Origin of the sequence: Streptomyces sp. NPDC059169 (genome assembly GCF_042755225.1) — a bacterium.
Lineage (GTDB): Bacteria > Actinomycetota > Actinomycetes > Streptomycetales > Streptomycetaceae > Streptomyces.
Genome location: NZ_JBHZCF010000003.1, coordinates 1 through 205,077, shown reverse-complemented (window position 1 = coordinate 205,077; position 205,077 = coordinate 1). Strand labels below are relative to the sequence as shown.

Annotated in this window: 155 protein-coding genes and 17 pseudogenes; 96 read left to right on the top strand and 76 right to left on the bottom strand. The window is 70.1% G+C overall.

Annotation, left to right across the window (positions count from 1 at the left end; all coding sequences use genetic code 11):
• The first annotated feature begins 855 nt into the window (after positions 1 to 855).
• The gene (locus ACFXOM_RS07140) at positions 856 to 1,215 is read left to right on the top strand and encodes an ArsR/SmtB family transcription factor (RefSeq protein ID WP_384928063.1); all 360 of its coding nucleotides are present in this window, start codon (positions 856 to 858) and stop codon (positions 1,213 to 1,215) included.
• Positions 1,216 to 1,312: 97 nt separating this feature from the next.
• Entirely contained in the window at positions 1,313 to 2,677 is a 1,365-nt protein-coding gene (locus ACFXOM_RS07135) for an MFS transporter (RefSeq protein ID WP_384928060.1), read from the top strand.
• Between the two features lie 477 nt (positions 2,678 to 3,154).
• Here the strand turns inward: ACFXOM_RS07135 and ACFXOM_RS07130 are convergent, their stop codons facing one another.
• Together ACFXOM_RS07130 and ACFXOM_RS07125 are read right to left on the bottom strand one after the other, a co-directional pair.
• A complete protein-coding gene (locus ACFXOM_RS07130; protein ID WP_384928058.1) occupies positions 3,155 to 4,516 on the bottom strand; it encodes a carotenoid oxygenase family protein in 1,362 nt (453 codons plus the stop codon).
• 48 nt (positions 4,517 to 4,564) lie between these two features.
• Positions 4,565 to 6,112 (bottom strand): MFS transporter, encoded by a 1,548-nt coding sequence (locus ACFXOM_RS07125; protein ID WP_385037237.1) that lies wholly within the window; start codon positions 6,110 to 6,112, stop codon positions 4,565 to 4,567.
• 677 nt (positions 6,113 to 6,789) lie between these two features.
• On the opposite strand from ACFXOM_RS07125, the gene ACFXOM_RS07120 reads away from it, so the two are divergent.
• The gene (locus ACFXOM_RS07120; protein WP_384928052.1) at positions 6,790 to 7,767 is read left to right on the top strand and encodes a hypothetical protein; all 978 of its coding nucleotides are present in this window, start codon (positions 6,790 to 6,792) and stop codon (positions 7,765 to 7,767) included.
• A 323-nt stretch (positions 7,768 to 8,090) separates the two neighbouring features.
• Here the strand turns inward: ACFXOM_RS07120 and ACFXOM_RS07115 are convergent, their stop codons facing one another.
• The 4 genes from ACFXOM_RS07115 to ACFXOM_RS07100 form a co-directional block, all read right to left on the bottom strand.
• On the bottom strand, positions 8,091 to 10,097 hold the full coding sequence (locus ACFXOM_RS07115) for an ATP-binding protein (protein ID WP_384928049.1): 2,007 nt from the start codon (positions 10,095 to 10,097) through the stop codon (positions 8,091 to 8,093).
• Positions 10,098 to 10,267: 170 nt separating this feature from the next.
• On the bottom strand, positions 10,268 to 11,560 hold the full coding sequence (locus tag ACFXOM_RS07110; protein WP_384928046.1) for a cytochrome P450, cyclodipeptide synthase-associated: 1,293 nt from the start codon (positions 11,558 to 11,560) through the stop codon (positions 10,268 to 10,270).
• Positions 11,561 to 11,920: 360 nt separating this feature from the next.
• The gene (locus tag ACFXOM_RS07105) at positions 11,921 to 13,042 is read right to left on the bottom strand and encodes an amidinotransferase (RefSeq protein WP_384948652.1); all 1,122 of its coding nucleotides are present in this window, start codon (positions 13,040 to 13,042) and stop codon (positions 11,921 to 11,923) included.
• A gap of 351 nt (positions 13,043 to 13,393) precedes the next feature.
• Positions 13,394 to 13,693: a PRC-barrel domain-containing protein gene (locus ACFXOM_RS07100; protein ID WP_384928040.1), complete on the bottom strand. Its 300-nt coding sequence runs from the start codon at positions 13,691 to 13,693 to the stop codon at positions 13,394 to 13,396.
• A gap of 1,151 nt (positions 13,694 to 14,844) precedes the next feature.
• On the opposite strand from ACFXOM_RS07100, the gene ctaD reads away from it, so the two are divergent.
• The 3 genes from ctaD (at position 14,845) to ACFXOM_RS07085 (ending at position 17,325) form a co-directional block, all read left to right on the top strand.
• Positions 14,845 to 16,566 carry a cytochrome c oxidase subunit I gene (gene ctaD, locus ACFXOM_RS07095; RefSeq protein WP_384928989.1) on the top strand — a complete coding sequence of 574 codons (1,722 nt, stop codon included), beginning with the start codon at positions 14,845 to 14,847 and terminating at the stop codon, positions 16,564 to 16,566.
• Complete coding sequence (locus ACFXOM_RS07090) at positions 16,563 to 16,904, top strand: hypothetical protein (protein ID WP_384928037.1); 342 nt, start codon at positions 16,563 to 16,565, stop codon at positions 16,902 to 16,904. Before ctaD ends, ACFXOM_RS07090 begins: the two co-directional genes overlap by 4 nt.
• 250 nt (positions 16,905 to 17,154) lie before the next feature.
• Complete coding sequence (locus ACFXOM_RS07085; protein WP_384928034.1) at positions 17,155 to 17,325, top strand: hydrophobic protein; 171 nt, start codon at positions 17,155 to 17,157, stop codon at positions 17,323 to 17,325.
• A gap of 469 nt (positions 17,326 to 17,794) precedes the next feature.
• On the opposite strand, the gene ACFXOM_RS07080 is transcribed toward ACFXOM_RS07085, so the two are convergent.
• Positions 17,795 to 18,031 carry a hypothetical protein gene (locus ACFXOM_RS07080; protein WP_384928031.1) on the bottom strand — a complete coding sequence of 79 codons (237 nt, stop codon included), beginning with the start codon at positions 18,029 to 18,031 and terminating at the stop codon, positions 17,795 to 17,797.
• A 965-nt stretch (positions 18,032 to 18,996) separates the two neighbouring features.
• On the opposite strand from ACFXOM_RS07080, the gene ACFXOM_RS07075 reads away from it, so the two are divergent.
• The 3 genes from ACFXOM_RS07075 (at position 18,997) to ACFXOM_RS07065 (ending at position 20,250) form a co-directional block, all read left to right on the top strand.
• A complete protein-coding gene (locus ACFXOM_RS07075; RefSeq protein WP_384928028.1) occupies positions 18,997 to 19,419 on the top strand; it encodes a phage holin family protein in 423 nt (140 codons plus the stop codon).
• Positions 19,416 to 19,763 carry a DUF3618 domain-containing protein gene (locus tag ACFXOM_RS07070; protein ID WP_384928025.1) on the top strand — a complete coding sequence of 116 codons (348 nt, stop codon included), beginning with the start codon at positions 19,416 to 19,418 and terminating at the stop codon, positions 19,761 to 19,763. The genes ACFXOM_RS07075 and ACFXOM_RS07070 overlap by 4 nt, the downstream gene beginning before the upstream one ends.
• Before the next feature lie 175 nt (positions 19,764 to 19,938).
• Positions 19,939 to 20,250 (top strand): DUF4235 domain-containing protein, encoded by a 312-nt coding sequence (locus ACFXOM_RS07065; protein ID WP_385037234.1) that lies wholly within the window; start codon positions 19,939 to 19,941, stop codon positions 20,248 to 20,250.
• A 105-nt stretch (positions 20,251 to 20,355) separates the two neighbouring features.
• Here the strand turns inward: ACFXOM_RS07065 and ACFXOM_RS07060 are convergent.
• The 5 genes and pseudogenes from ACFXOM_RS07060 to ACFXOM_RS07040 all read right to left on the bottom strand — a co-directional run.
• Positions 20,356 to 20,738: pseudogene (locus ACFXOM_RS07060) on the bottom strand (hypothetical protein); the annotation flags it as partial.
• 75 nt (positions 20,739 to 20,813) lie between these two features.
• Entirely contained in the window at positions 20,814 to 21,377 is a 564-nt protein-coding gene (locus tag ACFXOM_RS07055) for a hypothetical protein (RefSeq protein ID WP_384928019.1), read from the bottom strand.
• 433 nt (positions 21,378 to 21,810) lie between these two features.
• A pseudogene (locus ACFXOM_RS07050) lies at positions 21,811 to 21,921 on the bottom strand (DUF2267 domain-containing protein); the annotation flags it as partial.
• Positions 21,922 to 21,982: 61 nt separating this feature from the next.
• Positions 21,983 to 22,378, bottom strand: coding sequence for a DUF2267 domain-containing protein (locus ACFXOM_RS07045; RefSeq protein ID WP_384928016.1), 396 nt, complete (start codon positions 22,376 to 22,378; stop codon positions 21,983 to 21,985).
• Between the two features lie 94 nt (positions 22,379 to 22,472).
• Entirely contained in the window at positions 22,473 to 22,904 is a 432-nt protein-coding gene (locus ACFXOM_RS07040; protein WP_384928013.1) for an Hsp20/alpha crystallin family protein, read from the bottom strand.
• Positions 22,905 to 23,030: 126 nt separating this feature from the next.
• Between ACFXOM_RS07040 and ACFXOM_RS07035 the strand changes: the two genes are divergently transcribed.
• Entirely contained in the window at positions 23,031 to 23,657 is a 627-nt protein-coding gene (locus ACFXOM_RS07035; RefSeq protein ID WP_385037232.1) for a type III effector protein, read from the top strand.
• Positions 23,658 to 24,103: 446 nt separating this feature from the next.
• Here the strand turns inward: ACFXOM_RS07035 and ACFXOM_RS07030 are convergent, their stop codons facing one another.
• Positions 24,104 to 26,035 carry an FG-GAP-like repeat-containing protein gene (locus ACFXOM_RS07030; RefSeq protein ID WP_384928007.1) on the bottom strand — a complete coding sequence of 644 codons (1,932 nt, stop codon included), beginning with the start codon at positions 26,033 to 26,035 and terminating at the stop codon, positions 24,104 to 24,106.
• Positions 26,036 to 26,505: 470 nt separating this feature from the next.
• Here ACFXOM_RS07030 and ACFXOM_RS07025 point away from each other — a divergent pair, with 470 nt between their 5' ends.
• The 6 genes from ACFXOM_RS07025 to ACFXOM_RS07000 all read left to right on the top strand — a co-directional run bounded on the left by ACFXOM_RS07025 (position 26,506) and on the right by ACFXOM_RS07000 (position 33,604).
• Positions 26,506 to 30,018: a colicin E3/pyocin S6 family cytotoxin gene (locus ACFXOM_RS07025; RefSeq protein WP_385037229.1), complete on the top strand. Its 3,513-nt coding sequence runs from the start codon at positions 26,506 to 26,508 to the stop codon at positions 30,016 to 30,018.
• Positions 30,015 to 30,248 carry a hypothetical protein gene (locus ACFXOM_RS07020; RefSeq protein WP_384949015.1) on the top strand — a complete coding sequence of 78 codons (234 nt, stop codon included), beginning with the start codon at positions 30,015 to 30,017 and terminating at the stop codon, positions 30,246 to 30,248. The genes ACFXOM_RS07025 and ACFXOM_RS07020 overlap by 4 nt, the downstream gene beginning before the upstream one ends.
• Before the next feature lie 513 nt (positions 30,249 to 30,761).
• Positions 30,762 to 31,637, top strand: coding sequence for a GAF and ANTAR domain-containing protein (locus tag ACFXOM_RS07015; RefSeq protein ID WP_384927999.1), 876 nt, complete (start codon positions 30,762 to 30,764; stop codon positions 31,635 to 31,637).
• A gap of 13 nt (positions 31,638 to 31,650) precedes the next feature.
• Positions 31,651 to 32,412, top strand: a complete 762-nt coding sequence (locus tag ACFXOM_RS07010; protein ID WP_384927996.1) for a GAF and ANTAR domain-containing protein — start codon at positions 31,651 to 31,653, stop codon at positions 32,410 to 32,412.
• A 123-nt stretch (positions 32,413 to 32,535) separates the two neighbouring features.
• Complete coding sequence (locus ACFXOM_RS07005) at positions 32,536 to 33,054, top strand: STAS domain-containing protein (protein ID WP_384927993.1); 519 nt, start codon at positions 32,536 to 32,538, stop codon at positions 33,052 to 33,054.
• Between the two features lie 262 nt (positions 33,055 to 33,316).
• Positions 33,317 to 33,604, top strand: coding sequence for a hypothetical protein (locus ACFXOM_RS07000; RefSeq protein ID WP_385037226.1), 288 nt, complete (start codon positions 33,317 to 33,319; stop codon positions 33,602 to 33,604).
• A gap of 303 nt (positions 33,605 to 33,907) precedes the next feature.
• Here the strand turns inward: ACFXOM_RS07000 and ACFXOM_RS06995 are convergent, their stop codons facing one another.
• Positions 33,908 to 34,432 (bottom strand): nuclear transport factor 2 family protein, encoded by a 525-nt coding sequence (locus ACFXOM_RS06995; protein WP_384927988.1) that lies wholly within the window; start codon positions 34,430 to 34,432, stop codon positions 33,908 to 33,910.
• A 570-nt stretch (positions 34,433 to 35,002) separates the two neighbouring features.
• On the bottom strand, positions 35,003 to 35,989 hold the full coding sequence (locus ACFXOM_RS06990) for an NAD-dependent epimerase/dehydratase family protein (protein WP_384927985.1): 987 nt from the start codon (positions 35,987 to 35,989) through the stop codon (positions 35,003 to 35,005).
• A 307-nt stretch (positions 35,990 to 36,296) separates the two neighbouring features.
• On the opposite strand from ACFXOM_RS06990, the gene ACFXOM_RS06985 reads away from it, so the two are divergent.
• The 5 genes and pseudogenes from ACFXOM_RS06985 (at position 36,297) to ACFXOM_RS06965 (ending at position 42,822) form a co-directional block, all read left to right on the top strand.
• Positions 36,297 to 38,129, top strand: a complete 1,833-nt coding sequence (locus ACFXOM_RS06985; protein WP_384927982.1) for a DUF4012 domain-containing protein — start codon at positions 36,297 to 36,299, stop codon at positions 38,127 to 38,129.
• 251 nt (positions 38,130 to 38,380) lie between these two features.
• A complete protein-coding gene (locus ACFXOM_RS06980; protein ID WP_384927979.1) occupies positions 38,381 to 39,877 on the top strand; it encodes a sugar transferase in 1,497 nt (498 codons plus the stop codon).
• A gap of 430 nt (positions 39,878 to 40,307) precedes the next feature.
• Positions 40,308 to 41,672, top strand: coding sequence for a rhodanese-like domain-containing protein (locus ACFXOM_RS06975; RefSeq protein WP_385037223.1), 1,365 nt, complete (start codon positions 40,308 to 40,310; stop codon positions 41,670 to 41,672).
• A gap of 34 nt (positions 41,673 to 41,706) precedes the next feature.
• Positions 41,707 to 42,066, top strand: a complete 360-nt coding sequence (locus tag ACFXOM_RS06970) for a rhodanese-like domain-containing protein (protein ID WP_384927973.1) — start codon at positions 41,707 to 41,709, stop codon at positions 42,064 to 42,066.
• Positions 42,063 to 42,822: pseudogene (locus ACFXOM_RS06965) on the top strand (sulfite exporter TauE/SafE family protein). The gene ACFXOM_RS06970 and the pseudogene ACFXOM_RS06965 overlap by 4 nt, the downstream one beginning before the upstream one ends.
• 176 nt (positions 42,823 to 42,998) lie before the next feature.
• Here the strand turns inward: ACFXOM_RS06965 and ACFXOM_RS06960 are convergent.
• Positions 42,999 to 45,107, bottom strand: coding sequence for an MMPL family transporter (locus tag ACFXOM_RS06960; protein WP_384927968.1), 2,109 nt, complete (start codon positions 45,105 to 45,107; stop codon positions 42,999 to 43,001).
• 65 nt (positions 45,108 to 45,172) lie between these two features.
• On the opposite strand from ACFXOM_RS06960, the gene ACFXOM_RS06955 reads away from it, so the two are divergent.
• A complete protein-coding gene (locus ACFXOM_RS06955) occupies positions 45,173 to 45,658 on the top strand; it encodes a MarR family winged helix-turn-helix transcriptional regulator (RefSeq protein ID WP_384927966.1) in 486 nt (161 codons plus the stop codon).
• A 319-nt stretch (positions 45,659 to 45,977) separates the two neighbouring features.
• Here ACFXOM_RS06955 and ACFXOM_RS06950 read toward each other — a convergent pair whose 3' ends face one another.
• From ACFXOM_RS06950 to ACFXOM_RS06930, 5 genes are all read right to left on the bottom strand, one after another.
• Positions 45,978 to 46,718 carry a hypothetical protein gene (locus ACFXOM_RS06950; RefSeq protein WP_384927963.1) on the bottom strand — a complete coding sequence of 247 codons (741 nt, stop codon included), beginning with the start codon at positions 46,716 to 46,718 and terminating at the stop codon, positions 45,978 to 45,980.
• 220 nt (positions 46,719 to 46,938) lie between these two features.
• A complete protein-coding gene (locus tag ACFXOM_RS06945) occupies positions 46,939 to 47,841 on the bottom strand; it encodes a S1 family peptidase (RefSeq protein ID WP_384947307.1) in 903 nt (300 codons plus the stop codon).
• 1,268 nt (positions 47,842 to 49,109) lie between these two features.
• Positions 49,110 to 50,594: a peptidoglycan D,D-transpeptidase FtsI family protein gene (locus ACFXOM_RS06940; protein WP_384927958.1), complete on the bottom strand. Its 1,485-nt coding sequence runs from the start codon at positions 50,592 to 50,594 to the stop codon at positions 49,110 to 49,112.
• On the bottom strand, positions 50,591 to 52,222 hold the full coding sequence (locus ACFXOM_RS06935; RefSeq protein WP_384947310.1) for a penicillin-binding transpeptidase domain-containing protein: 1,632 nt from the start codon (positions 52,220 to 52,222) through the stop codon (positions 50,591 to 50,593). The genes ACFXOM_RS06940 and ACFXOM_RS06935 overlap by 4 nt, the downstream gene beginning before the upstream one ends.
• A 22-nt stretch (positions 52,223 to 52,244) precedes the next feature.
• Entirely contained in the window at positions 52,245 to 53,249 is a 1,005-nt protein-coding gene (locus tag ACFXOM_RS06930) for an alpha/beta hydrolase family esterase (RefSeq protein ID WP_384927952.1), read from the bottom strand.
• 115 nt (positions 53,250 to 53,364) lie between these two features.
• Between ACFXOM_RS06930 and ACFXOM_RS06925 the strand changes: the two genes are divergently transcribed.
• From ACFXOM_RS06925 to ACFXOM_RS06910, 4 genes are all read left to right on the top strand, one after another.
• Positions 53,365 to 54,303 carry a LysR family transcriptional regulator gene (locus ACFXOM_RS06925; protein WP_384927949.1) on the top strand — a complete coding sequence of 313 codons (939 nt, stop codon included), beginning with the start codon at positions 53,365 to 53,367 and terminating at the stop codon, positions 54,301 to 54,303.
• Positions 54,300 to 55,172 (top strand): serine hydrolase, encoded by an 873-nt coding sequence (locus tag ACFXOM_RS06920; RefSeq protein WP_384927946.1) that lies wholly within the window; start codon positions 54,300 to 54,302, stop codon positions 55,170 to 55,172. The genes ACFXOM_RS06925 and ACFXOM_RS06920 overlap by 4 nt, the downstream gene beginning before the upstream one ends.
• A gap of 219 nt (positions 55,173 to 55,391) precedes the next feature.
• Complete coding sequence (locus ACFXOM_RS06915) at positions 55,392 to 55,799, top strand: YciI family protein (RefSeq protein WP_384927943.1); 408 nt, start codon at positions 55,392 to 55,394, stop codon at positions 55,797 to 55,799.
• Positions 55,800 to 55,807: 8 nt separating this feature from the next.
• Complete coding sequence (locus ACFXOM_RS06910; protein ID WP_384928986.1) at positions 55,808 to 56,953, top strand: RNA polymerase sigma factor; 1,146 nt, start codon at positions 55,808 to 55,810, stop codon at positions 56,951 to 56,953.
• A gap of 30 nt (positions 56,954 to 56,983) precedes the next feature.
• Here the strand turns inward: ACFXOM_RS06910 and ACFXOM_RS06905 are convergent, their stop codons facing one another.
• On the bottom strand, positions 56,984 to 57,238 hold the full coding sequence (locus ACFXOM_RS06905) for an EF-hand domain-containing protein (protein WP_384927940.1): 255 nt from the start codon (positions 57,236 to 57,238) through the stop codon (positions 56,984 to 56,986).
• 545 nt (positions 57,239 to 57,783) lie between these two features.
• Here ACFXOM_RS06905 and ACFXOM_RS06900 point away from each other — a divergent pair.
• Positions 57,784 to 57,939, top strand: coding sequence for a hypothetical protein (locus tag ACFXOM_RS06900; RefSeq protein ID WP_384927936.1), 156 nt, complete (start codon positions 57,784 to 57,786; stop codon positions 57,937 to 57,939).
• Positions 57,940 to 58,175: 236 nt separating this feature from the next.
• Here the strand turns inward: ACFXOM_RS06900 and ACFXOM_RS06895 are convergent, their stop codons facing one another.
• Positions 58,176 to 58,595: a chaplin gene (locus ACFXOM_RS06895; RefSeq protein WP_385037221.1), complete on the bottom strand. Its 420-nt coding sequence runs from the start codon at positions 58,593 to 58,595 to the stop codon at positions 58,176 to 58,178.
• Positions 58,596 to 59,598: 1,003 nt separating this feature from the next.
• Between ACFXOM_RS06895 and ACFXOM_RS06890 the strand changes: the two genes are divergently transcribed.
• Entirely contained in the window at positions 59,599 to 59,760 is a 162-nt protein-coding gene (locus tag ACFXOM_RS06890) for a hydrophobic protein (protein WP_384927930.1), read from the top strand.
• Positions 59,761 to 60,065: 305 nt separating this feature from the next.
• Entirely contained in the window at positions 60,066 to 60,434 is a 369-nt protein-coding gene (locus ACFXOM_RS06885) for a PRC-barrel domain-containing protein (RefSeq protein WP_384927927.1), read from the top strand.
• 126 nt (positions 60,435 to 60,560) lie between these two features.
• On the opposite strand, the gene ACFXOM_RS06880 is transcribed toward ACFXOM_RS06885, so the two are convergent.
• A complete protein-coding gene (locus ACFXOM_RS06880; protein ID WP_384947319.1) occupies positions 60,561 to 62,294 on the bottom strand; it encodes a SpoIIE family protein phosphatase in 1,734 nt (577 codons plus the stop codon).
• A 642-nt stretch (positions 62,295 to 62,936) separates the two neighbouring features.
• Between ACFXOM_RS06880 and katG the strand changes: the two genes are divergently transcribed.
• From katG to ACFXOM_RS06860, 4 genes are all read left to right on the top strand, one after another.
• Positions 62,937 to 65,126 (top strand): catalase/peroxidase HPI, encoded by a 2,190-nt coding sequence (gene katG / locus ACFXOM_RS06875; protein WP_385037218.1) that lies wholly within the window; start codon positions 62,937 to 62,939, stop codon positions 65,124 to 65,126.
• Between the two features lie 379 nt (positions 65,127 to 65,505).
• A complete protein-coding gene (locus tag ACFXOM_RS06870; protein WP_384927918.1) occupies positions 65,506 to 65,805 on the top strand; it encodes a hypothetical protein in 300 nt (99 codons plus the stop codon).
• Positions 65,806 to 66,938: 1,133 nt separating this feature from the next.
• The gene (locus ACFXOM_RS06865) at positions 66,939 to 67,778 is read left to right on the top strand and encodes an endonuclease I family protein (protein WP_384927916.1); all 840 of its coding nucleotides are present in this window, start codon (positions 66,939 to 66,941) and stop codon (positions 67,776 to 67,778) included.
• A gap of 805 nt (positions 67,779 to 68,583) precedes the next feature.
• Positions 68,584 to 69,501, top strand: coding sequence for a hypothetical protein (locus tag ACFXOM_RS06860; protein ID WP_384947322.1), 918 nt, complete (start codon positions 68,584 to 68,586; stop codon positions 69,499 to 69,501).
• 309 nt (positions 69,502 to 69,810) lie between these two features.
• Here ACFXOM_RS06860 and ACFXOM_RS06855 read toward each other — a convergent pair whose 3' ends face one another.
• Positions 69,811 to 70,527, bottom strand: a complete 717-nt coding sequence (locus tag ACFXOM_RS06855; protein ID WP_384947324.1) for a WecB/TagA/CpsF family glycosyltransferase — start codon at positions 70,525 to 70,527, stop codon at positions 69,811 to 69,813.
• A gap of 483 nt (positions 70,528 to 71,010) precedes the next feature.
• Between ACFXOM_RS06855 and ACFXOM_RS06850 the strand changes: the two genes are divergently transcribed.
• From ACFXOM_RS06850 to ACFXOM_RS06840, 3 genes are all read left to right on the top strand, one after another.
• On the top strand, positions 71,011 to 71,880 hold the full coding sequence (locus ACFXOM_RS06850) for a GNAT family N-acetyltransferase (protein WP_385037216.1): 870 nt from the start codon (positions 71,011 to 71,013) through the stop codon (positions 71,878 to 71,880).
• Between the two features lie 386 nt (positions 71,881 to 72,266).
• On the top strand, positions 72,267 to 73,265 hold the full coding sequence (locus tag ACFXOM_RS06845) for a linear amide C-N hydrolase (RefSeq protein WP_384927905.1): 999 nt from the start codon (positions 72,267 to 72,269) through the stop codon (positions 73,263 to 73,265).
• Positions 73,266 to 73,555: 290 nt separating this feature from the next.
• Complete coding sequence (locus tag ACFXOM_RS06840; protein ID WP_384927901.1) at positions 73,556 to 74,581, top strand: hypothetical protein; 1,026 nt, start codon at positions 73,556 to 73,558, stop codon at positions 74,579 to 74,581.
• A gap of 203 nt (positions 74,582 to 74,784) precedes the next feature.
• On the opposite strand, the gene ACFXOM_RS06835 is transcribed toward ACFXOM_RS06840, so the two are convergent.
• Together ACFXOM_RS06835 and ACFXOM_RS06830 are read right to left on the bottom strand one after the other, a co-directional pair.
• Entirely contained in the window at positions 74,785 to 75,441 is a 657-nt protein-coding gene (locus ACFXOM_RS06835; protein ID WP_384927899.1) for an FMN-dependent NADH-azoreductase, read from the bottom strand.
• A gap of 379 nt (positions 75,442 to 75,820) precedes the next feature.
• Complete coding sequence (locus tag ACFXOM_RS06830; RefSeq protein WP_384928984.1) at positions 75,821 to 76,297, bottom strand: DUF6194 family protein; 477 nt, start codon at positions 76,295 to 76,297, stop codon at positions 75,821 to 75,823.
• Positions 76,298 to 76,344: 47 nt separating this feature from the next.
• On the opposite strand from ACFXOM_RS06830, the gene ACFXOM_RS06825 reads away from it, so the two are divergent.
• Entirely contained in the window at positions 76,345 to 77,178 is an 834-nt protein-coding gene (locus ACFXOM_RS06825; protein WP_384947331.1) for a MerR family transcriptional regulator, read from the top strand.
• On the opposite strand, the gene ACFXOM_RS06820 is transcribed toward ACFXOM_RS06825, so the two are convergent.
• Positions 77,175 to 77,513 (bottom strand): VOC family protein, encoded by a 339-nt coding sequence (locus ACFXOM_RS06820; protein ID WP_384927894.1) that lies wholly within the window; start codon positions 77,511 to 77,513, stop codon positions 77,175 to 77,177. The two genes, ACFXOM_RS06825 and ACFXOM_RS06820, sit on opposite strands and share 4 nt — an antisense overlap.
• A 301-nt stretch (positions 77,514 to 77,814) precedes the next feature.
• A complete protein-coding gene (locus ACFXOM_RS06815; protein ID WP_384927891.1) occupies positions 77,815 to 78,222 on the bottom strand; it encodes a RidA family protein in 408 nt (135 codons plus the stop codon).
• A 143-nt stretch (positions 78,223 to 78,365) separates the two neighbouring features.
• On the opposite strand from ACFXOM_RS06815, the gene ACFXOM_RS06810 reads away from it, so the two are divergent.
• The gene (locus ACFXOM_RS06810; protein ID WP_384927888.1) at positions 78,366 to 78,746 is read left to right on the top strand and encodes a winged helix-turn-helix transcriptional regulator; all 381 of its coding nucleotides are present in this window, start codon (positions 78,366 to 78,368) and stop codon (positions 78,744 to 78,746) included.
• A gap of 323 nt (positions 78,747 to 79,069) precedes the next feature.
• Here ACFXOM_RS06810 and ACFXOM_RS06805 read toward each other — a convergent pair whose 3' ends face one another.
• From ACFXOM_RS06805 to ACFXOM_RS06765, 9 genes are all read right to left on the bottom strand, one after another.
• On the bottom strand, positions 79,070 to 79,741 hold the full coding sequence (locus ACFXOM_RS06805; protein WP_384927885.1) for a YoaK family protein: 672 nt from the start codon (positions 79,739 to 79,741) through the stop codon (positions 79,070 to 79,072).
• Between the two features lie 528 nt (positions 79,742 to 80,269).
• Positions 80,270 to 81,601 (bottom strand): aldehyde dehydrogenase family protein, encoded by a 1,332-nt coding sequence (locus tag ACFXOM_RS06800; RefSeq protein WP_385037425.1) that lies wholly within the window; start codon positions 81,599 to 81,601, stop codon positions 80,270 to 80,272.
• A 301-nt stretch (positions 81,602 to 81,902) separates the two neighbouring features.
• Positions 81,903 to 83,405 carry an MFS transporter gene (locus ACFXOM_RS06795; protein WP_384927880.1) on the bottom strand — a complete coding sequence of 501 codons (1,503 nt, stop codon included), beginning with the start codon at positions 83,403 to 83,405 and terminating at the stop codon, positions 81,903 to 81,905.
• 460 nt (positions 83,406 to 83,865) lie between these two features.
• The gene (locus ACFXOM_RS06790; protein ID WP_384947339.1) at positions 83,866 to 84,315 is read right to left on the bottom strand and encodes a hypothetical protein; all 450 of its coding nucleotides are present in this window, start codon (positions 84,313 to 84,315) and stop codon (positions 83,866 to 83,868) included.
• A 394-nt stretch (positions 84,316 to 84,709) separates the two neighbouring features.
• Positions 84,710 to 86,170, bottom strand: coding sequence for a hypothetical protein (locus tag ACFXOM_RS06785; protein WP_385037213.1), 1,461 nt, complete (start codon positions 86,168 to 86,170; stop codon positions 84,710 to 84,712).
• 280 nt (positions 86,171 to 86,450) lie between these two features.
• Entirely contained in the window at positions 86,451 to 87,302 is an 852-nt protein-coding gene (locus tag ACFXOM_RS06780) for a hypothetical protein (RefSeq protein ID WP_384927873.1), read from the bottom strand.
• Entirely contained in the window at positions 87,296 to 88,117 is an 822-nt protein-coding gene (locus ACFXOM_RS06775) for a VWA domain-containing protein (protein WP_384927871.1), read from the bottom strand. Before ACFXOM_RS06775 ends, ACFXOM_RS06780 begins: the two co-directional genes overlap by 7 nt.
• 47 nt (positions 88,118 to 88,164) lie before the next feature.
• A complete protein-coding gene (locus ACFXOM_RS06770) occupies positions 88,165 to 90,777 on the bottom strand; it encodes a PQQ-binding-like beta-propeller repeat protein (RefSeq protein WP_385037210.1) in 2,613 nt (870 codons plus the stop codon).
• A gap of 114 nt (positions 90,778 to 90,891) precedes the next feature.
• Positions 90,892 to 92,871, bottom strand: coding sequence for a PQQ-binding-like beta-propeller repeat protein (locus tag ACFXOM_RS06765; protein ID WP_385037208.1), 1,980 nt, complete (start codon positions 92,869 to 92,871; stop codon positions 90,892 to 90,894).
• A gap of 373 nt (positions 92,872 to 93,244) precedes the next feature.
• Between ACFXOM_RS06765 and ACFXOM_RS06760 the strand changes: the two genes are divergently transcribed.
• Positions 93,245 to 93,847: a GNAT family N-acetyltransferase gene (locus ACFXOM_RS06760; protein ID WP_385037205.1), complete on the top strand. Its 603-nt coding sequence runs from the start codon at positions 93,245 to 93,247 to the stop codon at positions 93,845 to 93,847.
• Positions 93,848 to 94,044: 197 nt separating this feature from the next.
• On the opposite strand, the gene ACFXOM_RS06755 is transcribed toward ACFXOM_RS06760, so the two are convergent.
• Positions 94,045 to 94,785, bottom strand: a complete 741-nt coding sequence (locus ACFXOM_RS06755) for an NIPSNAP family protein (protein ID WP_385037202.1) — start codon at positions 94,783 to 94,785, stop codon at positions 94,045 to 94,047.
• Positions 94,786 to 94,912: 127 nt separating this feature from the next.
• Here ACFXOM_RS06755 and ACFXOM_RS06750 point away from each other — a divergent pair, with 127 nt between their 5' ends.
• The gene (locus ACFXOM_RS06750; protein WP_385037199.1) at positions 94,913 to 95,926 is read left to right on the top strand and encodes a helix-turn-helix transcriptional regulator; all 1,014 of its coding nucleotides are present in this window, start codon (positions 94,913 to 94,915) and stop codon (positions 95,924 to 95,926) included.
• A 255-nt stretch (positions 95,927 to 96,181) separates the two neighbouring features.
• Positions 96,182 to 96,685, top strand: coding sequence for a GNAT family N-acetyltransferase (locus ACFXOM_RS06745; RefSeq protein ID WP_384947354.1), 504 nt, complete (start codon positions 96,182 to 96,184; stop codon positions 96,683 to 96,685).
• A 1,016-nt stretch (positions 96,686 to 97,701) separates the two neighbouring features.
• On the opposite strand, the gene ACFXOM_RS06740 is transcribed toward ACFXOM_RS06745, so the two are convergent.
• Entirely contained in the window at positions 97,702 to 98,178 is a 477-nt protein-coding gene (locus ACFXOM_RS06740; protein ID WP_384947356.1) for a hypothetical protein, read from the bottom strand.
• A gap of 275 nt (positions 98,179 to 98,453) precedes the next feature.
• On the opposite strand from ACFXOM_RS06740, the gene ACFXOM_RS06735 reads away from it, so the two are divergent.
• The 5 genes from ACFXOM_RS06735 (at position 98,454) to ACFXOM_RS06715 (ending at position 105,654) form a co-directional block, all read left to right on the top strand.
• Positions 98,454 to 101,723, top strand: a complete 3,270-nt coding sequence (locus tag ACFXOM_RS06735; RefSeq protein WP_385037197.1) for an ATP-binding protein — start codon at positions 98,454 to 98,456, stop codon at positions 101,721 to 101,723.
• Between the two features lie 176 nt (positions 101,724 to 101,899).
• Entirely contained in the window at positions 101,900 to 102,133 is a 234-nt protein-coding gene (locus ACFXOM_RS06730; protein ID WP_384927843.1) for a hypothetical protein, read from the top strand.
• A gap of 63 nt (positions 102,134 to 102,196) precedes the next feature.
• A complete protein-coding gene (locus tag ACFXOM_RS06725; RefSeq protein ID WP_384927840.1) occupies positions 102,197 to 102,838 on the top strand; it encodes a TetR/AcrR family transcriptional regulator in 642 nt (213 codons plus the stop codon).
• Positions 102,835 to 104,028: an FAD-dependent oxidoreductase gene (locus ACFXOM_RS06720; protein WP_384947361.1), complete on the top strand. Its 1,194-nt coding sequence runs from the start codon at positions 102,835 to 102,837 to the stop codon at positions 104,026 to 104,028. Before ACFXOM_RS06725 ends, ACFXOM_RS06720 begins: the two co-directional genes overlap by 4 nt.
• A 1,164-nt stretch (positions 104,029 to 105,192) precedes the next feature.
• On the top strand, positions 105,193 to 105,654 hold the full coding sequence (locus ACFXOM_RS06715; protein WP_385037194.1) for a hypothetical protein: 462 nt from the start codon (positions 105,193 to 105,195) through the stop codon (positions 105,652 to 105,654).
• A 141-nt stretch (positions 105,655 to 105,795) separates the two neighbouring features.
• Here ACFXOM_RS06715 and ACFXOM_RS06710 read toward each other — a convergent pair whose 3' ends face one another.
• The gene (locus ACFXOM_RS06710) at positions 105,796 to 106,785 is read right to left on the bottom strand and encodes a helix-turn-helix domain-containing protein (protein WP_385037191.1); all 990 of its coding nucleotides are present in this window, start codon (positions 106,783 to 106,785) and stop codon (positions 105,796 to 105,798) included.
• Positions 106,786 to 107,594: 809 nt separating this feature from the next.
• Positions 107,595 to 108,722 carry an NADH:flavin oxidoreductase gene (locus tag ACFXOM_RS06705; protein WP_385037188.1) on the bottom strand — a complete coding sequence of 376 codons (1,128 nt, stop codon included), beginning with the start codon at positions 108,720 to 108,722 and terminating at the stop codon, positions 107,595 to 107,597.
• A 428-nt stretch (positions 108,723 to 109,150) separates the two neighbouring features.
• On the opposite strand from ACFXOM_RS06705, the gene ACFXOM_RS06700 reads away from it, so the two are divergent.
• Complete coding sequence (locus ACFXOM_RS06700; RefSeq protein ID WP_384927822.1) at positions 109,151 to 110,437, top strand: LPXTG cell wall anchor domain-containing protein; 1,287 nt, start codon at positions 109,151 to 109,153, stop codon at positions 110,435 to 110,437.
• 631 nt (positions 110,438 to 111,068) lie between these two features.
• Here ACFXOM_RS06700 and ACFXOM_RS06695 read toward each other — a convergent pair.
• Positions 111,069 to 111,737 carry an esterase/lipase family protein gene (locus tag ACFXOM_RS06695; RefSeq protein ID WP_384927819.1) on the bottom strand — a complete coding sequence of 223 codons (669 nt, stop codon included), beginning with the start codon at positions 111,735 to 111,737 and terminating at the stop codon, positions 111,069 to 111,071.
• Positions 111,738 to 112,399: 662 nt separating this feature from the next.
• On the opposite strand from ACFXOM_RS06695, the gene ACFXOM_RS06690 reads away from it, so the two are divergent.
• Positions 112,400 to 113,074 carry a hypothetical protein gene (locus ACFXOM_RS06690; RefSeq protein ID WP_385037185.1) on the top strand — a complete coding sequence of 225 codons (675 nt, stop codon included), beginning with the start codon at positions 112,400 to 112,402 and terminating at the stop codon, positions 113,072 to 113,074.
• Between the two features lie 103 nt (positions 113,075 to 113,177).
• Positions 113,178 to 113,620 (top strand): annotated as a pseudogene (locus tag ACFXOM_RS06685) (IS5/IS1182 family transposase); the annotation flags it as partial.
• Here the strand turns inward: ACFXOM_RS06685 and ACFXOM_RS06680 are convergent.
• From ACFXOM_RS06680 to ACFXOM_RS06650, 7 genes are all read right to left on the bottom strand, one after another.
• Positions 113,617 to 114,564 carry a GNAT family N-acetyltransferase gene (locus ACFXOM_RS06680; RefSeq protein WP_385037182.1) on the bottom strand — a complete coding sequence of 316 codons (948 nt, stop codon included), beginning with the start codon at positions 114,562 to 114,564 and terminating at the stop codon, positions 113,617 to 113,619. The pseudogene ACFXOM_RS06685 and the gene ACFXOM_RS06680 sit on opposite strands and share 4 nt — an antisense overlap.
• Positions 114,565 to 114,937: 373 nt before the next feature.
• Positions 114,938 to 115,372, bottom strand: a complete 435-nt coding sequence (locus tag ACFXOM_RS06675; RefSeq protein ID WP_384927810.1) for a DUF6228 family protein — start codon at positions 115,370 to 115,372, stop codon at positions 114,938 to 114,940.
• A 325-nt stretch (positions 115,373 to 115,697) separates the two neighbouring features.
• Positions 115,698 to 116,213, bottom strand: coding sequence for a hypothetical protein (locus ACFXOM_RS06670; protein ID WP_385037422.1), 516 nt, complete (start codon positions 116,211 to 116,213; stop codon positions 115,698 to 115,700).
• Positions 116,214 to 116,391: 178 nt separating this feature from the next.
• Complete coding sequence (locus tag ACFXOM_RS06665) at positions 116,392 to 117,174, bottom strand: enoyl-CoA hydratase-related protein (RefSeq protein WP_384947371.1); 783 nt, start codon at positions 117,172 to 117,174, stop codon at positions 116,392 to 116,394.
• A gap of 22 nt (positions 117,175 to 117,196) precedes the next feature.
• Positions 117,197 to 118,528, bottom strand: coding sequence for a hypothetical protein (locus ACFXOM_RS06660; protein ID WP_384927805.1), 1,332 nt, complete (start codon positions 118,526 to 118,528; stop codon positions 117,197 to 117,199).
• Positions 118,525 to 120,180 (bottom strand): amino acid adenylation domain-containing protein, encoded by a 1,656-nt coding sequence (locus ACFXOM_RS06655; protein WP_384927803.1) that lies wholly within the window; start codon positions 120,178 to 120,180, stop codon positions 118,525 to 118,527. The genes ACFXOM_RS06660 and ACFXOM_RS06655 overlap by 4 nt, the downstream gene beginning before the upstream one ends.
• Positions 120,181 to 120,430: 250 nt before the next feature.
• Positions 120,431 to 120,991 (bottom strand): TetR/AcrR family transcriptional regulator, encoded by a 561-nt coding sequence (locus tag ACFXOM_RS06650; RefSeq protein ID WP_384927801.1) that lies wholly within the window; start codon positions 120,989 to 120,991, stop codon positions 120,431 to 120,433.
• 96 nt (positions 120,992 to 121,087) lie between these two features.
• On the opposite strand from ACFXOM_RS06650, the gene ACFXOM_RS06645 reads away from it, so the two are divergent.
• Positions 121,088 to 121,831, top strand: coding sequence for an SDR family oxidoreductase (locus tag ACFXOM_RS06645; protein ID WP_384927799.1), 744 nt, complete (start codon positions 121,088 to 121,090; stop codon positions 121,829 to 121,831).
• A gap of 327 nt (positions 121,832 to 122,158) precedes the next feature.
• Here ACFXOM_RS06645 and ACFXOM_RS06640 read toward each other — a convergent pair whose 3' ends face one another.
• Positions 122,159 to 123,670 (bottom strand): MFS transporter, encoded by a 1,512-nt coding sequence (locus ACFXOM_RS06640; RefSeq protein WP_385037419.1) that lies wholly within the window; start codon positions 123,668 to 123,670, stop codon positions 122,159 to 122,161.
• 299 nt (positions 123,671 to 123,969) lie between these two features.
• Between ACFXOM_RS06640 and ACFXOM_RS06635 the strand changes: the two genes are divergently transcribed.
• From ACFXOM_RS06635 to ACFXOM_RS06625, 3 genes are all read left to right on the top strand, one after another.
• Entirely contained in the window at positions 123,970 to 124,515 is a 546-nt protein-coding gene (locus ACFXOM_RS06635; protein WP_384927798.1) for a 2Fe-2S iron-sulfur cluster-binding protein, read from the top strand.
• The gene (locus ACFXOM_RS06630) at positions 124,512 to 126,770 is read left to right on the top strand and encodes a xanthine dehydrogenase family protein molybdopterin-binding subunit (protein ID WP_385037180.1); all 2,259 of its coding nucleotides are present in this window, start codon (positions 124,512 to 124,514) and stop codon (positions 126,768 to 126,770) included. Before ACFXOM_RS06635 ends, ACFXOM_RS06630 begins: the two co-directional genes overlap by 4 nt.
• A 100-nt stretch (positions 126,771 to 126,870) precedes the next feature.
• Positions 126,871 to 127,857 (top strand): FAD binding domain-containing protein, encoded by a 987-nt coding sequence (locus ACFXOM_RS06625; RefSeq protein WP_385037177.1) that lies wholly within the window; start codon positions 126,871 to 126,873, stop codon positions 127,855 to 127,857.
• Positions 127,858 to 128,705: 848 nt separating this feature from the next.
• Here ACFXOM_RS06625 and ACFXOM_RS06620 read toward each other — a convergent pair.
• Positions 128,706 to 129,914 carry an endonuclease/exonuclease/phosphatase family protein gene (locus ACFXOM_RS06620; RefSeq protein ID WP_384947380.1) on the bottom strand — a complete coding sequence of 403 codons (1,209 nt, stop codon included), beginning with the start codon at positions 129,912 to 129,914 and terminating at the stop codon, positions 128,706 to 128,708.
• A 123-nt stretch (positions 129,915 to 130,037) separates the two neighbouring features.
• Positions 130,038 to 130,178 carry a hypothetical protein gene (locus tag ACFXOM_RS06615; protein ID WP_384929038.1) on the bottom strand — a complete coding sequence of 47 codons (141 nt, stop codon included), beginning with the start codon at positions 130,176 to 130,178 and terminating at the stop codon, positions 130,038 to 130,040.
• A 56-nt stretch (positions 130,179 to 130,234) separates the two neighbouring features.
• Between ACFXOM_RS06615 and ACFXOM_RS06610 the strand changes: the two are divergent.
• Positions 130,235 to 130,388: pseudogene (locus ACFXOM_RS06610) on the top strand (IS5/IS1182 family transposase); the annotation flags it as partial.
• Here the strand turns inward: ACFXOM_RS06610 and ACFXOM_RS06605 are convergent.
• Positions 130,382 to 130,963 (bottom strand): nitroreductase family protein, encoded by a 582-nt coding sequence (locus ACFXOM_RS06605; RefSeq protein ID WP_384927790.1) that lies wholly within the window; start codon positions 130,961 to 130,963, stop codon positions 130,382 to 130,384. The pseudogene ACFXOM_RS06610 and the gene ACFXOM_RS06605 overlap by 7 nt on opposite strands.
• 279 nt (positions 130,964 to 131,242) lie before the next feature.
• Here ACFXOM_RS06605 and ACFXOM_RS06600 point away from each other — a divergent pair, with 279 nt between their 5' ends.
• Positions 131,243 to 131,701: a MarR family winged helix-turn-helix transcriptional regulator gene (locus ACFXOM_RS06600; RefSeq protein ID WP_385037174.1), complete on the top strand. Its 459-nt coding sequence runs from the start codon at positions 131,243 to 131,245 to the stop codon at positions 131,699 to 131,701.
• A gap of 334 nt (positions 131,702 to 132,035) precedes the next feature.
• Here the strand turns inward: ACFXOM_RS06600 and ACFXOM_RS06595 are convergent.
• Positions 132,036 to 132,251: pseudogene (locus ACFXOM_RS06595) on the bottom strand (ArsR/SmtB family transcription factor); the annotation flags it as partial.
• A 78-nt stretch (positions 132,252 to 132,329) separates the two neighbouring features.
• Here ACFXOM_RS06595 and ACFXOM_RS06590 point away from each other — a divergent pair.
• The gene (locus ACFXOM_RS06590) at positions 132,330 to 133,238 is read left to right on the top strand and encodes an aldo/keto reductase (protein ID WP_384927784.1); all 909 of its coding nucleotides are present in this window, start codon (positions 132,330 to 132,332) and stop codon (positions 133,236 to 133,238) included.
• A 247-nt stretch (positions 133,239 to 133,485) separates the two neighbouring features.
• Here the strand turns inward: ACFXOM_RS06590 and ACFXOM_RS06585 are convergent.
• Positions 133,486 to 133,813, bottom strand: a pseudogene (locus tag ACFXOM_RS06585) (alpha/beta hydrolase); the annotation flags it as partial.
• Between the two features lie 711 nt (positions 133,814 to 134,524).
• Between ACFXOM_RS06585 and ACFXOM_RS06580 the strand changes: the two are divergent.
• Together ACFXOM_RS06580 and ACFXOM_RS06575 are read left to right on the top strand one after the other, a co-directional pair.
• Positions 134,525 to 135,844: a TrkH family potassium uptake protein gene (locus ACFXOM_RS06580; RefSeq protein WP_384928976.1), complete on the top strand. Its 1,320-nt coding sequence runs from the start codon at positions 134,525 to 134,527 to the stop codon at positions 135,842 to 135,844.
• A complete protein-coding gene (locus ACFXOM_RS06575) occupies positions 135,837 to 136,526 on the top strand; it encodes a potassium channel family protein (RefSeq protein ID WP_384927782.1) in 690 nt (229 codons plus the stop codon). Before ACFXOM_RS06580 ends, ACFXOM_RS06575 begins: the two co-directional genes overlap by 8 nt.
• A gap of 125 nt (positions 136,527 to 136,651) precedes the next feature.
• On the opposite strand, the pseudogene ACFXOM_RS06570 reads toward ACFXOM_RS06575, so the two are convergent.
• Positions 136,652 to 136,991, bottom strand: a pseudogene (locus ACFXOM_RS06570) (type III effector protein); the annotation flags it as partial.
• A gap of 136 nt (positions 136,992 to 137,127) precedes the next feature.
• Here ACFXOM_RS06570 and ACFXOM_RS06565 point away from each other — a divergent pair.
• Both ACFXOM_RS06565 and ACFXOM_RS06560 read left to right on the top strand, forming a co-directional pair.
• The gene (locus tag ACFXOM_RS06565; RefSeq protein WP_384927780.1) at positions 137,128 to 137,559 is read left to right on the top strand and encodes an Hsp20/alpha crystallin family protein; all 432 of its coding nucleotides are present in this window, start codon (positions 137,128 to 137,130) and stop codon (positions 137,557 to 137,559) included.
• A 110-nt stretch (positions 137,560 to 137,669) separates the two neighbouring features.
• Positions 137,670 to 138,197 (top strand): hypothetical protein, encoded by a 528-nt coding sequence (locus ACFXOM_RS06560; protein ID WP_384927778.1) that lies wholly within the window; start codon positions 137,670 to 137,672, stop codon positions 138,195 to 138,197.
• A 133-nt stretch (positions 138,198 to 138,330) separates the two neighbouring features.
• Here ACFXOM_RS06560 and ACFXOM_RS06555 read toward each other — a convergent pair whose 3' ends face one another.
• The 3 genes and pseudogenes from ACFXOM_RS06555 to ACFXOM_RS06545 all read right to left on the bottom strand — a co-directional run bounded on the left by ACFXOM_RS06555 (position 138,331) and on the right by ACFXOM_RS06545 (position 140,998).
• Complete coding sequence (locus tag ACFXOM_RS06555; protein WP_384927776.1) at positions 138,331 to 139,446, bottom strand: hypothetical protein; 1,116 nt, start codon at positions 139,444 to 139,446, stop codon at positions 138,331 to 138,333.
• A 434-nt stretch (positions 139,447 to 139,880) separates the two neighbouring features.
• Positions 139,881 to 140,021: pseudogene (locus tag ACFXOM_RS06550) on the bottom strand (transposase); the annotation flags it as partial.
• 171 nt (positions 140,022 to 140,192) lie between these two features.
• Positions 140,193 to 140,998, bottom strand: a pseudogene (locus ACFXOM_RS06545) (transposase family protein).
• A gap of 71 nt (positions 140,999 to 141,069) precedes the next feature.
• Here ACFXOM_RS06545 and ACFXOM_RS06540 point away from each other — a divergent pair.
• The 3 genes and pseudogenes from ACFXOM_RS06540 to ACFXOM_RS06530 all read left to right on the top strand — a co-directional run.
• Positions 141,070 to 141,306 (top strand): annotated as a pseudogene (locus ACFXOM_RS06540) (transposase); the annotation flags it as partial.
• A 365-nt stretch (positions 141,307 to 141,671) separates the two neighbouring features.
• Complete coding sequence (locus ACFXOM_RS06535; RefSeq protein ID WP_385037172.1) at positions 141,672 to 146,333, top strand: glycosyl hydrolase family 18 protein; 4,662 nt, start codon at positions 141,672 to 141,674, stop codon at positions 146,331 to 146,333.
• A 76-nt stretch (positions 146,334 to 146,409) separates the two neighbouring features.
• A pseudogene (locus ACFXOM_RS06530) lies at positions 146,410 to 147,883 on the top strand (IS1380 family transposase).
• 156 nt (positions 147,884 to 148,039) lie between these two features.
• On the opposite strand, the gene ACFXOM_RS06525 reads toward ACFXOM_RS06530, so the two are convergent.
• Positions 148,040 to 148,624 (bottom strand): DinB family protein, encoded by a 585-nt coding sequence (locus ACFXOM_RS06525; RefSeq protein ID WP_384947475.1) that lies wholly within the window; start codon positions 148,622 to 148,624, stop codon positions 148,040 to 148,042.
• 265 nt (positions 148,625 to 148,889) lie between these two features.
• Between ACFXOM_RS06525 and ACFXOM_RS06520 the strand changes: the two genes are divergently transcribed.
• Positions 148,890 to 149,411, top strand: coding sequence for a 6-pyruvoyl tetrahydropterin synthase family protein (locus ACFXOM_RS06520; RefSeq protein WP_384947477.1), 522 nt, complete (start codon positions 148,890 to 148,892; stop codon positions 149,409 to 149,411).
• Positions 149,412 to 150,034: 623 nt separating this feature from the next.
• On the top strand, positions 150,035 to 152,632 hold the full coding sequence (gene rph, locus ACFXOM_RS06515) for a rifamycin-inactivating phosphotransferase (RefSeq protein ID WP_385037169.1): 2,598 nt from the start codon (positions 150,035 to 150,037) through the stop codon (positions 152,630 to 152,632).
• 425 nt (positions 152,633 to 153,057) lie between these two features.
• On the opposite strand, the gene ACFXOM_RS06510 is transcribed toward rph, so the two are convergent.
• On the bottom strand, positions 153,058 to 154,200 hold the full coding sequence (locus tag ACFXOM_RS06510; protein ID WP_385037166.1) for an epoxide hydrolase family protein: 1,143 nt from the start codon (positions 154,198 to 154,200) through the stop codon (positions 153,058 to 153,060).
• 63 nt (positions 154,201 to 154,263) lie between these two features.
• Here ACFXOM_RS06510 and ACFXOM_RS06505 point away from each other — a divergent pair, with 63 nt between their 5' ends.
• Positions 154,264 to 155,226, top strand: a complete 963-nt coding sequence (locus ACFXOM_RS06505) for a helix-turn-helix transcriptional regulator (RefSeq protein ID WP_384928974.1) — start codon at positions 154,264 to 154,266, stop codon at positions 155,224 to 155,226.
• A gap of 204 nt (positions 155,227 to 155,430) precedes the next feature.
• Here the strand turns inward: ACFXOM_RS06505 and ACFXOM_RS06500 are convergent, their stop codons facing one another.
• Together ACFXOM_RS06500 and ACFXOM_RS06495 are read right to left on the bottom strand one after the other, a co-directional pair.
• A complete protein-coding gene (locus ACFXOM_RS06500) occupies positions 155,431 to 155,757 on the bottom strand; it encodes a hypothetical protein (protein ID WP_384927762.1) in 327 nt (108 codons plus the stop codon).
• A 241-nt stretch (positions 155,758 to 155,998) separates the two neighbouring features.
• Positions 155,999 to 158,608 carry an aminotransferase class I/II-fold pyridoxal phosphate-dependent enzyme gene (locus ACFXOM_RS06495; RefSeq protein ID WP_385037164.1) on the bottom strand — a complete coding sequence of 870 codons (2,610 nt, stop codon included), beginning with the start codon at positions 158,606 to 158,608 and terminating at the stop codon, positions 155,999 to 156,001.
• Between the two features lie 1,200 nt (positions 158,609 to 159,808).
• Between ACFXOM_RS06495 and ACFXOM_RS06490 the strand changes: the two genes are divergently transcribed.
• Positions 159,809 to 160,483, top strand: coding sequence for a TMEM175 family protein (locus ACFXOM_RS06490; RefSeq protein ID WP_384927757.1), 675 nt, complete (start codon positions 159,809 to 159,811; stop codon positions 160,481 to 160,483).
• A 752-nt stretch (positions 160,484 to 161,235) separates the two neighbouring features.
• On the opposite strand, the gene ACFXOM_RS06485 is transcribed toward ACFXOM_RS06490, so the two are convergent.
• Positions 161,236 to 161,484, bottom strand: coding sequence for a hypothetical protein (locus ACFXOM_RS06485; RefSeq protein WP_384947485.1), 249 nt, complete (start codon positions 161,482 to 161,484; stop codon positions 161,236 to 161,238).
• A 244-nt stretch (positions 161,485 to 161,728) separates the two neighbouring features.
• Between ACFXOM_RS06485 and ACFXOM_RS06480 the strand changes: the two genes are divergently transcribed.
• Positions 161,729 to 162,898 carry a serine hydrolase domain-containing protein gene (locus ACFXOM_RS06480; protein WP_384927755.1) on the top strand — a complete coding sequence of 390 codons (1,170 nt, stop codon included), beginning with the start codon at positions 161,729 to 161,731 and terminating at the stop codon, positions 162,896 to 162,898.
• Between the two features lie 86 nt (positions 162,899 to 162,984).
• Positions 162,985 to 163,326: a hypothetical protein gene (locus ACFXOM_RS06475; RefSeq protein WP_385037161.1), complete on the top strand. Its 342-nt coding sequence runs from the start codon at positions 162,985 to 162,987 to the stop codon at positions 163,324 to 163,326.
• A gap of 199 nt (positions 163,327 to 163,525) precedes the next feature.
• Here the strand turns inward: ACFXOM_RS06475 and ACFXOM_RS06470 are convergent, their stop codons facing one another.
• Entirely contained in the window at positions 163,526 to 164,122 is a 597-nt protein-coding gene (locus tag ACFXOM_RS06470; protein WP_384927751.1) for an NADPH-dependent F420 reductase, read from the bottom strand.
• 41 nt (positions 164,123 to 164,163) lie between these two features.
• Entirely contained in the window at positions 164,164 to 164,982 is an 819-nt protein-coding gene (locus ACFXOM_RS06465; protein WP_385037158.1) for an inositol monophosphatase family protein, read from the bottom strand.
• 137 nt (positions 164,983 to 165,119) lie between these two features.
• Here ACFXOM_RS06465 and ACFXOM_RS06460 point away from each other — a divergent pair, with 137 nt between their 5' ends.
• The 6 genes and pseudogenes from ACFXOM_RS06460 to rbsD all read left to right on the top strand — a co-directional run bounded on the left by ACFXOM_RS06460 (position 165,120) and on the right by rbsD (position 172,310).
• Positions 165,120 to 166,028 carry a LysR family transcriptional regulator gene (locus ACFXOM_RS06460; RefSeq protein ID WP_384927747.1) on the top strand — a complete coding sequence of 303 codons (909 nt, stop codon included), beginning with the start codon at positions 165,120 to 165,122 and terminating at the stop codon, positions 166,026 to 166,028.
• A 287-nt stretch (positions 166,029 to 166,315) separates the two neighbouring features.
• Positions 166,316 to 167,341 (top strand): LacI family DNA-binding transcriptional regulator, encoded by a 1,026-nt coding sequence (locus tag ACFXOM_RS06455; RefSeq protein ID WP_384947494.1) that lies wholly within the window; start codon positions 166,316 to 166,318, stop codon positions 167,339 to 167,341.
• Positions 167,338 to 168,885 carry a sugar ABC transporter ATP-binding protein gene (locus ACFXOM_RS06450; RefSeq protein WP_385037155.1) on the top strand — a complete coding sequence of 516 codons (1,548 nt, stop codon included), beginning with the start codon at positions 167,338 to 167,340 and terminating at the stop codon, positions 168,883 to 168,885. The genes ACFXOM_RS06455 and ACFXOM_RS06450 overlap by 4 nt, the downstream gene beginning before the upstream one ends.
• Positions 168,875 to 170,860, top strand: a pseudogene (locus ACFXOM_RS06445) (substrate-binding domain-containing protein). The gene ACFXOM_RS06450 and the pseudogene ACFXOM_RS06445 overlap by 11 nt, the downstream one beginning before the upstream one ends.
• Before the next feature lie 164 nt (positions 170,861 to 171,024).
• A complete protein-coding gene (locus tag ACFXOM_RS06440; RefSeq protein ID WP_384927741.1) occupies positions 171,025 to 171,924 on the top strand; it encodes a ribokinase in 900 nt (299 codons plus the stop codon).
• Positions 171,921 to 172,310 carry a D-ribose pyranase gene (gene rbsD, locus ACFXOM_RS06435; RefSeq protein ID WP_384927739.1) on the top strand — a complete coding sequence of 130 codons (390 nt, stop codon included), beginning with the start codon at positions 171,921 to 171,923 and terminating at the stop codon, positions 172,308 to 172,310. The genes ACFXOM_RS06440 and rbsD overlap by 4 nt, the downstream gene beginning before the upstream one ends.
• 628 nt (positions 172,311 to 172,938) lie before the next feature.
• Here the strand turns inward: rbsD and ACFXOM_RS06430 are convergent.
• Entirely contained in the window at positions 172,939 to 173,787 is an 849-nt protein-coding gene (locus ACFXOM_RS06430; protein WP_384927737.1) for an SMP-30/gluconolactonase/LRE family protein, read from the bottom strand.
• Positions 173,788 to 174,420: 633 nt separating this feature from the next.
• On the opposite strand from ACFXOM_RS06430, the gene ACFXOM_RS06425 reads away from it, so the two are divergent.
• The 5 genes from ACFXOM_RS06425 (at position 174,421) to ACFXOM_RS06405 (ending at position 178,873) form a co-directional block, all read left to right on the top strand.
• Positions 174,421 to 175,338: a haloalkane dehalogenase gene (locus ACFXOM_RS06425; protein WP_384927735.1), complete on the top strand. Its 918-nt coding sequence runs from the start codon at positions 174,421 to 174,423 to the stop codon at positions 175,336 to 175,338.
• Positions 175,339 to 175,815: 477 nt separating this feature from the next.
• Positions 175,816 to 176,280: a hypothetical protein gene (locus ACFXOM_RS06420; protein WP_384927733.1), complete on the top strand. Its 465-nt coding sequence runs from the start codon at positions 175,816 to 175,818 to the stop codon at positions 176,278 to 176,280.
• Positions 176,250 to 176,660, top strand: coding sequence for a transposase (locus ACFXOM_RS06415; RefSeq protein ID WP_385037152.1), 411 nt, complete (start codon positions 176,250 to 176,252; stop codon positions 176,658 to 176,660). The genes ACFXOM_RS06420 and ACFXOM_RS06415 overlap by 31 nt, the downstream gene beginning before the upstream one ends.
• A gap of 145 nt (positions 176,661 to 176,805) precedes the next feature.
• A complete protein-coding gene (locus tag ACFXOM_RS06410) occupies positions 176,806 to 177,891 on the top strand; it encodes an NAD-dependent epimerase/dehydratase family protein (protein ID WP_384947499.1) in 1,086 nt (361 codons plus the stop codon).
• A gap of 4 nt (positions 177,892 to 177,895) precedes the next feature.
• Positions 177,896 to 178,873, top strand: coding sequence for an AraC family transcriptional regulator ligand-binding domain-containing protein (locus tag ACFXOM_RS06405; RefSeq protein ID WP_384947501.1), 978 nt, complete (start codon positions 177,896 to 177,898; stop codon positions 178,871 to 178,873).
• A 394-nt stretch (positions 178,874 to 179,267) separates the two neighbouring features.
• Here ACFXOM_RS06405 and ACFXOM_RS06400 read toward each other — a convergent pair whose 3' ends face one another.
• The 3 genes from ACFXOM_RS06400 to ACFXOM_RS06390 all read right to left on the bottom strand — a co-directional run bounded on the left by ACFXOM_RS06400 (position 179,268) and on the right by ACFXOM_RS06390 (position 182,509).
• A complete protein-coding gene (locus ACFXOM_RS06400) occupies positions 179,268 to 179,510 on the bottom strand; it encodes a hypothetical protein (protein ID WP_385037417.1) in 243 nt (80 codons plus the stop codon).
• Between the two features lie 96 nt (positions 179,511 to 179,606).
• Positions 179,607 to 180,869, bottom strand: a complete 1,263-nt coding sequence (locus ACFXOM_RS06395; protein WP_384947503.1) for an MDR family MFS transporter — start codon at positions 180,867 to 180,869, stop codon at positions 179,607 to 179,609.
• The gene (locus tag ACFXOM_RS06390) at positions 180,866 to 182,509 is read right to left on the bottom strand and encodes an AMP-binding protein (protein WP_385037149.1); all 1,644 of its coding nucleotides are present in this window, start codon (positions 182,507 to 182,509) and stop codon (positions 180,866 to 180,868) included. Before ACFXOM_RS06390 ends, ACFXOM_RS06395 begins: the two co-directional genes overlap by 4 nt.
• A gap of 419 nt (positions 182,510 to 182,928) precedes the next feature.
• On the opposite strand from ACFXOM_RS06390, the gene ACFXOM_RS06385 reads away from it, so the two are divergent.
• The 13 genes and pseudogenes from ACFXOM_RS06385 to ACFXOM_RS06325 all read left to right on the top strand — a co-directional run.
• Complete coding sequence (locus ACFXOM_RS06385; RefSeq protein WP_384927721.1) at positions 182,929 to 184,221, top strand: condensation domain-containing protein; 1,293 nt, start codon at positions 182,929 to 182,931, stop codon at positions 184,219 to 184,221.
• 104 nt (positions 184,222 to 184,325) lie between these two features.
• Positions 184,326 to 186,902: an ATP-grasp domain-containing protein gene (locus ACFXOM_RS06380; protein WP_385037146.1), complete on the top strand. Its 2,577-nt coding sequence runs from the start codon at positions 184,326 to 184,328 to the stop codon at positions 186,900 to 186,902.
• A 102-nt stretch (positions 186,903 to 187,004) separates the two neighbouring features.
• Positions 187,005 to 188,681, top strand: a complete 1,677-nt coding sequence (locus tag ACFXOM_RS06375) for a carbamoyltransferase C-terminal domain-containing protein (protein WP_384927717.1) — start codon at positions 187,005 to 187,007, stop codon at positions 188,679 to 188,681.
• On the top strand, positions 188,678 to 190,033 hold the full coding sequence (locus ACFXOM_RS06370; RefSeq protein WP_384927715.1) for a KamA family radical SAM protein: 1,356 nt from the start codon (positions 188,678 to 188,680) through the stop codon (positions 190,031 to 190,033). Before ACFXOM_RS06375 ends, ACFXOM_RS06370 begins: the two co-directional genes overlap by 4 nt.
• Positions 190,030 to 191,295 carry a pyridoxal phosphate-dependent aminotransferase gene (locus ACFXOM_RS06365; RefSeq protein ID WP_385037143.1) on the top strand — a complete coding sequence of 422 codons (1,266 nt, stop codon included), beginning with the start codon at positions 190,030 to 190,032 and terminating at the stop codon, positions 191,293 to 191,295. Before ACFXOM_RS06370 ends, ACFXOM_RS06365 begins: the two co-directional genes overlap by 4 nt.
• Before the next feature lie 42 nt (positions 191,296 to 191,337).
• Complete coding sequence (locus ACFXOM_RS06360; RefSeq protein ID WP_385037141.1) at positions 191,338 to 192,051, top strand: maleylpyruvate isomerase family mycothiol-dependent enzyme; 714 nt, start codon at positions 191,338 to 191,340, stop codon at positions 192,049 to 192,051.
• Positions 192,052 to 192,118: 67 nt separating this feature from the next.
• Positions 192,119 to 193,309, top strand: coding sequence for a hypothetical protein (locus ACFXOM_RS06355; RefSeq protein ID WP_385037138.1), 1,191 nt, complete (start codon positions 192,119 to 192,121; stop codon positions 193,307 to 193,309).
• A 45-nt stretch (positions 193,310 to 193,354) separates the two neighbouring features.
• The gene (locus tag ACFXOM_RS06350; RefSeq protein WP_384927707.1) at positions 193,355 to 193,618 is read left to right on the top strand and encodes an acyl carrier protein; all 264 of its coding nucleotides are present in this window, start codon (positions 193,355 to 193,357) and stop codon (positions 193,616 to 193,618) included.
• A complete protein-coding gene (locus ACFXOM_RS06345) occupies positions 193,615 to 194,793 on the top strand; it encodes an acyl-CoA dehydrogenase family protein (RefSeq protein WP_384927705.1) in 1,179 nt (392 codons plus the stop codon). The genes ACFXOM_RS06350 and ACFXOM_RS06345 overlap by 4 nt, the downstream gene beginning before the upstream one ends.
• Positions 194,786 to 195,955: an acyl-CoA dehydrogenase family protein gene (locus ACFXOM_RS06340; protein ID WP_385037135.1), complete on the top strand. Its 1,170-nt coding sequence runs from the start codon at positions 194,786 to 194,788 to the stop codon at positions 195,953 to 195,955. Before ACFXOM_RS06345 ends, ACFXOM_RS06340 begins: the two co-directional genes overlap by 8 nt.
• 32 nt (positions 195,956 to 195,987) lie before the next feature.
• Complete coding sequence (locus ACFXOM_RS06335) at positions 195,988 to 196,632, top strand: 4'-phosphopantetheinyl transferase family protein (protein ID WP_385037132.1); 645 nt, start codon at positions 195,988 to 195,990, stop codon at positions 196,630 to 196,632.
• The gene (locus tag ACFXOM_RS06330; RefSeq protein ID WP_385037129.1) at positions 196,599 to 198,188 is read left to right on the top strand and encodes an AMP-binding protein; all 1,590 of its coding nucleotides are present in this window, start codon (positions 196,599 to 196,601) and stop codon (positions 198,186 to 198,188) included. The genes ACFXOM_RS06335 and ACFXOM_RS06330 overlap by 34 nt, the downstream gene beginning before the upstream one ends.
• A gap of 270 nt (positions 198,189 to 198,458) precedes the next feature.
• Positions 198,459 to 198,599 (top strand): annotated as a pseudogene (locus ACFXOM_RS06325) (transposase); the annotation flags it as partial.
• Here ACFXOM_RS06325 and ACFXOM_RS06320 read toward each other — a convergent pair.
• Positions 198,597 to 198,973: pseudogene (locus tag ACFXOM_RS06320) on the bottom strand (transposase); the annotation flags it as partial. The pseudogenes ACFXOM_RS06325 and ACFXOM_RS06320 overlap by 3 nt on opposite strands.
• Before the next feature lie 110 nt (positions 198,974 to 199,083).
• On the opposite strand from ACFXOM_RS06320, the pseudogene ACFXOM_RS06315 reads away from it, so the two are divergent.
• A pseudogene (locus ACFXOM_RS06315) lies at positions 199,084 to 200,822 on the top strand (S1 family peptidase).
• 120 nt (positions 200,823 to 200,942) lie between these two features.
• On the opposite strand, the gene ACFXOM_RS06310 reads toward ACFXOM_RS06315, so the two are convergent.
• Together ACFXOM_RS06310 and ACFXOM_RS06305 are read right to left on the bottom strand one after the other, a co-directional pair.
• Positions 200,943 to 201,326: a hypothetical protein gene (locus ACFXOM_RS06310; RefSeq protein WP_384947528.1), complete on the bottom strand. Its 384-nt coding sequence runs from the start codon at positions 201,324 to 201,326 to the stop codon at positions 200,943 to 200,945.
• Between the two features lie 119 nt (positions 201,327 to 201,445).
• Positions 201,446 to 201,667, bottom strand: coding sequence for a hypothetical protein (locus ACFXOM_RS06305; RefSeq protein WP_385037126.1), 222 nt, complete (start codon positions 201,665 to 201,667; stop codon positions 201,446 to 201,448).
• A gap of 103 nt (positions 201,668 to 201,770) precedes the next feature.
• Between ACFXOM_RS06305 and ACFXOM_RS06300 the strand changes: the two genes are divergently transcribed.
• Positions 201,771 to 202,073, top strand: coding sequence for a hypothetical protein (locus ACFXOM_RS06300; protein WP_385037123.1), 303 nt, complete (start codon positions 201,771 to 201,773; stop codon positions 202,071 to 202,073).
• A gap of 7 nt (positions 202,074 to 202,080) precedes the next feature.
• On the opposite strand, the gene ACFXOM_RS06295 is transcribed toward ACFXOM_RS06300, so the two are convergent.
• Positions 202,081 to 203,961, bottom strand: coding sequence for an ALF repeat-containing protein (locus ACFXOM_RS06295; protein WP_385037120.1), 1,881 nt, complete (start codon positions 203,959 to 203,961; stop codon positions 202,081 to 202,083).
• 228 nt (positions 203,962 to 204,189) lie between these two features.
• Positions 204,190 to 204,401: pseudogene (locus ACFXOM_RS06290) on the bottom strand (transposase); the annotation flags it as partial.
• Positions 204,402 to 204,473: 72 nt separating this feature from the next.
• Between ACFXOM_RS06290 and ACFXOM_RS06285 the strand changes: the two are divergent.
• Complete coding sequence (locus ACFXOM_RS06285; protein WP_384947534.1) at positions 204,474 to 204,986, top strand: DinB family protein; 513 nt, start codon at positions 204,474 to 204,476, stop codon at positions 204,984 to 204,986.
• Positions 204,987 to 205,077: the final 91 nt, after the last annotated feature.

Below are 205,077 nucleotides of genomic sequence, written 5' to 3'. Positions count from 1 at the left end.
TGCGTATGCGTGCGCAGAACTGTGCCATGACCATGGAGTCGGCGCCGAGGTCGGTGAAGAAGTTGCCGTCCACCGGAACCTGCTCGGTGTGCAGGACGCCGGCGAGTACGTCGGCCATCTGCATCTCGGTGGCAGCCGCGGCGCCGTTCGTGTCTGCGGCGGTGGGGTCGGAACGCATGTGCTGTGGCCTCCCGTCAGGCTGGTCCGCTGTCTGACAACCGCTGAACCCTCTCGTCCCTTCCGCGCACGTGATGTAACGGCGGCCCCGGAGCACGGTGCATAGCCCGGTGAGCACCGCCTTCCGCCCCGGAGGCATCGGGCGCCGTGCGTTCTGGTGCGGAGATTCGGGACGTGCCGTCGAGCGGGGGTTCGGCCGGGTCGCTGCTTCGTCCTTGTGCCGGCCCGTCGGGGCATCCGCGGGAGGGGACGCGGCGCCACCGACACCGATCGGTGTTGCGGTCGGTGGCGCAGGGAAGGGAGTGCCGTCCGAGGCCAGTGACACGGACGGCATGGCACGGAGCTGAGCCGTATCCCATGTTTCCAGGTTCCGAAAGGTTGCCTGCTTCCACCATCCGGCAGGTGTCCGAACCGCCCCCGCCGACCGGCGGGGCCACTTTCGGCCATGCTACCGGCGAGTGCCGGTCGCGGGCTCCGTGGCGCCCGCGTGCAGGCACCGCCCGTCCGACTCCGTTCCGGAGTCGGATGATTGCGGATCGGAACCGGTCGTCGCCGGGTCTTCGGACGGCCGTGGATCCCGCTCGCGGTGCCGCGCACGAGCGTCGCAGCCCGGTGTGATGCGTCAGCCCCGTGTGGTGCCCGGTCCGAGCCGGTGGGGACGCGCCTACGATGGAGTCCATGTCCGGACGCGCAGGAAGCTCAACGGCGAATGACGCGCATCAGCGCACGCCCGGCACCGCCGAGCTCGCCGCGGCGGCGCGGGTCTTCTCGCTGCTGGCCGAGCCCACGCGGCTGCACCTCGTGTGGCTGCTCACCCACGGCGAAGCAGACGTCACCGCCCTGGCCGCTTCGTGTGGCGCGGCCCGTCCCGCCGTGAGCCAGCACCTCGCCAAGCTGCGTCTCGGTGGGCTGGTCCAGGCCCACAAGGACGGACGCAGGGTGGTCTACGCGCTCACGGACGGCCACATGCGACGTCTGGTCGTGGAAGCCATCAGTCATGCCGACCACGAGGTGACCGGAGAGCCCTGGCACGACTGAACCGGGCCCACCCACCCGGATGAGTCAACATGTGCGCACTCATGCACGCATCGGATACGGTGGTGGCGCAACCTCATCGCCGACGAGGGGCCGTCGCATGTTGTCCGTGCTGCGCAACCGCACCTACCGGCACCTGTTCACCGCCCAGGTCGTCGCCCTGGTCGGCACGGGTCTGGCGACCATCGCACTGAGCCTCCTGGCCTACGACATCGCGGGCGCGGACGCCTCCGCCGTGCTGGGCACGGCCCTGGCGATCAAGATGGTCGCGTACGTGGGGGTGGCCCCGGTCATCGGCGCCCTGGCCGACCGGGTCCCGCGACGCGTGCTCCTCGTCTCCACGGACCTGGTCCGCGCCGTCGTCGCCCTGGCGCTGCCGTTCGTCACCCAGGTGTGGCAGATCTACGTACTGGTCTTCCTGCTCCAAGCGGCGTCGGCAGCCTTCACACCGGCCTTCCAGGCCACCGTTCCCGACGTACTGCCCGATGAGCGCGACTACACGCGCGCCCTGTCACTCTCCCGGCTCGCCTACGACCTGGAAGGTGTCTTCAGCCCGGTGCTCGCCGCGGCGCTGCTCTCACTGGTCTCCTACAACTGGCTGTTCACCGGAACCACGGTGGGCTTCCTGGCCTCCGCCTCGCTCGTGGTGTCCGCCCTGCTGCCGAAGCCCGAGCCTGTCGAGCGCACCGGGGGCGTCTTCGCCAAGGCAGCCTTCGGGACGCGCTTGTTCCTGGCCACCCCGAGGCTGCGCGCGCTGCTCGCGCTGGACCTGGTGGTGGCGGCTCCGGGAGCCATGGTCATCGTCAACACGGTCGTCCTGGTCCGCGACGGACTCGGCCGGCCGGCCGGAGACGTCTCGCTGGCCCTGGGCGCGTACGGCGGCGGATCGATGGCGGCCGCACTCCTGCTTCCCCGCTTCCTGGACCGGGTCGGCGACCGGGCCCTGATGCTGCCCGGCGCCTTCGTCATGACCGGGGTGCTCGCGGCCCTGTCCGTGTGCCTCGCCCTTCCTCCCGGCAGATGGTCCTGGCCCGCGCTGCTCGCCGCCTGGGCCGCGCTCGGCGCCGCGACCTCCGTGGTCCTCACTCCCGGTGGCCGACTGCTGCGACGGTCGGCGTCCAGCGCCGACCTGCCCGCAGCTTTCGCCGCGCAGTTCTCCCTGAGCCACGGCTGCTGGCTGCTCACGTACCCCCTCGCCGGTTGGCTGGCGGCAGCCGCCGGCATGCTCACCGCCTCGGCCGTGCTCACGGTGATCGCTCTGGCCGCCGCGGTGTCCGCGGTACGGATCTGGCCGCACCGCGACCCCGCCGAACTCGACCACGTGCACGCCGAACTGCCCACGGGCCACCCCCACCTGACCGATGCGGCCCCGACGGTCGACGGCCCGCGGCACCGTCACGACTACCGCATCGACTCCCTGCACCCCCGGTGGCCGGGAACCGCGCGCAGGTCGGCCTCCGTGTGATGCGCGGGTCCTCGCCGTTCCCGCGCGCCGGCCGCAGGCGGGTACGGCTCCGATCCGGTCGCCGTGGCCCGTTCGCCCGAGCGGCCCGCACCGACGGCCACCTGGCACCGCCGGCGCGACCCCACTCCGCACCTCCCGTCGGTGCAGCCGCCGACCCGTCGTCGTCCGCCGGGGATTCCGTCCGGGGCCGTGCCAACACCGGTGGGGGCCCGTGCCCGCATCGACAGGGGGCGGCCTGGTGGTGGTCCTTCACGTCGTGCGGGCCCGTCCTGCGGCAACGGCAGGACGGGCCCGTGAGTGCTCAGCCGGGACCGGCGGGGGGCGGTTCCGTGCACCGCTCCCACCGGTCCCGCGGAAGGCCAGCGCGTGTCCCGCGGGCCGGTGGCCGGATCGGTGGACGGCTGCCCGCCGGCTGGCCCCTGGGTCAGCCCACTCCTGACCAACGGTCAGGAGTGGGTGTGCGTTCCCTGCCGTGGATCAGCCCGCGGGTTCTTCGAGGGCGGTGTCGGGGATCCAGGAGCCGTGGAGACCGGCGTTCACCCGGTGGGGCAGGTGGACGGTGGCGATCTGCTCGAGGCCGGAGGCGTCGAGGACCAGCAGTTGGGAGGCGTCCTGTTTGAGGTCGGAGAGGACCGTGAGCAGGTATCCGTCGTCCTCGCGGGTGGCTCCGGCGGCGGGCACGAAGACGGCTTCGCCGGGCATGCGGGCGTCGCCGGCCTGGTGGATGCGACGGGCACCGGTGGTGCGGTCGTACTTGACGATGCCGTAGCCGCCGAAGCCGTTGTCGTCGGGGAAGGCGATGGCGTACTGGTAGCGGTTCTCGGCGCCGAGGTACTGCTCGTTGAGGGTGGGGAACTCCACCGGGAGGTCGTCGATGATCTGTTCGTCGACGGATCCCGTGGTCGTGTCGACCACCCAGCGCCGCGTGTAGGAGCGGGAGACGGGCTCGGAGCCGCGCCCGGGTGCGCCGACCCACCAGTTCCAGGAGAGTCGGAAGCCCTCGCGGTCCACGGTGGGACCTTCCAGGACGATGCGGTCCTGGCCGTCCTCGTAGGCGTTCGAGACGTGCAGCATGTTGCCCGGTTCGATGGAGAACCAGCGGACGTGCCGGGCGCCGTCGCCGCCGCGCGGCATGACCCCGATGCGGGCCGGCTGCTGGTCGCTCCAGGCGTAGGGGATACCGGAGGTCTCTGCGGGATCGAAGGTGACGTTGCCCTCGACGAAGACCACGTGGCGGCGAGTGAGGGCGAAGTCGTGCTTGAGCGAGGCCGTGGCTCCCGGGACCTCCGCGCTGTGGACGATCTCGCCCTGGGAATCCGCGACGTGGTATGTCAGGAACGGGGGGAAGGGCGAGGACGCGAAGAAGTGGAGCTCCCCCGTGACCGGGTCTTCCTTGGGGTGCGCGGTCATCGCGGTGCGCAGCTTGCCGTTGAAGTCGTAGGCGCCGACCGTCTCCAGGTCCCGGGTGAGTTCGAAGGGGACGTTCGCCTCGCACAGCGCGAGGAGCCGTCCAGCGTGTTCGATGACGTGGGTTCCGGCGGTGCTGGCGGTCAGGTCCGGGCCGCGCTCGGTCATGTAGGGGGCGCCGTCGAGGGCGGGGGTGTGCACCCAACGGTTGCGGTACCACTCGGCCCGCCCCTCGCGGAGCCGGATGCCGTGGACCATGCCGCTCCCCTTGAACCAATGGGACGGGGTGACACCGGGCTTGGGGTTGTGGCTGTTACGGAGCAGGCGACCGGTCAGCTCGGCCGGCAGGTGCCCCTCGACGGTGAGTTCGGTGGCGGTGACCTCGTCGGTGACGGGCGTGTAGTGGCCGGTCAGGTAGGGCTTGTTGGACATGTTCGGTCCTCAGATCTCGTGTTGTGGTGTCGAAGGAGGCGCGTGGTCTCAGACGGACTGCCCGGCGCTGCCGTGGCGGTCCGGTCCCCGGGCGATGGGCCGGGTGGGCACGTGGTGGGCGGCTGCCAGGCTCAGCGGGGCGGGTGCCGGAGGTGTCGCCGCGGCGGAGGGGCGGCCGTTGCGGGTCCTGCGGGTGAGGCGTAGCGCGAAGAGAGCGGTGGCTGTGAGGATCGCGGCCGACACAGTGAAGGCGGCGCGATAGCCGGCGGTGACGGCCTCCAGAGGGGCCTGGTCGACGGAAGCCCGGGCGGTGACGGAGCCGGCCAGCGTCGCCAGGGCGGCGAGGCCGACGGCACCGCCGACCTGGCGTGTGGTGTTCACCAGACCACCGGCCAGGCCCGCGTCCTGCGGCGGGACGTCGTCCACGGCGAGCGCGGTGAGGTGGACGAAGGCGGAGCCCAGGCCGAGGCCGATCAGGATGCTCGGGCCGAGGACGTGGCCGGGGTAGCTTCCGTCTGCGCTGATGCGTGACAACCACATCATGCCGACGGCGGTCGTGAACAGGGCCACGGTTACGGCAGCGGCGTCCCCGATGCGCCGGGAGACGTGTGGTGACACCATCGCGCCGAGCAAGCTCGCTACTGCCAGGGGAAGTTGACCGACACCGGTGGCCAAAGGATTCATGCCGAGCACGTGTTGCTGGTAGAGCGGCAGGAAGAAGAACAGCGCGATCCATACGGAGCCCAGTAGCGCCATCAGCAGGTTGCCGGGTGCGACCCGGCCGGTGGTGAACAGCCGGGGCGGTACGAGTGCGTTCGAACGGCGACGCTCGATCACGACGAAGGCACCGAGCAGCGCGGCGGAGCAGAGGAGGGTGCCCAACACCCAGGGGTCCGTCCAGCCGGCGCCGCGTGCGGTGGTCAATCCCCAGACCAGGCACGTCAGGGCCAAGGTGACGGTGACGGTGCCCAACAGGTCGAACCGCTCGCCCGTGCGGCCGGTCGACGGTGGCACGAGTCCCACCACCGCGACGAGGACCAGTACCGTCCCGACCGCGACGGAGTGGAAGATCCAGGGCCAGCCCCACGCCTGGGTGAGGATGCCGCCGAGCAGGACACCGCCCGCGCCGCCCGCTCCAGAGACCGCACCCCACACTCCCAACGCCTTGCCGCGACCGGCGTCGGAGGGGAACTGTTCCATCGCCAACGCGAGCGCCGCCGGGGCGATGACGGCAGCGCCGAGGCCCTGAGCGGCGCGGGCGGTCACCAGCATGTAGGAGGAGGTGGCCAGTCCCGCGGCCAGCGAAGCCACGGCGAACAGCGAGAGGCCGGCGACCAGTACCCGGCGTCGACCGAGCAGGTCGGCGGCCCGGCCGCCCGCCAGCAGCAACGCTCCGAATGCCACGCCGTAGGCGTTGACCACCCAGGTGGTTCCGCCGTCCGAGAGGCCGACTCCGGTGCGGATTTGCGGAAGCGCCACGTTGACGATCGAGGTGGCGAGCGTGACGGTGAACTGGGCACCGGCGAGCGCAGCGAGCGCGGCTCCCGGCCGAGCGGCGGGTGGCGAGTGGGCCGTCCGTGTGCGGTGGAGGTTCATGGCACAGAGCGTCACGCCGGGCGGTGTCCACTTTCCAGCTCCGTCAGGGGCGTTGACTGTCCAACGCTGTCCGCACCCGTCCACCTCCCCGACGCCGCGCGCGTCGGCTGACGCCGCGAACGTCCCGTCCCGGGCCCCTGCCCGCTTGGCCCCGTCGAACGGCGAAGTCCGGCACGTGGCGGTCGACGGGCGCCGCCCGTCGAGGCCTGCCACGGACGTCCGGCGGCAGAACGTCCCACCAGGATGGCCGTGCCACGGGCCGCGGCGGCACTTCAACCATCGAGATCGCCGACAGAGTCAGGCTCGGGCAATCGGGTACCCCTCGGGTGACAGCGTCCCGCCGATGCTTCTGTGGTGAGTGACCGGCGACGGACGCCCCTCGTCGCCCGCGTGGGTCGTTGGCTGGCGGACCGTCAGCACGTCGCGGGTCGAGGGAGCAGGCACGGCGAAATACGGCCATCCTCCTCAGGGATTCTCGATCTGCTTGACCGTCCACAGGAGGCTGCTGTTGCCTGTGGTGACGGGCTATTCGGAAATTCCGGCGCACAGGAGAAGTCCCGAGGTCTCCGTGCTCCCTCGAGCTTCGCGTGCGCGGCGGACGCGTGCCGAACTTCCGCCCGTATTCCTTGCGGCGGACGGAGGAACCGTCGCGGTCATCGAAAGAAGGGACAGCGGTCATGTCGTGGTTTGACGTGGAGGTCTTCGGCGGGGCCAAATGGCCGGGAGGCTGGACGGTCGACATCCAGGAGTTGAAGACCGGTCGGAACCCGTTCGCGAAGGCGCTGCGGGACTTCCTCGCGTCGGCCCCGACCACGGATCTGAAGAAGGCCGTAGAGGCAGCCTGCGACGCCTATCTGAAGTCCCTCGCGGACCCGGAGATCTCCGCGGAGGACAGCTATCTGATGTCGCGTGAGATAGCCAAGGCAGCCGGTGCCAGCAAAGCGTCGGCTCATGAACTGGCCAGGTCGGCGATGCCAGGCGGGCCGATCGTCTCGGACTTCTCCGTGAGCGGACTCCGCTACACGCTGGAGTACACCGATGCGAAGCGCCTCTGGGAGATCCAGCACAGCGACCTGCTGCCCTGGCCGTACGAAGCCAGCGCCAAGAAGCCGGACTACGCCTCGCGGCAGCACACCACCACGGACATGGTGAAGCGCACCCGCAAGGCAGGCCAGGAAGAAGTCAAGGAGGCAGTACGGAAGGCGAGCGAGGCAGCGAAGAAGCAACTCGGGAAGCAAGATGTCGCGGAGAGGACCATTCGCACCGCGAAGGAGGCGGCCACCTTCTACGAGCTTTCCACGCACGTCGGTGACCACGTGCGTGTGACGGACCGGGCCCTGAGCCAGATTCCCAAGCAGATCGCCGACGACGTACGCGACAAGGGCGAGACCTATCGCGGCAAGATCGTGCGGGTGGTCGTGAACCTCCGAGAGAACACATCGCTGTACGACGGCTCCGGGAGTCCGGTGAGCATCGACAGCAAGGACATCACCTCCCGGCTGAACGCACTCGACGACAAGCTCGCCTTCAGCTACGTGAACCTCATCTTCCCGCCGGAGATCGTGGTCGACGACCTCACCATCGAGACCGGTGTGGTCAATCTGATGGCAGAGAGCAGCAACGGCAAGCGGACGTTCAGCTGGCTCAAGTACTGAGCCCCGGAAGGTCGCCCCAGCGGTGCCCCGCGCGTCCGGGGCGCCTCCTTCCACGGGGGCGGCGTCGCTTCGTGGGTCCCTCCGGTCGGGGCACGTGACGCCGAGGGGGCTCAGGGTGCGGAGTGTGCTGCACCCGTGATGGCGAGGCGGCGGTACCGCCGGTGTGCCGGCGAGGCGGAGGGCTCCGAGGGCAGGGTGGCGCAAGCTCGCCGGAAGCGCCACCGCGAGGTCGACGCGACGGCCTCGCCGTCCGCCGCTACGGGGCCGCCGTGCCGGTCGCAGCCAGCAACGAGTGGCTGTGACCAGCACTTTCGAAACCCACCCTAGGGAGCCTCGAGAGGGCCGTGCAGTTCCCTCCGCCACAGAGCCTCGCACAGGAGGTCCAGCCCCTGGCGCAGATGGCGACGGTAGGTCCCGTACGGCACGCCGAGCCGGCGGGCGGCGGCCTCCTGGGTGGGTGCACCGGAGAAGTAGCCCGCAGTCAGGGCCTCGCGGGCCCGTACCCCCCGCGGTTCCCGGGCGAGGCCGTCGACGGCCTGGCGCAGGAGGGCGCGCAACTCCTCCACGGGATCCGTACAGTCGGCCGCGATACGGGCGCGCATCAGGGCGCAGGCGGCGAAGGTACCCGCGTCCCGCCAGTGCAGCATTGCCTCGCGAACGGCTTGGTCGAAGGCGGTGCGCGAGAGGCCCGACGGCCCGGCCTGGACGGGCACGTCCGTGGTGGAGATGAAGCGACGGAGCCAGGTCTCCACGGGTTCCCGGCGCCAGTCGACGCCGAACAGCCCGTAGGTGTGCTCACCGACGCGCGGGCGCGCCCCGGTGTCGCCGAGGGTGCCCTCGACGCGTTCGGCCCAGGTCTCGGCGTCCCGGAACACGGCGAAGCCGTAGGCGCGGCCGCGGGCGCGTGCGGCCTCCGCCTGCGCGCGGGAACTGCTCAGGTCGATGACGCGCGAGGGGACCTGGTAGCGCTCGGGGTAGACCGAGAAGCGGCTTATGCCGATGTGTTCGCCGGGGACCACCGGCGCGGTGGCGTCGGTGTGTTGCCATGCGGCCGCGACGACGGGATCGGTGGCCACGTCCTGGGGGTCGGGAGGGGCCGGCAGAGCCAGTCTGGCGGTGAACGCCACGACCCGACCCGTGCTCACCAGACGATAGACGCTGAAGGCCTGCGGCTGACGTTGCGCCCAGTAGCGGACGAGCTCCGCGGAGGCAGCCCCCTCGGTCTCCTCCGCCATGCGCAGGACGATATCGATGTCATCCGGTTGCAGGGGACGGTCGTGCACTTCGTCCTCGCGGGACCACGTGCGCAGTCGGGCCAGGGTCTTCCCCTCCCGGAAGAGGTAGAAGAGTTCGTCGGTGACGGTCCACACCCGCTCCTCGGGGGCCTCCCGAAGGATGCGCAGGTACTCGTCCGCAAGGCGCCGGCGCATCGTCACGAACGCGTTGGGCGCCCGCCAGCGCAGGTCGGCGGCGAGCGTCTCCCGTGCGGCGTCGTGGGGGTGGACCCCCCGGTGCGTGGACTCCATGAAGGGCAGGTCCCGCAGCCAGGAGAACAGGACGTGCGCGTCCTCCTCCGGCAGTACTGCGGTGAGCAGTTCCTCGGACGTCGAGTGGGCGTGCGCGGCCACTTCCAGGGCGCGGCGGTGGGCCGCCGTGGGCACCTCACCGATGAGCCCTGTCAACAGGGTCCGCAGGACACCGGCCGAGGGAGCCCAGATCTCCTCCCTGCTGCAGCCCGTCGATCCCGCGGCTGCCGCGAGGGACAGCGCCAGCGGATTGCCTCCGGCGAAGCGGAGCACCCGGTCCCGCAGTTCGGGCCGGATCCTGGCTGCGGCCAGCAGGCTCCGGGCCTGCTCCTCGGAGAACGGCTCCAGTTCGGTCACGTGCAGCAACCCGGCCCAAGCGGGGTCGGCGGTCCACTGCGGCTGCGGGGCGTGCCGACCGGCCAGGACGACCAGGGAGCCGTCCGCTGCGCGGGGCAGGAAATGGTGCCGCAGCCAACTCTCCAGCCACTGGCAGTGCTCGAAGGAATCCACCACGAGGACCGTGCCGGGAACTTCCAGGAAAGATCCGGCCGCGTCTTCGAAGTCGGCAGGGTCCCGGCTGGCGAAGCGTCCGTCGATCTCGACGAGCGGTCGCCCCGCCGCCCGAGCGTGGTCGGCCAGGCGCCGCAGCAGCGTCGACTTCCCGATGCCGCCCGGCCCGAACACGTAGAACGCGAAAGGGGCCTGCGGATCGCCGGTCAAAGCCACCTCGAAGCGGCCCAGTTCGGCCTCCCGGCCGATGAAGGCCCGCACCCGCGCACTGCTCAGTCTTTCCCCCACGGACACCACGGCGGCTCCAACCCCCTCGTCCCGGCACCGGACACGTCGGGAGACACTACCTCTCGGCGTCTCGGCCGCAGCCACCGCGAGCCCCTGGCACGGGGCGCCGTGCCCTTCTCCACGGTGCAGGCACGGCTGCCGTGTTTCGGCACGAGGGTGTCCCCGCGCAGCGTCGATCACGGGATCGAAGCCGCGCTGTCCTGCTCGGTCAGCCTGCCGCCGGGCACGGGTGCCGACTGGGCGGTGACGCTTTCGTGGACGGGGCTGAAGTCCAGGGACAGGGACGCGGGGCCACGGGTGTACAGGCCCGTTTCCCGGTAGCGGAACCCGGGACTGTAGCGGACCCGGTGGAGCACGGAGAGGAGCATCGTGGCGACGGTTTCGATCTCGGCGCGCGCGAAGGCCGCGCCGATGCACTGGTGGAGTCCGGTCCCGAAGGACAGGTGCTGGGCGGCGGCGGTGAAGGAGCGGGCGGTGCCGAGGTCCGGGCGGTGGATGTCGAAGGTGTCGGGCTCGGCGAAGGCGTCGGGGTCGCGGTTGGCAGCGCCGATCATGCAGAAGAGGGTGGCGCCCGCGGGCACGGCGGTGCCGGAGAACACGACGTCCTGCTCCGCCTGACGGGGGATGAGCTGGACCGGCGGGGTGTAGCGCAGGGTCTCGGCGATGGCCGCGGGAAGCAGGTTCGGTTCCCGGCGGACCTGGGCCATCTGCTCGGGGTTGTCGATCAGGTGCTTGAAGAGCAGGGCGAGCGTCTTGTCCGCCGGCTCGGTGGCGGCGGCCAGTACGTTGATGATCAGTGCGGTGATGTCGCGCTCGCTCATGGCAATGCCGTCGAACTCCGCGGTGCACAGCCGTGATATGAGGTCCTCGCCGGGGTGGCGGCGCCGCTGCTCGATGACAGGGAGGAGGTACGCCTCCAGCTTTTCGGCGCAGCCCAGGCAGTGTTTCCGGCGTCGGGGAGTGAGGGTCATGCTGGTGATGAACTCGGCCACACCACTGTGCCAGGCGGCGATCTGCGGCCAGTCGTCCTTGTTCAGGCCGAGGACGTCGAGCGTCACGTGGACGGCGAGGGGCTTGCCGAAGTCGTTGACGAGGTCCAGCCTGCCCCGTGACAGGAAGGGAGCGATGAGCTCGGTGGCGTTGGTGCGGACGGAGCGCATCTGGCTCTGGAGGACCTGTCCGGTGAAGCTCCTGATGACGATGCTCCGCTTCGCGGTGTGCTCGGCACCGGTCATTTGCGCGAGGACCGGCCCGCGCATCACCGGTTCGGCGCGTGTCTGCAGCGTTGCGGTGGAGAACGCCTGATGGTCGGTCAGTACCCGTTTCACGTCGCGGTGGCGCGAGAGGAAGTAGCTGTCGATCGATGGTTCGTGGTGCACCGGCGCCACGTCCCGCAGCCATGCGAAGAAACGGTAGGGATCGGCGGCGAAGTCCTCGGAAAGGACGCTGAAGTGGGGGGCCATGGCCATGGGGAACCTTTCGCGGTGCACGGATCGAGCAGGGAGCCGCGGGTCGAGCACGTCGGCGTCCGCGGCGGGCGTGGGCCGGATCCGAACGGTACCGGCTGCTCAGGAGATCCAGCCGGTGACGACCTCAGCCGTACATCGCCGCGGCAGTCGACAACGCTGCCTCCGTGCGAACGCGACGGAGTGACGGCTTGTGCGAGGCAGGGCGGCCCGCAGTGTGATCGTCCTGCGAGCGCTGCGAGGCCGTGGCGCGCCGTCGACCGCGTTGCTGCTGCTTCGCCGGTGTTGCACTGCGGGGTGCGTCTGCCGGGTGGGCTTGGCTTCTCCCCGGAAGCGCACGGCGCCAGCCGTCCTCTCCGTCCGTCAGTCGAAATAGGACTCGAGTGTGCCACGACGCCGGACGTCGAGGGTGGCGCAGTGGAACGAGCCACCGAACGGCGCGTAGTGCAGCAGATTGCACGGGATCGGTTCGAAGCCCCAACGTTCGAGTGCGTGCAGCATGTTGGTGTGGTGCCGCTCGACGATCACGCGCTTTTCGTCGATCATCAGAACATTCATGCTGAGCCACTTGCCGCACGTCGAGGTGATGTTGAGTAGGCGTTCGTCGATCGGGCTGGGGTCCGGGGCGATCAGAACGTCCCATGAGCGCAGTACCTCGGGCAGGCGCGAGACGTCGATGTATTCGGGATTGACCAGGACCTTGCCCGGTGCCAGCAAGAGGAGTGTCGTGTCGATGTGCATGGGGGTGCGGCAGCGGCTCTCGACCTCGTGGATGCGGTAGCCCGAACCGAGGTGACGGCGCAGCCACTCGATGCCCATACGGTTGGTGACATTGCTCCTCGTGACGAACAGGTCGCGTCCCGCGCGCATGAAATCCGCCGCGTCAAAAACGGGCTCGTACTCGGTGAGGATGCGGTGAGGAGGTTCTCCGGCCCTGGGAATACGGTAATCCGACCTGAACAGGGCGTCGGTGAGCTGGGGTTTGGGCGCTGCAGTCCAGCGTGCCCCGCGTCGGAAGTAGTCCTTGAGGAGCGGGCGATAGGAGTGGGTTTCGAAGTACCTACTCGGCCACGCCATGGGGGTCTCGATGATCTCATTGCCGATGACGATCATGCTGTCACGCGGACACGTATTGCCGAAACCGCGGGATGACCAGTCGGGAGTGCTGAAGCGCCGGCGGTGGTCGACCGCTTCGGGGCGCGTCACGGTGATACCGAGGGAACGCAGGAGGGCGATGAACTCATCGAGTTCCTGCTGTGCTGGTTCGAGCAGCAAGCGCGGGTACTTCTTGCCGGCGGCCAGGCCCTGTAGACGTGCCGCCCATGGCGGGAGGTTGCAGGACACCACCGGGTGACGGGAGGGAACCGTCGCTCCGTCAAGTCGACCGACGATAACCTCTTCCAGAGGGTCCCATTCGTTGTGCGAGTTGACCGGTGAAAGGGACGTCTGCCAGTCGTCCTCCGCCATGGCTGACGAAACCGCCATCACGTCGGGTCCGTAATCCTCGGAGAGGCCTCCGCCGACGCTCTTCGAATGCCCGCCATCTGAAGTACCACCCAATCAGTAATTTTTCGGTCACCGTACCAGGTGTTTTCTGGTCATTGCTGGGAATGCGCGGTCGAGCCGCTCATCGGGTCGACCAAAACATCCACTCGGTCTCTGCGTTCCGGGAGCCTTCTCGGCCACTTGCTGCAGAAGTGGGACAACGGTGACTGCCACCGCCCTCCATTTCTCACGGTGGACACAACCGTCTGCGGGCCCGCCGACCGCCGATCCGTCGCCGTCGAGGTCGGTGCCCATGGGCCGCTCCTCGAGCTCCTGGCGTCCGGGCCCGAGTCAGCTGTAGAAGGGGCGGTAGTAGTCGGCGACGTCCTCACGGAAGTGGCTGTTGCCGTGGTGCTGCTCCGGGTCGTATTCGGGGGAGTCCTTGATCTCCTCCCTGGTCCTGTTGACGAGGAGTTTCTCCTCATGGCGGTCGACCCGCACGACGGTGCCCGCGGGGATCAGCACGTGCCTGCCGGAGATCCACGGGTCGGTGTCGACGACCACGTAGGTGGATCCGAGTTCCTCGGTGGCTTCGTCGACCGTGCCGATCGGGCCGTCGGTCGCCACGACCGTGTATCCGACCAGGCTCATCCCCGGCCTGTGGTGAGACTCCGGATGGTAGTTCCACATGTCGCGTGTCATAGGTCCTCGATTGCCCGCTCGAGCCCGGGGGCGGGCCGTCTTTGGGCTGCTACGTCGGTGCTCTGCCCATGCTGTCGTCGTCGGTGAGGTGCTGCATCCCCTGCCGCTCGCCTCGGCGCGGGCCGGTCGCCACGTGTATCGCACGGTTGCCGATGTGTTCGCAACGACGTTCACGCCCCGTCGTCCGATCGTGCCGGCAGCTAGGCTCTTCCTTCCCGACGCGACCCGCCTCCCCGCCGCAGCGACACTCGCGCGACCAGTCCATCCCTCACTCCACACCCACCGGCCGCGCTCCGCCACCCGGGAGACTCGGGCACGCTGCGACCCGGCGTCGGGAGCGGCGAGGCGTGTTGGTAGCCGGAAGAGGGATGCCTGCTTGCAGGGCGTCAGACCACGGAGGGCGTCCACGCCGTGCCTCCCCGAGGACCCGGCACTCGGCACCGCGCGTCGGGCGAACGGCTGCCGTGCCGGGTCGCGTACTCCTCCACGGCCCCGTAGACAGAGGGCATGGAAAGCGAAGCCAAGGACTGGTTCCACCCCGGCGAGATCGTGCCGGACAGCGGTATCTACGAATGTGATTGCGGGGCTCGGCACCACTGGAGCACCGACGTGAAAGGACACCGGTTTCCGCCCCTGCCCAGCGGCTGCACGGGCAGCCGCTGGCGGCTCCAGACCCAGGCTCACCCAGGGAGTTGACCTGCTCGGCCCGGCGTTCCCGTCCCGGCGCGACTCAGCGCTCCAGGCCGTCACCGACTCCTCTCCGGGTGCGCAGTCCTGTCGCACGGGAAACACAGGCCTAGGACGTCGGGACCCGGCGCGGAACGACCGGAGGTCGCCGCGGAGGCGCCGGCCGGCTCCGCACCGGGGCGGACACCTGGGCGGCCGTGCGCAAGCGGGCCCCGCCCTTCGCGATCGAAGGCGTCAACGACCAGCCGCTCATGCAGGTGGCCCAACCCGTGCTTCCTTTCGGGTGAAAGGAGCACGGAGGTGCTCGGCCGTGGCGCCTTCGTGGGGGAGAAAGGCATCGTAAGTGTGCGTTGCCCCATCGGCTGGCCCCGTGTCGGCGCTGAGGCTGAGTCTGGCAGGAGCCCTGCGTGGCCATGCATCCCGAGATCCCGTCCCGAGCCACGGTCGATGACTCGTACGAGGACGAGATCCCTCTCCGGCACCGGCGGCCCGGGAACGTGGTGGTGAAGTGGCTGACCACCACGGACCACAAGACCATCGGCACGTTGTACATGACCACGTCGTTCGCCTTCTTCTGCGTCGGCGGACTGCTGGCCATGTTCATGCGCGCCGAGTTGGCGCGGCCGGGGATGCAGATCATGTCGAGCGAGCAGTACAACCAGGCGTTCACGATGCACGGCCTGATCATGCTGCTGATGTTCGCGACCCCGTTGTTCGCCGGATTCGCCAACTGGATCATGCCGTTGCAGATCGGGGCTCCGGATGTGGCGTTCCCGCGGCTGAACATGTTCGCGTACTGGCTCTACCTCTTCGGCTCGCTCATCGCGCTCGCCTCCTTCCTCACTCCGAACGGTGCACCGGACTTCGGCTGGTTCATGTATCCGCCCTTGTCGGACGAGGTGCACACGCCCAACGTGGGCGCGGACATGGTGATCGCGGGTCTGGCCTTCTCCGGCTTCGGCACGATCCTCGGTTCGGTCAACTTCATCACCACGATCATCTGCATGCGTGCTCCGGGCATGACGATGTTCCGTATGTCGATCTTCTGCTGGACGGTGCTGCTGACCGGTGTGCTGGTCCTGCTCGCCTTCCCGGTACTGGCCGCGGCCCTGTTCGCCCTGGAGGCGGACCGAAAGTTCGGCGCCCACATCTTCGACGCGGCCAACGGAGGCGCGTTGTTGTGGCAACACCTCTTCTGGTTCTTCGGCCATCCAGAGGTGTACATCATCGCCCTACCGTTCTTCGGGATCATCTCGGAGGTCATCCCGGTCTTCAGCCGCAAGCCGATGTTCGGTTACATCGGCCTGGTGGCCGCGACCATCGCCATCGCCGGCCTGTCCGTGACCGTGTGGGCCCACCACATGTTCGTCACCGGAGCGGTGCTGCTGCCGTTCTTCTCCTTCATGACCTTCCTGATCGCCGTGCCCACCGGTGTGAAGTTCTTCAACTGGATCGGCACCATGTGGAAGGGGGCACTGACCTTCGAGGCTCCCATGCTCTGGGCCACCGGCTTCCTGGTGACCTTCCTCTTCGGAGGTTTGACGGGAATCATCCTGGCTTCGCCCCCGATGGACTTCCACGTCTCCGACTCGTACTTCGTCGTCGCGCACTTCCACTACGTCGTCTTCGGCACCGTGGTGTTCGCGATGTTCGCCGGATTCCACTTCTGGTGGCCGAAGTTCACCGGCAAGCGGCTCGACGAGCGCCTGGGCAAGATCAGCTTCTGGACCCTGTTCATCGGCTTTCAGGGCACGTTCCTGGTCCAGCACTGGCTGGGCGCCGAGGGCATGCCGCGCCGCTACGCGGACTACCTGGCGGCCGACGGTTTCACCGCGCTGAACACGTTCTCCACGATCAGCTCGTTCCTGCTGGGAATGTCGGTGCTGCCGTTCCTCTACAACATCTGGTGGACCTCGAAGCACGGCACGGTGGTCGAGACGGACGATCCGTGGGGCTACGGCCGTTCCCTCGAGTGGGCGACGTCCTGCCCGCCGCCGCGACACAACTTCGTGACCCTGCCGCGGATCCGCTCGGAATCACCTGCCTTCGACATGCACCACCCCGAGATTGCCGAGATCCAGTACGGCGGTGCTCCTCAGCCGCGCCTGAGCGGCCCGGGGAAGGAGCTGAGGTGAGCGCTCGCCCGCCGCACGAGGCAGTCCAGAGCGGGCTGCGCCAGCTCGACGGCTACCTCTACTGGCAGGCGGAACTCACCCAGGCACGCAGGGAGGCCACCGCCTTCTGCGACACGCTGCCCTGGCTGACCTCCGGCGAGCGGCGGGAACTCGAAGAGGAGTACGCCCGGGCCCGCGTAGACATGTCCAAAATGATCACCCGTCGAATCGCGCACCGGTGCTGGGAACTTCGTGCGGAGTACGAGGCGCGCTACCAGCATCTTCGCCGGCGGACCACCGCTGCGGCCCTCGCCACCGGCTGCCTCGTCCTCACGGCGTGGGAGTTGCTTCGTCACTGAGTCCCGGTACCCCGCCGGGGAAGCCGGGGCGGGCGTCGATGGACGCTGTGCCGGCGACCCCTTCCACCGCGGATGACCACCGTGCTCGCGGCTGCGCGCGGGAACGGAGTGTGCTGCGGCCTCGGTGCGGCGGCCGATGAGCGTACGCTCCGGCCGGCAGGCCCGTGGAAGGCTTCTCCTGCATGAGTAAGGTGCGTCGGGGAGTGTGCCAGGAATTGCAGGGCACATGGGGTGCAGGAGGTCGATTGCTATGGTTCCCCTGTTGCTTGTTCTCCTTCTCGTACTCGTCCTTTTCGGTGCTGGCTTCGCCGTCAAGGCCTTGTGGTGGCTCGCGCTCGTCGTTCTGCTGGTGTGGCTCCTCGGCTTCGTGGTGCGCTCAACGCCCACCGGCGGCGGCCGCGGCCGCTGGTACCGATGGTGAGGTGACCGCGTACACCGCGTACACCGCGTCCCCTCCCCGGGCCCGGCCGTGACGGTCGGGCCCGGGGCATGGGTGCCGTTGGGGCCGGTCACGCGGCGCACCGTCCCACGTGCGTGCGTTGCAAGCCGTGGCTGTGGGGTGTCGTGCGGGCCGGATTCGGCCCGCACGAACGGACCCGTGGGCACTCCGACGCGATCCGCCCCGACCACCGGGGCGCCTGCGCTTCGGGCGCAGACGTCGGCCGGGGTCGACCCCGGTCCGTTTCGGTTCGGGTGCTCTGAGGGCCCCGCCGCCCCGCGCTGCCGCCTCGCGGGCGTGCGTTGTCGCACTCCCGGCAGCCAGCGGTGGAGTCGCCCACCCCGGTACGGACGGCAACCGACCGGAGCCGGCGGGAAGGCCCGCTCGCCCGACACCGTCGTGCCGCTTCACGCACTCCGTCCGGCGGAGCAGCGGATGTCGGGCCCGACCGTCATCCGTCGGTGAGGTGCGGGCAGGTCGGGAAAGGGTACCCGTCGTCTTCAGGGTCGCTGTATACATCGGCGTGAACCGAGATGCAGGCGCCTGCCCTGGGGGCGTGGCTCGGTGGCGCGGGGCTGACCAGCCAGAGTCTGCGGATCTGTTCGACGGCTAGCTTGGCTGCCTCCACGGTGCTCGCGGTGATGTCGATCCGGACCAGGCCGGGCGGTTCGAGGGTGTCGTCGTCCACAGCGGACTCAACGGTGAGGCCACCTCGGAGTGGCGGCGGTTCACGCCCTCCGGTGGAGGCCGGGTGGGTGAACCGACGGGAGCCGCTTGACGACCGGGGCCGTCGGACCGGTCCCTTGGACGAGCAGCGAACACGGTCGTCACACCCGTGGACGCCGATCTCCGCGGAGGCGTGAAGGGTCATTCGCCGCCCCGGGTTCGTGAGCTCGTCGGGCGGAGCGGGCGGCTCTCGATTCCTCCGTGACCTCGGACTGCCTTGCCCCGGATCGCCGCGCGGGCCCCGTCGACCTGTGCGTGGAGCGTGCTGGGCGCGAGGAGTCCGGGCGGGGACACGCCGTCCGTCCCCGGAGGTGGTGCCCCGTCCGGCGACGCGCTGTCCCCGACCGTCGCGGCCGGAGAGCGGCACGACGAGGCCGCTCGCCCGGTCCCCGGGGCCGCGTCCGGCGAGGTTCCCCGTTTGGGTGGGCGTCCCTGGACACGGCCCCGGGCGGATCCGGTGTGCCGGGACCGGTGGCGACGTTCACTCAACCGCCCAGCTCAGTGGCGGCGGACCACGCGACGGTGCTTGGCATGTGGTTCCGTTCGCATGAGCACAGCAGCGAGGAACATGGGAGCGGTCAGTAGGACAAGATTGATCATTCTCGACTCTCCCTCCTGCGGTCTCCCTTCTCCTCGCCCGAAGCAGAGTGTCGAAACGGTGCATCTCAGCCAGCACCAGACGACCCCAAGGGAGTCGAGGGAGAGCCACCGGGTCCTGTCGGACGTACGCGTTCGGTGCGTGCCCGCTCGTCTGAGCACCTGGCAGTGGTCGCCGCGCCGATCGCGCTCAGACGTCCCGGCGCCCGCCCGCCGGCACGCGCCGGCGGCGTGTCGACCCCGTTACGGGTACGCCGGCAGATTCGGGGAAACCGCCGTTGTGTACCAGAGCGGAGGTTGTGTACCAGAGCGGAGAAGGAGGCGGCGGCCATGTCCCGCAGCGCTGACCATCCCCCGGTGCGGCACGGCCAGGAATCCGTGGGTGAGCTGGTCGAACGGGCGTCGGAGCAGATCTCCCGACTGATCCGGCAGGAGTTGCGCCTGGCACAGGCGGAGATGCGGCAGAAGGGCAAACGCTTCGGCCGCGGCGGTGGCCTGTTCGGCGGTGCCGGCGCCGTCGGTCTCCTCTGCCTGCAGGCTCTGGTCGCCGCAGCGGTCGCGGCACTCGCCCTGGCGCTGCCGGTGTGGGCGTCCGCGCTCATCGTCGCCGGTGTCCTGCTCGCTGTCGCGGCGGTCCTCGCGGCCGGCGGAAAGAAGCAGCTCAGCCAGGGTGCGCCACCGGTACCGGAGCGCGCGATCGACAGTGTCAAGGCCGACGCGGCCGAGATCAAGGAGAGGATGAGCCACCGATGACCGGAACTCCTCAGGACGACGCCCTTCCCGACACTCTGGAGGCGCTGAGCGAGCAGGTCCGGGCCACCCGCGAGCAACTGGGGCAGACCCTGGAGGCCCTTGCCGAAAAGACCGACGTCAAAGCCCGGGCCCAGCAGAGGGTCGGCGACATCAAGACGCAGGTCGAGCATGCCGCGACCGACGCCAAGGTCAAAGCCGTCGCGGTAGCCCACCACCTGCAGCGCGATGCGCCCCGACCCGTCATCGAAGCCGCCGGAGCAGCCCGACGCCATCCCACCGTTCTGCTCGCCGCGAGCGCTGCCGTGTTGGCTTGGGTGATCTTCTTGCGGCGTACCAGGAAGTGAGGCGGCGACCCCTGTCGCGACGTGCCGTGAGGCGTCAGCGGCGGGTCCGGCAGCACACGTAGCCCTGCGACAGGGGCCCGCCATACGGCTCAGCCCGTGCGCGAAGTGTTTGAGGTGTGTCGCTCGCGGAGAACGGCGAGGGTATGCACGTCACGGAAGAGGTGGAGGCGGAACCATGAGCAAGATGAAGCTGAGCAGGGAAGGCAAGGTTCCGCTCGTCTACAAACCGGTCGGGTTCGCGCTGAGCTGGGGCGGCGGCGCACTCGCGGGAATCGCCTTCCAGAAGGCGTGGAAGGTGCTGCGGCACGAGGACAACGCCCCTGACGCGCTGGACCAGGACCGGCGCTGGGGCGAGATCCTGCTCGCGGCTGCCGCGCAGGGCGCCATATTCGCCGTGGTGCGCAGTGTGGTCGACCGAGCAGGGGCCAAGGCGGTGCACCGGGCGACGGGCGTCTGGCCCGGGGGCGACGGGAAGGGAAGGGACTGAGGAAGGAGCCGCGCGCCCGGGCCTACGTCCGTGGTTCGGCTACCACGCTCGCGGGCTCCTCGGCCGTCTGTCCACGTTCTCCGTCAGCCGCTTCCAGGTGCCGGAGACGCCCTGGGAGGGGCCGCCGCGTGCGACGGCCGTTGCGATGTGGGCGATGGAGTGCACCCGGGTGGTGAGCTTGCCCGCCATCGCGTTCACCGAATCGCTGAGGTCCGCCAGGTTCCGGACACACTGGGGACCGCGGCCAGGCCGCCGAGCCGGCCTTCGCTGCCGACTTCGTGGGCGACCCGGGTCACCTCGGAGGTGAAGAGGGAGAGTTGGTCGACCATGCCGTTGAAGACGCCGGCGATCTCGCCGAGCAGTCCATCCGCGTCGTCCGGCAGCCGGGTGCCGAAGTCGCCGTCCCGTACAGCGGTGAGCCCTGCAACAACTGCCGCAGCCCGGGCTCGCCCCAAGAACTGGCGGATCCTCACCGAGCTCCGTACCAACCCCGCCCGCGCCACCGACTTCAGCGCGCTTTGCTCGTCTTGACGAACCTCGAAGTCAACCGCTGAGTTGGTGATTCAGCGCCTGCTCTGAGGACCGGCCAACTGGGTGGGGAGATGTACCGACGCGTCGTCACTCACAGAGGTCACCCCGACGTCACGGCGCATCACGGTCCTCATGGCCCGCAACAGGTCCCAGACCTCCGCCTGGGCCCGGAACGCAGCGGCCATCGTCTCCTCAGGGCCGGGCGCTTCTCGCTCCAGGCGTTTGACCTGGCCGTATACGCTGTTCAGGGCTTTATTGACCTCACTGGCAGATACGAGCACGTCGTCAGGGGCGATCATCTGAGCTTGGGAGTACGTGTCGCGGTGGGCTCTTTTTGCCTCATCAAGTGCTGCCCGGTCGGTCTCCTCGACCCTGCGTTCCTGCATGACATGCAGGAACTGGCTGAGCGCCGTGGTGAACTGACGTGCGTCCCGATTGAGCTCCACGTAGCAGGTGCGTCGGAGCAGGAGGTTGTCGCGGACCTCCTCATGGTCTCGAACCAGCTCTATCTCCCGACGTTTTGCCCGTTCAGCGGCACGTTGAGTAAGCAACGATCCCCCCAGTGTTCCGGCCACACCTGCCACCGCGATGATCACAGAGCCGAGATCCACAGCACCCCTCGAAGCCGCTTACAGTCCACTGATCAAGTTCCGTACCAGACGTTAAGTGGCAAGCCGACGGACGATCTACCCCGCAGACTCCCGTCCACGACCAGCACGAGTACCCCCGAGGGCCGATCACACCAGCCTTTCGACCATCGACTTCAGGTTGGCGGAGGCCCAGTGGAGTCCACTCGGTGGCGTCCACTCTGGTGGGGCCCATCGGGTGGGCCCCACCCGGTCGTTCCACTGTGTGGAGTCCAGCGGGCGGGCTCCACAGTGGACTGCACTCGGTGGACGGTGCCGTCACCACAGCCAGGCGTTGGAGTGCCGCAGCCGGGACAGGGCGCGGGCGTTGCGGCGTGCGGTCGCGTTGCCGATCCGGTTCTGCCGGGAGCGGGGGCCCCGTCGAGCAGGCCCGGCATGCCTAGGCCCGTTCGCGGGTGGGGTAGGCGCCCTCGTAGCGGACTCTTTCCAGCATCTGCTCGTACTCCGTCGAGTACGGCTGCTGGTGCTCAAGCGGTACGCGCGCGTCGATCACTGCGGTGTATGCCTTTCACGGAGCCGCGGAGGGGTGCCGGGGTGCGGCCCCCTGGTCTTGGTCAGGTGGGCTGGGGGCGGCCGAAGAGGAGGTCGTAGCCGGCGGGGAGCTGGAGCAGGATCTGTCCCGTCAGGTTCTCGCCTGCCGTGTCGGCGACGGTGGACAGCACGGCGCTGACGTCCCAGGTCGCGGTCTGCTCGGTGGCGCCGTCGATCCAGGCGGCGGTCGCGCGGACGAAACGTTCGGGGGTCAGCGGTTCGGCGCTCTGCAGCGGGTTGAGCAGGATCAGGGCGAAGCCTTCAGGAAGGCGTGCCGCGAGTTGGGCGCGGACGTGGCCGACGAGGTGTGCGCCGAGCAGGGCGAGCACCACGCGGGCCGCCCGCTCGGCTTCCTCCGCAGTGTCGTATTCGCCGCGTTCCTTGACGTGGTCGAGGAACGCTTCGTGTCGCAAGGTCATCGGCCGTCACCCCTTTGTGTCGTCGTGCACGGGGGTGCGGAGGGCGGGGAGGGGGAGATGAGGTGTCCGTCCTCCGCACCGGTGCGGTCCGGTGTCAGCCGGAGATCTCCTTGCGGCCGGAGCCGACGCCGATGGAGATCTTGCGGGGCTTGGCGCGCTCGGCGATCGGGATGCGCAGGGTGAGCACACCGGCGTCGTAGTCGGCCTGGATGCGCTCGGTGTCGAGGGTGTCGGCGAGCACGATCTGGCGGGAGAAGACGCCCAGCGGTCGCTCGGACAGCTCCATCTTCACGTCGTCGGCCTTCGCCACCGGCCGGCGCTCGGCCTTGACGGTCAGCATGTTCCGCTCGACGTCGATGTCGATCGCGTCCGCGGTCGCACCGGGGATGTCGAAGGCCACCACGTACTCGTCGCCCTCACGGTAGGCGTCCATCGGCATCACCGACGGCTTCGACCAGGTGCCCGGGCCCATCATCTGCTGCGCCATCCGGTCCAGCTCACGGAAGGGGTCAGTGCGCATCAACATCGTGAAACACCTCCAGCGGGTTTGAGCAGTTGCTGCCAATGCGCTGCACTGAAACCGTTGTAACATGTCGTCCAATGGATGACAAACATGATGTCGTCGATGCGATGACTGCCTGAGGGAGGTGCCGTGACCGCAGCCGACCAGCCGTCCACGACCCGTACCGACGCCTGCAGCCCAGCCTCCTTCCTCGCCGCCGGAGCAGCCCTCGCCGCCATAAACGACGCCCTCCACCATGCCCAGCACGAGGTCCCCGACGCCGCCGGGCCCGGTCCCGAGCAGGCGCTGGCCTCCCTGATGCTGCTGCGGCAGGTGCGCGAGCAGCTCGCCGGATGGGAGACCGGCCTGATCGAAACCGCCCGCGCCGCGGGCGCCAGCTGGGCCGACCTCGCCGGCCCCCTCGGCGTTGCCAGCCGCCAGGCTGCCGAACGCCGCTACCTGCGCGGGCGCCCCGGCGCCGCCGGTACCACCGGCGAGCAGCGCGTGACGGCCACCCGCCAGGCCAGGGCCGCCGAACGCGCCACCGTAACCTGGGCCCGCGCCAACGCCGCCGACCTACGCCGGCTCGCCGGACAGATCACCGCCCTCACCGACCTGCCTTCTGCTGCCCGGCGCAGCCTCGACGCTCTCCATGCAGCCCTCGGCCACGACGACCCCGCCGGCCTCATCGCCCCCCTGACCGCCACCCGGCCCCACCTCGCGGCCGCTCACCCCGACCTCACTGCCCGGCTCGACCATCTCACCAGCCCGGAGTGACCTCACCCCGCATGGCTGACTGCCCGTCCGCCGCAGCCGGCGCACAAGGCACGGACGCCCGCCGTCAGGCGTGCCGGTGGTCGGGTTCCGCGGCCAGGACACGGTCGGCTGCGTAGTGCGGGCAGAACAGCGAGTGCCAGGTGACGACGACATCGTCCTCGACCACGGTGATCGTCCGAGCCCGACCGTCGTGTGGCCCGGCTTCGCAGAAGGAACACAGCGACACCCGGTGGCGGAGCACGGGAGCATCCGTTGCGTCACGGCTGTCCGGAGCTGGGCCACCGACGGGGTCTGCCTCGCCAGGCAGAGCGCCCGACGTCGGAGCCCTCTTGATCCGGTGCATTCCGTCACCACCTTCGGCACCCGAACCGGGTGGCGCCCCCAGCGGAGGCTGGGGGCGCCATGTGATTGCGGCGACTGCGTCGCCCCTGGTGTGGGTGGAACGGTTAGCTGATGGACTTGATACGGCCCCAGCCCCCGGTGCCGACCTGGATGCTCGGGCCGTCGATGGGACCGTGGGAATCCGAGCCGCCCTTGTAGAACTTCAAGGTGCCGTCGCCGGCGGTGGCCCACATGTCGGCGATGCCGTCGCGGTTGGCGTCTGCAGCGCCGGCGATGAGGGGCCGGAAAGCGGTGGTGTAGCCGTGGCCGAACTCCATCCGGCCACTGAAGGAACCGTTGGGCTGGCCGAGGTAGACGTAGAGGACGCCGTTACGTGTGTCGCGGGCGAGCAGGTCGGGGCGCCCGTCCTTGTTTGCGTCTCCGGGAGCGGTCAGGGTCATGACGTTCCAGCCGGAGGTGCCGATCTGGACCGGGGTTCCGTGCTTGGGGGTGGCGCCCACGACTCCCGGGTAGATCCAAAGCTTGTCGTCGTAGGCGACAGCAAGGTCGGGCTGTCCGTCCCGGGTGGTGTCGCCGACGCCGATGATGCGGGCGGTGGTGGGCAGGCTGCCGATCTTGACAGGCGCGGCCAGCGAGCCGTCTCCGCGGTTGGGGTAGACCCGCAGTTCGCCGCCGACGACGGCGACGACGTCTTCCATCCCGTCACCGGTCCAGTCGCCGCGGTGGGTGACCTGCGCGCCGCCCCAACCACCGGTGCCGATCTGCACCGGGGCGCGGAGAGCACCCGTGCCGGTGCCGGGGTAGAGGCGCAGCTTCCCTTCATCGTCAATGGCGACCAGGTCGGGCTTGTTGTCGCCGGTCATGTCGCCGGCTACCGGGGTGACATGGCCGGTGATCCAGGCTCGCACGTCGTCGACGCGGGTGCCGATGGCGCCGGTGCGTGTCCCGGCGGGCGTGCCGAGGCAGCCTCCCTGCCAGGACTTGCTGGTAATGGCGACGAGTTCCTGGGTCTGGCCGTTGGTACGCAGTACGGGGCCGCCGGCGTCGCCCTGGCAGATGCCGGCATCGCCTGACGGAGTGAGGGTGATGTTTGCGGTGCTGTCCCCGGTCGCGGTGAAGGTGTCGGCGTGGAGGGTGTCGGGGACCCAAGTGGTCCTGGTTCGGCCGAATCCGGCGACTGTGACGTCCTGGTCGGCCGCAACGGGCGTGGAGGCCAGAGCGACCGGCTCGATGCCGGCGACGCCGGTGTTCAACTTCACCAGGACGAGGTCGCGGTTCGGATGCGGGATGAGTTCGACAGCGGTGCGCACGGCGCCGGTCGAAGTCTGCGTCAGGTTGATGCGCCCGACGGTGACGGTGGTGGGAACAGCGGGCTTGCCGGCCGCGGGCTTGCCGTCGGTGGAGAAACAGGAGGCTGCGGCAAGGACCCAGCGCTGGGACACGAGCGTTCCGGAGCAGGCGGTCTGTTCGCCGGCATTGATCTTGGCGACGAAGGGGAGAGGGGCGGCAGGGTCGCTCGAGGCGGGCGCTCCGTCGCCGGGGCCGGTGGCCCTGATCTCGATGAGGGTGCTGCGGGAGCCCCCCACTTGGCCTTCGCCGACGCTGGCGAAGCCGTCCTTGGCGATGGAGACAGTCTTGGAGGTGCCGTCGGCGGTGGTGAGTTCGGCGTCGAGGGGCTGGTCTGCGGCGTCGATGGCGAAGACGCGGTCGAGTTCCAGCGTAAGGCGTCCGTTGACGGCGCGGGACTCGAAGCAGTAGGTGCCCTGCCGATTGACGCTTTCGTCCTTGACCGCCAGCACTCGGATCTGCTTGGCGGAAGGGTCGCAGTCAGTGAGGAGGATGTTGCCGTCGCCGCGGACGAGCTTGATTCCCTTGTCGGCGAGAATCTGGGCCGCGTTCGGGTACGAGCCGTCCTCGAAGGCAAACGGCATGTCCGCCGTCTGCGTTTGGGCGGCGGTGGCTGAACCAGCCAGGGGGGCCGTCAGAGCGGCGGCTGCCATGGTCGCGATGGCCATTCCGGTGGCACGAGAGTGCACCTGTTGATTCCTTCCCAAGGCGGCCATAGGGCCGCAAGAAACGGCTGTACATCACTGCCTGGCCACAACGGACCGGCGCAGAGACTCCAGAAACATTTCTTGTTGATCATCACCTGTCAAACGGAATTCTCGTGACGATGATCACCGTGAAATGCACGCAACCTTCTCCGGCGAAAAGTGTCCGTGCGCGGTGCGGTGGACTCGGAGGCGACGGCTTGAGCCACGTCCCCAACCCCGCGGCCAGTGTGGCAAGATGCCTCGTCAGACCTGGGGGGGTGCGTGCGGCTGACCACCGCACGAACGGCCGCAGAGGCCATTTCGGCGATACCTGCGTCGTCTCGACACGCGTGCTGGAGCACCCTGCATGCACTTCCTGAGAGATCCATGAAGGCAGTGGCCGTATTCGCGCGGCCGGACGACGAGATGAGCTGACCTTGGGGCGAAGAATTCGCCGATCAGATGCGCGACCAGTGACACATGGTGCCGCCACGTCGATAGGTCGGGCCGGGCTGATGCTCGCGCTCGTGGCGGGCCTGCTCGGCACGACACCCTCGACAGCCTTGGCAGCGGAGACCCCCGCTGTCTCGGTCGACGGCGTCCCGGCCACACCCCGTGGCAGGGCTGTCGAGCTGTGGAAGTCGGGTGGCCCCGGGCTCAAGGCCGCCGCCGAGGTGGCGCTGACCGGAAGTGACGCGGAGGTCCGGCGGTTCCTGGACCAGGTGGCTCCCGATGCGGCTTTCCAGGACGACAGGGTGGCTACCGCCCAGATCGCCAGCGTGGGCGGCAGTAACCTGATTGAGGCGGCCAGGGCGACGCTCGCCGGCACTCCCCAGAACACGCGGACGTTCCTCACGGACGGCTGGAAGGCCCCGCTTGAGCAGGACCAGCGCGTACGCATCGCTCAGATCATCGACACGGCCGGGCCAATCGTCCAGGAAGAGGGCCGTAGGGCGCTCCAGGGCACTGCCGCCGATCTGAAGGCCTTCCTCGACAAGGGCCGTTACGACTGGCAGGAGCAGGACGAGCGAGTTCAGCTGACCCAGATCCTGAGTGTCGGCGGACCGAACGTGCGTACTGCCGGACGGATCGCGCTCAACGGCTCGGCCGAGGACATTCACGAGTTCCTGCTCGTCGGGCAGCACGTAGCGCGCAACCGCGATACGGAGTACGCCACTGTCGCGGAGCTCGCCTCGCTGGCTCGGGAAGCGGGCCGACAGGCGAAGCAGGAGACCACCGCAGCGAAGCAGGCCTCCGATCGTGCGGTCGAGGCGTCCAAGCTGGCCAAGGAGGCCGCCGTGAGGGCGGCGGCGGAGACCGAGGCGGCGCGCGAAGACTCGCAGCGAGCCGCTTCCGCCGCGTCGCGGGCCGCCAGCGCGGCGAGCCAGGCCGCTCGGGCAGCCGAAACCGCGATCACTGCGGCCCGCGGCGCGAGCAACTCCGCGCGTGTGGCCGCCAATGCCGCGGCCCAGGCTGCTGCTGCTGCGGCCGGTGCTTCCCAGGCCGCGTCCAGGGCCAGGGGAGCGGCGGCCGACGCTGCCACGGACGCTGCGCAGGCCGCGGCTTCGCGCCGCGCTGCTGAGGACGCCCGCAACGCTGCCAAGGGGGCAGAGGAAGCCGCCGAGGCCGCGCAACAGGCGGGGGTCGCAGCTGCCGCGGCGGGCGCAGTAGCGGGGGCCGCGATCGGCGCCGGTGCGAACGCGGACGCGGCAGCCGCGGCAGCCGAGGAGGCAGGCCGCTTCGCAGAGGCTGCCGGCGCCCACTCCGGTGAGGCCGCTGCAGCAGCCGCTCTCGCCCGCAAGCAGGCGGCCGAGGCCACCCGCGCCGCGAAGGCTGCCCAGTCTCTGGCTGCCAAGGCCGCGAAGGCTGCCTATGAGGCGCGCGACGCGGCACGCGAAGCCGCCACGCACGCCCGCAACGCCGCAGCGGCGGCCGACGAGGCCGCCGATCACGCCGGCGAGGCGGCCACCGCGGCCGCCAAGTCAACCGCCCACGCCAACGCCGCCACCAACGCGGCGAACGCAGCCAGCGCAGCCGTGGCGAAGGCGAAGGATACCTATGCTCTCGCCCGCCAGGTGGAGACGGAGGAGCTGACCGCACGGACGAACGCCGCGGTCGAGCGCGCCCGTGTCCTCAAGGCGGAGGAAGAGGCGCGAGAGGAGAAGCGCAACGGCCTGGCCAAGCAGATGAGCGACCACGAGGCCGCCCTGCGCGCTCTTTCCGCCGAGGCGGGCAAGGGCGGTACCGACGTGGCCACGGTCGCTGCCAAGGCTCGTCGTCTCGCCCTGACGACGATGAAACTCGGCGGTCCCTGGGCCCGTACCGCTGCCCAGGTAGCTCTGGCCGGCGCGGACGAGGACGTCTTCGCATACGCCCGTACCGGTTGGCTGACCGCCGCACAGGACGACGAACGCACCGACGCCGAGCGGCTTGCACTGGACTCGCCCTCGGCGAAGATCCGGCAGGCTGCCGCGCAGGCACTCGAGGGGGACGCGGCGGCCGTGCACACGTTCGTCGCCAGCGGGCAGTACGACGTGGCGGCCCAGGACATGCGCGTCCACATCGCCCGCGTCATCGACACCGGCGGTCCCATCATCCAGGAGCGCGGCCGTGCCGCTCTCGCCAGCAACTCGGTCGACACCTACCGCGCCTTCATCACCGAGGGTGCGCGCCTCGCGCGCGTCGAGGACGAGCGCGTCCGGGCCACCCAGCTCAGGGACCAGAACACCCAGGCCGGGGAAACAGTCGCCGCAGCGCGGGTGGCGCTCGCCGGCCCGTCCAGCCTGCTCCACTCCTTCATCACGACCGGTCAGTACAAGGCGCAGCGACAGGACGAGCTCGCTGCCGTACACCGCGCCCGAGTACAGCAGTTGATCGCAGAGGGCTATGCCGTCGCGGCCACGGCCCAGCGGGATGCCGCTCTTGCCCGCAAGGTCGCGGCAACCGCACGCAAGGCCGCGGCGGAAGCCGATGAGGCCGCGCAGCAGGCCGCGGCTTCGGCGGCAGAGGCCAAGGGATACGGGGAGGACGCCGCCAAGTCCGCTGCGGAGGCGAAGGCGTCAGCCGCCGATGCGGCGGCATCGGCCAAGAGGGCGCATCAGGCGCGCAAGGCCGCACAGAACTCGGCCGCGCAGGCCGTTCGGTCGGCCACCGCCGCGCAGGGATCCGCCGCCTACGCTCGGGTCGAGGCGGAGTCCGCGTGGGCATCGGCCGACCAGGCGCGCCGGAGCGCTGTGGCCGCGGGCAAGGATGCCGCGGCAGCCAAGAAGGCGGGGGTGGACGCTTTCGCGGCCGCGGTCCAGAAGTACCGTGAGGAGGAGGCGACCTTCCGCGCCGTCGAGCAGGAGTGGCGCGAGGCTGAGGCCGCGGCTGAAGCGGAGGACGAGGAGGTCGACGAGGGCTGGGTCCCGGACTGGCTGGAGGAAAAGGTCAACACGGTCGGCATCTACGTCACCGAGATCTTCACCAACACCGATGTCCTGACAGGAGCCTTCGAGACCGCGGTCAGTCTCTACACCATGGAAGCCGGTGCCGGCAGCATCATCGGCGGTGGCGCGGTCTGCCTCACCGGCGTCGGCTGTCTGGCAGGCGCCCCCGCGATCGCCGTCGGCGGAGGACTCGTCGTCAGCGGCGCCTACGGCACAGCCGACGGCATCTCCAGGATCGACGAGGGACTCGGTGTCGCTCTGCGCAACGCGCGCGACAGGGCGAACGCCTCGCAGAAGGTACAGACAGGTCCCGCCCCAACTCCGAAGGACCTCCCGGCCTTCCCTGGTGCGAAGCGCACAAAGTCGAAGACGCCTGTCCAGGGCGGCGGCGGACTGCGTGCTCGCTGGAAGGACTCAAAGGGCAATATCTACGAGCACGACCGCCAGCACGACAGAGTTGAGAAATACGACAAGAACGGCAAGCACCTCGGCGAGTACGACTACCACACCGGAGAGCAGACCAAGCCACGCGACCCGACACGAAAGGTGGAGAAGTGATCTATAGGATCGCCCAGTACCACAAGGACGAAGACTTCACCGATGATCGGTGGGACGTGACCCACCTCGGCGAGCGGACCCTGGCCGAGGTGTTCCACATCACGCATCCCGACCACCTGGGTGACACCTACCGGGTGACAGAGGAGCAGGCTGCCAAGCTCGCGCCGCTCACCGGACTCACCTTCGACCTCCACACCTACGAGTACTACCTGGAGCCGACCGCCGACTGATCCGAGCGGTTACCTGGCTCACCACGGCCCGGCGCTGTCGCTGGTGACGCGCCGGGCTCGTCACGTCCCCACTCGGCGAGGCATTCCCTCCCTCTCTGCCTTACGACCACCCTGACCGAGCGTCAACCCCAACTACCGTTGGGTTTAACGAACTACCCGTACGGCAATCCGGCCGCGCTCACCGTCATCGCGGTCGTCTGCCTCGTGATCCACCGGGGCTTCCGGCGTAACGACTGGCTCTGAACCCGCCCGCTCCGGTACGGCCGGGAGCGGGGCGTCGTGCGGTGGGCGCCGGGAGCGCCCCCAACAGTCCAACCCGCCCATGACGGCGTAAGCGGTGTGCCGTCCTCGAACGGCACCCCGCTCCCGATCCCAGCACCGAGGTAGCGGTCCTCGTTCAACCGTTCAGAAAGACCCTGAGCCAGGTCCGTTCGGCCCATACACGCACACCCGACAACCCCATGCCGTGTCCGCCGTGCGTGGGTGACAGTGCTACACGGGAGGTTGGACGGCATGAGCTTTCACGGCTGCGCGCTCGCCACGTGCGTCGATGGGACGCCCGTGGTAGCGCGTCTTGGGCGGAGCAGGGCTGAACCGGCCGTGCTCGAAGCACACGTTCGGCCGCGAAGGAGCGAGCAGGAGATGAACCGACGCTCGGCGGAACTGAGTCGGATGCTTGCAGAGCGCTCGGCACCCCTGTCAGCGGGGATGGACACGGTGTGTTCCGTGGCCGTGGACGTGTGTGGGGTCGACGCGGCGACCGCGGCGATCGGCCGCGGTGAGCGCCACGGATCCCTGCACGCCAGCGACGGTGCGTGCGCCGCCGTGGAAGACCTCCAGATCACGATCGGCGAAGGCCCGGGCATCGATGCTTGGCAGAGCAGGGACACGGTGATGACGGCCGATCTGGCAGAGTCTGGCCCGAGCGACCGCTGGCCGGGCTTTGCCCCCATGGCGCACGGCTGGGGCGTACGCGCCCTGTTCGTCTTCCCGCTCCAGGTGGGCGCCGTGCGTCTGGGAACCCTGTCGCTGTACCGCTACCGTCCTGGACCGCTGACCCCTGAGCAGGCGGCCGACGCGTTGCTGTTGACGACGTTCGCCCTGGACCTGCTGCTGACCGTCTCGCACCGCGACGATGCCCGGCGCCTGGCCATGCTCGGTCTGGGCGAGGACAGCCTGAAGGTCTATCAGGCCACGGGTATGGCGGCGGCACAGTTGGCCGTGGGTATCGAGGAGGCGTTCTCGCGTCTGCGTGCCCACGCCTTCGGCTCCGGCCTCTCCCTCGCACAGGCCGCCGACCGTCTGCTGACCGGAGAGTTCGTCTTTGTCCCGCGGGGAGAAGGCGGGCGGGGCGGACCGCGAGCTGATGACCCCGACGGGCAAGCGTGAGGAGGCGCGCCCCATGGCGAGTGAAGAGGATTTGATCTCAACATTTGTGGAGTTGGCCGACACTTTGGTCGAGGACTTCGACGTCGTCGATTTTCTGAATCGGCTCGCCGCACGCTGTGTATCCCTGCTGGACGTCGACGCAGCCGGCATCCTGTTGACGGATCTCCAGAGCCGGCTCCAGCTGATCGCCGCTTCCAGTGAGAAGGCCCGGCTACTGGAACTCCTCCAGCTGCAGGCGTTCCAGGGCCCCTGTGTCGTCTGCTTCAACGAACGCCGACGCATCGACTACGACGATCCCGACCTCGGCGTGGCAGCCGAGGAGATGCCCTGGCCCCGCTTCGCCAAGGCCGCTCGTCAGGAGGGCTTCCGCAGCGTGTGTGCGCTGCCCATGCGCCGCAACGGACAGATCATCGGCGCACTGAACCTCTTCCGTGCCCAGCCAGGCATCCTGGACGACCGAAATGCCGCTCTCGGACAGGGACTCGCCGACATCGCCACCATCGGCATCCTCCAGGAACGCGCCTCACGGAACCGGGAGCTGCTCGCCGAGCAGCTCCAACACGCTTTGAACAGTCGGGTTGTCATCGAACAGGCGAAGGGCTTTCTCGCGCACCGTCTGAACGCATCCCTCGACGAGGCCTTCACGGTGCTGCGCAGCCTCGCCCGCAGCAGCAACCGCAAGCTCGTCGACGTGGCCCTTCACGTGGTGACCCGACCGGAGTCCATCGTGCCCGGACCGGGGCGGCAACCTCATCGCGCGACAGAAGGGAACTAATTCGATCAGAATCGTTTCATTCTCATACGCAATGCGTTCTGTTTTGCGCATTATGCAGCAAGATTTAGAATTGAATGATTTCGTGCTCATATCGGCGCGCAAGTGTGGGTGAAGGTGAATAGGGTGAAAACCTACGAGGACGGCCGCATCACGGTCGGCCTCCGTACGATGCCGCTCCGGACCCTGGCGGTTTCCGACCGTGCCATCCCGGCTGGAGCATGCATGCACCTCTACGTCGTCACGACGCTCACGCGCGACCACGCGCTCGTCGCCCTCCATGGTGAGGCCGACATCCTCACCGTACCGATCATTCAGCAGGCCTTCCGCAATGCCGCGCTCCATGCCCAGCACCGCGACATGACCGTTGATCTGTGTGGATTGCGGTTCATCGACAGCACGGGCGCCCAGCCGCTTGTCGACGTCGACCGGAGTCTCCGTGAACACGGCAAAAGGCTGTCCCTCGCCTGCCTGCCCTCCGCGACACGGCGAATGCTCCACCGCATCAGGCTCGGCGGATACTTCCCCGTCCTGCCCAATGGGGTGCCCGAGGGTATCTGCCCGTGGGCTTCCAAGCCGATCATCGGTGTCCGCCGGAACTGCACCCCGTCGTCAGACGTCTGCTTCGTCGACTACCTCGCGTGAGCGGTTCGCTAGCCTGCCGGACGATGAGGAGACGCGGGCGGGGCCTGCAAACGCAGCGTCCTCGACGCGGACCACGGGAAGCGTACCCTTGGCGGTCTCAGGGCTCGTGCGTTCTCGGTCGGCGAGACGTCCTGAACTCCCGGGTGAGAGAGGGTTGTCGGGGTGTGGGTAGGTGATCAACTGAAGGCAGCGGTCACGCGTCCGGATCGGCTACGCCCGCTGCTCGACCGCCACCCAGGAACTCCATTCCCAGCTCGACGCATTGGAGCCGGTCTGCTTCCAGGTGTTCCACGAGAAGGTCTCCGCCCGCGTCAAGGTCTGGCCCGAGTACGAGCAGGCCGGCGCGATGGCCCGCCGCTTCAACGGACGGCACCCGAACGTCCAGGTGATCCTGACCGTCCACGAGTTCTGCCAGCGGCGTGGGCTTGGTTCTCAGCCGGGTGGGCCGGCACCGGGGCTGCCTGTGGGACAAGGCCTCGCCCGAGGAGCCGCCCGGAGATGGGTCCTCCGGGCGGCGCTTCGGTCGCCGGACGGCCGGGCATGGCCGTAGAGCATGCGCCGGTCACCGACATCGAGGTGCCGGGGCAGGGGGAGTTCGTAGCGCACCGGGGCGGCTGTGGTCCACGTTCGACGGCGTCGGAACGGCTGGCTGACCGCACCCCGGCGTCCGTCGGAGCGGAGCGTCGGCGGGTGCGGGAGGCGGCTGTCGGCCGCAGGAGTCCCCGACAGACCGGTGACGGGCGGGACGCCCACCCCCCTCCGTGACCCCAAGCGTGGCGACGGATGCCCCTGGGCGGGCGCTGGGCAGCGGGTGACGGCGCGCCCGCCCGTGGGAGCCCCTGGCGACTGCCGGTCAGCGGGCGGGCGGGGTCCAGTCGGTGGGCAGGCCCGACTGGGTGAGAACGGTGGCGAGGCTGTAGTGGTCCTGGTCGGAGGAGATCCGGCAGTGGCGCTTGTCGAGGGCGAGGAGAGTGGTCATCGGTACGGCGAACGGCCTGGGTGCGCCCTTGAGATGGCCGGAGTAGAGAGCTTCGACGGTGATGCGGTCACCGTTGCGGTGGGCGGCACGGACGGTGACGTGGACGTTGTCGATGAGACTGTCGGCTCGGGCCTTCCACCCGGAGATCTCCTGGCGGCCGTGGAAGGTGAGCCCGATGGCCGTGTCGGTGTAGGTGCCGTCGCTGGTGAACAGGCCGCCGAGAGCCCGGGGATCGGTGCCGTTCCACGCGCGGGCCCAGGCGGTGACGATCTTCGGCGCGTGCCGTTCGGCGTCCTGCGCGGCGGAGGCGGAGGCCGTGGTGGCGGTGGTGGCGGTGGTGGCGCAGAGGGCCGCGCCGGCGATCATTGTGGTCACGGCACGGACAGGGCGGGGCGTCATGGTGATGCTCCTTCACGTGTGGGTGTGGGCGGTGCCGGGGCGGCCGGTTGTGAGCCTGGCGGCATCCGGGGGCGCGTCAGAGAGCCGGGGTGACGGGGCAGACCCCGGCCGGGGGCAGTGCTTCATCGGCCCGGGCGGGCCGTGGCGCTGCTCCCGTCCGAGGGGGGTGGTCCGCTGCCCGGTCCTTCTGTGGGCGTCCGGCGTTCATGTGAACAGCGTCGTGGCAGCCGGTGTCCACTTTCCAGGCTCGGCGGTGTCCGGAGCTGTCCAGCGCTGCCCGAACGTGTTGTTCACCCGGTGCGGCGGCGCCGATGACCGTGCCCGCCCCGCGGATGCCGTTGCCTCCTGTGCGGGTCGCACGGGACGCAACGCACTCGACCCCGTTCGCCACGCGGTACGCGCCGTCAGCACGGCCGCGGTCCCCGAGGTGGCCGTGGGCCGTTGATCGGGGTCAGTCCTGACACGGAGGTCCGGCCGTCAGGGGCCGCGGGCGCTCCGGGACCCCTCTGGGCACCGTCGGGTGGCACGGCCGTAGGGATCCGGGACACCACGCCCCGAGCTCCCGGGGCGTCACCCCAGCGCGGAGAGCAACTCGCGTTCCCGTTCGATGCTCAGGCCGGCGCGCCGGGCCCGGTCCAGACCCTGCTCGCGCTCCCAGGCCAGCGTGTCGGCCAGCAGCTCTGCCCTGGGCCGGTGCCTGAGCCCCGCTGCCAGAGCCGCCGCTCCGGAGCGCGCCGACCAGCCCTCCCAACCCGGCTCGACCAGCCACATCGGCAGCGATTCGTCGCCCATGTACTGGGCCACGCCATGGGCGAGCAGCCACGCCGAGTCGGCGCTGACCACCAGCCCGGAGTGCCCACCGATCACGCGGGCGAGATCGGTCCACTCGGCGAACGGAACCACCGGACCGACCGCGTCGTAGGTGCCGGTGCGACCCGACTCCGCGGCGTCGAGCAGCCAGGCGGCGAGGTCCCGCACGTCGACCGTCTGGGTCGGCGCGGACGGTGTGTCAGGGACCAGCATCGGTCCGTGCGGGTCCCGCGCGGCGCGGGCCACCCAGTAGCCGGAGCGTCCGCTGTGATCGCCCGGACCCCCGATGAGCCCCGCGCGGGCGATCAGCAGCCGGTCGCCCACAGCAGCTGCCGAGGCCTGCTCGCAGGCGACCTTCGCCGCTCCGTACGCGGTGCGGTCGACCTCGCTCCGGTCGGTGGGGGCGAGGAGCGGCGCCGACTCGTCCGCACCGAGGGCGGCGTGGGAGGCGTAGGCGCTCACCGAGGACACGTAGGTCCAGTGGCCTGCCCGGCCGGCCAACGCGTCGAGCGCCCCGCGGACGAAACCGGGCTGCCAGGACACCTCGAACACCGCGCCCCAGTCGCGCCGGATCACGGACGCGTACGCGGACGCGTCCCGCCGGTCGGCACGCACCAGCGTTGCTCCGGCGGCGACGTCCCCGCTGTCGCCGCGCGCGAGGCACGTCACCCGGTGGCCGCGTTCCACCGCTTGTCGAGACAGCTCCCGGCCCACCCAGGCCGTTCCCCCAAGAACCAAGATCTCCATACCGACATCCAAGTACCGGGAGGCCCGGGCTCCAAGGTGGTTCGCTGATGGCTGAGCGGACGCCGTCGTAGCACCGGTCCGTCGGGGCGGTGGCTGCGGGGCCTCGGTGGGGTGGGCCCCGGGCCCTGCCCGGACGGGGCATCAGGGTGATTCGGGGCGGCGTCCGTTTGGGACCACCGGGCGTTGCGTCATTGTGGGGTATGTCGTTCTTTCGGTGCTGGCGGGTGTGGTGCGGGCCGCGTTGCCGGTTGGTGGTGGCCGGCCGGTGCCGTCGTAGGGACGTCGCGGTGACGGTACGGGGGCTGCGATGACGAGCACCCGCACCGTCACCCGGGCTCACGAGTGGCTGGCAGCACGCGTATGCACCGTCAGGTTCTGGCTGGCGGTCGTCGCGTTGTCGGTGGGCGCGGGTGCGGTCTGGCTCGTCGTCACGGGGTTGTACGCACGGGCGGAGTTGACGGCGGCACAACGCGGACTGGCCGGAATGCGGCAGTCGTTCACCGGCGCGCCCGGGCCTGGGGCGGGCGACGGCCGGACGGCGGGCGGTGCGGGGGCGCGGAGGGAGCAGGCGGGGGCCATGGGTGCCGTTTCGGCACACACCGCCGCGGCGCGACGGTGGACGTCGGGTCCGGTGTGGTCCGTCGCTGCGCACGTGCCCTTCGTCGGCGGTCCGATGGCGACCGTGCGCGGGGCAGCGGACATCGCCGACCAGTTGGCACACGAGGTGCTTCCGCCGTTGGTCGGGGTCGTCTCCGGCGCCGGGGAAGGCGGGGTGGAGGGGGCGATGTCGGCCTTGGAGGAGAAGGCGCCGGCGCTGCAGCGAGCCTCGCGCGCGGCCTCGCGGGTGCGGGAGCAGGCCGGGAAACTGCCGCAGGACACGTGGCTGCCGGCCGTGGACCGCGTCAGGAACCGGCTGGCCGTGCAGACCGATGTGCTTGCCACGGCGATGGCCGATGCGGCGGTCGCGGGACGAGTGCTGCCGGGCATGCTGGGCGGAGAGGCGCCGCGCCGTTACTTCGTGGTCTTCCAGAACACCGCTGAGGCGCGTGGCACCGGTGGAGTGGCGGGGGCGTTCGCGGTGCTGACCGCCACCAGGGGTCACCTGGCTTTCGAGAGCTTCGGCAACAACACCCTCCTGGAGAGCGCCCGGATCAAACCCGATGTGGATCTCGGGACGGAATTCGCAGCCCAGTACGCGGGAAACGACCCGACGGGGACCTGGGCGAACTCGAACATCAGTCCGCACTTCCCCTATGCGGCGCGCATCTGGGCGGCCACCTGGACCGCCTACAGCGGTCAGCGGCTCGACGGGGTGGTGGCCCTGGACCCGAGTGCACTGGGGCTCCTGCTCGCAGCCGCGGGCCCGGCTCAGCTCCCGGACGGCTCGGCGCTGACGGGCGGCAACGTGGTGGACCTGACCGAGCGGATCGGCTACGCCCGCTACGCGGACGTCGTACGGCGGAAGGCCTTCTTCCTGGACGTGGCCCGTGCCGCCGCGGTGAAACTGACCGAGGCCGTGGACGACGCCCACCGGCTTCCCGCGCTGTTGGCCTCCGCGCGTGAAGTGGTCGCGCAGGAGCGGCTGAAGGTGTGGAGCGCCGATCCGGCGGAGCAGCGCCTGTTGGAGACGCGGCCGCTGGGCGGAGCACTTCCCCGGGGCGGGCCCTTCGCCGGTCTCGTGGTGAACAACGCGGCGGGCGGGAAGCTGGACTACTACCTGCGGCGGCAGATGCAGTGGATCCCGGGCCGCTGTACCGAGAGGGGGCGGGAGGTCACGGTCCGCATCCGGCTGCACAACGGTGCTCCCACGTCGGGCCTGCCCGACTACGTGACCCTGCGCGGCGACGAGCCCGCCTACCGCACGCGCGCCGGTGACAACCGCCTGTTGGTGTCCTACTACGCCAGCCCGGGCGCGGGGATGGACGGTGCGACGTTGGACGGTCGACCGATCACGGCGAGCAGCGTCGTCGAGCGTTCACATCCTGTCTTCACCGCCGATGTGGAGCTTCCCGCAGGCACCTCGCGCACCCTGACGTTCCGTTTGGTGGAACCCATCGACGACCGGGCTCCGTCCGTGTGGCGGCAGGCTCTGGTGTCACCCCTCGAAGCGCGGGTGGAGCCCTATCCGGCGTGCCACTGATCGCCGCGCAGGCGGTGCTCGTGGCGGATGCTGCGAATGGGGTGTTTTTCCTCCTGTCGGGTGCGTCAGGGAGAGGGCGAAGTGAATGGGTCGGACAATCATGACGGCGTCCACCTGCCTGCGGTGAATCGAAGTGACGCCTCCGTGCGCGCCGGCCCGCGCCAGGTGCGGTGAGGCCCCTCCCTTCGCCACCGGCGCGCCACGGTGAGGTGTGCAGACCACGGGAAACGTCGGAGCCAGTAGGAGGGCGAATGTGGCTGTTCGGGTCCACCGGGACCGGTCTGTCGCCGACCGGTGGCGGGCAGGCTCGGCGTGTCGGGCAGCGGCCTCCACTGGGGCGGGGCGTTCCGGGGAAACCGGGCTGGTACCTGCCGCTGGCGGTCGCCGTGGACGTCTCCTGGGCGGCCGTTCCGGTGCACATGGTGTTCCGGTCGTCGGGCGGGGTGCATGCCGTGTGGTGTGCCGGCGTGGTGGCCGTTGGGTGGGTGGCGGTGCGTGCGGCGCGCGGACGTTACGCGACGCGGAGCCTTGGCGAGAACGGCCATGTGGGGCCCGTGCTGCGCGACTGGCTGGTGCTGGTGGGGATGCTCGCCGTGCTGGGGATCGTCGTGGGGGAGAGGACCCCGGCCCCGCTCGCCGTGGCCGGACTCGTTCCGTGCGCCGTGATGGGGACGGTGTGCCAGTCGCTGATCCACGGTCACCTGCGCGCATTGCGCCGTGAGGGGAGGGCGGTGCGCCGGGCGGTGGTGATCGGTGAGGCCAGTGCCGTCGACGGTCTCGCCGGCCATCTGGCACGGCGTACGGACCACGAGTTCGTCGTCGTCGGGATGTGCCCCATCGGTGAGGAGGGCCCTGACTCCGCCATCCCGGTCTGTGCCCGACTGGACCGTCGGCCGCCGGAACGTCTGACGGATGACTCCGTTCCGGTGCTCGAGGCCGTGCGCGCGTTGGGGGCCGATCTGGTCTTCGTCGCCGCAGGTCCCGGCATGTCGGGTGAACGGTTGCGGCGGCTCTCCTGGGCCCTGCAGGGCGAGGGCCATCCGCTCATCGTCCTCCCCGGACTGTCGGAGGTGGCGAGGCGCCGAGTGGAGGTCTCGTCCGTGGCCGGACTGACCATGCTGCATGTCGCCCCTCCGCTCCGCAACGGCGCGCCGGCGATGCTGAAGGCGGTGACCGACCGGCTCGGCTCCGCGCTCCTGCTGGTGCTCTTCGCTCCCGTCTTCGCCGCGGTGGCGGTGGCGGTGTCGATGGGCTCGCCGGGCGGTGTGTTCTACCGGCAGGTCCGGATCGGGCAGGGCGGACGCCCCTTCACGATGTTCAAGTTCCGCACCATGGTCGTCAACGCCGAGCAGCTCAAGCAGGACCTCGCGGGCGCCAACGAGCAGGACGGCCGGATGTTCAAGATCCGGCGGGACCCGCGCATCACACGTGCGGGCCGCTTGCTGCGGCGCTACTCGCTGGACGAACTGCCCCAGCTCTACAACGTCCTGCTGGGCCACATGTCGCTCGTGGGCCCGCGGCCGCCGCTGCCGGAGGAGGTCGCCGGCTACGACGACGTGGAACTGCGCCGTCTCGCGGTCAAGCCCGGGCTCACGGGACTGTGGCAGGTGAGCGGTCGCTCCGACCTGTCCTGGGACGAGACGGTCGCTCTGGACCTGCGCTACGTCGACAACTGGTCACCGTCGGTGGACTTCGGCGTCCTGTGCCGCACGGTCAGGGCGGTCGTGGAGGGCGGCGGCGCCTACTGACGGCTCGTGCCGGCGCCCGGCGGAATACCGGCGCGCGGCCGTTGGCGCATGTGCGCCGTGCTTGGCCGAGGGATCCCGGGGCAGGTGCACCATGGCGGCCGGGTACCTCGGTGCGCTCTCGTCGTGCCCTCGGTGCGACGCTGTGCCGGCCCGTGCCATCCGGCTGTCCCGTCGGTCCGGTCAGTACTGCGATCGAGCAGGTCCTTGCCACCGGCGGATGCGTGGTCTGTCCTGGTCACGCAGGTGTTCTCGGTTCCGGGGCACGGTGCACCGCACTTCCGCGGTGCGGCCCCTTCCTCATCTGCGGGTCGGATCGAGACGCCGCGTGCACGGGCCGGACAGTCCACCAGGAATACCCCCCTGGGTATTCCTGTTAGGGTGAGCGTGAGATACCCCCCGGGGTAATATTCTTCTTGTGGAGGAGTAGGCCGTGTTCTTCGTTGACACCCTGGACATCGAGGGCCTGGGCAATCGCAGCTATCTGACCGGCGGCGCCCGCGGTGCGGTCGTCATCGACCCGCCGCGCGACCTGGACCGGGTGATCGCGGCAGCGGCGCGGCGGGGCGTGAGTATCGCCTACGTGGCGGAGACGCATGTGCACAACGACTACGTCTCCGGGGGCCTCGAGCTGGCCCGCGTCACCGGCGCGGCCTATCTGGTGCCCGCCTCGGCACAGGTGTCGTTCGCGCGCATCCCCGTCGCCGACGGCGACACCGCTCGGGTGGACGAGCACCTGGTGCTGCGCGCGGTCGCCACCCCCGGGCACACCCCGCACCACACGTCCTACGTACTGGAAGAGGACGGGCGCGCCGTGGCGGCGTTCACCGGCGGGTCCCTGCTGATCGGCACCGTGGGTCGCCCGGATCTGGTGGAGCCGCGGCTGACCGAGCGGCTGGCCCGTGCGCAGCATGCCTCCGCCCACCGCCTCGCGGCGGAGCTGGACGACGAGGTGCCGGTGCTGCCCACGCACGGGTTCGGCAGCTTTTGCTCCTCGTCCCAGGCAGAGGGCGACGCGACCACGATCGGCAAGGAGCGCGCCACCAATGAGGCGCTGACCACGGACGTGGATCTCTTCGTGGAGCGGATGTTGGCCGGGCTGGATGACGTGCCCGCGTACTACGCGCACATGGGCCCGGTCAACGCCGCCGGCCCCGATCCCATCGACCTGACACCGCCCGAGCCTGCCGACGCCGAACAGATCGCCAGGCGGCTGGCGGCGGGTGAGTGGGTGGTGGACCTGCGCGGCCGAATCGCCTTCGCCGAAGGGCATGTGGCCGGGTCGTTCAACTTCGAGGGCGAGGGTGCCCTCGCCACCTACCTGGCCTGGTTGATTCCCTGGGGCAGGCCCGTCACCCTGCTCGCCGACGCTCCCGCACGGATCGCCGAGGCGCAGCGCGAGCTGGCCCGGGTCGGCATCGACCGCCCGGCTGCCGCCGCCACGGGCGATCCGGCCGCCTGGGTCCGGGACGGCGAGCAGCTCGCCTCCTTCCCGCGCGCCCGCTTCACCGACCTCGTCCGCGCGCGCGGACGAGGAGAGGAGCCGGTGGTGCTGGACGTGCGCAGGCGGTCGGAACGTGCTGCGGGGTACATCGAGGGTTCGGTGCACATTCCGGTCCACGAACTGCGCAGCAGGGTCGGCGACGTACCGGACGGCACGGTGTGGGTGCACTGCGCGGGAGGGATGCGTGCGGCGATCGCCGCATCCCTGCTCGACGCCGCCGGACGGGACGTGGTCGCGGTGGACGACGGCCTCGACGCCGCCGGCGCGGCGGGCCTGAACATCACCCACGCCTGACCCTCCCATCCGCTCAGCCACGCAAGGACACGCCATGTTCCTCTTCCGACGCAATGCCGACCGCCTCACCCCCGACGAGGCCCGCACCCGCACCGACGACGGGAACGCCGTACTGCTCGACGTCCGCGAGACCCGGGAGTGGGAGGCCGGCCACGCGCCCGGCGCCGTACACCTGCCGCTGTCCCGGTTGTTGGCCGGCACCCCCCTGCCGCCGGACGCGCAGGGCCGGCCGGTGGTGGTGATCTGCCGATCCGGGCGCCGCTCGCGGCAGGCCGCCGAGCTGATGGCGTCCCGCGGCATCGACGCCCGTGACGTCTCCGGGGGCATGCTCGCCTGGGCGAGGGCCGCACTGCCGGTCGTGGACGACACCGGACGGGGCGGCCGGATAGCGTGAGTGCCCTGATACTGGCCCTGACTGCGGGGGCCTCGGTCGGCCTGGCGCTCGGCGCCCTCGGCGGAGGCGGTGGCGTCCTGGCCGTCCCGGCGTTGGTGTACCTGCTCGGCTTCACGCCCGCCGCGGCCACCACCGCGAGCCTCCTCATCGTCGCGGCAACCTCCCTCACCGCGCTGTACGCCCACGCTCGCGCTGGGCATGTGCGGTGGAAGACGGGAACGGCCTTCGCCGCCGCCGGCCTCCTCCCGGCGGCACTCGCCGGAGCCGCAGCCGCTCACCTGCCCCGTGCCCTCCTCACCTGTTCCTTCGCCGCAGTGGCCGCGTTCGCCGCGGTCAAGATGCTCCGACCGGCCGTCCCGGCCGTCCCGGCCGGTTCAGGAGCCGGCGCAGTGCGGCCGGGCGCGGCCGCCGGGGCAGGAGCCGGACTGGGCGCGCTGACCGGATTGCTCGGCGTGGGCGGTGGGTTCCTTCGCCGTCCCCGCCCTCGTCACCGTCCTGGGCTTCGAGGTACCGGCGGCCGTCGGGACCAGCCTGCTCGTTGTCTCGGCGAATTCCCTGGCCTCCCTCGCCACCCGCTCCGGCGCGGCGGTGTCCGTCGACTGGGCGGTGGTGGGCCCCTTCACGGCATCCGCCGTGCTGGGTGCCTGGGACGGCAGGCGCCTCGCCGCGAGGGTCTCCGGTCCCCGCCTGCAACGCGTCTTCGCGGTGGTCCTGCTGGCCGTGGCCGCCTTCATGCTCGGCGATGCCGTGACGTGACATGCCTCAGGCCAGCGACAGGGGTCGCCGGGCAGACCCTGACGGGGCGAGCTTGTGGAGGCGTGATCAGTGGACGTTCAACGGTGGTGCCCGGAAGACGGACGGTCCGTCGCGCGGCGGCGTCCGGGCGGGGCCGGACGGCCAGAATCCCGCGGCTGCCGGCCCTTGACGCGTACCTAACCGGGCGTACTGATTCCGCCGCCCCGCCCCCGTGGGTCGGCCATGACACTGGGCCACCACGCCCTCGGTCCGATGTCGAGCACCAGGGCGGGGACGAGGAGGGAGCGGACGACGAGGGCGTCCAGGAGGACTCCGAAGGCGACGATGAACGCGATGTGCACGAGGAAGGACAAGGGGATCACCATCAGGGCGGCGAAGGTGGCGGCGAGGACGACGCCGGCCGAGGTGATCACACCGCCCGTCGTGGTGAGTCCTCGCAGGACGCCCTGGCGGGTGCCGTGGTTGCGCGTCTCTTCACGGACCCGGGACATCAGGAAGATGTTGTAGTCGACCCCCAGCGCCACCAGGAAGACGAACCCGTACAACGGTACTGAGGCGTCCGTGCCGCTGAATCCCAGGCCGTTCTGGAAGACGAGTGCCGAAATGCCGAGAGTGGCCAGGAAGTTCAGTGCGACCGTCGCCACTAGCAGCACCGGAATGAGCAGGGACCGCAGCAGAACCACGAGAATCAGCAGGATGATGCCGAGCACGACGGGCACGATGACCGTGCGGTCCCGGTTGGCGGTCTCCTGGGTGTCGTACTTCTGGGCGGTGTAGCCGCCGACCAGCGCGTGCGCGTCCGGCACCGCGTGGACCTCTGCCCGCAGTCGCTCGACGGTGTGCTTCGCGGCATCGCTGTCGACCGGTGCATCGAGTGTGACGTCGATGCGCACCCGGCCGTCCACGATCAGGGGGGCGCCGACTCCGGGCCGGTCGGAGGCGGAGACAACGCCCGCCGAGGCCACGCCGCGGGTCTGTTCGGCTGCCGCCGTGACCTCTGCGGTCCGGTCGGCATCGGCGATGACGACCGCCGGGTTGCCCGATCCGCCGGGGAAGTGTTGGGCGAGGGTGTTCTGCGCGGAGACGGAAGGAGCCTGGTTGACGAAGAGCTCGTCGAGCGGAAGGCCCTTGGACGTCAGCGTGGGGGAGAAGGCGGCGAAGACGGCGAGGACGAGCGCGGTGGCCACCCACACGCCTCGCGGTTGGCGGTCGATACGTGCGGCGACCTTGTGCCACACACCGTGCCCGTCAGCGGTGGCGTCGGACGGCTCGGGCCTGGCCGGCCAGTAGGCGGTACGGCCGAGAACGGCCAACACGGCCGGAAGGAACGTCAGCGCCGAGAGGACCGCGCACGCGATGCCGATGGCGCCGACCGGCCCGAGGGCGCGGTTGTTCGTCAAGTCGCTGGCCAGCAGGGCCAGCAGGCCGAGCGCCACGGTTCCCGCACTCGCGACGATCGCTCCGGACGAGCGGCGCAGGGCGGTCAGCGCCGCGGCCGTGCGCTCGGTTCCGGTGGCGAGTTCCTCCCGGAATCGGGCGGCGAACAAGAGTGCGTAGTCAGTGGCGGCGCCGATCACCAGGATCGAGAGGATGCCCTGCACCTGGCCGTCGACCCGCACCAGGTCGTGGGACGCCAGTGCGTAGACCACCGCACACGCCAGCCCCAGGGCGAACACCGCACCGAGAATGATCACGAATGGCAGGAGCACGCTGCGGTAGACCAGCAAGAGGATCACCAGTACGGCGCCGAGGGCCACTCCCAGCAACAGCCCGTCGATCCCTGCGAACGCGTCCAGCAGGTCGGCCTGGCTCGCTGCGGGACCGGCGATCTGGACCGAAGTGCCGGGCACCGCTCGTGCTGCACCGCGAACCGTGTCCAAGGCCGCAGGCAGCTCCTTCCCGAGGTCCGGTGACAGGGGGACGACGGCCTGCATCGCCCGTCCGTCGTCCGAGACCGAAGCGGGCGAGGGGCGGCCGACGAGCCCCGGGCGGCCGGCAAGACCATCGAGAGCGCGGGTGGCGGCGGTCCGTTCGGCTTCGGTGACGCCCGTGTCGTCGGCCGTCCAGACGACGATGGCGGGTACGGACTCGGACTGCTCGAATCCCTGCAGGGCGTCGAGCGCCCGGGTGGATTCCGCCGACCGGGGCAGGAAAGCGGCCTGGTCGTTGGTGGCGACCTCGCCGAGCCTCCCCGCATACGGACCCAGCACCGCGCCGATTCCCAGCCAGACGGTCGCCAGTGTGACGGGCACGACCCACCTCACCCATCGCGCGGTACGTCGCATGCGGTCCACCCCTCATCTTGCTTGATCATCAACTATGTCAATCATCGAGAGACTATCCTGAACGAATGCGTCGAGCTGACACTTCTGCCGTGACCGGAGCCGAAGGCGATCCGGTCGGACTCCGCGAGTTCGCCGTGCTCCTGCGGCGAATGAACGGGGAGGTCAACCGCATCGCCCAGGTGTTCGCCCAGTCGCAGGGCCTGCACCTCACCGATGTCCAGGCACTGATCGCGATCCTCGACGGCGATGACGACGGACCCATGACGCCGGGCAGGCTGCGCCGGCACCTGAACCTCACCTCCGGAGCCATGACGGCGTGCCTGGACCGGCTGGAGAAGGCCGGTCACGTGACGCGGGTCAGGGAGTCCGAGGACCGTCGTGTGGTGCACCTGCACTACGCAGAAGCGGCCCGCGCAGTGGCACGGGACTACTTCCACCCGCTTGCCCGCAGCACCGACGCCGTGCGCGCACGCTTCAGCGCCGACGAACTCGACGTCGTCACGAGGTTCCTCACCGAGATGAACCGGGAGCTGACCCGGCTGGGGCGTTAGCCGGTAGCCGGTTGCCGGCAGCGCGGGGACGCTCCTCCGCACGGCCCGCCGGGCGTCGCGGATCCGGGGTCGCCGCCGGTCCCCGCGGGACTGCCTCCGCAACGCCCCCGGGGCTGCCGGAACGGGGCAGTCGCCGTAGCGGCCGACGGGGCGGACCTCTGCTTTCTCCTCGCGGTCCGCGCATGTACCGCTCCGCCGGCGGTCCACGGGGGAGTCGTCCGATGGCGACCCGACTTTCCTGAACACGTCTCACCTCACGGCCCCTTCGGGCGCGGGCTGCGGCTCGTCCGCCACTGCGCCCGACAGGGCGTCAGTACCGTCACTTGGTTGTGGAGGTCACGGCCTGCAGCTTCTCGGCGGCACGGGCCAGTCCCTTGTCGAAGGCGGCCTTGGCGCGGTCTCCGGTGGTGCTGTAGTTGTTCCTGAAGGTCGTGATGCCGCCGACGCTGCGGACGGTGGCCATGTCGAAGTCCATGAGCAGGTCGCCGTAGGTGATGCGCACGGCGTAGCCGAGCGACTCGTCACCCAACTTCGGCACGTCCAGGACGGTCACCTTCACTGTGGCCTTCTCGCCGTCCATCGTGCCGTCGAACGATGCACAGTCCTTGACGGCCTTCCGGAGGTCGTCCATGAGTTTCGTCGCCTCAGCGCGGGTGTAGCCCGATACGTCCTGGCCGAGGTTCGTTTCCTCGCCCTTCTTGTAGAAGACGGCCTGGGCCGTGGCCTTGTGGTCCGCGCCGGGGCGTCCCGTGTTCACAACCTCCGCGAGGGGACCGCACCCCTCGCGCACGCCCTTCAGCAGGTCCTTCTCGGACCCGGCCTCCGTCGTGTCCAGGATGGTGTCCGGCTCCCGCTGCCAGCCCTTGGCCAGCGCGTCTCCCGTGACGAGGGCCTGCTCCGCCTGCGCGGAGGAGATGTGCTCCGGTGGTGCGGCCGGCGAACCGGAAGCCTTGGCGCCGGAAGCCCCGGGACCGTCCGTACCTCCGTTGCAGGCGGAGACGAGCAGCAGCGACGACACGGCGAGCGCGACGGTCGCGCCACAGCGCGAGGAAACGTGCATGGAGAAGCCCCCTGGCAACAGCGTGGAATGTTGCCCGTAGCGTACGCGCGGCCGCTGACAGCAGCCGGGCCGGCTCCGCCGTGCGACGGCGGAGCCCACCCACGGACGTCGCGAGCCGGGTGCAGAGCACAACCCGGCGGGGGCGACGCTGCCCGGAGGCCCGGAGGCCCGGAGGCCCGGAGGCCAGGGAGCCCGGGTGCACCGGGGCCTTGCGGCTGTCTCAGAAGATCCTGGCGCGGTTGGCGTGGAGCGCCTCGATCACCGGCTGGTAGTACGTCGTGCCCCCGCTGGTGCAGTTACCGGCTCCCCCTGAGGTGAGGCCGACGGCGTTCCTGCCCGAGTAGAGGGGGCCGCCCGAGTCGCCGGGTTCGGCGCAGATGTTGGTGCGGATCATGCCGTAGACGATCCTTCCGCCACCGTAGTTCACGGTCACGTTGAGACCGGTCACCTTGCCGCACCTGATGCCGGTGGTGGACCCGCGGCGGCAGGCCGACTGGCCGACGGTGGGGTTCACGGCCGAGGTGATGTCCTGCGCGGCGACCGTGCCGGGCCTGGTGTTCGCAGGGTTGCTGTGCCGCACGAGGCCGTAGTCGTTGACGGGGAAGCTGGAGCTGAGCGTCGGGCCGAGTACTTTGGTGTGCGCCGCGTTGACGTACCAGGTGCCCGCCCCGTTGGTGCAGTGCCCGGCGGTCAGGAAGTAGGTGCTGACGCCCCGGCGTACGTTGAAGCCGAGGGAGCAGCGCACGGTGCGCGAGTAGATGGGGTCGCCGCCCGAGATGAGTGGTCTGAGCCTGCCCGGCGTGCGTTTGATGGTGAGGCCGCCCCTGTCGGACCCGGCGGCCGTCCAGATCCGCGAGAGCGATGCGTGTGACACGGAACTGTCCAGGGTGAGGATCAGCCGTCCGGCCGCCGGATCGACGTACCAGGCGGTTCCGGGGACGTTCGCGGTGCGAATGACCTTGTCCAGCCGGTCGAACTGGCCGGTCCTGGGTCCGGTGCCGGCCGTGGGTTCGGCACTCGCCGGCGGGACGGCGAGCCCGACGGCGGCGATCAGCCCCACGGCCGCGGTGGGACGCAGGAGGCGCCGTGCACGGCTGCCGAGGACCATGTGCTTGGTCATCATGTCTCTCTTCCAGAAGGGGGTTTGGGGCCGGCCGTGTTCGTCCCGGCCCCCCGGATCCGCTACCGACGCCCGGACCGAGGGCGGATCAGTCAGGGATGTGCCCCGGACGATTTCCTGACGATGTGCCAGTTTTCTGCTCCGGCGTGGTCCCGCTGGGTGCCGTCCGTTGTTTCGCCGGGGCTTCGGGCCGCAACGTCGCACGGTTCGTACTCCGTATCCGGAATGGGGTGCTGGTGGCGTTTCCTTCACCGTGATCAGCAATCCGCGATCAGACTGATGACAGACAATAGTGATGAAATCAACCAATGATGGTGTGGCCGATGCTGGCGTGTCGCGCGTCCCGGGTCTGGAGTGAAGGTGAGGGGCGGTTCCGTGCTCGCCCGTCTGGGCTCCGCACCGGTCGGCGGTGCCGGCAGGGGATGGTGGACGAGGTCAAGTCGTGGGCGTGGGGGCGTCGTCCGTGCAGCGAACGGGGCGGTCGGTGCGCCGGCGGTTCGTCGCGGTGTCACGTTGCGGGCGGGTCGGCCCGTGGACGCCTGCACCCACCGCAAGGGTGTGCGTTACCCGGCGGCCGGGTCCGTTGGGGTGATGGATCGCGTCCTGCTCCGCCGCCGCCGCACGGACGGCAAGGGCTTGTTGTGCTGCCCCCCATCGGTGCGTGTGCCATGCACGGGATGTTGGGTGCATGCCCGAGATATGGGTGGCGGGTACAGGCGAGTGTCACGGAAATGTCCTCGTCTTGTAACGTGCGCCCGTTTTCTCCCTTCGGTCGAGTCATCTCTCCGAGAGTGTGTTTCCCGGTCGACGGACCGGTGAGCGAGGCGACCAGTCGCTGCGTCGAGTGCTGGTGGTGTCCTGAAGGAGCGTCGCGTGTCTGCTACACGTCTTGTCCGCCGTCTTTCGGCGATCGCCCCCTCAGCGGGCGCCGTCGGGAGCGCGACCGCCGTACCGGTCACCGCCCACGACGACTTCCGTGACCGTGGCCACCACTTCCGGTTCCGGTCGGCGGTGATGAACCCCGCCCCGACGCACCGGCCCGCCCGAACCTCAGCCCTCACAACGGTTCCGGTCGGAACGTCCCCGGCCTCCTGGTGGTGACGACCAGGAGGCTTCCCCGAGGCGCCCGCACCTGACTCCCCTCGACGGGTGCGCGCCCCCGCAGGCCCTGGCCCCCACGGGCCAGGGCCTGCGCCCACGCCCGCTGGATGCCTCGTACACCGCCCGGTTGGCGGAGGACGCAACGGCCGACTTGCTGCGGTCGAGGTGACTCAACCGGCGGTGGATCGCGCCATGACGGCTCGCATGACCGCCTTGGCGATGGGGGCGCCCAGCCGACCACCGGCGATGTCCGACCGCGAGACGTCCATGTCCTCGGGGTCGACGAGGACCGCCACCGCGACCGGGGACGTTCCGTCGGGTCGCTTGGCGTAGGACACGAACCAGGCGTAGGGACGCTCGTCGCGGACATCGGCACCGTGTTGGGCCGTGCCGGGCTTGCCGCCGACCGTGGTTCCCTTCATCTGCGCCTTGTTCCCGGTTCCATCGCTCACGGTGTGCTCCATCATCTCCTGCACCTTCTTCGCAGTGGCTTCGGAGACGGCTTGGCTGAGCACTTCGGGACGGGCCTTCTCCACCGTCGACAGGTCCGGTCTCCGTAGCTCGTCCACCACGTACGGTTTCATCACCCGGCCGTTGTTGGCGATGCCCGCGGTCACCATGGCCATCTGCAGCGGGGTGCTCGTCACACTGCCCTGTCCCATGCCGGTCAGTGCGGTCTGCGGTTTGTCCAGATCCGAGGGGTAGCGGGAGGCGGCCGTGCGCACCGGCGTGAACTGCTCGTGGTTGAACCCGAACCTCTCGGCCGTCTCGCGCATGCCGTCCTTGCCGGTCCTCAGCGCGGCGTCGAGGAAGACGTTGTTGCACGACCACTGCATTCCGGTCTTCATGGACGCGTTGTCGCACAGGGAGTCGGGAACCACGTTGCCGATCTTCGTGGTGCTGAGCGGCAGTCGGTAGGGTGCCGCTGCTCCCGACGGTGCATTGATGTCGGTCACCGCACCGTGCTCGAGGGCAGCCGCCGCCGTGAGGATCTTGAACGTGGAGCCCGGGGGATAGGCCTCCCGGATCGCCCGGTTGCTCAGCGGCTTGTCCTTGTCCCCGTCGAGCTTGGTGAATGCCTCCCCCTCCTTGTGCGAGAGGCCGGAGAAGACGGAAGGGTCGTACGACGGCGTGCTCACCATCGCGAGGATCCTGCCGGTGCTCGGTTCGAGGGCCACCACGGCCCCCTTGGCGCGAAGTTCCGTCAGACCCTCGTAGGCGGCCTCCTGCGCTGCCGGATCGATCGTGGTGACGACGTCGCCGCCACGCGGCTTCTTGCCGGTGAGCAGGTCGAGGGGGCCCGGGGCCAGTCGACCGTCACTCCCGTTGAGCAGGTCCCTGTTGACGCCTTCCAGGAAGGTCGCCCCCTGCGCCTGCGAGAGGTAACCGGTGACGGGTGCGTACAGGGGGCCGTGCTTGTAGGTGCGCTTGTACGCCAGATCCGGTCCTTCGGTCCGCGTGGATCCTGTGACCGGCCGCCCGCCCACGACGATGTCGCCGAGCGGTTGGGCGAACGCCTCCATCAGTGCGCGCCGGTTGTGAGGTTCCCCGGCCAGGTCGTCACCCCGTACGAACTGCACCCAGGTCGCCCGAAGCAGGAGGGCGAGAACCAGTACCCCGCAGAAGACGGCGGTGTGCCGCACGGCCCTGTTCACGACGGGTCGTCGGGGACGGCGGCCAGGAGGCTGCGGACGACGGGCCCGGCCGACGAACCGCCGGTGACCCCCTTCTCGACGACGCACGCGATTGCCACGTTGCCGCGGTGGGCGACGAACCAGCCGTTGTTGGGTGTGTCCTCGGACACCTCGGCGGTGCCGGTCTTCGCACCGATGTCGCCGGGCAGGTCGTTCAGGATCCGCGCCGTGCCGTCGGTGACGGTGGCGTGCATCATGTCGCGCAATTGCTTGACGACGTCGCGCGGCAGGGGAGTGGTCTTCGTCGTGTCCTCGGCGTCGTGCGTGATGCGCGGCTGGTGGAAGGTGCCGGAGACCGCTGTGGCGGTGACGGAGGCCATGATCATCGGATTGGCCTGCACCCTGCCCTGTCCGATCATGGAGGCGGCCTTCTCGGTCTGGTCCCGGGGAGTGGGCACCGACCCGTCGTAGGAGGGGATGCCGATGTGCCACTCCTGGCCGACCCCGAAGTATCTGCCGGCGACGTCGCCCAGCTCCCGGTCGCCGAGCCGTCCGCGCAGGCTGATGAACGCGGTGTTGCACGACTCGGTGAAGTCCTTCAGGAAGGTGGCGTTGCGGTGCTCGGACGTCTCGACGTTCTGGAAGCGCTTGCCCACGGTGAGGTACTTGGGGCAGTCCACGACGTCCCCGGGTTTGACCGCGTTCTTCAGGAGCAGCGCACTGCTGGTGATGATCTTCCAGGTGGAGCCGGGTGCGTAGGTACCGGAGACGGCGCGATTGAATCCGGACGCGGGGGAGTTGGCGACGGCCAGGATGTCACCGTTGTCGATCCGCAGAGCTACGAGCGCCGCGTCTTTCCCGCCGGCCTTGGAGGCCACGGCCTTCTCCGCGGCGGACTGCCACGCGGCGTCGATGGTCGTGGCGACCGGACGGTCCGCGGACCGATCGGTCTTGTGCGCGAAGGTGGTCTCCGTGCCCTTGACCTCCCCGGTGGCCCGGTCGACGAGGCGTATCGCGCCGCGCGGACCGGAGCCCGCTGCGTCGAGCAGGGGCAGTACCGGTCCCAGAGAGGGGTGGGTGGCGCCGGACAGAGGGGCTCCCGTGCGGTCGGTGACCTTCGGCGCGCCGGCGGCTTCGTCCCGCTCGAGGCGGAACTTGGCGGTGGCGCTCAGGTGCGGGTGGACCAGCGACAGCGTCCACGAAACCTTCCAACCGCCGTCGTCCTGCCTGCGCAGAGGAAGTTCCGACCGGTACGTCCAGGTGCCGAGCCCGGTGACGGGCATCTTGGCAGTGAAGGGCACGGTGACCGTCCCGTCGTCTGACGTCGTTGCCACCGAAGCGGTGAGCGTGGGTCGCGCGATGTCGAGCCCCGTGGTGAAGTTGCGCAGGACGTCCCGCGCCTGCCCGGGGCTGGTGGTCCGGCCGGCTGCGTTCGGGAACCGGCCCGCGGCCCAGTCGGCCAGGAATGCCCGCGCTTCGGTCACGGCGGTGGGGTCGGGGCCTTCGGTGCCTCGCGCGAAGGGCCCGACCCCCACGGCGTACGCCCCGCCGGCGACGACCGCCGCGACCGCGGACGCGGCTACGGCACTGCGGAGGACCACGCGCGGTGTGCGGCGGCGGTGGGGTTTGGTGTGTTCGGAATCCGACATGGGGAGTCCTTCGTCCTGGTTCCTACCGCGCGCGGGCGGCGAAGAAGTCGAGAATCGTGCTGGTGGCGTTCAGCGCGGAGCTGGTCCGTCCGAAGCCCTGGGGCGGTGTGATGGTCGAGCCGGGCCAGGTGTGTCCGCCGCCGTGCACCACGATGAGCTGGACGGCGGCCCGGGAAGTCCCGCCCCACACGGTGCGGTCGTAGCCCGTCCCGGTCGTCGTGGCCGGGGCACCCGTCCGTCCGGCCGCGGCGAACGCCTCTGCGCTCGCCTTGGCCGACGAGGTCGGCGTGACGGGTTCCTCGCCCGCGGGCGCCGGCCCCGGTGTGGGAAGGCCGGCCAGCGGGCGTACGGGGTCCTCGGCACCGTAGATGATCATGACGGGCACTGCGCCGGTGGGTTTGACGGCGGCGTGTCCCGAAGGCAGTTGACCGGCCACCGACGCCGCTCCGGCGAGCAGTGCGGGGCGTTGTGCCGCCATGCGCAGCGCCATCGAGCCCCCGTTGGAGAACCCGATGACGTACACCCGGCGAGGGTCGGCCTTCTCGGTGCGGACCAGTTCGGCCACCAGTGACTCGGTGAACCGCACGTCGGTGTCGGGGTCCGGCCGTTGCCTCGTGGTCGCGTTTCCGGCGCCCCACGCCTTGCGCAGGCCCTCGGGATAGGCGACCAGCATGCCGCGCGCGTCGGCGGCCGCGTTGAGGCGGCTCTGCTCGCGCAGGCCCGTGGCGCTGGAGCCACGCCCGTGGAAGGCGATCACGAGGGGCCTGGACGTCCCGTTGCGGGTGGTGGGGCGGTGCAGCACGTACTCGCGCACACCACCGTCCGTGTGCAGCTGCTCATGGGTGTCCGCCGCAGTCGCTCCGACGGTGGCCGGTGCACTGCTGAACGGGGACGGCGCGGACGTCCGCTCGGGGGTCGTGCCGCAGCCGGCGGCGGTGAAACCGAGCGCCAGGGCGGTGCCCCAGGCGAGCAGGGTGCGTCCGCGCCGTGCAGGGCGTCTACGCGTGGGCGAGAGGAGGGGTGTCATGGAACGAGAAGAACAGCCGTTCACGCGACATGTCCAAGTTCACTATCAATGATGTATTGATTAATCTGCGATATCATTGCTGCTCGTGGACCTGATTCGGCATGTGGAGTGCTTCGTGGCTGTTGCAGAAGAGTCACATTTCGGCCGTGCCGCCGCTCGCCTCGACATGGCTCAGCCGCCCCTGTCACAACGCATCCAGCGCCTGGAGAAGGAACTGGGGGTGCGGCTCTTCGAGCGCACCAGCCGACAGGTGACGATCACCAAGGCAGGAACACTCCTGCTGGAGGAGGCTCGGGAGCTGCTGGCCTGCTCCGAGACGCTCATGGCCACGGCTCGTCGCATTCGGAACGGCGAGAGCGGACTCCTGCGCGCTGCCCTGCCGCCCGACATCGCGGGCGAGACCGTTGCGGCACTGCTGACGGACTTCCAGCAGCGCCGTGCGGGAGTGGAGCTGGAGCTCCACGAACTGTCCACCGCTCAGCAACTCGCCCGGTTCGCCGCGCACGAACTGGACGTCGGACTCATCCACCACCCCTGCGACGTGTCCGGTCTCGACCTGGGCCCGGTCCTGCGGCGTGAGCTGGGCGTGCTCCTGCCCGGCGATGCGGCGGCAGCCCAACACGCCGAGGTCCCGCTGGCCTCCCTCAGCGGGTACGGACTGATCCTCTTCCCCCGGGCCAGCGCCCCGGCGTTGTACGACGACGTGCTGACCACTTGTGCCAGAAACGGCTTCACCCCCACCGCCGTACGGCACGGCCAGGGTGCCAGCTTCGTCCGCGGCCTGGTCCTCTCCGCGAAGGCCGTCGCCTTCAGCCCGCGCGACGCCCAACCCGCCGACGCCGTCGTTCGGGACGAGCACCTCGTCTGGCGTCCGCTCGCCGGCGCACCGCTCGCCTGGCGCCACTCCGTTGCCTGGCCTCAGGGCAACGGCGACGCGGCCGTCAGCGCCTTCGCCGAGGCAGCCGACGAGGCGCTGCGCACCACCGCGGCCGCCCGCAGTGATGCGCCCGCCCGTCCGCTGCACTTGCGCCCGGCAGCGGAGTTCTGGCTGTGACCGACGCCCTCGGCCGCATCGGTGCGGCCTTCGCCGAAGCAGGGGTCAGCGGCTGGCTGCACGCCGTCGACATCGACTCCGGCTCACAGATCGGCATCGGTGCCGACCACCCCGTCCCGACCGCCAGCGTCCACAAACTGTGCTGTCTCGTCACCCTCCACCAACACGCTGCGGCGGGGCACCTGGACCTCACCGAGCAGATCGACTGCCCTCCGACCGAGCGCACACCGGGCCCCACCGGACTCGCAGCCATGCTCGACCCCGTCCGTATGTCACTGCGCGACGTCGCGTACCTGATGATGTCCGTCAGCGACAACACCGCAGCAGACCTCCTGCTGCAACGGATCGGACTCGACGCCGTCAACCACACCACGAACCGGCTCGGTCTGCGCCACACCCGCGCCGTCCACACGTTCAGCCAACTCTTTGCCACCATCAGGGAAGACGCCGGCCCCGGAGGCGCACAGGCACTGACCGACCCGCACACCATCGCCCGGCTCCGGGCCCTCGACCCGTCGCGCACCAACCGCACCACTCCACGCGACATGACCCGGCTGTTGTGTGCCCTGTGGCGCGACGAAGCGTGCACACCCGAGCACGGCGTCGCCATCCGCCGCCTCCTCGGACTCCAGGTCTGGCCGCACCGCATGGCGTCCGGCTTCCCCTTCGACGACGTCCACGTCGCGGGGAAGACCGGCAGTCTGCCGACCCTGCGCAACGAGGTCGGCGTCGTCGAATACCCGGACGGCGGCCGCTACGCCGTTGCCGTCTTCACCCGCAGCGCCAGCACCGCGGCCCTCCTTCCCGCGGCCGACGCCGTCATCGGCAGCGCTGCGCGCATCGCCGTCGACACGCTCCGCATGCCGTGAGCCCTCGTCGAAACGACCCGCGGGCCGCCTCGGGAGCCCGGAACCCGGCTCGGTCCCGCCCATGCGCTGGACATGCACCTGCACGCGGCGGGACGGCGGTCGATGCTCGTCCCAGAGAGTTCGAGAACTTCCGCCGGCGATGTCGAGAACCCGCGCCCAGCTCCGTCCCCGGGGTGAACGCGACCACAATGGGTCGCACCAGCACCGAGGAGAAACATCATGGCCAAGTACTTGCTGCTCAAGCACTACCGCGGCGCTCCGGCCGCGGTCAACGACGTGCCGATGGAACAGTGGACGCCGCAGGAGATCTCGGCCCACGTGCAGTACATGCACGAGTTCGCCGCCCGGCTCGAAGGAACCGGCGAGTTCGTCGACGGCCAGGCGCTCGCCCCCGAGGGTGCCTGGGTCCGGTATGACGGCGAGGGCCGCCCGCCGGTCACCGACGGCCCCTTCGCCGAGACCAAGGACCTCATCGCCGGCTGGATGGTGATCGACGTCGACTGCTACGAGCGCGCCGTCGAGCTGGCCGGGGAGCTGTCGGCCGCCCCCGGGGCCGGCGGGAAGCCGATCCACGAGTGGCTCGAGGTGCGCCCGTTCCTCGCCGCGCCGCCCACCGTCACGGAGTGACACGCTCGATGAACGAGGCCCTGCTCCGGAGCCTCACGCCGAGCGTGCTCGGCGTCCTCATCCGCCGTGGAGCCGACTTCACGGCGGCGGAGGACGCCGTACAGGACGCGCTGGTCGAGGCGGTCCGCGCCTGGCCGGTCGACCCGCCCCGGGACCCGAAGGGCTGGCTGGTCACCGTGGCTTGGCGCCGCTTCCTCGACGCGACCCGGGCGGACTCCGCCCGCCGCCGGCGGGAGGACCTCGTCGAGGAGGAGCCGGCTCCCGGGCCCGTGGCCGCGGTGGACGACACGCTCCAGCTCTACTTCCTGTGTGCCCATCCGTCGTTGACGCCCGCATCCGCAGTCGCGCTCACGCTGCGTGCCGTAGGTGGCCTGACCACCCGTCAGATCGCTCGGGCCTACCTGGTCCCCGAGGCGACCATGGCACAGCGCATCAGTCGGGCCAAGCGCACCGTCTCCCGCGTGCGCTTCGACCGGCCAGGCGACGTGGCCACCGTGCTGCGCGTCCTGTACCTCGTCTTCAACGAGGGCTACTCAGGGGACGTCGACCTCGCCGCCGAGGCAATCAGACTCACCCGGCAGCTCGCGTCCGTGATCGACCACCCGGAGGTGTCGGGACTGCTCGCCCTCATGCTGCTCCACCACGCCCGGCGCGACTCCCGGACCGCGCCGGACGGCAGCCTGGTGCCGCTCGCGGAGCAGGACCGAAGCCGGTGGGACACCACGATGATTGCCGAGGGGGTGCAGGTCCTGCAGGCGGCCCTCGCCCGCGATCGACTGGGCGAGTTCCAGGCCCAGGCCGCCATCGCGGCACTCCACGCTGACGCGCCCGCTGCCGAGGAGACCGACTGGGTGCAGATCGTCGAGTGGTACGACGAACTCACCCGCCTGACCGACAGCCCGGTCGTCCGGCTCAACCGTGCGGTGGCGGTGGGGGAGGCCGACGGGCCGCGCGCGGGACTGGCGGCGCTCGCGGAGCTGGACGCCTCACTTCCCCGCCACGCCGCGGTGGCGGCGTACCTCCATGAGCGCGACGGCGATCTGGCGACGGCGGCACGGCTGTACGCGGAGGCGGCCCACAAGGCGCCGAACCTCGCGGAGCGCGACCACCTGACGCGTCGGGCTGCCCGGCTCAACTCCCGCCGCTCTCACTGACCGGCCGCGCTCGGAAAGGTCCTCGTGGCGTCAGCGCCAGCCGAAACGGCGGTTCACGACCGCCGTGAACTCCTCGAGGGTCAGGACGGCGTCCCCGTTCTGGTCGGCCGCGTCGAACAGGGCCGAGGAGGCGTCGGCGTCCTGCACGCCCCAGTACGGCAGATCGCCCGAGGCCGCCAGGTGCGGTCCTTTCGACCGCAGGGCGCTGATGACCTCCTCGCGGGTCAGGGTGCCGTTGTTGTCCAGATCGAGTGCCGCGAACAGCTTGCGGGCCTTCTCGCTCATCCGGTTTCCTCGTTCTTCTTGTCGATGCGCGGGTCGGCCCGCCTGCCCGTAGAGTCAAACGCCGCCTGCACTCTTCCGGTTCCGTCCGATGCGGAACCTCCTGACGTCGCATCGCTGTTTCGACGCGGGACCGCAACGCGCGACGAGGCGCGGCCGGTGCAGGCACGACAGAGCGACGGCCCGGCACTCGCTCCAGCAGCCGCGTCAGCCTCGCAGTGGCGGATCCCGCCTGGAGGGGGCGCCCGCAGGGGGAGGCCGGGACCCCACGGGACGGCACCGGCGGACCGGTTCGCAGGGCGCCCTCCAGGGCGTACGGCCGTGGTGGTCCGGGCCTCCGGTCCTGCTCCGAAGCGCACGTGCAGTGGCTTGGCTGCTGTCCGAGCGGGGCGGCGTAGCACCCGGCTGACCTTGCAATGGACAGGTCGTTGCTCACATGTACCTAAAAATGGAAGGCGGATCGCGGATTTGTGAGTAGAATCTGAGACCGGAAGGCGGTTCGGGTCTCGGTATCGCAGTGGTACCGGCGGGCCGCCCAGGGGGTAACGATGTCCTTCGTGCTGGAAGCACACAGCCGCGACCTGATGAACGAGCGGATGCGGGAGGCCGAGCGAGAACGCCTCGTCCGCGCGGTCCAGCTCAAGGCCCGTGCCGAGCGCGCCGCCCTGCGCGCCCGCCGGGCCCTGGCAGCGCTGGCCGCATGAGCACCCGCACGACGGGCCGTCACCGGAACTCCGGTGACGGCCCGTTCGCATACCGGGGTGTGAACGTCTCCCTGGCCGAACCCCGGTGACCTTCCGGTAACAGATCGAGTCGCGATCTGTTCCGGACTCCCGGCCCCCTCGTCGGGACGCCGAGGGCCGCCCCGGTCGCGACGCTTGGGGTTGCTACCGGGACCCGGCGGCGTGGGTGTCGCGACGGGGATGACCGCCCGTATCCGTCAGGAGTTGGTGCAGGTGTTGCCGACGGTCGGGTTGAGCATGCCGATCACGTTGAAGGAGTTCCCGCAGGCGTTGACCGGGGCGTGGACGGGGATCTGGACGACGTTGCCGGACAGCACTCCGGGGGAGTTGGCGGCCACACCCGTGGCAACGGCGCCCGCTGACACACCGCCGGCTCCGGTTCCGTTGGTGCAGGTGTTGCCGACGGTCGGGTTGAGCATGCCGATCACGTTGAAGGAGTTCCCGCAGGCGTTGACCGGGGCGTGGACGGGGATCTGGACGACGTTGCCGGACAGCACCCCCGGCGAGTCGGTAGCCACACCCGTGGCTCCGGCATCGGCTGCCGCCGCCGAGACGCCGCCGATGGTGGCCGCTCCGACGGCCAGTACCAGTACCGTGCTCCTGACGAAGGGGAACATCACTGCCTCCATTGGGCTCGTTGCGCCGACCGCGGACTTCGCGGCTCGGTCGTGTTCGTTCGTTGCGTGCACCGTTGTGGCGGTGACTGCATGGGCGCCACGTCCGGTGACGGCGGGACAAAACGCCCGTGCGCGCCATCGACCGGGACGGAGCAGACCTGTCCGTGGGTCGTCCGTCGGGGCCGCCCGGAAGACCCTCGGCCCCGACGGACGCTCGACGAGCGGCGTGGGTCCCCGCCGCCTCACGTCCGTCCCGTCCGTCGCCCGGACGGGCTGCGGTTCGGGTGGGGCGGGCGCCGGGGTCAGGGGTTCATCGCATGGCAGCCGTCCTCGTCGCGGCTGCCGAGTCGGCCCCAGGACCGGGTGTCGACGACGCGGCCGCGACCGCCGGCCGGAACCGGAAGTGCCAGCCACGGTCACGGAAGTCGCCGTGGGGGGCGGCCGGTACGGCGTCCCCCCGCGACGGAGCCCACTGACAGGGCGATCGCCGACGGACAAGACGTGTAGCAGACACGCGATGCTCCTTCAGGACACCACCAGCACGTGACGCAGCAACTGGTCGTCTCGCTCACCGGTCCGTTGACCGGGAAACAGACTCTCGGACACCGGTGGGTGCCTGGCGGGCGACGACCGGCGCACGTTACGCAATGCGGATACCCTTGTGACGTTCGCCTGTACCCGTCATGCGTTGGCCACCGCAACGGGCCCGCCGTTCGGTGCCGGGCACACCGACCCGGGCGTGAGAGCACAGCAAGCCTTTGCCGCCGATGGCCTGACGTCCCGGTACACGCGCCTCGTCGACCACTCTCGTGGAGTAGCGCTTCGGTAACACCGACCGACGGGAGCCCGCGCGATCCGGGGGCCGTGCGACGGAGGTTGCGTCGGCCGTAGTCCCCGCGGTCCAGAGGTACGGGGAATTCATGCTCGGCACGCAGGATGATTGCGCACGGGAGCGTGTGAGTGGGAAAGGCCGGGGCATACGGTTCCACGGAGGTTGATAGACATGGTTCCCCTGCTTCTGGTTCTTCTGCTGATCTTGATCCTCTTCGGAGCGGGCTTCGCCGTGAAAGTCCTGTGGTGGGTCGCCATCGCCGTACTGGTGCTGTGGCTGATCGGTTTCGTCGCCCGCCCCAAGAGCGGCAGTGGCCGCTGGTACCGCTGGTAGCACAAAGGCGCCGGGACGCCGCTGTACCCATCGTCCCGACAATGCCCCTGCCCGGTCGAGCAGCGAACTTCACCCAGTGCTCGTCGATGTGTCCCGTGCTCGTCGTTGTTCCGGGTCGGCGGGAAAGGAAAGAAAAAAGGTGGGTGCGGAGACGAGCCGGATCCTGGTGCTCCGGAGAAGGCGGACCATCACCGATCACCGGTGGTCCCGGAGTTCCCCGTGGTCGGGCGGAAGGAAATCCGCCGTGTATGACGTGTGGTGAGGGGCGGGCACCGCCCCTCCGTCTGAGGAAGGAGTCGCATTCCGTGACCGATGGATTCCGGAGTTACAGGTCGACCCTCGGCCACCTGGCCGGCACGGATCTGAGCGGCTACAAAGTGGAGTCGACCGACGGCGCCATCGGAAAGGTGGACAAGCACTCCGACGAGGTCGGGGACGCCTACCTTGTGGTGGACACCGGCCCGTGGATCTTCGGCAGGGAGGTCCTGCTCCCGGCGAGCACGGTGAGCAGCGTCGACCTGGAGGAACGAAAGGTCTACGTGGAGCGCACCAAGGAAGAGATCAAGGACGCGCCGGAGTTCCACCGTGAGCGGCACCTCGGGGACGAAGGCGACCGTCACCACCTGAGAACCTACTACGGCGCGCTCGGTCCCTTCGGCGGTCGCCCCGTGTGACGGGGAGCGGGACGCGCCGCTGGGCTCCACACCGACCGGGTGTGGAGCCCAGCGCGCGTCCGGGCGCGGGTACCACTTCGGGCCTTGCGTCGCTGCCCGCCCCGGCCGCCGGGGCGGCCCACCACGTCATCCGGGGGACAGGGAGCCGGGCGTCCGCAGGGCGAGGAAGGCGACGTCGTCGTCGTTGTCGTCCGGCCGGGCCCGATCGAGCAGGCAGTCACTGAAGGAGTCCAGAGGGCGACGGGCCAGCGAAGCAGCGTGCCGGCTGAGCCGGTCCATGCCCTCGTCGAGGGTGTGCCGGCGGGATTCGATCAGCCCGTCGGTGTAGAGCACGAGGGTGGAGCGGGGCGGTAGGGCGAGAACGGCATCGGTACGGGCAGCCTTGCCGCCCGTACCGAGCAACAGACCGTGCGCGTCCGCCAGGAAGCGGGTCCTTCCGTCGTGGGTGACGAGCAGCGGGGGAGGGTGGCCTGCGTTCGTCCAGTGCAGTTGCCACAGGCCGTCGTCACGAAGGGCGAGTCGAGCCAGGACCATGGTGACCATGGGTACCTGGGTGATGTGCAGGATGGCCTGGTCCAGGCGGGAGACCGCGAGCCCCGGTGAGTCCGGGTGCGTCCAGGCGAAGGCACGCAGCATGTTGCGGATCTGAGCCATACCGCCCGCAGCGTCGAGGTCGTGCCCGACGACGTCCCCGACGGCGAGCGCGGTCGCCCCGTCGGCGAGGGGGAAGGCGTCGTACCAGTCGCCACCCACCTGGGATGCGTGCGCCGCCGGGCCGTAGCGCGCCGTCATCTCCAGTCCCGCCACGATGGGGATCTGGGGCAGGAGGTGCCGCTGCATGGTCTCGGCGACCTTGCGCTGACTCTGGTAGAGGCGCGCGTTGTCCAGCGCCAGGCCCGCCCGCCGGGTGAGGTCCTCCAGGAGCGGGAGATCGGAGGCCGAGAACGGGTCGGGTCGATGCGAGCGACCCAGGGTCAGTGCACCCAGCACCTCCCGGAGTCCTCGGATCGGGGCGATCGCGGCCGAGTGCATACCGGTCTCCGCGAAGAGCCGCTGCTGTTCGACGGCCATGCCGGAATCCGGCGGACCGCAGTACGTGGACGGACCGGCGATGGACGACGCGGCGCCCCGCAGGGCTCGCGACAAGGGCATCGGTGACTCCTGCGGCACCGGGGGCATGGGCCCCTGCAGGTCTGGGCGCTCGACGAGGCGGCCGCCCTCGTGGCGGACGACCAGGGCCCGACGTACCTCGTCGACCTCGGTGATCAGGTCGACGACCGCCCAGTCCGCAAGCCGCGGGACGGTCAGTCCCGCCAGGCGACGCAACGCTTCGTCGACGTCCAGCGTGGACGTGAGCTGGGTGGTGGTTTCGGCCAGGAGCGCGAGCCGGTCGAGTTCCGTGAGGGCCGTGCCGCTGCCGCTCCCGTCCCCGTGGCCTTCCGTCGAGTCCTGCGGCGGGTAGAGCAGTATCAGGGCGCCCGGGGTTCCGGCGGCGAGCGCGCAGGGCGTGATGAGCCAGGACAGGCTGATCACGGAGCCGTCCCCCCGGGCGAACCAGTCCACATCACGGTGCCTGGTGCTGTGGGTGAGGAGCGCCTCCCGCAGTCCGCAGCGGGTGCGCGGCAGTGCGTGGCCGTGACCGTCACGGTGCAACAGGTCGTGAGCGTCCTGCCCCATCAACTCGTCCACGGATCGTTGGAAGAGCCGCTCCGACTGGTCGTTGGCGGTGACGATGATCCCTTCGTCGTCGACGACGAAGGCGGCTGAAGCGATGCCTGCGAACATCCCGTCCGGCATTGCCCCGGGTGCAGCCTGGCCTGCCCTTGGCGGGGACTCCCCGGTATCCGGCACAGCGCCCATGCCTCTCCTCGTGGTGACTCCGATCCTGCTGGTCTACCCCGCAAACCGGCAACGCACCATACGGATGCCGGATCCTGGTGTGCGCTGCGGATCGGCGCGGGGGACCTCGGCGACCACCGGGCGGGACCGGCGTGAGTTCCGGGCGGGGTTGGCGGTCCACAGGTGCCTCTCGACCGGTTCGCGCCGGTCGATGACGCTCGGGGCGTCGTCCGGCGCCACCGGCTGCTCGCTGCGTCCCGTTCCCGCTCCCGCCGGCGCAGCAGAGAAGGATGATGCGACGAACTGATTTTCCCTGACTCTTGCTTCGGAGATCGGCGCGCACGCAGGTGATCCGACATGAATAGGGAAGCGAATGAGAACTCCCTTGAGCGGGTCTTACCCGGCGGGCTCTGCGTGTTCTCGTGGCGGTGCAGTCGCCGGTGCGCCACCATACGGACGCGATACGCACAATCGTCTGCGTGATGCACGAGGATGGGTTCTCGTCGAACCTTCGCGTCACGTCGTCTTCTGCGGACCGGCGTACGTTCCGTAGGTGGAAACGAACGGCTGCACCGGCGTCGCCGAGCGCAGAACCACAAGGCGAAGAACCGCAAGAGCAAGTAATCACCAGTGGGAAGAACCGACACAGGAAGAAGGTCGACCGTGTCCGGCAGCGACAGCGAGAACCCAGCCATCCCCTCTCCGGCCCCCACACCGACCCGTCCCCGAACGAACCGGGATTGGTGGCCGAACCAAATCGACCTTCACGTACTCCATCATCATTCGCCCCTCTCCGATCCGATGGGGGAGGACTTCGACTACGCGGAGGAATTCGCGACCCTCGACCTGGACGCGCTGAAGCAGGACGTCTTCCAGGTGATGACGGCGTCGCAGGACTGGTGGCCCGCCGACTACGGCCACTACGGGCCGCTCTTCATCCGCATGAGTTGGCACGCCGCCGGTACGTATCGCATCGCCGACGGCCGGGGCGGCGGCGGTTCCGGCGCGCAGCGCTTCGCCCCCCTCAACAGCTGGCCGGACAACGCGAGCCTGGACAAAGCACGTCGCCTGCTGTGGCCGGTCAAGCAGAAGTACGGGCGGAAGATCTCCTGGGCGGACCTTCTGGTCTTCGCCGGCAACTGCGCCATGGAATCCATGGGGTTCAAGACGTTCGGGTTCGGTTTCGGGCGGGAGGACATCTGGGAACCGGAGGAAATCTTCTGGGGACCCGAGGACACGTGGCTCGGGGACGAGCGCTACAGCGGCGACCGGCAGCTGGCCGGGCCGCTCGGTGCCGTGCAGATGGGGCTGATCTACGTCAACCCCGAGGGGCCCAACGGCAACCCGGACCCGGTGGCAGCAGCCAGGGACATTCGGGAGACGTTCGGACGCATGGCGATGAATGACGAGGAGACGGTCGCCCTCATCGTCGGCGGTCACACGTTCGGCAAGTGCCACGGTGCGGTCGGCGCCGAGTACATCGGCCCGGAACCCGAGGCGAGCCCCATCGAGCAGCAGGGACTCGGCTGGAGGAACACCCACGGCACCGGCAAGGGCGCGGACTCGCTCACCAGTGGGCTCGAGGGCGCATGGACCACCGAGCCGACGAGGTGGGACAGCGGGTACCTGGACAACCTGTTCGCCTATGACTGGGAGCTGACGACGAGTCCCGCCGGCGCCAAGCAGTGGACTCCCACGGATCCTGCTGCCCAGGGCACCGTCCCCGATGCCCATGACCCGTCGAAGAGGCATGCACCCATGATGCTGACGACGGACCTGGCGCTGAAGGTCGACCCGATCTACGAGCCGATCGCGAAGCGTTTCCACGAGAACCCGGACATGCTCGCCGTGGCGTTCGCCAAGGCCTGGTACAAGCTGTTGCACCGAGACATGGGGCCCCTCTCGCGTTACCTCGGCCCGTGGGTTCCCGAACCCCAGCTCTGGCAGGACCCCGTTCCCGAGGTCGACCACGGACTCGTCTCGGACGCCGAGGTCGCCGCGCTCAAGGAGAAGGTCCTGGCGTCGGGGCTGCCCCTCTCCTCGTTGGTCACCACCGCGTGGGCCTCGGCGGCGAGCTTCCGCGGTACGGACAAGCGCGGCGGGGCCAACGGCGCCCGAATCCGGCTCGCTCCGCAGAAGGAGTGGGAGGTCAACGACCTGCCCGAGATCACCGAAGTGCTGCAGGCCCTCGAGCGGATCCAGCAGGATTTCAACCGCTCGCAGGACGGCGGAACCAAGGTCTCCCTCGCCGACCTGATCGTCCTGGGTGGTTGCGCGGCCGTCGAGAAGGCCGCGAAGAACGCCGGGTACGACATCACCGTTCCGTTCACACCGGGGCGGACCGACGCTTCCCAGGAACAGACGGACGTGGACTCGTTCGCCGTGCTCGAACCGAAGGCGGACGCATTCCGCAACTACCTCCACGCGGACGAGAAGCTGTCGCCGGAGACCCTCCTCCTGGACCGCGCCAACCTGTTGACGCTGACCGCTCCCGAGATGACGGTCCTCATCGGCGGCATGCGGGTGTTGGACACCGTCTTCAAGCGAGCTCCACACGGTGTCCTCACCCACCGTCCCGGGACCCTGACCACCGACTACTTCGTCAACCTGCTCGACATGGGGACGGAGTGGAAGGCGTCGACGTCGGACGCCGACGTGTTCGAAGGTCGGGACGTCGCCACGGGCGAGGTCAAGTGGACCGCGAGCGCGGTCGACCTGGTCTTCGGTTCGCATTCGCAGCTCCGGGCCCTCTCGGAGGTGTATGCCTCCGCCGACGCGGGAGAGAAGTTCGTGCGTGACTTCGTGGCGGCGTGGGACAAGGTGATGAACCTCGATCGGTTCGATCTCCGCTGAGCCGTGGGATCCCGGTCGGTTGCCCACGAGCACCGGCCGGGAGGCCCCCGGAGGGTCACGCACCGATCGCCTGCGACGGTGGGTCGGGTCCGGGGGAGCGGCCCCGGGGACGGCATTCTGGGCCTGCCGGCCTCCGCAGGGTGCGAGCCAGACGGCCGGCCCGGGCCCGGCCGTAGGTGCCGGATCACGGTCGCTCGTCGTGGTCTCGACGACCCGAGGTGCGGCTCCGGACGCCATGGCCCGGCCCGTTCCTGCCACGTGGCGCTGTGACCGTGTCGGGCATGGAAACCCGCAGGTGGGGCATCCGGACGCAACGCGGTGTCACATGCCGCGCACAGCATCGGACGTGCCCCGGTGGACTCAGGAGGTGGGGTTTCGGGTGGCCAGTGAACTGTCGGCGCGCGAGGTGGCACTGCTCGACCAGTTGGAAGCCGCCCTGCGGACCACCCCACCTCCGGTTCGACCGACTCGGACGCGCGTGGCTCTGGTGGCGGCCGTCGTGGCCGCCGCAGCGGCGGGCGTGCTCTTCTTCTTGGCGTCCCTGTCAGGGTCGTCCGGGGTCGGGTGCCTCGCGGTCGCCCTCTGGGCGACGGCCGTTCTCCTGGTCTCCGCGCACCTGGGGCACGGTCCGTCCCGGTCGCGGTGGGCCGACTGCCCGGAGGCCCGTTCCCGGCGGTGAGATGACCCGGCGCGTGCCCCGACGGCTCGCCGACGATTCGGAGACGCTCGCCTTCGGTCGGGTCGCGATCCTGCACGCCCTCCGTCGACGTGGTCGTCGACGGAGGGCGGCCGACGCCCGTGACGTGCGCATCGACGGCTCGACGTGGCACGGCGTGTGTTCGCCCCGGAGTGCGACGACGTGATCGGGAAGATCTACTCCTTGGGACGCGAAGTCCTCGAGTCCCGCGACGCACACGGTCCTTCGTGCCGGTAGCGCAGGAGTCCACCGAAGCACGATCCGGTTGTCCCGCGGAAGCACTTCCCCACCTGCGCGACGCTGCCGACCACATCCACCGCCCGAGACCGAAGCCCGTTCCCCGGACGAGGTCTTGACGTCCGTGCCGGACACCCGTCCGGCACGCGCGGGCATGCGACCGAATGACGACGTGTGGACCGCATCGGTCCGGGCGGCGATCACCACCTTGGCGACCTTCATCGCCGGTCCCTACGGGAGTAAATTCGCTCACGCGCCCGAGCACGAGTGGACCCACCGCTACCCGTTGGCCATGGGCTTGGTGACCGTTCCTGCGCCTGGCCCCGCCATGTCTTCTGCTGCAACGGCTGGCTGTGGTCGAGCGTTGGGCTGGAGCGACGTCGAATGCCGTCCGGTCCTCCTCCGTGATCTGCGAGAACGCGGCGACACAGCCGTCGTGGGGACCCCCGGACGACGATCGACGGAGGCCACTGGGTGGTGGTGCGCCTTCTCCGTTGGCGCTCGGCGCAGGCGCGCGTCCGCGGGACGTGAATGGACCAGGCGCCAACGACGCCCGTGGCGTTCGTGCCGGAACCGGTCCGCAGAAGTGGTGTGCGGGGGCCGCCCTGATCCGCAGCCCGAACGAGAACACCTGGGTGCGCCGCGGCGTGACGGACGTCGGGGAACGTGGCACCGCGGTCCTCCCTGCCCGTCGCAGGACACGAGGGAGGGCAACGTTCGTTCACCGGGTTGCCACACGATGGACGCAGCCCGTGCACATACGTGCGTCATGGACATGAAAGGCTCCCGTCCCGTACTCGAACACCACCACGTCGCGTTCTCGTACGCGCACCCCCCCGTACGCAGACGCCCGACCAGGGAGAGGACACCCCCACACCATGTCCACCCACCGCCTCAACCGTCGCAAACGCTGGCGCATAGCCGCCGCCACCGTCGTCGTGGCCGGCATCGCCGCACCCAGCGCTGCACTCGCCTCGCCGAGCGGATCAGATTCCCTCCGGTCCCGGGCGACCACCGCAGCGGGCGACTACGACGACACCTACTACCAGGACGCCCTGGGCAAGACGGGCCCGGAGCTGAAGAACGCCCTCCACACCATCATCAGTGAGCAGACGCAACTGACCTACGGCCAGGTCTGGGACGCACTGAAGGCCACCGACGAAGACCCCGAGAATCCGGCGAACGTCATCCTCCTCTACTCGGGCAGGTCACAGAGCAAGACCAGCAACGGAGCCGGCGAAGACAACTGGAACCGCGAGCACGTCTGGGCCAAGTCCCACGGCGACTTCGGCACGGACGTCGGCCCGGGCACGGACATCCACCACCTGCGCCCCACGGACGTCTCGGTGAACAGCACGCGGGGCAACAAGGATTTCGACGCCGGTGGTGAGGAGGTCGACGAAGCCCCGGGGAACCGCACCGACGGCGACTCGTTCGAGCCCCGCGACGCGGTCAAGGGCGACGTCGCCCGCATGATCCTCTACATGGCCGTCCGCTACGACGGCGAGGACGGCGCCCCCGACCTCGAACCCAACGACGCGGTCGACAACGGCTCCGCCCCGAACATCGGCCGCCTGTCCGTCCTCAAGGAGTGGAACAAGCAGGATCCGCCGGATGCCTTCGAGCAGAAGCGCAACCAAGTCATCTACGACACGTTCCAGCACAACAGGAACCCCTTCGTCGACCACCCCGAGTGGGTGGACGAGATCTGGAAGTAGGTCTGGAAGTAGGTCGGAACGACGGCTTTCCCACGCACCCCTTTGCCGTCGCAGAGCGGAGTGAACCGCCTCCGCCCGGCTTCACCGCCGCGGCGCGCTCCGCGTCCTCTTCCGGCTTCCGCAGCCCGGTCCGTCCGCGCCGGGCTGCGGAACCGCCGGGGCGGCGGTTCCGCGCCGCCCAAGCTGAGCAGGCAGGCTCGGTGCCGCCGGGTCCGTTGGCAACGACGGATGCCCGGTCCGTCGAGGATCGCCGCCCGTGGAGATGCTGGCCTTCGCTGCTCCGCTCAACCTGCCCTGTGACGGTCGGCCAGGGACGGTCGGCGGCGCCGAGCGGCACGGACACGGCCCATCCCGCCGCCGGTCGGCCGATGGCATCGTCGACGACCCGCTGGCTGGTCGACTTCCCTTCCCTTCGTGGAAGCGGAGCCCGCCATGGGCTGTGAGGGGGAAAACGCGTACGCCTGGTGGGTCGCGTTGGCTGCCCGATGCTGTGTGGTCCTAGGTTGGCTCGTTGTGGCGGGGCGATACATGGGGCGTGCTAACGGGAGGTCTCGTGGCCGGTTCGGGCGTCTGCGAAGTGTTGGGCGCAGGTGTGCTTGGGGAACATGTGGAGCGTGTCTTCTCCCGGTTGGAGAATCGCCAGTGGGCCGGACCCGATCCCTACGACGGCCTCACGAGTCCCCTTGCGAGGGTGGCCGTTCGTCCCTTCATGCGACAGGTGCTGTTGCAAGGAGTGAAGCGCTCACCAGTCGATGTGCGCGGATGCCTGGGGATTCGTCCGCTGCGCACCGCAACAGCCTGCGGTGTGGGTGCGACCGCGTGCAGCCGCCTCGGGACGTCCCCTGCCTGGCGCGCCCGTGCCGAGCGACTGGGGCGGGTGACGGCGGCCGAGCAGTTGTCCGGCCGCTACGCGGGGCTGTGGCGCTACGAGTTCGACGTGCAGACGCGCTGGGGCTACTACCCTGCGTCGATGCCGAACATCGTGGCGACGACCTTCTGCGCCGACGGGTGCCTGGACACGGGGGCGCTTTCGGAGCACGGCGTGGAGTCCCTGGCCACGGGCCTGCTTGAGCAGCTGTTCACCGGACGGTACTTCGCCTACACGCCCGTCACCGGGACGCTGATTCACAACGCGAACCTGATGGGGGCGGCGCTGGCGGCACGACTGGCCGGTCGGATCGACGTGCCGCGCCCGTTGGCGTCCCGGCTGCGCGACGCCGCGTGTGCGTCGGTGTCGGCGTCGATTGCGGCACAACGGTCTGACGGCTCGTGGCCCTACGGTGATGCCTCCGGTCTCGGTTGGGTGGACGGGTTCCACACCGGCTACGTGTTGTTGCGGCTGGAGTCGGCCGCGGCGGAGCTGGGTCTCGATGTGGATGCCGCGATGAGCGCCGGCGCCCGGTTCTACTTCACCTCGCTGTTCGACGGTGCGGTGCCGCGCTACTACGCAGGGCAGGGCTCCCGCCGGGGGGCGGCGGCCCGCCGCGATCCCAACAACGACGCGACGGCGTTGCGCATGGCAGCGTGGGGTGAGGACCGTGGCCACGTACCCCCGGGGTTCGCCGACGACGTTTGGGCCGCCGTCACCGGTCACTTCCCCGACTGCGCACCCCCTGCATCGCGGCGCGGACGCGTTCGTCCCATCGATCGGTCACCGAGGTGGGCGACCGCACCCCTGCTGGATGCCTTGACCGCGGTGTACGCAATCCGGAGCGAAGAGTGACCGGGAAGCCACGACGGCGATGACGACGGCCGGTGCCCGCTGATGGCGGCAGGCGGGAGCGTTGACGCCCTTCCGCCGCAGCACATGCGAACTCCACCGTGAACGCACGGCATTCAGTGGTCAAGCGGCCGGCGGTCGATCTGCCATCCATGGCAGTCGTCAGCTGACGGTCGTGGAGGACGGACGGCCCGTGGCAACCGGTGTGTTCGCCGTACCTCCCGAGCCGGTGCCGAAGCACCGCCGGACCCATCAGGCAGGAGCGCGGAGAGCGACCCGGCAGGCCCGCAACGCGGCCCCGTCAAGACGCCCCTACCGTCGGCGCCCTCTCCGCTGTCGCACCACGTGCCGCACCGTCAGCGCGATGAAGCGGCTGTTGCCGATCAGATAGCGCGCGAACAGTCGGCGGGGCTCCTGCAGAAGCCGGAACGCCCACTCGAGTCCCCACCTGCGCATCCACAAGGGGGCCCGGCTGTGGACTCCGGCCACCACATCGAAGGACCCCCCCACGCCCACCGCCAGTCCACACCCCAGACCATCGAGATGACGTGCCAGGAAGCGTTCCTTCAACGGCGTGGGCACCGCGAGGAACAAGAGATCCGGCGCTGCCGCGCGAACTGCCGCGACGACCTCCTGCTCCTCGTCCGCAGCCCAGAAGCCGTCCCGGTAACCCACCACGTCGACACCTCGGCCCGCGGCGATGGCAGCCACTCGCTGCACCACCGTCGCCTCCGCGCCGAGCAGATAGACGCGATGGCGTGTCGTCGCCGCGCGATCCCACAGGCCCAGTATGAGGTCGATGCCCGCCACCCGCTCCGGCACCGGGCGCCCCAGCATCCGGCTCGCCCAGACAACGGCCTGCCCATCGGCACTGATCAACGAACAGGAACTGATGATGCGGGCCAATTCGGCGTCACGGCTCGCCATCACGATCTTCGCCGCGTTCACCGCGACGTGTTGGTGGGGGCGCTCGTCGGCGATCAGCAGTTCGGCGGCCGCGACCGTTTCGGACAGGGTGAGCGCATCCACCGGGACGCCGCAGACGGGGTACCGGACCGCCCCGCTCGCACAGCCGCCAGGGACAGCAGGAACCGGATCACAGCTTGAGACCATACGCTCCACCCGCACGGGGAACCCTTTTCCGTCACGATAATCGACACGGCACAGAACCAGCGGTTCCACAGCACCCGGGGCCCCGATGCAACTCGGATGGATGACACCGTCATATGACATGCTGTTGACGGTGTGCGCGGACAGGCGCATCACTCCATGCCGAGGGAGACTCCGACACCGGCGAGCGGCGCGGGCCGCCACACACTCGTCACCCGAAAGGCGAGTACCTACCTTCCGTATCAGGGTCGGCACGGCACACCCGCCCCGCCGGGGCCCGCGCGGCCGCGTACCGGCGGTCGTCACGGGGCCGGCTCCCCGGCGCTTCGCACCGATCGGCACACGGACACCACCCGCGCACCGCGTGGACACCGACGGGGTCGACACGCCAAGGTCGTCGTCGTGGCTCCCCTCACCGGCGTGACCCTGCGCCCCTGCACCCCGACCGACACGCTCGACCTCCTGGCACTGGCCGACGCCGAGAGACTCCCAGGCCAGCCCCGACCCACCCGGGCCATGCTCACCGACGCGCTGGCCGGCCGCGCCGGCACCGACCAGGCATCCTGGGGCGAACTCACCCCGCCCCTGGCCGACGTGGCCCAGAACCGGCAGGGCCGCACCGTCGGCGCGATCTCGTACGCACTGCGCCCCGCCGACGGCACAGGCGTGATCCTGTGGCTGCACTGCCATGAGGACACGAACATGGCCGAGCGCCTCGTTCGCCACGCGTGTGCGTACTTCGGGCACCGCCCGATCGAGGCGTTCTCCCTGGCCACCCCACTGACCCTCGGCCTGGAAGCGCTGCCCGTCCGCCACCGGTCCGGCACCTGCAAAGCCCTGGAGAACGCAGGGTTCAACGGCACGAGACTGCGCCGCTACCTGCACACCCCGCTCCCCGTCAGGCACCTCCCCCTGGCCCCCGGGCTACGGATCCAACAAGACGACGCCGACCCCGGTGCACGGCGGCTCCGGGCACACCACGACCACCGGATGGTCGCCGAAGCGGTCATCGGCCGTCCCGTCCAGGGCATCGGCGTGCTGTGGTGGATCGGTGTCCTGCCCGACGTCCGTCGCCGCGGCCTCGGACGTGCCATGCTCGGCTCGGCCCTGCACGCACTGTCCACCCTCGGCGCCCGCGAAGCGATCCTGTACGTCGACGATGACGCCCCACCCGGCGACCCCCGCGACCGGACCGCCGCGAACGCCCTCTACGACTCGGCGGGCTTCACCGAGATCGACCAACTGCACTGCTACCGCCGACCCCTCAGCTGAACCGGACCGACCACACCCGCGCCCCACGTTCCCCCGGTTCAGGCAGCGCCCGCGGGAACGGAGCATCCGTCACGCCCGGAACCGACGGGACGCCCGTGCGGCTGCTCTGCCAGGCGTCGGAGCCGAGGCGCGCCCGCGACTCCTACGGCGGCCCCGACATCCGAGCCACCGCATCCCTCCGAACCCGGTCGGCACACCGGCAGTCGCGCCAGCAGGGCTGATCAGGTTCTTTCGGCACCAGCAGGTGACAGGGCCCACCGGGGCGTGGCAGTCCTGGTCAGAAGGGTCGGCGGCACGGAGCACGCTCGACCTGGCGGGACCACGGAGGGCCACGTCCCTCGGCCGGGAGCTGACGCGCGGCGCGCCAACCAGAGAGGGATTCACCCATGTGCACGCGGATTCTGTGGAACACCGACAACCGCGCCGTCCTCACCGGCCGGACGATGGACTGGCCCGAATCGACAGAGCCGGTGCTGACCGTCTTCCCCCAGGGGCTCAAGCGCGACGGCGGAAAACTGGCGGGCACCACCGTCGTTGGCGACAACCCGCTGTTGTGGACCAGCAGATTCGGCAGCATCGTGACGACCGTCTACGGCGCAGGCACGGCCGACGGCCTCAATGAAGCCGGGCTCGCGGCGCACATGCTCTATCTGGACAGCACCGACCTCGGTCGCCGCGATCCAAGCAGGCCGGGGCTGCAGATCGCGCTGTGGATCCAGTACCTGCTGGACAACGCCCAGACGGTGGCACACGCCCTGGACCTGCTCGACACCTTCCAGCTGGTGCCGGTGGAGTTGCGCGGCTTCTCCGCCACGGTCCACGTGGCCCTGGAAGACAGCACCGGAGACTCGGCCGTCATCGAATACCTCGCCGGCGAACGGCAGGTGCACCACGACCGCAGCTACACGATCATGACCAACGAACCCGCCTACGACGAGCAACTGCGCCTGCTCGAGCAGCAGGTGGAGCGCCTCCACCAGCTGGGCCACGACGAGCCCGACAGCGACATCCCCCTACCCGGCAACGTCAACGCCGTCGACCGCTTCCAGCGCGCCGCGTACTTCAGCGCACTGCTGCCCGAGCCGGCCGACGACCGGCAAGCAGTCGCCAGCATCCTGTCGGTCACCCGCAACGCCTCCGTGCCCTTCGGTGCGCCGTACCGCGAGGGGAGGTTCACGACCTACAACACCGAGTACCGCACCGTCTGCGACCTCACCGGCAAGCGGTACTTCTTCGAATTGGCCACCAGCCCGAACCTCCTGTGGATCGGGATCGACGGCTTCGACCTGTCGCCCGCAGCCCCGGTCATGACACTGAAACCCGACGGGATCGACCTCTTCGGGGACGTCTCTGCGGCGTTCACACCCTCGCCTGCGCCGTTCTGAGGACGGGGACGCGCAGGGCGCACCGCTGCCTGCGCGGACCCGCTCCGGGAGGGGCGCCCGTCCCGGACCGATCGGACGGGTCCGTATGGACCCATTTCTGATGGCGCATGAGACAAACGCGTGCCGACTGCGTATGGGTCATTGACCGAACGACCCCTTGCGCCCTCGGTGGAGCCGAGGCACCGCGGAAGGCGCATTCCATCGTTTCCCTTGTCCATCCCGCCGTCACACAACCTTCCCCCTCGTCCGGTTGCGGACGAATGGGGATGTCGAACCGAGGAGGACCGCCGGTGCACATCGACGACAGCGAGCCTCAGCCAGCCTTCCCTTCAGGTCCCGACTCCACGCACTCGATCATGGACGCCTTCCAGCAGGTGCTGGACTCATTGGACGCCGCACGTGCCGAGCTGCTTGAAGGCAGGTCCGCGGTGTCCCCCGGTGACGAGGCACCGAGAGGGCGGGAGCCGGGGGTGACGGAGGGCGCTCACCTCCCGGGCCGGAACGCGGCGGAGGACGTCGTCCCCGGTGGCCCCACCGCTGTGGAGCCCGGCCTTCGGATCCCTCCGCAGCCCGGCGGTGCGGAAGACTGGGACCCGTTCAGGCCGCGAAACCTCGGCGGAGAGGGGGCAACCCCACGGCCTGATGCAGCGGCGGCAGCCGTGGTGGTGGAGCCGTTGTGGGCGCGGGACGCGCAGCCGTACGCCCCGCCCGCGGCGTACGGCGAACCCGCCCCGTGGGGCGACGCAGCGGAGGGGAGTGGTGTCCTGCCCGCCGGCGTCGCGTACGGTGACGCACCCGAGCCCCACTCGTCCCCGTGGTTCACCCCGAGCAGGAGGGGTGTCGCACACGGGGACGCCACGCCCACGGGGGAGACCACCTCGCGCGTATTCGCCTGGCCGACGACTCCGCCGGCTCCGACGACACCAGCCACGCCCGCCCGCCCCAGGAGCACGCGCAGGAGCGGGGACGTGGCGTGGCACCTCGTCAAGCCCGGGCGTTTGGCAGGAGTGTGCGGCGCCGGAGCGGTGGGCGGGCTGATCGCCGTCTCGTCGCTGCTGGGCGGGGACACCGAACCACCCGGCCCGCCCGTCCAGCCGAGCCAGCCCCCGGGCCAGACCGGCGCCTGGGTGCCTGATCGAGCCCAGCCCGACGGCGGTGCTCGGGACTCCGGCGGCACCGGCGCGGACGTGTCCGAGGCACATCAGCACCACCTCCGCGTTTCCCGCATACACGACAGCGAACGCCTGGGCGGGCACTACGCCATCGCGGTCCAGGAGGGTGCAGCCAGGTTCCAGGACCCGTCGGGACGGGCGTAGCGGCCCGCGGGCCGGCGCTCATCCATCCGACGGGGGCCCGGCCCACGGAAGACCGGCCTCCCGTGAGCACCCGTCAGCGCACCCCGGCGCGCACGGGCCCACCCGTACCCCCTGCCCGGTGCCGCCCGTCCGTGCAACGTGACCCCGGGCCGGACACGATTCACGGAGGCACTGCAGCCGAAACGGGACGGCCAGCGCGGTGGTCAGACGAGGAGGCGTGCCGCGATCTTCTGCGCGTGCTGCTCGGCCAGCTCGTGCGCCTCGGCGCGGGAGGCGTCCGCAGCGTCCCGGAGGTCGATCATGGCGGGATTGCGATGAGCCATGGTCAGTTCGCAGGTGACGAACTCGACGTCCAACGCCAGCGCCTTGCCGAGTGCCGTGGCCAGATACGGGACGAGGTGGTCCCAGCCCTCCCGGGGCGTGCCCGGTCCGTAGGCTCCGCCCCGGCTCGTGATGACCACCGCAGGCCGTCCCGCGGTGGCCAGGGCGCGCGGATCGGGGCCGAGGGTACGGCCGGGCACCATGATCTGGTCGAGCCAGGCCTTGAAGGAGGACGGGACGGACATGTTGTACATGGGCACGGTGAACAGGTAGGCGCCGGCGCCGAGGAACTCCTCGACCAACTCGTCCTGCAGTCCTATGGCCTGGGTCTGTTCCTCGGTGCGGTCGGCCGCGGCGGTGAAGCGCGTGGCGACCGCCGCATGGGTCAGGTGCGGCAACGGGTGGGCTGCTACGTCGCGATGGACGACGTGGCCGGCGGGAAGTGCCCTGTGCCAGGCGTTGCGAAAGGTGTCGGCGACGGCTCGGGACACGGAGCCGGTGTGCAGGGCCGAGGAGTCGACGTGGAGAAGGTAGGACATCGGTTTCTTCCTGTCCGTGGGGTAGGAGGCGCGGCCGATTATCGGGCATCCCATCCACTGGTGCTGAGTGCACGACCGTTGGAGCGCACGGTTCCGGCCGCGGACCGGCAGCGTCCGGTACGGGCGCGCCAGGACGTCGACGCGCGGGACTGGACGCGTCCTCGAGGGCCGCCGGTGGCGACAGGAGCCGACAACCGGGACGGGGACCGGGTGGAGCCCACACCACCGGGCAGAGCCCGGCCGACGAAGGGAGTTCGGCCACCCGTGCACTGCAAGGAATGCCACGGGCCTCACCGCGCGGCTCGACCCGTCATGCCCCACTGCCTCGGCGGCAGGCCGACGGCCGCAGCACGGACGCACGCTGCTCGGCCTGCCGCCGTCACCCCCCGGCATGCCCGGGTTCCTGGTGACGCCGCTCGAACCGCGCACGAGCAGCGTCGTGGGCGTCGCGCAACAACCGGACGACCACGTCCCGGCTCCCGTCGCCCGGATTGACGACACAGACCCAGCCGAGAGCGCCGTACACCGGATGCGGCATCACCGCGTCGGTCGCCGCGTAGTCGTAGCAGCCACTCAGGCGGCGCGGATCCTCTCCCGTCAGCGACTGGAATCCCGCGCGGCCGACGTGGATGTTCACGCGCCACCGGCCCGTGGGGTCGAGATCGGAACCGGTGTCGTCGGGATAGTCCTTGGTGACGATCGTTCCGTAGGGCTGGACGCTGCGGGGCATCTGCCCGTCAGGGGCGTAGTAGAAGAACGCGTCCCCCCACACCAGTTGGGGGGAGCCGTCTCCCGGCCCCGGGACGACCACGAGTGCGCCGTCGAGGCCCCGCACGGTTGCGATGATCTGTTCCATACTCATGGTTCAAGCATGACCTTCAAGTGCTTATGTGGGGTTGACTGATGGGCGGGTCGAACGGTTCGCAGGCGACGACGCTCCGGACGATCGACGTCGCCAGGGCGTCGGCCTACTCGGTGCAGCAGGTCCGCGATCTGGAGCGGCTGGGGGTCATTCCGCCGGCCGTCCGATCGAGCAACGGCTACCGCTCCTACGCACAGGTGCACGTGCAGGCATTGCATGCCTATCGAGGACTCGCAGGCGCTGTCGGGCCGGTCGAGGCCCGACGCCTGCTCACGAAGCTGCGGACCGCTGGGATGGCGGAGGCCGCCGCGGCCGTCGGCGCGCTGCACGTGCGGCTCGCGCGAGAACGGGACGAGACCCTGCGGGCCCAACAGGCCCTGCGGGAGATCCGGGCCGAGGCGGATCCGTCCGACGTCGAGCAGGAGGGCGACGCGATGACGATCACCGAGCTCGCCTCAGCGCTTGCGGTACGGTCCTCAGCCCTACGGTTCTGGGAGCAGGAAGGACTGCTCACCCCCGAGCGAGTGACATCACTGCGCGCGCGCCGCTACGACCTGGCTGCCATCACAGCCGCCCGCATCGTTGCAGCCCTACGCAGCGCCGGCTACGGCATTCCCGCGGTGCGCGGGATCATGGCCTCGCTGCACCGACCGGGCGGCTTGCGCGAGGCCCAGTGCATCCTGGACCGTCGTCTCGACCTTGTCGCCGCGCGGACCGTCGCACTGCTGCGAGCCGGCGCAGACCTGGCAGCCGTCATCGCGTCCGCCCGTGAACCGACGACGGCTGCACAGACCCGGGCACCACGCCTCGGTATGTCCACCGTGCGGTCGGCAGACCGTCCCGACGAGGTCCCCGACGGCGTGGGGCGACGCTAACCCGCCACGCAGAACTCGTTGCCTTCAGGGTCCTGCAGCACGGTCCAGGTCAGTGGACCCGCGGAATGTTCCCCCAGCACCCGGGCCCCCAACGCGACCAAACGGTCGACCTCGGCGTGCCGGTCCTCGGTGTGGAAGTCGACATGGACTCGGTTCTTGGCCGGCCTGGGTTCCGGCACCTGCTGGAAGCCGAGGACCAGGGGCTCGGCTCCGACGATGACGAACTCACCGCCGAAGTCCTGCGCGATCTGCGCATCCAGGGCCTCGGCCCACCACTGTGCGAGCTTGCGCGGCTCGGCACAGTCAACAGTGATCATTTTCGCTTCCAGGGCCATGCCGTCCACCGTAGCCGCCCGACCTCCTCCCCGAACCGAGGCGCTTGCTCCGCTGAGCGTCGGAGCCCCACCGACGGCCGGGATGTGACGCCTTCTCGGCGACGTGCGCCCGTCCCCGTGGCCGCGATCCCTCCCGCTACCGGACACCGCCCGTCGCGCAGGAACTCGCCGAGTGGCGTACCCGGGCCACCGACGTCGTCCTCCCCGTCCTCCCAGCACTGCGCGACGTGTGGTCTCCGAGGCCGGCTCCCGGTGGGCGAGCCTCGTCGGGCGGCAATCTCAGTGGGCGAGGAGCACCTGCTCAGTCGAGGACCGCGGTGGCTTCGATCTCGACCAGGTGGTCGGGTACGTCCAGCGCCGCGACCCCCAACAGCGTGGCCGGCGGGACCGGGGTGGTCCCCAGCTTCGCGGCCGCCCGGGACATCCCCTCCAGGAGCAGCGGCATTTTGTCGGGGGTCCAGTCGACGACGTAGACCGTCAGTTTGGCCACGTCGTCGAAGGAACCGCCGGCCCCGGAGAGGGCGGTGGCGATATTGAGGTAACACTGCTCGACCTGTGCGGCGAGGTCGCGCTCGCCGACGGTGACACCGCCGTCGTCCCAGGCGACCTGACCGGCGACGAAGACCAGTCTCGACCCGGACGCTATCGACACCTGCCGGTAGACGTCGATCTCGGGCAATCCTGTGGGGTTCACCAAGGTGATGGCCATGTTGCCTGTCTCCTTCTCGCAGGAGCCCGCGGGCTCGCTGCGCTCAGACCAAGACGTCCCTTGGTCTCTTGTGGTTACTCAGGAACCATAGGAGAGTGGCAGCTGACGTGGAAGAACGCACTTTTCAGTGACTGGGGAACCTCATGGGAACCAAGCAGGTCGGAGACTCGCCCGACGAAGCGGATCTGAGGCGCGCGGACTCGCTGGCCCGGGAGATCTTCTCGGACGTCGCCAACAAGTGGGCCCTTTTGATCATCGAGGCACTGGGGGAACAGACCCTGCGCTTCAGCGAGCTGCGGGACGCGATCGAAGGCATCAGCCACAAGATGCTCACCCAGAACCTGCGGATGCTGGAGCGCAACGGTCTGATCGACCGGACGGTGCACCCCGTCGTGCCGCCGCGGGTCGAGTACACCCTCACCGAGCCGGGCCGGGCCCTTCGGGTGACCATCGACGGGTTGTGCGACTGGACGCACCGGTACCTCGGCCACATCGAGACTTCCCGGCGCTCCTTCGACGGCTGACGGACGGAGCCCTCCCCTGAAGCGTCTCCCTGTTCGAGGCAGCCGTGAAGCCCTCCGCGACGGCGTCGTCCGCGCGGGCGCCGACCGCTCCGCGTGAGCGGGTCACACCGATCCCGTGGCACTCCTCTCCTCCGCTCTCGAACTCGGGCTCCGCTCGGTCGTCGCCGTGGACCACCGCCCCGCCCGGGCCGCCGCCCCGGGTACGCACACGGCGGTTTCGATGGTGTCGGCCAGTTCAGTGCGCCGGCGGCCAGGCCGCCGTGATGAACGACTTCGTCGCCCAGGATCGTCCGGCCGTGCGTCCCCGGCCCTCGGCTGCTCCGTCACGTGCCGGTGCCGCCCGAGGACCTCGCTCTCCTGGAGACCATCACGAGGAGCGACGCCCACGACAGGGCAAAGAGCCCCGCGGCTACCAGTGACGACGGTGTTCCCAGCGCGGCGGTGACCAGTGCGCCGATCGCGGCACCCGCGCCGAAGAACAGGATGACTGACGCGTACAAGACCGCGAGGCGTACGTCGGATCGGCTCCGGGTGCGGCGTGCCGTCAGCGCCGCGGCGGTGGTCCTCGTCAGGTTCCCGGTCATGGCGACCGTGAGGAAGGTGGCCGGTCTGACCATCTGGAAGAAGACGACCTGGAGCGCCACGACGAATCCGACGGACGTCGTGATGGCGGTCTGTGGAATGCTCCCGGGTGCCAGTCCGATCACGGTCAGCACCGCGGTTTCGAGGGCGAGGGCGTACAGCAGGGGATAGTGGGCGATCCGATGGCCCCTCGACGACGCGCCGCGGAACGACTCGGCCACGACGACGCCCGCGACGAACGCCATCATGGGCCACAGGTGCGCAAGGGACCCGCGGGATTGAGGCTGGGCCAGATCGACACAGAACAGGACGAGATTCCCCGTCTGCGCTCCCGCGAAGACGCCACCGTGAGCCATGTACAGATAGGCGTCCACATACCCATTGGCCACAATGACCAGCGAGCTGAGCGTCACAGGGACTGTAGCGTCTTCACTCATCCGGGCGCTCCGGGGCAGGGCTGGATGGGGGGCGGTTGTCGTCGCCCTTGGGAGCCAGAACACCAGGATATGGACGGTGGGGCATGATGACGTTGTGGAAACGGCCTCACGAGCCAGTTCCTGGTCCGTTCGGCCGTTTTGGCGCGTACGACGGCGGCCGGCGGCCCGGCGGCGTCACCACCCGCGGCCGACGGTCACCGGGGGGACCCGGATCCTGAAGCTGACCACGACGCGGACGTTCACCTACGGGGCTCCTTCCGAAGGGCCGGTCGAGACCGTCGACGCCACGATCGACGGCGGCACCAGCAAGTTCCAGGTGCCACCGGATCCATCCCCCGGGCGCAGGCCGTCACCGACCCAACGATGCGTGAGGCCACGGTCTTCCGCACCGGAACGACGGGCAGGGACGGTTCGAGAGCCTGACGGTCCGAACGGTACCGCGAGGTGGACCGGCCAACCGGGGCGACGGGGGCTCGGCTCTGCTCGGCGCGCGGAAGCCCCCGGCTAGCGGAGCCCCGCCAGGTGGTCGGCGACCGCCTTGGAGATCAACAGCGGCTCGGTGTGCCGGACTCCTTGGATGCTCGCGTAGTTGGCCCGGACGCCCGTGCCGCCGAAGGGCTCGTTGCCGTTCTCCATGTCGAGCAGGGTCTCGTTCACGCTGACCATGTGACGCGAGCGCAGCATCCGGACCAGATCGGGGTCGTCGCCGTAGACCGTCGCCCCCAACGCCCGCTCCTCGAAGTACTGGTGGTTGAGCGTCGACCTCAGCCACTCCTCGCTGCTGTACGGCACCACGTCGAAGATCGGCGCGAACAACTCCGTGGGGCGGGCCTTGCTCTCCGGCGGCCGCAGCAGGACTGTGGGGGTCAGATGCGTCTCGGTCAGATCGGCCTGGCCCCCGACCAGCACATGCCGGCGATTGTCGACGAGGTGGCTGAGAGCCGTTTCGAAGGCGTCGAGGTAGTGCATGGAACCGTAGTCGGCCGTGGGGTCGTCGTGGCTACCGTGCTTGAGGGCCCGAACCCGCTCGGCCAGAAGCGTGCAGAACTCGGACTCGACCGACGCGTGGACGAAGAAGACGTCGGGCCCGAAGCAGTCCTGGCCGGAATTGATCATACGCGCCGCTATGGCGCCGTCCACGGACCTGTCGACGTCCGCCTCAGGCGTCACCACGAACGGATTGATGCCCTGGCCGAAATAGAGGAACAGTTTCTCCTTGCCGATCTTACGGCGTATGCACTCGGCATTGTCGAAGCCTCCCGTGAAGGCGAGCACATCGGCCTGCGCCGCTTCGCCCTCCAGGAACTCCCGCTGTCCGGCGGCACAGTATTCGACGGGCAGACCGTGGACGGTACCGGCGAGCTCATGGAGTGCCTGTGTCTGGCTCCTGATACGGCCCGAGGGTCGGAAGACCACTCGTTCGGTGTACAGAGAGGGAATGAGCACGTTCATCACGTAGCCGTAGAGCGGGATGTTCGACGGCATGAAGACGGCGAGCTGCCCGATTCCAGGCGGCTGAAAGCGAAGCACCTCGTCCCTGGCGCCGTCCAGCGCTGCGAGGGACGCTTCGATTTCTTCGGCAGCCGTCCGGTGGTTGGACGACTCGGAAAGGATGCGGAGGAATTCCTCGCGCTGGCTTTCGATCAGAAGGGCGACCTTCTCGAGGTACTCCAGCCGGTGGGCGAAGGGAATCTCGTACCCCGCGGAATCGTGAGCGGTCTTCATCACAGCATCAAGTCCTTCCTCAGTCGTGAGCTGCCCTGCGCTGTGCCTCTGCCGGAGGCATTCGGGGCCGCTGGCGCGGCGCCGTTCTCCCGCGGTCAGCGCGGTGAGCACCTCGGCCTGCACTCACCAGGCTCCCCGGCACGAGAACCTCGCGGCACCACCGATCGGTCCTCTCTCAGGGCGACAACGCTGTCCCCCCTCTGGCCCACGCCGGGAGGGGCGAGGATCACGAGCTTGGTGTCGAGGGAGCCGTACAGCAGGCGAACCTGAAGGCGGTGGAGTGCCTCGCGGATGACCGGTGCGCCCGAGACGACGGTCTCGCCGCCCCCTCGGCGGCGGTCAGCGCGCGGCTGCGGGCCGCCTCAAGCCCGGCGGTGATCACCGGATCGTCCGGGGCGTCGTTCTCAGCCCGTCAATGTGCAGCCTTCGCCTCGAAGCCCCGAGGCATCAGCAACACCACGCACACGGTCAGCAACGCCATGATGCCGGCCGAGACGTACGAGGTGGTGATCAGCGCAGCGTCGAAGGCGGCGCGCGCCGAGTCCATCACCTCTCCTCCGTAGGCGTCGTGGAACTCCCGGGCACCACCGATCGACCCACGTGCCAGGGGAGGCCAGTCGGCCATGTGGGCGGTGTAGGCGGCGCCGTGGACGGAGCCGAGCAACGCGACACCCAGAGCGACCCCGAGTTCGTAGCTCGATTCGGACACCGCCCCCGCCTGACCTGCGCGCCGCTCGGGAACGGCCGCCACCAGGGTGGAGACGGCGGCGGTGATCGCTAGCCCGTCGCCGATCCCGAAGGTCACCAGGGCGATGGCCACCGGGCCGTACGACACGGGCGTGGGCGCGATCGCGAGCAGGGAGAAGCCAGCTACCAGGCCGCACAGTCCCAACGCCATCACCGCCCGCACCCCGATGCGCTCCGTCAGCCACGAGCAGACCAGTGCACTGACGATCATCGCGCCCGCGGCGGGTACGGTGCGCAGGCCGGCCTGGAACGGTGAGTAGTTTTGTACGTACTGCAGCCACAGCGACAGCAGGAACAGCGCGGCACCGATGGCCAGCATCGCGAGGAACGTGGTGAGCGCGGCCGCAGTGAAGGCGCGCTTCTTGAAGAGCCGCACGTCCAACAACGGATCGGGGTGTCCCAGCTGGCGACGGGCGAACCAGCCCAGCGTCAGGACACTGACGGCGAGCACGACCGCCCCCGGGTCCGCCAAGCCTCCTTTGAAGACCGCCTTGATTCCCCAGGCGAGTGTCACGACGCCGATCACCGAGAGCAGGGCGCTGAGCCAGTCGAGCTTCCCGCTGTGAGGGTGCTTGACCTCGGGTAGCAGCCGGATGCCGGCGACAACGGTGATCACGACGACGGGGACATTGATCCAGAACGCGGCGGTCCACCCGTATGCCTCGATCAGCAGGCCACCGACCAGGGGGCCGATGGCGGCACCGGCCCCCGCCACCGCCGTCCAGATCCCGATGGCCAGCGCGCGTTCCTTGTCGTCCGTGAAGATGTTCCGGATCAGTGACAACGTGGATGGCATGACCATCGCCCCGCCGACTCCGAGCAGGGCCCTGCCAGCGATCAGTTGCCATGGGCTGTCGGCCGTGGCGGAGGCAGCCGAGGCGACGCCGAAGAGAACGAAGCCGATCAAGAACAGGCGTTTGCGTCCGAGGCGGTCCCCGACGGAGCTGGTGGTGATCAGCAGACCGCCCAGGACGAGCCCGTAGACGTCGATGATCCACAGCTGCTGCAGGGGGGTGGGACGCAGGTCGTCGATGAGCGAAGGCAGGGCGACGTTGAGGATCGTGGCGTCCATGCCGACGAGCAGCAGGCTCGCGCACAGTGCGGCGAGCATGGCCCAGCGGCGCGATGCGGGCGCCCTTTCCTGTGCACCACTGCGCGTGTCGGCCACGGTTCCGCGTCTCCTCACCGTTCGCCGGGACTGACTGAGACCCTGCCCAGGGGGCGGTTGGTGTCACTGTGACACGGAACGTCACCCCGGACGGGCTGAACCGCCCCGATACGAAACGGCCCCCTGCTCCCGCTCACGGCAGGCCGGGATTCCCGGCAGCACTGGGAGCCCTCGGCGGGCGGCGGCACCGCCGGCTGGCCATCCGTCTCGTGTCGCTGCCGATCTCAGGGAAGTCGAGTCCCGGGACGGTCGGTGCCCGTCGCGGAGCCGACATCGGCGCCGGGGGCGTCGGTGATTCCAGCCGACGATCGGTGCGTCAGTGGCATGGCGCCGACGAGGAGACGTGTGCCGGACCGATGGTGCACGGTCCGGCACACGTTGGCGGGGACGAGTCCCGTACGTCGCCTTCTGCTCGGTTCCGCCGCGGGAAGGGCCTTGGCGGTGAGCTCGGCGGCGACCCTCAGGCCTTGGCCCTGAGCTCGGCTGCGGCCTTCAGGTCAGGTGATTCCGCAACGGCACTCGACGGAGCTGCGATCTTCGCTGCGGGTGCTTCCGCAACGGCCACCTTCAGGGTGGGTACCTCCGCAACGGCTATCGGCGGGCGGGCGATCTTCGCTGCGGGTGATTCCGCAACGGCACTCGACGGAGCTGCGATCTTCGCTGCGGGTGCTTCCGCAACGGCGATCTTCGCGACGGGTGATTCCGCAACGGCTATCGGCGACGTGGCAATCTTCGCGACGGGTGATTCCGCAACGGCTATCGGCGACGCGGCGATCTTCGCTGCGGGTACCTCCGCAACGGCACCCGAAGCGAGTTCCGGCTTCTCCTGCGCTCCGGCGACGGCCGCACCGGTGAGAGTGAGCGTCCCGGCGGCAACGGTGGTCAGGACGGACTTGGCGATGATGTTCATGGCAAGGTTCCTCTCTCGTGGGTGGCGGGACGGCGCCCCAGGTCCTCATCCCCGGCGGGGCCGTCCCTGTGCTCTCCACGCTAGGAAGTGCAGCGCGCCGCCGTGATCCACTGAGTGGGCCCTGCGGCGGAGGAACCGTGTACTCCGCACGGGGGACACGTGTTGTCCCCCGGCGGACGTGCTGCTGCGGCGCGGTCCCGCCACCGTGGCGCGGGACGTGGGGGTGCGAGGGGCCGCTGAGGAAGGTCCCGCGGCGTCGGAAGGAGACTCGGAAGCCGATGGGGATCCCGCTGCCGAACCGGGTGCTGGATGTCCTCGCGGTCGAGGTCGCACCGGTCGCTCGGTGACCGCCGGGGGTTCCGGTCGCCGGGTCTGGACACCAGCCGGAGCGCCCTCATTCCCGGCCACTGCGCGATTCCTGCTCGAGCACGTGCTGCTGCAACCACTCCGCCCCCACCGGTGGGGCCTCGGGCCATTTCCAACTCACACCGCCGACGGCGATGACGGCCGTCAAGGCAAGCGCCAACGCCCTGGTGGGCAGGAGCCGTCGTTTCCCCGGGCCGGAACCGGGGGGAGCCGGCGGTCGCCGGACGGGGCCTGTCGGCGGGCGCCGGCCCGGTCCCGGGGCTCGTGCGCCCGCACCGACGGGACCGGGCTCCCTGCCCGTGCGTTGTGCCGACTGGTCGACGGGGGCGAAGGGCCGGTACGGGTTCGGGCAGTACGGGCGAGCCGGCCGGAACGGCGGGACGGGTGGCGAGCCGGGTTCCGGGGGTGGTGCACGGAAGGCCGTAGGCTCCGGGCGGGGAGCCGGCGCACCCGGCGGAAACATCCGGGGGTGTCCGACCGGTCCACGCCCCGCCTCCGGTTCCCTCACGCCCTCCGGCTCCTGTACGGGCCGTGGCTCCCGCATCACCCCGGGCTCCCGGGCCCGTGCGGGGGCCCCGTACGGCTCGGGCTCCCGCACGTCGTCGGACTTCTGCTGCGCCGCCCGGTACGACGGCGCGGCGGAGGCCAGCCGTCGCGCCGTCGCGAGGGCGTCCAGATCGAGGAAGGGCCGTTGGTGCGTGGCTTGTTCGGTCGCCAGCCGCCACCCCATCGCCGTCAGGAACGGTTGGGGATCCGCCACCTCTGCCAACGGCTCCAGGTCAGGCAGTGCCGCCGCCGGCGAACCGAGCATGCCGCAGAGCCGTTGCGCGGTGCCCCGCACACGGTCGTTCGGATGTCCCAGGAGCCGCTTCCACCGCTGCGATTCGTTCGGGTTGCGCAGGTCGGTCCGGGAGAGCAACAGGTGGTCGCCTCCGGGGCGGTGCAACTCCGCCCACAGTTCCGGGGCTTCGCCGAGCATCACCAGCGCGCTGTGGATGACGTGCGAGGGAAACCGGTCGCGGTGCATCGCCGCGGCTCCGTCCGGGGACGGGAGTCCGGCCCCCGCCGGCGACGAGTCCGCGATGAACGTGCCGGTGCGGACGAGGGAGAGCCGGTCGACGGTGCTGGTGCCGTCCCCAGCACCCTGCTCGTCCTCCCGTGGGAGCCGGAAGTCCGGGTGGCCGTCCTCGTGTCGAGGCACGTCCTGGAAGTCCGGCACCGTCATCGCGTCGTAGTCGACGAAACGGAAAGCACCGTCCGGCACGACCAGTACGTTGCCGCTCTGGAGGTCTCCGTGCCCGATGCCGCGGCGGTGCATCGCGTACACCGCGTCCGTGAATTCCCGCGCCGCACGCTTGAACCGAGGCTTCAGGTCCGGCGGGTCATCGTGAAACAGTTCGTCGATCCATCGCGTGAGCCGCTGTCCGTCGATCCACTCCATGAGCAGGACCGGCCACCAGGTGCCCGCCACGAACAGGCCCCGGTCCACGTAGTGCACCTCGGCCCGCCAGGAGTCGTGTACGGATGCCAGGCAGTCGCTGACCCGTTGGTAGCGCGTGCGGCGGTCCGGTTCGTCCCGCAGGAAGCACTTCAGGGCCCAGTCCCGGCCGTCCTCCGGATCCTCCCGAAGCTGCCGCCGTCCGCCCCGGGCTGACCGTCGGCTCCGAGCCTGGGCACGGCGCGCTTCAACCGCGGGTCCTCGGCGAACATGGCGAGTTTGGCCACCGTGTTCTGGTACGACGACAGGGTCGGTCGTGGCGCGCCGGGCGTCAGCACGGCAGGCACTCCGCGCGCAGCACCGTGATGTCGTCGTCCTGGAGCCGGCGGCCCTCCCGTTCGACGCGGACCCACTCGGTGAAGGCGGACGGGTCCGCACCGCACAGTTCGTCGAGTACGGGCCAGGGCCGCTCGCCCGGAAGGCGCCGCAGGCACCAACGCGCGAGGGCGTCGGTCACCAGGTAGAAGACGTCCCCGGCGGCCCAGGTACCGTGGTGCGTCGAGGCTTGCCGTGGTCCTTCCTCGCCCGGGGCGGCAGAGACGAGGTCCGGCCGGCGGCGCAGGGACTGGGGGAGGGCCGGGACGGTCGCCAGTAGTTCGCCGCCGCGCACGTGGAACAGGCAGCTGTCGCCGACCGACACCGCGTACCACGGCCCCGTCGGCTCGCCCGGGTGGGGGAGTGGCGGCCCGCTGCTCCCGTCGGGGCTCTCGTGTTCGAGAGCCGGCGGTTCGAGGCCGTCCCACAACAGGATGCCGAGCGCGGTCGCCGAAGGTCCCTTGACCATGCGGTCGTGGAGGAGCCAGCGCACCGTGTCGGACCGGCCCACTTCCTCCAGCCACTTCCGCCGACGGGCAGGCCAGCGCAGCGATGCGCGTGCGGTGACCCGCGCGAAGGCCTGCGGGTCCCAGAAAGCACGGCCGGGCGCCGCACACAGGTCCTGCACGAGTTGCTGCGCCCACCAACCGCTGTCGGCCGAAGCGCTCGCCCCGTCCGCGACGGCGAGGCGCACCTCGCCGCACGACTGGTCGAACGGGGAGGACCGCGGCGCCGCCGCGTCCTCCGTCGAGGACGGGGCGAGCCCCGACTTGGGCGCCTGCCGCAGGTGCCCGCGGACCCTCAGCACGACGGCGTTCCCACGTTGAGGAAGAGCATGACGGAAGCCATGCTCGCGTTGAACACGAAGCCTCGGGCACCGGGGCCGACCGGGAGCCCCAGGTCCGCCGCCGTTTCCCTCATGTCCGGGGGCAGCTCGTCCGACATGGCGAACAGCTTGGCGCCCATCGGCGGAAGACCGGCGTCGGAGCTGGGGTAGTGGGTGGGTACGGCGAACTCGGACGAGATGTGCAAGTTGAACAGCAGGGTGCGACCGTCGTGGGTGCCGAGGGAGCGGAGCTGCTGGGCGGGCCCCTCCGGGTCGCCGTCCGTGGATTCTCCGTCGGTGAGGTTCAGCACGATCGGGGGGAAGCTCTTGGGATGGTCGTCCACCCAGCGGTCGAGGATCCCGTGGGCGTAGCGGAGCGCCGCACACATGGGCGTCGGGCCCTGAGCCGCGGCCTCCAGCCAGATGGGCACGTCGGACACGTGGGTGGTGACGCTTCCGTCCGGCAGCTGGTCGGTGCGGCGGAACTGAACGCTGCGGATCCGGCCGTGGGCCAGCGCACTCGTCGGGACGAGGCCGCGCCCGGCAAGCGGACCACCGAGCGCCGGGCCGACGGTTGCCCCGTACCCGATGACGGAGACGTGGAAGAAGTCCCAGATCTCGTCGATGCCCCGGCTGCAGCTCATCACCAGTTCGCGGAGCATGGAGTTGATGGCGTCGGCAACCGCTATCTGCTTGGACTGGGCGGCACTGGGCATCGACTCGCGCATCGAGCTCGACTGGTCGATGAGGAAGACGATGCAGGCGGGGTTCGCCCGGCTGATCTCTGCGTCGTACACGGGGGACCTTCCCTTTCCGTAGCGGGTTCGTTCGGTGTTGCGGAGCGTCAGCCGGCCGTGCCGTAGGCGAGCAGGACGCCGTTCGCGAGGGATACGTACAGACGGCCGTGTGCCGCGACCGGGGCGGCGGATTGCAGTCCCCCGACGTCCCACGGATCCAGCGGCCGGCCGTCGTCCAGGCTCAGCCGCCACACGTGTTCGGCCACGGCCACGTGGACGACGCCGTCCTGCACGGCGACTGCGGTACTGCCGTCCCCGTCCGACGCCGTGTGCCAACGACCGAGGCCGTCCGCCGCGTCGAGCGCGCAGACGGTGCCTGCGTGGTCGGTCGTCAACAGCACGTCCCCGTGGTGCACCGGAGGGGCGGTGAGACCGGATCGGTGGCCGGCACCGACCCAAACGGGTTCGTCCCTGTCCCACCGGTGGCACCGCAATCGGCCGTCGGCGCCGCCCACACAGACCCCGTGGCCCGGATTGGCCACCGGTGTGCAGCCGGCGGCGTCCCACGGGAGGGCCGGGCGCAGCCTGTCGTCGCTCCGCACGTCCACTCCCACCAGGCCGCTGCGTCCGGTCGCCACCCAGAGCACCTCGCCGTCCGACAGCGGTGTCGACACGACCGGTTCCCCGACGGTGATCGTCCGTGTGCCCGCGTGGGCTCCTGGCGTGAAGCCGAGCAGCGCACCGGCGCTGGTGCCCGTCCAGAGGGTGTCGTCGACGACGGCCGGGGAACCGGCACCCGGGTCTCCGGCGAGCGGCACCACCACCTCGTGCTCCCCGGTGTGGGGGTCCACGCCCGCGAGCCGGCCCTCCCGGAACGCGAACCACAACAGGCCGCCGAACACGACCGGCGGTGCCTCGGCCGTTCCTTGGAGAGGGTGCCGGTGGCCCCTGCCGGTTGCGGGGGACACCACGTGGAGGGAGGTTCCGCTGACGACGACGAGTGCGTCCTGGTGCTCCAGGGGGGCAGCGAGCAAGGACTCGCGCGTGTCGAGTCGCCACAGGCATTCGGGGCGGCCGGCGCCACCGGACGGGAGAACACGCCGGCTCCGGTCCGTCCGGCTGCCGGCGGTGTCCAGGTCGGCGGACAGCAACCGGACGGTGTGATCGCTGTCGACGCCGGAGGTGGGTGGTGTCTCCCCTGACGGGGGCTTCATCGCCGCGGTCCGTTGCCGGAGCGCCCCGGAACCGGTCGACGGCGTATGCGCGAGCGGCACGAGGGTTTCCCCGGCTGACGGCGCGCCGGCACCGGTGTGCAGGTCCGGGTCCTTGGCGGTGGGCCTGCTGCTCTCCGTCGCGGCGGTTGACGTCTCACGTGTTCCCGTCGACGGGTGTGGATCCGGCCGGGGGTGTGGGGCCACGTGCCTGCCGGCGTCCGAGGGTCCGCGCTCGGTGCCGAGGCCCTGCTCGCTGTGGCCGTCCGGGATTCCGGGCGTGGTTGCGGACGCAATCGCAGCCGGCGCCACGGGGCTCGCCGTGGTGGTGCGGTCGTCGGGGTTGTCGGACGCCTCTTCGCGGGTGATCGAGGGCCGGGACGCCGACGGACGACCTCCCGTTGCCGCTGCGACGACGCCCGTGGTTCCCGCCTCCAGAGCCAGCGGCGCCCTGCCGTTCACCAGTGCCCCCGACGGAGCCCGCGTCGCGTGGTCCAGCGCCCGCTGCACGTACTCCTCCCAGCCCAGCCTGCACGCGGAGGCACGCCTGCGCCAGACCCCGCCGCGCCCGGCAAGCCGACCCAGCCGTCCCGCTCGCGGACGTCTCCAGCCCCTCCGCCTCAGGCAACTCAGGATCAGTCGGCCCGTCGCGTAACCCCGGTCGCCGGCCCGCTCGGACACCCAGACGCGCAGCAGTTGCTGGGCGATGTCACGGTCCCGTTGCGGCTGCATGACGGCGTCGAACAGATCGCGCCCGGGGTACAGCGCGCTCCCGGTGCAGGCGTACAGGGTGACTGCCGCGGCGGCATACACATCGCTGGACGTGCGCAACCGCCCGTCGCTCCGAGCGGTTCGCAACTCGGGCGGGAGGTGGGCCGGGTCGGCCCAGACGAACGCGCCGGACGCGGACTCCTCCGGCTCGCCCTCCGACGGTCCCACCCTGTGCAACAGCCGCAGCACGTGGGCCAGGTGGACGTCCACGACGACGACCCCCTCGGCCGTCAGGAAGGCATTGGACGGCGTGAGCCCGACCAGCGACCGACCTCGGGCAGGCAACTCGGCGGCCAGGCTGCACAGTTGCGAAAGCATCGACAGCGCCGTGCCGGCTGGGAACGCTCCCACGAGCGCCACCGCGGTGCCCACGGCAACGGCACGCCTCCCGTAGCCATCGCCGTCCGGCCCGTCCGGCAGGAGCAGGTCCGTCGCCACCCAGGCGCAGCCGGCCTCCTCGTCGTGGCCCCCGGCGAACGGCGCCAGGAACGTCGCCCGCAGTGCCCGTTCCCGAGCGGAAGACCCGGGCAGCGGGGGAGTGCCGGCCAGGGTCCGCCTGATGTGATCTCCCACCTCCTTGGGGTGGCCCCAACCGGGATGGATGACCTTCACCGCCGCGGGCCGGCCGTCGGCCGCACGAGCGGCGTAGGTGCTGCCGAGCACGCCGCTGCCGAGCAGGCGCTCCAGCCGGAAGCCGCCCACGTACTCAGGCGGCGTGCGATCCGGTTCGTGGACCATCTGTCTCTCCGTAGGTTGTTCAGCGACCCAGGAGGGCCGGGTGCGGCGCGGAAGTCCTCGGGCGGCGGGGAAACGGAGCCGCACAGCCGAGCGGGGGACGTAGCCGTGGGGCGGTCAGTCGGTGCAGGGCAGGGCCAGGGCTTCCACCCGACAGTCCCAACTGCCCACGAACGCGTGCCCGTGGGCGATGAGCGGTGGTGCATGGACCACCCCGTGGGTGCGGTACACCCAGCGGGTCCTGCCGTCCGCGGTGCTCAGCGCCGTCAGGCTCCGACCGGAACCGACGTAGACGGTGCCTGCATCGATGACGGGGGTGGCGCGCAACGGGCCGGGCACGTCGGCCTTCCACCGTTCGGCGCGGCCGTGGCGGTCGTACGCACGCACCGCTCCGTCCGCGCCGCCGGCACAGACGAGCGCGTCGGTCGCGGCGGCGGCCACGGGGACGGGCGGACCGCCCGCACGCCGCCATTGGGTGCGTCGCGTTGCCACCTCCAGGGCACAGACAGTCCCGTTCGGACCGCCGAGGTAGAGCACACCGTCCGCCAGCGCGGACTCGGCGACCCAGCCGCTGTACCTGTCCAGTGCGGTCAGGGCCGTTCCGTCGCGCAACGCCAGGGCCTGCAAGGAGCCGTCCCAGGCGGACGCGTAGACGGCACCAGCGGCGACCAACGGCGCGTCGAAGATCGTGCCGCCGCACGGTCTGCTCACCCACAGCTGCTTGCCGGTGGCCGCGTCCAGGCAGTGCACCGAGCCGTCACGCGCGCCGGCGAGAACGCGGCCCGCGGCGGCCGCGGGCGTGAACACGGCGCTGTCGCCGGCCGAGTAGCGCCACTGTTCGGCACCGGTTTCCAGATCGAGAGCCCGCAGCGTGCGGTCGGAACACGATACGAACACGAGCCCGTCGGCCACGGCCGGGGTGCACTCGACCCTGGCGCCCACCTCCGTGCGCCAGAGGACCTCCCCGTCCTCGGTCGCGAGCGACCGGGCCGAGCCGCCCAGCGAGCACACGGCGACGCCGCGGGGGGTGGCGACGGGGGAGGAGAAGTAGCCGCGCCCGCCGAGGTCGTGCGTCCAGCGCAGCTCCGGCTCCCGCGGCTCGGGAGTGCCCTCGGACGGACGCACGCCGGGGGGACGCAGGGACGGTGGTCGACCGGAGGGTTCCGAGGGAGCCGGTACCAGGGCCTTCGTGCGTGCCGCGTGGTCCAGGAGGAACGGCCGGGCCGTGTCCGGCAGCCAGGTCTGCTCGGTGCCGGAGGCGGTGGGGCGGATGCCCGCCCCGGCGAGGACGTGGAGCAGTCCCTCGGCCGTCAACCGGTCTTGCGGGAGCGGCTGGACGCAATCGCGCACCACCCTGGCGAGCAGCGGTTCGAGCTCCGAGAACGCCGCATCTGGGAGACGGGCCGCCCGACCCTGCGCCGCTTCTACCAGGTCCGTCCGCTCGACCCGAGTGCCCCGCACCGCGTAGACGAGGGTGAGGCCGAGGGCGAACATGTCGCTGGAGTGGTCCGCCTCGCCTCGGACTTGCTCCGGTGCCATGAAGCCGTCGGTGCCGACCCGGACGGCCGGCCACGTGCGCGTCTGGTCGAGGTTGCGCACCACTCCGAAGTCGATCAGCCGGAGAGTGCCGTCCGCCGCGCTGAGGGTCAGGATGTTCGACGGCTTGAGATCGCGGTGCACCATCCGGTGGGTCTTCAAGCGGACCAGAATGGTGGCGAGTTCGGCGGCGAAGCGCAGCACCGTACCGGTGCGCAGCGGTCCGTGCTCCGTGACGAGGGAGCGTAGGTCCATGCCGGCGACGTACTCGGTCGCGAACCACGGTCGGCCCCGGTCCACGCCGTGGTCCAGCAACTGGAGGGTGCCGAAGGCGTCCATCCGCTGCAGCGCTGCGATTTCACCTCCGAAGAGGCGCCGGACGTAGGGGTCGCTGCGCAGCTCGTCGCGTATGGACTTGACGACTGCGAGGCTCGGGTCCGGTACCCCTGGTCGCCGGACGGTTGCCAAGTAGACCGTGGCCATACCGCCGCTGCCGAGAATGGCCAGTATTTGGTAGGGGCCCAACCTCTGCGGGTCCGTGCCCGGGCGTAATGCCCTCATTTCTTTGTGCCCCCTCCCCGTTGGTACTGGCCGGATCCTTGCCCTGAAACATGACGTTGAATCCCATCAGGGTGATTCTGAGGATGATCAGCTGGTAAGTCGTTGAACTTCCCGAAAGGAACGTTCGACGAGTGAAAGTCTCCATTCGAATGAGATGTCGAAATGAAGATGTTTTTGCGAGCGAAGTCGTGTTGGTGCCGGCGACGGCAGCCGTTCCGTAGTCCTCGTCACAACGACGGACCGGACGGGGCCGCGTCGCTGTCAGTGCCTTCAGCGCCGCCCCGGGGGCGACCGGATCGGAAATCACCGGTGGTCATCCGCCAGCCCCCGGTTATCCTGCCCCGTCCTGAACACGCCTGGGAGGTTCACCGTCATGAGCAGCAGCACGTCGCCCTTTCCCAAGCAGATCGAGCTTTCGGGGGAGGGGCTCGTTCTCCGTGACTGGACGGAGGCGGACCTGGCCGTGATGCCGGCGCTGTTCGACCACCCCGACATCGCCTACTGGACGCCGATCGTCTCCCCCTTCGACGAAGCGGCAGCCCGCGCACGGCTTGACCGGGACCGCCAACTGCGGGCGGAGGGTACGGCCGTTCTGCTGGCCATCACCGTCGATGGCGGCGCACCGCTCGGCGAGGTGATGCTGCGGCGGTCTCCCGAGGGCACGGAGATCGGTTACGCGGTGGGCCCCGCGCACCGCGGCCGGCGTTTGGCGGTGCGGGCGGTGCGGGTGATGGCCGCGTACGCCTTCGAGCAACTGGGTGCGGATCAGGTGATCTTGGAGCTGGAGGCCGAGAACGCCGCCAGCGTCGCCGTGGCCACCCAGACGGGCTTCAGGCTGCTCGATGTGCCGCCGATCACCGGTACGGAGAAGGGACGGCCGTACGTCCTGCAGACGTGGGGACTGACCCCGCCCTTGACCATCGGCGCCCACGACTTCCACGCGAAGGCACGCTCACGCCGGGCCGATGCCGTGTGAGGGACCAGCCGGTGAGCGGCGGCAATGCGGCCCGGGGGAGAAATGCCGTCACCCACGGTCTACCGACTGCGCCGCCGGGCTCCCGCAGCAGGGCCCTGAGCCCGGGTGGACCCGCCCGTTGGGCTCGAGAGGGGGAAAGCACGCCCCATCGGGCCCCGCCCGGTCCGCACATCGGGGGCGAGGTCGGATGAGGCAGGTCAGGAGAGGAGGGAGCGGCCCGTCGGCTCCAGCCGCAGTATGCGGGGTGCTCCTGTCTGTTCGCGCTCGATGCCCGGCAGGATCTCGTCACGCGCGAGGGGACATGCCCGCACGCGGGCGAGGTGCTGTCGGTGGGCACTCTCATCGGAGTACGAGGCGAAGACCGCTGCGACGTTCTCGCCGGTGCGGATCGGCAGCCTGGCGAATGTGTTGTGTGCCGTCTCGGTGGTGAGGGCGGCGAGCAGTCCGGGGCCGGTCTCGTGGAGCACCGGGAGGAGGCCGTCCCGGATCAGCGTGACGCCGTCCTGCCGCCCGGGAGGGAAGGACCACACGGTGGCGGACACGAATCGCTGCGGCGCCGGGGCCCCTACCTCGGGCCGTTGGGACGGGGAGACGGCCAAGCCACTGGCGTCCGTCAGGGGACGCAGGAGGAGGACGTCGTCGGAGTCGAGCATGGTTCCGTTGGCTTGAGGGCCGTGCTCGGCCCAGACGGGGCCGCTGTAGAAGGTCGTCAGGGCGTGGTGGCGTTGCGTCATGTCCCGGAACCCGCGCAGCCAGACGAAACGTTGGGGGTCGTCGAGGTCCCGGAACTGGCCGAGCACGACCATCCCGGCCGCTTCCTGGGTCTCGACGAATTCCCGGTCAAAAAGCTCAATGAGATCGTCGCGGCGACCGGGCCGCAGCGTGTACTGGCGAAGCTCGATCACGGCGGGAAGGTCGGCGGGGTCGGTGTGGGGCACGGCAGGCTCCTGCTCGGTTCTCTTGTCACGGGTGGGTGCCCGGCTCCGTCGGTCGGAGCCGGGCACCCACCGACCGTACGAGAGCCGTGTGCCAGGTCCTGTCAGGGTTTCCGGGGAGAATGCGCCCATGTCTGCCAGTCGACTGCTGTCGGTCCTCCTGTTGTTGCAATCCCGAGGCCGCGTGTCCGCACGGGGACTTGCCGACGAACTGGGGGTGTCGGTGCGTACCGCCTACCGGGACTTGGCACGTCTGCAAGCCGCCGGGGTGCCGCTCTATGCGGAACAGGGGCGTGGAGGCGGCTATCAGCTGGTCGACGGCTATCGCACCCGCCTGACCGGGATGAGTGAGGGAGAAGCGCGGGCGCTCTTCTTCGCCGGGCTGCGCGGCCCCGCAGCCGACCTGGGACTCGCGACGGAGGTGACGGCGGCGTGGCTGAAGCTGCTGGCCGCGCTGCCGACGGCACTGCGCGACGAGGCGACGCAGATCGCAGCGGTGTTCCACCTGGATGCTCCGGCCTGGTACCGGGAGCACGAACAGAGCCCGTATCTCACCCTGTTGGCCGATGCCGTGCTGTCCCAGCGTGCGGTGGACGTGCGTTACCGCCGCTGGCGCGCACCGCAAGAGGTGCGTCGCCGACTTCGCCCCTACGGTCTGGTACTCAAGTCCGGTGCCTGGTACCTCGTGGCCGCGGCGGAGACGCGGATCGCGACCTACCGCGTCACCCAGGTCCTCGAGGCCGTGCTGAGCGACGAGCGGTTCACCCGGCCGCAGGACTTCGACCTCGCAACCCATTGGGCCTCCTATCTCGACGCGTTCCAGACGCGCCGCTACACCGGCACGGCCACCATCCGTCTGTCTCCGCGGGGACGTCGCCGTCTGCCCGACAACGTTCCTTCGGAGGTGGTGCGGGCAGTCGACTCCACCGCGACCGCCGTCGGCGACGGCGGATGGATCGAAGCGGTCATCCCGACCGAGAGCACGGAGCACGCCCGTGGCGAGTTGCTGCGGCTCGGCGTCGACGTCGAAGTCGTCGCGCCGCCCGAATTGCGGCGAGCCATGGCCGACACGGTGGGCATGCTCGCCAGAGCCTACGGATCGGTTTGCGCGGCCCGGGGGACCGGCTCCGTCAGCGAGGAATGAACAGACGGAAGCCCGGCACAGCACGAGCAGGTGGGACGGCCGGGTGCCGCTACACCTCGCGTGGGCCCGACGAGGCGGACGCGCAGGTTGTGCGGGGCCGACTCGGCCGGGCGAATGACGATGTCGGATTCGGTGTGGGCCCGTCGTCGGGGACGGGCTCCTCGCCGGACGCACCTGGGCGTCGGGATGACCGACCTCGTTCGCGTGACCGCAATTGACTTGCCGTCGCCCGGGGGGACGTGCAAGGTCTGGATCATGCTTGAACTGCGCATCGTGGCATCGAACGACTGGTCCCTTTGGCGGGAGTTGCGACTGGCGGCGCTCGCCGAGGCCCCCCATGCGTTCGGGTCGACCCTGGCCGAGTGGCAAGGCCCCGGTGATCGGGAGGAACGCTGGCGTGCTCGGCTGGCGATTCCTGACGCGCGCAATCTCGTCGCATTCCTCGACGGCCTTCCGGTGGGCATGGTCAGCGGAGTTCCGGGCGAGGACGCAGCGGACGTCGAGTTGATCTCGATGTGGGTCAGACCTGGGGCTCGGGGCCGAGGCGTGGGTGACTACCTGATCCGGGCGGTCGAGCGGTGGGGTGCGGATCGCGGTGCCAGGACGCTGCGTCTGTCCGTGATGACGGACAACAGCACCGCGGTCGCGCTCTACGAGAGGCACGGATTCACTTTCACCGACCGGGGAGCGCCCGGCGATCATCTTTCCGACGGCGGTCACAGGGAACGGATCCTGGTGAAGAGTCTGACCACGGGTTGATCCCCGCGCGTGAGCGTGGTGGGGTCTCCTGGCTCTCCGGCCGCCGGAGTCCCCTTGCAGCAGGGTGCGCCCCGCCATCGTCACGTCGCAGGTGCCGGAACCGGAAGCGACTGCACGGTGCACCCGGCCGGCCGCGCCGGCCAACGCCCCGTGTGGCCGCGACGCGCAGCCGCACGGGGTGCCGCCCGGTGTCGGGAGCGCGGCCGACCGCCCTGCGAAACGGGCACGGTACCGACTACGTCGCTCGACACTGCCGTCGGCCACGGGCACGCTCATTGCGCCGCTCGGTGTCCTTCCGTGTCCGTCGCGGCTGCGTCCCCGTCTGCGCCGCCCGTCGGCGAGGGATCCGAGGAGCCGGAAGAGCCCGGGGAGTCCGAGGAGTTCGGAGAGTCCGAGGTTTCCGAGGAACCCGGGGAGTGGGAGGAGCTCGAGGTTTCCGAGGTGTCCGGGGACCCCGAGGTGTCCGGGGGGACCTGGGGGGACGATTCCGTTTCGGTCGGGTGCGGGCCCGCTGCCACGGTGAGCGGCACGGTGGCACCCTGGGGGACCCGCTCGTCCGCGGCCGGGTCCAGCCACTGCCTGCACGGCGACCTTGGCGACGACCTTGGCGCGTCCGCAGCCGGTGGCCATGACGGTGAGGGCGACCAGGGTCGCAGCAACGGCGACAGCCGTCCGCCTGATTCTCCGTAGGCTGTTCATGTCCCATTTCCTTTCACACGAGGTCGGTTCAGCGAGTTGGTCGGGCCTGCCAGCCGTTGGGACGGCGTGGTCAGCGGGGCCGCGCGGGGAGTCATCCGGCACGGCGTCGTCGATGCGGGGGCGTTCGTCGACGTGGGGGCGCTCCGCACCGGGCGCGGGCAGTCCGTCGCCCAAGCGCACGAGGTCGTCGTGCCGGCCGGCGTCATGAGCCGCGGTGAGGCGGACGGCTCCGTCCTCGCCGAGGGCGGTGCGGAAGGGCCGGACCGGTCGGCGGGGCGGCTTGGCGGTCCAGGTGCCGCGGACCGGCACGCCGGTTGTCAGGCGGGTCGCGCTGGGCGGTCGTTGACCCGGCCGGCGTGGTCACGGGTCGTGGCACCGTCCGCGTACGGCGGACAGACGAGGGACGCGTGGGTGCGACGGGCGCCGTAGCCGTCCTGCTCCACGGCCCGGCGGAGCCGTGCCGGCCTGCCGAGCGGCCCGGGTCGTCGGGCCGACGACCCCGCGACGGGCCGCATCCTCCGGCGGCAGGGGAAGCCCAGGACATGAGCCCGGGCTTGGGCCTGGCCGAGGAAGGGACCGGTGACCACCTGTTCCGGGTGGCCGGTGCTCCTCGGGGCCGACCGCAGGGAACGCACGCGGTTCCGGCCGTCGATCGGGTCGTGCCGGTCGTGGAGGGAGGTCAAGCGGACGGTGGCCGCGGGCACGGCGGTCCGGGCAGGTGGCGGGGGAGAGGACGAGTCCGGCTGGCAGGCCGTTGCGGCCAGGGCCAGGAGCACGACGGCCGTAACGGCCACAGGACGTGGATGCGAGCGAGCGTGCATGTGCTTCTCCCCGGTGAATTGACGCCGTGTTGGTTGCGGAACGGCTCTTCGCGTTGCCGGTCCGCGCTGCATCCGGCCGGTGCTGCGGAAGGCGGTCCGAGCGGCCGGTGCACGCCGATTGACGCAGCCGGTGCGCGGCGGTTGGTGGCGGTTCGACCATTGCCGGGGTGTTGCTGCTGGTGAAGGGCCTATGGTGGTTTTCCGGTCCGGTCCGGTCCGGACACTGCAGCCTGCTGGGGGGCGGGGAAATGGGGGAGGCGGAGCCGACACCGCGGCGGGTGATCGCCGACCGGCTGGGCGAACTGCTCGGACTGACGGTCGATCTTCCGATCAAGAGCGCGGTGGCCGAGGCCAACCGACGACGTCCCGACGCGCGCGGGCGGCCGATCTCCGGGCGGCGGGTCAGCGACTGGAAGCAGGGGCGGCACCTGCCCGAATCCGAAGTGGCCTTCTTGGTCCTGGTCCGGGTGTTGCTCGAGCACTGCCGCGGCCGACGGATCCCTGCCGACAGGGTCAGTGCGGGACTGCTGGACGAGGAGCAGTGGCGGCACTGGCTGCGGGCCGCCCGCGCCTCCCCGCCCGACCCCCCGGCCCGCCCGTCCACCGCACAGGACCAGCGGGCCGAGCGGGCGCCGTCCGGCCGGGGGCAACGGGAGCCCGACCGGGCTGCCGCTGCCCTGCCCACCCACGATCGCGGCGAACGCCCGGATCCGCCGGGTGCTGTCGATCGGACGGACGCCGGTCGGGGGCCGTCCGGTGAGGTGCAGGCCGACGGCGCCGGCTCGTGCAGATTGTCCGGAGCACCAGCGCGTCCACGGAACCGTGCTCCGCAGGACCCCGTCGTGCGTACCTACGGAGCACTGTCGGGGCGGGACGGTTTCGTCGGACGCGCGACCGAACTCGCGGCCCTCGCGGACCGGATCAGCGCTGCGGCGCGCGGCACCGGATCCGTGGTGCTGCTCGCGGGCCCGGCGGGCATCGGCAAGAGCACCCTTGCGGCCGAGGCGCTGCGCCGCTACGCCGATACCGCAAGCTTCACCGTCGTACGAGGCCATTGCCCCAGGGACGCGGCAGCGCCACCACTGTGGCCCTGGCAGCGAGTGCTGCGTCTTGCGGGTGTCGCCTCCGGGTCGCCGGCGCGGCGCACTGCACCGATGACGGGAGCCAGGACCGCGGCCGGGCAACAGCCGTGGGGTGCCACGGACCCGGCCGCAGCGGCAGCGGCACGGTTCTTGGAGTTGGCCGCGATGACGGAGGCGCTGGCGGTGGCAGCGTCCGAACGCCCGCTGGTCGTTCTGTTGGAGGACCTGCACTGGGCCGACACCGCCAGCCTCGACCTGCTGCGGCAGGTGACCAGCGAGGCGGACGAGTGCGGGTTGTTCGTGATCGGCACTTTCCGGGAGCCGGGGCCCGAAGAAGCCGCCGGAGCGTTCGCGGACCTGGGCCGCTACGGCGCTGCAGTGCTGCGGCTGGAGCCGTTCACCCGGGAGGAGGTCGCGCAGTGCGTCGGCGAGCCGAATGCGGCGGAGTCGTACCGGCGTTCGGGCGGACTGCCGCTGCTCGTTACGGCACTGCGCACGCAGGCAACCGACCTCAGCACCATCGTCAGCGGCATGTTGACCGGGCTCACCACGGAGGAGCGGGACGTCGTGCGTGCCGCCGCCGTGCTTGGCGAACGGCTGGACGCCGCTCAGCTTGCGCCGGTCCTCCCGGAGTTGGGCGAGACCGTCGTTGCCCGGTCATTGGCCGTGGCCTGGCACGCCGGCGTCCTCACCGCGACGGAGACCACCGGCGCCGGACGTACCTACCGCTTCACCCACGATCTGGTCCGCGACGAGGTGCTCGGTCGAACTACCCCTGCCGCCGCCCGCGCCCTCCATCGAGCCGCCGCCCGCGCCCTGGAGCAGGCCGGAGACGCAACCCAGGCGGCCCGCATCGCGGCGCACTGGCGACGGGCCGGTAAGGAGCCAGGCCACCGCACCGCCGCCGCCCAATGGTCCCGGACCGCCGCGGGCCAGGCTCGCGAACGACACGCCTACGCCGATGCCGCCCGGCACATGGCGGACGCCGTCGCCGTCCTCGCCCACACGGACCCGCAGCGCCCCGCAGCGCTCGTCGCGTTGGCCCGCGCCGAGTACCTTGCCGGGCACTACGACGCCAGCCTGCGCTACTGCACCGAAGCGGCCGAGGCGGCGAACGCAGCCGGCCAGCCCGCCCTACTCGCGGAGGCCGCCCTGGTGCTTCAGGGCGTGACCTTTCCACAGGCCTCGCGGTCGATCAGCCGACTGTGCAGGGCTGCGCTGGCCGTCGAGGACCTGCCGAGCGCCGTGCGTTCCCGGCTGCTCGCGCAGCTGGCCACCGCTTCCGCCGATCTCGGCTCGCTCGAGCTCGCGGCCGAACACGCCCGCGCCGCCCTCGTTCTGGCCGAGGCAACCGGTGACCTGCGGGCCGAGATCGACGCGGCTCGAGCCAGGGAGATGACCTTGGCCCACCCGGGCGACAGTGCCGAACGACTGCGCCTGGGCGACCTGACCGTGTCCGGCGCCGAGCGACTCGGCGACCCGCTCGCCGCGGTGCTGGGCCACGAATGGCGTATCCAAGCCGGGTACCTGATGGGTCGGCTGGACCTGGTGGACGATGCGATCCGCGGCATCGAGGCGATCGCGGCCCGTTCCGTGCTGCCCCTGACCCGCTGGCACCTGATGCGCGTCAGCGCCGCTCGGGCCGCGCAGGAAGGACAGTTCGCCGTTGCCCGCCGCCACAACCAGGAGGCCGTCGAAATCGCCCTGGCCAGTGGGGACCAGACCGCGATCGCCATGAACCACGTGTTGTGCCAGCAGTTGGCCCTGGTTCGCGGCGACGCCGGGGAAATGCCCGAGGAGATGTGGCGCGCCCTGGACCAGGCGCCGAGACAGCCCCTGCTCCTGTCCGTGCGGGCGCGGGCGCTGTTGCTCAGCGGGCGGTTGGACGAGGCGCGGGATGCCTATGACCAGCTGCGCCCGCTGCTGCCGATCCCGATGACGAACCCGACGTGGCCGGCGGTGCTGGTGCACCTGGTCGACCTGATCGTGCTGACAGGTGATGCCGAGGCCGCGCGGCTGGTGTACGACCAGCTCGCGTTGTTCCGGCCGTACCCGGGATCGTTCGGCACGCCCACGGCCTACTTCTCCGGTACGGTCAGTCGCGAACTCGGCCGCCTTGCCCTGACTGCCGGCCGTCCGGCGCAGGCCGACGAGCTCTTGCGCGAGGCTCTGGTCCGCAACCGGTTCCTCGGCGCGCGACCGTACGTGGCGCTGACCTGCCTGGACCTCGCTGCCGTGCAACGGGACCGGGGCGCCCTGACGGAGGCGGCAGCCCTCGCCGGGGAAGCACTGGCCATCGCCGATCAGCTCGACCAGCCCGGCCCGTCTGCCGCTGCCGTGTGCCTTATCGGCGAGATCGCCGCCCTGCGGGCCGGCTCCGACCCGCCGGCTCCGCGCACGCACGAGGTGGGCGTCACCTCCCGCGACGCGCAGTAGCTGGCCGAGGCCTTCCAGGGCGGCGGCAAGGCACTGACGGCGCTGTCCGTCGCCCTGCGGACCGCGCAGACCAAGGACGGCGTCGGCCGGGGCGAGTTGCGCGACGCCCGCGCCCAGCTCGGCGACAAGGACGGCCTCGTCGACGACCGGTACGAGGCGACGAGGAGGACCTCCGTTTGCGGGCCCGCCCGCTGACCTCCTACGGCATCGACGGCGTACGCGCGTCGGCGTCCGCCGACGCCGACGACGTTGCCCGCGTCGCGGCCCACGACCTCAACACGTTCGCCGCCGAGGCCCGCGCCGGCAGGGTGGCACCGGAACTGACCATCGGCGACCGCCTCGCCCTCACCGACACCAGCTGTATCGGAGGCGACGCCGAACTGGACGAGCGTCCGGGAGGGCGATGGTGAACGTCCGAGCCCGTTCGAGCCGTCCACTTGTCTGCGATTGAACGTTCGTTTAGTCTATTGAACATGTGTTCAGCGATCAGAGGTGACGACGATCGGACGAGTCGGGCCGTGATGCGCGACGAGGCCCTGGGGCTCTTCGCGGAGTCGGGACCGGACGCGGTGTCCGTGCGGCAGATCGCGCAAGCGGCCGGGGTGTCGCCGGGGCTCGTGCTGCACCACTTCGGTTCGAAGGACGGGCTGCGGCAGGAAGTCGACCGGCATGTGCTGTCCGTCTTCGAGGCGGTCCTCAGCGAGGTGGCGGTCCAGGGCCCGGAGGGCGAGTCCGCGGAGGGTCTGGCCCACGGCCTCGGAGCGGCCGTACTGCGCCATCTCCCTGAAGACTCGCCGATCCCCGCCTACTTGGGGCGGCTGCTGCTGTCGGGAGCCGACGCCGGCCGGATCCTGTTCCGTCGGCTCTTCGAACTCAGCCGGCGCACCCTGGAGGAGATGGAGGGGGCCGGTCAGGCGGTGCGCGGTCGGGACCCGCAAGTGCGGGCAGCGTTCCTCCTGGTCAACGACCTTGCGCTGCTGATTCTGCGTCCGCGGCTGGCTGAGGTCCTCGGGATCGATCCGCTCTCCGCCGCGGGCCTCGAACGCTGGGCGTCGGAAGTACTGGCCATCTACGGCGGGGGACTGACCGCCGAGAGAACGGGTGATACGGCATGAAGGCAGTGATCTGCGGGGCGGGTATCGCGGGACTTGCCCTGGCGCATCGACTGGACGCGCTGGGCTGGGACGTGGTGGTGCTGGAGAAGGCTCCCGGCCCCCGAACTCAGGGCTACATGGTCGACTTCTTCGGACCCGGGTACGACGCGGCCGAGGCCATGGGCCTCATGCCGGCGCTGAAGGAGTTGGCGTACCGGATCGACGAGGCCAGCTTCGTCGACGACCACGGACACCGCCGCGCGGGCCTGGACTACGCCCGCTTCTCCCGTGCCATCGGTGGGAGGCTGCTGAGCATCATGCGGCCGGACCTGGAACAGGCGCTGCGCGAGGCCCTTCCGGCAGCGGTGGACCTCCGCTTCGGCACCGGCCCGGCCGGGATCGAGGAGAGCCCCGCGGGGGTCCGGGTGACCCTCGTCGACGGAACCGTCGAGCAGGCCGACCTACTGGTCGGTGCCGACGGCGTGCACTCCACGGTGCGGAGGCTCGTCTTCGGCGACGAGGCGTCCTACCTGCAGTACCGGGGGTTCCACACGGCCGCCTACGTCTTCGACGACGCGGAAATCTTCGAGCAGGTGCGGGGCCGGTTCTGCCTGACGGACACCGTCGACCGCCAGATGGGGCTCTACGGCCTGCGCGACGGGCGCGTCGCGGCGTTCGGCGTGCACCGAGCCGAGAGCGGCGAACTGCCCCGCGACGTCCGGGAGGCGGTGCGCCACGCCTACCAGGGACTGGGCTGGGTCGTCCCGCGAGCCCTGCAGGAGTGCCCCCCGCCCAGCGAGGTGTACTACGACCAGGTGGCCCAGATCGTGATGGACCGTTGGAGCAGTGGACGCACCGTGCTGGTCGGGGACGCCGCCTATGCCGTATCCCTCCTCGCGGGCCAGGGCGCGTCACTCGGGGTGGCGGGCGCGTACGTGCTGGCCGAGGAGCTCGGGCGGGCGTCGTCGGTGGAATGCGGGCTAGCCTCGTACGAGGAGCGGTGGCGTCCCGTGGCCGAGGAGAAGCAGAAGTCCGGCCGCGCGGCGGCCGAATGGTTCCTGCCGGGTTCCACCTCGCGCCTGCGCGTCAGGCGGGCGGCGATGCGGCTGTCAGGATTCCCTGGAGTGGGGCGCCTGGTGGCGCGCTCCCTGTCCGGCAAGCCTGCGGTCCTCGCCCGCGAGGCGGCGGCGGGCGGCGGCGGGCGACCGTAGCGGGTCTGTCGAACGAGTGGTGCAGCTGTGGTGGTTGGAGCTGCCGGCGGGGCGCTGAGGGTCGGGCCGTCGAAGGTGGTCACATCGTTCAGGATGGTCTTCCAGGGGAGCGAAGCGGGCTGCTGAGGAGCCGTAGGGGCCGTGGCGAGTCCCCGGCAGACATGGGTCGTGGACGTGGAGCCCAGGAGGCTGGTACCCGTGGCGGCGATCACTGGTGGGGTATCCACGACATGATCGACACGGGGCCGACGGGCACCGCGAAGCCTCGTCTCGAACGCTCATCATCCGAACATCCTGCACGAGGCAGTTCCGCCGAACGCTTCTGCTACTCATCCGGGTTGAGCCGGTGAAGATCGGCCTCGGCGACGCTGGCGATGAACTTGAGGCGTTCCTCTTCCTCGCCGCCGGATCTGCTTCGCCCTCACGGCGTCGTCGTCATTCCTGCCCAAGGGGCACTCCTCGGCAACTCAGCACGCCGTGAAAGGTGTTGCTGTCTTCAAGGCTGCCGTTGTGGCCACTCCGAGCGACAGGGCGCATAGGGGGCGCATCGCTCAGCACGCAAGGACGGCGCCGTCGTCAGGCCCATCGCTTCGAGCACGGATTGTTCAGTGGGCGGGCGGCAGGGGTTCACCGATCCGCGGCTCCGCGATGCCGTCGTCGCCCGTCTGACCTCCGCCGGTGCCACATCATCCGGACCACTGCCGCGTCCTACCGATCGCCCTTACCGAGGCTCAAGCCGAACACGGGAACGGCAGCGTTTCGTTCGGTTCGACCACAGGGATCGGAATGGGGCGGCAGGGCCACGAGGGCGTCTGCTGCCCGGCCCTGACGCGTGCTGTTGACCGTGGTGCCGCCGGCCCCCGCTCGGCGGTGAACCCGGACGCTTGGTCCGCGGTTTCGTGCGCGGGGAGTTCTCCGGGCCGCTACGCCCAACCTTCCGCCACCGGACCATCGTTGTCGGGTGAACGCAATGCCTGGCAAGTGTGCACCCGTTGCTAACGAAATCCATGCCGTGGCCACATACCTTGGGCTGCACGCCCTGGAGACCCGAACCGGTTCGGCGCGTGCCTCGGGAGGGGCGCAGTGGGCGTGTCAAATCGAGTGGTGCCGTCCTTCGCGCAATGCGCGGAGGACGGCACCCGCGACCAGCGAAAGGACGTGGACATGAGTGGAATCGGTTCGTGGAGGAAGCCGCTCCCGTCGGTCGGGATCGGCCTCGCCGCTCTCGCCGTGACCGCGGTCGCACTGAGCGGTCAAGCGTCCGCCGACGAAGCGGTGCCCGAGGTCAGCGACGGTGTCGTCACGAACACGGCAGAGGGTGTAGCGGCATTGCCGTGCATCGAGAGCACGGGCGTCCTGTCGTGCTTCGACAAGGCGGGCGACAAAGTCCTGGTCAAGGACACTCGGGGCGACGGCAAGTCCGCAGTCGCCCTCTGGCGAACCAACTACGGCCGCTCGGGCGCTTGCCGGAACAAACTGGGTGTCGGTACATGGGCCACCTGCAACTACAACATGCGCGAGGAGGGGTACATCCAGCTCCAGAACGCCCGGTACGACGGTGACACCGGTTCGTGGACGTACCCGAACCCGCGGGTGTATTCCATCTGGCTCCCCATCGGGAGCTGACCGTCCCCCCCCAGCCTGCATCGGGCGTGGCGGTTTCGTCTGAGGACCGTGGTCCGTGAGGGAGCGAGGGGGGCTTGATGGGCCAGGGCAGCACGGATCCTCGCCGGTCGCGAGGATCCGGCTGTCGCCTGGTCTGCACGATTACAGGTGCGGTTTCACTGCGGCAACACCTGGTGGACAGGCTGCTTCTCGGTACTCCCGCGGCGGCACGCCGTAGGCGGTCCGAAAAGCGCGGGTGAAATCCGCTGCCCGAGGAAAACCCCAACGGGTGGCGATGGCGTGGATGCGCGTAGTGCGCTGACGGGGGTCAACCAGGTCGCGGAGGGCTCCTTCGAGGCGCTGGTGCCTGATCCAGGCCGCAACGGATGCTTCTCCCTGGACGAAGAGGCGGTGGAGGTAGCTGGTTGAGATGTGGTGTGCAGCTGCAATGGTTCCGGGGCTGAGCTCCGGGTCGGCCAAATGTCGACGGATATAGGCTTGAATGCGCAGGAACAGGACGCGTTGGCGACTTTCCGGGGGGACCGCGCTCTCAGCGTCGAGGTAGTGGGCCACGGCCGTGGTGAGCAGGTCCACGGCGAGGGTGCCCAGCCGGGGCATGTCTGCAGGCCGGTAGGGCGCGGGGTTCCCGGCGAGGTGGGTCAGGAACTGGGCGAGGAGCGCACCGGGCCCCTCTTCCCCCGAGAGACGACGTGCCAGAATCCGACCGACATGCTCGGGGGGCAGCGGCAGGAGGCTCTTCGGTACACCGAGACCGATGCTCTTCAGCGGGCTGGCGTGGGTCTCCCACGGCCGTGAGGTGTCGACGACGTACATGTGCTGTGGTCCGTGCACCGCCTCACGGCCCGCGTGCCTGAGCTTCATGGTGCCGCGCTGGATCAGCGTGACGTCGTAGAACTCCGGGTCGGATTGGCGGATCAGCTTCGCCGTCCTCAGCCCCGAGACCTCCTGCACCCTTGTCGGCAGCAACGACACGGGGCCCAACTGCAGGAGCTGCAGATCCCCGTGGAAATCGGGTGCGTGCTTGCTGCTGGTGTCCATCGGGCAGATCAGCTTCGCCAAGTGCTCGTGCCAGACGCCGAACCGCTCGGCGGCCGGCACACCACTGCTGCGGAACACCGTCTCCAGATCCATCCCTCGCCCGTCCCCCCTCGGTTGCATGCTGCGTACAACCGGTCACTCTAGGCGCTGTCGTGCATGGGGGCTGGGCGCCGGCGCGAACTCTGCGGTCGGAGCGCTGTCCTTCTTCTTCCGAGCCGGGAGCTCAGCCTCGGATGATCTAGGCGGCGCCACGGAGGACCCGGGTGCCCGGCAGCGGCGTGCAGCGGGTGACGGACACCGCCGCGGCAGAAGCGTCGGCGGAATACGCGTGCGAACCTGCGACGGCACCCGGCAGGGCGATCCGTCGTCGTGCCCCCGGGGATTGCTCGGAGACGTCCCACCCCGCGAGGACGCGACCAAGCGCGAGCCCGCATGTTCTCCTTGCCGCGGTGTCCTCATCTTGATCGAAAACGCGAAAGTGCCCCCTGAGCAGGAAAGACGAGACGTTTCGAAGGTCTCTGTCATCCCCAGCAGGAAGGCACTCTCTGCGTGCACGACCACCGGGTCGCGCCCCAAGCCCGTCGTTGCGGCTGGCGGCCTCGTTGCGGCTCACGGCTTCGGGGTGGTCAGTCGCCACCTCGCACCGCGTCTACCGCCGAGCCGCTCCCGCACGAACGTCTCCCCGCGCCGCTGGCGGGCCTGCTCGGCTCCGCCTGACCTCGCTGCCCGGCAGCGGGCGGCCGCTCAGGTGCGAGCCGGCCGCCGCCGCACGCTCGGGTGCCGCGCAGCCGGCTGTCGGTCACCCGATTCCGGCCGTCGGCCGTTTGGGGTTGGGCGTCCGCGCCCTGTGCTCCGGGTCGTACGCCAGGCGGGGCGGACTCCTGCACGAGTCCGCTGGCCATTCAGCTGAGGGACTTCAGCGCGGCCGGGTCGTACGGCTTCAGGTCGTCGAAGCGGTCGGCGAGCACCTTGGCCGCCCACTCCGGGTCCTGGAGCAGTGCGCGCCCGACGGCGACCATGTCGAACTCCTCGGCCTCCAGCCGGTCCAGCAGGTTGTCGATGCCCTTGACCAGGGAGCCCTTGCCCTGGAAAGCGCTGATGAAGTCGCCGTCGAGGCCGACCGAGCCGACCGTGATGACCGGCTTGCCGGTGAGCTTCTTGGTCCAGCCGGCGAGGTTGAGGTCGGATCCCTCGAACTCGGGCATCCAGTAGCGGCGGGTGGAGGCGTGGAAGGCGTCGACACCGGCCGCGGCCAGCGGGGCCAGGATCGCCTCCAACTCCGCGGGGGTCTCGGCGAGGCGGGCGCCGTAGTCCTGCTGCTTCCACTGCGAGTAGCGGAAGAGGACCGGGAAGTCGGGGGAGACCCGCTCGCGGACGGCGGCGACGATCTCCGCCGCGAACCTGGTGCGGGCCACCGGATCGCCGCCGTACGCGTCCGTGCGGTGGTTGGTGCCCGCCCACAGGAACTGGTCGAGGAGGTAGCCGTGGGCGCCGTGCAGTTCGATGCCGTCGAAGCCGATGCGCTCGGCGTCGGCCGCGGCCTGGGCGAACGCGGCGATGACGTCGTCCAGGTCCTGTCGGGTCATGCTCTTGCCGGTGGGCTCGGCGCCCTCAGTGGTGAGACCGGACGGACCGACGGCGGGAGCATCCGCGAACGGCGGCTCGCCCTGCTTGCGGACCATGCCGATGTGCCACAGCTGGGGCATGATCGTGCCGCCCGCGGCGTGGACGGCCTCGGCGACCTTCGCCCAGCCGGTCAGCTGCTCCTCGCCGTGGAACCGGGGCACGCGGTCGCTCTGTCCGGCCGAATTGTGCCCGACGTACGTCCCCTCGGTGACGATGAGCCCGACACCGGCGGCGGCCCTGCGCGCGTAGTACGACAGCACGTCCTCACCGGGGATGCCGCCGGGGGAGAACATCCGGGTCATCGGCGCCATCGCGATCCGGTTGGGCACGGTGACCCCGTTCAGCGCGATCGGGCGGGACAGAATCTGGGCTGCGCGGGAGGCGGGGGGCGTCGTGACGGTCACGTGAGGGCTCCTGGTGAGTGATGCGGTTGACCGGCTGGTATGTGCACATGCATTGTTGCACCTTCTCAAGCAACTGGTTCGGGCGGTGTGCCTATTCCGCTCTCCGCCGGAAGCCTCCGTGACCTCGCTCACACGCGAATGTTTGGGTTTGTTTTGCCGCCGGTGCGAGTGGGGGCGGGGCGGGTGAGGTCTTTTGCCCCTTCTTCGGCTGCGATGAGATAGATCTCAGAGGATCCTCGACGGCGCGAGCAACTGTCCGCATTCGTCCCTTTCTGCCTGGCGGTTCGCTGCCGACGCGGGGGCGACGGGTCTGGGATATCGGTGTCTCCGCTGCTTGTCCCGGCCATACGATCATGATCACGGCTGTCGAATGAACGTGTTCAGTACCTCAGCCGCCACCCTGACCTCTCCCTTCAGAAAGGGACCACGTGAAGTTTCGCCGTGCTCTCGCGACGGCTGCTGCCGTAACGGTGACCACCCCCGTCGTGCTGCTCTCCGCAGTTCCGGCATTGGCTGCCCCCAAGCCCGCGACACAGGCGCTGAATCAGCCGAAGACGTACGCCGAGCTGGAGAAGGCCGCCGCCGACGCGGCGAAGGCGTACGAGGACGCGGTCGCCGCCAAGGAGGCGGGGCTGAAGAAGGTGAAGGCCGCCATGGCCGCCTTGGACCTGGACACGCACCCGCTCAAGGCCGCCGTCCTGGCCCAGGCTGAGGTGGCCGAGACCGCGGCGGCCGACAAGGCGGCGGCCGACAAGGCTCTCGCCGACGCCGAGGCCAAGCTGGAAGCGGCCAAGGGCGAGGCCGAGAGGGCCGAGGCGCAGAAGGTTCTCACCGCGGCCAAGGCCGATGCCAAGAAGGCCGCGGACGCCCAGGCGGCCGCCGACGCCGAGGAGGCGGCGGCCCGGGAGGCGTGGAACGACGCCAGTGTCAAGGCGTCGCAGGAGTACAGCCTGGTCCAGGACGCTCCCGCGAAGGCCCTCAAGATCAAGGAAGCCGCGGACAGAGAGCTCGCCGCCGCCAAGGAGTGCGTGCGCGTTCCGGACCTGACCGTCCTCGCGGACGGCCTGCCGTCCAAGATCGTCGCCGGGACCACGGTCGACTTCTCGTTCACGGTGACCAACGGCACCGACAGGACGCTGACCGTGGACCCGCTGGCCTTCATCGTCCTGAAAAAGACGAAGAACATGGACTTCCTCAAGGTGCAGTGGTCCAACGGTTCCGCCTGGCAGGAGCTCGAAGCCCGGGGCAACAACCATGTCGCGCCCATCGACGCCATGAAGCCCGGCGACCACAGCGAGGTGGAGATGCGGCTCACGATCGATGCCGCGGCCACGACGGCCAAGGGCTTCGCCCTGTTCGCCGGCGATGCTTCCAGCGAGTACAACCCGTGCGTCCTCGGTCCGATGAAGCGCTACGACTTCTCGGTCCTGCCCGCCGGCAGCAAGCCCGGCACGGTCGACGACGCCAAGCCCGGCACGGTCGCCGACAAGGACCGGCCGACCCCCAAGCCGAGCCCGTCCGCGCAGGGCGGCACCTCCGCCGGACCGACCGGTACCTCACCCACGCCGGAAACGGCCACCGCGACCGGGGGCGACCTCGCGAAGACCGGTTCCTCCTCGGTCCTGCCGCAGCTCGCCCTCGCGGGCGGTGCCGCCGTCGCGCTCGGCGCCGGTGCGGCCTTCGTGGTGCGCCGCCGCAAGACCAACGACAACTGACGTCTGCCTCCGCGCGGAGGGTGCGCCCCTTGTGCGGAACCCCGCTCGCCGGTGACGACCAGGTGGTGCGTGGAGCCGCGGTGGGCACGGTCGACGGGGGAGGTGCCAGGGCGGGTCCCGTTTGAGGGCCCGGACGGGCGAGCCGTCCACGGCGCAGTCGTCCAGGTCCAGCGGGTCCGCGCGGTGCAGTCCGGCCAACAGGGCGGCGTGCTGGTAGGCCTGGCAGCACACCCTGGAGTGTCGAGGTCCCAGGAGATGGGATCCTCGACTGGCCTGGGGGCGGATCCCGTTGAAGATCCGCGCCCAGGCCCGTACCGCTCCGGAGCTCCCGCCACGGGACGCCATGGCCCCTCTGGGGTAGCCGGACACGGACGGTGATGCCAGGCCCCGTCGTCTGGGCGAGCGGGCACCGGGATGCCGGCCGGCCGGCCGGTGGGCCGGCGCCGGTGCACATGCACGACGTCGCCGACCCGAGCCGGGCCAGACGGTCCCGGACGGCGTCTACGACCGGGCGACTCACCCCGGTTGGCCACGTCGACGCCGATCACAACACTGCCGTGTTCGTTCCCGGGCGAGGGTCGTTGCGAGAATTCCGCCGCACGGTCCGCCGGTTCGACCACTGGGCGGGCCGTCAGGCGATGAAGTCCCGGACCTTGGTGTAGTTGGCGGAGTCCTCGTTCATGGCGGTGTGCGTCTTGCAGCCCACGGACGTGTTGGTCGCACCGTCCAGTTTCGCCGACTCGTCCGGGTTGATCATGGCGTCGCAGGTCGACCAGAGGGTGGCGTAGTTGACGCTGCCGGGTGTTTCGTCGCCGGAGTTGAGGGTCTTGAGGAAGGTGCTGCCGGCGACCATCTCCTTGCAGGAGGTGTAGAAGGAGCAGAACAGCGACAGGTCGGTGCCGTGGTTCACGCCGGCCACGGACACGAAGTCGTCCACGGTGGAGGTGCCGCCGCCGTACTTCAGGTACCAGCGGGAGCTGAGGGCGCCCATGGAGTGGGCAACGATGTCGACCTTCGTGGCGCCGGTCGCGGCGAGTACCTCGTCCACCTTCCTGCTGAGCTGCGAGGCGGTCGTCAGATTGGACTGCTTCCAGTCGTAGGACCACGTGAACAGCTCGGAGTCCGCGTAACCATCGGCCTTGAACTTGCCGACCCAGGTGTTCCAGGTGCTGGCAGAACTGCTCAGGCCGTGGACGAAGAGGACCGGGTTGCGGGTTGCGGCGTGTGCGGGCGGTGAGGAGACCAGCGGTGCAACCACCAAGGCGGCGGCGAGGGTGGCGGTGCGGGCAGAGCGTCTCATAGGGGATCTCTCCGGGGACTGGCCAGGCGGAAGCATGGGGATGCTCTGGCTGGCGGGGAAGTGGGGGGGCGCACCGGCCGGTGACGAACGTGAATGTGGCACGAGCTGTTTTGTTACCGCTAGGTAGCAAAAGGTTTCAATCAGGTAACGCACAGGCGCAAGTGACGTGGCGTCAGTGACGGACCGCGCAGACGGAGTGTGATGTATTGGCTTATGCCGCTATTCGTGGGCCTGGCTGCGCAGCGGTAGCGTCCCTACCGGGCGTGGTGGTGCCGCTGTCGCACCTCCGCCCTCGCCGTGTGACACCTGTTGCGCCGAACTGCTCGACGGCTGGCACAAAGGGGGCGAACTGGCAGGTCTGACCCCCGTGGGCTGGGCCAGGACTGCAGGCCTTCCTCGTGATGGTGGGACAACGGTCCGTGTGCCATGAGGCGAGCCTGAGTTCAGTACTCCCGTGCTGTTTCGTGCGGGAGGTCACCTGTACCGCCGCTGGCGACGACCTTCGTAGCGGCCGGTGCTGGGCCGGTGACGGTGTTGATCGCTTGACGCCGTGGCAGGGCGCGGTGTACTCACGGTTTCTCAGCGATCTTGTAGAAGCGGGGGTAGGGGACTTGAGGCGGAGACAGGTGCGTCCGTGGCGTCGCGGGGCGGCACTGGCGTGGGTGACGGTCGTGCTGTTCGCGGCGGGCTGTGCGGGCAAGACCGAGGGGCCCGGGGCGGACGAGGGGGGCGAGCGGTCGACCGTGCCGGCTGCGGCCGACAAGGTGCTGGAACAGCAGGAACTCCAGCAGGCGATGGTCACGCAGAAGGACCTTCCAGGGCATACTTTTGACGCGCTGCCCGGCCCGGCCTGGGCGGACAACGCACCGGTCACTCCGGCGGTGTGCCGACCGGTCAACGCTGCGGTGGGTCTGGCCAGCCCGGCCAAACCGAAAGCCCTCGTCAAGCAGGTGATGAGTGCAGTCGCGGGCGACTACGGAGGTTCCATGGCACTGGCCTCGTACGCACCAGACCAGGCCCGGGAAGTCATCGCCGCGCTGCGGACCGCGCTGCGTTCCTGCACGGCGTTCACCCCCGCGTACGGATTCGCCTACGAGGACGTCGTCGCACTGCCGGACCCTGGGCTCGGCAGTGAGTCCGTGTCCTTCCGGCTGCTCCAAGTGGTTTCCTCGGATGCTGAGAAGTCGGTGAAGGTGCCGGTGACCGTCATCGTGGTGCGGCAGGGCGCGATCGTCGCCACCTTCCAGTCGGCGAACATCCGGCGCGATGGTCCGGCCGTGGTGCCGCCCGACGTCGTCTCCAAGCAGCTCACCAAGCTCGCTGAGATGGCCTCCTGACCTACCGTCGAGTGGTCGTCGCCTTCTTCGCGTGCCGGTGAAGGAGGACGTCGGGGCCGGCGTCCGTTCCCCCGGCGTCCCTCTGTGGAGCCCGTGGGTCCTCGGATGCGACATCCCTCTGGGCCATGTCCTGGCCGGCGCCGACCGGCACGATTCCCCGCTCCTCGCCCCGACTCTGGACCATCTGTACGGCCCCGGTCCGCTGTCCGTCGTCGTCACCGTGCATCTGGACGCGGGCTACGACTCGGGTACCACCCGCGCTCTGTTCGACGAACGCGGCCTGCGTGGTCGGATCGCCCGCAAGGGGAGAAGGCGCCGATCCAGGCAGTCGGGCGGTGGCACGTGGAGCGGACCCACGCTTGGCGGAATTCCTTCCACCGCCTCGCCCGCTGCTGCGAGCGCCGTGGCGTCGTCATCGACGCCTTCTTCGACCTCGCCGACACGATCACCACCGTCCGCAGCTCGATCCGTAGGGCATGGACGACCCACCGATGGGCCCGGGGGACCCCGCCGCCTACGAAATCCGGCCGACGCGCGAACTCCTAGGCTGCCGGGGCGGCCAGGATCACGCGAGTCTCGCTGACGCGGTAGCCGCCACGCCGGAAGGCCGCGGCCATCGGAGCGTTGGCGGTGTCCGTGGTGGCAGTGATCCGCGCCGCACCCCGTCCGGCGTGGAAACGCGTGATCTCGGCGAGAATGTCGTCGATATGGCGCCGCCCCCGCAGCTCGGGGACGACACCGAGGTAGCCGACGTTGGGGCCGTAGGGTGTGCGGGAGGGGATGGCGAAGCCGACGAGCTGCCCTTCCGGGGTGCGGGCGATCCGCCACCAGTCGCGTTTGCCCGGACAGTCGAGGTAGAACTCCAGGTCGTCGCGGGCCGCGCCTTCCTCTCCCATCGATGCGAGATTGGCGATCGTCTCGCGGTCCAGGCTGCCGCGGGCCACCTGCCGGAAGACCTCGACGAACACCTCGTCATCCGGCTCCGCGGCGAAGACCAGCCTGCCGGACGGCTCGGGGGTGCCTGCTTCGGTCGTCCACTCGAAACGCAGTCGCTCGATCCGCTCCGTCAGACCAGCGCGCCGACCGGCTTCCTCGCGCCAGGCGACCGCAGCGGCCCGAGCATCCTCGTCGTGCGGGCCGTCCTGGGACAGCATGATGTTGTACTCGGGCAGGGTGGTGAGCCCCTGCTCGGCGAACGCCTTGTGGGCGGTGCCCAGCAGTTCGGCGGCCACCGTGGCAGGGTCCGTCACCGACGGGTGCGCGGACAGGCAGTCCAGAACGATCGGATGATCGCTGTCAGAGCGCCCCCACCACAGCGCCCGAGCCAGCACCCGTCCGTCCTCCTGCGCGATCCACGTCCACTCGGGCCGCAGTCGACGGCCGACGGACTCCTCGCGATGGCGTTCGGCCGTGATCCAGGCAACGGGTTCGGTGACATCCCAGTCCAGGACAAGATCGAGATCGGTCTCGGTGGTCGAGCGAAAGCGCATGCGGTCTCCGTGCTACACAGTTCGGGCCTACCAAGCGGCAGCTGCCCAGCCGAAGGTACGTCACCGTACTCAGGGGCCAACACCGGTTTTGACCTGGACAATCGCAGGAGTTCCCTGCTCGCCGGTTCGGCCCCGGTGCGAGGAGTGGCAAGGACAGTCCCCTTTCAAGGAACCTGAGTCATCGCTCCCCGCGTCCACCGACCGAACCAGTCCACAGAACATGGTCGTGTCCCCTCAGAAGTCACAGAAGTCACAGAAGTCACAGAAGTCTCAGAACGTCGCAGGACTCCGTGACCACCAGGGTGCGTCTCCCGCAATGTAGACACTGCGAATCCGCGCAGTGTCCATGAGGTTGTCTCACGTGGCGCTGCAGCTACTCGACGGTGCCCATCAGGAACGTGTGGAACTCATCGGCGAGGTTTCGCATCTCCTCGCCGGCCGCGTGCACGGTCGTGGTCTCGAAGTGCCACGCCTCGGACGGAGGCCGGTCGTGGATGCCCCACGCCAGGTGGATGTAGCCGCCTGAGCGGTGTTCCGCCGAGATCGTTAGGTCGTGTTCCAGGGAGCGCCAGGCGCGCACTCCTTCCCAGCCGCGGAAGTCCTCGGCTAGCGCGGAGAGGAAGGTATCGAGGCCATCGCCGTCCCATGTCCGCACCAGGGTCTCTACGCTCACCCATTGCCCGCGAGCCTTCACGAGGAAGTCGAGCATGGGGTCATCCCCGAACGGTCTTGCCAGCTCGGAGAAGAGCAGGTGGACCGGTCGTGGTCCGGGTTCTCCGACGCGTACCGCGGGGCCATCTTCGATCACTTGAGCAGGTTAGAAGTCGTGGTACTCGTTGGCCAACGACTATCCTCACACTGCCTGGGCCTGGGCCTGGGCCTGGGCATTGGCCGGAGGTGCGGCTTGGGGCATGATCGTCCGCTACGGCTGTGGATCTCGCGCGGGAACTGGTGCCCGATGAGTTGTGGAAGGTAGCCGCACCACACGAGAGAACGATCGCGTGGCTATTCGGCTACGGCCGTCCCACCGGCCGCTACGAACGCAAAGGCAGCCACTTCCTCGCCTTCCTGCGCCTGGCTGCAGCTCTCACCTGCTTCGAGAAACGCGCGAAACTGACCACGTGGGGCAACCCCTACGTTCCGTGCTGCTCGGCGCGGTTCACCGTGGCATGCACGGAGCCGAGCAGGCTCAGGATCTCGGCGGAGCGGCTGCCCGGTTCGGCGTGGTAGACGATCAGTTGCTGTCCGGGGGCGTCCCGTACGTCGAGGGCATGGTAGGTCAGGGTCAACTCGCCGACATTCGGGTGGTGGAAGTGCTTGTCGGCCCGGGTCTTGCCGTACACGGCGTGGGTCTTCCACAGTCGGTCGAAGTCGGTGCTGCACGCGCTGAGTTCGCTGGTGAGCCGTTCCAGGCGCGCGTCCTCGAGATCGACACCGTAGGCCTGGCGCAGGTGGTCCACCACCGCCTCGGCCGTCCGGTTCCAGTGGCGGTGGAAGGACCGTCCCGCCGGATCGAGGAAGGCCATGCGAGCCAGGTTGCCCCCGGGCTCGAAGGGTGAGTACAGCGCCTGCGCCGAGGTGCTGGCGGTCAGGATGTCCAGGGCTGGGTTGACGACGAACGCCGGAGTGCCGGTGCAGCCGTCGAGCAGGGCGCATGACCTGGTGGTGCCTGCTCCAGAGGGACCGGTTCAGCGGGTGGGGGACCGGTCTCGCGGCGAGGCCCCGAGCGGGGCAGGAGAGCATCCAGGAGCCTCCTGCCGCGCCAAGCTCCGTCTGGCCGGTCGAGTCCGTTCCGGTGCCGGCAGGACCGGGCACCGGGGAGACCCGTCAGTGACCGGTGAAAGTGGGCGGGCGTTTCTGGAGGAAGGCCCGCATGCCTTCCTTCTGATCCTCGGTCGCGAACAGGGCATGGAAGGAGCGCCGTTCAAAACGCAGCCCGTGACTGAGCCCCACCTCCAGGGACTGGTCCACGGCCTCGCGGGCCGCACGCACCGCAGCCCGGCCGAAACCGGCCACGGTGGCGGCGATCTCGGCGGCCTCCCTCGTCAGGTCGGTCGCCGGAACCACCCGGGAGACGAGACCGGCACGTTCGGCCTCCTCGGCACTCATCCGACGCCCCGTGAGGATGAGGTCCATCGCCTTGGCCCGACCCACCAGACGCGTCAGCCGCTGGGTCCCGCCGATGCCGGGCATGACACCGAGGAGGACTTCGGGCTGCCCGAACACCGCCCGGTCGGACGCGACGACGATGTCGCACATCATCGCCAGTTCGCAGCCGCCGCCCAAGGCGTAGCCGTCTACTGCGGCAACTTTCGGGGTCCGCAGGGCGGCGAACTCCTCCCACCGGGCGAAGTAGTCCTCCTCCGCCATCCCGGGGGCGGACCGGTCGACCATTTCCGCGATGTCCGCGCCGGCGGCGAACACCCCGTCGGACCCGGTGACGATGAAGCACCCGACGTCCGGATCCCCGTCCAGCGGGGCGAGCGTACCGAGGAGTTCATCCAGCAGCGCGCCGTTCAACGCGTTGCGAACGGCCGGACGGTGCAGACGGACGGTGACCACGGCCCCGTCCCGCTGGACGACGATGTGGCGCAGGTTCCGTTCGTTCACGGTGTACTTTCCCTCCATCAGGTCAGGAGTCCCAGATCGCGCCGTAGGCGGGGATGCCCAGGCGTTCCAGACCGTGGACCACCTTCCAGGTCACGTGCTTGTTGGAGATGCAGATCACGGCCTCGGCACCGCATTCCTGCCGTGCCTCGTAGGCGAGTCGCACCATGTCCGGCTTGCCGCGGGCGGAGGTGTCCCAGACGGTGGCGTCCGGCTGTGCCGTGAGGATCTCCTCGACCAGGGCATCGCCGTACGTCTCCCGCGGCGACCGGGTGACCCACACCAGACGGGCGGGGACCTCGGCAGCAAGCAGGTGCGGTAGGCACGGACCGATCCCGCTGCCGGTCGCCACGTACACCACCTTCGTGAACAGCGTCTCGATGTTCGCGACGCCCGCCGTGGTGATGCCCTTGACCCAGACGTGCTCCGGGGCTTCGTCGATGAACGAACCGGTCCAGTCACCGGCTCGCGACACGGTCAGGCGGAAGCCGCTGCGCCCGGGAGCGGGCACGTTCGCGAAGGAATGCCACTCCCCGAGCGGACGGCGGCTGATCGCCGTCGACGAGCCGGCGAACGGGGTGTGCCCGTGGTCGAAGCTCACCAGCGCCACATGGGAGGACGGCCGTTTGACCGACACGGGCACCTTGCGCAGACGCAGCCACGGCAGGGCGACGCTGAACGTCACCAGCGCGAGCAACCAGGTCTGCGGAGCGGTGGACGCGGAACGGCCGTCCGCGTGCACGAGCAGCAGCGTGTGCCACCAGAACAGTACGAGGGCCGCCCATCCACCGAATCGGTGGATCCGCTCGAAGGCGTTGTGGAACCGGCCACGCACCGGCGGCAGCGCGGTGACCACCAGTACGCCCAACAGGACCGCCAGGGCGTAGGAGACGGCCAGGAGCGCCGGGGCCGTGCCCTTCACGGCCAGCTGGACCAGCAGCGTCGTGAACCAGGCGGTGCCGCACAGCGCACCGCCCACGTGCAGGCCTCCGAAGTGATAGACCTTGCCGAGCGTCCAGCGCACCCGCAGTGGCCAGGAGACGGGGGCCGCGGTGGCCACCCGGAACAGCGCGTTGATGATGTACTGCTGCCGGACGAGGATGGCGAGGGCCAGGTTCACCAGTACGGCGTCGGCGCACGTCCGCGGGTCGATCCCGCCGGGCGCGGCGGCTCCCGCGACGATCAGGTTGACCAGAACGACCAAGGCGATCAGTCGGTTGTAGTGCATCAGACGCGGATGCTTGAGCATGCGGCGCAGCGGCGGCAGCGGGTCCGGAAGGCCGACCGTGGACTCCGACGAGGGCGCCGGGTCGGGTTGCTGGCCGCGAGTCCGCGTGGGCGCGGCGGAGGACGTCATGAAGTGCCGCCCTCTCCTGCCAGGCGGCGCAGTGCCGCCTTGTCGACCTTGCCGCGGTCGGTCTGCGGCAGGTGTGACAGACGGTGCACGACGGCGGGTACGCAGTAGTAGGGCAGTGCGTCGGCGACGGCCGCGCGGGCCGCCTCCGCGTCCACCGTGGCGGGCGTCACGAAGGACACCAAGGTGCGGTCGTCGGTCTTGAGGGTCACGGCCCGTTCGCAACCGGGCAGCGTCTCCAACACGGTGGAGACCGCGTCCAGCTCCACCCGGAAGCCGCGAACCTTGACCTGGTCGTCGGTACGTCCCAGGTGCTCCAGCTCACCCTCGGCAGTCCAGCGTCCGAGGTCGCGGGTGCGGAACATCAGCCGTGGGCCGCCCAGGAACGGATCGGGCGCGTAGCGCTCGGTGTTCAGGTCCGGGGCGGCGAGGTACCCGGCGGACACACCGTCCCCGCCCGCCCACATCTCGCCGACCTCACCCGGGGCGCAGAGCCGCCCCTGCGGGTCGAGGATGTACACGGTGTTGTTGGGTGTGGGGCGGCCGATCGTCAGCGACGGCGCGGTGGGGCAGTGTCGTTGGAGGGTGTTCACGATGGTCGTCTCCGTCGGACCGCAACCGTTGTAGAAGGTGCAGCGACGCGCCCACGTGTCGGCCAGCGTGCGTGGACACGGCTCGCCCGCCACGGCCACCACGCGTACCCGCGCGCAGTCACCGGGGTCGATCGTCGCCAGCACACTGGGCGTTGCGATGATCACGTCGGCGTCACGCGCTGCCGCCGTGGTGTCGGCACCGCGCACGATCAGGGTCGCCCCGTGGGCGAGCGCTCCGAGGATTTCCCACGCGGCCATGTCAAAGGCGATGTTCAGGATCTGACCAACCCGCCAGCCGGGCCGGATCCCGAGGTCCCCCGGCGCGGTGAGCAGCAGGTTGCAGACGTTGCGGTGGGTGACGGCGACCCCGTTGGGGCGACCGGTCGTGCCGGACGTGAACAGGACGTAACAGATGTCATCGGGCTGGACGGGGCGCAGCGGCCGGAACCCCGAGGCGTACGGGGGCAGTGGCTCCTCCAACATCCGGTCCACGGCCACCAGTCGGGTCCCCGTCGGCACCGCCAGCTTGTCTGCGTGGGCCGAAGTGGTCAGCACCACCGTGATGCCGGCCGTCCGGACCACGTGTTCCACCTGTGCGGCTGGAGCCTGCTCCGCGTCCAGGGGTACATACGCAGCACCGGTCTTCAGTACCGCGACGACACCGACCAGCATCGGCAGCGACCGCCGCAGGAACAGTCCGACCCGGTCGCCGGGGCGCACACCGTGCTCGGTGAGGAGTGCGGCGAGGCGGTTGGCCCGTGCGTCCAGCTCGCCGTAGGTCAGGGTCCGGCCCTCGTGCTCGGCGGCCGTGGCGTGAGGCCGGGCCGCGGCGAATTCCTCGACCGGGTGGTGGATACAGGGGTGCGACGGTGTTGCGGCGGGCCCCTGGCCGAATTGGTGGAGAAGCCACCGCTGGTCCCGCGGTAGGTGGGCGAGGGAGGTCGGATCCCATGAGGGTTGCCGGGCGTTCGGGGCGGGGGGACGGTGATCGCGGAGCGGAGCATCGGCGGTACGGTGCGTCGGTGACGGTCTTGCGGCGCGCAGGGACAGCTGCTCGGTCATCTCGAACTCCTGGAGCGTGAACGGTCGGGGACGTGGCGGGTGGTGGCCGTATGCGTCTCCAGCGAGAACACCAGTCCGATCGCTCGACGATGGTGGAAACGGGCATCGCGTCAGACTTCCGTAAGGGTCGCGCCGGCCGCCGTGCACGCGGTCGAGCCGCCCGAACGGAGCACCGTGCGGAGCGGGGCGGTGGACGGACCAAGCCGCCGCCGGCCGGTCGCCGGCCGTGCAGACGGACGGGCGGCTGCCGTCACCGGTCCGCGTCCTGTCGGCGAAGACCGTCGAGGATGACGTTCATCAGAGGTCGTGCCGTAGCTTCCCACTCGTCCCGATCCAGTCGGCTGAGGTAGCCGACGAGCAGGAGGACCCCGTGGGCGTCCACGTCTGCGCGGAGGGAACCTGCCGCTCTCCCGGCGTCCAGCAGGAGACCGAGGGCGCCTTCGATGGGGTTGTGGCTGTGGGCGACGAGGTCCTGCCACGCCGCCGGTTCAAGCGCTGCCAGGACGCCACGCTTGATCTCGGCGTAGTCGATCACTCGGTCGAGCCAGCGACGCAGGGCCTCCACGGGGCCGTGGTCCGCCAGGAGGGCGGAGGCGGCGGTCACGAGTTCCTCGACGTCGCGCCGGTAGACCTCGGCGAGGAGCGCTTCGCGGTTGGGAAAGTTCCGGTAGAGCGTTCCTTGTCCTACACCGGCGCGCTTGGCGATCTCGTTGAGGTGGACGTGGTTGGACTCGGCCAGGGCCGTGCGGGCGGCCTCCACGATGCGGGTCCGGTTCCGCACCGCATCCGTACGGCGTGCTGGTGTGCTCATGGGCCTCTCCTGAAGTTCCGCCCAGCAGTAAGTGGACATGTGTCCGGTAAGGTGAACCGCGTAGCGGACAAGTGTCCACTTTACTTGGAGGCAGTAGTGCTCCCCCTTCACGGCAAGATCGTCGCCATTACCGGGGCAAGTGGCGGCATCGGCGAAGCCACGGCCCGTCTGCTGGCCCAACGCGGCGCAGCGGTCGTCCTCGCGGCGCGCCGCAGCGAGCGCATCGACGCCGTAGCGCACGACATCCGGGAGGAGGGGGGCCGCGCTGCAACATGCGTCGTCGACGTCACCCGGGCCGAGGACCTACAGCGCCTTGTCGCCACCACGATCGACCGGTACGGCCGCATCGACGTACTGGTGAACAACGCCGGCATCGCCCCGATCAGCCCGCTCGCCGACCTCGACACCGCAAGCTGGTCGGCCATGATCGACGTCAACCTTCGTGGCATGCTCCACGGGGTCGCCGCCGCGCTGCCCGTCTTCCGCGAGCAGGGGTCGGGCCACCTGGTGAGCATCGTCTCCGTGGCCGGCCTGTACGGCGCGTCCCCCGCGATGGCTGTCTACGCCGCGACCAAGAACGCGGTCCGCACCGTCCACGAGGGGCTGCGCACGGAGTCCACCGACGGGGTGGTGCGCACCACGGCCATCTCGCCGGGATACACCCGCACCGATCTCGCCAACTCCATGACCGACCCGCACATCCGCGAGCGAATACGCAAGAACATGGACGCGGTGAGCATCCCTCCGGCAGCGGTTGCCCGTGCGGTGGCCTTCGCCATCGAGCAGCCCGACGACGTCGAGATCGGCGAGATCAATGTTCGTCCCACCGCCCAGGCATGACGGCTGCCACCAGTCCTGTGAGATCAGGAACACGCACGGATCGGCATCAGCACCGACGGGCGGGCCACCGCGTCGACCTGGACACCGGGCCCGGGCAGCCGCGGCGGGCACGGTGGGTGGCGGGAATCGTTGTCGATGGGCCGGGATTCTTGCCACGGTGTTGGCGAGTTGGGCACCCGCAGCGGGGATCGGGGGAGATGCGGATCGGGGGAGATGGGGACGGCATCGACAGGCGACGCGGCGCCGCATCCTCGCGCGGGTGCGGGGTAGGCAGCTCGGCGCGCCCGTGCCGGCGGTCCGCTGCCCCGGCACGCATGCACGCCCCGCTCAGCGGAGGTCACCCGCGCCCCGGGCCGGACCGCTCATCCGGTGCCGGAGGGCCACCAGCATGGTCGCGGAGCCGAGGGTCAGCAGGCCCGCCGTGGCCAGGAGAGCGACGCGGAACCCCTGGGTGTAGGCGCCGTTCGCGATGTCGAGGACGGCCTGCGCCGACGGTCGGGGCAGTGAGTCCAGAAGGCTGCGGCCCCGCTCGCCGTCGGAGACCACGCTGTCCAGATCGCGTCGCTGTACGGGGTCGAGTCCCTCCACGCGGATGAGCCGAGCACGCTCGTCCGCCTGCACCTGGGAGAACGCCATTCCGGAGACGGCCAGGCCCAGGACACCGCCCAGTTGGCGGGCCGTCGTGGTGAAACCGCTGATCAGCCCGTAGCTCGAGGACGGTACGGCGGACATGGCGAGGCTGTTGGCCGGCGTGTAGACCAGCGGCGCCGCGCAGCCGAAGGCGAGCAGTCCCAGCACCAGCATCACCGTGTCGCCCCGGGTGACGGCCCGGGCGATCAGCAGCAGGGACACCGCACCCAGGAGGGCTCCGCCGACGACGGTCCACCAGGTGGGCGCGTAGTCGTGCAACCGCCCCACCAGGGTGGGGAGGAAGAGCGGCCCCAGGTACCCGGGAAGGACGACGAGCCCTGCCTGGAGCGCGCTGTAGTCGAGCACCTGCTGCAGATAGAAGCTCAGGTAGATCGACAACACCAGACTCGCCCACTGGGCCAGCGCCAGGGCGCCACCCGCGGCGACCACGTTGCGGCGCCGGCACATCCGGAGGTCGATGAGCGGATCCGCCACGGCCCTCTCGACCAGGACGAACACCACGAGAGCGACGGCCCCGGTGAGGAACAGCAGCAGCGCCGTGAGGTCCCGGCGCTCCCAGGCCGCCACTCTCTCGAGGGCGACCACCACCAGGGTGAGCCCGGCCGTCAGGCTGAGGAATCCCTTCCAGTCCATGGGCACCGACACCGACCTCTCGCCCGTGCCGTAGCGTTCGTGCCCGGCGAGCACGAAGAGGGCGAGTCCGGCGACCGCGTAGGCGACGAACCCCCAGCGCCAGTCGGCGAAGTCGGTGAGCGCCGCGACGAGGTACGGGGCCGCGGTACTGGTCACGGTGATCGACAGAGCGAGCGTGCCCAGGGCCCAACCGTGCATGCGGACCGGGATCTCCCTGGCCAGCAGGGCGACTCCCAGCGGGGCGGCCAGGGCCACGGCGGTTCCCTGGAGTATCCGGCCCGCGATCAACCAGGAGCCGGTGGGTCCCAGGGCGCAGACGGCGGAGGCGACGGTGAAGCTGATCAGGGCGGTGCGCAGCACGGTGCGGTAACCCAGCAGGTCGGCCAGGCGCCCGGCGGCCGCCGCCAGACAGCAGAGCGGAAGCTGGGCCGCGATCACGATCCAGCGCAGCGTGGAGGCGCTGGCGTCCAGATCGCGCTGGATGGTCGGAAGGGCGAGCGTGATGCCGGGTGCGCTGGAGAAGAGCACGGAGCTCGTGACGCATGCCAAGGCCATCATCCTGCGTTGCCGCCGGGTGATCGCACGGAAACGCCTCACCAGGTCATCACAGCATGGGCCACGTCGCCGTGCACCTCATGGCCGTCGCCGGGAATGCTGGTGCGGACGGCACCGGGAGGGTTCGGCCCGGAGCTCGGACCGGCCCGGGCGTCCGCCGATGCGCCGCCGACGGTTCGCGGATAGTGTGCGAAGCAGCAGGGCGGACGCCCAGGTCGCGGGCGCGCCCCGGGGCCGCGCGGACCGCGGTCGCACGGACGCATCGCTCCCCCGGGCCCGAACCATTCCGGAGGCCGCCGATGGCACACGCGCAGCCGCTCCCGGGGCCCGACGCGGGCCCGCCAGTCCGCGCGGACGTTGGCCTGCTCGTCAACGGTGAGGCCCGGAGGCTCACGATCGACACCAGGATGTCCCTCTTGGACGTGTTGCGCGACCGGCTCGGCCTGACGGGGGCGAAGGCCGGCTGCGACCGGGGGCAGTGCGGCTGCTGCACCGTGTTGGTCGACGACCGGCGGGTCTACAGCTGTCTGAGGCTCGCCGTCACCTGTGACACCGCCAGTGTGGTGACCGTCGAGGGCCTCGCCGGAGCGGAACTCCACCCTCTGCAGCGGGCCTTCGTGGAGTACGACGCGCTTCAGTGCGGCTTCTGCACGCCTGGGCAGCTGTGCTCGGCGGTCGGGATGCTGGACGAAATCGCACGGGGGTGGCCGAGCGCCGTCACGGACCGCCCCACCGGCGCCCCCGATCTTTCCGGCGAGGAGATCCGGGAGCGCATGAGCGGCAACCTCTGCCGGTGCGGGGCCTACCAGAACATCGTCGCGGCGATCAGGGGAACGGTCCCATGACGGGCGCCCGGCGGAGCGGCCCCGGCCCCGAACTCGCCCGCAGCGGGGCGCTGCCGGTCACCGGCACCCGGCTGCCCGGCCCGGCGCCCGCGGCCACCTCGGAAGCGGCGGCTCCGGCGCAGCGCTCGATCGGGGTCTCCGTCCCGCGGCGGGACGCCCGGGACAAGGTCACCGGCCGCGCCCGCTACACCGGCGACGTGAGGATTCCGGGAGCGGCGTACGTCGCGGCGGTTCCGGCGACGGTGGCCCACGGGCGCGTGCGGGCCGTCCGCCCCGAGCGGGCGCTTGCCCTTCCGGGCGTGATGGCCGTGATCTACTTCGCCAACTGCCCGCGCCTGCGCAGGACGGACGATGGAGAGCTCGCCCTGTTCCAGTCTCCCGGTGTCGCCTACCGGGGGCAGTTCGTCGCGGCGGTCGTCGCCGAGTCCCCGCAGCTCGCCCGGGAGGCGGCGCGGCACGTGGGCGTCGACTACACCACCCGTCCGTACGAGCTCACCCTGCGCACCGACGGACCCACGCTGCACCCGCCCCCGCAGCACGGTCCGTGGTTCCCCACCGACTGCGTGCACGGCGACCCGGAAGCAGCGCTGCTGCATTCTGCCGTGCGGGTGGAGGCGGTGTACAGCACGCCCCCGTACCACCACCACGTGATGGAGCCGCACGCGTCGATGGCGTACTGGCACGACGGGTACCTGACCGTCCACGACACCACGCAGGGGCCTACGGGAACGCGTGACGTCCTCGCGCGCCTCTTCGGGATCAAACCCGACCGCGTGCGGGTCTTCGCCCATCACATCGGTGGGGGCTTCGGCTCCAAGGCCGCGCCGCGCGCCCAGTTGGTCCTGGCCTCCCTGGCGGCCCGGGTGGTGCACCGACCGGTCATCACCGCCCTCAGCCGCGAGCAACTCAGCGCTGTCGTGGGGTACCGGACTCCGACGATCCAGCGGGTCCGTCTCGGGGCTGGCCCGGACGGGCGCCTGGTGGCCGTCTCCCACACGGCTTTCGAGCAGACCTCCATGATCAAGGACTTCTCCGAGTGCTCCGCCGCCCCCACCCGCACCATGTACGCGGCGCCCCATCGCGAGACCAGCCACCGGTGTGCCCGCCTGCACGTCCCGTCCCCGACCTGGCTGCGCGCGCCCGGTGAGTGCCCGGGGATGTTCGCGCTGGAGTCGGCGATGGACGAACTCGCCGAGGCGTGTGGACTCGACCCCGTCGAACTCCGGCTGCGCAACGACACACCGGTCGATCCCCACAGCCAACGGCCCTTCAGCTCCCGGAACCTGGCCGCCTGCCTGCGCCTGGGCGCGGAACGGTTCGGGTGGTCGGAGCGCGAGCGGCTGCGGGCGCGGCTCAGCGACCGGCGGCGGCTCGTGGGCCTGGGCGTCGCCGCCTCGACCTTTCCGCAGTACCGGTTTCCCTCGCGGGCGACCGTGCACGCCGACGGCCACGGCCGGTACGTCGTGCGTATCGCGGCAGCGGACGTCGGCACGGGAGCCCGGACCGTGCTGGCGCAGATCGCCGGCGACGCGCTCCGCGTACCGCCGGACCGCGTCGCCGTGGAACTCGGCGACAGCTCCTACCCGTCGGCGAGTTGGGCAGGGCGTTCCAGCGGAACGACCTCCTGGGGAACGGCCGTGGTACGGGCGTGCGAGGCGCTGCGCGCCGAGATCGGGCGGCTCGGCGGCCACCTGCCGCCCGGCGGCGTCGAGGCCTCCGCAGACACCTTCGACGAGCTGGCTCCGCCGCGGGCCTTCTCCCAGTACGCGTTCGGTGCGCAGTTCGCAGAGGTCACCGTGGACCGGGCCACCAAGGAAGTACGGGTGCCCCGCCTCCTCGGTGTCTTCGCCGTGGGCCGTGTCATCAACCCCGCGACCGCGCGGTCACAGTTGATCGGAGGCATGGTCATGGGCGTCTCCATGGCCCTCTGCGAGGAGGGCGTCCTGGACCCTGATCATGGGCACTTCCTCACCCGGGATCTCGCCGCCTACCGCGTCGCGACGTACGCGGACGTCCCCCGCATCGATGCCGTCTGTATCGAGGAGGAGGACTTCCGCACGAGCCCCATGGGGGCGAAAGGCGTCGGCGAGATCGGCATCGTCGGCACGGCGGCCGCGATCGCCAACGCGGTGCACCACGCCACTGGCCACCGGTTCCGCGATCTGCCGCTGACCCCCCGGCGCCTCGTCGAGACGATGGGGCCGGCCGTGCGGGCGGGGATGGTCTCGTCGCCCCGGTCACCGGACCAGCCATGACCGGTCGGCGGCGGGGAGTGCACCGCGGATCTCCCGTCGGCCGGCCCCTCCCCTCGCCGCAACGTGGTGGCCCGGGAACCGTCCGGCGGGGAGGCAGGTGATGCGGCCCTTCGCCTACGAGCGCCCCGCCACGGCAGAGGAGGCCGTGGCACTCGTCGCGTCCCGTCCGGGCGCGGCGTTCCTGGGCGGCGGGACGAATCTCGTCGAGCAACTCAGGCTGGGGATCGTCCGGCCCCGCGTGCTGGTGGACGTCACCGGTTTGCCGCTGGACACCGTAGACGAACTTCCCAGTGGGGGGCTGCGCATCGGGGCGACGGTCCGCAACGCCGACCTGGCGGCCCATCCGGCGGTGCGCGAACGCTATCCCGCGGTCTCCCAGGCGCTGTTGTCGGGGGCTTCGGCCCAGTTGCGCAATGCCGCGACCATGGGCGGGAACCTGATGCAGCGCACCCGGTGCGTCCACTTCCAGGACCTGGACGCCGCGTGCAACAAGAGGGAGCCCGGCTCCGGCTGTTCGGCCCTGAGCGGCTTCACGGGCCACAACGCGGTCCTGGGGGGCTCGGAACACTGTGTGGCGGTGCATCCCTCCGACGTAGCGGTCGCGCTGTGTGCCATGGACGCCGTCGTCGTGACCCTGGGACCCTCAGGCCCCCGCCGGATGCCCCTGACCCGGTTGCACCGGCTGCCCGGGGACGCCCCGGAGCGGGACACGAGGCTGGAGCACGGTGAACTCATCACGGCGATCGATCTGCCGCCACCGCCGCCCGCGGCCCGCTGCTGCTTCCGCAAGGTGCGGGACAGGGCGTCCTTCGCCTTCGCGCTCGTCTCGGTCGCCGTGCTGCTCGATCTGGCGGGCGGCACGGTCCGCGACGTGGCGGTCGCGTTCGGTGGCATCGCGCCGATACCGTGGCGGGCCGTCAGGGCGGAGAGCGCCCTGCGGGGCGCTCCCGCGACGGCGGACTCGTTCGCCGCGGCGGTGTCGGCGGAGTTGGCAGCGGCGCGCACCGTTCCGGGGAACGCCTACAAGGTCCCGCTCGCGTGGGACACGTGCGTCGCCACGCTCCTCGACCTCTGCGAAGGGGGGTGAACGGCCGCGTCGTCGTCGGCGGCGGTCGGTGCCGGACCTCCGGCCGGCTCGGCCCGTGCCGCTCGCTCCGTGGCACTCCGGGACGAGGGCCGGTGGGCCGACGGTCGCGGACGACGCCAGGGGAACGGTGAGCGCCCCACCGACGGACCACTCGGCCGTCGATGCGGGGCCGTCCGTGGAACCCTCGGCGGGGGCGGACCGCGCGGCCCCGCCGCGGTTGCACCGGGGGGAACGCGGCGGTGACACCGGTCCCCGCCCCGCCGGACCAGGACCGGTGTCAGTCGGCTCCGTGTGACGTACCGTCAACCAGACGTGCGCGGTGCGGGACCCGGCCGGAAAGACAACGGCTTCCAACCGGTGAGCCTCCTCCAGCACCTGGCAGCGCAGGAACTCCTGGGTCCGCTGTTCCCGCCCGCCCTCAGACCTCAGGCGGACGTCGCAGAACACCGCCCGACGATCGGGAGGGAGGCGTGGATTCGTTCCGAGGTCAAGATGATCCTCGACTGGGATCCATGACGCGGCGACTGCGTTGAACGGCAACGGGCGGTCGACGGCGGCGACCGCCGGCACCGAGCATGCACCTCCCTCGGCATCGGCATGGAAACAGTCACCCGCATCGCCGGGATCCGGCTGGAGCCGGTTGACCACGGGTTCGGCGTCCGTGTCGAGGCGACGTGGCGGCAACCGCATCTCGCTGCGCGAGCGCAGCAGAGCCGCACGGGATGACCACTGACGGTTCGTTGACCTGGTCCGGCACCCTCCGGCACCCTCCGGCACAGTCGGACCAGGCGGAACGGTGACGGCGACAGGCCTGACGGTGTTGAACGAAGCCCCTGTTCAGTCGAGGTTCACTCGAGGTGTTCCAAGGAGGGGGATGCGCTCACCGTGACCAGGCCCCGGTAGAAGGCGTGGTCCGACACCTTCAGGTACTTGCCTTCGGCGTCCCGGGCGGCTTGCGCTTCGCCGTGCGTGATGACCGTGCCGGCGGCGTCCTTGAGGTACATGGGGATGGCGTCGCCGCTGAGCGTGGCGTGGGCGGTGGTCTCGGAGAAGAAGATGTAATCGATCTTGCTGTTGCGCTTGTCACCTGGCAGCGGCGACAGGTTGACGAGGGTCGACTCGCCGGTCCGGCAACTGGTGTCGGTGCCCACGAGACAGTCCGGATCCGGCTGGGTCCAGTACGCCGGGTCGTCGTGGTCGGCCTCGTAGAACCTTCCGATGCCCCCGCCCGGCGCGGCACTCGCACGGTAGAAGTTGTCCAGTGCCGGTGTGCGGTTCCGGTACGGGAGCGTGTTGAAGTCCCCGCCCACCACAACAACCTTTCCTGCGGCGATGTCTCCGTCGAGGTCCGAGGCGAGGCGTGCCGCCTGTGCGACACGGGCCCGCTCGTTGACCAGTTTGTCGTCGCTGAAGGCGCGCAGGTGCACGCTGCAGCCCTTCACCTTCCGGGGGACGTTGGCGAGGGCCACGTCGTAGCAGAGGGCCTTGAACGTCCGTGCCGGGTTGACCGGGCTGCCATCGTTCTTGATCTGGTGGCGCTCGCCGCCGAGGGGGATCTCGTCCGGCTGGCCCACCAACGTCCCTCGGGCACCGAGGACCTGGCCGATCCAGCAGCGCCTGTCGTCATTGTTGGAGTCGGTGTCCATGTTCACCGAACAGTCGGACGCGCCGCAGCCCGTGTAGTTGGTGAGCAGGGGAGTGTAGTCGAACTCGTAGGTCCCGCCGTACTCGTGCGCGAACCATTCGTACTGCGGCCAGCACACCTCCTGCAGCATGACCAGGTGCGGCGTGAAGGAGTCGATCTGGTCGGCGATGAGCGGCAGCTTCCCGGTCCCGCCCTTGTTGCACAGGCCGCCGCACATGTTGAAGCTGACCGACTTGAGGACGATGCCGTTTCCGGCTCCGGCATCGGCTCGCTTCGCGTCGGTCGTCGTCCGTTTCGTGTCCGTGGCCGCGCGGTCGGCTCGGAGTAGATCCGCCCCGTTGTGGGCCAGGCCGGCCATCAGGACGACAGAGACGGCGACCACGACGGCCGCCAGGAATCCGCGTATTCTCATCGCTTCCCCTCGGAGGAAATCGGCAAAGGCGACGATCGTACGCTGCGTGAACATGTCACGTCGGATAGGGGTGTGTCGCGCCCGGCGAAGAGGGTCGTGAAGCAGCTTCGCGGCACATCCACCTCACTCCCCACCAGGCCCCTCAGCACGCTGGTCGAGGCTGAAGCACACTGCGGAATGCCCGGAGGGAAGCACCACCAGGCCCTCGGCTCCCGCGGTGATCGGCCACCGCACTTCGACCCGGTCGACCACCGCGAGCGTCATGCGGTCGAGTGCGGGATCAACCGGCTCAAGAGGCACCGCGCCGTCGCCACGCGATGGAACGGAACACCGTCGAGCGCCTGATCAACAAGCTCAAGGCCTGGCAGGGGCATCGCCACCCGCTATGACAAATCCCCGGGCAGCTACCTCGCCGGACTTCACCTCCGCGCCTCGATGATCTGGATCAAGGATCTCACCCGGGCCGCTCAATGATCACGACTCGGCTGTAACTCCGCCGGTGACCAGGGAGCGGAGCGCAAGTGCGCGACGCTGTGCCGGGCGCGGCCCTCCGGTGGGCCGCCGGCCGCCTTGCCCACCGCGACCATGGAGACGATCACCCAGCCCGGGTTCGGGTCCAGCTCCTTGGTGAGCCCTTCCAGGTCGAAGGCCCGGAATTGGTGCGCGGCTAGCCCCATGGCCTGGGCCTGAACAGTCATGTGGGCGATGGCTTGGCCGAGGTCGTAGTCCGCGAACTCGGAGTAGAACAGCTGCGTGTCATCGACGTGCCGGCGCGTCAGCGTGACGACGAGCAGGCTCGCGTCGGTCGCCCAGCGGGCCGAGCTCGGTGCAAGGTGAGGGAGCACCCGGTCGTGCTCCGGCTCACCGGGCCTGCCGGTGAAGAAACCCCACGGCTGGGAGTTACCCGCCGACGGCGCCCACCGCGCGGCTTCCAGCAGCAGCCCGAGGGCGTGGTCGTCGACAACCGCAGACGGATCGAACCGGTAGGGGCTGAAACGCCCGGCAAGCAGCGGGTGTATGCCGCTGGGCGGCTCCTGAGGATGGTGCATGTTCCGCTGCAACCGGCGACCGCGAGTGCGTATTCCGGCCGGTGCGAGCGCAGGCGCCGCCCACGGGAGACGATCTACCGGAACGAAGATCCACGGGCGGGAAACCCGCAGATTGATCACGACCCGATACGCCCCAGTACGACAGCCGGTGGTTTCACGGTGAGTGAGTATCAGCATCTCGGAGGAGTCGCCCGGTAGGCCCCTTGACCTCAAGTCGGGTTGAGTTTCTACGGTCGAGCTCGTCGAACCGACTCAGACAGCGACAGGGATTTTCCGGCCATGGAGTACTCACACAGCGATGCCGATCTGATCAAACAGCCCATAGGCTACTGGAGTTGGGCGGCCTACAAGGCCGTCATCGCCCGCACCCGGGCCGCCCTGGCCGGGATCGGTACCACCCAACCGCAGTGGTGGGCCCTCGCGCAGGTGGCACGCGCCGACACCGCCAAGACCCGTGACGAAGTGTCCCGCCTCCTTCGGCACTACCTCGACAGCGGTCCGGAAACCATGGAGTCAGAGATCGACGCGATCATCGCCCAGGGCTGGATCACCGAGGATGCCGCGGGACGCCTGGGCATCACGGCCGAGGGCAGGGCGTTCTACGACAAGGCCGCGGCCCTTCAGGACGAGCTCTGGGCGGAACGGCACGCGAGTATCTCCGACGAGGAGTACCTGACCACTCTCAAGGTGTTGCAGCGGTTGATCCACAACACGGGCGGGCGAGCTTGGCACCACTGATGCCACGGCCGGTGGTTTCACTGTGAGTGAGAACGTGCGGCTCGGGCCCGGTCCTGGTGGCGGGCGCGCCAGCGGTGCCAGTGCATGGCCAGGCGGGTCCGGGCACTACGGAAGGGAGGAAGGACGGATCCGGTCGTGCAGGCGGGAGATCTCGTTCACGGCCGCTGGATGGGTGTCGGCAACGAACGGGGTATCAGCTGAATCCGGACGGTGACCCGGAAGGCCACGGCGAGCGCCGCCGTGTCCAATAGACGGCTCTGGCTCAAGACGGCTCTCCGTGAAGCGGTCACGCTTAGTGGTCAGTTCCGAAGGTACTTCGGGGGTTGACGCGAGGTCAGGCGGAGGCCGCTTGGAGAAGAGCTTCGGCTGCGGTGGTGCGGGCGTAGAGGACGGAGCGACCGGCGCGGTGGGCGCTGACCAGGCCCGCGTTGCGTAGCGCGGTGAGACATTGGGATACCCCGGCTGGGGAGAGTCCGGTGCGGTGGGCCAGTGGTGTGGTGGAGGCCGGGTTCTCCAGCTCGGTCAGCAGCAGGGTGCGTGAGCGGCCCACAGGACAACCACTCCTCAATAGATTCAGGCATGCATGAATCAATGGCGGTCGAGCCTACCGCGCGGAGATCATCCCGCCATGACCTCACAGACGATCACCGCAGCGGCATCGGGCACCTGGAAGCTCGGCGACCTGACAGTCAACCGGATCGGTTTCGGCGCGATGCGCCTGCCGCAGCAGGGCGAGGCATTCGCGGACGAGGCCGTCCCACGCGACCGAGACCAGGCGATCCATGTGCTGCGCCGCGCGGTCGAGCTCGGCGTGAACCACATCGACACCGCCGCGTTCTACTTCTCTCCGCTGCGCTCGGCCAACACACTGATCAACCAGGCGCTGGCCCCCTACCCAGACGACCTCGTCATCACCACCAAGGTCGGACCGGGCCGCGATCCCTCGGGCCAGTGGCTGACGCACGCCACCCCTGAGCAACTGCGTGGCCAGGTCGAGGAGAACCTGCGCCAGCTCGGTCGCGACCACCTCGACGTGGTGAACCTGCGCATCGTCGGCACCGACTCGATCGCCGAACGCTTCGGCGCACTCGCCGAACTACGCGAGGCCGGACTCATCCGTCACCTGGGCCTGTCCAACGTCCGCCCTCACCACCTCGCCGAGGCCCAGGCCATCGCGCCGGTGGTCTGCGTCCAGAACATGTACGGCATCGGCGCGTCGCGCGAGCAGAAGGAGTTCCTGGACCTCTGTGGTGAACGGCGCATCGCGTTCGTGCCGTTCTACTCGATCGCCGGCGCCGGACGCACCGCCGGCGCGACTACCGACCACAACCCGCAGGTGCACACCGTCGCCCGCGCCCACGGCGTGAGCGCAGCCCAGATCCGGCTGGCGTGGACGCTGCACCAGGGGTCCCACGTCCTGGCCATACCCGGCACCGGCGACCTCGACCACCTCGCCCAGAACGTCGCCGTCGGCTCCCTGCGCCTGTCGGAGGAAGAACTCACCGCCCTGGACCTCCTCCACCACGAGACGACATGAGCAACCCCCCCATGACTTTGTGATCCACTTCTGTTGATCGGCCCGTCTTCCTTGCCTGTTCCTGCCGCCCGCCCCATAACCCTGACGGCCGTCGAGCGGCGCCTACGACGTCCACCGAGCGAAATTCTTCGGCCGCTGCGAGGCCACCACCGGCATCACGCCGTTCATGGCCCTGGTCGAAACAAGTCATGACCACCGAGCACTACGCCAGTGCCAGCCCGTCTGCCGGTGGCCTGACGGCCCGGCGTCACTTCAGGTGTCGGGTGAAGAACCGGGCCGCGGCGTCCCCCGCGAACTGCGGGACGCCGGTGTGCCCGCCCATATTGGCGTGCAGCGTCTTCTCCTTGGAGCCGAAGGCGTCGAACAGGTCCAGGGCCGCCTGCCGGTCGTTGCCTTCGTCGTCCCACTGCAGCAGGATGTGCGGTGGAATGGCGACCTGGCGGGGCCTCCTCGAACATGGCGCGGGGGACGAAACTCCCGGCGAACAGAACAGCGGCCGAGATGCGCGGCTCGACCACCGCCAGCCGGGTCCCGATGGAGATCACTCCCCCCGAGTACCCGACCGGGCCGCCCAATGCCACGTTGGTGTTGTCGGCCACGGCGAAGTCGTAGGCCACCTCTTGGCGCCACTGCTCCTGCCGCCGTTGGATCCATTGCTCGGCGTCCGTGACCGTGGTGATGGGTGCATCGGCCTGTCGTTCCATCACCGGTTCTGTGAACGCCTCCAGCACGACGGGGACATCGGATGACTCCCACGGACGCAGACGCAGCCCGCTCGGCAACCACATTCGATCAAGCATCCGCAGATTGTCCCCACAGCCTCGGGAGCACGCCACCGGATGGGTGGTAGGGGACCACCGGGTGCCATGAGCCGCGGAGAAGGTGTCTCTCGGGTGGCGCAGTAGCGACGCCACTCTGCCAGAGCCGAGCAAGGCGTACAGCGACGCCCGACAACCGCGGGACGAGGAGGACGGGTGGTAGGAGGCGGACCGGCAGAGCGTCGCTGGGGAGCGAGACGAGGAACCTCGGCGCCGCAGGAACAGCTGAATGGGGCGTCCCACGGTGGACTGCTTGAGTACGCTTGATCGTCTCACCCATCGTGCACTCTGTGACGGGAACGCCGGAGTGACAGTGGTCGACCCTTTCGCCGAGAAACGACAGACGCGCAAGGGAGGGTCCGGTGGCGAGGGTGGCACGGGCGTTGTCTATCGTCTCCCAGTGCGAAAAATTTGGATCCCCCTCCGCGAGGCGGAAGGCTTGGTGTGGTGACGCGGCCGTGGCCGCGTCTGCGGCATCCTGCGCAGGTGGTCGTGGCCGGCTTCGCCTCAGCGATCGCGGCCGGAACCGCCCTGCTGATGCTGCCGGTGGCCAAGGCGGGTCCGGGCGGAGCCGGTGCGCTGGAGGCGTTGTTCACCTCCACCTCCGCGGTGTGCGTGACCGGTCTGATCGTGGTCGACACCCCCGGCTACTGGAGCGGATTCGGACAGGCGGTGATCCTGGCGCTCATCCAGGTGGGCGGCCTCGGCATCATGACCTTCGCCTCCCTGCTGGTTCTGCTGGTCTCCCAGCGCATCGGCCTGAAGGCGCGGCTGACGGCGGCCGCGGAGACCAAGACTTTGGGGCTCGGCGACGTCCGCGCGGTCGTGACCGGTGTGGTCAAGGTCAGTCTGCTGCTGGAAGCGGTCACCGCGCTGGTGCTCGCCCTGCGGTTCGCGACCACCTACGACGAATCCTTGCCGCGGGCACTGTGGCTGGGGGTCTTCCACGCCGTCTCGGCATTCAACAACGCCGGGTTCGCCCTGTACTCCGACAGCCTGATGGGCTTCGTGACCGATCCCTGGATCTGCCTGCCCATCGCCTTGGCGGTCATCGCCGGCGGGCTGGGCTTCCCCGTGTTGTTTGAACTGCGTCGCCGGTGGCACCGACCTGGGGCCTGGTCCTTGCACACCAAGATCGTGCTGTGGGCCTCAGGAATCTTCCTGGTGGGTGGCAGCGCCTTCATCACCGCGATCGAATGGTCCAACCCAGCCACCCTGGGCCCCCTGGACGGCTCCGGGAAAATGCTGGCCGGCTTCTTCCAGGGCGTCATGACACGCACCGCCGGGTTCAACAGCATCGACACCTCGCAGATGAACCCCGCGAGCTGGTTGGGCACGGACGTGCTGATGTTCATCGGAGGCGCCAGCGCCGGCACCGCCGGCGGTATCAAGGTCACTACCTTCGCTGTGCTGTTCTTCGTCATATACGCCGAGATCCGCGGCGAGGGTGCGGTGAACATCTTCCACCGCCGTCTGCACGGCGACCTCCAGCGTCAGGCCCTGACTGTGGTGCTGCTGTCCGTGGCTGCGGTCGTCATCTCGACCTTGGCCCTCATGGTCTTCACCGACGACAGCCTGGACCAGTCGCTGTTCGAGGCCACCTCCGCCTTCGCCACCGTCGGGCTGTCCACCGGCATCACCGCCGACTTGCCCGCCGGCTTGCAGCTTCTGGTGATTGCGTTGATGTTCATCGGCCGGCTCGGTCCCATCACCGTCGCCTCCGCGCTCGCCCTGCGCACCCGCGTCCGTCTGTACGACCTTCCCGAGGAGCGACCCGTCATTGGCTAGGAAGACCACCTCCAAGAAGAGGCGCACGGGGCCACAGGGCTCCGTCGTCGTCATCGGCCTGGGCCGTTTCGGCCGCGCCCTGGCCTTGGAACTTCTCGACGAAGACACTGAAGTCCTCGGCATCGACGAGGACGCCGATATCGTCCAGGCCCTCTCCGGCTCCCTCACCCACACCGTGCGGGCCGACTCCACCAAGGAGGACGCCTTGCGCCAACTGGGCGTCCACGAGTTCGACCGCGCCGTCGTCGCCATCGGCACCGACCTGGAAGCCAGCATCCTCACCGCCTCGCTGCTGATCTCCTTCGGCATCGAGAACGTCTGGGCCAAGGCCATCAGCGAAGCCCACGGTCGCATCCTCACCCAACTCGGTGTCCACCACGTCGTCTACCCTGAACACGACATGGGGCAGCGCGTCGCCCACCTGGTGCGGGGCCGGATGCTCGACTACATCGAATTCGAAGACGACTTCGCCATGGTCAAAACCAACCCGCCTGCCGACATCGTCGGCCTCCCCTTGTCCAGCAGCGCCGTCCGCTCCCGATACGGCATCACCGTGGTCGCCATCAAACGCCCTGGCGAAGGTTTCACCTACGCCACCCCCGAAACCGTCGTGGAAGCAGCCGACACCATCATCGTCGCCGGACGCACCCGAGCAACCGAACGCTTCAGCGAACTCCACTGAGAACAGCCATGCTGGCTTGTTCACCCCACCGTTCGACAGCTTCTCCACGACCAGGCGGATGACGGTGTCCGCGATGGTCGGCAGCGGCCCGTCGTGGTCCAGCCGTGCGGCCCGACGGGTGAGCCGCGGGTGCGACCGGTCCGATGCCCTGCGCGGCCGCGGCGGCCGCGCAGGTAGCGGCGTTCGGCGGCCTGGCGGCCGGCAACGCCGAGGGGTTGGCGAGGTCGGCCTAGCTGGCGCCGGCGTCGCGGGCGGTTTCGATCAGGCCGGTCTCCCATCCGGCGAGCTGCTCACGGACGCGGTGCAGCAGCATGAGGGAGGCCAGGGCTCGTTCGGGGCCAGCTGTGTGTCAGCGGTGCCGGGGGCTTCGCGCCGGGCGGTGATCAGGGCGGCCCCGATGGTGTTGAGGGCGGTCGCGGCGGCGACGGACGATGCCGGGCTGGGCGGGGAGGGCTGGTCGGGCGGGGGGCATGGACACCTTTCAGATGCTTGTCATCCAATGGATGACGTAAACGCTTGTCATCCATTGGATGACATGCTACAACGGTGTCAGTGAAGCGCATTGGCAGCAACTGCCCGAACCGCTGGAGGTGTTTCCACGATGTTGATGCGCACCGACCCCTTCCGTGAGCTGGACCGCCTGGCGCAGCAGCTGATGGGCCCGGGTACCTGGTCCAGGCCCTCGCCGATGCCGATGGACGCCTACCGTGAGGGCGATACGTACGTCGTGGCCTTCGACCTCCCCGGCGTCGCCGCGGACGCGATCGACATCGATGTCGAGCGGAACATGCTGACCGTCAAGGCCGAGCGCCGGCCCGTGGCGAAGGCTGAGGACGTCCAGATGGAGCTGTCCGAGCGGCCGCTGGGCGTCTTCTCCCGCCAGATCGTCCTCGCCGACACCCTCGACACCGAGCGCATCGAGGCCGACTACGACGCGGGCGTGCTCACCCTGCGCATTCCGATCGCCGAGCGCGCCAAGCCCCGCAAGATCTCCATCGGCGGCAGTTCCAGCCGCAAGGAGATCTCCGGCTGACATCCGGCGACCCGGACTGCACCGGCACGGAGGACGGGGCAACAGATCTCCCCCTCCCGCCCCGTTCTCCGTCTCCCGTTCCCGACGGTGGGCAGAAGGGACGCTATCCGATGACACTGCGACGCGAGGGGTTCCCCGTACGCGAACGCGACGAGTACGAGACTGCGGAGGAAGCCGTACGAGCGGCCCGCGCGATCCTCGCTCTGCTCGGCACCCACCTCCTCGGAGAGGTCTGCTCCTCGCTCGCGGTACGCCTGCCGGAAGACTTCGCCCTGGTCCTGCTCAACCCGCCGCAAACGCCGAACCGCTGTCTGCGGAGCGGTTCGTCCACGCGACCGACCTCCGTCGCGGACGTCAGGACCGTCGAAAGAGGTCGGGCTTCCACCAGTTCCTCGATCCGCCCGGCCAGCAGCTTCCGCCGGCCACGGACGGCCGGGTGTTGCAACCGCGACCCCAGCACCCGTTCGAACGAGGGATGGATACGGGGCAGCAGGCCCTGGAGCCGGCCGGCGACCCGGTGGCTTTCCCGTAGCCACCGGTGCAGTCCGGTTCCCAGCTCCAGGCGGCGCGCCGCACTGGTCGCCCGGAAAGAGCTGCTTCACCCCTCCGTCGCCTCCTCGAACGAGCGCGACTCCTGACGAATCCTCTCTGCTGACGGCCACCCAGGACCAGGGCGATTCCTTGAGTACGGGTGCCACCATCCCCTGACCTTCGACTTCATGGTGGCGGTGGACTCACTGACGGCGTGCGGAGGATGGCTCGCCGGGGGCGCTAGCTAGGCCGTTCTTGGGTGGTGGGCGAGGTGTCGTCGGTCGGGCTGTGGTGTTTGGCGTGTTTGGCGGCGGTGCCGCGGGCCAGGTCGAAGGCGGCGACGGGATCGGATGCGCTGTGCCATGGTTCGGCGCCGCACCAGGGGCCGATGCGCCGGAACTGTTCGAGGGCGGTGTCGTGGAGACCTGCGCGGTTGAGGTGGTGGGCGAGGCGGTGGCGCAGCGGGGGCAGTGCCCGGTGGTCCGCGGGGACGAGGTCGAGGGAGCGGGCCACGTCCTGCAGGAGGCTTCTCGACGCGTCGACCGACGGGAGCGGGGAGGAGCGTTTGTCGAGTTCGTCGAGGGCGTGGAGGTAGATGCCGGCCAGGGGACTGCCGGCGGGGGCGGCGTGGACGGCTCGCTGCGCGAATTCGAGCATGAGCTGGTCGGTGCCGAACCATTTGTCGCACCAGTACTGCAGGGCCTGCCAGTGGCCTGCGTAGTGGTGGGGCGCGCGGACGATCAAGCCCTCCCAAAGGCGGTGGAAGTCGGGGCCGGTGTACTGCATGCCGCGCGCGGCGGTGATCATGACGACCCAGGGGCCGGGGTTCTTCGGCGCCAGTTCGGCGGCGGCCTTGGCGGCGGTCATGGCGGCGGGGAGGAGTTCGTGGAAGCGCCGCATGTTCCGCGCGGGGACTTGGTGGGCATAGGCGGATCCGCGGATGGCCCAGGCGCGGTGCAGGAGCAGCGAGGCGTGCAGCGTGGCGGCGTCACCGTCCTCGGGCCGGGCGGCGCGCCACTGCTCGACCCAGGCGTCGGACTCCTCGGCGATCTGCTGGAGCAGTTCCAGGCGCGACCAGCGCTCGTCCCAGTTCCGGCCCGCCGCCTCGATGTAGGCGGCGGCCGGGCGCCAGTCGCCGTACCAGGCTGCATCGGCGACAGCCTGCATCTCCTTGTACTCGTAGGCGGGGCGTGGTGGTCCGGCCCGCCGGGCGTCGAGCTGGTCGCGCGGTGGGAGGCCGTACGCGGTGGGGTTGAACCGTTTGCGTACCCAGTACCGAAGGCGCGCGCGGGGGATCCAGCGGATGATGGCGACGGCGACGAACACGGTCGCCAGGAGGGAAAGGAAGGCAGCCACGGGCCGAGATCATCCACCGGACCAGTCACGAAGAGCAACATCTTTGGCCCGGTCTCGGGTTGGGCGGCCGTCTCGGTTCCGGGGCGGTGGTTCCCCACACTCCCCGGGGAAGGGGTGCGCCCTGGCTCCGGCCTGGCGGCCGTCGTCAGGCGGTGAGCGCTGAGCTCCCTGCGCCCTTCGCATGGGCCTGCCGGCGTCAGCGGGTCCCTCGTCATCCGTCTGACCGTCGTCCGCCACGCAGGGGGTGGGGGAATTTGCCGTAGGGGGGCGCGCTGTCCCGGTGCGGTGGTGCCGAGTTGTGCGGTGCCACCCTTGCGTCGGTTGTGCGGCGAGCGAGTGGCCGTCTTGGAGGGTGTCTCACGTGGCACGTTGCGCGCGCTTCTTGGAGCAGGCCAGGTCGGCGGCCAGGCCGAAGAAGGCGAGTAAGCGTGAGCCCTCGCCCCGAGTTCGTCCAGCACCGCCCGGTGCAGCCGATGCCACAGGCCGGCCTCCGTCGATACCGTGAAGCGCCGATGCGCGGTGGAGGGCGACGTGCCGAACGTCGGCGGCAGGTGCCGCCAGGCACAGCCGCTGGTCAGCCTCGCTGTTTCACTTGGGTGCGGCTGGCTTTGGGGCGGAAACGCGAGAGTGCCTTCCTGACCTGGGACGATGAACCTTGCTGAGGGGTTCTGTCGGTCCAGGCGGAGGGCACTTTCTACGTGCAGAGTATCGGGTTGCGTCCCAAGATCCATGTCAGTGAGCTGTTTTCATCCTGAATAGTTGCAGGTCAGCAGGGTGTGGACGGCCTGGACAATGGTGCCGATGCGGCGGGTGGAGCATCGCGCTCGGCGGAGCAGGCGCCAGGACTTCAGCTGCGCGAAGGCGCGTTCGCCGGGTGCTCTGAGTCGGGCGTGGTCGCGGTGGAACTGCTGGTAGTGCTCGGGCTGTTCGCGGTGGCGGTAGTAGGGGGTGCGGACGGTGGCGCCGGCGCCCTGGTAGGCACGGTCCGCGAGGACGAGGATCTGCCGGGCAAGGCAGGCTTGGACGATGCCGTGGGCACGCGCGGCGGTCAGGTCGTGGGTGCGGCCCGGTGTCGCTCGGCAGAACCAGAGCGGTGTGCCGTCCGGCCGGGCGATGACCTGCACGTTCATGCCGTGCTGCTTGTGCTTCTGCGAGTAGTAAGGCTCGTCTGCCTTGATGCGGTCGGTGGGGATGAGAGTGCCGTCGACAAGGACGAAGTCGCCCTCGCCCAGTCCGGTGAGGGCTTCGTGCAGGTCCGGCGCCCACGCCGCGAGTACGTCCAGGGTCTCGTCGACGTAGCGCCAGGCCGTCGCGGTCGAGACACCGAACCCGGCCGCGAGCTGGGCGAACGTTTCGTTCTTCCGCAGGTGGGCCAGGAGGAGAAGTGCCTGTTTGAAGCAGCCGAGCCGTCTCCATGGTGAGTTCAGTTCACGCCTTCGGGCGTAGATGAGCCAGGAGACGTGCTCGACCAGCTCATACGGGACGTCGAGCATGGCAGGATACGGAACCAACAGGACCCCTTGGCCGCCGGTGTGATGAGTGAGATCACCACGCCAACGACGAGGGGCTCTGCTGCGTCACCACCCTTACTGACCAGCCCATTTCACCCCTGCACCCCAGGATTGGCTGGAGATTGTGCAGATCGCCCTCGACCCGCTGGCCTGGATGCCGATGCTCGCCCCGACCGGCAAGGCCAGGCTCTGGGAACCCCGCCGACTACGACTCCGCCTGTTCACCGCGGCCGGACAGTTCGTGACCACCGGCCGTCGGCACATCCTCCGCCTGGCCCGGCACTGGCCCTGGACCGGTCACATCACCGCAGCCCTCGACCGACTCACCCAACTACCCGGCCCTGGCTGACCAGCGGAATCCCGCCCCTACGACAGCACCACCGGCCCGGAGCAGTGGAACCCGGCGCCACCCCGAGGCGACACTCGGGCCCTCAGCCTGCACAGCCTCAACCCACGGCACGAAAACGGTCCACCGACCCGGTCGGCGGGCCGTCACGAAACTTCGAGGTTAACTGCATGTAAGCCGGCCGCTCAACCTGCCCCGACTCTGAAATCATCACCACCGCTCACCACAAAGGCCCCGCCAGTAAGCTGACGGGGCCTCATGAATGATTGAATCCAACTGGTTTCCAACGATTCGGTTGTTCCCGATCTATTGGACATGAGAAATGGGGGGAACTCTTGTTCCGCCGCTTAGTATCCACAGTGGCGGTGGTGGCCGGGCTGGCAGCGTCGCTTGTCGTTCCGGCCGCCGCCACCGATTTCCCTGCGGCCACCACGCCCTTGGTCACCTGGAACATGCAGGGGGCCGGAAACTCGGCACAGGACGGCAGCAAGTGGACCAACACGGTCCAGCGGCTGGCGTTGCAGTTTCCGATCCTGATGCTTCAGGAGGTCGGCCCGCAGCCGCCTCAGAACAGCGTCGCACAGCCTGACCAGACCTTCACCACGACCGACAGCCAGGGCAACACGCATCAGTTCACCGTGCTGCACCGGACCTGGACCGTCGACAGCGGTTACCGCAGTGCCATCCCGACCCGTGAGGTCTACTTCCTGCAGTCCGCCGACGACGCGACCAACCCGCGCCGGATCGGCGGCCGGGTCAACAACGCGCTCGTCCTGACCGAGGCGCCCGACGAGCTGATCGTCGTCGGCAACCCGGTCGACGCCGGCCGGAACGCGCTCGGCGCGCGGTTCGGTAACGAGTGGTACTTCACCATGCACGGCCTGTCCGGCGGTGGCGGTGACTCCGGGACGATGCTGGACGCCATTGACGACCAGCTCGAGAGCCTCGGGAGGCAGCGTGGCGTCACCTACCACGCGACGATCGGTGGCGACTTCAACGTCGAGCCGCACGTCCTCGCCGAACGGACGAGTTTCCCACCGACCATGCGGATCCACAGTCCGGGTACGGCGACCCACCAGAGCGGTGGTCAGCTGGACTACTTCGTCACCACGCACTTCGACCACGACCTGACGGTCACGGTCCGGTCCGAGGGCAATTCCGACCACCGGCCGGTCCAGTCCGGCCAGCTCAATGCGGCCGGCGCCAGCCCGTCGATCGACGAGCTCCGAGTGATGCCGACCGGTGACGGGATCACGGCCGGTGTGCACAGCACCCACGAGGATGGCTTCCGGGACCCCCTGCACAGCATCCTGAAGGGCCTGACCACCATCGCGGTGGTCGGTGGCACGGTGGCCGGTCTCCTCTTCAAGCGCACGGATTTCGTCGGTGAACTGAAGAACGGCAAGCGCGGCGACCCCGACCACATGGGGTTCGACGGCAAGGGCATAGACGACATCAAGGCCGAGGCGATCCCCTCGCTGCAGACGCTGCGACCGAACATGATGACCCTGGTCGCGGGCACGGCCGATCTGGCCGGGGGTGCCGACGGTACGGCGACGGCCGGGAAGATGCAGAGCTTCCTGGACGAGATCTACCGGGCCTCGCCGACGACCACGGTCCTGCTCGGGACCCTGCCGCCGTCGACGAACCCGACGTACCAGGCACGAATCGACGCCTACAACAGCGCGCTCCGCACGATGGCCTACGCCAAGATCGAGGGCGGCGCACGGCTGGTGCTGGTCGATCTGGGCTCGGTCACCCCGCAGGACATCACCAACGAGATCTACCCGACCGACGCCGGCTACCAGAAGATCGCGGACGCCTTCGCGGAAGGAGCTCGGATCGCGGTCCTGCAGCGCATGATCAGCGGCCGCTCGTACGTTTGGGAGCCGATCGGCAAGATCCGGGACGCCGCCGCGACCGGCTCGAAGATCGCGTTCCCCGACCTGAACGGCGATGGCAAGGCCGACTACGCGGTGGTCGGTACGGACGGCAAGGTCACCGGCTGGCAAAACGACGACCCGCGCAAGGCCCCGGTCTCACTGGGCGACATCAGCCCGGCCGACCGCGGGAACAACCCGGCGCTGGTCTATTTCGCCGACCTGGACGATGACGGCAAGGACGACTACATCCGGATCCTGCCGACAGCCGACTCGCCGACTGGCATCCCCGCGATGCGGATGTCGCGGAACACCAGCAGTGGCGACAAGGTCAGCTGGGACAGCGCGACGATCGTCGCGAACAACCTCGGCTACGAGCCGGAGTTGTACTTCACCGACCTCGACGGTGACGGCCGCGACGACCTGATCACGCTGGACCGGATGGGCCTCCCGACAGCCTGGCAGAACAAGGGCAAGGGAATGCCGACTCCGGGCGGCTGGGACAAGGTCGAGAGTTTCGCCACTCCGGGTGAGGCGCGCGGCGCGCAGGTCGCCTTCGCCGACATCACCGGTGACGGCAAGGCCGACACGGTCCGGGTCGAGTACACCACCGGTGAGGTGCGGGCCTGGCAGAACACCGGCGCTCCGTGGAGCGTCACCGCCGGCTGGAAGTCGCTGGGCGTGGTCCGTGCCGACGATCCGTTCCAGGGCACCTTCGGGACCTTCGCCGACCTGAACGGCGACGGGATCGAGGACTTCGCCCTGACCCGCTCCGGTACGACGGCAGCGACGGCGAAGACCGCCGTCACGGCGGCCATGGCGAGCGATGCCGGTGACATCGAGGGCTGGCTGGTGCCGAGCTACGGCGATGGCAGCCGCAGCGACGGCGGTGCCGGTGATCTCGGTGTCAACGGTGGTGTCGGTGACCCGATGGAGTCGCACCCCGGTGGCGACGACGGCGGCCCGCGGCCGGCTGCGTCCGGCGACTGCCGGCCGGACGGTCTGGCGACCACGCCGGGTGTGGCGACGCCGTACTGCAAGGTCTATCAGAGTGACGGCCGGGAATGGCTCGGCCAGGGCCGGGGCCGCCGGGTCGTGGGCTACTTCAACGGTGGCCGCACGGGCGCCGACGGCACGCCGCACTACCTGGTGAAGAACATCCCGTGGTCGAAGGTGACCCACCTCAACTACGCGTTCGCGTCGGTGGAGAACAACCAGATCAAGGTCGACTCGAACGCCACCCAGAAGGAGTGGCCCGGCGAGGTCGGCGCCGAGATGGATCCCTCGCTGCCCTACAAGGGGCACTTCAACCAGATGACGAAGTACAAACGCCTGCACCCGCGGGTGAAGACGCTGATCTCGGTCGGTGGCTGGGCCGGTTCCGGTGGCTTCTACGCGATGACCACCAACGCCGACGGCTCGGTCAACCAGGGCGGGATCGACACGTTCTCGCGCTCGGTCGTGGACTTCCTGCGGACCTACGGATTCGACGGTGTCGACATCGACTTCGAGTACCCCACGGTCCTCGAGGACACCGGCAATCCGACCGACTGGGCGGTGTCAAACCCGCGTCGCAGGGGTCTGCCCACGACGTACGACGCGCTGATGAAAACGCTGCGGGACTCGCTGAACCGGGCTTCGGTCGCGGACAACAAGTACTACCTGCTCACCTCGGCGTCGACGGCCTCCGGCTACCTGGCCCGCGGGATGGCGAACCAGACCGCGCTGGACTACCAGGACTTCACCAACCTGATGGCCTACGACTACCACGGCACCTGGAACGACGTCGTGGGTCCGAACGCGGCGCTGTTCGACGACGGCAAGGACCCGGAACTGGCCGATCAGTACGCCACTCCGGAGTACGGGAAGATCGGGTACTTCAACACCCATTGGGCGATGACGTACATGCGGGGCGCGATGCAGGCTGGGCGCGTCAACATCGGTGTGCCCTACTACACGCGTGGCTGGCAGAATGCCACCGGCGGTACAAACGGTCTGTGGGGCACGTCGCAGAAGCCGGGCGGCTGCGAGCCGGGTACGGGCCTCAAGCGGCCGTGTGGTGACGGTGCCATCGGCATCGACAACATCTGGCACGACGAGACCAACAACGGCAGCGAGCTCGGCTCCGGGACGAACCCGCTGTGGCACACGAAGAACCTGGAGAAGAACATCACGCCGGTCTACGCACGCAGCGTCGGGCTGACGCCGGAGACCGACATCACCGACCGGCGCACGGGCCAGTACACCCGGCACTGGGACGACACCACGAAGACGTCGTGGCTGTGGAACGCCGAGAAGAAGGTGTTCCTGTCGACCGAGGACGAGCAGGGCATCGACGCGGTCACCGATCTGATCAAGTCGACCGGTGCGGGTGGCGTGATGATGTGGGAGCTCGGCGGCGACTACTCCTGCCCGGCGGACGTCCAGCCAGACACCCCGTGCGGGATGGGGTACACGCTGACCACCCGGCTGAACGAGAAGCTCGGCAATATCGGCGCCTATGACAACAATCTGCGCACCGGCAGCAGTGGTGTCGCGCCGACGGTGACCACCAACCTGAGCGTCGAGATGGTCAACTACCCGACCGCCACGGCGAACCTGTGGCCGTTGCAGCCGACCGTCCGGATCACCAACAACACCGGGCGCACGCTCGGCGGTGGCAAGGACACGAAGCTGTCGTTCGACATTCCAGTCTCGACGTCACCGCTGGTCAAGGACGCCAACTGGCAGACCGGTGCCCAAGGTGGCCAGTGGAAGCTGACGCCCGGTACGACGTTCCACCGGGTCAGCACGACGCTGGACTACTGCCAGATCATCCCGGCCGGGAAGTCGCTCGACCTGCCGATCATCTACTTCCTCCCGATCACCGGTCCGGTGAACACGAGTCTGTCGATCGGCGGTACGGCGTACGCACCGGCGACCGACAACCTCAAGGGACTCGGTAGGGCGACCCCGCCGGCCGGTGGTTGTAATGCCGCGAACTGGGACGCGACCAAGATCTACTCCCCGGCCAGCCAGCCGATCGAGCAGACCACGGTCAAGTACAACGGCAAGGTCTGGAAGGCCAAGTGGGAGACGAAGGGCAGCCCCCCGGGCACCGGAGCCGACGCCGACCACGAGCCCTGGAAACTGATCGGCGACGCCATCTGACCGTTTAGGAGCGCCTAGCCCGCGTGTTTCACTTGCGGCGGTGTCCGAGTCTTGATCGGAAAAGCGAAAGTGCCTTCTGGGCTGGGATGATGAGGCTTGTCCAAGGTCTCCGTCATCCCAGCAGGAAGGCACTTTCTGCGTGCACCCGACCCGGTCGCGTCCCAAGCTCGTCGTGTCGGCCGATGGTCACGGGGCGGCCAGCCACGCCGGATCCCGCTTGCTGGCCGATCTCTCCGATGTCACTGACCTGACCGGCGCCTTCACGGACGCACTGCGTCAGCTGCGACCGCGTGGCACCGGGCACGGCCCCGGCCGAATCGCGGTCGATCTCGCGGTCATGCTCGCCGACGGCGGCGAGGCGATAGCGGACCTGGCCCTGCTGCGCGACCAGGCGGAGGTGTTCGGCCCCGTCGCCTCCACCCCGACCGCCTGGCGCCTGCTGGCCGGCAATCGACCCGGCTGCACTCGCCCGCCTGCGCTCGGCCAGGGCCATCGCCCGCGAAATCGCCTGGATGCAGGCCACCGACACCGGCCCCGGGATGCCCGTAGCCCGCGCGGGCGGACGCGACCTTGCGGGCCTTGTCCTGGACCTCGACGCCACACTCGTCACCTGCCACTCCGAGAAGGAGCAGGCCGCGGCCACCTACAAGCGCGGCTTCGGCTACCACCCGCTGCTCTGCTTCCTGTACAACACCGGCGAAGCCCTGGCCGGAGTGCTGCGGCCAGGCAACGCCGGCGCCAACACCGCCGCCGACCACATCGCCGTCCTCGATGCGGCCCTGGCCCAGATCCCCGACGCCCACCGCCACGGCACTCCCACCCTCATCCGCACCGACAGCGCCGGAGGCACCAAAGCCTTCCTCGCTCACATCCGGGCCCTGCGCTCGCGCGGCAGCCACACGTTCTTCTCGGTCGGACACCCTGTCACCGAACCGGCCCGCCGCGCGATCCGCGCCCTGCCCGAACACGTCTGGCATCCCGCGCTGGAGCAGGACGGCTCCCTGCGCACCGCAGCGGAGGTCGCCGAGCTGACCGGCATGGTGGACCAGGACGGCTATCCCGAAGGCACACGGATCGTCGTGCGGCGTGAGCACCCGCACCCCGGCGCACAGCTGTCCCTGTTCGACCTCGACGAGGGCATGCACCACCAGGTCTTCCTCACCGACACCCCCTACGGCGACTGCGAAGGCTCATTGCAGCACCTGGAAGCCCGCCACCGGGCGCACGCCCGCGTCGAGGACCGCATCCGCTGCGGCAAGACCACCGGTTTCGGTCGCTTCCCCTCGCGGCACTTCGCCATCAACCAAGCCTGGCTGGAGTTGTCCCTGACCGCCCTCGACCTGCTCGCCTGGATGCGCACGCTGCTGCCGGAAGGCGAACTGGCCACCGCCGAACCGAAGAAGCTCCGCTACCGGCTGCTGCACGCAGCTGCCCGCATCACCCGAGGCGGTCGCCGTCTGCATCTGCGGATCTCCGCGTCCTGGCCCTGGCGAATCGAGCTGACCAGCGCATTCGCCCGTCTCACAGCCCTTCCACGGCCGGCCACCTGAACCACGGCACCGCCCCTGACCACCCACGACCCGAGGAACCCCGGAGAACCCGATCCACGCGTCGCGCCCCGGCCATGCCCACACAGCCACGAACGACCGAAACCACCGCTTCACCCGGATCCGACCAGCTCAGCCACGCGAAGCGAAACAGGGAGGCTAGGCCTTGGTGGGTACGGTCGACCTAGCGGCCTGCTCGATCTTCGCGCAGTAGGCCGCACGGGCCTGCTCGTCGAGCTGCTGCTCGTGTTCGGCACGCAACCCGGTCCGGCCGTCGAGACCCTCGCGCAGGATATCGGCGTGCCCGGCATGCCGGATGGACTCGCCGAGGACATGGATCATGACGGTGAACAGGTTCGTGTCGGCATGAGGCTCCGGCCACCACGGCACGTGGCCAGGAGCGTCGAGGGGAAGCTCGTTGATCGTCGCGTCTGCGTGTTCCCACGTGCGCTGGTAGAACCCGATGATCTGACCGCTGGTCTCGCTCTCGGTCGCCCACAGATCGCTGCCGTTGGAGTCCTGCCACCGGGGCAGCGGTTCCGGGGAAGGGCGGTCGAAGACCTCGCCGAAGTACCTGGCCTCGACGGTGGCCACGTGTTTGACCAGGCCGAGGAGGTTGGTCCCGGTCGCTGTCAAAGGTCGGCGGGCGTCGTATTCCGACAAGCCGTCGAGTTTCCAGAGGAGCGCCTTGCGGTCCCGCCGCAGCCTCCCATGCAGGTTGTCTTTCGCGAATTCATCGATCATGCGGCATGAGCCTGCCACGGGCTGCGCGTGGTCTCAAGATCTCCGTACGTGGTCCACAACGACCGACGGAGCCGAGGCCTGCCCATCGTCGCCGCACTGACTTGCTCCAAGAAGCTCGCGCAACGTGCCACGTGAGACAACCTCCCAGAGGGCGGTCTGCGCCGAAGACCGTACAGACCCCCCTTGGAGTGGATGGCTCCGGCGTGGTTCCCGTGGAAGGCGGAGCGGTCGTGCTGAGGTGATCGGACGGCCAGTCAGTGCGGTCATGTCGGGCCGATTCGACGATGTGGAAGGGATGGCGATGGGGTACACAATCACGCAGTCCTTCATGATTGACATCGGCCACCGCACCTGGACCCAGAACATTCTGGAGAGCCGTGGAAGCGAGTTCTATGACGGCTCCACAGTGGTGGACAAATGTGCGAACATTCATGGTCACACCATCATCCTGGCGGCCACCCTGGCGGGGGACGCTCTCGACTCCGAGCAATTCCTCATGCACACGGATCTGTTGAGCGGAGCCCTTGAGCCCGTTCTCGACGAGATGGATCACGCACTCATCCTCGACCGGAACGATCCCTTGTACGGGGATCTTGCGTCGATCGTCGAGCGCGGCGGCCTGAAGCTCTACACCGTCTCCTTCTCGCCTTCGTTCGAGTTTCTGGCACGGCACGTCCACGACCGGCTCAAAGAGGCGTTGGACGCGTCAGAGGTCAGGAGCGTGCTCCGGATCAAGGAAGTGAAACTCTCCGGTGAGCAGACGATTGAGGCGACGTACTCCGAGTGAAGCCCTGCCGACAACGATCCGGGTGTGACCGCCCCTGATATCCGTGCTGGACCTGCTCCCGCTTGGCCATGAGGGTCCCCCACCGAAGACGGCGTTGTGCGTCAGAGCAGGCTACGGGGCTCTGCCAGAAGTGTCAGTGCCGTTCCCACAACGGGGTTTGGACCCGACTCCGTGGCGGGTGGAGCGGCGGTGTGCCTCGCCGGTCGCGAGGACTCCACCGACGTCGTGACGGTTGGCTCGACGGCGGTTCTTCGAGCCCGCGGTGGTCGGCCTGGGCCGGGCCGGGATGGTTCCGGTGCACCCTCTGCGGACGCGGGAAGGTGTCAGTGCCGCTCGTCCCCGTTACGCGATGCGCCACTGCCTCCGCGACATCATGTCCGTCCCGGCAGACGGCCAAAGAAAAAGGCAAGGAGTGCACCCTTCTTGCCACTCTCAACGTATACCGCGACAAGGGGCTTGCGGCAAGACCCCGATCTTGACGCAGAATCGTCGGCCGAGTCCACAACCCGCAGGAACGGGAGCACCACGTGCACGTACCGACATGGTCGGCAGATTCCAGCAGCGCCGGTGATGAAGGCGGCCACCACGGTGCAGCGGAGCACCCTTGCCCCGGAGGTGTCGGAATGATCGAGCCGTATGTGCTGGATCTCCGGGAGATCGACGCGGCGCACGTCCCGGTCGTCGGCGGCAAGGGCGCGCACCTGGGCGGGCTGTCGAGGATCGAAGGCATCCGCGTGCCGGCCGGTTTCTGCGTGACCACGGATGCGTTCCGGAGGATCACGGCGGACACGCCGTCGATCGACGACCGGCTCGATCAGCTGTCGCGCGTGGATCCGGACGATCGGGAGGCGATCCGCGCACTGAGCGCGCAGATTCGCCGGATCATCGAAGAAATCGTCATCCCTGATGATCTCGCGGTGGCGATCACCCGCGCGCTCACTCGGCTGGGCGAGCACGCCGCCTACGCCGTCCGGTCCAGTGCGACGGCGGAGGACCTACCGACGGCCTCCTTCGCCGGCCAGCAGGACTCGTACCTGAACGTCGTGGGGCAGACGGCGATCCTCCAGCACGTTGGCCGGTGTTGGGCCTCGCTGTTCACCGAGCGGGCCGTGACCTACCGCCAGCGCAACGGCATCGACCACCGCACGGTCCACATGGCCGTGCTCGTGCAGCAGATGGTCCTCCCGCGTGCGTCCGGCATCCTGTTCACCGCCGACCCCGTCACGGGCAACCGGACGGTCGCCACCGTGGAAGCCGGCCTCGGCCTCGGCGAGGCCCTGGTCTCCGGCCTGGTGGACCCGGACGTCTTCACGGTGCGAGACGGCGAAGTCGTCTCCAGGGTGATCGCTGCCAAACAGCGGGCCGTCCACGCCCTGCCGACCGGCGGCACGCAGGAAGCGGCCGTCAACCCGCAGCAACAGCAGCAACCGGCCCTGGCAGATGCGCAGGCGCTCCATCTCGTGCGGCTCGGACGGCGGATCGAAGCGCACTTCGGTCGTCCGCAGGACATCGAATGGTGCCTGGACGATGAAGGGTTCCAGATCGTGCAGAGCCGGCCGATCACCACGCTTTTCCCCATTCCCGAGAACGGCGACCAGGAGAACCACGTCTACGTCTCCGTCGGTCACCAGCAGATGATGACCGACCCCATGAAGCCCCTGGGGCTCTCCATGTGGCAGCTGACGGCCATGGTGCCGATGCACGAGGCCGGCGGGAGGCTGTTCGTCGACGTCACCTCGCGCCTGGCCTCGCCCGCGAGCCGCGTCGGCCTCCTGGACCTCATGGGGAAGGGCGATCCGCTGGTCAGGGACGCCCTGGAGACCGTCCTTTCCCGTGACGGCTTCGTCCCCACCTGCCCGGACCCGCACCCCGCCGCTCCGCCGGCCCGCGGCGCGTCCGCGCTGATCGAGACCGATCCGGCCATCGTCACCGGACTGATCGAGCGCAGCCAGGCGTCCGTCGCCGCCCTTCGAGACGGCATCCGCACGAAGACCGGACCAGCGCTGTTCGACTTCCTGCTCGAGGCATTCGAGGAGCACAAACGAGCCCTCGGCGATCCGCTGAGCCTTCAGGCCATCATGGCGGGGATGGACGCCACGTGGTGGCTCAACGACAGGCTTCAAGAGTGGCTTGGCGAGAAGAATGCGGCCGACACCCTCACGCTCTCGGCTCCCGACAACATCACGTCGCAGATGGGGCTGGCACTGCTCGACGTCGCGGACGTGGTCCGCCCGCATCCAGAGGTCGTCGGGTTCCTGGAAGGCGTCGAGGACGATTGCTTCCTTGAGGAGTTGGCGAAGCTCGCGGGCGGTGCCGAGGCACGCGACGCCATCGAGGGGTATCTCGACCGGTACGGCATGCGCTGCGTCGGCGAGATCGACATCACGAGGCCGCGCTGGCGGGAGCGTCCTACCACGCTCGTGCCCGTGATCCTCGACCACGTCAGGACCTTCGAACCGGGTGCTGCCCAGCGGCGCTTCGAGGAAGGGCGGCAGAAGGCACGGCAAAAGGAACAGGACGTGCTGTCACGCCTGCGGGCCCTTCCGGACGGAGAGCGGAAGGCCGAGGAGACCCGGCGGATGATCGACCGCGTCCGCACCTTCATCGGGTACCGGGAGTACCCGAAGTACGCCATCATCAGCCGCTACTTCGTCTACAAGCAGGCCCTGATGGCGGAGGCCGAGCGCCTCGTGCGCGCAGGCCTGCTCCCTGAGAAGGAGGACATCTTCTACGTCACCTTCCAGGAACTCCACCACGTCGTACGCTCCCACCAGGTGGATGTCCGGCTCATCCAGCAGCGCAAGGACGCGTTCCGCTGGTACCACACGCTCAATCCACCGCGGGTTCTCACCTCGGACGGGGAGGCCCTCAGCGGGGCGCACCGGCGCGACGACGTGCCGGCAGGCGCCCTGATCGGTCTGCCGGTGTCCACCGGAACCGTCGAAGGACGGGCACGCGTCGTCCTCGACATGGCCGAGGCAGACCTCGAACCGGGCGACATCCTGGTCACCACCCTCACGGACCCCAGCTGGTCGCCGCTGTTCGTCGCCATCACCGGCCTGGTGACGGAAGTGGGCGGACTGATGACTCATGGTGCCGTGATCGCCCGGGAGTACGGCTTGCCGGCCGTCGTGGGCGTCGAGCAGGCCACCCGACGGATCCGGGACGGGCAAGAGATCCGCGTGCACGGAACCGACGGGTACATCGAGATCCTGTCCTGACCCACCACGTGGCGCGACGTTCGGGATGAACACATGCCAGAAGGGGAGCGCTCCGGTCCGGCGGAGCGTTCTTGTCCGAGGCCCGAGGCCCGAGGCCCGAGGCCCGGCCCGGCATGCCCGGCTCGGGTCGACCCGCGGGCGGAGAGGGCACGCCGCGACGTCCTGGCGTCGGACAGTCGAGACGCGGAGCGACCTCCTGAACGTCGCGCTCCCGCTGGTCACCTTCCAGCGGTCCTGTCCGTTCCCGCCCGGCATCCTTCCCGACGACGAGGCGGTCACCTCGGTCCCGACCCTGCGGTCATACGAGCGGGACGAGATCGAGGCGTCGCCGAACACCGCCGGGTCCGAGGTCGACGAGGTCTGGGACGTGGCGGACAGGACGGGCCCTGAACGGGTCTTCGCAGCCCGCAGACCCTGACGTGGAGTCAGGAAATGCCGTGGAAGAAGGTCCGGATGTCGTCCGCGAGCAGCCTCGTCTCCTCCATTGCGGGGAAGTGACCGCCCTCAGTGAACTCGCTCCAGTGGCCCATCGCCTTACACGGGTCAACCACGCGCCGCACGAGCGGATGGGTGTCGAACACGGCCCATCCGGACGGCACGCCGGAGGCCATGACCAAGTCGACTCCGGAGTGCTCGGACTCGTAGTAGAACTGCGCGCTCGAAGCGCCGCTGCGGGTGAACCAGTACAGGCTGATATTCGTGAGGAGCTGGTCGCGGTCGACCGACTCGTCCGGCGTCCGATAGGCGCCGTCGGCCTTGGTCTTGAACTTCTCGGCGATCCACGCGAGCTGACCGACCGGCGAGTCGGTGAGCGCCGCACCGATCGTGTCGGGACGGTGGTCCTGCATCTCGAGATACCCGCGCTCGGCCGCATCCTCGGTGCGCACCGCCTCGAGCTGGGCGATCTCGTCATCGGACAGACCGTCGGGGTAGGGGAACTTGTCGCCGATCAACCCGAGCCACCGGGGGTCGCTGCCGATGTGCATGCCGATGACGCGCTCCGGGTAGAGCGCCGCGAGGCGGCTGGTGGTGCCCGCACCGATGTCGGTGCCGTGGGCGGCGAACCTCTCGTAGCCGAGACGCGTCATGATCTCCGCGTAGGCCTCCGTCGTCCGTGCCAGCTCCCAGCCGGTCCCTGACAGCGGGGTGGAGAACCCGAAGCCGGGCAACGACGGGATGACCACGTGGAACTCATCGGTCAGCAGCGGGATGAGTCGCTGGTACTCGACGAACGAGCCGGGCCAGCCGTGGTTCAGGATCAGTGGGGCGGCCTCCGGGTTCGTCGATCGCGCGTGGACGACGTGGAACGTCTGGCCGTTGACGACCGTCGTGAACTGTTCGTGCTCGTTGAGCTTCTCCTCCTGCGCACGCCAGTCGAACCCGTCGCGCCAGTACTCGGCGAGCTCCTTCAGGTACACCAGCGGGATGCCGCGGCTGAAGTCGGTGCGATCGTCTCGGCCCGGCACGGGGATCGGCCAGCGTGTGTGTGCCAGCCGGTTGCGCAGGTCGTCGATGTCGGCCTGCGGGATGTCGATGCGGAACGGTGTGAGTGCGTTGCTCTCGTTCATGACACCGACGTTCCCAGGCAATGCGGCAGGTTAGCTTCCGCAATTGCTGACATGATGGAGAACATGTTGGAGACCTCGGCGCGCCTGCTCGAACTGTTGTCATTGCTCCAGCTCAAGCGCGACTGGACGAGCTCCGAGCTCGCCGGCCGGCTCGATGTGAGCACGAGGACTGTGCGCGCCGACATCGGCAAGCTGCGGTCGCTCGGCTATCCCGTGGACGCGCGCCCCGGCGTCGCGGGCGGGTACCGGCTGGCCGCCGGGACGGCGATGCCCCCACTGCTGCTCGACGACGACGAGGCCGTCGCCGTCGCGATCGGACTGGGTGCGGTCGCGACGCAAAGGCTCGGCGTCGAAGAGACATCGCTCACCGCGCTCGCGAAGCTGGAGCAAGTTCTGCCCTCGCGCCTGCGTCGGCGCGTCGAGGCGGTACGCGAGGCGACGAGCGTCGTTCCAGGAGCTGAACCGCCGCTCGATCTCTCGGTTCTCGGCGCGGTCGCTGCCGCGATCCGCGGCCACGAACGGCTCCGGTTCGGGTACACGAAGCCCGGGGGCAGCGAAGGGGCCCGCCACACCGAACCGCAACGGCTGGTGAGCTGGGGGCCGCTCTGGTATCTGCTCGCGTGGGATCTCGACCGCGACGACTGGCGGGTCTTCCGCGTCGACCGCATGGTTCCGCACGCACCGACGGGTGCGCGGTTCCAGCCGCGCGTGATCCCGGAGGACAATGTCGTCGAGTACGTCGTCGGACGCGTCAGCAAGGGGGCCTGGAAGTACCGCGCCCGGGTGCTCGTGCATGCTCCCGCCGCCAAGGTCGCCGCGAAGATCCCCATCCCGGTCGACATCGAGGTGGTCGACGAGTCCACGTGCCACGTCGAGCTGGGTTCCGACGACCCGGACCGGCTCGCGCTGTGGATGACACAGCTCGACGCCGACATCGACGTGATCGACGGAGACGAGCTCGCGGTGGCGTTCGATCGCCTCGCGACGAGGTTCCGCCGCGCGGCGGGTGGCGCATCCACGACATGAATCTCGGCCGTCGGTCATTCGGCGATGCCGTCGTAGGCCGGCGGCCGGTATCCGGGCCCTTGAGCACCTTGCCGTCGGCTCGGCGCAGGACTCGACCGTCCGCGCCCCGCTTGCTCATGTTGGACCGATGGACCTCGACGAAGACGGCCGGTGGATCGGTCCCCCGCGCGTCCGCGGCGCCGTACGTGACGTGGAGGACAACGGCTACTGCCTCGCATGCGGTGACCGGGGCATCGCCGGTTCGCAGGCCTCCAACGGGGTCGCGCATGCCTCGGCGACTTCGCCGGCTTCTTCGTCGGCTGCGTCCGTCGGTGCTCCGCCGGCTCGGGGCGTTCGACGTCGGTCTCGAGTCGAACGCCTTGCGGAAATCGGCGTCTTCGCCGCATTGGCGTCGTAGTCCACGACGGTCTGGATGCCAGCGGCTGCGGTCGGGTGGGGCAGGGTGATCAACCAGTTGTCGATCACGGCGATCCACACGGTCGCGGTGAACCGCACGGCGAGCTCGTCGTCGCGGTGGCTACTGCCCGCCACCGCTTGAGCCGGTTGAGCGTACGCTCCACGGCGTGCCGGTCGCGGTAGTCGACGCGGTCGAAGCCTGGCGGGCGCCCGCCCGCGGTCCCGCCCCGCTCTTGCGGTTGCGATCTGGTCCGCGAGTTCGGTGATCGTCGCCCTGGTGCGATCTCTCGGGTTGGTGTCGGCAGTGGTCCAGCGCCGGTTTCCGACCGCAAGCTCGGTCATCCTGCTTCCCGCGCCCGCGGGGGTCCTGCACAAGCTACTCTGCCGAGGAGTCGATGGCGTCGACGGCGGCCCGTGCTTCGGCTGTCGCGTCGGCAATCGCGGCGGCAGCCTGCTCGACCTGCTCGGTCGTGTGGGTGGGCATGACCTGGAGGCGCAGCCGGGCCGATCCGCTGGGCACCACCGGGTACTCGACGACCATGGCCGCGACACCGCGGGGGCGCAGACCACGGTGGGTGAGGCGGGCGACGCGCTCGTCTCCGACGACCACGGGGACGATGGGGCCGGGAGCCCCCAGGGACACGAGCCCGTGGTCCAGCAGTGCTTCACGCAGTGCCGTCGCAGCGCACAGCGTGCGTTCGCGCAGCCGGTCGCCCTCCGACGTCATGGCGATGCGCATCGCGGCTCCGGCCGCCGCGGCCTGAGCCGGTGACAGGGCATTGGAGAAGACGTGGGTGCTGCCGTACGTCTCGATGTAGCTCTTCACGGCGGGCGAAGAGGTGGCGACGAAGCCTCCGTTGGAGGCAAACGACTTGGAAAAGCTGCCCATGACCAGATCCACCCGTCCGACGAGGCGCTGGATGCCCAACTGCCCCTGTCCGCCGGGACCGGTGGAGCCCAGGTCGTGGGCGACGTCGACGAGCAGTGTGGCGGAGTGCTCGTGGCAGGCTTCTTGCAGGCGTACGAGGTCGGGGCTGTCGGCGTCCATGGAGAACAGGCCCTCGGTGATGACGAGTACGCCGTTGTGGGCGTCCCTTTCGCGTATCTTGCGGAGCACCGCGTGGACCGCTTCGGTATCCAGGTGCGGTACTCGCTGCACGTTGCGTGAGGAGGCATGGGCGGCCTGGACGAGGCTGGCGTGGGCGAATCGGTCCAATATCACGTGGTCGTAGTGGCGGACGAGCGCATTCACCGGTCCGTATGCGGCTGCCCAACCGGTAGGAAAGAGAACTACATGGTCTGTTTTGATGAATTCAGCGATACTTTGTTCTAGTTCCCGGGAATGGGTGGTGTTGCCGATGGCGGCGGCTGAGCCGGCGCTGTGCACGCCGTACTCGGCTATGGCGTCGGCTGCGGCCCTGATCACCTCGGGATGACTGCTGAGCCCCAGATAGTCCTGGGACGCCAAGTTGATTCCGGTCAGTTCTCGTCCGCCCGTATCCAAGAGGCGGGTCGTCGACCGTGGTGCCGAGGCGAGGGTCCTGGAGTACAGCCAGGTTTCTGACTCGACGCGGGCCCGGTACCAGCGATGGAACGGTTCCACCCGCTCCAGGAGGTCTCCGCCGGAGGGCGAGGCGAAGCTGCGGACGGTGTGGGTGAGGGCCAACTCCTCGTGATGCGCGGTATCGGCGACAAAGGGGTTGCGATCCGGCGTCCCGTTCGGGTCGGCGACGGGGGCTTGCTGGTCCGCCGTGGACAGGATGTGCTGCATGGTGTCGACCGAGAAGATCGCCTCGGGATCGAGCGTGTCGCTGAAGACCCCGAGCAGCGTGGCGGAGTGCTCCGGGTCGGCGGCCACTGCCCGTATCAGATCGACCTCGGACGCCTCGGGTGCGCGCATTTCCGCCTGGTCGCTGACGAAGTCGTAGTACTTCCAACTGTCCATGTGGCGGCGCTCACGGTACTCGGACAGCGCGCCGTCGAGGTCGCCGCCGGTCCCGAGAGCAGGGCCGATGATCTCGGTGAGCAGTTCGGCGTCCCGGAGGGCATGGGTCATGCCGCTGGCGGTGCACTGGTCCTTGAAGGATGCCGCGTCGCCCGCCAGCACCCAGCCGTTGCCCGCGGTTTCTCGGATGAAGGCGCTCTGATCGTTGGTCATGAACAGTCCGGAGGCACGCGTTGCACCGTTGACAACAGCTGCCAGATCGGGGGCGACGCGCTCGAAGACCTGCGTGAAGTGTGTCTCGGCCTTGCTCCGGAATGCGGGGTACCACTCACGCGGACCGAAGACGAGGGCCATCGTCTGTTCGCCGCTGGTCGGGCTCAGTGCGACGCCGAAGCGCCCCCGGCGCTGCAGCGCGGGAACGGTGAGGAGATGGCCCGAGAGGTAGGTGTAGCAGGCGAAGGAGCAGTTGCGCCGGACGTCTTTCTGCTCGGCGCCCACCAGGCGGGCGACGCGGGAGCGGCGGCCGTCGGCGCCGACCACCACGCTGGCGCGTGCCGTGTTCACCGGCCCGTCCACGCCCTGCCGCCAGCGGACTCCGACGACTCGGCCGTCTTCCTGGACCAGCTCGGTCATCAGCGCCCCCTGCTGGACCTCGACGCCGCTGGCGGCCGCGTGGCGTAGTACGAGGGCGTCCAGTAAGTCACGGCGGGCGGAGAGGGAAGCGTTGACGACGCCTGTGTCGTCGCCGTGCAGACTGCTGAATCGCGCACGTAGGTCGGCCTCCCGTACGGAGCCTCGGACGTGCACTCCTTCCACGGCCAGATCTATCTCCTGGAACAGCGGTGCTGCCTCGACGACATGGGCGAGGACGCCGAGCCGATTCAGGTAGCTGACGCCGCGTGGCCACATGAAATGCGTCGAGAGCACGTCCTTGGGAAAGGTGTCCCTCTCCAGCAGGAGAACCCGACGTCCCTGCTTTCCCAGATGGGTCGCAGTTGCGGCGCCTGCCAGGCGACCTCCGACTATGACGGCGTCGTACATGATGCTCCGTAACTGATCAGGTGATCGAAAACCCACCTTCTCACAGCACCCTGACCGGCATTCTTCTTGTGCCACGATTTGAGGGATAGTCATGGAATACCCCGGTGGATTCTGATGCCGGTTCGGATGGTGGCCGTTGACGTGCCTCGCTGGGCGGGCGAGCAGGCGGTCGAGGCGGGTGCATGGAGTCCGGCCCGGCCTCGACCAGGTCCTGGCTCGACCAGGTCCTGGCTGTCGTGCAAGGTCAGCAGGCGCAGCCAGGCGTCGAGATCCGCCGCGAGGTTCGCGGCGAGCACCCAGCGCCGCCGACGATCGGGAGAGGCGGACAAGGCCCGCCAGGGCGGGCTGGCGATCTCCCTGCCCATCGGGTCCGGGCGGCGCACGTCCGGTGAGGCCGTACTCGACTCCGAAGAACAGGTCCAGCGGTGCCAGGAAGACGCCGCCCGGTGCGGCACCGACCGTCCGGGACGGGCTGGCGGCGTCCCACAGTCGGGCGAGCGCGACGTCGTTCAGCGGCGGACCGTCGCCCGCGTGGAGCACGGCGCCCCGGGGGTGAGGCCGCCGTGCAGCAGGCCGATCGTATGCACACCCGCCGACGCTTCCGCCGGCCCGGCCCCCAACGCGCGCACCGCCTCTACCGGCAACGGCCCATGCGCCGCCACCGCCTCCCGCAACGACCGCCCCGCGATGTACTCGCTCGCACCCACAACACGTCGCCGTCCGCAGTAACGTCCACCACCTGCGCCGTGGAGAAGGTGCTCACGGCCCGCGCGGAGTCCGCAAGCTCGGAGAACCCGCGCCGGACACCGTCCCAGCCGCCCACCGCCAAAACCGCCCGACCAACCGGAGAACACCCGCCTCAGAATGGCCTCGAGCAGCGGTGGCGCCGGAGAAGTCCCGTCAATCCATGCATGACCAAACCAGCGTGACGCCCCGTGATGCTATCGGCAGTTGCCTCAGATGATGGACGCTCAGTTCCCGGTCCCCGCATGCGCCTTTCATGAGGAATCCGACAAGAAGGATTGCATCGGGTCGAGAAATGGCTGCTTGCCCTCTTCATGCGTGCCCTCCTCATGGGGGTCATCCACGCCTTCGTCATCGTGCAGACGGGTCACGGGCGCTGATCCTTTCGCGGAGATGTGTCTCCGGCAGGACAGGTTGGCGCGGGAGTGGGGCGCGAGGGCGGTCTACGGTGCGGTCATGGACGTGATCGATACGGGCGGCACGGCGAAGGCCGGTGAGCCCGCTCATGCGGAGAGCCCCGCACGGCTGGTCGCGCTGTCCGACGGGATCTACGCGATCGCCATGACGCTCCTGGTACTGGACGTCTCCGTTCCCGGGGGTCTGGACGCGGCGACCTTCCGACACGAGATGAGTCAGGTCTGGCCCCGTCTCGCTGCCTATGCGCTCAGCTTCGCCGTACTCGGCGCCTTCTGGCGTGACCAGCGCCAGATCCTCCAACGGGTACGACGTGTCGACATCCTCACCATCCGGCTGACCCTGGCGGGTCTGGGCGCGGCGGCGCTGCTGCCGTTCCCCACCACGCTGCTCTCCGAGTACGGCAGCCAGGAACCACTCGCCGTGTCCGCCTATGCGGCCACCGTCGCGCTGCTCAGTCTGCTGCACCTCGCGCTGTTCGCCAGCGTCTGGCGGCGTGAGTACCTCCAGGTCCGCCCCATCCCGGACCGTGTGGGCTGGACCGTCGTCGCGGAGCAGGGCACGGTGGCCCTGGTCTGCGCGGCCTCCGTGGTGGTCGCGTTCGCCATCGCCCCTCGCGCGGCGCTGTACACCTGGCTTGTGACCTTCCCCCTCAAGCACGCGATCCGCTTGCGCGGCCGCACACCTCACCACCGGACAAAGCCCCCCTGCCAGTAGTGCTGATCTCGATCGGGTGAGGTCGGGGTCGTTCGTCTGACGGTGTGCGGTGCGCGCCGGTAGCTGCGGACTGTGAGATACGCGCGGGCGGCGGGTTGACCGACGGGGACCGCTGCCTGTCGATCGCCCTCGCATCTGGTTCCGACGACCCGGACGACACCTGGTGCTGGGTGCTGGAGTGGATCGACGACCGCGGCTGGTTCATCTTCCTGGAGCCCGGCCGGGCAAGTTCCTCGGCTCGTGTCTCACTGTGTGCTGCCCTGTTCGCTGATGGAGCTGGCCGAGGATCGCGCGGCCGCCGTCGCCGCGGAGCACAACGTGGTGTCGCATCGCGGCTGGCGCAGAGGGGGAGGGGAGTGCCACGGAACTCTGGTTGGGAATCGTTGCCGTTGTCGGCACGTTGCTGGGCGCGGTTGTCTCGCGTCTGCTGCAGTCCAGCACGGCGCGGAGGTTGCACGCCGAGGGTCTGAGTGCCGAGACGAGACGCGGGCTGGAAAACCCGGACGGGCGTGGCTCCTTCGGAGGGACCATCTCACCAGCGCAGACCTGCGGACCCGCACGTGCTACGTGACCCTTCCGGTCGTCCCGCGCCCTCTGGTGGCGGTCGTCCAGTCGATCTTGATTCCGGCCGGTGGCGCGACCTGGGGCATCCGACCACATGGCTGCTGCACTACGCGTGATCGTTACGCCGAACCCCAGCTCAGCCAGTCCCTCCAAAGGAGCCACACCCATCTGACTCGGCACGCTCCGGTTCAGCCCGTTTTCTTCCCTGAGTCCGCAGGTGCGAGTAGTTCTGCTTGGAGTACCGGGTTCAACGGTTGGCCGTTAGAGGCTGTGGCAGCCTGTGTGAGGGCCTCGTTCCCCGTGTCCTGGAACACAGCCAAGGAGATCACGTCGCCTTCATTCAGATTGACGACAGTGGTGACCGCTTGCGTCCCAAAGGCAGCGAGGGCCGCCTTTGTGTTCGCCGCAACGGCAGCGCCGTTGACGAAGATGTACACGTCTTGGCCGTGGGTGGCGTCGGGGTGATCTGAGTTCGGGCCGAGCTGAAACGCCCGGTCAGCTGCGGCATCCTCACCGAAACCAAGCCGGCCTCTTCACCTTGCCGCGGCCCACTCGACCCGCACCACAGCCCGCCTCAGCCTAGGACCCGGCGAAAGCTCGCAGAGCACCCTCTGAAACCTCTATTCAAGAGTCCGACTAGTCGGTATGTTGCACGAGTTCAGTCAAGCTGTGGAGGGACCCATGGAAGACTCCGTTTTTCCCGCTCCTCAGATTGAGGGGCACTGTGACGGGCGATTCGCCGCGGTCCAGGCCGCGTTCGAGGCCAACTTCCGGGATCGTGGGGAGCTGGGCTCGGCGGTGACCGTGCAGGTGGGCGGCGAGGTGGTGGTGGACCTGTGGGGCGGCTGGGCGGACTCCGCGTGCACTCGCCCGTGGAAGCGTGACACCCTCGTGAACGTCTGGTCGACCACCAAGGGCCCTGCTGCGCTCTGCGTGCATCTGCTGGCGGACAGGGGCCTGTTGGACCTTGACGCGCCGGTTGCCGCGTACTGGCCCGAGTTCGCCGTAGGCGGCAAGTCGGCTGTCCTCGTTCGCCATCTCCTGTCGCACCGGGCGGGCCTGGCTGGTCTGCGAGAACCGCAAAGCGTCACACAGCTCTATGACTGGGAGCTGACCACGGCTCGCCTGGCTGCCATGGAGCCCTGGTGGGATCCTGGCACGCAGTCCGGCTACCACGCTTTGACCTATGGCTTCCTGATCGGGGAGGTGGTTCGGCGCGTCACAGGAGTGTTGCCCGGCGAGTTCCTGCAGCAGGAGATCACCGGTCCACTCGGCATCGACTTCACCATCGGCCTGTCCGAGAAGGAGAGCGACCGGGTAGCCGAACTGGTCCACGCACAGGTCTCGGCGGACAGCGCCTTGCTGGTGTCGCAACTTCCGCCGGTCGTGATGGCGGCGATAGCAAACCCAGCGGTCGGCGCCGCCGAGGCCAATTCCCCCGAGTGGCGGGCCGCCGAGATACCAGCCGCGAACGGTCACGGCACGGCGCGTGCTGTCTGCGCCCTGTACGGCATCTTCGCCCGCCGCGGTCTGTGCGGTGACCGGCGAGTCCTCTCTCCCGAAGCCGCCGAGCGCGTCCGCGAGAGCCAGGGCGTGTGCAGCGACCTCGTCCTCGGTGCGGGCTTCACGCATGACACGGAGGCCGGTCTGGGGCTGTGGCTGAGTGGCAGGAATGCTTCCTACGGCCCAAACCCCAGGGCCTTCGGTCACGACGGCTTCGGTGGTTCCTGCGGCTTGGCGGACCCGGAGGCCGAGCTGAGCCTTGGCTACGTCATGAACAGGATGGGCCCGCAGATCGCCGACGACCCAAGGAAGATGGCTTTGGTCGAAGCGGTCTACGACGCGCTGTGAGCAGCAGCTCCTCAACGGCGCGGAAGCGCAGCGGGAAGCGGTGGTGCAGCCACACCGCGTGGGTGTCCGGCCGGCGACGGAAACAGGTGCTGTTCACGCTGCGGTCGTCGTACTCGGGCAAGACCGTCCGCGGTGTGTTCGCCACTGCCTCGCAGGAGGTGTTCTGTGAGGGGCACGTGGAGGCGTTCGAGGTGCTGGGCGGTGTCCCGCGGTTCCGCATCCGCTGCGACAACGGCAAGCCCGCGGTGAAGCATGTGATGTTCGGCAGGCCGCCGACGCGCGAACCGCCCGCCTCGCCGCCCGGGTCCGCCGCTTCGAACAGAACCTCAGTGAGGTGCTCGGTGATCAAGTCTGCTGCGAGGTGGGCATCGGGGACCCCCGAGGACACCGAGCAGCTCAAGGCCCGGATCACCATCCTCGAACAGTAAATCGTCACCCTGGAGCTCGAACTCCGGGACCAAGACGACGGGCTCGCCGCCGCCCGGACGGCCAACCGTGAGCTCATGGCCCAGCTCAACCGCCCACCGGGCTGAGCAGAGCCCGGGCCGGTCGCTCGATGGCCGGCGGTCAGCGGCGGGGCTGTTCCGGATGTGGGCCCGCCGTCGGCGGCGGTGCACCGTGTGCGGATCAGCGGGCGATCGAGATCGCGAACGGCACGAATCCGCTGGACCGGATCACGTGCGGTACGAACAGTATCGCTGCCTCCGTGGCGCGGGCGGTCTGGATCCCGCCGAGATCAGTGATCCACTCCTTGCGCCAGCCGAGGTCGACGAGCAGTTCACGGACGGTCTGCTTGGCCTGCGGGTCGTCGCCGGAGAGGAAGGCACTGGGCGCCTGGGTGAGCGTGGCTGGCGCGGTCATCACGGGGAAGAGCATGGTGTTGAGTGTCTTGACGACGCGGGTTTCGGGGAGTGTTTCCTGGAGTTGCTCGGCGAGGCTCGAGCCGGGGTAGATCAGGTGGGCAGGCAGTCCGTCCGGTCCGTCGACGGTGGCGTTGGAGACGTCGACGAGGATCTTGTCGCGCAGTTCTTCGTGCAGGGCAACGAGCCGTTCCAGGGAGCCGGCTCCCGGGGTGGCGTTGATGACGATCTGGGCTGTGCGGGCGGCGTCGGCGGCGGCGCCCGGCGCGCGGTCCGCCACCTTCACCCCATGTCCTGCCCCGGTGAGGGCTGTGGCCAGACTTCCGCCGACGCGGCCGTTTCCGAGAATGGCGATCGTGGTCATGATGATCTGATCCTTCCGTGCGTGCAGGTTGTGGTGCCCGGTCAGCGTGAGAGCGTGGCGACGGCCTCGGCGTGGACGCCGGGTGTGGCGGCCAGGAAGCTCTCGCTCCGGGGGGTCCAGGGGCGACCCTCGGCGTCGGAGATCTGTCCGCCGGCCTCGGTGACGAGAAGTGCCCCGGGCAGGAGGTCCGCGCGGGCGCCGGCGAACTGCCAGAAGGCGTCGATCCGGCCGGCGGCCACGTTCAGCAGGTGCAGGGTCGCGGGCACGGCGGTGCGGACGACGAGCGCGTCGAAGAGCATGGCGGTGATCGAGGAGCCGATGCGCCGCACGACCTTCTCGTCCTCTTCCGGCCGGGCCTGGCTGGTGGCCACGATGCTCAGGCCGAGGTCCGCAGTGGGGGAGACGTGCAGCGGTCGGCCGTCGAGGTAGGCGCCCGCGCCGGTGAGCGCGGTGTAGGTCTCGCCGGTCAGCGGCAGGTGGACCGCGGTGAGCACGGGCTGGTTCTCGCGCACGAGGGTGGCGGTCACCGCCCACTCCGGCAGGGCGTGCAGGTGGTTGACGTTGCCTTCGGCCGGATCCACGACCCACCATTCGCCGGGCGGCAGCGCCCCGCCGTCCAGCTCGTCCTCCACCCACCCGGCATCCGGCCGCAGGCGCGTGAGGCGGGGGCGCAGGATGCCGAGGGCCGTGTCGTCGTTGTCGGCGAGTGCGTGCATCAGTTCTTCGCGGGTCTGGTAGCGGACCACCTCGCCGAAGCGCTCGCGCAGCGCCGAACCGGCCGCGCGCACGTCGATCGCGGTCTGGCCGAGCAGGTCGGTGTCGGAGGCGGCGACGTCGGTGGTCTGGAGCATTTCGGACATGGTGAACTCCCTTTTGAGAAAGAGGTGATGGGGCCGTTCCGGTCGAACCGTGCGCTCTGTTCGGCGCCCTGCTCTCGAAGGTATGGAGCCCCTTGATTAACTGCAAATGCATGTAAAGCACGGTTAGCATTACTCACATGCAATTGGATTTGAACCTGCTGGCCGCGCTCGACGCGCTGCTGGAGGAGGGCAGTGTGGCCGGGGCGGCCGCGCGCCTGCACGTCACCGCCCCCGCGATGAGTCGGAGCCTGGGCCGAATCCGGCGCACGACCGGGGATCAGATCCTGGTGCGCACCGGCCGCACGATGACCCCGACGCCGTACGCGATCGCCGTCCGGGAACAGGTGCACGAGCTGCTGCATCAGGTCCAGGGGGTGCTGGCACCGAGCCGTGAACTCGATCTGGCAACGTTGGAGCGCACCTTCACGCTCCGCTGGCACGACTCCCTGGTCACCTTGAGCGGCCCCGCACTGCTCTCGGCCGTGCGCGGACAGGCGCCGGGCGTGCGATTGCGCTTCATCGCGGAATCGAGCATTGACACCCCCGAGTTGCGGCGCGGCGAGGTCGACCTGGAGGCGAACGCCAACCGCCCGAGCGCACCGGACATCCGTGCCGAGAACGTGGGCGAGACCCGCCTCGTCATCGTCGTGAGGCAGGGGCATCCCCTCACCCGCGTCGGGACCGTCACCGCACAGCGGTACGCCGAAGCCGAGCACGTCACCGTCTCGCGACGTGGAAACCTCGGCAATGCCCTCGACGACGCCCTCGCGCGGCTCGGTCTCACCCGCCGCGTGGTGGCGACCGCGCCCACGGAAGCGGCCGCGATGGAGTTCGCGCGCGACTCCGATCTCCTGATCAGCGTCCCCGAGGCCACCACGCGGTCAGCGGCCGCCGGCCTCGGCCTCGTCGTGCTCCCCCTCCCGCTCGAACTGCCGTCGGCACCGGTATATCTGTCATGGCATCAGCGCTACGACACCGACCACGCCCATGCCTGGCTGCGCGGGCTGGCGCGAACCGCGCTGACCATGGGCGGAGCGTCGTCGTAGTCGGCTCCGTCCGGCCACCTCACCCCTTCAACGTCAGCAGCGGTTTGACCGTGCGGTTGCCGGCCGCGGCGAGGGCGCACCGACGTCTGCGGCTCACGCTCGCGGATCTGCGGACCCTGCCCTGGAGCTGCACCCATCGCGGTTTCGACGGCATGGCTGGCACACAGGGGGTCACAATCTGGTCTCGACCCTGTCCTCGCCCCTTGATTAAGAGGCATGTAATCGATTCCAATCCTGCCTATCGGTCGTGTAAACGATTCCACGGAACTTGGGGAGGTGGTCCGGTGATGGCGAGTATCAAGGACGTCGCCGTCGAGGCGGGGGTCTCCGTCGCCACGGTCTCGCGCGTCCTGAACGACCACCCGTCGGTCAGCGCCGGCGCGCGCACCCGTGTGCTGGCAGCCGTCGAGGCGCTGGGCTACCGCCCGAACGCCGTCGCCCGGTCCCTGCGCACCGACCAGACCCACACCCTCGGGCTGGTCATCAGCGATGTGCTCAACCCGTACTTCACCGAGCTGGCCCGCTCTGTGGAGGAGGAGGCCCGCGCCCTCGGCTACAGCGTCATCATCGGCAACGCCAACGAGCGACCGGACCTGCAGGACCACCACGTACGGAACCTGCTGGACCGCCGTATCGACGGGCTGCTGGTCTCCCCGACCGACGGCGGCTCGCCGCTGATGCTGGACGCCGCGCGCGCGGGAACGCCGATGGTGTTCGTCGACCGGTGGATCCCGGGCGTCGACCTACCCGTCGTACGGTCCGACGGACGCGCCGCCATCCATGATCTCGTCGCCCATCTGTACGGGCTCGGCCACCGACGGCTGGCGATCATCGCGGGCCCCGCGGCGACCACGACGGGCCGTGAGCGCGTGGAGGTCTTCCGCCAGGCCATGGGCGAGTTCGGACTTCCCCTCCCCGACGCGTACATCGGCCAGGGCGACTTCCAGGCCGAGAGCGGGCGCCGGGCCACCAACCGGTTCCTCGACCTGGCCGAGCCGCCCGAAGTCGTGTTCGCCACCGACAACCTGATGGCGCTCGGCGCGCTGGACGCCGTCCGGGCGCGCGGACTGCGGGTGCCGGACGACATCGCGCTCGCCGCGTTCGACGACATCCCGTGGTTCGTGCACACCGACCCGCCGATCACCACGATCGCCCAGCCCACCGGCGAACTCGGGCGTGCCGCCGTCCGCGCGCTGGTCGACCTCATCGAGGGCCGGCCCCCTCAGTCCGTCACCCTCCCCGCACGTCTCGTCGTACGCCGCTCGTGCGGCGAGGCCGCCTCTTGCCCGCAGGCCCCGAGGAGCACCACGTGAGCCATCCAGACGAACTGCTGCGTATCGAGGGGATACGCAAGACCTTCCCCGGCGTCGTCGCGCTCGACGGCGTCGACTTCGACCTGCGCCGGGGCGAGGTGCACGTGCTGCTCGGTGAGAACGGCGCGGGCAAGAGCACCCTGATCAAGATGCTCTCCGGCGCGTACCGTCCCGACGCGGGGCGGATCCTGGTCGGCGGCGAGGAGGCGCGCATCCACGGTGCGCAGGACTCCGAGCGCCTCGGTATCGCCACCATCTACCAGGAGTTCAACCTCGTTCCCGACCTCAGCGTCGCCGAGAACATCTTCCTGGGCCGTCAGCCGCGGCGCTTCGGCCTCATCGACCGCAAGCGGATGAACGCCGACGCGTCCGGACTCCTCGCCCGCGTCGGTGTCGATGTCGACCCCCGCACCCGGGTGCGCGAACTGGGCATCGCCCGGCTCCAGATGGTCGAGATCGCCAAGGCGCTGAGCCTCGACGCCCGTGTCCTGATCATGGACGAGCCCACCGCCGTCCTGACCACCGAAGAGGTCGACAAGCTCTTCCGGATCGCACGGACGCTGCGTGACGACGGCGTCGGCATCGTCTTCATCACCCACCACCTGGAGGAGATCGCCGCCCTCGGCGACCGTGTCACCGTCCTGCGCGACGGCCGCAGCGTCGACCAGGTCCCGGCGAGCACCCCCGAGGACGAGCTCGTACGGCTCATGGTGGGCCGGAGTATCGAGCAGCAGTACCCGCGCGAACCCGCCGAGGCCGGCGCGCCGCTGCTCAAGGTCCGCGGCCTGACCCGGGCCGGCACCTTCCACGACATCGACTTCGAGGTACGGGCCGGCGAGGTCGTCGGCCTGGCGGGCCTGGTCGGCGCCGGCCGCACCGAGGTGGTACGCGCCGTCTTCGGCGCAGATCCGTACGACTCCGGCACCGTCGAGGTGCACGGCCGCGCGGTGCGCCCGTACGACGTCAACGCCGCCCTGGATGCCGGTATCGGCCTGGTCCCCGAGGACCGCAAGGGCCAGGGCCTGGTCCTCGACGCCACGGTGCAGGAAAACCTCGGCCTGGTCACGCTGAGCCGCTCGACGCGCGCCGGTTTCGTCGACCGGGCCGGGCAGCGGCGGGCCGCCGACCGGATCTCCGAGCAGCTCAAGGTCCGTATGGCCGGACTGCACCAGCACGTACGGACACTGTCCGGCGGTAACCAGCAGAAGGTCGTCATCGGCAAATGGCTGCTGGCCGACACCAAGGTGCTGGTCCTCGACGAGCCGACCCGCGGCATCGACGTCGGCGCGAAGGTCGAGATCTACCAGTTGATCAACGAACTGACCGCCTCCGGGCACGCCGTCCTGATGATCTCCAGTGACCTTCCTGAGGTACTGGGCATGAGCGACCGCGTCCTGGTCATGTCCCAGGGCCGGATCGCGGGCGAACTCGCCGCGCGGGAAGCGACCCAGGACGCCGTCATGGCGCTGGCCGTCAGCGGGACCGCGACAACGAACAGAGCAGCAAGCGCAGCAAAGGATGTGGAGGCCTCCCGTGGCCACTGACACGCTCAAGAGCAGTACGTACCCGGGCGGTGCCTCCGCACTGCGCCGCATGCTCCTCGACAATGGTGCCCTCACCGCCCTGGTCGTCCTGGCCGTGGCGATGTCGTTCCTGTCCGGCGACTTCCTGGCCACCCAGAACCTCCTCAACGTCGGCGTCCAGGCGGCTGTCACGGCGATCCTGGCTTTCGGCGTCACCTTCGTGATCGTCTCGGCCGGCATCGATCTGTCGGTCGGCTCGGTTGCCGCGCTCTCCGCCACCGTCCTGGCCTGGACCGCCACGAATCAGGGCCTCCCGGTCTGGATCGCGGTCCTGCTCGCCCTCGGCACCGGCGTCGTCTGCGGTCTGGTCAGCGGCGCCCTCATCTCCTTCGGCAAGCTGCCGCCCTTCATCGCGACCCTCGCCATGCTGTCGGTGGGTCGCGGCCTGGCACTGGTCATCTCACAGGGCAGCCCGATCGCCTTCCCCGACTCGGTGTCCAACCTGGGCACCACCATCGGCGGCTGGCTCCCGGTACCGGTCCTGGTGATGATCGTGATGGGCCTGATCACCGCCGTGATCCTGAACCGCACGTACATCGGCCGCACCATGTACGCGATCGGCGGCAACGAAGAGGCCGCCCGGCTCTCCGGCATCCGCGTCAAGCGCCAGAAGCTGGTCGTCTACGCCCTGGCCGGCGGCTTCGCCGCTGTGGCCGGAATCGTCCTCGCCTCGCGGCTGGCTTCGGCACAGCCGCAGGCGGCGTACGGATACGAACTCGACGCCATCGCCGCGGTGGTGATCGGCGGCGCCAGCCTCTCCGGTGGCGTCGGCAAGGCATCGGGCACCCTCATCGGAGCCCTGATCCTCGCGGTGCTCCGCAACGGACTCAACCTGCTGTCGGTCTCCGCCTTCTGGCAGCAGGTGGTCATCGGCGTCGTCATCGCGCTCGCCGTCCTCCTGGACACGCTTCGCCGCCGCGCGTAGCCGACGCCGTTTCTGCGCTCTCTCCTTCTCCCGGCTCTCCCCGATCCCAACCCGCACCCGTACCCGCAAGGAACAGCCATGCGCACCAAGCAGATCACGGTCACCGCCGCCGCCATCGCCTCGCTCGCCCTCACCGCCACCGCCTGCAACTCCGGGGCGGACAGCTCCTCCGACCTGAAGGTGGGCCTGTCGGTCTCCACCCTCAACAACCCCTTCTTCGTCCAGCTGAAGGCGGGCGCCCAGGCCGAGGCGAAGAAGGAGGGTGTCTCCCTCACCGTCACCGACGCCCAGAACGACGCCTCCCAGCAGGCCAACCAGATCCAGAACTTCACCAGCCAGAACGTGAAGTCGATCATCATCAACCCGGTGGACTCCGACGCCGCCGGCCCGTCCGTCAAGGCCGCCAACAACGCGAACATCCCGGTCGTCGCCGCCGACCGCACTGTCAACAAGGCCACGGTCGCCACCACCGTCGCCTCGGACAACCTCGAGGGCGGCAAGCTGGCGGCCAAGACGATCGCCGAACAGCTTGGCGGCAAGGGCACCATCGTGGTCCTGCAGGGCACCCCCGGCACCTCGGCCGCCAACGAGCGCGGCCAGGGCTTCACCGAGGGCCTGAAGGCCTACCCGGGCATCAAGGTTGTCGCCTCGCAGCCAGCCGACTTCGACCGCACCAAGGGCCTGGACGTCACCACCAACCTGCTGCAGGCTCATCCGGACGTGAACGGCATCTTCGCGCAGAACGACGAGATGGCGCTTGGCGCGATCAAGGCCCTGGGCAGCAAGGCCGGCACGTCGGTCAAGGTCGTCGGCTTCGACGGCACGCCGGACGGGCTGGCCGCGGTCAAGGCGGGCACGCTGTTCGCCTCCGTTGCCCAGCAGCCCAAGCTGCTGGGCCAGCTGGCTGTGCAGAACGCCGTCGACGCCGCCAAGGGCAAGAAGATCGACAGCACGATCAAGGTCCCGGTCAAGGTCGTCACCAAGGACAACGTCGCCGGGTTCACCGGCTGACCCCGCACCCATCCGGTCGCCACGGCCGCGGGACGCGCACGACGCGCGGCCCGGGGCCGTGGCACCGGCCTTCACTGCTGCAGGGATCCGCGGGGTCCGTTGACAGGGGTCCCTTGGGGTCCGTTGATCCATGGGGTCCGTTGGGATCCGTAGGGAGACAGTTCATGTACGTCTACGACCTCCTGGTCGTGGGATCAGCCAACGCGGACCTGGTGATCGGGGTCGAGCGACGGCCCACGGCCGGGGAGACCGTGCTCGGCTCCGACCTGGCCGTCCACCCGGGCGGCAAGGGCGCGAACCAGGCGGTCGCCGCCGCACGCCTCGGCGCCCGTACGGCGCTGCTGGCCCGGGTCGGCGACGACGCGCACGGCCGGATGCTGCTGGACGCACAGCGCGACGCCGGCGTCGACGGCGTGGGGATCCTGGTCGGCGGGGCGCCCACCGGGATAGCGCTGATCACCGTGGATCCGTCGGGGGACAACAGCATCGTGGTGTCTCCGGGAGCGAACGCGCGACTCACCCCGGAGGACGTCCGGGCCGCCGTCGGCCTGCTGCGCGCCTCCCGGGTGGTCTCGGCACAGCTGGAGATCCCGCTGGAGACAGTCGTGGAGCTCGTACGGAACCTGCCGTCCGGCGCCCGCTTCGTACTGAACCCCTCGCCGCCCCGGCCGCTGCCCGCGGAGGTACTGGCGGCCTGCGACCCGCTGATCGTGAACGAGCACGAGGCACGGGTCATTGCGGACGGGGACCTGGGCAGCTCGCATGAGGACTGGGCACGCGCGCTGCTGGCGCTCGGCCCCCGCTCGGTCGTGGTGACACTGGGCGCCGAGGGTGCGCTGGTGGCGACCGGTGACGCCACGACCAGGGTCCCGTCCGTGAAGGTGGATGCCGTGGACACGACGGGCGCGGGTGACGCCTTCACCGCGGCGTTGGCCTGGCGGCTGGGCACGGGCTCGTCGCTGTCGGACGCGGCGGAGTACGCGGCGCGGGTGGGCGCGGTGGCGGTGACCCGACCCGGGGCGCAGGAGTCGTTCCCCACCGCGGAGGAGGTCGTCGCACTGTGAAGAAGGCCGGAATTCTGAATCGTCATCTTGCGGGTGCTCTGGCCGAGTTGGGGCACGGGGACGGGGTGCTGGTGTGCGACGCGGGTATGCCGATTCCGGCGGGCCCGAAGATGGTGGACCTGGCCTTCCGCGCCGGGGTGCCGTCCTTCGCCGAGGTACTGGACGGTCTGCTGGACGAACTGGTGGTGGAGGGCGCGACGGCGGCGTATGAGGTCCGGGATGCGAACCCAGAGGCCTGGGCGTTCCTGGACACCCGCTTTACGGAGCTGGGCCTGATCCCGCACGAGAAGCTGAAGGACATGACGGCGGACGTACGTCTGGTCGTCCGTACGGGCGAGGCCCGCCCGTACGCGAACGTGCTGCTGCGCTGCGGGGTGTTCTTCTGAGCTCGTCACTTGTGGCCCGGTGTCGAACGCGGCTCTCGCTTGATCGGCGTTTCAGCGGTTCAGCGGACGTCGAGGCGGCCTTCGTCTGATTCTGTGCTCCGTCGCAGAGCGGATCAGCGCGAAGTGATCGTGGGTCTGGTGCATCAGGGCGTCCTGCGGGACTCGTTCGCGAAAGTGTCACGCTCCCGGTCGGAACCGTACGCGTGTCTGAGCGCGCGGGGCACGCGCCGACGCGGAGCCGGCTGGACGGGTCGTTGAACGCCGTCGGGTCCATGCCCACCCCCGTTGTAGTCCCTCCAGGACATGGTCGGCGGTGGGCGATGCGGCCACCGGAGGCCGTACCGGCACAGTTCCCTCGCGCCGCTCGCCCGCCGCCTGTTCCCCGTACTGGAACCCGACTGGCGAGGAGACCACCACGCCTGCCCGCCTGTTCGGCAGGGTTTTGGCTGCGCCGCGCGAGCGGCGGGGCAAGACTCGTCTCTTGTGGTGACGGGGGAATGGGCCGGGGAGACGACCGGGCCGGATGTGTGGGCGACCTGCGGGGAGTCGACACCGGTGGGGAGTGTGTTCGCGTTCCTGGTACTCCAGCCGTAGTTCGTGGTGCTGCTGGTGAGCGTGGGTCTGGGCGCTATGGACGACGGGCGCCTGGGATCGGTGCGTCCACGGCCAGCACCCGGCCGGTACGTGTCCCGTCGGCCGCGCTTTCCGGCCCCTGCCACTGGGCCGCCGTGATGAACAGTGTCCGGCCGTCGGCGCCCCCCAGCGCGCAGGAGAAGCACCCGAGGTCGAGCTCGACTGTCTGCAGTACCTTGCCGCCTTCTCGTACGCGGACGCAGCGCTTGTTGGGGACGTCCGCGTACCAGACCGCGCCTTCGGCGTCGAGGCAGATGCCGTCCGGGGCGGCGGCGTCGAGACGGGCCCAGATCCGGCGATTCGACAGGCCGCCGTCGTCCTCGATGTCGAAGGCGGTGAGCCTGCTCGCGTGGGACTCGGCGAGGATCAACGTCGATCCGTCGGGCGTTACCGCCATGCCGTTGGGAAAAGCGACGTCGTCTGCCACCTGGCGTGTCGAGCCGTCGGGGGTGACCACGGCGAGGATGCCGGGGGAGGGATTTTCGCCGGCCATCATGTCGAACCCGATGCTGTTGAGGTAGACGTTCCCGCTTGCGGCCACGGCGATCTCGTTCCAGGGGCGGTCGCACAGGTCGGCGAGGTCGGCGTGGGAGACGAGCGACCCGTCGGGCTCCTGACGCAGCAGAAGCCGATCGCTGCCCGAGACAACGAGCAGGCGACCGTCCGGCAGCCAGTCGATGCAGAACGGGAATGAGGGCACACGGACGACGACCTCGCTGCGGCCGCCGGGGTCGACGGCCAAGACCTCGTGCGCACCCCAGTCGCAGAACCACAGGCGGCCGTCGTGCCAGCGGGGTGACTCGCCGAGAACGAGGCCGGTCATGAGAGTACGGACTGCGGCCACGGGAGGCTCCTTGATCGACGGGGCAGGCCCGTTTCGGGCCGGGGAGAGGGCGGCTGCCCCTCCCGTCGTGTAGACGGCACCGCAGGACGATAGTCATCGCCGCAGAACCCAGTCGGAGAAGACGCCCTGCATCCGGCACCTCGGTAGGTGCGGTGGCAGCCCAGCCGACGACGGGGTCGGCACGGAGACGGGTACGGCCACCGCTGATCATCGGTGTGTGAAGACAAACGATCACGTGGTGGCCGTAGGCCACAGCGCAGACCCCTGCCCGCCGGCAGGAGGCGTTCGAGTGCCACCACGAGGTGCTCCAGAGCCTCCCACGACAGCTCATGCGTACGAAGCAGCAAAGGTGCCACGACCGTCAAGGGTGCCGGTGCTGCCGCCGAGGCGGCTGGTCCAGCCGTTGTGGCCGGAGTGAGAGGTACCGCCGTATGCCGGTTCCACGTATCCAAGGACCGTGCCGACATCCTGAGCACGAACACGGAAGGAGGCGGAGCGCGATGACACCCGCCGCGACCTCCTCCACCACGAGGACGCCTTCGCCGTCCACGACATCAGACCAACCGACACGGAACCGGACATCACACAACTACGCCAGGGCCGTGAGCTCTCCCCTGGACGTAGAGTCCACCCATGAGATTTCTGCGTACGCCTGATGAGCGGTTCAACGATCTCCCGGACTACCCCTTCGCGCCCTCGTACACCGAAGTGGCCTCGGGTGACGGCAGCGAGGGGACGCTGCGCGTCCACTACGTCGACAACGGGGACGGCTCCTCCGGCGAGACGGTGCTGCTGCTGCACGGCGAGCCGTCCTGGTCCTATCTCTACCGGCACATGATCCCCGGTCTCTCTGCCGCGGGGCACCGGTGCGTCGCGCCCGACCTTGTGGGCTTCGGCAGGTCGGACAAGCCGGCGCTGCGCTCGGACTACACCTACCAGCGTCACGTGGACTGGATGCGCGAGGCGCTGTTCGATCGGCTGGACTTGCACGACGTCACCCTGGTGTGCCAGGACTGGGGCGGACTGATCGGCCTGCGCTTGGTGGCAGAGGCCCCTGACCGGTTTGCGCGGGTCGTCGTCGCGAACTCGTTCCTGCCCACCGGGGACCGTGACCCCGGTGAGGCATTCCTTGCGTGGCGTGAATTCAGTCAGAACACTCCGGAGTTCCGCGTGAGTGGCATCGTCAACGGGGGCTGCACGACCGACCTCGCCCCCGAAGTCGCCGCCGCGTACGACGCGCCGTTCCCCGACGAGTCGTTCAAAGAGGGAGCACGCCAGTTCCCGCTGCTCGTTCCCGTGTCCCCCGACGATCCGGCAACCGGGCCCAACCGGCGGGCGTGGCAGTCTCTTCAGAGCTTCAACAAGCCCTTCCTGTGCTCTTTCAGCGATCAGGATCCGCTCACCCGCGGCGCAGATCGCGTCTTCCTCAAGCAAGTTCCCGGCTGCCAGGGCCAGGACCACGCCGTGATCGAGGGCGGCGGGCACTTCCTCCAGGAGGACCGAGGCACCGAGTTCGCCGCGATCGTGAACCGCTTCATTGCCGCTACCTGAGCCAACTCTGCCGGGGAGTGTTCGGTGATCGGCGGATCCGATGATCAAGGAGACGCCAGATGAGCGACACGACCATCGAACAGATGTGAGCACCACCACCATGCCGGTGGTGGTGCTCGCCGTGGGAGGAGTGCCTCGTGCAGCCAGCCAGGAAAGGCGTCGCGGCCTTCCTGTTCGCAGTGGTAGGGGTGGGCCGGGTGTGGCACTGCCTCCGCCATGATCGTCTGCCGTGCGGGGTGAAGGACGGGTGGCGAGGGCGGTCCCGGCGGTGCTCGAACCGGAGGTCCGCGAGCAACTGCTACGGACGGTGGGTGCACTGAAGTCCCAGGTGCGGGCGGTGCTGCGGGCCCGGATCGTGCTCGCAGCGGCGGCCGGGCGGGCTAACGGCGCGATAGCCCGGGAACTGGAGGTCGGCGTGAACACGGCCCGCAAGTGGAGGGGCCCGGTTCGCCGCCGGCGGCCCGGAGAAACTACGGGATGCCAGGCGGGCCGGGGCGGCCGCCGGCCTACGGGCCCCACGTGCGGGTGGCGATCGCGGCCACGGTCACCAGCGCACCGCCGCATCCGGAAGCGACCTGGTCGCACCGGACCATCGCCGCGCAGGTCGCCGACACCTGCTCCACAACGGTCTCGGCCTCACAGGTCGGGCGGATTCCGGCGGACCTGGATCTCAGGCCGCACAAGGTCCGCGGCTGGCTCACCCGCCGCGACACCCCCGACTTCCGGGAACACGCGGCAGACGTGTGCGTCCTCTACCTCGACCTGCCCCAAGGCGCGGTGGTGCTCTCGATCGACGAGAAAGCCGCGACGCCGCTGGCTCGCGCCGGTATCCCGGGCGCCCCGCCGCCATCGCCCGTCAGGAGTTCGCCTACCGGCGCCACGCACCGCTTTCCCTCGCTGCTGCCCTGCAGGTGTCCGGCGGCGAAGCGCTCACCGAGGTGATCGCCCGCAACGACGCAGCGACCTTCACCGCGTTCCTGGAGCAGCTGGACCGGGCCGTCCCTCCCGGCCGGGAGATCCACGTAGTGCTCGACAACGGGCCCTCGCGCACCGCCAGGCACACCAGGGCATGGCTGGCCGCGCACCCGCGCTGGCGTGTCCACTGGACCCCACCACACGCTTCCCGGCTCAACCAGGCCGAGCTGTTCTTCTCCGCCCTGACCCGCCGAGTCCTGCGGCACGGCGCAGCGGCACGCGGTGAAGCGGATCTCGGATCGGCTGCCGGACGAGCACGGTGCGGACGAGGTCTCCCACCAGTTGGTGTGTGGAAACGCATCCTGACCGGCCGAGGCGAGGGTCTGGTGGACTCGCTGTCACTCTGATCGCCAGTGGTGGGGCGCGCATGGTTGTCGCAGTACCGGACGGCCTCTGACTCATCTGCCAACGGCTAGCCGACCGAACCAAGAGGGGCGGCACCTGGCGTGATCCGACAAGAGATGTCCGTGCCCTCCCCATACAGTGGCCGCCATGTACGCAGAACCAGACCTGACCGGCGTCACCGTGGACACGACTGCTCCTGTCCTGGTGACCGGCGCAACGGGATACGTCGCCGGATGGATCGTCAAGGGGCTCCTCGATGCCGGCGTCACGGTGCGTGCCGCGGTGCGCGACCCCCGTAACACGGCCAAGATCCAGCACCTCGTGGACTTCGCGGAGAAGTCCCCCGGTGCCATCGAGTTCTTCGCCGCGGACCTGCTCACCGAGGGCTCCTACACCGAGGCGATGGCGGGCTGCGGCATCGTCTTCCACACTGCGTCGCCGTTCACCACCCGCGTCGACGATCCGCAGCGCGAGCTGGTGGACCCGGCGGTGCAGGGCACGCGCAGCGTCCTGGAGAGCGCCAATGCGAACCCCTCGGTGCAGCGCGTCGTCCTGACCTCGTCCTGCGCCGCGATCTACACCGACGCCACCGACTGCGCCGCAGCCCCACACGGACGGCTCACCGAGGACGTGTGGAACACGACCGCATCACTGGACTACCAGCCCTACAGCTATTCGAAGCTGCTGGCCGAGAAGGCCGCTTGGGAGATCGCCGACGCGCAGAGCCGCTGGCGACTCGTCGTCATCAACCCTTCCCTGGTCATCGGGCCCGCGGCCAACACCCAGCCCACCTCCGAGAGCTTTTCGATCGTCCGGCAGCTGGGCGACGGCACCCTGCGCTGGGGCGCCCCCCGGGCCGGGCTCGGCGTCGTCGATGTACGAGACCTTGCCCGCGCACACATCGCGGCGGCGTACCTCCCCCACGCCCACGGCCGTCACATCGTCTCCGGTCACGAAACGGACGTCCTCGAACTCGGCCGGGTGCTGCTGCCGCGCTTCGGGGACCGCTTCCCCCTCCCCAGGCGCGCGCTGCCCAAGCCCCTGGTCTGGCTGGCGGCACCGAGCGCCGGGCTCACCCGCACCTTCGTCAGCAGGAACGTCGGCGTGGCGTGGCACGCGGACAACACCAAGAGCCGGCACGAGCTGGGCATGGTCTACCGACCGCTGCGGCAGTCGATGGAGGACATGTTCGAGCAGCTTGTCGAGCGGGGAACGTTCACCGCCCGCGCGTGACACCGTGACCGTCTACTCACTCGCACCCGGATGGCCGCGCCTCCTGTCCGCCCTCGGCCTGGACCCGCAGGCCGTACTGCGGCAGGCAGGTCTCCCCGCGGACCTGCTGCGGTCCCCGGGGGCCCGGATCGGCGCCGAGGACTTCTTCGCTCTGTGGGAGGCGGCCGAGACCCTGTACCCGGGCCCCGACCTCGCAGTAGCCCTCGCCTCGGCAGTGTCGGCCGATCACTTCGACGCCGCCGTCTTCGCCGGTCTAGCCAGCCGCGACCTGGCGCAAGCGGCGGAACGCATCGCCGTCTACAAGCGACTCATCTACCCGGTGACCCTGGACGTACGGACCGACGCGGGCCTTCGGATCGCCCTGCGTCCGCGGACCCCCTTCACACCACCCACCGTCCTGGAACGGTTCGAGCTGCTCTTCTGGGTGGCCTTCGCTCGGCTGGCCACCGGAGCCCGGATCCGGCCCGTACGGATCACGGTCCCGGACCCTCCCGACGACCAGACCGCCGTGGCGGACTTCCTGGACGGCGGCGTCCTCACCCACGGGCCCGCGGCGGTCGTCTTCTCGCCGTCCGACATGCGCCGACCGTTCGACACCGCCGTGCACTCCGACATGTGGGCCCACCTCGAGACCGATCTACGGCGGCGGCTGCGCACCCTCGAACAGTCGGCGACCTGGACCGACCGGACGCACGCTGCCCTGCTCACGTGTCTGCCCGCCGGTCGGCGCACGCTCGCCGACGTGGCGCACCACCTGGCGACGACCCCGCGCACCCTGCAACGCCGCCTGGAGGCAGAGAACACGTCATTCCAGAAGGTGCTCGCCGAGACCCGCGAACGACTGGCTCGGGCGTACCTGAGGCGTACCTCCCTCTCCAACACCGAGATCGCCTTCCTCATCGGCTACGGAGAACTGACCTCCTTTCACCGCGCCCTGCGGCAGTGGACCGGCCAGACACCACGCGGCCTGCGCCCGGCCTGAGCGGACCGCGGCTGCAGGCAACCGCCGGTGCCCGCCTGCGAAGAGCTCAGCCCACCAGTCCACGGTTCCGGGTCCAGGCTGTTGCCCGTACGCTCTGGCTTGGACATGGGCCTCTCCTCCGTCGGGGACGTTCGGGCCTGCAGACGGCTCCCTGCCCACCAGGGAGTCGTCCGCAGGCCCAGGTCTGGGGGTACGCCGACTACCGGGACACCCGCGTCATGGACGTGTACGTGTCGCAGCTGCGCGCCAAGTCGAGGGACGCCAGCCTGTGAGTGGGTGGTGGGGTGGCAGTGGGTGGGCGTCAGCGGACTCGTGATGCCAATGTCCTGGTAGTGGGGCCGGGGCGGGGTTGTGGTCGCTGTCATGGGGTGACCAAGTAGCTGTTGTGTGGCGGTCACTGAGGACCGGGCAGGCAGAGCCGGGCCGCGAGCGGGGCCGCCACGGGGGAGAGGAACCCCCAGCAGGCGACCACTCCGTCGATGCTGCGCGCTCGGCAGAACGCGGTCAGGTCGTCGAGCGCGGCGGCGGTGTCACCGAAGTCGGTGAAGGCGACAGGGGTGATCAGCTCCTTGAGGTCGGGCCCGTAGTGCGTGGCGTGGATGTCCTCGTGCGTGGCGACGTACGCCTCGACGCCCAGCGGGGCGGCTGCGCACGGCAGGTCCTCGCCGGCCGCGCCCCTCGCTTCCAGCAGCAGGATGCGTTTCGTCGTCCCCCCGGGGCCATACCGCGGCCTTCACGGAGTCACCTCGCGGCGGCGGATGGCCGGAGCGAGCAGCAGTTGCGCCACCGCGGCCAGGACGCACAGGGCGGCACACGACAGCCAGAGCACGGGGGCGCCGACGGCCAGGAGCCGGGTGCCGACGACGGGCGCGACGAGGAAACCGGTGCCCCACGCCATACCGAGGAACCCGTTGTAGCGCCCGCGCAGATGGGCGGGCGCGAGGTCGGCGACGATGGAGGCGGTGACCGCGAAGACGAGCACCTCGCCCAGGCTCCATACCGCGACCGCCACGCCGTATACCAGCGTGCCGGACGCTAGGGCCACGAGCGCGTTGCCGCAGGCGGCCACGGTGAAACCGAAGGCGAGCACCCGGCTCTTGTCGAACGCGGCCAGCCGGTGGCCGATCAGTGGCTGTACGGCGATGACGACGATGCCGTTGACGCCCATGACGGTGCCGTACGCCCCACTGGACAGCCCGCTGCCGCTCATCGCCAGCGGCAGGGTGGCGAACGCCTGCTGGAACACCGTGGCGTACAGCACGACGACGCCGGCGAACGCCACCATCACCTTGTCGGCGAGGGCGTTGCGGAAGGTGCCGTCGGGGCGGCCGCCGGGGGCCGGCCGGTGCGTTTCCGGGACGGCGAACCAGACGAGCAGGCCGAAGACCGCGCACGCCACCGCGTCGACCCAGAAGAGCAGGTGGAACCCGTGGGTCGCCAGGTAACCGCCCATCACCATGGCTGCGGAGAAGCCCAGGTTGACGGACCACAGCAGCAGCCCGAAGGCGCGGGTGCGGTCGGCGGCCGGTACCGCGTCGGCCACCAGGGCCTGCGAGGCGGGCCGGAACAGGTCGATCGTGACGCCCAGCGCGAAGGCGCAGGCGGCGATCGCGGGGAGGCTCTCGGCGTGCCCGAGGGAGAGCAGCACGGCCCCGTTCGCGATCATGCCGCCGGTGAGCGCGATCCTGCGGCCGAAGCGGTCGGTGATCACCCCGCCGACCGGCTGGGAGATGACGGACCCGACGCCGACCCCCGCGAGGATCAGGCCCGTGGTGGCGATGGGCACGCCCCTGGCCTCGGTGAGGTAGAGGCTCAGGAACGGATTGACCATGGCGCCGAGCCGGTTGACCAGGGTGCCGCACCAGAGCACCCAGAAGGTGCTGGGCAGGCCGCCGACCCGGACGGCGACATGCGTCCGCCACCGGGCGCGCCGGCGGCCGGGCGTCGGCGCGGTGCCCGGGGTCGTACCGCTGCCCGGCCGGTCCGTCGTGGTCATCGTTCTCCCTGGAAGGGCGCGGCAGCGGTGCCCGGGGTCCGGGCCGGACCGGGGGCCGCCTGCGCGGGCGCCGCGGCCAGGGCCGCCCGGTCGACCTTGCCGTTCGCGGTGGTGGGCAGGGTGTCGAGGAGTCGGATCTCGCCGGGGACCATGTAGGCGGGCAGGGTCAGTGCGCAGAAGTCCCGCAGTTCGTCCGCCCGCGGCCGGTCCTCCCCGGCCGCGGCGACGACGAAGGCGGCCAGCCGGCTGCCACCACCCGGCTCCGGCAGGGGCAGCGCGGCGGCCGCGGTGGCGCCGGGGAAGTCCAGCAGCCGGCGCTCCACCTCGCCCAGCTCGACACGGTTGCCGTTGATCTGCACCTGGGAGTCGGTGCGACCGCAGAAGTAGAACTCACCCTTCTCGCCCCGGACCGCCAGGTCCCCGGTGCGCAGCACCACTTGTCCGGACTGCGGGCACAGCGGGTCGGGGACGAGGGCGGCGCGCGTGGCCTCGGGGTCGTCCCAGTAGCCGGAGAAGAGAGCGGGGCTGCGGAGGTGGATCTCTCCGGGTGTCCCGGGGCGGTCGACGACCCGGCCGGACCGGTCCACCAGCACCATCTCGGCACCGGGGTGGGCCACGCCGATGGAGAGGCGTTCGGCGTCGTCGGGGAGGGGGTCGGGGACGTCCTCGAAGGAGCAGGCCATCGACTCGGTGGCGCCGTAGCAGTTGACGATGCGCATCCCGGGCCGCAGCCGCTGCAACTGCCGAAGCTCCGGCAGCGGGAACTCCTCACCGCAGATGAGCACACTGCGCAGGCGGTCGAGCTCACCGAGGCGGTCCGGCTCGTGGTGCAGCACCTGCCGCCAGATCGACGGTACGCCGTTGACCTGGGTCGCCCCGGTGTCGCGCAGCACCCGCAGGAAGTGCCGGGGCCAGCGGACCAGGGCCTGCGGTACGGGGGCGACGGCGGCGCCGCTGCCGAGGGCCAGGCCGATGTTGAGCAGCGAGAAGTCGAACTGGAGCGGGGAGGTGCTGGCGATCCGGTCGCCGGGGCGCGCGATGTCGTGGGCGAGCATGCCCCGGTAGAAGGCGACGACGGCACGGTGGCTCATCACCACGCCCTTGGGGCGGCCGGTGGTCCCGGAGGTGAAGATGACGTACGCGGGGTCGGTGACGCTGGGCGCCCGGCGCCTGCGGCGTACCGGGGCCGGTCGTCGTTCCACGGTGATACCGGCGGGTCCGAACCGGGCGGTGCCGACGCCGGCGGGCAGGTCACCGCGCTCGCCGTCCTCGGGCTGGAGGTGCAGGGCGGGCCGCGCGGTCCCGATCAGGGTGAGCAGCCGGTCCCGCGGTGTTTCGGGGCTCACCGGTACGAAGGTGAGGCCCGCGCGGGAGCAGGCGAGGAGCAGCGCGATGGAGTCGGCGGTCGCCTCGGCCTCCAGCAGCACACGGGAGCCCAGCTCCAGTTCCAGGGTGTCGAGTTCACCGGCGTACCGCGTCACACGGTCGCGGAGACCGGCGTACGTGGTCACGGTGGCGCTTCCCGGCGGGCCGGGCTCCACGATGGCGGGACTGTCGGGGCTGTGGGAAACCCGAGCGAGCAGGAAGTCGTGCAGGAATTCGCCGGTGGCCGAGGGCGGTGCGCCCGGTGGTTGCGTCACGTCCGTGTCCTTCTCCTGCGCTGTGGTACGTCGTGTGTCGCCGGCAGCGGGGCCGTGTGTCGTCGGGCGGTGGTGGGCACTGCGGTCGGCACAGCGATCGCAGTAATTCCATTCTGCGGAATATGAATTCCGTCTTCAGGGTGAACGTTGGCACACGTCGACGCTCGTACGCCAGTCCTAGCGGCCAGGGGGCAGTGGTCGTTCCGGGGAGTCGCACGGGGGTCTGCGTAAGGTGGCCGACTTTTCTGTGTGTCCGTCATGTCCTGCACGTTGTACGGGTGTTGACGGGCAATCGCCGCCTTCGCGGTACGCGCCCGTGGTCCTGTCGGTGCTGGACAGGTCTCGGTGTGGTGTGGCAGCTTGGTGATCGCAACGGAAATTAGATTCCGCATTACGGAAGAAATGTGACTGGAGCGTGAATGACCGAGACAACCCCCCTGTCCCTGGGGCAGCTCTCGGTCTGGCACGACATCCGGGACCTGCCGCCCTCGCGCCGGCACGAGCCCAACAACGCCGCCGTGTGGGCCCTTCCGCAGGGCACACGCACGGAAGCGGTCAGCGCCGTCCTCCACGCACTGGCACTGCGCCACCCCTCGCTGAGGACGCGCTACGACCTTCACAACCCCGACGATCCACGCCAGTTGCCTCCGGACGAGCACATCCGCGCCTCAATCGACCTCACCGGTACCGGCGGGAACGACGAGCGACCACCCGCAGACACCGCACTCGCCCTCGCGGCGCGCCCCTTCGACCTGGGGCGCGAACACGGCTGGCGGGCCCGCCTGGTGACCCGCGACGGAGCGCCCTCCCACCTGGTCTTCGTCAAACACCACATCGTCGCCGACGCATGGGCCCAGGAGCAGCTGCACCAGGAACTGCTGCGGGAGATCACCGATCCGGGACGGCTCGGGCCACCGCCGCCCGGCCCCGCCGAACTGGCGGCGGACCAGTACTCACCCGCCGGTCTCCGGCGCCAGCGGGCCGCGCTCGCCCACTGGGAGCAGGTGCTCGACGCCGCCCCGCCGACCGCCCTCCCGCGTGATGCCGAAGGACCGGGCATCGTCGTCCAGTGCACCATGACCTCCGCACGCGCACGCGCCGCCGCGCGTACGATCGCCGCCCGCGAGGGAGTCTCCGTCGCCGGTGTGGCCCTCGCCGCCTTCGTTGGCGCCGTCGCCCGCCGCTGCCACGCCGACGGCAACGGCACCAGCGGCGGCGGCGACCGGCTGATGGTGCAGTTGATGAGCGCCAACCGGTTCACCGCGCGCTGGCGGGACACCGTGACGTCCATGAACCAATGGGTGCCGGCCCTGATCGAGGACACCGGCGCCCCCTTCGCTGACCTGGCCCGCGCCGCGCACTGGAGTGGGCTGGCCGCGTTCCGGCACGGCATGCACGACGTACGGGCGGTCGCGGCGCTCCGCGCCCGTACCCCCGCGGCGCCCGAAGCCGCCTGCGCGTTCAACTTCGTCGCCGTACCACCGGGCGCGGCCCCGGGCGGGCCGGGCGCGGGCACCGGGGGCGAGGCCACCCTCGTGTGGGAGGAGCCCTTCACCACGATCGGCCCCCGCTGTTACGCACGGGCGCTGGAGGACGAGCACACCCTCTCGGTCCGTCTCACCGCCAAGGACCTGCGGCGCGAGACGTGCGCCGCCCTCCTGTGGGACCTGCACGACGTCCTGCTGACCGCCGCCCACGGCCACCGGGCCTGAGAGGGAGCACCGCGCCGCCCACTTCGAGCCCGCCCACCCCGTGCCCGTCCGTCGCGGCGCCCCGTCCCGTACCCCCGTACATCGTTGTCGCTCCAGGAGGTTCCGTGCGCCACCACGTGATCGTCATCCACCGGTGGACCGACCGTTACGCCGACTACGCCGGGTACGTCGACCACACGGTCCACCGGGTCAGCTACGTCACCACCGAGCAGGCCGCACGCCACCTCCCCGTCGAACAGGCCGCCGGCCTCCGGCTCGTGGACAGCACCGAGGACGAGAAAGCCCTGCGCGAGGCCGTCGACGCGCTGACCGAACAGGCCGGCCCGCCGACCCGCATCGTGGCCCTCCAGGAGACCGACCTCGACCTGGCCGCCCGGCTGCGCGACGCATTCGGCCTGCCGGGGCCGGGCGAGGAGGAACTGCACCCGCTGCGCGACAAGCTCCTCATGGCGAGGCGGCTGGGCGCGGCCGGTGTACCGGTGCCGGCCACCGCGGAGGCCGGCGACCACGACGCGGTCGCGGCGTTCGCCTCCGAGCACGGCTGGCCGGTGCTGTTGAAACCGCGGCGGGGCACGGCGAGCACCGGCATCACCCGGCTGGACACCGCCGAACAGCTCACGCGACACACCTTCCCGTCCGACACCGACATGCTCGTCCAGCCGTGGGTGCCCGACGACGTCCTGCACGTGGACGGAGTCTTCACCGGCGCCACCCTGGGCCCCTGGCGGGCGGCGCGCTACCTGAACACCTGCTGGGAGTTCACCACGGGCACCGCCCTGGGCTCGGTCGAGATCGACGACCCCGAACTCCTCGCCCGAATCGGCGAGATCACCGGCGCCGCCACCCGGGCGCTGCTGTCCGGGCCCTCGGTGTTCCACCTGGAGCTCTTCGCGAGCAGCTCCGGCGAGCTCACCGTGCTGGAGATCGGAGCACGGCCGGGCGGTGCCGAAGTGCCGTTCGTTTGGCGCGACGTGCACGGCGTGGACCTGATGGCGGCCGCCTTCGCGCACCAGACCGGCGCACCCGACCCCACCCCGCCCACGCTGCCCCGGCCGGAGGCGGTGGCCGGCTGGCTGCTGGTGCCGCCGTCCGTCCCGCCGCCGTGCCGCGTGGAAGCGGTCACCGTCCCCGAGGGCGGCGGCGCGTACGCCCGGGTCGTCCCCGAGACCGGGACGCTGATGCGGGGCGGCGGCTACGAACACGCCGGGGCACGGTTCCGGTTCTCCGGGGCGAGCAGCGCCGAGGTCGCGGCGGCGATCCGGCGCACGGCCGAGCGGACACGGCTCACCAGCACCCCGGTCGATTCCGGCGCGCTGGCCCGTCTGATCGTCGTCGGCTGCGGCAACCCGCCCTACCGCCGGTACGCCCTGGACAGCGCGGCCGCGCACGTGGAGACCGCCCTGGTCCAGCCGCAGGACGTCGACTGGCAACGCCCGTACGTCGCCGACCGGTTCCGGGCCGCCGACACCGCCGACGCGGACGACACGACCCGGGCCGTCGCCTCACTGCTGACCGGCCGCCCCGGCCTGGGAGCGGTGCTCACCTGGGACGAGACCCTGCTGGAGACCACCGCCGAGGTCGCCCGCCGACTGGGGCTGCCGCACATGAGCCCCCGGGCGGTGCGCGGCTGCCGCGACAAGCTCACCACGCGCCGGGTCCTGACCGCTGCGGGCGTGCCCTCGGCCGGGTTCCGGCACGTGCACGGACGCGAGGAGGCACTCGCGGCGGCCGAGGAACTGGGCCTGCCCGTGGTCGTCAAACCGCGTGCCCTGGCCGGCAGCATCGGGGTCGCCGTGGCAGGCAGCGCCGAACAGGTCGCCCATGCCTACGAGCAGGCCGCCACCGCGGCCTTCCCCGGCATCGACCGGCTTGACGGGGCGATCGTGGAGGAGTACCTGCACGGTCCGGAGATCAGCGTCGACTGCGCCGTGAGCGGCGGCGAGATCCGCGTCCTGAACGTGGCCCACAAGCGCCTGGGCTTCGCGCCGTACTTCGAGGAGATCGGTCACCTCGTCAAGCCGTGGGACGACGAGCCGTGGGCCGACGGGGTACGGGCGGTGGTCGCCGCGGCCCACGAGGCCCTCGGTATCCGCACCGGCATCACCCACACCGAACTGCGCCTGACCGGGGCCGGGCCGCGCATCGTGGAGGTGAACGGCAGGCTCGGCGGGGACTTCATCCCCCTCCTCGGCCGGCTCGCCACGGGGGTGGACCAGATCGCCGCGGCCGCCGACATCGCGCTCGGCCGCACCCCCGCGACGGAGCGCACCCGTGACCGGTGCGCCGAGGTCCGGTTCCTCTATCCCGCGCAGGACGCCGTCGTCCGCTCACTGGACGTCGAGGGCGTGGCGGACCGGCCGGGCATCGAGCGCGCCGTGGCGCTCGCCGCCCCGGGGACCGTCCTCCGGCTGCCCCCGCACGGCATCGTGCCGCGCCTCGCCGCCCTGGTGGCCGTGGGCGACACCCCACAGGAGTGCGCGACCGCCCTGGACCGCGCCCAACGCGCGGTGCGCTGCGTCGTCGCCCCCCTCGACACGCCCGGCCCGGAAGCCGTGTCCGCCCCACTGATCGCGCCCGGCCCGCGAGTCACCCCCGATCCCCTGGCCCAGACCGACCACCCCCACGCCCCCCACCCCGCCCCCGAACCACTCGGCGGGCCCGACACCGCGCCGCGCCCCTGACGCGCGGCACACGCGGCACCGCACACACCGACCGCATCCGGCACCCCCGCCCCGCCACGACCGAGCCGACCGGGCCGGGGGAAGAGGAAAGGAACCCGCTCCATGTGGATTCTGGGCGTCAACGCTCCGCCGACCGGCTGGCACGACACCTCCGCCTGCCTCGTCAACGGTGACGGCGAGATCGTCGCCTTCTCCGAGGAGGAACGGATCAACCGCCGCCGCCACTCCCTGTACCGCAAACCCGTGAACGCCGCCCGGTTCTGCCTGGAGCAGGCGGGTATCTCCGCGTCCGACGTCGACGTCGTCGCCGTCGGCTGGGACGGCGAACAGCTCTACCCGCGCCGGTTCGCCGACGACGCCGAGTTCCTCGCCCACGCGGTCGGCCTGGACTTCGGCGCCCGTACGCCCGAGGTCGTCCGGATCCCGCACCACCAGGCGCACGCCGCCTCCGCCTTCCACGCCTCGCCGTTCCCCAAGGCCGGTGTCCTGGTGATCGACGGGCACGGCGAGAACGAGTCCTCGTCGATCTGGACGTACGAGGAGGGAGCGCCGCCGCGCAGGGAACGGAGCTGGCAGCGCACGGCATCACTGGGTTACGCCTACGACGCCGCCTCCACCTGGCTCGGCTTCTCGTTCCTCAACGCCGGCAAGACCATGGGCCTGGCCGCCTACGGGCGCGCCGCCGGCTTGGAGGTCGAGCAGCTCGTGGACATCCGGGGCGACGACTTCCGGCTCGCCGTGGAGCCGCTGGCGGAGAACACCGGCCGGGCCACCGCCGATGAGATCAAGGAGCAGTACGAGACGGTCGTCGGCCGCTGGCGCGAGCGCTACACGGCCATCGCCGGGACGGACGCCCCGAGCCTGCCCGAGGGACACCTCGCCGAGGATCCGAGGGCGGTGCTCGTCGCCTACACCGCGCAGCGCGTCATCGAGGAGACGGTCACCCACCTCGCCGCCCTGACCCGCAAGGCGGCCGGGGTCGAGGAACTCTGCCTCAGCGGCGGTGTCGCGCTCAATTGCAGCACCAACGGCACACTGCCCGGACCGCTGTACGTGCCGCCCGTGCCGCACGACGCCGGTGTGGCGCTCGGCGCCGCCTGGACCGTCCGCCCGCCCCGGCGGCGCACCGGGGCACTCAGCCCGTACCTGGGCACCGACATCCACGGGTCAGGCACCGGCGGACGCGGCGAACCGGTGGACACCGCGGGCCTGACGGCCTCTCCGCTGGACATCGACCAGGTGACGGAGCTGCTGCTCGGCGGTGCCGTCGGTGCGGTCGCCCAGGGCCGCGCCGAGGTTGGCCCGCGAGCCCTGTGCCACCGGTCGATCATCGCCGTACCGGACACCGCCGGCGTCAACACGCGCGTGAACACCATCAAGAACCGTGAGCAGTGGCGCCCCTTCGCGGGCGTGACCCGCCCCGCCTACGGGGCACGGCTGTGGGAGCAGCAGGAGCACCTGAGCCTGTACATGCTGGGCGCGGCGCGCGCCACCGAACTGGGCCGCGCGGTCGCCCCGGGCGTGGTGCACGTCGACGGCACGACCAGGCCACAGGTGCTGCACGGTGACGAGGCACCGGCTGTGGGCGCTGTCCTGGACGCCCTGGCGGCCCAGGGCGCGCCGCCGGTGCTGCTGAACACCTCGTTCAACGACCGGGGCGAGCCGATCGTCGACACGGCCCGGGACGCGGTGGCCGCGTTCCGCTCCATGGACCTGGACTTCCTGGTGCTGGGCGACCGGCTGTACCGCAAGGCGGACGGGCCGGGGGGTGCGCGGTGACACCGGCCGGCGCGGCGGGGGCCGAGCGCTTCCGGGCGTACGGACCCCGCCACATCGACGAGATCGCGGCGCGGTACGGGCTGTCCGACGAAGTCCGCGAGACCGTGCGCCGGATCTCCCTGGTGCTGCCGTTCCGGGTCAACGCGTACGTCCTGTCGGAGCTGATCGACTGGCAGCGGGTGTCCGAGGACCCGATGTTCCAGCTCACCTTCCCCCAGCGGGGCATGCTCACCGCCGCGGACGAGGAACAGCTCGCCAAGCTGTCGGCCGACCCGGCGGACCGGCTGCCGCTGCGGGACGCCGTCAAGGACATCCGCGCCCGCCTCAACCCGCACCCGTCGGGCCAGCAGCGGCTCAACGTGCCGCGCGACCCGGCAGGTGCCGTCATACCCGGCCTCCAGCACAAGTACCGCGAGACCGTGCTGTACTTCCCCGGCCAGGGACAGACCTGCCACGCCTACTGCACCTACTGCTTCCGCTGGGCGCAGTTCGTCGGCGACGCCGACCTGCGCTTCGCCGCCCCCGACCCCACCGGCCTGCTCGGCTACCTGGACGCGCACCCCGAGGTGAGCGACGTCCTGGTGACCGGCGGCGACCCCATGGTCATGTCCACCGAGCGGCTGCGCGGCCACCTGGAACCCCTCCTCGAGGTCCGGACGGTGGACACCATCCGCATCGGCACCAAGTCGGTGGCGTACTGGCCGCAGCGCTTCGTCACCGACCAGGACGCCGACGACGTGCTGAGGCTGTTCGAACGGGTGGTCGCGGCGGGCAAGCAGCTCGCCGTGATGGCGCACTTCAGCCACCCGCGCGAACTGGAAGCCGGCCCGGCACGCCGGGCGCTGGCCCGCATCCGCTCCACCGGCGCGGTCGTCTACTGCCAGGCGCCCCTGATCGCGCACGTCAACGACGACGCGGCCGCCTGGAGCGCGATGTGGCGGGCCGAGCTGGCCGCGGGCGCGGTGCCGTACTACCTGTTCGTGGAGCGGGACACCGGGCCGCAGGACTACTTCAAGGTGCCGCTTGCGCGGGCCGTGGACATCTTCGGCGCCGCTTACCGCACCCTGCCCGGTCTCGCCCGCACCGTGCGCGGCCCGGTCATGTCGGCCACGCCCGGCAAGGTCGTCGTCGACGGGGTGGAGGAGACGGGCGAGGGTTCCTTCTTCCGGCTGCGGATGCTCCAGGCGCGCGACCCGTCCCTGGTGGGCAGGCCGTTCCGGGCCCGCTGGTCGCCGGACGCGGCATGGCTGGACGAGCTCGAGCCTGCCCCCGGCACCCCCCGGGACCTCGCCGCGGCCGTGTGGGAAACGGCGGCCCCCGGACCGTACACCCCGGAAAGGAACCGGACATGAGCACGCCAGCCCCGCGCCCCCCTTCCCCGAACCTGGCGCTCAACCAGCTCGTCGACGAGCGCACGGCCGCGGGCGAGTCACTGGTGCACCTGGCCTTCGGTGAGGCGCGCCTACCGCTAATGCCCCAACTGGCCCGCCGACTGGCGGACGGCGCGGCCCGCACCGCGTACGGTCCCGTCGCCGGCGCCCCTGGGGCACGCCGGTCCGTGGCCGGGTACTTCGCCCGGCGCGGACTGCCCACCGGGGCGGACCAGATCGTGGTCGCCCCCGGCAGCAAGCCGTTGCTGATGGCCCTGCAACTGGCCGTCCCGGGGGACGTGCTGCTGCCGCGTCCGGCGTGGAACACCTACGCCCCGCAGGCCGAGTACGCCGGCAAGCAGGTCTTCGGCGTGCCCGTCCCCGCCGACTGCGGCGGTGCCCCGGAACCGGCCGCCCTGCGCGCCACCCTCCGGCGGGCCAGGGCCGACGGACACGACCCCCGGCTGCTCGTCCTGACCCTGCCCGACAACCCGACCGGGACCCTCGCCCCACCGGCCCTGGTACGGCAACTGGCCGCGCTCGCCCGGGAGGAGGACCTGCTGATCGTCTCCGACGAGATCTACCGGGACGTCGTGCACGACCCCGTCGCCACCCCCTTCCTCAGCCCGGCGGAAGTGGCCCCCGAACGCACGGTCGTCACCAGCGGCCTGTCCAAGACCCTCGGCATCGGCGGCTGGCGCATCGGCGTCGCGCGCTTCCCGGCCGGGGAGACGGGCGCACGGCTGCGCGACGCCGTGGTCTCGGTCGCCAGCGAGGTGTGGTCCACGCTCGCCGGACCGCTGCAGCAGGTGGCCGAGTACGCCTTCGCCGAACCGCCCGAGATCGCCGAGCGGCTGCGGGCCGGTGCCCGGCTGCACGGGGCGGTCGCGCGAGAGGTGCACCGGATCGCCGTCGGCGCGGGCGCCCTGTGCCGTCCGCCGGCCGGCGGGTTCTACGTCTACCCGGACTTCCAGCCGCTGCGGGAGACCCTCGCCCGCCAGGGCGTCACCGACTCGGCGACCCTGGCCCGCCGCCTCCTGGACGAGTCCGGAATCGTCGTCCTGGCCGGGCACCTGCTGGGCGACGACCCCGGGGCCCTGCGCTTCAAGGCGGCCACCAGCCTGCTGTACGGAGACGACAAGGAGCAGCAGGAGGCGCTGGAGTCCGACGACCCGGTCCGGCTGCCGCACATCGACGCCCGGCTGGACCGGATCGCCGAGGCATTCGCACGGCTGGCGCGGTAGGCCCCGCAGGCCCACCGCTCCACGACTCAGTGAGGAAGCACGTTGAAGGAACTGGACCCCACCACCGCCTCCTTCGGTGAACTCGACGCGGCGGCGAGCCGGCTGCTGGCCGGCCTCGGCCCGCTGCGGGACGCCGACGTCGCCGCGCCGTGCCTGCTACCCGGCTGGACGCGCGGCCACGTCCTGAGCCACCTGGCCCGCCAGGCCCCGGCCCTGGAGCGGCTCCTGAAGTGGGCGGGCACCGGGGTGGAGACCCCGCAGTACATCGACCGGCAGGCGCGGGACGCCGAGATCGAGGCGGGCGCCCGGCAGCCCGCCGAGGCCCTGGTCGCCGACGTCCGGCGGACGTCGGCGCACTTCCAGCGCGCCGTGGAGGAACTGCCCGCGCCGGCCTGGGACGCGACCATCAGACCGTTCACCGGCGAGCTGTGCACCCCGCGCCGTATCTTGGCGATCCGGCTGCGGGAGCTGGAACTGCACCACGTGGACCTGGCGATCGGCTACGGCTTCCACAACATCCCCGGCACCGCCCGGGACATCGTCCTCGACGACGTCCTCGGCTACTACGCCGAGGCCGACGGCGTACCGCGCTTCACCCTGCGCGACGGCAGGGGCGCGGAACTCGCCCGCTTCGGCACAGGCGGGCCCGTGGTCTCCGGCGAGCGCGCCGACATCCTGGCGTGGCTCGCGGGCCGGGCGTCCGGTGACGCCCTGGAGACCACCGGGCGGCTCCCCGAGCTGCCCCCGTGGATCTGAGCGTCCGGGGCACGCGGCCCCGTCCCGTCCGACCGTCCGTCTCCCCACCCGAGGACTGTGCAACGACATGGCCGACACCACCGAACCCGAGCGCTTCGAGCTCGACTCGGTCCACACCGGTCTCCTCGACTGCGTCGAGGTCAACCTGGCCGTGCTCGCCGACCACGCCCACGGCCCGGGCACGCACCTGCGGCTCGGCGCGCCCCTGCGCTTCGCCTGGTGGCCCGGGGGCGACGGGCTGCCGACGGTCGACCCGCCGCTGGACGTCCAACTCGACGCGGCATGCCGACTCCTGGGCCTGCGGCCCGTGCGCAGGGAGCGGTTCGCCCGCGGGGACCTGCTCGACCCGGTGCGGTGGGACGGCGCTACGCACTACATCGTCGCCGACGCCCACGACATGCCCTGGCTGCCGTACCACGGGCAGGCACACATGGACCACAGCTTCCTCCTCTCCGCCGGCCCCGGGGGCCGGCACGTGACCGACGCCTACCGGGTCGAGACGCGGTGGGGCGCGGCCGTGCCGGGATCCTGGGTCTTCTCCCCGCCGGAACTGTCGGGGATCGGGCCCGGCGAGGTCATCACGTTCGAGGCGCTGCCCCCTCCGCCGGTCGCCGCACTGCCGCCCACCGCGTACGCCGCCGGGGACCCGGACACCGAGGCGGTGGAGTCGTACCTCGCCGCGTACGAGGCGTGCGAGGACCGCGCGCTCGCCGTGGAGCGGCTCACCGCCGAGACGTGGCTCCTGGCCCGGACGCGCAAGCTGCACGTGAAGTACCGGGCCCTCCACGCGGGGCGCCGGGAAGACCAGGCCGAGCGGGACCTGCTGGGCGCCTGGGACAAGGTCGTGGAGCAGACGTACCTGGCCCACCGCCGGGTCTCCCGTGGCCGAGCCGAGCCGCCGGGCGTGGTGGACCGGCTGCGGGCGGTGCTGGCCAACGAGGTGAGGATCCTGGGCCAGACGACCCCGACTCCCGGTGCTCCCGGCGACGCGGCCACCGGGCCCGCTCAGGCGTCCGGCCGGGCGAGGTACGAGGCCCTGCGCCGCCGCGTGGCCGCCGTCGCCGCCGCCGTGCTCGGGGTGGCCGAGGAACCCCTCCTGAACGGGGCGGAGTTCGCTTCGTACGCCTCCTTCAGCTCCTTCCGGCTCGTCGAGATCGTCGAGCGCCTCGAGGACGAACTGGGCCATGAGCTGGGCGCCGACGAACTCGTGCCCGAGAACCTGCGCCGGGTCGACGACCTGTGCCGTATCGCCCGCTGACCACCCCCCGGGCGGACACCCCACGCCCCTGCCGAAAGGACCGTCATGGACGACCGCTTCACCCAACTCCTGCGCCCCTTCCTGAAAAACGCCTCCGAGGACACCGTCATCACCCCCGAGACCGACCTGCGCAGGCTGGGTGTCGACTCCATGCAGGCGATCGAGCTGCTCTTCGCCATCGAGGACACCTTCGGGATCTCCCTGCCCGACGAGGAGCTGAACGACGTCACCTTCGCCTCCGCCGGCAACCTCTGGCACGCGATCGCCGCGCAGCTCCCCGGCAACACCGGTGGCGAGGAGGCGGCGTGAGCACGCGGCCCCAACGGCTCGGCGGACCGGACCTCACCGGCGCGCTGGCCCGGGTCACGGAGGTCACCGAGACGCACCTGACCCGCGCCGACCGGGACGCGACGTTCCCCGTGGAGGCCCTCGACGAGCTGCGCCGCACCGGGCTGCTGGGCCTGCTGGCGCCCGTCGAGCACGGCGGCCTCGGCGGAACCGTGCGCGACCTGGTGGCGGCGGCACAGACACTGGGCCGTGCCGACATGTCCGTCGGCATGATCTTCGCCATGCACTGCCAGCAGGCCGCGGCCGTGGTGCGGTACGGGGACGACCGGCTGCGCAAGGAACTCCTGCCCCGCATCGCGGCGGGCGAGGTCTACCTCGCGTCCGTCACCACCGAGGCGGGCAAGGGCGGCCATCTGCTCACGGCCCACGCCCGGTTGGAGGGCACCGCCGACCGGCTGCGTATCGACCGCTTCGCACCCATGGTGACGGGCGGCGCGTACGCCGACGGCTTCCTCATCACCATGCGCGGGCCCGGCGACTCGGCGGAGACCGAGGTGTCGCTGGTGTACGCGGACCGTGAGCAACTTCAGGTGTCCGGCTCGGGCGACTGGGACCCCATGGGCATGCGGGCGAGCCACAGCGTTCCGCTGCGGCTCGTGGGGAGCGTGCCAGGGCACCAGGTGGTGGGGGAGCAGGGGCAGTTCCGGGAGATCGCCGGAAAGGTGTTCGGGCCGCTGGCCCACGTGGGCTGGTCGGCCGTGTGGCTCGGCACGGCGGCGGGAGCACTCTCCCGGGTGCTGGAGCTGATGCGCAACCCGGCGGGCCGTGACCGCTTCGACACCGGTTCGGACCTGCTGCTCACTCGCCTCTCCCGCATCCGGCAGCGACTGGACACGGTCCACGCGCTGCTGGCCCACACGGTTGACGTGGTGGACTCGGGCGAGGACCTTTCGCGGCCCTCACGGCAGTTGCTGCTGAACTCGCTGAAGATCACCGCCTCGGAGGAGTGCGCGGCGGCGGCCGACGGCCTCGTGGAACTGGTCGGCCTGAGGCACGGCTACCTCAAGGACTCGCCGACCCGTCTGGAACTGGCCGTGCGCGACCTGCGGTCCGCCGCCCTCAACTACAGCAACGACCGGCTGCACCTCGCCGACGGCCGACTGGCGCTGCTCGACCGGGGAGTGACCTTTGCCTGAGCCGACACCACGGGCGGGCGGCGACCGCGCAGTCCCGGGCCGGCCGTTCTCCGGCGGGCTGGACGCCCTGCCCCCCACCGCCGACGGCGCCGCGGTGTGGGCCGTGCTCGGCGAGGCCGGCGGCGTCGGACGGGCGTACCGTGATAGCTCCGTACGGGCCGGTGTCGACCCGGGCGGGCTCGGCGCGGTCCTGGACGCACTGGACTCCCGGTTCTCGATCGCGGCCACCCTGTCGGCCAGCGTCCAGTTGGCGACAGCCCTGCCGATACTGGCGACGGGCACCGGCCCGGTCGTGGAGCGGCTGCTGGAACGCGCCCTCACGGGGCGGGCGACCGTCGCGCTCGCCGCCACCGACGAGACCGCCGGCACGGACCTGGCCGGCCTGCGCACACGGGCGCGGTTCGATGGGGACACCGTCGAGGTGACCGGGGAGAAGCGGTGGATCGCCAACGCCACCACGGCCGAGGCGTTCCTGGTGCTCGCCCGGCACCGCGAGGGCCGGCACTTCACGCACTTCAGTTGGGTCCTGGTGCCGGCCGACGCGCCGGGCGTGACGGTACGGGCCGCCGATTCGGCGCTCTTCGCCGGTTCCGGCGCCGGGCACGCCGAGTTCCACAACGTATGCCTGTCGCGGGACCACGTCGTGGGGCGGGTCGGGCTCGGGCTGCCCGTGTTCGCCCGGCACATCGCCGCCGAACGGCTGGCCGGCGCGCTGTGGGGCGTCTCCCTGTGCCGCCGGGTGCTCGCCGACACCCACCGGCGGCTGTCTGCACGGGCGCACGGCGAGGGCAGCCTGTGGGACCTGGAGTCCGTGCGGCAGCGCTTCGCGGTGTGCCTCGTGCGGTTGCGCGAACTGCGGGCCCTCACCGACGCCTGGGCGGAGCAGGTCGCGACCGGGTACGACACGGGGGCGGGCGCGACGCTCAAGGCGGCCGCCGGTGCCACGGTCGGCCATGTGCTGGGCGAGTGCGCGCAGTTGTGGGGGGCGGCCGGGTTCGCCTCGGGCGGGATGCAGGAGATCCGGGCGCAGGCGGCGCTGTTCGGCATCGGCGGAGGCGCCACGGAGGTGGTGCTCGGCCTGGTCGCCGAGGACGCGGAACGCATTCTGGCGGGGCTGGCGGTGCCGAGGAACGCGGCGGGTCCGCCGGGTCCGCCGCTGTGACGGCGCCGTGCGCGGTCGCCGACGGGGTGTGGGTGATCACAGGGGAGCTCTCCGCGACCCGGCCCAGCGCCCACCGCGACGACCTGCTGCGGGCGGCCGTCCTGCCGGAGTGGCGGGCCCGGGAGTTCCTGGCGGGGCGGGGGCTGTTGCGGCACCTGCTCACCGCCGTCCGGCCGGAGCTCGCCCGGTACACCGTCGTGCCGGACGCGTACGGCAAGCCCTGGCTGCGGGCGTGCCCGGACGTGGGCGTCAGCGTCTCGCACAGCCGGGGCAGCCTCGCGGCAGCCGTGGCGGTGGGTGCGCGGGTGGGCGTGGACGTCCAGCGGCCCCAAGCGGCCGTCACGGAGTCGTTCGCGCGGCGGCTGCTGGGCGAGCGGGGGGCCGAGGCGCTCGCCGGACTGCCGGCGGCCCGTGCGGCCGAGGAGGTCGCCTGGGTGTGGACCGCGCAGGAGGCGTGCGTCAAGGCGGACGGCCGGGGCCTGGCGGGCCGGCCGTGGAGCGTCGGCGTGGCGCCCGGAAGCCGCTCCGGGGGATGGGGTCCCTACCGGTGGGTCGCGCTGCGCGGGATCTCGGCGACGCCGCTGAGCTGTGCGTACGGGCCGCCGGATCACGCCTTGGTGTGGACGGGCGGCGAGGAGGGGCGATGGATGGCAGGGGAGAGGACGACGGAAGGGTGATGGAGCCGATGGCAGGGGAGTTCCGCACGCTGCACGACTGGTTCGCGGAGTCGGTGCCCGCCCATGGGGAGCGGACCGCACTGGAGGCCGGTGCCACCCGGCTGACGTACGGCGAGCTGTCCGCGCTGGCCGACCGCGTGGCGGCACGGCTGGTGGACGTACGCGGTGGTGAGATCCCGCGCCGCGTGGGCCTCGCGGCGGGCCACACGGCGGTGGCGTACACCGGCTACCTCGCCGTGCAACGGCTGGGCGCTACGGTCGTGCCGCTGGGGCCGGCTTTCCCCGTCGAGCGCAACACCGCCATCACCCGGGCGGCCGCGCTCGATGCCGTGCTGACCGACGGAATCTGTGACCACGCCAACCGGCTGCCCGCCCCCGTGCTGCTGCTGACCGACGACGAACTGCCCGGCCTCGCGACCGCGGCCGACCCCGGCCTGCCCGCGCCGCGGCCAGGCGCCGACGACCTGGCGTACATCCTGTTCACCTCGGGCTCGACCGGCATGCCGAAGGGCGTGCCCGTCCGGCACCGCAACATCCACGCCTACCTCACCCACGCCGTGCCGCACCACGGCGCGGGCCCCGGCGACCGCCTGTCGCAGACGTTCGACCTCACCTTCGACCCGTCCGTACTCGACATGTACGCGGCCTGGGGCACGGGCGCCACGCTGGTGGCGGCGCAGCGCCAAGACCTCCTGCGGCCCGTACGGTACGTGCAGCGGCACGCCCTGACGCACTGGAACTCCGTGCCGTCGGTGATCTCGCTCGCCCAGCGGCTCCGGGCACTCAGACCGGACAGCATGCCCACGTTGCGCCACAGCGTGCTCTGCGGCGAGCCTCTGACGCTCCAGCAGGCGCGGGCGTGGCGAGTCGCCGCCCCGCACAGCGTCTTGGAGAACGCCTACGGCCCCACGGAACTGACCGTCACCTGCACCTCGTACCGGCTACCGGCCCGGGACCGGGAATGGCCGGAGCCGGCCAACGGCACCGTCCCCATCGGCCTGCTGCACCCGGCTCTCGAAGGGCGCGTGCGGGACGGGGAGTTGTGCGTACGGGGCGGCCAGCGCTTTCCCGGCTACCTCGACCCGGCGGACAACGCCGGCCGGTTCCTCGCACCCGACGGCACGCCGTATGACCCGTCCACCACGCTGACCGACGACCACTGGTACCGCACCGGCGACCGCGTCGCCCCCCTCGACGGGGACGACACGGCGGGCGGTCCGGCGCTCGTCCACCTCGGGCGCGTCGACCAGCAGGTCCAGGTGCACGGCTACCGGGTCGAGCTCGGCGAGGTGGAGGCGGCCCTGCGGGCCCTGCCGGGCGTACGGGACGCCGTCGCGCTGGCACTGCCCACCGCCGACGGCAGTGTCGAACTCGCCGCCGCCCACACCGGCGACGCGACGACCGACGACGCACTGCGCGAGGCCCTGCACCGCCGCCTGCCCCCGTACATGGTGCCCGCGCACCTGACCGCGCTGCCCACGCTGCCTCTCAACCCCAACGGCAAGGTGGACCGCACCGCCCTGCGCCACCTGCTGACCCCAGCCGACAAGCGGTGAAGCAGCCGCCTTCGCCAAGATCCGAACGGCTCCACCTACTGCGCAACGCGGCCTACTCGTCGCGCGTGGGCCAGCCACGGTCGCGACCAGTTGCCGAAGTGCCGACCTGCCCAGCTTCTGCTACCACCCCGACCCCATCGCAAGCCAGTCCGTGTCACCCCGCCGTGCAGGTGTGGGACCAGCGCCGGGTAGCGCGTCATCGCCACCGGCTCAGGACCGGGAACGGCGTCGGCAGGTACGGCGCTCATCCCTTCATGATGGCCACCGGAGACAGTGCAGGTCACCGATCGGTACGGCACAGCGAAGGCGATGGCCTGGAACCGCATCCATCCCCGGCTCACCACGCGATCGGCATGGATCGACCACAGCGGCGAACTCCCGGTCATCGAGGGCACCCTGATCCGCCTGGAGGCCCAGGCAGTCCGTGATGACGTGCCGACGCCTGCCGTTGACCTTCTTGCCGCCGTCATAGCCGCGCGTGGCGGCGGGCACCGAGGCGGCGCGCTTGACCGAAGGCGAGTCGATGACCGCCGCTGTTGGCTGCTGATCCCGGCCCTCAGTCTCGCGGGCCTGGCCGCGCAGCCGGTCGTGGAACTCCTTGACCAGGCCGTGCTCCCGCCACCTGCGGAAGAATGCGTACACCCGATCCCAGGCGGGAAGTCGGCGGGCGTAGACCGCCACTTGATGCCGTTGTCGGTGACGTACCGGATCGCATCCAGCATGACGCGGTGGCAGTAGCCCTCGGGCTGCCCGCCCCGGCCCTCCAGCCAGGCCGGCACCGGCATCGCGTCCCGCACCACTGCCCACTCCGCGTCCGTCATGTCCGACGGATACACCTGCACCCCCTCCGGGGGTCGGCGGCGTTCCCGAACCTGTGCGCGAGAGACATAACGTCATGCGACACACCAGACCCGTGCGTCTCTCCGCACTGGCAGCGGCCCTGATCGCTGGACCCGTCGCGCTGTGCGCGGCGCCCGCGTCCGCCGTCACCGGCACGCCCGTCACCGACACCACGTTCAGCTACACCGCGCAGCTCATCATCGGCGACCACGACCGCGGCTGCTCCGGGGTGCTGGTCGACCCCGAGTGGCTGCTCACCGCGGCCAGTTGCTTCGCCGACGACCCGGCCACCAGCCTCGCGGTGCCCGCCGGGAAACCGAAGGTCACGACGACCGCGACCATCGGCCGCTCCGACCTGACCGGCACCGACGGCGCCGTGCGCCAGGTCGTCGAGCTCGAGCCCCGCACCGATCGCGACGCGGTTCTGGCCCGCCTGAACCGGCCGGTCACCAATGTCACCCCCATCACCCTGGCCACCACCGCGCCCACCGCGGGGGAGGAGTTGACGTTCGCCGGCTACGGGCGCACCAAGACCGAGTGGGCGCCGCTGAAGATGAACACCGGAACCCTCTCGGTGGACGTTACCGCCGCCACCACCGCCACGGTCACCGGCAAGGACGGCGCAGCCGCGTGCACGGGCGACTCCGGTGGACCCGTGGTGCGCGGCGCGGGGGGCACACACCAGCTCGTAGCCCTCACCAGCCAGTCTTTCCAGGGAGGTTGCTTCGGTATCGATGCCGCCGAGACTCGCACGGGGGCATCGCCGCCCGCGTCGACGACCTGTCCTCCTGGGTGACCTCCAAGGTCGGCGCGACCCGCATCACCGACTTAAACTGCGACGGCGTCGAAGACATCGCCGTCGCCGACCCCCAGGCGACCGTCGGCGGCGTCGCCAAAGCGGGCCTGGTCCGGATCCTGTACGGCGGCGGAAGGGGCACCGCAGAGATCAGCCAGAACCTCGACTGGGTGCCGGGCTCCCCCGAGTCCGGCGACCAGTTCGGCGAGGCCGTCGACACCGTCGACTGGGACCAGGACGGCTGCACCGACCTGGTCGTCGGCATCCCCCACGAGGACATCGGCATCGTCGCCGACGCAGGCATGGTCGACATCCTGCACGGCGCCCCGAACGGGCTCGGCACGGGCCCGGTGAAGGACACCCACTTCGAGCAGGGCAGGGGCAACGCCTCCCTGGCCGCGAGCAGCCCCGAGGCCGGCGACCTCACCGGCGCGGCTCTCGCCGCCGACACCACCACATCCGGTGAGCCGTTCCTGGTGATCGGCGTTCCCGGCGAGTCCATCGGCTCCGTCGCCAAGGCCGGCATGATCTTCTATGTACATGGCGCCACCGACGTCTCCGTCCACCAGGACAGCACGAACGTGCCCGGTGCCGTGGAGGCCAACGACGGCTTCGGCAGCGTCGTCGCGGCCGACGCCAACCACCTCGCCGTCGGCATCCCGAACGAGGCCATCGGTACGACGGCCAACGCGGGCGCGATCAGCATCTTCTCGCTCCTGGACACGCCCGGCGCGAGCGACCGATGGATCGACGCCGGCAACTCCGCCGGCATCCCGGGCACCCCGGGCGCCAATCAGTACCTGGGCCGCAGCATCCACTACACCGGCACCAACCTATACGTCGGTATGCCGTACGGCCCGTCCACCTACGGCGCCGTCCACGTCCTGCCGATGTCCAACGTGACTGCCGGCGGCACGGCCACGGCGATCACCACCTACCAGCCCGGCCAGGACGGCATCCCGGCTGCGGGCGTCGACTTCGGTACCGCCGTCCGGTAGCCGAGGGCAGCCGGACACGCATCCCCTGATGCCGAGAGCCTCCCGAAGGGGCAGACCCTTCGGGAGGCTCTCGTTTTGTGCTGGGCATGCTGAATCAGCGCAGCTGTCACCGCGGCCGTATCACCGCGTCAGAACGAATGCGACGACCAGCATGACGACGACGGAGACCACGCAGAAAACCAGGTGCGAGGTCGGGTAGTCGTACTTCTCGCGTTGCACACCCTGCTCGATCTCACGGGCCCACACCACGAACCGCGTGCGAGTCGGAAACATCCCGATCGTCAGCCCGATGAGGGCGAAGGCATACCCGGTCACCATGGCGGCCTGCGAGAAACCTCGCCACTGACCGAACAGGACCGCGCCGACCCCGCACGCGGCCATGATGAAGGGATACGTCATCCAGAACTTCCGGAGTGGGACCCATCTCGCCATGGCGTAGGAATGGATCACAAAGGCCGCTGTGGCCATCAGCCACAGCCAGCCGGTGGCGACGGACGCGAGCACGAACGTGGTGTCCTTCCGGTGAGAAATCCGTGAGAGGTGAGAAGACCGGCGAGAAAGGCGCAGGGGCCGGCGATTTATGAATACCGGCCCCTGCCGGTCAGTCTACGAACCGGGTCCTGTCAGGACCAGGACGACAGCGTCGAGGTGATCGGGGACACGAGATCGTGGGCGAACTGCGTGACCTTCGTGGCCACCTTGGTGCCGCCGAGCGCCCCGATCCACTTGGACTGGCCGAAGGTGACCAGGACCAGTGCGGTACCCGCGGCAAAGGAGACGAACTCGCTGCTGGTGAACCCGTACTCGAAGCCCGTGAACAGGGTGCTGAGGGCGGCGGAACCCATGGAGACGAACGCGAAGAACCCGGCGGCCGCCTCCAGCGGCGGGAAGGCGAGACCCGCGAGGCCCAGTCCGGCGGAGAGGAAGCCGGTGCCGATGCTGATGTAGTTGAAGGTGTCGGCCCACCAGCCGGCATCCTTGTACCACTTCTCGCTGTTGCTGCTGTTGCTGCCGTTGCTGCCGTTGGAGTTGACCTGGTCGTGCGTGGAACTGTCGGCCGGGTCGGTCCCGCTGTCCCGGTTCTTCTGCGCCTCCTCCGCCGCTTGCCGTGCGGCTTCGGCGGCCTCGGCCCTGCGCTTCGCGGTGGCGATGCGGCGGGCGTCGCTGGCCGCGGCCGCCGCCGTCTTGGCGTCCTGGCCCGCCTGGAGCGCGGACTGGCGGGCGCTGGCCGCCGACGCCTGGGCGCTGTAGGAGGAGTTCAGGGCGCGGCGGGCGGCGTCGATCGCCTTGTTCGCGAGTAGTTCGCCGAGCGGGCGGCGCCGCGCGCGGCCTCCGCCGCGGTCTTGGCCTTGTCCGCCGAGGCCTGGGCCGAAGCGGCGGACTTGTCTGCGTCGTGTGCGTTCTTGCGCGCCTCGTCGGCGTAGCCGGCGGCCTTGTCCGCCAAGGCCTCCGCCTTGTCCGCCCACTCCGCCGCCTCGTCGGCCGCCTTGCGTGCTTCCGCCGCCGCCTTGGACGCCAGCGCCGCGTCCTCCTGCGCCTTGTAGGCGATCCTCGCCGCTGCCGCGATCGCGCCGCGGATCGCCGCGATGTGGGTGGCGGAGTCGTAGTCGAGCTGTGCCGTCTTGTGCTGCACGACGTCGATGAAGTTCCTACGCATCCACGTCGGGCCCTCCAACGCGACCTCGGCGTGGGCTTTGGTGTACGCGCCGCCGTTGTTGATGAGGGTCGCGGTGGCGACCGCGTCGTCCTCCCGGATCGCGTCGCGGTAGGCCGTGTCGAAGAAGTCCTGTAGCGCCTTGGGGGTGTTCGCGTCGAGCGCAGCCTGGGCCGCAGCCTTGACGGCGGAACCGGGGTTGCTGTTGAGGATGCGCAGGACCTGGACGCGGTAGTCGTCCGCGGCGGCCTCGATCGCTCCCGTGGTGAGGAAGGTGCGCGCAGCGTCGTCGGCGTCGCTCTCCAGCGCGGTCTGTGCCGCCACCGCGATCCCGGGCGCGGACACCTGGGCGTAGTAGACGGCGGTCTCCCGGTCGTCTTGCCCCTGGGCGATTGCCCGGTCGGTGTCGATCCAGGCGTGCACGTCGGCGTCCGTGCCGGACAGGGCGAACTGGGCTGCCTCGCGCGTCCAGGCGCCGTTCGCGTCGAGCAGGCCGATGGAGGCCTTGCGGCCCAGGGTGGCGGCCAGCGCCAGGTCGTTGCCGGCAAGGGCCTGTTCGGCCTGGCTGATCAGGCCCTTGATGGCCTGGCCGGTCTGCTCCGCCTGTGCGCGCTTGTTCTCGTAATCCGCCCGTTCGTCCGCCTCGATCTGGGCGAGTTCCGCCGCCTCGTCCAGGCCCTGCTGCTTGCACTCGTCCAGGCGCGCCAACTCCGCTTCTCGCGCGGCCTGCTCCACGGCCTTGGTGGCGGTGTTGGCGGCATCGACCGCGGCGGCCGCGTGGACGATGGACTTGTTGGCGTAGTCGATCGCCTGGCCGGCGGCCGCCGCGGACTTCTGTACGTCGTCCTTGGCCGCGCCCGCCTCCGCAGCCGCCGTCTCGGCAGCCTCCTTCGCCTTCTCCGCGGCGGTCTTGGCCCGCTCGGAGGCCTCGACAGCCTCGTCGGTCTCGGCCTGTGCGCGCTTGCCCTCCCGCTCAACGACTGCGACGAGTTCCTCGATCGTCGCCGACTCCTGGTCCCGGGCACGGGCAATGTGCTGGCCGGTGTCGAGGAACCACTGGACGTCGGCCGCCGTGCCGCTGAGGGCGCGGTCCGCGTACTTCTGTACCTCCGGACCGGCGGTGAACATCATGGTGCTGATCTCCACCCGCATGTCCTCTTCACGGGCGGTGTACTGGCCCTCGAGCAGGAAGTCCTCCAGAGCCGCCTGCGTGCCGGTACTCAGGGCGGCGGAGGCGTCCCGCTTGACCGCCTTGCCTCCGGTACTGGAGACGGTGGCCGTGACCACCTGCAGGTCCTCGACGATGGCGGGCTTGAAGCCGTCCTTGAGGCGGTCGGTGTCCGGCAGGGCCAGTGGATCGACGGTCTCGCCGCCGGTCGTAGCGGCGCGGGCCAGGGGCGCCAACGCGATGGGAGACGTGGCGGCGGCCATGACAGCGGTCAGTGCGCTGACGAAGCTGCGCCGACTCCAAAACGTCGTCTGCATAGGTGTAGTTGCCCTCCCCGTGTATGGCCAGTGGGCCGGGCCGGCGAGCGCTGACCCGGCGGGGCTCCCCTCACATGCCGGGACTGCTCACGTGTGACACGAGTGAGCTCATTACGGTGCCTGTTCGACGGACCGACGATATCCAACAGATGTTCGATTTGATGTGAGTTCGATGAAACAGGAGTGAACGGCCCACGGGAACTGGATGAGATGATCTTAGAAGTTGTCTCACGTGGCGAGTTTGGTCAGCTTCTTGTAGCAGGTCAGTGCCGCTGCGAGGCCAAGGAAGGCCAGGAAGTGGCTGCCTTGCGCTCGTATCGGACCGTCAGACGGCGGTGGCGGAAGAGCCAGGAGATCGACCGTTCGATCTTCCAGCGGTGCCGACCGAGGCGCTCGCTGGACTCGATGCTGGGCCTGGCGATGCGCGGGACGACGCCTCTAGGGCCTGTCCGGTGGATCTTGAGTCGGAAATCGGGCGACAGTCGCAGACCGGGCGCCTAACGTCCACAGGCATGGCACCTTCACTTGAGCGTCCCCCCTTGCAGGCCGACGAGCGCACCGCGCTCATTGGCTGGCTGGATCTGCAACGGCAGATCCTGAGATTGAAGTGCGAGGGCCTGAGCGAGGCAGACGCGCACCGCTCCGTCATCCCGACCTCGCCGACGATGACGATGGCCGGGCTCATCAGCCATATGCGGTGGGTCGAGCACACCTGGCTGGAGGTGCTGTTCCTGGGTGGCGACAAGACGCAGAACCCGTCCTTTGACGAGACGGAGGATGCCAACTGGCGCACCAACGGCAGTTCGCTGAAGCAGCTGCTCGACGAGTACGAGGCCCAGTGCACCCGAAGCAACGAGATTGTGGCCGTGGCCTCCCTGGACGACGTCGGCCGCCACCCCGACTTCCGCTCCGGCAACGCCAACCTCCGCTGGATGCTCATCCATCTCGTCGAGGAGACCGGGCGGCACGCGGGGCACGCGGACATCGTGAGGGAGCTGCTCGACGGGGCGAAGGGGTATTACTAGGGGGCGTTTCGAAAGTGCTGGTCACAGCCACTCGTTGATGGCTGCGACCAGCACGGTCGCTTCGTAGCGGACGGCGAGCTTGTCGTATCTC

Excerpts from the sequence above, each read along its gene's own strand:
- ctaD (WP_384928989.1), top strand. The coding sequence starts at position 14,845 with ATGCATCCCGAGATCCCGTCCCGAGCCACGGTCGATGACTCGTACGAG.
- ACFXOM_RS06960 (WP_384927968.1), bottom strand. The coding sequence starts at position 45,107 with ATGCGACGTACCGCGCGATGGGTGAGGTGGGTCGTGCCCGTCACACTG.
- ACFXOM_RS06720 (WP_384947361.1), top strand. The coding sequence starts at position 102,835 with ATGAAGGCAGTGATCTGCGGGGCGGGTATCGCGGGACTTGCCCTGGCG.
- ACFXOM_RS06825 (WP_384947331.1), top strand. The coding sequence starts at position 76,345 with ATGGGCGGGTCGAACGGTTCGCAGGCGACGACGCTCCGGACGATCGAC.
- ACFXOM_RS07085 (WP_384928034.1), top strand. The coding sequence starts at position 17,155 with ATGGTTCCCCTGTTGCTTGTTCTCCTTCTCGTACTCGTCCTTTTCGGT.
- ACFXOM_RS06930 (WP_384927952.1), bottom strand. The coding sequence starts at position 53,249 with ATGACACCCCTCCTCTCGCCCACGCGTAGACGCCCTGCACGGCGCGGA.
- ACFXOM_RS07070 (WP_384928025.1), top strand. The coding sequence starts at position 19,416 with ATGACCGGAACTCCTCAGGACGACGCCCTTCCCGACACTCTGGAGGCG.
- ACFXOM_RS06985 (WP_384927982.1), top strand. The coding sequence starts at position 36,297 with ATGACGAGCACCCGCACCGTCACCCGGGCTCACGAGTGGCTGGCAGCA.
- ACFXOM_RS06505 (WP_384928974.1), top strand. The coding sequence starts at position 154,264 with ATGTTGGAGACCTCGGCGCGCCTGCTCGAACTGTTGTCATTGCTCCAG.
- ACFXOM_RS06890 (WP_384927930.1), top strand. The coding sequence starts at position 59,599 with ATGGTTCCCCTGCTTCTGGTTCTTCTGCTGATCTTGATCCTCTTCGGA.
- ACFXOM_RS06745 (WP_384947354.1), top strand. The coding sequence starts at position 96,182 with ATGCTTGAACTGCGCATCGTGGCATCGAACGACTGGTCCCTTTGGCGG.
- ACFXOM_RS07100 (WP_384928040.1), bottom strand. The coding sequence starts at position 13,693 with ATGAGCCTGGTCGGATACACGGTCGTGGCGACCGACGGCCCGATCGGC.
- ACFXOM_RS06600 (WP_385037174.1), top strand. The coding sequence starts at position 131,243 with ATGGAGTACTCACACAGCGATGCCGATCTGATCAAACAGCCCATAGGC.
- ACFXOM_RS06865 (WP_384927916.1), top strand. The coding sequence starts at position 66,939 with ATGTCCACCCACCGCCTCAACCGTCGCAAACGCTGGCGCATAGCCGCC.
- ACFXOM_RS06625 (WP_385037177.1), top strand. The coding sequence starts at position 126,871 with ATGCGGCCCTTCGCCTACGAGCGCCCCGCCACGGCAGAGGAGGCCGTG.
- ACFXOM_RS07120 (WP_384928052.1), top strand. The coding sequence starts at position 6,790 with ATGTCGTGGTTTGACGTGGAGGTCTTCGGCGGGGCCAAATGGCCGGGA.
- ACFXOM_RS06330 (WP_385037129.1), top strand. The coding sequence starts at position 196,599 with ATGGATGGCAGGGGAGAGGACGACGGAAGGGTGATGGAGCCGATGGCA.
- ACFXOM_RS06970 (WP_384927973.1), top strand. The coding sequence starts at position 41,707 with ATGTTCCTCTTCCGACGCAATGCCGACCGCCTCACCCCCGACGAGGCC.
- ACFXOM_RS06790 (WP_384947339.1), bottom strand. The coding sequence starts at position 84,315 with ATGAACATCATCGCCAAGTCCGTCCTGACCACCGTTGCCGCCGGGACG.
- ACFXOM_RS06350 (WP_384927707.1), top strand. The coding sequence starts at position 193,355 with ATGGACGACCGCTTCACCCAACTCCTGCGCCCCTTCCTGAAAAACGCC.
- ACFXOM_RS06605 (WP_384927790.1), bottom strand. The coding sequence starts at position 130,963 with ATGCACCATCCTCAGGAGCCGCCCAGCGGCATACACCCGCTGCTTGCC.
- ACFXOM_RS07065 (WP_385037234.1), top strand. The coding sequence starts at position 19,939 with ATGAGCAAGATGAAGCTGAGCAGGGAAGGCAAGGTTCCGCTCGTCTAC.
- ACFXOM_RS06995 (WP_384927988.1), bottom strand. The coding sequence starts at position 34,432 with ATGACGCCCCGCCCTGTCCGTGCCGTGACCACAATGATCGCCGGCGCG.
- ACFXOM_RS07045 (WP_384928016.1), bottom strand. The coding sequence starts at position 22,378 with ATGACCTTGCGACACGAAGCGTTCCTCGACCACGTCAAGGAACGCGGC.
- ACFXOM_RS06420 (WP_384927733.1), top strand. The coding sequence starts at position 175,816 with ATGCCAGGCGGGCCGGGGCGGCCGCCGGCCTACGGGCCCCACGTGCGG.
- ACFXOM_RS06590 (WP_384927784.1), top strand. The coding sequence starts at position 132,330 with ATGACCTCACAGACGATCACCGCAGCGGCATCGGGCACCTGGAAGCTC.
- ACFXOM_RS06440 (WP_384927741.1), top strand. The coding sequence starts at position 171,025 with ATGTACGTCTACGACCTCCTGGTCGTGGGATCAGCCAACGCGGACCTG.
- ACFXOM_RS06510 (WP_385037166.1), bottom strand. The coding sequence starts at position 154,200 with ATGAACGAGAGCAACGCACTCACACCGTTCCGCATCGACATCCCGCAG.
- ACFXOM_RS06750 (WP_385037199.1), top strand. The coding sequence starts at position 94,913 with ATGTCTGCCAGTCGACTGCTGTCGGTCCTCCTGTTGTTGCAATCCCGA.
- ACFXOM_RS06480 (WP_384927755.1), top strand. The coding sequence starts at position 161,729 with ATGGAAGACTCCGTTTTTCCCGCTCCTCAGATTGAGGGGCACTGTGAC.
- ACFXOM_RS06955 (WP_384927966.1), top strand. The coding sequence starts at position 45,173 with ATGCGTCGAGCTGACACTTCTGCCGTGACCGGAGCCGAAGGCGATCCG.
- ACFXOM_RS07140 (WP_384928063.1), top strand. The coding sequence starts at position 856 with ATGTCCGGACGCGCAGGAAGCTCAACGGCGAATGACGCGCATCAGCGC.
- ACFXOM_RS06980 (WP_384927979.1), top strand. The coding sequence starts at position 38,381 with ATGTGGCTGTTCGGGTCCACCGGGACCGGTCTGTCGCCGACCGGTGGC.
- ACFXOM_RS07040 (WP_384928013.1), bottom strand. The coding sequence starts at position 22,904 with ATGTTGATGCGCACTGACCCCTTCCGTGAGCTGGACCGGATGGCGCAG.
- ACFXOM_RS06630 (WP_385037180.1), top strand. The coding sequence starts at position 124,512 with ATGACGGGCGCCCGGCGGAGCGGCCCCGGCCCCGAACTCGCCCGCAGC.
- ACFXOM_RS06990 (WP_384927985.1), bottom strand. The coding sequence starts at position 35,989 with ATGGAGATCTTGGTTCTTGGGGGAACGGCCTGGGTGGGCCGGGAGCTG.
- ACFXOM_RS06305 (WP_385037126.1), bottom strand. The coding sequence starts at position 201,667 with ATGGGTTCCGCCGCCCTCAGCACCCTGTTCACGGGCTTCGAGTACGGG.
- ACFXOM_RS06735 (WP_385037197.1), top strand. The coding sequence starts at position 98,454 with ATGGGGGAGGCGGAGCCGACACCGCGGCGGGTGATCGCCGACCGGCTG.
- ACFXOM_RS06520 (WP_384947477.1), top strand. The coding sequence starts at position 148,890 with ATGTCGGGCCGATTCGACGATGTGGAAGGGATGGCGATGGGGTACACA.
- ACFXOM_RS06425 (WP_384927735.1), top strand. The coding sequence starts at position 174,421 with ATGAGATTTCTGCGTACGCCTGATGAGCGGTTCAACGATCTCCCGGAC.
- ACFXOM_RS06525 (WP_384947475.1), bottom strand. The coding sequence starts at position 148,624 with ATGATCGATGAATTCGCGAAAGACAACCTGCATGGGAGGCTGCGGCGG.
- ACFXOM_RS06355 (WP_385037138.1), top strand. The coding sequence starts at position 192,119 with ATGGCCGACACCACCGAACCCGAGCGCTTCGAGCTCGACTCGGTCCAC.
- ACFXOM_RS06760 (WP_385037205.1), top strand. The coding sequence starts at position 93,245 with ATGAGCAGCAGCACGTCGCCCTTTCCCAAGCAGATCGAGCTTTCGGGG.
- ACFXOM_RS06615 (WP_384929038.1), bottom strand. The coding sequence starts at position 130,178 with ATGACGCTCGCGGTGGTCGACCGGGTCGAAGTGCGGTGGCCGATCACC.
- ACFXOM_RS06385 (WP_384927721.1), top strand. The coding sequence starts at position 182,929 with ATGACCGAGACAACCCCCCTGTCCCTGGGGCAGCTCTCGGTCTGGCAC.
- ACFXOM_RS06460 (WP_384927747.1), top strand. The coding sequence starts at position 165,120 with ATGCAATTGGATTTGAACCTGCTGGCCGCGCTCGACGCGCTGCTGGAG.
- ACFXOM_RS06560 (WP_384927778.1), top strand. The coding sequence starts at position 137,670 with ATGACACTGCGACGCGAGGGGTTCCCCGTACGCGAACGCGACGAGTAC.
- ACFXOM_RS06470 (WP_384927751.1), bottom strand. The coding sequence starts at position 164,122 with ATGACCACGATCGCCATTCTCGGAAACGGCCGCGTCGGCGGAAGTCTG.
- ACFXOM_RS07010 (WP_384927996.1), top strand. The coding sequence starts at position 31,651 with ATGGCGAGTGAAGAGGATTTGATCTCAACATTTGTGGAGTTGGCCGAC.
- ACFXOM_RS06495 (WP_385037164.1), bottom strand. The coding sequence starts at position 158,608 with ATGTACGACGCCGTCATAGTCGGAGGTCGCCTGGCAGGCGCCGCAACT.
- ACFXOM_RS06395 (WP_384947503.1), bottom strand. The coding sequence starts at position 180,869 with ATGACCACGACGGACCGGCCGGGCAGCGGTACGACCCCGGGCACCGCG.
- ACFXOM_RS06710 (WP_385037191.1), bottom strand. The coding sequence starts at position 106,785 with ATGGATCTGGAGACGGTGTTCCGCAGCAGTGGTGTGCCGGCCGCCGAG.
- ACFXOM_RS06820 (WP_384927894.1), bottom strand. The coding sequence starts at position 77,513 with ATGGCCCTGGAAGCGAAAATGATCACTGTTGACTGTGCCGAGCCGCGC.
- ACFXOM_RS06640 (WP_385037419.1), bottom strand. The coding sequence starts at position 123,670 with ATGGCCTTGGCATGCGTCACGAGCTCCGTGCTCTTCTCCAGCGCACCC.
- ACFXOM_RS06285 (WP_384947534.1), top strand. The coding sequence starts at position 204,474 with ATGGCACCTTCACTTGAGCGTCCCCCCTTGCAGGCCGACGAGCGCACC.
- ACFXOM_RS06655 (WP_384927803.1), bottom strand. The coding sequence starts at position 120,180 with ATGACCGAGCAGCTGTCCCTGCGCGCCGCAAGACCGTCACCGACGCAC.
- ACFXOM_RS06765 (WP_385037208.1), bottom strand. The coding sequence starts at position 92,871 with ATGAGGGCATTACGCCCGGGCACGGACCCGCAGAGGTTGGGCCCCTAC.
- ACFXOM_RS07135 (WP_384928060.1), top strand. The coding sequence starts at position 1,313 with ATGTTGTCCGTGCTGCGCAACCGCACCTACCGGCACCTGTTCACCGCC.
- ACFXOM_RS06945 (WP_384947307.1), bottom strand. The coding sequence starts at position 47,841 with ATGATGACCAAGCACATGGTCCTCGGCAGCCGTGCACGGCGCCTCCTG.
- ACFXOM_RS06835 (WP_384927899.1), bottom strand. The coding sequence starts at position 75,441 with ATGTCCTACCTTCTCCACGTCGACTCCTCGGCCCTGCACACCGGCTCC.
- ACFXOM_RS06660 (WP_384927805.1), bottom strand. The coding sequence starts at position 118,528 with ATGACGTCCTCCGCCGCGCCCACGCGGACTCGCGGCCAGCAACCCGAC.
- ACFXOM_RS06635 (WP_384927798.1), top strand. The coding sequence starts at position 123,970 with ATGGCACACGCGCAGCCGCTCCCGGGGCCCGACGCGGGCCCGCCAGTC.
- ACFXOM_RS07130 (WP_384928058.1), bottom strand. The coding sequence starts at position 4,516 with ATGTCCAACAAGCCCTACCTGACCGGCCACTACACGCCCGTCACCGAC.
- ACFXOM_RS06680 (WP_385037182.1), bottom strand. The coding sequence starts at position 114,564 with ATGCGCTTTCGCTCGACCACCGAGACCGATCTCGATCTTGTCCTGGAC.
- ACFXOM_RS06770 (WP_385037210.1), bottom strand. The coding sequence starts at position 90,777 with ATGGTCCACGAACCGGATCGCACGCCGCCTGAGTACGTGGGCGGCTTC.
- ACFXOM_RS06905 (WP_384927940.1), bottom strand. The coding sequence starts at position 57,238 with ATGAGCGAGAAGGCCCGCAAGCTGTTCGCGGCACTCGATCTGGACAAC.
- ACFXOM_RS07125 (WP_385037237.1), bottom strand. The coding sequence starts at position 6,112 with ATGAACCTCCACCGCACACGGACGGCCCACTCGCCACCCGCCGCTCGG.
- ACFXOM_RS06845 (WP_384927905.1), top strand. The coding sequence starts at position 72,267 with ATGTGCACGCGGATTCTGTGGAACACCGACAACCGCGCCGTCCTCACC.
- ACFXOM_RS06620 (WP_384947380.1), bottom strand. The coding sequence starts at position 129,914 with ATGAGAATACGCGGATTCCTGGCGGCCGTCGTGGTCGCCGTCTCTGTC.
- ACFXOM_RS06490 (WP_384927757.1), top strand. The coding sequence starts at position 159,809 with ATGGACGTGATCGATACGGGCGGCACGGCGAAGGCCGGTGAGCCCGCT.
- ACFXOM_RS06725 (WP_384927840.1), top strand. The coding sequence starts at position 102,197 with ATGTGTTCAGCGATCAGAGGTGACGACGATCGGACGAGTCGGGCCGTG.
- ACFXOM_RS07075 (WP_384928028.1), top strand. The coding sequence starts at position 18,997 with ATGTCCCGCAGCGCTGACCATCCCCCGGTGCGGCACGGCCAGGAATCC.
- ACFXOM_RS07105 (WP_384948652.1), bottom strand. The coding sequence starts at position 13,042 with ATGGCGGTTTCGTCAGCCATGGCGGAGGACGACTGGCAGACGTCCCTT.
- ACFXOM_RS06900 (WP_384927936.1), top strand. The coding sequence starts at position 57,784 with ATGTCCTTCGTGCTGGAAGCACACAGCCGCGACCTGATGAACGAGCGG.
- ACFXOM_RS06895 (WP_385037221.1), bottom strand. The coding sequence starts at position 58,595 with ATGTTCCCCTTCGTCAGGAGCACGGTACTGGTACTGGCCGTCGGAGCG.
- ACFXOM_RS06695 (WP_384927819.1), bottom strand. The coding sequence starts at position 111,737 with ATGAGACGCTCTGCCCGCACCGCCACCCTCGCCGCCGCCTTGGTGGTT.
- ACFXOM_RS06810 (WP_384927888.1), top strand. The coding sequence starts at position 78,366 with ATGGGAACCAAGCAGGTCGGAGACTCGCCCGACGAAGCGGATCTGAGG.
- ACFXOM_RS06295 (WP_385037120.1), bottom strand. The coding sequence starts at position 203,961 with ATGCAGACGACGTTTTGGAGTCGGCGCAGCTTCGTCAGCGCACTGACC.
- ACFXOM_RS07110 (WP_384928046.1), bottom strand. The coding sequence starts at position 11,560 with ATGGCCATGGCCCCCCACTTCAGCGTCCTTTCCGAGGACTTCGCCGCC.
- ACFXOM_RS06915 (WP_384927943.1), top strand. The coding sequence starts at position 55,392 with ATGGCCAAGTACTTGCTGCTCAAGCACTACCGCGGCGCTCCGGCCGCG.
- ACFXOM_RS06650 (WP_384927801.1), bottom strand. The coding sequence starts at position 120,991 with ATGAGCACACCAGCACGCCGTACGGATGCGGTGCGGAACCGGACCCGC.
- ACFXOM_RS06950 (WP_384927963.1), bottom strand. The coding sequence starts at position 46,718 with ATGCACGTTTCCTCGCGCTGTGGCGCGACCGTCGCGCTCGCCGTGTCG.
- ACFXOM_RS06365 (WP_385037143.1), top strand. The coding sequence starts at position 190,030 with ATGAGCACGCCAGCCCCGCGCCCCCCTTCCCCGAACCTGGCGCTCAAC.
- ACFXOM_RS06455 (WP_384947494.1), top strand. The coding sequence starts at position 166,316 with ATGGCGAGTATCAAGGACGTCGCCGTCGAGGCGGGGGTCTCCGTCGCC.
- ACFXOM_RS06715 (WP_385037194.1), top strand. The coding sequence starts at position 105,193 with ATGAGTGGAATCGGTTCGTGGAGGAAGCCGCTCCCGTCGGTCGGGATC.
- ACFXOM_RS06375 (WP_384927717.1), top strand. The coding sequence starts at position 187,005 with ATGTGGATTCTGGGCGTCAACGCTCCGCCGACCGGCTGGCACGACACC.
- ACFXOM_RS06830 (WP_384928984.1), bottom strand. The coding sequence starts at position 76,297 with ATGGAACAGATCATCGCAACCGTGCGGGGCCTCGACGGCGCACTCGTG.
- ACFXOM_RS06880 (WP_384947319.1), bottom strand. The coding sequence starts at position 62,294 with ATGGGCGCTGTGCCGGATACCGGGGAGTCCCCGCCAAGGGCAGGCCAG.
- ACFXOM_RS06935 (WP_384947310.1), bottom strand. The coding sequence starts at position 52,222 with ATGTCGGATTCCGAACACACCAAACCCCACCGCCGCCGCACACCGCGC.
- rph (WP_385037169.1), top strand. The coding sequence starts at position 150,035 with ATGATCGAGCCGTATGTGCTGGATCTCCGGGAGATCGACGCGGCGCAC.
- ACFXOM_RS06910 (WP_384928986.1), top strand. The coding sequence starts at position 55,808 with ATGAACGAGGCCCTGCTCCGGAGCCTCACGCCGAGCGTGCTCGGCGTC.
- ACFXOM_RS07015 (WP_384927999.1), top strand. The coding sequence starts at position 30,762 with ATGAGCTTTCACGGCTGCGCGCTCGCCACGTGCGTCGATGGGACGCCC.
- ACFXOM_RS06410 (WP_384947499.1), top strand. The coding sequence starts at position 176,806 with ATGTACGCAGAACCAGACCTGACCGGCGTCACCGTGGACACGACTGCT.
- ACFXOM_RS06465 (WP_385037158.1), bottom strand. The coding sequence starts at position 164,982 with ATGTCCGAAATGCTCCAGACCACCGACGTCGCCGCCTCCGACACCGAC.
- ACFXOM_RS06565 (WP_384927780.1), top strand. The coding sequence starts at position 137,128 with ATGTTGATGCGCACCGACCCCTTCCGTGAGCTGGACCGCCTGGCGCAG.
- ACFXOM_RS06815 (WP_384927891.1), bottom strand. The coding sequence starts at position 78,222 with ATGGCCATCACCTTGGTGAACCCCACAGGATTGCCCGAGATCGACGTC.